208 protein-coding genes, 4 tRNA genes, 1 pseudogene and 2 riboswitches (2 of these 215 only partly in view) are annotated in these 230686 nt (G+C 75.1%); of the genes and pseudogenes, 119 read left to right on the top strand and 94 right to left on the bottom strand.

Annotated elements, in window-relative coordinates:
* From mshA to EV189_RS14995, 3 genes are all read left to right on the top strand, one after another.
* On the top strand, positions 1-1279 hold the 3' portion of the coding sequence (gene mshA, locus EV189_RS15005) for a D-inositol-3-phosphate glycosyltransferase (protein WP_130493711.1). It extends 47 nt beyond the left edge of the window; 1279 of the gene's 1326 nt are visible here — the last part of the coding sequence; its start codon lies off the left edge, out of view; the stop codon is at positions 1277-1279.
* A 74-nt stretch (positions 1280-1353) separates the two neighbouring features.
* Positions 1354-2154: a phosphoglyceromutase gene (locus tag EV189_RS15000; protein ID WP_130493710.1), complete on the top strand. Its 801-nt coding sequence runs from the start codon at positions 1354-1356 to the stop codon at positions 2152-2154.
* Positions 2155-2177: 23 nt separating this feature from the next.
* Positions 2178-2564, top strand: a complete 387-nt coding sequence (locus tag EV189_RS14995) for a TfoX/Sxy family protein (RefSeq protein WP_130493709.1) — start codon at positions 2178-2180, stop codon at positions 2562-2564.
* Here EV189_RS14995 and phoU read toward each other — a convergent pair.
* The gene (gene phoU / locus EV189_RS14990) at positions 2515-3186 is read right to left on the bottom strand and encodes a phosphate signaling complex protein PhoU (protein ID WP_130493708.1); all 672 of its coding nucleotides are present in this window, start codon (positions 3184-3186) and stop codon (positions 2515-2517) included. The two genes, EV189_RS14995 and phoU, sit on opposite strands and share 50 nt — an antisense overlap.
* A 150-nt stretch (positions 3187-3336) precedes the next feature.
* On the opposite strand from phoU, the gene EV189_RS14985 reads away from it, so the two are divergent.
* Together EV189_RS14985 and EV189_RS14980 are read left to right on the top strand one after the other, a co-directional pair.
* Positions 3337-4620, top strand: a complete 1284-nt coding sequence (locus tag EV189_RS14985) for a sensor histidine kinase (RefSeq protein WP_130493707.1) — start codon at positions 3337-3339, stop codon at positions 4618-4620.
* Positions 4617-5297 (top strand): response regulator transcription factor, encoded by a 681-nt coding sequence (locus EV189_RS14980; protein ID WP_130493706.1) that lies wholly within the window; start codon positions 4617-4619, stop codon positions 5295-5297. The genes EV189_RS14985 and EV189_RS14980 overlap by 4 nt, the downstream gene beginning before the upstream one ends.
* Before the next feature lie 227 nt (positions 5298-5524).
* On the opposite strand, the gene EV189_RS14975 is transcribed toward EV189_RS14980, so the two are convergent.
* Together EV189_RS14975 and EV189_RS14970 are read right to left on the bottom strand one after the other, a co-directional pair.
* Entirely contained in the window at positions 5525-6202 is a 678-nt protein-coding gene (locus EV189_RS14975) for a hypothetical protein (protein ID WP_130493705.1), read from the bottom strand.
* 12 nt (positions 6203-6214) lie between these two features.
* Positions 6215-7114, bottom strand: a complete 900-nt coding sequence (locus EV189_RS14970) for a UbiA family prenyltransferase (protein ID WP_231116414.1) — start codon at positions 7112-7114, stop codon at positions 6215-6217.
* 176 nt (positions 7115-7290) lie between these two features.
* Here EV189_RS14970 and EV189_RS14965 point away from each other — a divergent pair, with 176 nt between their 5' ends.
* The 7 genes from EV189_RS14965 (at position 7291) to rlmB (ending at position 12751) form a co-directional block, all read left to right on the top strand.
* Positions 7291-7773 carry a CarD family transcriptional regulator gene (locus EV189_RS14965; RefSeq protein ID WP_130493703.1) on the top strand — a complete coding sequence of 161 codons (483 nt, stop codon included), beginning with the start codon at positions 7291-7293 and terminating at the stop codon, positions 7771-7773.
* A 50-nt stretch (positions 7774-7823) separates the two neighbouring features.
* The gene (ispD, locus tag EV189_RS14960; protein WP_407938136.1) at positions 7824-8549 is read left to right on the top strand and encodes a 2-C-methyl-D-erythritol 4-phosphate cytidylyltransferase; all 726 of its coding nucleotides are present in this window, start codon (positions 7824-7826) and stop codon (positions 8547-8549) included.
* A complete protein-coding gene (gene ispF, locus EV189_RS14955; RefSeq protein ID WP_130493701.1) occupies positions 8546-9028 on the top strand; it encodes a 2-C-methyl-D-erythritol 2,4-cyclodiphosphate synthase in 483 nt (160 codons plus the stop codon). The genes ispD and ispF overlap by 4 nt, the downstream gene beginning before the upstream one ends.
* Positions 9029-9071: 43 nt before the next feature.
* On the top strand, positions 9072-9710 hold the full coding sequence (locus tag EV189_RS14950) for an MBL fold metallo-hydrolase (RefSeq protein WP_130493700.1): 639 nt from the start codon (positions 9072-9074) through the stop codon (positions 9708-9710).
* Between the two features lie 41 nt (positions 9711-9751).
* Positions 9752-10216, top strand: a complete 465-nt coding sequence (locus EV189_RS14945; RefSeq protein WP_130493699.1) for a nuclear transport factor 2 family protein — start codon at positions 9752-9754, stop codon at positions 10214-10216.
* Between the two features lie 109 nt (positions 10217-10325).
* Positions 10326-11729 carry a cysteine--tRNA ligase gene (gene cysS / locus EV189_RS14940; RefSeq protein WP_231116413.1) on the top strand — a complete coding sequence of 468 codons (1404 nt, stop codon included), beginning with the start codon at positions 10326-10328 and terminating at the stop codon, positions 11727-11729.
* Between the two features lie 14 nt (positions 11730-11743).
* The gene (gene rlmB / locus EV189_RS14935) at positions 11744-12751 is read left to right on the top strand and encodes a 23S rRNA (guanosine(2251)-2'-O)-methyltransferase RlmB (protein WP_130493698.1); all 1008 of its coding nucleotides are present in this window, start codon (positions 11744-11746) and stop codon (positions 12749-12751) included.
* A 393-nt stretch (positions 12752-13144) separates the two neighbouring features.
* On the opposite strand, the gene EV189_RS14930 is transcribed toward rlmB, so the two are convergent.
* The 4 genes from EV189_RS14930 to EV189_RS14915 all read right to left on the bottom strand — a co-directional run bounded on the left by EV189_RS14930 (position 13145) and on the right by EV189_RS14915 (position 20191).
* Positions 13145-14494, bottom strand: a complete 1350-nt coding sequence (locus tag EV189_RS14930) for a DUF4032 domain-containing protein (protein ID WP_130493697.1) — start codon at positions 14492-14494, stop codon at positions 13145-13147.
* Between the two features lie 116 nt (positions 14495-14610).
* Positions 14611-15717 (bottom strand): ABC transporter ATP-binding protein, encoded by a 1107-nt coding sequence (locus EV189_RS14925; RefSeq protein WP_130493696.1) that lies wholly within the window; start codon positions 15715-15717, stop codon positions 14611-14613.
* Positions 15718-15950: 233 nt separating this feature from the next.
* Entirely contained in the window at positions 15951-16247 is a 297-nt protein-coding gene (locus EV189_RS14920) for a WXG100 family type VII secretion target (RefSeq protein ID WP_130493695.1), read from the bottom strand.
* Positions 16244-20191 carry an FtsK/SpoIIIE domain-containing protein gene (locus EV189_RS14915; protein WP_130493694.1) on the bottom strand — a complete coding sequence of 1316 codons (3948 nt, stop codon included), beginning with the start codon at positions 20189-20191 and terminating at the stop codon, positions 16244-16246. The genes EV189_RS14920 and EV189_RS14915 overlap by 4 nt, the downstream gene beginning before the upstream one ends.
* Before the next feature lie 40 nt (positions 20192-20231).
* Here EV189_RS14915 and EV189_RS14910 point away from each other — a divergent pair, with 40 nt between their 5' ends.
* From EV189_RS14910 to EV189_RS14885, 6 genes are all read left to right on the top strand, one after another.
* Positions 20232-21026, top strand: coding sequence for an SURF1 family protein (locus EV189_RS14910; RefSeq protein WP_165400321.1), 795 nt, complete (start codon positions 20232-20234; stop codon positions 21024-21026).
* A complete protein-coding gene (locus EV189_RS14905; RefSeq protein ID WP_231116412.1) occupies positions 21023-21343 on the top strand; it encodes a DUF3817 domain-containing protein in 321 nt (106 codons plus the stop codon). The genes EV189_RS14910 and EV189_RS14905 overlap by 4 nt, the downstream gene beginning before the upstream one ends.
* A 101-nt stretch (positions 21344-21444) precedes the next feature.
* Complete coding sequence (locus tag EV189_RS14900) at positions 21445-22248, top strand: hypothetical protein (RefSeq protein WP_130493692.1); 804 nt, start codon at positions 21445-21447, stop codon at positions 22246-22248.
* An 11-nt stretch (positions 22249-22259) separates the two neighbouring features.
* A tRNA-Thr gene (locus EV189_RS14895) sits at positions 22260-22332 on the top strand.
* Between the two features lie 97 nt (positions 22333-22429).
* Positions 22430-22897 (top strand): hypothetical protein, encoded by a 468-nt coding sequence (locus EV189_RS14890; protein ID WP_130493691.1) that lies wholly within the window; start codon positions 22430-22432, stop codon positions 22895-22897.
* Between the two features lie 92 nt (positions 22898-22989).
* A complete protein-coding gene (locus EV189_RS14885; protein ID WP_130493690.1) occupies positions 22990-24009 on the top strand; it encodes a LacI family DNA-binding transcriptional regulator in 1020 nt (339 codons plus the stop codon).
* A gap of 24 nt (positions 24010-24033) precedes the next feature.
* On the opposite strand, the gene ypfJ is transcribed toward EV189_RS14885, so the two are convergent.
* Positions 24034-24930, bottom strand: a complete 897-nt coding sequence (gene ypfJ, locus EV189_RS14880; protein WP_130493689.1) for a KPN_02809 family neutral zinc metallopeptidase — start codon at positions 24928-24930, stop codon at positions 24034-24036.
* 62 nt (positions 24931-24992) lie between these two features.
* On the opposite strand from ypfJ, the gene EV189_RS14875 reads away from it, so the two are divergent.
* Together EV189_RS14875 and EV189_RS14870 are read left to right on the top strand one after the other, a co-directional pair.
* Positions 24993-26102: an aminotransferase class V-fold PLP-dependent enzyme gene (locus EV189_RS14875; RefSeq protein ID WP_130493688.1), complete on the top strand. Its 1110-nt coding sequence runs from the start codon at positions 24993-24995 to the stop codon at positions 26100-26102.
* Positions 26090-26710: a GNAT family N-acetyltransferase gene (locus EV189_RS14870; protein WP_130493687.1), complete on the top strand. Its 621-nt coding sequence runs from the start codon at positions 26090-26092 to the stop codon at positions 26708-26710. Before EV189_RS14875 ends, EV189_RS14870 begins: the two co-directional genes overlap by 13 nt.
* A gap of 111 nt (positions 26711-26821) precedes the next feature.
* Here the strand turns inward: EV189_RS14870 and EV189_RS14865 are convergent, their stop codons facing one another.
* Positions 26822-27112: a YciI family protein gene (locus tag EV189_RS14865; RefSeq protein ID WP_130493686.1), complete on the bottom strand. Its 291-nt coding sequence runs from the start codon at positions 27110-27112 to the stop codon at positions 26822-26824.
* A 143-nt stretch (positions 27113-27255) separates the two neighbouring features.
* Between EV189_RS14865 and EV189_RS14860 the strand changes: the two genes are divergently transcribed.
* The 3 genes from EV189_RS14860 to EV189_RS14850 are packed head-to-tail and all read left to right on the top strand — an operon-like array spanning position 27256 to position 30531.
* Complete coding sequence (locus EV189_RS14860; RefSeq protein WP_130493685.1) at positions 27256-28728, top strand: cation:proton antiporter domain-containing protein; 1473 nt, start codon at positions 27256-27258, stop codon at positions 28726-28728.
* A 25-nt stretch (positions 28729-28753) separates the two neighbouring features.
* Entirely contained in the window at positions 28754-29452 is a 699-nt protein-coding gene (locus EV189_RS14855) for a ThuA domain-containing protein (RefSeq protein ID WP_130493684.1), read from the top strand.
* Complete coding sequence (locus EV189_RS14850) at positions 29437-30531, top strand: Gfo/Idh/MocA family protein (protein ID WP_130493683.1); 1095 nt, start codon at positions 29437-29439, stop codon at positions 30529-30531. The genes EV189_RS14855 and EV189_RS14850 overlap by 16 nt, the downstream gene beginning before the upstream one ends.
* A 62-nt stretch (positions 30532-30593) precedes the next feature.
* Here the strand turns inward: EV189_RS14850 and EV189_RS14845 are convergent, their stop codons facing one another.
* The 4 genes from EV189_RS14845 to EV189_RS14830 all read right to left on the bottom strand — a co-directional run bounded on the left by EV189_RS14845 (position 30594) and on the right by EV189_RS14830 (position 33557).
* Positions 30594-31292 (bottom strand): cellulose binding domain-containing protein, encoded by a 699-nt coding sequence (locus EV189_RS14845; protein WP_165400320.1) that lies wholly within the window; start codon positions 31290-31292, stop codon positions 30594-30596.
* Between the two features lie 315 nt (positions 31293-31607).
* Complete coding sequence (locus tag EV189_RS14840) at positions 31608-32720, bottom strand: Gfo/Idh/MocA family protein (protein ID WP_130493681.1); 1113 nt, start codon at positions 32718-32720, stop codon at positions 31608-31610.
* Positions 32717-33463: a ThuA domain-containing protein gene (locus tag EV189_RS14835; RefSeq protein ID WP_130493680.1), complete on the bottom strand. Its 747-nt coding sequence runs from the start codon at positions 33461-33463 to the stop codon at positions 32717-32719. Before EV189_RS14835 ends, EV189_RS14840 begins: the two co-directional genes overlap by 4 nt.
* Before the next feature lie 21 nt (positions 33464-33484).
* Positions 33485-33557, bottom strand: a tRNA-Arg gene (locus EV189_RS14830).
* 165 nt (positions 33558-33722) lie between these two features.
* Between EV189_RS14830 and EV189_RS14825 the strand changes: the two genes are divergently transcribed.
* The 10 genes from EV189_RS14825 (at position 33723) to otsB (ending at position 43354) form a co-directional block, all read left to right on the top strand.
* Entirely contained in the window at positions 33723-35078 is a 1356-nt protein-coding gene (locus tag EV189_RS14825; protein ID WP_231116411.1) for a hemolysin family protein, read from the top strand.
* On the top strand, positions 35075-36133 hold the full coding sequence (locus EV189_RS14820; protein ID WP_130493679.1) for a hemolysin family protein: 1059 nt from the start codon (positions 35075-35077) through the stop codon (positions 36131-36133). Before EV189_RS14825 ends, EV189_RS14820 begins: the two co-directional genes overlap by 4 nt.
* A gap of 62 nt (positions 36134-36195) precedes the next feature.
* The gene (gene xylA, locus EV189_RS14815) at positions 36196-37383 is read left to right on the top strand and encodes a xylose isomerase (RefSeq protein ID WP_130493678.1); all 1188 of its coding nucleotides are present in this window, start codon (positions 36196-36198) and stop codon (positions 37381-37383) included.
* 2 nt (positions 37384-37385) lie between these two features.
* Positions 37386-38795, top strand: coding sequence for a xylulokinase (gene xylB / locus EV189_RS14810; protein ID WP_130493677.1), 1410 nt, complete (start codon positions 37386-37388; stop codon positions 38793-38795).
* An 85-nt stretch (positions 38796-38880) separates the two neighbouring features.
* Positions 38881-39885 carry an LLM class flavin-dependent oxidoreductase gene (locus EV189_RS14805; RefSeq protein WP_231116410.1) on the top strand — a complete coding sequence of 335 codons (1005 nt, stop codon included), beginning with the start codon at positions 38881-38883 and terminating at the stop codon, positions 39883-39885.
* 185 nt (positions 39886-40070) lie between these two features.
* On the top strand, positions 40071-40754 hold the full coding sequence (gene trhA / locus EV189_RS14800) for a PAQR family membrane homeostasis protein TrhA (RefSeq protein WP_130493676.1): 684 nt from the start codon (positions 40071-40073) through the stop codon (positions 40752-40754).
* Positions 40755-40768: 14 nt separating this feature from the next.
* Positions 40769-41419, top strand: coding sequence for a response regulator (locus EV189_RS14795; RefSeq protein WP_130493675.1), 651 nt, complete (start codon positions 40769-40771; stop codon positions 41417-41419).
* A gap of 101 nt (positions 41420-41520) precedes the next feature.
* A complete protein-coding gene (locus EV189_RS14790; protein ID WP_130493674.1) occupies positions 41521-41826 on the top strand; it encodes a DUF3263 domain-containing protein in 306 nt (101 codons plus the stop codon).
* Between the two features lie 2 nt (positions 41827-41828).
* Complete coding sequence (locus EV189_RS14785) at positions 41829-42521, top strand: LytR C-terminal domain-containing protein (RefSeq protein WP_130493673.1); 693 nt, start codon at positions 41829-41831, stop codon at positions 42519-42521.
* Positions 42522-42526: 5 nt separating this feature from the next.
* On the top strand, positions 42527-43354 hold the full coding sequence (gene otsB / locus EV189_RS14780) for a trehalose-phosphatase (protein WP_231116409.1): 828 nt from the start codon (positions 42527-42529) through the stop codon (positions 43352-43354).
* Here the strand turns inward: otsB and EV189_RS14775 are convergent.
* Positions 43351-44820 (bottom strand): alpha,alpha-trehalose-phosphate synthase (UDP-forming), encoded by a 1470-nt coding sequence (locus EV189_RS14775; protein ID WP_231116408.1) that lies wholly within the window; start codon positions 44818-44820, stop codon positions 43351-43353. The two genes, otsB and EV189_RS14775, sit on opposite strands and share 4 nt — an antisense overlap.
* A 62-nt stretch (positions 44821-44882) precedes the next feature.
* Between EV189_RS14775 and EV189_RS14770 the strand changes: the two genes are divergently transcribed.
* The 7 genes from EV189_RS14770 (at position 44883) to EV189_RS14740 (ending at position 52802) form a co-directional block, all read left to right on the top strand.
* Positions 44883-45929 (top strand): peptidoglycan-binding protein, encoded by a 1047-nt coding sequence (locus tag EV189_RS14770; protein ID WP_130493671.1) that lies wholly within the window; start codon positions 44883-44885, stop codon positions 45927-45929.
* A gap of 75 nt (positions 45930-46004) precedes the next feature.
* A riboswitch (SAM riboswitch) is annotated at positions 46005-46137 on the top strand.
* A 13-nt stretch (positions 46138-46150) separates the two neighbouring features.
* A complete protein-coding gene (gene thrC, locus EV189_RS14765; RefSeq protein WP_130493670.1) occupies positions 46151-47401 on the top strand; it encodes a threonine synthase in 1251 nt (416 codons plus the stop codon).
* Positions 47398-47682: a MoaD/ThiS family protein gene (locus EV189_RS14760; RefSeq protein ID WP_130493669.1), complete on the top strand. Its 285-nt coding sequence runs from the start codon at positions 47398-47400 to the stop codon at positions 47680-47682. The genes thrC and EV189_RS14760 overlap by 4 nt, the downstream gene beginning before the upstream one ends.
* 118 nt (positions 47683-47800) lie before the next feature.
* Positions 47801-48001, top strand: coding sequence for a cold-shock protein (locus EV189_RS14755; protein ID WP_130493668.1), 201 nt, complete (start codon positions 47801-47803; stop codon positions 47999-48001).
* 181 nt (positions 48002-48182) lie between these two features.
* Entirely contained in the window at positions 48183-50720 is a 2538-nt protein-coding gene (locus tag EV189_RS14750) for a SpoIIE family protein phosphatase (RefSeq protein ID WP_130493667.1), read from the top strand.
* The gene (locus EV189_RS14745; RefSeq protein WP_130493666.1) at positions 50717-51535 is read left to right on the top strand and encodes an ATP-dependent sacrificial sulfur transferase LarE; all 819 of its coding nucleotides are present in this window, start codon (positions 50717-50719) and stop codon (positions 51533-51535) included. Before EV189_RS14750 ends, EV189_RS14745 begins: the two co-directional genes overlap by 4 nt.
* 10 nt (positions 51536-51545) lie before the next feature.
* A complete protein-coding gene (locus tag EV189_RS14740; RefSeq protein WP_130493665.1) occupies positions 51546-52802 on the top strand; it encodes a lactate racemase domain-containing protein in 1257 nt (418 codons plus the stop codon).
* 68 nt (positions 52803-52870) lie between these two features.
* On the opposite strand, the gene EV189_RS14735 is transcribed toward EV189_RS14740, so the two are convergent.
* Positions 52871-55618 (bottom strand): glycoside hydrolase family 9 protein, encoded by a 2748-nt coding sequence (locus EV189_RS14735; protein WP_231116407.1) that lies wholly within the window; start codon positions 55616-55618, stop codon positions 52871-52873.
* A gap of 323 nt (positions 55619-55941) precedes the next feature.
* Positions 55942-56586, bottom strand: a complete 645-nt coding sequence (locus EV189_RS14730) for a hypothetical protein (RefSeq protein ID WP_130493664.1) — start codon at positions 56584-56586, stop codon at positions 55942-55944.
* 209 nt (positions 56587-56795) lie between these two features.
* Between EV189_RS14730 and groL the strand changes: the two genes are divergently transcribed.
* Positions 56796-58415: a chaperonin GroEL gene (gene groL / locus EV189_RS14725; protein WP_130493663.1), complete on the top strand. Its 1620-nt coding sequence runs from the start codon at positions 56796-56798 to the stop codon at positions 58413-58415.
* 432 nt (positions 58416-58847) lie between these two features.
* Here groL and EV189_RS14720 read toward each other — a convergent pair whose 3' ends face one another.
* Positions 58848-59543 carry a methyltransferase domain-containing protein gene (locus tag EV189_RS14720; protein WP_231116406.1) on the bottom strand — a complete coding sequence of 232 codons (696 nt, stop codon included), beginning with the start codon at positions 59541-59543 and terminating at the stop codon, positions 58848-58850.
* A 235-nt stretch (positions 59544-59778) separates the two neighbouring features.
* On the opposite strand from EV189_RS14720, the gene EV189_RS14715 reads away from it, so the two are divergent.
* Positions 59779-60687 carry an SMP-30/gluconolactonase/LRE family protein gene (locus EV189_RS14715; protein ID WP_165400319.1) on the top strand — a complete coding sequence of 303 codons (909 nt, stop codon included), beginning with the start codon at positions 59779-59781 and terminating at the stop codon, positions 60685-60687.
* On the opposite strand, the gene EV189_RS14710 is transcribed toward EV189_RS14715, so the two are convergent.
* The gene (locus EV189_RS14710; RefSeq protein WP_130493661.1) at positions 60684-61016 is read right to left on the bottom strand and encodes a hypothetical protein; all 333 of its coding nucleotides are present in this window, start codon (positions 61014-61016) and stop codon (positions 60684-60686) included. The two genes, EV189_RS14715 and EV189_RS14710, sit on opposite strands and share 4 nt — an antisense overlap.
* Positions 61017-61045: 29 nt before the next feature.
* Here EV189_RS14710 and EV189_RS14705 point away from each other — a divergent pair, with 29 nt between their 5' ends.
* Positions 61046-61318, top strand: coding sequence for a DUF4031 domain-containing protein (locus EV189_RS14705; RefSeq protein WP_130493660.1), 273 nt, complete (start codon positions 61046-61048; stop codon positions 61316-61318).
* Here EV189_RS14705 and EV189_RS14700 read toward each other — a convergent pair.
* Genes EV189_RS14700 through EV189_RS14690 form a run of 3 tightly spaced genes read right to left on the bottom strand, consistent with a single transcriptional unit; the run spans position 61260 to position 63708 of the window.
* Positions 61260-61856, bottom strand: a complete 597-nt coding sequence (locus EV189_RS14700) for an HD domain-containing protein (RefSeq protein ID WP_231116405.1) — start codon at positions 61854-61856, stop codon at positions 61260-61262. The genes EV189_RS14705 and EV189_RS14700 overlap by 59 nt on opposite strands.
* 5 nt (positions 61857-61861) lie before the next feature.
* Entirely contained in the window at positions 61862-62542 is a 681-nt protein-coding gene (locus tag EV189_RS14695; protein WP_130493658.1) for a hypothetical protein, read from the bottom strand.
* A 59-nt stretch (positions 62543-62601) separates the two neighbouring features.
* On the bottom strand, positions 62602-63708 hold the full coding sequence (locus tag EV189_RS14690; protein ID WP_130493657.1) for a glycoside hydrolase family 88 protein: 1107 nt from the start codon (positions 63706-63708) through the stop codon (positions 62602-62604).
* A 51-nt stretch (positions 63709-63759) separates the two neighbouring features.
* Between EV189_RS14690 and EV189_RS14685 the strand changes: the two genes are divergently transcribed.
* A complete protein-coding gene (locus tag EV189_RS14685) occupies positions 63760-64362 on the top strand; it encodes a DUF1684 domain-containing protein (protein ID WP_130493656.1) in 603 nt (200 codons plus the stop codon).
* Here EV189_RS14685 and atzF read toward each other — a convergent pair.
* From atzF to EV189_RS14665, 4 genes are read right to left on the bottom strand one after another with little or no spacing between them, the layout of a single operon-like run.
* Complete coding sequence (gene atzF, locus EV189_RS14680; RefSeq protein ID WP_130493655.1) at positions 64335-66008, bottom strand: allophanate hydrolase; 1674 nt, start codon at positions 66006-66008, stop codon at positions 64335-64337. The genes EV189_RS14685 and atzF overlap by 28 nt on opposite strands.
* Entirely contained in the window at positions 66005-69559 is a 3555-nt protein-coding gene (gene uca, locus EV189_RS14675; protein ID WP_130493654.1) for an urea carboxylase, read from the bottom strand. The genes atzF and uca overlap by 4 nt, the downstream gene beginning before the upstream one ends.
* A gap of 10 nt (positions 69560-69569) precedes the next feature.
* A complete protein-coding gene (locus tag EV189_RS14670) occupies positions 69570-70217 on the bottom strand; it encodes an urea amidolyase associated protein UAAP2 (RefSeq protein WP_130493653.1) in 648 nt (215 codons plus the stop codon).
* Complete coding sequence (locus EV189_RS14665; protein ID WP_130493652.1) at positions 70214-71044, bottom strand: urea amidolyase associated protein UAAP1; 831 nt, start codon at positions 71042-71044, stop codon at positions 70214-70216. The genes EV189_RS14670 and EV189_RS14665 overlap by 4 nt, the downstream gene beginning before the upstream one ends.
* A gap of 243 nt (positions 71045-71287) precedes the next feature.
* Between EV189_RS14665 and EV189_RS14660 the strand changes: the two genes are divergently transcribed.
* Positions 71288-71857: a TetR/AcrR family transcriptional regulator gene (locus EV189_RS14660; RefSeq protein WP_130493651.1), complete on the top strand. Its 570-nt coding sequence runs from the start codon at positions 71288-71290 to the stop codon at positions 71855-71857.
* On the opposite strand, the gene EV189_RS14655 is transcribed toward EV189_RS14660, so the two are convergent.
* Together EV189_RS14655 and EV189_RS14650 are read right to left on the bottom strand one after the other, a co-directional pair.
* Complete coding sequence (locus tag EV189_RS14655) at positions 71846-73087, bottom strand: ANL family adenylate-forming protein (protein WP_165400318.1); 1242 nt, start codon at positions 73085-73087, stop codon at positions 71846-71848. The genes EV189_RS14660 and EV189_RS14655 overlap by 12 nt on opposite strands.
* Positions 73084-73839, bottom strand: coding sequence for an alpha/beta hydrolase (locus EV189_RS14650; RefSeq protein ID WP_130493649.1), 756 nt, complete (start codon positions 73837-73839; stop codon positions 73084-73086). Before EV189_RS14650 ends, EV189_RS14655 begins: the two co-directional genes overlap by 4 nt.
* 38 nt (positions 73840-73877) lie before the next feature.
* Here EV189_RS14650 and EV189_RS14645 point away from each other — a divergent pair, with 38 nt between their 5' ends.
* Positions 73878-74945, top strand: coding sequence for a beta-ketoacyl synthase N-terminal-like domain-containing protein (locus EV189_RS14645; protein ID WP_130493648.1), 1068 nt, complete (start codon positions 73878-73880; stop codon positions 74943-74945).
* Positions 74946-74954: 9 nt separating this feature from the next.
* Here EV189_RS14645 and EV189_RS14640 read toward each other — a convergent pair whose 3' ends face one another.
* A complete protein-coding gene (locus tag EV189_RS14640; protein ID WP_231116404.1) occupies positions 74955-75539 on the bottom strand; it encodes a biotin transporter BioY in 585 nt (194 codons plus the stop codon).
* Between the two features lie 248 nt (positions 75540-75787).
* On the opposite strand from EV189_RS14640, the gene EV189_RS14635 reads away from it, so the two are divergent.
* Positions 75788-77347, top strand: a complete 1560-nt coding sequence (locus EV189_RS14635; protein WP_130493647.1) for an alpha-amylase family glycosyl hydrolase — start codon at positions 75788-75790, stop codon at positions 77345-77347.
* On the top strand, positions 77344-77991 hold the full coding sequence (locus tag EV189_RS14630; RefSeq protein ID WP_130493646.1) for an HAD hydrolase-like protein: 648 nt from the start codon (positions 77344-77346) through the stop codon (positions 77989-77991). Before EV189_RS14635 ends, EV189_RS14630 begins: the two co-directional genes overlap by 4 nt.
* 89 nt (positions 77992-78080) lie before the next feature.
* On the opposite strand, the gene EV189_RS14625 is transcribed toward EV189_RS14630, so the two are convergent.
* From EV189_RS14625 to EV189_RS20280, 4 genes are all read right to left on the bottom strand, one after another.
* Positions 78081-79808, bottom strand: a complete 1728-nt coding sequence (locus EV189_RS14625; RefSeq protein ID WP_130493645.1) for a DNA repair helicase XPB — start codon at positions 79806-79808, stop codon at positions 78081-78083.
* Positions 79809-79889: 81 nt separating this feature from the next.
* Positions 79890-82037 (bottom strand): putative bifunctional diguanylate cyclase/phosphodiesterase, encoded by a 2148-nt coding sequence (locus tag EV189_RS14620; protein ID WP_165400317.1) that lies wholly within the window; start codon positions 82035-82037, stop codon positions 79890-79892.
* Between the two features lie 80 nt (positions 82038-82117).
* The gene (locus tag EV189_RS14615) at positions 82118-84571 is read right to left on the bottom strand and encodes a helicase-associated domain-containing protein (RefSeq protein WP_130493817.1); all 2454 of its coding nucleotides are present in this window, start codon (positions 84569-84571) and stop codon (positions 82118-82120) included.
* A gap of 17 nt (positions 84572-84588) precedes the next feature.
* Entirely contained in the window at positions 84589-84819 is a 231-nt protein-coding gene (locus EV189_RS20280) for a hypothetical protein (RefSeq protein ID WP_165400316.1), read from the bottom strand.
* Between the two features lie 103 nt (positions 84820-84922).
* Here EV189_RS20280 and EV189_RS21165 point away from each other — a divergent pair, with 103 nt between their 5' ends.
* Positions 84923-85306 (top strand): cold-shock protein, encoded by a 384-nt coding sequence (locus EV189_RS21165; RefSeq protein ID WP_130493643.1) that lies wholly within the window; start codon positions 84923-84925, stop codon positions 85304-85306.
* A gap of 354 nt (positions 85307-85660) precedes the next feature.
* Here the strand turns inward: EV189_RS21165 and EV189_RS14605 are convergent, their stop codons facing one another.
* Both EV189_RS14605 and EV189_RS14600 read right to left on the bottom strand, forming a co-directional pair.
* Positions 85661-86881: an MFS transporter gene (locus EV189_RS14605; protein WP_231116403.1), complete on the bottom strand. Its 1221-nt coding sequence runs from the start codon at positions 86879-86881 to the stop codon at positions 85661-85663.
* Positions 86882-86973: 92 nt separating this feature from the next.
* Positions 86974-87411 carry a GNAT family N-acetyltransferase gene (locus tag EV189_RS14600; RefSeq protein WP_130493815.1) on the bottom strand — a complete coding sequence of 146 codons (438 nt, stop codon included), beginning with the start codon at positions 87409-87411 and terminating at the stop codon, positions 86974-86976.
* Positions 87412-87518: 107 nt separating this feature from the next.
* Here EV189_RS14600 and EV189_RS14595 point away from each other — a divergent pair, with 107 nt between their 5' ends.
* Positions 87519-89612 carry a RecQ family ATP-dependent DNA helicase gene (locus tag EV189_RS14595; RefSeq protein WP_130493642.1) on the top strand — a complete coding sequence of 698 codons (2094 nt, stop codon included), beginning with the start codon at positions 87519-87521 and terminating at the stop codon, positions 89610-89612.
* Here the strand turns inward: EV189_RS14595 and EV189_RS21010 are convergent.
* Positions 89583-90482: a helix-turn-helix domain-containing protein gene (locus EV189_RS21010; RefSeq protein WP_130493641.1), complete on the bottom strand. Its 900-nt coding sequence runs from the start codon at positions 90480-90482 to the stop codon at positions 89583-89585. The genes EV189_RS14595 and EV189_RS21010 overlap by 30 nt on opposite strands.
* 137 nt (positions 90483-90619) lie before the next feature.
* Between EV189_RS21010 and EV189_RS14585 the strand changes: the two genes are divergently transcribed.
* A complete protein-coding gene (locus tag EV189_RS14585) occupies positions 90620-92074 on the top strand; it encodes an MFS transporter (RefSeq protein WP_130493640.1) in 1455 nt (484 codons plus the stop codon).
* Here the strand turns inward: EV189_RS14585 and EV189_RS14580 are convergent.
* From EV189_RS14580 to EV189_RS14570, 3 genes are read right to left on the bottom strand one after another with little or no spacing between them, the layout of a single operon-like run.
* On the bottom strand, positions 92071-92541 hold the full coding sequence (locus tag EV189_RS14580; protein WP_130493639.1) for a hypothetical protein: 471 nt from the start codon (positions 92539-92541) through the stop codon (positions 92071-92073). The two genes, EV189_RS14585 and EV189_RS14580, sit on opposite strands and share 4 nt — an antisense overlap.
* Positions 92538-92987, bottom strand: a complete 450-nt coding sequence (locus EV189_RS14575; RefSeq protein WP_130493638.1) for a hypothetical protein — start codon at positions 92985-92987, stop codon at positions 92538-92540. The genes EV189_RS14580 and EV189_RS14575 overlap by 4 nt, the downstream gene beginning before the upstream one ends.
* 10 nt (positions 92988-92997) lie before the next feature.
* Positions 92998-94461: an MFS transporter gene (locus EV189_RS14570; protein WP_130493637.1), complete on the bottom strand. Its 1464-nt coding sequence runs from the start codon at positions 94459-94461 to the stop codon at positions 92998-93000.
* A 40-nt stretch (positions 94462-94501) separates the two neighbouring features.
* On the opposite strand from EV189_RS14570, the gene EV189_RS14565 reads away from it, so the two are divergent.
* Both EV189_RS14565 and EV189_RS14560 read left to right on the top strand, forming a co-directional pair.
* Positions 94502-95479, top strand: a complete 978-nt coding sequence (locus EV189_RS14565) for a DUF3027 domain-containing protein (protein ID WP_130493636.1) — start codon at positions 94502-94504, stop codon at positions 95477-95479.
* 44 nt (positions 95480-95523) lie between these two features.
* Complete coding sequence (locus tag EV189_RS14560) at positions 95524-98388, top strand: sacsin N-terminal ATP-binding-like domain-containing protein (RefSeq protein ID WP_231116400.1); 2865 nt, start codon at positions 95524-95526, stop codon at positions 98386-98388.
* A gap of 142 nt (positions 98389-98530) precedes the next feature.
* Here the strand turns inward: EV189_RS14560 and galK are convergent, their stop codons facing one another.
* From galK to EV189_RS14540, 4 genes are read right to left on the bottom strand one after another with little or no spacing between them, the layout of a single operon-like run.
* Positions 98531-99673, bottom strand: a complete 1143-nt coding sequence (galK, locus tag EV189_RS14555) for a galactokinase (protein ID WP_130493635.1) — start codon at positions 99671-99673, stop codon at positions 98531-98533.
* Entirely contained in the window at positions 99670-100779 is a 1110-nt protein-coding gene (gene galT / locus EV189_RS14550; RefSeq protein ID WP_130493634.1) for a galactose-1-phosphate uridylyltransferase, read from the bottom strand. Before galT ends, galK begins: the two co-directional genes overlap by 4 nt.
* Entirely contained in the window at positions 100776-101600 is an 825-nt protein-coding gene (locus EV189_RS14545; RefSeq protein ID WP_130493633.1) for a DeoR/GlpR family DNA-binding transcription regulator, read from the bottom strand. The genes galT and EV189_RS14545 overlap by 4 nt, the downstream gene beginning before the upstream one ends.
* Before the next feature lie 2 nt (positions 101601-101602).
* Entirely contained in the window at positions 101603-103621 is a 2019-nt protein-coding gene (locus tag EV189_RS14540) for a beta-galactosidase (RefSeq protein ID WP_231116399.1), read from the bottom strand.
* Positions 103622-103966: 345 nt separating this feature from the next.
* Between EV189_RS14540 and EV189_RS14535 the strand changes: the two genes are divergently transcribed.
* The 8 genes from EV189_RS14535 to EV189_RS14500 all read left to right on the top strand — a co-directional run bounded on the left by EV189_RS14535 (position 103967) and on the right by EV189_RS14500 (position 113875).
* Positions 103967-105391, top strand: a complete 1425-nt coding sequence (locus EV189_RS14535) for an ABC transporter substrate-binding protein (protein WP_231116398.1) — start codon at positions 103967-103969, stop codon at positions 105389-105391.
* A 6-nt stretch (positions 105392-105397) separates the two neighbouring features.
* On the top strand, positions 105398-106330 hold the full coding sequence (locus EV189_RS14530) for a carbohydrate ABC transporter permease (RefSeq protein ID WP_130493632.1): 933 nt from the start codon (positions 105398-105400) through the stop codon (positions 106328-106330).
* 56 nt (positions 106331-106386) lie between these two features.
* Positions 106387-107256 carry a carbohydrate ABC transporter permease gene (locus tag EV189_RS14525; protein WP_407938148.1) on the top strand — a complete coding sequence of 290 codons (870 nt, stop codon included), beginning with the start codon at positions 106387-106389 and terminating at the stop codon, positions 107254-107256.
* A gap of 13 nt (positions 107257-107269) precedes the next feature.
* Positions 107270-109405, top strand: a complete 2136-nt coding sequence (locus EV189_RS14520) for an alpha-galactosidase (RefSeq protein ID WP_130493630.1) — start codon at positions 107270-107272, stop codon at positions 109403-109405.
* A gap of 145 nt (positions 109406-109550) precedes the next feature.
* Positions 109551-110699 (top strand): Gfo/Idh/MocA family protein, encoded by a 1149-nt coding sequence (locus tag EV189_RS14515; RefSeq protein WP_407938147.1) that lies wholly within the window; start codon positions 109551-109553, stop codon positions 110697-110699.
* 10 nt (positions 110700-110709) lie between these two features.
* Positions 110710-111717, top strand: coding sequence for a sugar phosphate isomerase/epimerase family protein (locus tag EV189_RS14510; protein WP_130493628.1), 1008 nt, complete (start codon positions 110710-110712; stop codon positions 111715-111717).
* 2 nt (positions 111718-111719) lie between these two features.
* Positions 111720-112901, top strand: a complete 1182-nt coding sequence (locus EV189_RS14505; RefSeq protein WP_130493627.1) for an ROK family protein — start codon at positions 111720-111722, stop codon at positions 112899-112901.
* A 131-nt stretch (positions 112902-113032) separates the two neighbouring features.
* Complete coding sequence (locus EV189_RS14500) at positions 113033-113875, top strand: NAD-dependent epimerase/dehydratase family protein (RefSeq protein WP_130493626.1); 843 nt, start codon at positions 113033-113035, stop codon at positions 113873-113875.
* Positions 113876-113996: 121 nt separating this feature from the next.
* On the opposite strand, the gene EV189_RS14495 is transcribed toward EV189_RS14500, so the two are convergent.
* The gene (locus tag EV189_RS14495) at positions 113997-114257 is read right to left on the bottom strand and encodes a DUF2530 domain-containing protein (RefSeq protein WP_130493625.1); all 261 of its coding nucleotides are present in this window, start codon (positions 114255-114257) and stop codon (positions 113997-113999) included.
* A gap of 57 nt (positions 114258-114314) precedes the next feature.
* Here EV189_RS14495 and EV189_RS14490 point away from each other — a divergent pair, with 57 nt between their 5' ends.
* The 8 genes from EV189_RS14490 (at position 114315) to EV189_RS14455 (ending at position 122457) form a co-directional block, all read left to right on the top strand.
* On the top strand, positions 114315-115787 hold the full coding sequence (locus EV189_RS14490; RefSeq protein ID WP_130493624.1) for an NCS2 family permease: 1473 nt from the start codon (positions 114315-114317) through the stop codon (positions 115785-115787).
* Between the two features lie 96 nt (positions 115788-115883).
* Positions 115884-116300, top strand: coding sequence for a MarR family winged helix-turn-helix transcriptional regulator (locus EV189_RS14485; RefSeq protein ID WP_130493623.1), 417 nt, complete (start codon positions 115884-115886; stop codon positions 116298-116300).
* Positions 116300-117541, top strand: coding sequence for an MFS transporter (locus tag EV189_RS14480; RefSeq protein WP_130493622.1), 1242 nt, complete (start codon positions 116300-116302; stop codon positions 117539-117541). Before EV189_RS14485 ends, EV189_RS14480 begins: the two co-directional genes overlap by 1 nt.
* A 132-nt stretch (positions 117542-117673) precedes the next feature.
* A complete protein-coding gene (locus tag EV189_RS14475; protein WP_130493621.1) occupies positions 117674-118840 on the top strand; it encodes a methyltransferase in 1167 nt (388 codons plus the stop codon).
* Positions 118837-119799, top strand: coding sequence for a hypothetical protein (locus EV189_RS14470; protein WP_130493620.1), 963 nt, complete (start codon positions 118837-118839; stop codon positions 119797-119799). The genes EV189_RS14475 and EV189_RS14470 overlap by 4 nt, the downstream gene beginning before the upstream one ends.
* Positions 119796-120470, top strand: a complete 675-nt coding sequence (gene larB, locus EV189_RS14465) for a nickel pincer cofactor biosynthesis protein LarB (RefSeq protein ID WP_130493619.1) — start codon at positions 119796-119798, stop codon at positions 120468-120470. The genes EV189_RS14470 and larB overlap by 4 nt, the downstream gene beginning before the upstream one ends.
* Positions 120467-121621 (top strand): nickel pincer cofactor biosynthesis protein LarC, encoded by a 1155-nt coding sequence (larC, locus tag EV189_RS14460; RefSeq protein ID WP_130493618.1) that lies wholly within the window; start codon positions 120467-120469, stop codon positions 121619-121621. Before larB ends, larC begins: the two co-directional genes overlap by 4 nt.
* 86 nt (positions 121622-121707) lie before the next feature.
* Entirely contained in the window at positions 121708-122457 is a 750-nt protein-coding gene (locus EV189_RS14455; protein WP_130493617.1) for an SDR family oxidoreductase, read from the top strand.
* On the opposite strand, the gene EV189_RS14450 is transcribed toward EV189_RS14455, so the two are convergent.
* Positions 122454-122918 carry a MarR family winged helix-turn-helix transcriptional regulator gene (locus EV189_RS14450; RefSeq protein ID WP_231116396.1) on the bottom strand — a complete coding sequence of 155 codons (465 nt, stop codon included), beginning with the start codon at positions 122916-122918 and terminating at the stop codon, positions 122454-122456. The two genes, EV189_RS14455 and EV189_RS14450, sit on opposite strands and share 4 nt — an antisense overlap.
* A gap of 166 nt (positions 122919-123084) precedes the next feature.
* Between EV189_RS14450 and EV189_RS14445 the strand changes: the two genes are divergently transcribed.
* The 3 genes from EV189_RS14445 to EV189_RS21005 all read left to right on the top strand — a co-directional run bounded on the left by EV189_RS14445 (position 123085) and on the right by EV189_RS21005 (position 126490).
* Positions 123085-123441, top strand: coding sequence for a nuclear transport factor 2 family protein (locus EV189_RS14445; RefSeq protein ID WP_130493615.1), 357 nt, complete (start codon positions 123085-123087; stop codon positions 123439-123441).
* A 15-nt stretch (positions 123442-123456) separates the two neighbouring features.
* Positions 123457-124281 (top strand): alpha/beta fold hydrolase, encoded by an 825-nt coding sequence (locus tag EV189_RS14440; protein WP_130493614.1) that lies wholly within the window; start codon positions 123457-123459, stop codon positions 124279-124281.
* Positions 124282-124441: 160 nt separating this feature from the next.
* A complete protein-coding gene (locus EV189_RS21005; RefSeq protein ID WP_130493613.1) occupies positions 124442-126490 on the top strand; it encodes an Ig-like domain-containing protein in 2049 nt (682 codons plus the stop codon).
* 100 nt (positions 126491-126590) lie between these two features.
* On the opposite strand, the gene EV189_RS14430 is transcribed toward EV189_RS21005, so the two are convergent.
* From EV189_RS14430 to EV189_RS20275, 5 genes are read right to left on the bottom strand one after another with little or no spacing between them, the layout of a single operon-like run.
* Positions 126591-129305 carry a LuxR C-terminal-related transcriptional regulator gene (locus tag EV189_RS14430; RefSeq protein ID WP_130493612.1) on the bottom strand — a complete coding sequence of 905 codons (2715 nt, stop codon included), beginning with the start codon at positions 129303-129305 and terminating at the stop codon, positions 126591-126593.
* Complete coding sequence (locus tag EV189_RS14425; protein ID WP_130493611.1) at positions 129302-129751, bottom strand: globin family protein; 450 nt, start codon at positions 129749-129751, stop codon at positions 129302-129304. Before EV189_RS14425 ends, EV189_RS14430 begins: the two co-directional genes overlap by 4 nt.
* Before the next feature lie 53 nt (positions 129752-129804).
* Entirely contained in the window at positions 129805-132858 is a 3054-nt protein-coding gene (locus EV189_RS14420) for an AfsR/SARP family transcriptional regulator (protein ID WP_165400314.1), read from the bottom strand.
* A gap of 38 nt (positions 132859-132896) precedes the next feature.
* Positions 132897-133316, bottom strand: coding sequence for a globin domain-containing protein (locus EV189_RS14415; protein ID WP_130493609.1), 420 nt, complete (start codon positions 133314-133316; stop codon positions 132897-132899).
* On the bottom strand, positions 133313-133450 hold the full coding sequence (locus tag EV189_RS20275; protein ID WP_165400313.1) for a hypothetical protein: 138 nt from the start codon (positions 133448-133450) through the stop codon (positions 133313-133315). Before EV189_RS20275 ends, EV189_RS14415 begins: the two co-directional genes overlap by 4 nt.
* Before the next feature lie 138 nt (positions 133451-133588).
* On the opposite strand from EV189_RS20275, the gene EV189_RS14410 reads away from it, so the two are divergent.
* Positions 133589-133990: a ribonuclease E inhibitor RraB gene (locus EV189_RS14410; protein ID WP_130493608.1), complete on the top strand. Its 402-nt coding sequence runs from the start codon at positions 133589-133591 to the stop codon at positions 133988-133990.
* 13 nt (positions 133991-134003) lie between these two features.
* Here EV189_RS14410 and EV189_RS14405 read toward each other — a convergent pair whose 3' ends face one another.
* From EV189_RS14405 to EV189_RS14395, 3 genes are read right to left on the bottom strand one after another with little or no spacing between them, the layout of a single operon-like run.
* Positions 134004-134291 (bottom strand): SHOCT domain-containing protein, encoded by a 288-nt coding sequence (locus tag EV189_RS14405; protein ID WP_130493607.1) that lies wholly within the window; start codon positions 134289-134291, stop codon positions 134004-134006.
* A gap of 10 nt (positions 134292-134301) precedes the next feature.
* Positions 134302-135429 (bottom strand): phosphoserine transaminase, encoded by a 1128-nt coding sequence (gene serC / locus EV189_RS14400; RefSeq protein ID WP_130493606.1) that lies wholly within the window; start codon positions 135427-135429, stop codon positions 134302-134304.
* 33 nt (positions 135430-135462) lie between these two features.
* A complete protein-coding gene (locus EV189_RS14395; RefSeq protein ID WP_130493605.1) occupies positions 135463-136539 on the bottom strand; it encodes a citrate synthase in 1077 nt (358 codons plus the stop codon).
* Positions 136540-136583: 44 nt separating this feature from the next.
* On the opposite strand from EV189_RS14395, the gene pdxH reads away from it, so the two are divergent.
* The 3 genes from pdxH (at position 136584) to EV189_RS14380 (ending at position 139844) form a co-directional block, all read left to right on the top strand.
* Positions 136584-137225, top strand: coding sequence for a pyridoxamine 5'-phosphate oxidase (pdxH, locus tag EV189_RS14390; protein WP_130493604.1), 642 nt, complete (start codon positions 136584-136586; stop codon positions 137223-137225).
* A 66-nt stretch (positions 137226-137291) separates the two neighbouring features.
* Entirely contained in the window at positions 137292-138599 is a 1308-nt protein-coding gene (locus tag EV189_RS14385) for a citrate synthase (protein ID WP_130493603.1), read from the top strand.
* Positions 138600-139013: 414 nt separating this feature from the next.
* Positions 139014-139844, top strand: coding sequence for a GNAT family N-acetyltransferase (locus EV189_RS14380; RefSeq protein WP_130493602.1), 831 nt, complete (start codon positions 139014-139016; stop codon positions 139842-139844).
* On the opposite strand, the gene EV189_RS14375 is transcribed toward EV189_RS14380, so the two are convergent.
* The 5 genes from EV189_RS14375 to EV189_RS14355 all read right to left on the bottom strand — a co-directional run bounded on the left by EV189_RS14375 (position 139768) and on the right by EV189_RS14355 (position 144821).
* Entirely contained in the window at positions 139768-141420 is a 1653-nt protein-coding gene (locus EV189_RS14375) for an ABC-F family ATP-binding cassette domain-containing protein (RefSeq protein WP_130493601.1), read from the bottom strand. The genes EV189_RS14380 and EV189_RS14375 overlap by 77 nt on opposite strands.
* Positions 141421-141589: 169 nt before the next feature.
* On the bottom strand, positions 141590-142291 hold the full coding sequence (locus tag EV189_RS14370) for a UdgX family uracil-DNA binding protein (protein ID WP_130493600.1): 702 nt from the start codon (positions 142289-142291) through the stop codon (positions 141590-141592).
* A complete protein-coding gene (locus EV189_RS14365) occupies positions 142288-142587 on the bottom strand; it encodes a hypothetical protein (protein ID WP_130493599.1) in 300 nt (99 codons plus the stop codon). Before EV189_RS14365 ends, EV189_RS14370 begins: the two co-directional genes overlap by 4 nt.
* Positions 142584-143411 carry a ParA family protein gene (locus EV189_RS14360; protein WP_130493598.1) on the bottom strand — a complete coding sequence of 276 codons (828 nt, stop codon included), beginning with the start codon at positions 143409-143411 and terminating at the stop codon, positions 142584-142586. The genes EV189_RS14365 and EV189_RS14360 overlap by 4 nt, the downstream gene beginning before the upstream one ends.
* A gap of 39 nt (positions 143412-143450) precedes the next feature.
* A complete protein-coding gene (locus EV189_RS14355) occupies positions 143451-144821 on the bottom strand; it encodes a cryptochrome/photolyase family protein (RefSeq protein ID WP_130493597.1) in 1371 nt (456 codons plus the stop codon).
* Between the two features lie 125 nt (positions 144822-144946).
* Here EV189_RS14355 and EV189_RS14350 point away from each other — a divergent pair.
* Both EV189_RS14350 and EV189_RS14345 read left to right on the top strand, forming a co-directional pair.
* Positions 144947-145627: pseudogene (locus EV189_RS14350) on the top strand (metal-dependent transcriptional regulator); the annotation flags it as partial.
* A 224-nt stretch (positions 145628-145851) separates the two neighbouring features.
* A riboswitch (cyclic di-AMP (ydaO/yuaA leader) is annotated at positions 145852-146012 on the top strand.
* A gap of 2 nt (positions 146013-146014) precedes the next feature.
* Positions 146015-146923, top strand: coding sequence for a C40 family peptidase (locus tag EV189_RS14345; RefSeq protein WP_130493595.1), 909 nt, complete (start codon positions 146015-146017; stop codon positions 146921-146923).
* Positions 146924-147055: 132 nt separating this feature from the next.
* Here EV189_RS14345 and EV189_RS14340 read toward each other — a convergent pair whose 3' ends face one another.
* On the bottom strand, positions 147056-147637 hold the full coding sequence (locus tag EV189_RS14340; RefSeq protein WP_130493594.1) for a histidine phosphatase family protein: 582 nt from the start codon (positions 147635-147637) through the stop codon (positions 147056-147058).
* 41 nt (positions 147638-147678) lie between these two features.
* Here EV189_RS14340 and EV189_RS14335 point away from each other — a divergent pair, with 41 nt between their 5' ends.
* Entirely contained in the window at positions 147679-147864 is a 186-nt protein-coding gene (locus EV189_RS14335) for a hypothetical protein (RefSeq protein ID WP_130493593.1), read from the top strand.
* 59 nt (positions 147865-147923) lie between these two features.
* On the opposite strand, the gene mscL is transcribed toward EV189_RS14335, so the two are convergent.
* The 3 genes from mscL to EV189_RS14320 form a co-directional block, all read right to left on the bottom strand.
* On the bottom strand, positions 147924-148358 hold the full coding sequence (mscL, locus tag EV189_RS14330; protein ID WP_130493592.1) for a large conductance mechanosensitive channel protein MscL: 435 nt from the start codon (positions 148356-148358) through the stop codon (positions 147924-147926).
* Between the two features lie 74 nt (positions 148359-148432).
* Positions 148433-149137, bottom strand: a complete 705-nt coding sequence (locus EV189_RS14325) for an SAF domain-containing protein (RefSeq protein WP_130493591.1) — start codon at positions 149135-149137, stop codon at positions 148433-148435.
* A gap of 127 nt (positions 149138-149264) precedes the next feature.
* The gene (locus EV189_RS14320; RefSeq protein ID WP_130493590.1) at positions 149265-149693 is read right to left on the bottom strand and encodes an FmdB family zinc ribbon protein; all 429 of its coding nucleotides are present in this window, start codon (positions 149691-149693) and stop codon (positions 149265-149267) included.
* 210 nt (positions 149694-149903) lie between these two features.
* On the opposite strand from EV189_RS14320, the gene EV189_RS14315 reads away from it, so the two are divergent.
* Together EV189_RS14315 and EV189_RS14310 are read left to right on the top strand one after the other, a co-directional pair.
* Complete coding sequence (locus EV189_RS14315) at positions 149904-150782, top strand: LLM class flavin-dependent oxidoreductase (RefSeq protein ID WP_130493589.1); 879 nt, start codon at positions 149904-149906, stop codon at positions 150780-150782.
* 348 nt (positions 150783-151130) lie between these two features.
* The gene (locus EV189_RS14310) at positions 151131-153512 is read left to right on the top strand and encodes a putative bifunctional diguanylate cyclase/phosphodiesterase (protein WP_130493588.1); all 2382 of its coding nucleotides are present in this window, start codon (positions 151131-151133) and stop codon (positions 153510-153512) included.
* A gap of 57 nt (positions 153513-153569) precedes the next feature.
* Here EV189_RS14310 and EV189_RS14305 read toward each other — a convergent pair whose 3' ends face one another.
* From EV189_RS14305 to EV189_RS14260, 10 genes are all read right to left on the bottom strand, one after another.
* Positions 153570-154934: an L-serine ammonia-lyase gene (locus tag EV189_RS14305; protein WP_130493587.1), complete on the bottom strand. Its 1365-nt coding sequence runs from the start codon at positions 154932-154934 to the stop codon at positions 153570-153572.
* A gap of 33 nt (positions 154935-154967) precedes the next feature.
* A complete protein-coding gene (locus EV189_RS14300; RefSeq protein WP_231116395.1) occupies positions 154968-155246 on the bottom strand; it encodes a histidine kinase dimerization/phospho-acceptor domain-containing protein in 279 nt (92 codons plus the stop codon).
* Positions 155247-155370: 124 nt separating this feature from the next.
* Positions 155371-156297, bottom strand: coding sequence for a ribonuclease Z (locus EV189_RS14295; protein WP_130493585.1), 927 nt, complete (start codon positions 156295-156297; stop codon positions 155371-155373).
* The gene (locus EV189_RS14290) at positions 156294-158537 is read right to left on the bottom strand and encodes a HelD family protein (RefSeq protein WP_130493584.1); all 2244 of its coding nucleotides are present in this window, start codon (positions 158535-158537) and stop codon (positions 156294-156296) included. The genes EV189_RS14295 and EV189_RS14290 overlap by 4 nt, the downstream gene beginning before the upstream one ends.
* 76 nt (positions 158538-158613) lie before the next feature.
* On the bottom strand, positions 158614-160101 hold the full coding sequence (locus EV189_RS14285) for a TolB family protein (protein ID WP_130493583.1): 1488 nt from the start codon (positions 160099-160101) through the stop codon (positions 158614-158616).
* A complete protein-coding gene (locus EV189_RS14280) occupies positions 160073-160873 on the bottom strand; it encodes a PAS domain-containing protein (protein WP_130493582.1) in 801 nt (266 codons plus the stop codon). The genes EV189_RS14285 and EV189_RS14280 overlap by 29 nt, the downstream gene beginning before the upstream one ends.
* An 82-nt stretch (positions 160874-160955) precedes the next feature.
* On the bottom strand, positions 160956-161261 hold the full coding sequence (locus tag EV189_RS14275; protein WP_165400312.1) for an STAS domain-containing protein: 306 nt from the start codon (positions 161259-161261) through the stop codon (positions 160956-160958).
* Positions 161262-161305: 44 nt separating this feature from the next.
* On the bottom strand, positions 161306-162157 hold the full coding sequence (locus EV189_RS14270; protein WP_130493580.1) for an endonuclease/exonuclease/phosphatase family protein: 852 nt from the start codon (positions 162155-162157) through the stop codon (positions 161306-161308).
* Between the two features lie 89 nt (positions 162158-162246).
* Positions 162247-163770: a potassium/proton antiporter gene (locus tag EV189_RS14265; RefSeq protein ID WP_130493579.1), complete on the bottom strand. Its 1524-nt coding sequence runs from the start codon at positions 163768-163770 to the stop codon at positions 162247-162249.
* Positions 163767-164396, bottom strand: coding sequence for a 5-formyltetrahydrofolate cyclo-ligase (locus EV189_RS14260; protein WP_231116394.1), 630 nt, complete (start codon positions 164394-164396; stop codon positions 163767-163769). Before EV189_RS14260 ends, EV189_RS14265 begins: the two co-directional genes overlap by 4 nt.
* A 145-nt stretch (positions 164397-164541) precedes the next feature.
* Between EV189_RS14260 and EV189_RS14255 the strand changes: the two genes are divergently transcribed.
* From EV189_RS14255 to EV189_RS14220, 8 genes are all read left to right on the top strand, one after another.
* Positions 164542-166542 (top strand): sensor domain-containing diguanylate cyclase, encoded by a 2001-nt coding sequence (locus tag EV189_RS14255; protein ID WP_130493578.1) that lies wholly within the window; start codon positions 164542-164544, stop codon positions 166540-166542.
* Between the two features lie 95 nt (positions 166543-166637).
* Complete coding sequence (gene galU, locus EV189_RS14250; protein ID WP_130493577.1) at positions 166638-167528, top strand: UTP--glucose-1-phosphate uridylyltransferase GalU; 891 nt, start codon at positions 166638-166640, stop codon at positions 167526-167528.
* 72 nt (positions 167529-167600) lie between these two features.
* Positions 167601-168836 carry a molybdotransferase-like divisome protein Glp gene (gene glp, locus EV189_RS14245; protein WP_130493576.1) on the top strand — a complete coding sequence of 412 codons (1236 nt, stop codon included), beginning with the start codon at positions 167601-167603 and terminating at the stop codon, positions 168834-168836.
* Between the two features lie 41 nt (positions 168837-168877).
* Positions 168878-169306, top strand: coding sequence for a cyclic pyranopterin monophosphate synthase MoaC (gene moaC, locus EV189_RS14240; protein WP_407938146.1), 429 nt, complete (start codon positions 168878-168880; stop codon positions 169304-169306).
* A complete protein-coding gene (locus tag EV189_RS14235) occupies positions 169303-169809 on the top strand; it encodes a MogA/MoaB family molybdenum cofactor biosynthesis protein (protein WP_231116393.1) in 507 nt (168 codons plus the stop codon). Before moaC ends, EV189_RS14235 begins: the two co-directional genes overlap by 4 nt.
* Positions 169806-170414, top strand: a complete 609-nt coding sequence (locus EV189_RS14230; RefSeq protein WP_231116392.1) for a GNAT family N-acetyltransferase — start codon at positions 169806-169808, stop codon at positions 170412-170414. Before EV189_RS14235 ends, EV189_RS14230 begins: the two co-directional genes overlap by 4 nt.
* 64 nt (positions 170415-170478) lie before the next feature.
* Entirely contained in the window at positions 170479-171531 is a 1053-nt protein-coding gene (locus tag EV189_RS14225) for a gephyrin-like molybdotransferase receptor GlpR (RefSeq protein WP_130493573.1), read from the top strand.
* 133 nt (positions 171532-171664) lie between these two features.
* Positions 171665-171738, top strand: a tRNA-Ala gene (locus EV189_RS14220).
* A 53-nt stretch (positions 171739-171791) separates the two neighbouring features.
* On the opposite strand, the gene EV189_RS14215 is transcribed toward EV189_RS14220, so the two are convergent.
* Positions 171792-172457 (bottom strand): response regulator, encoded by a 666-nt coding sequence (locus EV189_RS14215; protein WP_130493572.1) that lies wholly within the window; start codon positions 172455-172457, stop codon positions 171792-171794.
* Positions 172454-173644, bottom strand: coding sequence for a sensor histidine kinase (locus tag EV189_RS14210; RefSeq protein ID WP_165400311.1), 1191 nt, complete (start codon positions 173642-173644; stop codon positions 172454-172456). The genes EV189_RS14215 and EV189_RS14210 overlap by 4 nt, the downstream gene beginning before the upstream one ends.
* Positions 173645-173832: 188 nt before the next feature.
* Here EV189_RS14210 and EV189_RS14205 point away from each other — a divergent pair, with 188 nt between their 5' ends.
* The 5 genes from EV189_RS14205 to EV189_RS14185 all read left to right on the top strand — a co-directional run bounded on the left by EV189_RS14205 (position 173833) and on the right by EV189_RS14185 (position 178260).
* A complete protein-coding gene (locus tag EV189_RS14205) occupies positions 173833-174360 on the top strand; it encodes a hypothetical protein (RefSeq protein ID WP_130493570.1) in 528 nt (175 codons plus the stop codon).
* 175 nt (positions 174361-174535) lie between these two features.
* Positions 174536-176302: a purine-cytosine permease family protein gene (locus tag EV189_RS14200; RefSeq protein WP_231116391.1), complete on the top strand. Its 1767-nt coding sequence runs from the start codon at positions 174536-174538 to the stop codon at positions 176300-176302.
* A gap of 4 nt (positions 176303-176306) precedes the next feature.
* Positions 176307-176594, top strand: a complete 288-nt coding sequence (locus EV189_RS20270; RefSeq protein WP_165400310.1) for an FmdB family zinc ribbon protein — start codon at positions 176307-176309, stop codon at positions 176592-176594.
* A 23-nt stretch (positions 176595-176617) separates the two neighbouring features.
* The gene (fmdA, locus tag EV189_RS14190; RefSeq protein WP_130493568.1) at positions 176618-177865 is read left to right on the top strand and encodes a formamidase; all 1248 of its coding nucleotides are present in this window, start codon (positions 176618-176620) and stop codon (positions 177863-177865) included.
* A 53-nt stretch (positions 177866-177918) separates the two neighbouring features.
* Positions 177919-178260, top strand: a complete 342-nt coding sequence (locus tag EV189_RS14185; RefSeq protein ID WP_231116390.1) for a DUF3817 domain-containing protein — start codon at positions 177919-177921, stop codon at positions 178258-178260.
* Positions 178261-178275: 15 nt separating this feature from the next.
* Here EV189_RS14185 and EV189_RS14180 read toward each other — a convergent pair whose 3' ends face one another.
* The 3 genes from EV189_RS14180 to EV189_RS14170 are packed head-to-tail and all read right to left on the bottom strand — an operon-like array spanning position 178276 to position 181199.
* Complete coding sequence (locus EV189_RS14180) at positions 178276-178632, bottom strand: hypothetical protein (protein WP_130493567.1); 357 nt, start codon at positions 178630-178632, stop codon at positions 178276-178278.
* A complete protein-coding gene (locus EV189_RS14175; protein ID WP_231116389.1) occupies positions 178629-179552 on the bottom strand; it encodes a mechanosensitive ion channel family protein in 924 nt (307 codons plus the stop codon). Before EV189_RS14175 ends, EV189_RS14180 begins: the two co-directional genes overlap by 4 nt.
* Before the next feature lie 6 nt (positions 179553-179558).
* Complete coding sequence (locus EV189_RS14170) at positions 179559-181199, bottom strand: dolichyl-phosphate-mannose--protein mannosyltransferase (protein WP_165400309.1); 1641 nt, start codon at positions 181197-181199, stop codon at positions 179559-179561.
* A 61-nt stretch (positions 181200-181260) separates the two neighbouring features.
* On the opposite strand from EV189_RS14170, the gene speB reads away from it, so the two are divergent.
* Entirely contained in the window at positions 181261-182274 is a 1014-nt protein-coding gene (gene speB, locus EV189_RS14165) for an agmatinase (protein WP_130493565.1), read from the top strand.
* Positions 182275-182284: 10 nt separating this feature from the next.
* On the opposite strand, the gene EV189_RS14160 is transcribed toward speB, so the two are convergent.
* Complete coding sequence (locus EV189_RS14160) at positions 182285-182752, bottom strand: ASCH domain-containing protein (RefSeq protein ID WP_130493564.1); 468 nt, start codon at positions 182750-182752, stop codon at positions 182285-182287.
* Positions 182753-182774: 22 nt separating this feature from the next.
* Between EV189_RS14160 and rsmI the strand changes: the two genes are divergently transcribed.
* Together rsmI and EV189_RS14150 are read left to right on the top strand one after the other, a co-directional pair.
* Positions 182775-183626 (top strand): 16S rRNA (cytidine(1402)-2'-O)-methyltransferase, encoded by an 852-nt coding sequence (gene rsmI, locus EV189_RS14155; protein ID WP_130493563.1) that lies wholly within the window; start codon positions 182775-182777, stop codon positions 183624-183626.
* Positions 183627-183967: 341 nt separating this feature from the next.
* Positions 183968-185239 carry an HNH endonuclease signature motif containing protein gene (locus EV189_RS14150; protein ID WP_165400308.1) on the top strand — a complete coding sequence of 424 codons (1272 nt, stop codon included), beginning with the start codon at positions 183968-183970 and terminating at the stop codon, positions 185237-185239.
* 47 nt (positions 185240-185286) lie between these two features.
* Here EV189_RS14150 and EV189_RS14145 read toward each other — a convergent pair whose 3' ends face one another.
* Positions 185287-186291 carry a LacI family DNA-binding transcriptional regulator gene (locus EV189_RS14145; protein ID WP_231116388.1) on the bottom strand — a complete coding sequence of 335 codons (1005 nt, stop codon included), beginning with the start codon at positions 186289-186291 and terminating at the stop codon, positions 185287-185289.
* 110 nt (positions 186292-186401) lie between these two features.
* Between EV189_RS14145 and EV189_RS14140 the strand changes: the two genes are divergently transcribed.
* The 3 genes from EV189_RS14140 (at position 186402) to EV189_RS14130 (ending at position 190470) form a co-directional block, all read left to right on the top strand.
* Positions 186402-188333, top strand: a complete 1932-nt coding sequence (locus tag EV189_RS14140; protein ID WP_130493561.1) for a discoidin domain-containing protein — start codon at positions 186402-186404, stop codon at positions 188331-188333.
* 63 nt (positions 188334-188396) lie between these two features.
* Positions 188397-189068, top strand: coding sequence for a response regulator transcription factor (locus tag EV189_RS14135; protein ID WP_130493560.1), 672 nt, complete (start codon positions 188397-188399; stop codon positions 189066-189068).
* A 1-nt stretch (position 189069) separates the two neighbouring features.
* Positions 189070-190470, top strand: coding sequence for a sensor histidine kinase (locus EV189_RS14130; RefSeq protein WP_130493559.1), 1401 nt, complete (start codon positions 189070-189072; stop codon positions 190468-190470).
* 24 nt (positions 190471-190494) lie between these two features.
* On the opposite strand, the gene EV189_RS14125 is transcribed toward EV189_RS14130, so the two are convergent.
* The gene (locus EV189_RS14125; protein WP_130493558.1) at positions 190495-190818 is read right to left on the bottom strand and encodes an ArsR/SmtB family transcription factor; all 324 of its coding nucleotides are present in this window, start codon (positions 190816-190818) and stop codon (positions 190495-190497) included.
* 79 nt (positions 190819-190897) lie between these two features.
* On the opposite strand from EV189_RS14125, the gene EV189_RS14120 reads away from it, so the two are divergent.
* The 4 genes from EV189_RS14120 to rsmA are packed head-to-tail and all read left to right on the top strand — an operon-like array spanning position 190898 to position 195656.
* Entirely contained in the window at positions 190898-192103 is a 1206-nt protein-coding gene (locus EV189_RS14120; protein WP_231116386.1) for an MFS transporter, read from the top strand.
* Positions 192104-192157: 54 nt separating this feature from the next.
* On the top strand, positions 192158-193942 hold the full coding sequence (gene metG, locus EV189_RS14115; RefSeq protein WP_130493557.1) for a methionine--tRNA ligase: 1785 nt from the start codon (positions 192158-192160) through the stop codon (positions 193940-193942).
* The gene (locus tag EV189_RS14110; RefSeq protein WP_130493556.1) at positions 193939-194808 is read left to right on the top strand and encodes a TatD family hydrolase; all 870 of its coding nucleotides are present in this window, start codon (positions 193939-193941) and stop codon (positions 194806-194808) included. Before metG ends, EV189_RS14110 begins: the two co-directional genes overlap by 4 nt.
* A complete protein-coding gene (gene rsmA, locus EV189_RS14105; RefSeq protein ID WP_130493555.1) occupies positions 194805-195656 on the top strand; it encodes a 16S rRNA (adenine(1518)-N(6)/adenine(1519)-N(6))-dimethyltransferase RsmA in 852 nt (283 codons plus the stop codon). Before EV189_RS14110 ends, rsmA begins: the two co-directional genes overlap by 4 nt.
* A 93-nt stretch (positions 195657-195749) precedes the next feature.
* Here rsmA and EV189_RS14100 read toward each other — a convergent pair whose 3' ends face one another.
* On the bottom strand, positions 195750-197429 hold the full coding sequence (locus EV189_RS14100; protein ID WP_165400307.1) for an alpha-keto acid decarboxylase family protein: 1680 nt from the start codon (positions 197427-197429) through the stop codon (positions 195750-195752).
* A gap of 109 nt (positions 197430-197538) precedes the next feature.
* Between EV189_RS14100 and EV189_RS14095 the strand changes: the two genes are divergently transcribed.
* The 4 genes from EV189_RS14095 to EV189_RS14080 all read left to right on the top strand — a co-directional run bounded on the left by EV189_RS14095 (position 197539) and on the right by EV189_RS14080 (position 201193).
* The gene (locus EV189_RS14095; RefSeq protein ID WP_130493553.1) at positions 197539-198039 is read left to right on the top strand and encodes an Lrp/AsnC family transcriptional regulator; all 501 of its coding nucleotides are present in this window, start codon (positions 197539-197541) and stop codon (positions 198037-198039) included.
* 9 nt (positions 198040-198048) lie between these two features.
* Positions 198049-198957: a 4-(cytidine 5'-diphospho)-2-C-methyl-D-erythritol kinase gene (locus EV189_RS14090; protein WP_130493552.1), complete on the top strand. Its 909-nt coding sequence runs from the start codon at positions 198049-198051 to the stop codon at positions 198955-198957.
* A 26-nt stretch (positions 198958-198983) separates the two neighbouring features.
* A complete protein-coding gene (locus EV189_RS14085) occupies positions 198984-200765 on the top strand; it encodes an ABC-F family ATP-binding cassette domain-containing protein (RefSeq protein ID WP_130493551.1) in 1782 nt (593 codons plus the stop codon).
* 92 nt (positions 200766-200857) lie between these two features.
* The gene (locus EV189_RS14080) at positions 200858-201193 is read left to right on the top strand and encodes a hypothetical protein (RefSeq protein WP_130493550.1); all 336 of its coding nucleotides are present in this window, start codon (positions 200858-200860) and stop codon (positions 201191-201193) included.
* Here EV189_RS14080 and EV189_RS14075 read toward each other — a convergent pair.
* Both EV189_RS14075 and EV189_RS14070 read right to left on the bottom strand, forming a co-directional pair.
* A complete protein-coding gene (locus EV189_RS14075) occupies positions 201132-201728 on the bottom strand; it encodes a TetR family transcriptional regulator (RefSeq protein WP_130493805.1) in 597 nt (198 codons plus the stop codon). The two genes, EV189_RS14080 and EV189_RS14075, sit on opposite strands and share 62 nt — an antisense overlap.
* A 179-nt stretch (positions 201729-201907) precedes the next feature.
* Entirely contained in the window at positions 201908-205843 is a 3936-nt protein-coding gene (locus EV189_RS14070) for a LamG-like jellyroll fold domain-containing protein (protein ID WP_231116384.1), read from the bottom strand.
* 409 nt (positions 205844-206252) lie between these two features.
* Between EV189_RS14070 and EV189_RS14065 the strand changes: the two genes are divergently transcribed.
* The 6 genes from EV189_RS14065 (at position 206253) to EV189_RS14040 (ending at position 213360) form a co-directional block, all read left to right on the top strand.
* On the top strand, positions 206253-207503 hold the full coding sequence (locus EV189_RS14065; RefSeq protein ID WP_130493548.1) for a substrate-binding domain-containing protein: 1251 nt from the start codon (positions 206253-206255) through the stop codon (positions 207501-207503).
* A gap of 50 nt (positions 207504-207553) precedes the next feature.
* Positions 207554-209107: a sugar ABC transporter ATP-binding protein gene (locus EV189_RS14060; RefSeq protein ID WP_196788576.1), complete on the top strand. Its 1554-nt coding sequence runs from the start codon at positions 207554-207556 to the stop codon at positions 209105-209107.
* On the top strand, positions 209104-210099 hold the full coding sequence (locus EV189_RS14055; protein ID WP_231116383.1) for an ABC transporter permease: 996 nt from the start codon (positions 209104-209106) through the stop codon (positions 210097-210099). The genes EV189_RS14060 and EV189_RS14055 overlap by 4 nt, the downstream gene beginning before the upstream one ends.
* The gene (locus tag EV189_RS14050; RefSeq protein WP_130493546.1) at positions 210096-211166 is read left to right on the top strand and encodes an ABC transporter permease; all 1071 of its coding nucleotides are present in this window, start codon (positions 210096-210098) and stop codon (positions 211164-211166) included. The genes EV189_RS14055 and EV189_RS14050 overlap by 4 nt, the downstream gene beginning before the upstream one ends.
* Before the next feature lie 33 nt (positions 211167-211199).
* The gene (locus tag EV189_RS14045; RefSeq protein WP_231116382.1) at positions 211200-212261 is read left to right on the top strand and encodes a LacI family DNA-binding transcriptional regulator; all 1062 of its coding nucleotides are present in this window, start codon (positions 211200-211202) and stop codon (positions 212259-212261) included.
* A 64-nt stretch (positions 212262-212325) separates the two neighbouring features.
* Positions 212326-213360: a LacI family DNA-binding transcriptional regulator gene (locus EV189_RS14040; protein WP_231116381.1), complete on the top strand. Its 1035-nt coding sequence runs from the start codon at positions 212326-212328 to the stop codon at positions 213358-213360.
* Positions 213361-213425: 65 nt separating this feature from the next.
* On the opposite strand, the gene EV189_RS14035 is transcribed toward EV189_RS14040, so the two are convergent.
* The gene (locus tag EV189_RS14035) at positions 213426-214403 is read right to left on the bottom strand and encodes an acyl-CoA desaturase (RefSeq protein ID WP_196788575.1); all 978 of its coding nucleotides are present in this window, start codon (positions 214401-214403) and stop codon (positions 213426-213428) included.
* A 197-nt stretch (positions 214404-214600) separates the two neighbouring features.
* Here EV189_RS14035 and EV189_RS14030 point away from each other — a divergent pair.
* The 3 genes from EV189_RS14030 (at position 214601) to EV189_RS14020 (ending at position 217337) form a co-directional block, all read left to right on the top strand.
* Positions 214601-214673 (top strand) — tRNA-Gln (locus EV189_RS14030).
* A 154-nt stretch (positions 214674-214827) separates the two neighbouring features.
* Positions 214828-216363 (top strand): bifunctional UDP-N-acetylglucosamine diphosphorylase/glucosamine-1-phosphate N-acetyltransferase GlmU, encoded by a 1536-nt coding sequence (gene glmU, locus EV189_RS14025; RefSeq protein WP_130493545.1) that lies wholly within the window; start codon positions 214828-214830, stop codon positions 216361-216363.
* Entirely contained in the window at positions 216360-217337 is a 978-nt protein-coding gene (locus tag EV189_RS14020; protein WP_130493544.1) for a ribose-phosphate diphosphokinase, read from the top strand. Before glmU ends, EV189_RS14020 begins: the two co-directional genes overlap by 4 nt.
* A gap of 202 nt (positions 217338-217539) precedes the next feature.
* On the opposite strand, the gene EV189_RS21000 is transcribed toward EV189_RS14020, so the two are convergent.
* Positions 217540-217662 (bottom strand): hypothetical protein, encoded by a 123-nt coding sequence (locus EV189_RS21000; RefSeq protein ID WP_269204190.1) that lies wholly within the window; start codon positions 217660-217662, stop codon positions 217540-217542.
* A gap of 7 nt (positions 217663-217669) precedes the next feature.
* The gene (locus EV189_RS14015; RefSeq protein ID WP_130493543.1) at positions 217670-218857 is read right to left on the bottom strand and encodes a glycosyltransferase; all 1188 of its coding nucleotides are present in this window, start codon (positions 218855-218857) and stop codon (positions 217670-217672) included.
* A gap of 342 nt (positions 218858-219199) precedes the next feature.
* Between EV189_RS14015 and EV189_RS14010 the strand changes: the two genes are divergently transcribed.
* Entirely contained in the window at positions 219200-220738 is a 1539-nt protein-coding gene (locus EV189_RS14010; RefSeq protein WP_130493542.1) for a sugar transferase, read from the top strand.
* A gap of 22 nt (positions 220739-220760) precedes the next feature.
* Here EV189_RS14010 and EV189_RS20265 read toward each other — a convergent pair whose 3' ends face one another.
* From EV189_RS20265 to EV189_RS13995, 3 genes are read right to left on the bottom strand one after another with little or no spacing between them, the layout of a single operon-like run.
* Positions 220761-221318 carry an arsenate-mycothiol transferase ArsC gene (locus EV189_RS20265; protein WP_165400306.1) on the bottom strand — a complete coding sequence of 186 codons (558 nt, stop codon included), beginning with the start codon at positions 221316-221318 and terminating at the stop codon, positions 220761-220763.
* A gap of 38 nt (positions 221319-221356) precedes the next feature.
* Positions 221357-222676, bottom strand: coding sequence for a glycosyltransferase family 4 protein (locus tag EV189_RS14000; protein WP_130493540.1), 1320 nt, complete (start codon positions 222674-222676; stop codon positions 221357-221359).
* On the bottom strand, positions 222673-223533 hold the full coding sequence (locus EV189_RS13995) for a PIG-L deacetylase family protein (protein ID WP_165400305.1): 861 nt from the start codon (positions 223531-223533) through the stop codon (positions 222673-222675). The genes EV189_RS14000 and EV189_RS13995 overlap by 4 nt, the downstream gene beginning before the upstream one ends.
* Before the next feature lie 91 nt (positions 223534-223624).
* Between EV189_RS13995 and EV189_RS13990 the strand changes: the two genes are divergently transcribed.
* On the top strand, positions 223625-224689 hold the full coding sequence (locus tag EV189_RS13990; protein WP_130493538.1) for a glycosyltransferase family 2 protein: 1065 nt from the start codon (positions 223625-223627) through the stop codon (positions 224687-224689).
* Positions 224690-224821: 132 nt separating this feature from the next.
* On the opposite strand, the gene EV189_RS13985 is transcribed toward EV189_RS13990, so the two are convergent.
* The 6 genes from EV189_RS13985 to EV189_RS13960 all read right to left on the bottom strand — a co-directional run.
* Positions 224822-226111, bottom strand: a complete 1290-nt coding sequence (locus EV189_RS13985; RefSeq protein WP_130493537.1) for an NAD(P)H-dependent oxidoreductase — start codon at positions 226109-226111, stop codon at positions 224822-224824.
* Positions 226108-226653, bottom strand: coding sequence for a dTDP-4-dehydrorhamnose 3,5-epimerase (gene rfbC, locus EV189_RS13980; RefSeq protein ID WP_130493536.1), 546 nt, complete (start codon positions 226651-226653; stop codon positions 226108-226110). Before rfbC ends, EV189_RS13985 begins: the two co-directional genes overlap by 4 nt.
* A complete protein-coding gene (locus EV189_RS13975) occupies positions 226650-227675 on the bottom strand; it encodes an NAD-dependent epimerase/dehydratase family protein (RefSeq protein WP_130493535.1) in 1026 nt (341 codons plus the stop codon). Before EV189_RS13975 ends, rfbC begins: the two co-directional genes overlap by 4 nt.
* Positions 227676-227889: 214 nt before the next feature.
* The gene (locus EV189_RS13970; protein WP_331250675.1) at positions 227890-229185 is read right to left on the bottom strand and encodes an oligosaccharide flippase family protein; all 1296 of its coding nucleotides are present in this window, start codon (positions 229183-229185) and stop codon (positions 227890-227892) included.
* Between the two features lie 77 nt (positions 229186-229262).
* The gene (locus EV189_RS13965) at positions 229263-230123 is read right to left on the bottom strand and encodes a hypothetical protein (RefSeq protein WP_130493533.1); all 861 of its coding nucleotides are present in this window, start codon (positions 230121-230123) and stop codon (positions 229263-229265) included.
* Positions 230120-230686, bottom strand: partial view of a glycosyltransferase family 2 protein gene (locus tag EV189_RS13960; protein ID WP_165400303.1) — the 3' portion only. It continues 381 nt past the right edge of the window; only the last 567 of its 948 coding nucleotides appear in the window; its start codon lies beyond the right edge, outside the window; it ends in the stop codon at positions 230120-230122. Before EV189_RS13960 ends, EV189_RS13965 begins: the two co-directional genes overlap by 4 nt.

Genomic DNA, 230686 nt, shown 5'->3' with positions numbered 1-230686 from the left:
CCGTCCCCGCGGGCCGCGCCGGGTCGCCATGCTCAGCGTGCACACCTCGCCGCTCGACCAGCCGGGGACGGGCGACGCGGGCGGGCTCAACGTCTACGTCGTGGAGCTCTCCCGGCGGCTGGCCGCGCTCGGCATCGAGGTCGACATCCTCACCCGCGCGGTGCAGGAGGACGCCCCACCGGTGGTGCGCCTCGGCGACGGCGTGGCCGTGCGGCACCTGTCCACCGGGTCGAGCGGGCCGCTCACCAAGGAGGAGCTCCCGGGCCAGCTGTGCGCGCTGTCCGCGGCGCTCATCTCCGCGGCGCCGGAGGGCGCGGGCTACGACCTCGTCCACTCGCACTACTGGCTCTCGGGGCAGGTCGGCTGGGTCGCCGCCGAGCACTGGGGCGTCCCGCTGGTCCACACGATGCACACGATGGCGCGGGTCAAGAACCTCTCCCTCGGCCCCGGCGAGCTGCCCGAGCCGCGCTCCCGCGAGGTCGGCGAGGCCCAGGTCGTGGGTGCTGCGGAGCGGCTGCTCGCCAACACCGGGGAGGAGGCCGAGCAGCTCGTCGAGCTCTACGGCGCCGACCCCGGCCGCGTCGCCGTCGTCGCCCCGGGCGTCGACCTGGAGACCTTCCACCCGCGCCCACGGGCCGCCGTGCGCGCGCGGCTCGGGCTCCCCGCCGACGCCCTCGTCCTGCTCTTCGTCGGCCGGGTCCAGCCGCTCAAGGCCCCCGACGTGCTGGTGCGCGCGACGGCGGAGCTGCTCACCGCGTACCCCGCGCTGCGGAGCCGCCTGCGCACCGTCGTCTGCGGCGGCCCGAGCGGGGCGGGGCTGGCCGAGCCCGGCGCGCTCGAGCGGCTGGCCGACGAGCTCGGCGTCGCCGACGTGGTGTCCTTCCAGCCGCCGGTGCCGCGCCGCGAGCTCGCCGACTGGTACGCCGCGGCCGACCTCACCGTGATCCCGTCGCGCAGCGAGTCGTTCGGGCTCGTCGCGATCGAGTCGCAGGCCTGCGGGACCCCGGTCGTCGCCGCCCGGGTGGGTGGGCTGCGCACCGCCGTCGCCGACGGCAGCTCGGGGGTGCTCGTCGACGGGCACGACCCGCAGCGCTGGGGCCGCGTGCTCGGCGAGCTGCTCCTCGACCCGCACCGGCGGCTGGCGCTGGGCGACGGCGCGCTGCGCCACGCGGCGGGCTTCAGCTGGACGCGGACCGCCGAGCAGGTCGCCGAGGTCTACGCCGACGCCGTGACCAGCGCGCGCTTCTCAGCGGTGCCGGGGCTGCGCGCGGTGCGGTGAGCGCGCCAGCGCTCGGGGGCGGTGCTGAGCTCCCTGTCGACCAGACCGTCGGCGGCCCCCGTTAGGCTCGCGCCATGGCTGACGAGATCCCCGCGCCGGCGGACGACCTGCTCGGTGGCGGCGGCGCCACCCACACCCTCGTGCTCCTGCGCCACGGCGAGAGCGAGTGGAACGCGAAGAACCTGTTCACCGGCTGGGTGGACGTCGACCTCTCCGACAAGGGCCGCGGCGAGGCCGAGCGCGGCGGCGCGCTGCTCGCCTCCTCCGGGATCCTCCCCGACGTCGTGCACACCTCGGTGCTGCGCCGCGCGATCCGCACCTCGCAGATCGCGCTCGGCCGCGCCGACCTCGACTGGCTGCCGGTCAAGCGCTCGTGGCGGCTCAACGAGCGCCACTACGGCGCGCTGCAGGGCAAGGACAAGGCGCAGACGCTGGCGGAGTTCGGCGAGGAGCAGTTCATGCTCTGGCGCCGGTCCTACGACGTCCCGCCGCCGCCGATCGCCGACGACGACGAGTTCTCGCAGTTCGGCGACCTGCGCTACAGCGACCTGCCGCCGGAGCTGTTGCCGCGCACGGAGTGCCTCAAGGACGTCGTGGCGCGCCTGCTGCCCTACTGGTACGACGCGATCGTCCCCGACCTGCGCCTCGGCAGGGTCGTCCTCGTGACCGCGCACGGCAACTCGCTGCGCGCGCTGGTCAAGCACCTGGACGGGGTCTCCGACGAGGCGATCGCCGGGCTCAACATCCCCACGGGCATCCCGCTCGTCTACCGCCTCGACGAGGACCTCGTGCCGCTGCAGCCCGGCGGGGAGTACCTCGACCCCGACGCGGCCTCCGCGGCCATCGAGGCGGTCAAGAACCAGGGCAAGAAGTAGGTCCACCCCCGCGGGGAGGCACTGTGGCGTACGACGAGGAGCTGGCGGAGCGCGTCCGCGCGCTGCTCTCCGGGCGGCCGGTCGTCGAGCAGCGGATGTTCGGCGGACTGGCCTTCCTCCTGCGCGGCCACCTCGCCGTGGCGGCGTCCGGCAGCGGCGGGCTGATGGTGCGGGTCGACCCCGACCGGACCGCCGAGCTGCTCGAGGAGCCCGGCGCGAGCGAGTTCGAGATGGGCCGGCGCGGTGCCGTCCGCGGGTGGGTGCGCGTGACGGGCGAGGTGCTGGACGACGACGCCGTGCTCGCGACCTGGGTGGGTCGCGGCACGGCGTGCGTCGAGGGCCTGCCGGAGCAGGCGGCCGTCAGGCGGGGAGCGGCGAGGCCGACGCCGTCCCGGGGTGCTCGCCGGTGACGAGGAAGACCACGCGCTGGGCGACCGCCACGGCGTGGTCGGCGAAGCGCTCGTAGTAGCGGCCCAGCAGCGTGAGGTCGATCGCGGCCTCGATGCCGTGGTCCCAGTCGTCGGCGAGCAGCAGCGTGAACAGGTCGCGGTGCAGCCGGTCCATCTCGTCGTCGTCGCGCTCGAGCTCGAGCGCGATCTTGACGTCCTTGTCCGCGACGATGCTGCCGGCCTTGAGCACGATGCGGGTCGCGACCTGGCCCATCTGGACGAGCGTCGCGCGCACGTCAGCCGGGACCGCGACGCTCGGGTAGCGCATGCGGGCGACCTGGGCGACGTGGCGGGCGAGGTCGCCCATCCGCTCGAGGTCGGCGCTCATGCGCAGCGCCGCGACGATGATGCGCAGGTCGGTCGCCACGGGCTGCTGGCGCGCGAGCAGGTCGTACGCCCGCTCCTCCAGGTCGTGGTGGAGGGCGTCGAGCCGCTCGTCGGCGGCGATGACGCTCTCCGCGATGCCGAGGTCGGCGTCGAGCAGGGCCGTCGTCGCCCGGGTCATCGCCGAGTGCACCAGCCCGGTCATCTCGACCAGCTGGTCGCTCAGCGCGTCCAGCTCCTCGTGGAATGCGTCCCGCAACGTGCAGCCCTGCCTCTCCTCATGGGGGGACCCCACCGTCCCGCGCCCAGGTGAACCACGTCCGACTGTACGGTGAACAGTGCCCCCCGCGTCCCCCGAGCGGCCCCCTCCACGGCCGGGCGGGCGCGCGGCGCGCCCTACGATCGCCGCGTGGCCTGGTACCCGGGGCGGCGTGGCGGGGAGCGCGGTGCGCTCGTCGCGCGCCCGCGCGACGTCGTGCCCGAGGGCGTCGTCGACGTCCTGTCGGTGCTGCGCGCCTCCACGGTGCTCGTCGGGCCCTCGGACGACGTGCTGCGCGCGAGCCCCACGGCGTACGCGTTCGGCCTGGTCCGCGACGACCGGCTCGCCTCGCCCGAGCTGCTCGCGCTGGTGCGCAGCGTGCGGCGCGACGGCGAGATCCGCCAGCAGGACCTCGAGCTGCCGCGCGGCCCGCTCGGCGGCGAGAAGCTCGCGGTCACGGCGCGGGTGGCCCCGCTCGACTCCGGCCGCCTCGTGCTCGTGCTCGTCGAGGACCGCACCGAGTCCCGGCGCATCGACGCCGTGCGCCGCGACTTCGTCGCCAACGTCAGCCACGAGCTCAAGACCCCCGTCGGCGCGCTGAGCCTGCTCGCCGAGGCCGTCGTCGGGGCGAGCGACGACCCGGACGCCGTACGCCACTTCGCCCGCTCGATGCACCGCGAGGCGGGCCGGCTGGCCGACCTCGTCCAGGAGCTCATCGACCTCTCCCGGCTGCAGGGCCACGACCCGCTCGCGGCCGCGACGCCCGTCGATGTCGACGAGGTGGTGGTCGAGGCGATCGACCGCTGCTCGCTGGCCGCCGGCGCCAAGGGCATCGTCGTCGTCAGCGGCGGCCAGGACGGCCTCCAGGTCATCGGCGACGAGGGCCAGCTCGTCATGGCGGTCCGCAACCTCGTCGACAACGCCATCAGCTACAGCCCGCCGCACACCCGCGTCGCCGTCGGCGTCCGCCGGCTCGACGGGCTCGTCGAGATCAGCGTGACCGACCAGGGGATCGGGATCCCCGAGGGCGACCTCGAGCGGATCTTCGAGCGCTTCTACCGCGTCGACCCCGCCCGCTCGCGCGAGACCGGCGGCACCGGGCTCGGGCTCTCCATCGTCAAGCACATCGCGCAGAACCACGGCGGCGAGGTCGTGGTCTGGAGCGTCGAGGGCTCGGGCTCGACGTTCACGGTCCGGCTGCCGCGCGCGCCGGGCAGCGGCGAGGAGGCGCTCGACGACGGCTTCGACGACGACGACATCGACGACGACGACATCGACGACGACGTCGACGACCTCGATGACGACGACGACGTCGACGGTGAGCGCGACGAGCGCGACCGCGTACCCCCCAGCCCTGGCCCCACCGGCGCGGACCAGTCCACGCACGCCCCGTCCGCCGAGGCGGGCACCCCCACTCCGCAGGAGGCCCCGTGACCCGCGTCCTTGTCGTCGAAGACGAGGAGTCGTTCAGCGACGCGCTCTCGTTCATGCTCCGCAAGGAGGGCTACGAGGTCGCCGTCGCCCCGACCGGGCCGCTGGCGCTCGAGGAGTTCGACCGCTCCGGCGCCGACCTCGTGCTGCTCGACCTCATGCTGCCCGGCATCCCCGGCACCGAGGTGTGCCGCGCGCTGCGCCAGCGCAGCGGCGTCCCCGTCATCATGCTGACCGCCAAGGACGGCGAGATCGACAAGGTCGTCGGCCTCGAGCTCGGCGCCGACGACTACGTGACCAAGCCGTTCTCCTCGCGCGAGCTCGTCGCGCGCATCCGCGCCGTGCTGCGCCGCGGCGGCGAGCCCGAGGAGACCGTCACGGCCGCCCTCGAGGCGGGGCCGGTGCGCATGGACGTCGAGCGCCACGTGGTGACGGTCGAGGGCCGGGTCGTGCCGCTGCCGCTCAAGGAGTTCGAGCTGCTCGAGATGCTCCTCCGCAACGCCGGCCGGGTGCTCACGCGGATGCAGCTCATCGACCGCGTCTGGGGCTCGGACTACGTCGGGGACACCAAGACGCTGGACGTCCACGTCAAGCGGCTGCGCTCGAAGATCGAGCCCGACCCCGCCGCCCCGCGGCACCTGGTGACGGTGCGCGGGCTGGGCTACAAGTTCGAGCCGTAGGCCGGGCGCGCCCCGGCGGGCCGCCCGTGTCCTGGTCCGGGTTCCTCTCCCGGGTTCCGAACAGGGCGCCCCAGTGCTCGCCGGGTTCCGAACAGGGCGCCCCAGTGCCGCCCCGAGGACCACTGGGTGCCCCTGTTCGCTGCTGCGCGGGGCCCGCACGTGCGAACGGGGTGCCCAGCAGCGGTCCGACCGCTACTGGGGCACCCCGTTCGCAGGAGGGCGGGAGCTCAGCTCGCCGAGGGCGTGGGCTGCAGGCTCGGGTTGCCGTTCTCGTTGCCGTTGCCGTTGCCCGCGCCGTTGCCCGCCGCACCGGGTGTGGAGCCGGGAGTCGGCTCGAGGCTCGAGGCCGGCGAGTTCGAGGCCGCGGCCGTGGGGTTCGGGGTGACGCTCGGGCTCGGCACCGCGCCGGGCGTCAGCGAGGCGTAGTAGCGGGTGGCCGGCAGCACCGGCGCCTGCAGCTGGAGGCTGCCCGCGTCGAGGGTGACCGTCATCGGCACCAGGGCGCCATCGCGCAGCTGCGACGTGGTCTGCACGCTCGCGGTCGTGCCGCCCGAGCCGCCGATCTGCAGCGTGCTCTCGGCCTGCACGCTCGTCGAGCCGGAGATCCGCGCCTGCGCGCCGGCCACGCTGATCGAGCGGAGGGAGACGGCCTGCCCGCCCGTGTTGGCCACCGTCAGCGAGAGCTCGGCGCTCGTGCCGGTGCCCACGACCACGGCGTTGAGGACGCGCAGCGGCCCGGAGGTCGCGTCGGTGCCGTCGCCGGGGTTCTTCACGTCGTACGTCTGCGCCCCGAACCCGGAGCCGCAGCCCGCGAGCAGCGCCCCGAGCCCGAGCGCCGCGACGGCGAGCGCGGGGCCCCGCTGGCGCTGCCGGCGAGGACCGGGGGTGCTTCGCGGACGGCTCACGGAGGGGCTCCTCTAGGACGCTGGTGACCGGTGCCTGTCGGTCGGGAGGTCCGGCAAGCGTACCGACCGACCCCGTTCCCCTGCCTGCCGGCCCGTACGCGCGGCGCGGCTGCGCGCGAGGAGCAGCGCGAGGTCGGCGGCGGCGCTCGCCACGGCGTACGCGAAGGGGCGGCGGGAGGGCCGGCCTCCGGGGCCGTCGGGGAAGCGGCCCGCGGCGGCGAGCGCGAGCCCCCCGGCGGCGACCCGCGCAGCGCTGCCGGCAGGCGACCGCGGGCCCTGCTGCGGGAGGGCGGCGGCGACGGCGAGCAGCAGGGCCCCGCCGCGCCGGGTGCGGTCCGGGCCGAGGCGCACGGGCAGGCTGCGGACCCCGGTGGCGGCGTCGTCGGCGAGGTCCGGCAGCGCGTTGAGCAGGTGGGCCCCGCAGCCGAGCACGGCGCCGGCCAGCGGGAGCGCGAGCGGGACCGGACCGGCACCCGCCGTGCGGTGCGCCGCGACGGGCAGCGCGCCGAAGCCGGTGAGGTACGGCAGCGCGGACAGCGCCGTGCGCTTGAGGCCGAGGTCGTAGGCCAGCCCGCTCGCCACGAGGCCGAGCTGCGCAGTGCCCGCGACCCGGCCGAGCCGCAGCGAGAGCGGGACGGTCGCGGCCGCGGCGACGACGGCGGCCGCGGCGACGAGGGGACGGGGGGCCTCCCCGGTGGCGACCGGCTTGTCCGCCCGTCCCCGCGCGGCGTCGCGGCCGGCGTCGAGGGTGTCGTTGGCCCAGCCGATGGCCAGCTGGCCGGAGAGGACGGCGGCCGCCAGCAGGCCCGTACGGCGGGGCGGGGCGCCGGCCGCACCCGCCAGGCCGGCGGCCAACCCGGTGACCGCCAGCGTGGGCAGCGGGTGGCACGACAGGGCGAGACCTCTCGTCACGCTCCGTGCTGACCTGCTGCTCACGGGCCCCTCCGGGGTGTCCTGGGCCCTCCGACCCGGCTCCGACATGCATGCTCCTGGGCACTTGTCAAGGCCCTGACCTGCGGGAACGCGGGTCTCGGGGCTGTCGCCGGGCGTCCCTGCGTGTTAACCTCGACAGTGGAAAGGGGATCTTAATGACGTTCAAGGTCGGCGAGACTGTCGTCTACCCCCACCACGGGGCGGCCCTCATCGAGGCCATCGAGACGCGGCAGATCAAGGGGGTCGACAAGACCTACCTGGTCCTGAAGGTCGCTCAGGGTGACCTCACGGTGCGCGTCCCCGCGGAGAACTGCGACCTGGTCGGCGTCCGCGACGTCGTGGGGCAGGACGGGCTCGACCGGGTGTTCGAGGTGCTGCGCGCCCCGCACACGGAGGAGCCGACCAACTGGTCGCGCCGCTACAAGGCCAACCTCGAGAAGCTCGCCTCCGGCGACGTGATCAAGGTGGCCGAGGTCGTCCGCGACCTGTGGCGCCGGGAGAAGGACCGCGGCCTGTCGGCGGGCGAGAAGCGCATGCTGGCGAAGGCCCGGCAGATCCTCGTCTCCGAGCTCGCGCTCGCGGAGCAGACCAACGAGGACAAGGCCGAGGCCGTCCTCGACGAGGTCCTCGCCAGCTAGCACCACCCGCTCGTCCGTCGGGCCCGCCACCTCCCGGTGGCGGGCCCGACGTGCGTCTGCGCCGCCCGTCGGCGGCCAGCAGTAGGGTCGCGCAGGTGAGCGTCGCCGTCCTCGTCCCCGCCGCCGGCCGCGGCGAGCGGCTCGGCCCCGGGGCGCCGAAGGCCCTGCGCGAGGTCGGCGGCGAGCCGCTGCTGCGCCACGCGCTGCGCAGCCTGGGCGCGGCGCCGGAGGTCGACCTGCTCGTCGTCGCCGGCCCGCCGGGGGACCTCGCCGCCACCGAGGCGGCCTGCGCGGGGACCGGCGCGCTCGTCGTCGCAGGCGGGACCGACCGGCGGGCGAGCGTCGCCGCGGCGCTGCGCGCCCTGCCGCCCGAGGTGGACGTCGTGCTGGTCTCCGACGCGGCGCGCCCGTTCGTGCCCGTCGAGCTCGTCCAGCGCGTGGTCGCGACGGTCGCGGCGGGAGCGCCCGCGGTCGTCCCCGGGCTGCCGGTCGCCGACACCGTCAAGCAGGTCGACGGCACGGGGCACGTCGTGGCCACGCCGCCGCGCGAACTGCTCCGCGCCGTGCAGACGCCGCAGGGCTTCGCCCGCGTCGTGCTCGAGCGGGCCCACGCGCTGCCCGCTGAGCTGCTCGTCACCGACGACGCGGGCCTCGTCGAGGCGCTCGGCCTGCCCGTGCTCGTCGTCCCGGGCGCGCCCGAGGCGTTCAAGGTCACCCGCCCCGAGGACGTCGAGGCAGCCGAAGCGCTGCTGCGCAGGAGAGGAGCCGGCCGGTGAGCACCCCCCGCGTGGGCAACGGCGTCGACGTGCACCCGCTGGGCGAGGAGGGCCGCGAGCTGTGGCTCGCCGGCCTGCACTGGCCGGGCGAGCGGGGCCTCGCCGGCCACTCCGACGGCGACGTGGCGGCGCACGCGGCGTGCGACGCGCTGCTCTCCGCGGCCGGCCTCGGCGACCTCGGGTCGAACTTCGGCACCTCCGAGCCGAAGTGGGCGGGCGCGCGCGGGACCGCGCTGCTGGCCGAGACGGCGTCCCGCGTACGTGCTGCGGGCTTCGCGATCGGCAACGTGTCGGTGCAGGTGGTGGGCAACCGCCCGAAGGTCGGGCCGCGGCGCGCCGAGGCGGAGCGGGTGCTGAGCGAGGCGGCGGGAGCGCCCGTCACCGTCTCGGCGACGACCACCGACGGACTGGGGCTGACCGGGCGCGGCGAGGGCGTCGCCGCGCTCGCCGTGGCGCTCGTCGTGCCGCAGGAGGACTGACTCCCGCTGGTGGGAGCGCTGCCGAGGGGGTAGGAACGAGTCCATGAAGATCACCAAGCTCGGACACTCGTGCCTGCTCGTCGAGGAGGCGGGCGCCCGCATCCTCGTCGACCCCGGTGCCTTCTCGGCCTGGGACGACCTCGACGGCCTCGACGCGGTCCTCGTGACCCACCAGCACTTCGACCACGTGGTCCCGGACAAGGTCCAGGGGCTGCTCGACAGGAACCCCGGTGCGCAGCTCGTCGTCGACCCCGGCACCGCCGAGGTCCTCGGCCAGCAGGGCGTCCAGGGGGCGAAGGTCCTCGGCGCCGGCGAGACCGTCGACGTCAAGGGCGTCGAGGTGCGCGGCTCGGGCAGGGACCACGCGCTGTTCCACGAGGACGCGGGCACGATCCCCAACACCGGCTACCTCATCGGCGGGCGGCTGTTCCACCCCGGCGACGCGCTGACCGTCCCCGACTTCGCGGTCGAGGTGCTCGCCGTGCCGGTGGTCGCGCCCTGGTCGAGCATCCGGGAGACCATCGACTTCGTCCGGGCCGTCGGCGCGGGGACGGTGTTCCCGATCCACGACGCGATCATCGTCGAGGGCGCCCGCCCGATCTACGACGACACCGTCGAGGGCCTGGGCCTGCAGGGCAAGGGCCGCTTCCTCCGCATCGACGGCGAGCCGCTCGAGGTCTGAGCGCGCTGCGGGGCGGCGGGCGGGCTGGCAGGATGCGGCGCATGCCGCCCGCCGCCCGCCCGCCCCTCCCGCCGTTCGACGAGGCCAGCGCCCGCCAGAAGGTGCAGGCCGCGGAGGACGCGTGGAACACCCGCGACCCGGAGCGCGTCGCCGCGGCGTACACGCCCGACACCGTGTGGCGCAACCGCGACGAGTTCCTCCAGGGCACCGCCGAGGTCGTCGCCTTCCTCACCCGCAAGTGGGAGCGCGAGCGCGACTACGCCCTGCGCAAGAGCCTCTGGGCCTTCGGCGACGACCGCATCGCGGTGCGCTTCCAGTACGAGTGGCACGACGCCGACGGCCGCACCTGGCGCTCCTACGGCAACGAGCTGTGGGAGTTCGACGAGCTCGGCCTCATGCGGCGGCGCGAGGCGAGCATCAACGACGTCGAGATCGCGGCGGCGGACCGGTGCATCCTCGGTCCGCGCCCCGAGGCCGAGCGCGGCGCTGACCTGCCGCTGCGCTGACCTCCCCAGTCCCCCTCCTCGTGATCATGCACGTCCTGGGCCCAGGACGTGCATGATCACGAGGAAGGGACGGGCGGGGGGAGGCCCCGTACGCCGATAGGCTGGGACCGTGACCGGTCTGCGCCTCTACGACACCGCGACGCGGGAGGTGCGGCCCTTCGCGCCCCTGCGGCCCGGCGCGGTCGGGATCTACCTGTGCGGCGCGACCGTGCAGGCACCGCCGCACGTCGGCCACGTCCGCTCGCAGCTCGCCTTCGACGTCCTGCGCCGGTGGCTCGAGCACAAGGGGCTCGAGGTCACCTTCGTCCGCAACGTCACCGACATCGACGACAAGATCCTGCGCCGGGCGGCGGAGGAGGGCGTCCCGTGGTGGCAGGTGGCGTTCCGCAACGAGCGCGCCTTCGAGGAGGCGTACGCCGTGCTGGGCTGCCGCCCGCCGAGCGTCGCGCCGCGCGCCACCGGCCACGTGACGCAGATGGTCGCGCTGATGGAGCGGCTAGTCGAGCGCGGCGCCGCGTACGCCGCCGGCGGGGACGTCTACTTCTCCGTCGCGAGCTACCCCGCGTACGGCGCCCTGTCCGGGCAGCGTCCCGACGAGATGCTCGCGAGCACCGACAGCGAGGTGGGCGGGGGCAAGCACGACCCGCGCGACTTCGCGCTGTGGAAGGGCGCGAAGCCGGGCGAGCCCGCCTGGCCTACGCCGTGGGGCCAGGGCCGGCCCGGCTGGCACCTCGAGTGCTCGGCGATGGCGGAGGCCTACCTCGGGCCGGAGTTCGACATCCACGGCGGCGGCTTCGACCTCGTCTTCCCGCACCACGAGAACGAGATCGCCCAGTCGCGGGCCGCGGGTGACGCCTTCGCGCGCTACTGGCTGCACAACGGCTGGGTCACCACGGCCGGCGAGAAGATGAGCAAGTCGCTCGGGAACTCCCTGCTCGTGACCGAGGTCGTCAAGCGCGTACGCCCCGTCGAGCTGCGCTACTACCTCATCGGCGCGCACTACCGCTCGCACATCGAGTACAGCGAGGCCGCGCTCACCGAGGCGGGCACGTCGCTGCGCCGCGTCGAGGGGTTCCTCGCGCGCGCAGCCGACCGGCTGGGAGCCCCTGTGGCGCTCGGTGAGCTGCCGGCCGCGTTCACCGCCGCCCTGGACGACGACCTCGGCGTCCCCGCCGCGCTCGCCGTCCTCCACGACTCCGTGCGCGAGGGCAACCGCCTGCTGGACGGGACCGGTGCGGGACTCGCAGAGCTCGCCGCTGCCGTACGCGCCATGCTCGCCGTGCTCGGGCTCGACCCCGCCGACCCGGTCTGGTCGGGCGCGGCGACCGGCGAGGACGAGCAGCTGCGCGGGGCCGTCGACGGCCTCGTCGCGCTGGCCCTCGCCCAGCGCCAGGAAGCCCGATCGCGCAAGGACTTCGCCGCCGCGGACGCCATCCGCGACAGCCTCACCGCCGCAGGCGTCGCGGTCGAGGACACTCCGCAGGGGCCGCGCTGGTCCCTGCTCGGAAGCTGAGCAGGGAGCTGCACATGGCCGGCAACGACAAGCGCCACGGCGCGCGCCGCAAGGAGGGCACCAAGAAGGGCCCGACCGTCGGCTCGGGCGGCCAGCGCCGTCGTGCGCTGCAGGGCAAGGGCCCGACGCCGCCGGCGGAGGAGCGCAAGGCGCACCCTGCCGCGCGCCGGGCCGCGAGCGCCGCGAAGCGGGCCGCCTCCGGGGGCAGCAGCCAGGGCGCAGGGTCGTCCCGTCCCTCGGGATCCCGTCCGCCCGCGCGGCGTGGCGGCCCGAAGGGCGAGGGCACCGAGCTCGTCGCCGGGCGCAACAGCGTCGTCGAGGCCCTCCGGGCGCGCGTCCCCGCCACGACGCTGTACGTCGCGGAGCGCATCGAGTCCGACGACCGGGTCAAGGAGGCGCTCAAGCTCGCGGGCGACCTGCACATCCCCGTGCTCGAGGGCCCGCGTCCCGAGCTCGACCGGATGACGGACGGGACGCTGCACCAGGGCCTCGTGCTGCAGGTGCCGCCCTACCGCTACGCGACGCCGCAGGACCTGCTCGAGCGCGCGCACGACAGCGGCCGCCCGCCGCTGCTCGTCGCGCTGGACGGCGTGACCGACCCCCGCAACCTCGGCGCGGCCGTCCGCTCCGCCGCCGCCTTCGGCGCGCACGGCGTCATCGTCCCCGAGCGCCGCTCGGTCGGCATGACCGCGGGCGCCTGGAAGGCCTCGGCCGGCGCCGCCGCCCGGCTCCCCGTCGCCCGGGTCACCAACCTCACCCGCGCGCTGCGCGAGCTGCAGAACGGCGGGGTCTTCGTCGCCGGGCTCGACGGCGAGGGCAGCGTCGAGGTCGGCGAGCTCGAGGTCGCGTCCGACCCGCTGGTGCTGGTCGTCGGGTCCGAGGGCAAGGGGCTCTCCCGCCTCGTCCGCGACACCTGCGACCTCGTGGTCCGCATCCCCATCGCGCACGACACGGAGTCGCTGAACGCGGGCATCGCCGCGTCGATCGCGCTGTACGAGGTGGCGCGCCGCCGCGCCGCCTGACGCCCCACCCCCCCCGTGATCATGCAGATCTCGGGGACCCCACGAGCCTCGTGATCATGCACATCTCGAAGACCCCGCTTCGCCGTGATCATGCACATCCCGGGGACCCCACCTCAGCGTGATCATGCACATCTTGGGGCCAGTTCCTGACGTGATCACGCACGACCTGAAGCGCTCGGCCGCTCAGGATCTGCATGATCGCGACGTCAGGAAGGCCCATGATGTGCATGATCACGAGGAGGGGCGGGTGCCCGCGCGTCCGCGGACGAGCACCACAGCAGGAGCCCCGGGATGTGCATGATCACCCGGGAGGGCGTCCCGTACCTCCCCAGGAAGTGCATGATCACCGCGTGAGGGGGCAGGCCCGCACCCTCGCCCAAAGGATCTGCATGATCACCGGGGCAGGGGTGAGTCCAGCCCGCCGCCGTCGAGCTCCCCGTCCTCGAGCTCCCCGTCCTCGAGCTCCCCGTCCTCGAGCTCGTCGTCGCCCAGCTCGTCGTCGTCCCCGCTGCCGAGCAGCGCGGCCATGTCGTCGTCCTGCGGCAGCACGGCCTGCTCGTCGCGCTTCTTCGGCAGGATGTCGCGCAGGTAGCCCTCGAGCGCGGCCTGCAGGCCGACGTCGCGGCGGGCCTGCTCCGACAGGAACCACCGGTGCTCGAGCACCTCGTGGAAGACCTCGGCCGGCTCCAGCTTCCCGCGAAGGTCGCGCGGCACCGCGCGGACGACGGGCTCGAAGACCCGGGCCAGCCAGTCGTGCGCGACGAGCTCCTCGTCGTCGTTCTGCCGGTCGGTCTCCGCGGCGTACTGGTCGAGGCTGTTGAGCAGCCGCCGCGCCTGGTTCTCCTCGACGTCGAGCCCGGTGAGCCGGAGCAGGCGGCGGCTGTGGTGGCCCGCGTCGACGACCTTCGGCTGGATGTGCACGGTCGAGCCGTCGAAGTCGGTGACGATCTGCAGCTCACCGACGTCGAAGCCGAGCTCGTTCAGCCGCTCCACCCGGGCGTTGATGAGGTAGCGCTCGTCGAAGTCCAGCTCCTGGCTGCCGGTCAGCTCCTGCCAGAGCCGGACGTAGCGGCGCTCGATGGCGTTGCCGAGGTGGATCGGGTCGACGTCCTCCTCGAGCAGCCCGCCCGCCTGCAGGTCCATGAGCTCGCCGATGATGTTGATGCGCGCGCCCTCGATGTCCATCGCCCGCTGCCCGTCCGTGAGGGCGTCGTGCAGGTCACCCGTCTCGGCGTCGACGAGGTACGCGGCGAACGCTCCCGCGTCGCGCCGGAACAGCGTGTTCGACAGCGAGCAGTCACCCCAGTAGAACCCGGCGAGGTGCAGCCGGACGAACAGCGCGGTCAGCGCGTCGAGCAGGCGGTTGGCGGTGTCCGGGCGCAGCGTCTGCGAGAACAGCGCGCGGTAGGGCAGCGAGAACTGCAGGTGCCGGGTGACGAGGCAGGCGAGCAGCTCCTCGCCGTCCCGGTCGGTGCGCCCGGTGACGACGGCCACCGGCTCCACGCTCGGGACCTCGAGCCGCTCGAGGTCGCGCAGCAGCCGGTACTCGCGCTCCGCGTAGCGGTCGGTCACCTCCTTGACGGCGTACACCTGGCCGGCGAGCCGGACGAACCGCACGGTGTGCCGCGAGATGCCGCGGGGGAGCGCGACGATCCGCTCCTCCGGCCACTCCTCCAGCGGGACCGACCACGGGAGGTCGAGGAGGAGCTGGCCGTCGCGTACGGCGGTGATCTCGAGCGCCACGCGCCCAGTGTGGCAGCGCCACGGGCTCCCGCGCCGCGCACCGCGCGCCGGGTCCGCTGCCGACGGCAGGAGGGCCGCCCCCGACGGGGACGGCCCTCCTGGTGGTGCGGGGCTGCTCAGACGTTGAGGCGCAGGCCGGTCGACGTCGAGAACAGGTGCTCCTGGCCGGCGCGGATGCGCAGGTAGATGCGCTCGCCCTTCATCGGCACCGCCTGCGGGTGCACCCGGACGATGACGTCCGTGAGGCCGGTGGGCTGGCCGTTGGCGTCGATGAACGAGCAGTACGCGAAGCCCTCGGCGCCGAGCTCCTCGACGACGTTGACGACGACGGGGAACGAGCCCTCGGTGCCCTGCGACACGACGTCGAGGGACTCGGGCCGGTAGCCGACCGTGATCGAGCTCTCGCCGGCCACCTGGTCCACGGCCGCGCGGGCGACCGGGAAGTGGGCGCCGTGGCCGAGGTCGGCCCCGCCGTCCACCAGCGGGAACTGGGTGATGTTCATGGCCGGGGAGCCGATGAAGCCGGCGACGAAGACGTTGGCGGGCTTCTCGTACATGTGGCGCGGCGTGTCGACCTGCTGGAGGACGCCGTCCTTGAGCAGCGCGACCCGGTCGCCCATGGTCATGGCCTCGACCTGGTCGTGCGTGACGTAGACCGTGGTGACGCCGAGGCGGCGCTGCAGCGAGGCGATCTGGGTGCGGGTCTGCACGCGGAGCTTCGCGTCGAGGTTGGAGAGCGGCTCGTCCATGAGGAAGACCTGCGGCGAGCGGACGATCGCGCGACCCATGGCGACGCGCTGGCGCTGACCGCCGGAGAGCGCCTTCGGCTTGCGGTCGAGGTACTGCTCGAGGTCGAGCAGCTTGGCGGCCTCGCGGACGCGCTGGGCGCGCTCCTCCTTCGGGACGCCGGCGATCTTGAGCGCGAAGCCCATGTTCTCGGCGACCGTCATGTGGGGGTAGAGCGCGTAGTTCTGGAACACCATCGCGATGTCCCGGTCCTTCGGGGGCAGGTCCGTGACGTCACGGTTGCCGACGAAGATGTTGCCGGAGTTGACCTCCTCGAGGCCCGCGAGCATGCGGAGCGAGGTGGACTTGCCGCAGCCGGACGGGCCGACGAGGACGAGGAACTCGCCGTCGCCGATCTCGAGGTCGAGGGCGTTGACCGCAGGCTTCTCAGTGCCCGGGTAGATCCGGGAGGCCTTGCGGAAGGACACGGTTGCCATGAGCTTCCCCTTCACCGGCAGGAACGTGCCGGACGATCCGAGTGGAGGGCCGCGGGCGAGGACCGCCCACGGGTCCCCGCACAGTACGGCGCTGCGGCGGCCGTGGGAAGGGTGCTGAGCAGGGCGGGCGGGGTTCGTGACGCGACCGTGACCTGTGCTGCGAGCAGCTGGGCAGCAGGAAGCGACGAGCAGCCGCGCGGGCGGGGAGCCTGGCGGCTCCCCGGCCCTCGGGCTCAGCGCTTGAGCGCGGCGGCGAGCTGGCGGTCGGCGGCGTCGAAGGTGTCCGCCGCCCCGGTGAGGTAGGCCCCCATGCCGGTGAGCCCCTCGATGACGTTCTTCGCGCCGGTGGTGAACTCCTCGTAGGACGACTGGAAGGCGACGCTGGACCCGTCGGTCGTGTAGCCGTCGCTCACGAGCGTGTCGACGAGGCCCTTGAGCCGGGTGAGCGTCGTCTCGATGTCGGCCTGGCCCGTCCGCAGCGAGGTCGCCGCGGTGCGCATCTGGTCGTAGGTGACGTTGAGGTTGGTCATGGGGTGCTCCTCGCGAGGGGGTGGGGTGCTGACGGGTGCATCGTGGACCGGGCGGCACCAGGCCCGCTCGCGTCATCCACAGGCAGGTCGGCGCCTGTGGACGACGCGACGCGGAGGGGCACGAGCCGCCCGTCGCCGAGGTGGAGGAGCCCGCGGCCGGGGTCCAGCGGGCCGCCGGTCGCGCTGCGCGGGACGCGGGTGCCGACGAGGTCGCCGTCGGCCAGGCCCTGCGGGCAGAGCAGCAGCCCGCGCCGGGCCCGGCGCAGCTCGGCGTGCCAGCCGGTGAAGCCCGACGCGAGCGCCTCGGCGTCCCCCGCGGCCAGCACCGGTGGACCGCCCTGGGCGGCCGCGCGGACGGCGGCGAGCAGCACGTCCCGGCACGCGGCGTCGCGGTAGGTCTCCGCGTCGTCGACGAGCAGCGCTCCGCGGCCGGGGGGGAGCGCTAGCAGGGCGGTCGCGAGCTCGTCGGCGGAGGGGTCGGCCAGCAGCGTGGCCGGCGTCCCGAGCACCGCGAGCGCGGGCGCCCGTCCGAGGACCACGAGCCCGAGCCCCCGGCGGAGCGCGCCGACCGCGGCGGTGAGCAGGGCCGTCGTCCGCCCCGAGCGCGGCGGGCCGGCGACGACGAACGTGCCGACCCCGGCGGAGAGGTCCGGCCCCAGCGCGGCCAGCTCGTCGCCGCCGAGCCCGAGGGGCACCCACGCGGGCGAGGGGGCCTCCGGCCGCAGCGCCCACGCCTCGGCGAACGAGGAGCGCCGGGGCACCGGGTCCACCCGCCACGGCGGCGTACGCAGCGGGCGACCGCGGGACCGGCGGGCCTCTTCGTCCGTGAGCCGAGCGAGCTGGGCGTGGCGCGGCGGCCCGGGGCCGAGGCCCACGGCGACGGCCCGGCCAGGCGGCGCTCCCGGACCGGGCACCGCCGAGCGGGGTACGCCCGCGAGCGACCAGTCCGACCCCTCCGGGAGCCGGAGCACGAGCCGCGCCTCGAGCGCACTGCCGAGGCGCCCGGCGAGCAGCGCGCGGTCGCCGGACACGACGACGGAGACGCCGACCGACGGGCCCTCGCGGAGCAGCAGGTGCACGAGGTCGCCCAGCCGGCCGCCGTCGAGCTCGCCCAGCGTCGCGTCGAAGCCCTCCCAGCCGTCGAGCAGGAGCACCGTGCGTGGGCCCGCGACGCCAGTGCGCTGGCGCTGCTGCACCTCCGCGACCAGCCGGTCGAGCAGGCGGGCCGCGCGCTCGGGCTCGTCGCGCCCGACGACGGCGCCGACGTGCGGGAGCGCGGCCAGGGCGGCGAGCCCCTTCCCGCCGCCGCAGTCGAGCAGGTGCAGGTGCAGGTCGTCCGGCGAGCGGCTGTCGGCGAGGGCCACGGCGAGCAGGCGCAGGGTCGTGCTGCGGCCGGAGCGCGGGGAGCCGACGACGGCGAGGTGGCGCGCCGGCTCGAGCGGCAGGCGGAGGAGCTGCTGGTCCTGGAGCTCGGGCAGGTCGAGCAGGCCGAGCGCGCCGTCGGCGGCGTACGCGAGGGCGGGCGGCAGCGGCGGCAGCCAGGGGCGCGGCGGCGGGGCGGCACCGCAGCGGGCCGCGGCCTCGCGCACGGCACTCACCAGCTGCGCGAGGTCGGTGGCGGCGTGCTCCTCGGCAGCGGGGGCGGTGGGCCCGGCCTCGTCCAGGCGCGTGACCGTGGCGCGGGGTGCCGGGAGCGCGCCCGGCGCCGGACCGCCGACCCGGCCCGCCTGGAAGGGCACGAGGACACCGGGACCCAGGCGGGCGTACGCGCGGCCGGGGAGCGTGCGCGGGATGCGTGCCGCGTGCGGGGCGTCGATGACGTCGGTGCTCTCGCCGGCGTCGGACACGCGCAGCGCGACGCGCAGCGAGGCGTTGGCGCGGATCTCGGGCGAGACGGCGCCGGAGGGGCGCTGCGTCGCGAGCACGAGGCTGACGCCGAGCGAGCGGCCGCGCTGGGCCACGTCGACGAGCCCGGTGACGAACTCCGGCAGCTCGCGCACGAGCGCGGCGAACTCGTCGACGACGATGACGAGCCGCCCGAGCGGGGGACCGGCTGCCTCCCCTCGCCCGCAGCGGCGCACGTGGTCGTCGAGGTCGCGCGCGCCGGCCGCCGCGAGGACGTGCTCCCTGCGCCGCAGCTCGGCCTGCAGCGAGGCGAGCGCCCGCTCCACCAGCGCGCCGTCGAGGTCGGTGACGACGCCGACGGTGTGCGGCAGCGCCGCGCACTCGCGGAAGGCGGCACCGCCCTTGTAGTCCACGAGCACGAGGGCGAGCTCCTCCGGCCGGTTGGCGAGGGCGAGGCTCGCGACGAGGGTCTGGAGCAGCTCGCTCTTCCCTGCGCCGGTCGTGCCCGCGACGAGGGCGTGCGGCCCGTCGACGGCGAGGTCGACGGCGAAGGGCCCGTCGAGCCCCGCCCCGAGCACGGCCCGCGTGCTGCGCCCGCCCGTCCGCTGCCAGCCCGCGAGCACGTCCTCCGCGGTGGCCCGGGTGCCGAGCACGTCGAGCAGGCGCGCGGCGGGTGGCAGCCCGGCGTCCTCGTCGTCCGGTGTCGCGTCGCGCAGCGGGGCCAGCGAGCGGGCCACCGCCTCGGCCCAGCCGGGCGGGAGGGGGTCGACGCGTACGCCGTCGACGGGGTCCCGCCCCGCCTCGGCGACGCGCAGCAGCCCGGCACCGTCGGCGACCACGGTGGCGGCGCACTCCTCCGGCAGCGCCCGCGCGTCGGCCTCGAGGCAGACGAGCCGGAGGCCGTGCGCCGGGCCGTCGCGGAGCAGCGCGGCCAGCCCGGGCAGCGCGCGCAGCCGCCGGGCTGCGTCGACGACGACGAGCACGTCGGGGGCGGCCCCGTCGTCCTCGGCCCGCTGCGCGACGAGCGCCGTGAGCTCGGCGATGCGGTGCGCCAGCACCGCACTGCCTCCCGCGAGCCGCCCGCCCGCGCCGGCTCGTGCGTGCGGCAGCCACCGCACCCACTCCCAGCCGACTGCGGCGGAGAGGACCACGACCTGGAGGTCGCGGGGGGCGTGCAGCACCGCGGCCGTGACGACGAGCTGCTCGACGGTGCGCCGGCCACCCGGGCCGGCGACGCCCACGACGCCCGCCCGCGCGAGGTCGAGCGTGACCGGGACGTCCGCCAGCAGCGGGTGCCCGGGCTCGCCGTCCGGCGCGACGACGGTGAGCCGGGCCGGGAGCCCACCCGAGCCGACGCGCAGCACGAGGGCGTCGGGGTCGTCGTGCCGCCGCTCCCAGAGCCGGGTGCCCGGCCCGGCCGCGACGGCGGCGAGCTCGTCCGGGCCCGGGTGCGCCGCCCGCCGCTCCTCGGCCTCGGCGGCCGCGAGCCCGGCCACCTCAGCCGCCACCGCACGCTGCCGCGCCGCCGCGGCCGCCGCCTCGCCCGCCGCGGCACGCCCGTCGCGCCGGCGGTCGAGCGCGGCGCTGCCGAGGAGGGCGACCGGGCCGAGCACGCCGAGCAGGACGAAGCCCCAGCTGCGCGAGACGGCCGCGAAGCCCAGCGAGCCGAGCGCCGGCACGGCCGCGACCAGCCAGGGGAGCGGCCGGGGCGCGCGCGGCTGGGCGGGCGCGGGCAGCCGCACGCTCGGCGCGACGCCAGGGCCGAGCAGGCGCGGTGGCCGCGACACCGTCCGGGTGCCGTCCGCGGCGAGCGGGGCGTCGAGCAGCGGGACCTCCCCCGCGGGGGCGCGCCCCCAGCGGGCCGGCGCGTCGAGCGAGAGGACGGCGCCCTCGGCCAGCCGCCAGGCGTCGAGCGGCCCGGAGGCGGGGAGCGGGCGCTGCCCGGCGTACACCGTCGTGGGAGCGGGCGGCGTGCCCGGGCGCAACGCGGCGCGCAGGAGCTCGGCGGCCTCGGCAGCCCCCGTGCCCGGTGGGGCGGTCAGCACGAGGTCGGCGCGCGTCCGCGCGGCGGGGTCGAGGACGGTCAGGGTGATGCGCATCGCAGGAGATGGTGCGGCCCGCGGCGGTAGCGTGGCAGCCGTGCGGCGCGACCTGTGGACAACCCGAGCGCTGCCGCTCCACCTGGCCCTGCTGGTGGCGCTGGCCGCGTGCGCCGCGCTCGGCTGGTGGCAGTGGGACCGCTGGGAGTCCCAGCGCCGCGGCTCGCTGCTCGAGCGCCCGCAGCCGCCCGTGGTCGTGACGACGCTGCTGCAGCCCTCCACCGAGCTCCCCGACGCGGCGGCCGGCCGGTCGGTCACGGCCCGCGGCCACTACCTCGCGGCCGGGCAGCTCGTCCTCCCGGCCCGCGCGCTGCACGGCCGGCGCGGGTCCTGGGTGCTCTCGGCGCTGCGGCTCGACAGCGGCGCGGTCGTCACCGTCGTCCGGGGCTGGGTCGCCGGCACCCCCGTCGCAGCCCCGCCCGCGCCCGCCGGAGAGGTGCTCGTGAGCGGCCGGCTCCAGCCCACCGAGCCCGTCCTCGACCAGCCCGACCCCGCGCTCGCGCCGGGGCAGGCCACCGCGGCGAGCCCGGTCGAGCTGCTGGGGCGGGTCGACGGGCCGTTCGACCCCGGGCTGCTCGTCGCCTCCGCGGAGTCCCCGTCGACACCGGACGCACCCGCGCGCGTGGGGCTGTGGCTGCGCCACGCCGACCCGTCAGCCGGGCTGCGCAACCTCGCCTACGCCCTGCAGTGGTGGGCGTTCGGCGCCTTCGCGGTGTTCCTCTGGTGGCGCGCGCTCGCCCTGCAGGGGCTGGAGCGCGAGGCCGCCGCTGGGAGCCCGCGACGCGTACCCGACGAGCTCCCCGAGACCGTGCGCACCGACGAGAGGACCCCGTGAGATCCGCCCTGCTCCGCTACCGCGTGATGGCGTACGTCACCGGCACCGTGCTGCTCGCCGGCACCGTCCTGCTCGTCGCGAAGGCCCTCGGCATCTTCGCCACCCACGGCACGCCGGTCTTCTACTCGGTCCTGTGGATCGCGCACGGCTACCTCTACATCGTCTACTGCGTCACCGGGGTCAACCTGGCGCTCAAGGAGCGCTGGGGTCTCGTCAAGACGCTGCTCGTGCTGCTGGCCGGGACGGTGCCGGCCATGTCGTTCGTCGCGGAGCGGCGGGTCGTGGCCGACACCCGGGCGCGGGCGTCGGTGGCCTGAACGACACCGCAGCCGACTGACGACAGGGCCCGGCTCGTCCTCCCGGGTCGATCCCCGTGGAGTTCCCCTGTGCGTCTCCTGTGTCCGGTAGGTTCCGGGACATGCGGGGGATGCAGCGGCAGGAGCTCGTGCGCCTGGACGGGGCCCCCTACGCGGCAGCCTCGCGGCTCGCGACGGAGGGGGCGGCGGTCAGCGGGACGCTGCGCCGCGGCGCGTTCGCCCTGCGCCACGCGGGCTGGGTCCCCGCCTGGCTCCGCCTCGTCGCCGAGCTCCCCGTGCAGGACCTCCCGCTGAGCGGCTCGGCCGGCGGTCGCGCCATCCGGTCGGCCCTCGGGACGGGCGGGTGGCGGGCGCGGAGCGCGTCGCACGCGGTCCTCGAGCTGCCCGCATCCGTGGAGGAGTACCTCCGCGGCAGCAAGCGGCAGGCCGTGCGCACCAACGTGCGCCGGGCGAGCGCCGCAGGCTACGAGGTCGCCCGCCGGTGCGGCACCCCCGGGCACCAGGGGCTGTGGGAGGTCCGCCGCGCCGGAGGGGTCGTCGCCACCGCGACCGCCGTGCTCGACCGCGAGGTCGTCCTGCTCCAGACGCTGCTGAAGGACGGCCAGGCGGCGATCCCGAGCGAGGTCCGCTACCTGCTGCACACCGAGGTCGTCTCCGACCTCATCGCCGACGGCGTCCGCTTCGTCGTCGTCGAGGCCGTGCTGGGCATGCCGCCCGGGCTGAAGTACTTCGGCGCCCGGCTCGGCTACGAGGCGCGGCGCGTGCGGCTCGTCGCCCTGCCCGAGCTGGCGCCGGTCCAGCGCCCCGCGGTGGTCGACCTGCGCCAGTTCCCGGTGCCCCGCCTGCCGCAGGTGCTCGGCGGCCCGGCCGGGCAGGTCCTACGATCGGGGTCGGCCCGCCGCTAGTGGCGGGGTCCGCCGGCGTGGCGCAACTGGTAGCGCACTCGACTTGTAATCGAGCGGTTGGGGGTTCGAGTCCCCCCGTCGGCTCCTGACCTCCTCCGGGTCCGAGCACCACCCGTACGGCCCCTGCCGCGCCGCGGCCGCCCGGCGCACGCTGGGGCGAGGACGCTTGAGGGGGTGCGGGATGCCGGTCGCAGGGATCACCTCCACCTCGTACGTCGCGACCCGCCCCGGCCCGACCGGTGCCCCGGCACCGACCACGGGCAGCGGCTCCGGCGTCGCCCTCCCGGGCAGCTCCGAGGCCGTGGTCTGGGCGCCCTCCACCGAGCTGGCCGCTGTCCTCGCCGGCCAGCAGGCGCCCCCCTCGACGGCCCTGTCCGGCGCGGCCGCCAGCACCGCCCTGCAGCAGGCCAGCGCGACCGGCATGGCCGCGGTCTCCTCGGCCGTCTCGTCGTGGCTCGGCACGGGCAGCGTGCCGGGCAGCCCCGCAGCAGCGGCGGCGGACGAGGCCGTCGCGACCGGGATGACGACAGGGGCGGCGAGCGGGGCGACGGACGCCCCGGGGGAGCCGCGGGCCCCGGCTGCGCCGGTCGCCGAGCGCTACCGGCAGGCCGCTCCGGCGTCGCCTCCGCGCGTCGACCTGGCGCTCTGAACCGGCTGCGGGAGCAGGGTCCGCCACGCGGGTGAGAGATCTTGCAGGCGAGCGCCGCGGCCCGTCACGGCCCGTCCCTTAGCATGCAGGGCATGAAGGCACGGCTGGCAGACATCGCCGCCCACGCCGGCGTGAGCGAGGCGACCGTCAGCCGCGTCCTCAACGGCCGTCCGGGAGTGGGACCGAGCACCAAGCAGGCGGTGCTCACCGCGCTCGACGTGCTCGGCTACGAGCGCCCGTCGCGGCTCAGAGAGCGCTCTGCCGGCCTGGTCGGGCTCATCGTCCCCGAGCTCGACAACCCCATCTTCCCGGCGTTCGCGCAGGTCATCGAGACCGTGCTCGCGCAGTCGGACTACACCCCCGTGCTCTGCACGCAGACCCCCGGCGGGGTCTCCGAGGACGAGTACGTCGAGATGCTCCTCGAGCGCGGCGTCGCCGGCATCATCTTCATCAGCGGCCTGCACGCCGACACCCGGATGTCGCCCGACCGCTACCACAAGCTGCGCCAGCGCGGCCTGCCCATCGTCCTCATCAACGGCTACGTGGACGGGCTCGACGCCCCCTTCATCTCCAACGACGACGTCGCGGCGATGGACCTCGCGGTGCGCCACCTCGCCTCGCTCGGCCACCGCCGGATCGGGCTCGCCGTCGGCCCTGAGCGCTTCGTGCCGGTGATCCGCAAGGTCGAGGGGTTCCTGCGCTCGATGAAGCAGGTGCTCGAGGTCGACGACGCGAGCGAGTTCGTCGAGCCGACGCTGTTCAGTGTCGAGGGCGGTCAGGCCGCGGCCGGCCGGCTGCTCGACCGCGAGTGCACGGCGATCATCTGCGCCTCTGACATCATGGCCTTCGGGGCGATCCGCACCGCGCGTGCGCGCGGGCTGTCGGTCCCCGGCGAGGTCAGCGTCGTGGGCTACGACGACTCGCCGCTCATGGCGTTCACCGACCCGCCGCTCACGACCATCCGCCAGTCCGTGCAGGTCATGGGGCAGGCGGCCGCCCGCGCCCTGCTCGAGGAGCTGGCCGGCACGCCCTCGCCGCGCGCCGAGTACGTCTTCCGGCCCGAGCTGGTCGTGCGCGGCTCGACGAGCACCGGGCCCGGCGTCCGCGTCTGAGCTAGGAGCGCTGCTGGAGTCTCGCTAGGCGCTGGACGCCGCCCCGTCGGCGCCCTTGCCGAAGGTGTCGCACTGCGCGGGGTCGCCGGCGCGGAAGCCCTGGAGGAACCAGGACTGCCGCTCCTCCGCCGTGCCGTGCGTGAAGGTGTCGGGGTTGACGTAGCCCTGCGCCTGCCGCTGCAGGGTGTCGTCACCCACGGCGGCGGCCGCCGTCAGCGCCTCCTGCAGGTCGCCGGGGTCGAGCTCGGCGCGCTGCTGGGCGTCGTGGCCCCAGACGCCGGCGAAGCAGTCGGCCTGCAGCTCCACGAGCACGGAGACGGCGTTGGCCTGCGCCGCGTGCTGCTGGGAGTACTGGTCGGCCTGGCCGGTGATGCCGAGCAGGTCCTGGACGTGGTGGCCGTACTCGTGCGCCACGACGTACGCCTGGGCGAAGTCGCCGGGCGCGCCGTACTTCGTGCGCAGCTGGTCGAAGAACGAGACGCCGAGGTAGACCCGCTTGTCGGCCGGGCAGTAGAACGGCCCGGTCGCCTCGTCGGCGAGGCCGCAGCCGCTCGCCCACTGCGTGTCGAAGAGGAGCAGCTTCGAGGGCTCGTAGGTGCGGCCGGAGGCGCTGAACTGCCGGGTCCAGTAGTCCTGGACGTCGCCGACGACCGCCTTGAGGAAGACGACCTCGTCCTGCGCGGCCGAGGGGACCTGCGCGCCCTGCGCCACGGGCACGCCGGACATCCGGCCGAGGATGTCCCCGACACCGCCGTACCCGCTGCCTCCTCCGCCGCCGGTGAGCGACACGAGAAGCGCGATCACGACCCCGACGATGCCGAGCCCGCCGCCCCCGATCGCCAGGGGCACGCCGGCGCCGCGCCCGCCGCCCCCGCCGACGTAGCTGACGTCGTCGCTCTGCCCCGCCTGTCCGAGTCGCACGGGGGATCCCTGCCCCAGGAGGCGGCGCGGGATGCACGCCCCGCCCGTGGAAGGATCGCCGCGTGCCGCTCGACGTCGCCGCGCTGCGCGCAGAGACCCCCGGGTGCGCGACCGTCACCCATCTCAACAACGCCGGCGCGTCGCTGGCGCCCCAGCCCGTGCTCGACGCCGTCGTCGGGCACCTCCACCGCGAGGCGACGATCGGCGGGTACGAGGCGGCCGAGGAGGCCGCGGACCGCCTCGCCGGCACGTACGCATCGGTGGCCGCCCTGCTGGGCGCGACGGCGGACGAGGTGGCGCTGACCGACAGCTGCACCAGGGGCTACCAGCTGGCGCTCGGCGCGCTGGACGTGCGGCCCGGCGCGCGGGTGCTGACGGCGCGCTCGGAGTACCCCGACGGGCTCGATGCCCTGCGGGCGCTGTGCGCGCGGACCGGCGCGCGGCTCGAGGTGGTGGAGGACGACGCGACCGGCGCCGTGGACCTGGAGGCGCTCGAGCGCTCCCTCGACACCGACGTGGCCCTCGTCGCGCTCACCTGGGTGCCGACGTCCGGCGGCCTGGTCAACCCGGCGGCGGAGGTCGGGCGGCTGACCCGCGAGGCAGGGGCGGCGTACGTCGTCGACGCGTGCCAGGCGGTCGGCCAGCTGCCGGTCGACGTGCGCGAGCTGGGCTGCGACGCGCTCGTCGGCACGGGCCGCAAGTGGCTGCGGGCCCCGCGGGGGACGGGATTCCTCTTCGTGCGCAGGGACTCCTCTGGGTCCCAAGCCCGCGACGCCGAGCTCTGGGAGCGCAGCGCCGCCCTGCAGCTCGGACTCGCCGCCGCCGCGGACTACGCGCTGGCGCTCGACGTCCGCGAGACCTGGGCGCGGGTCGCGGCGCTGGGCGAGCAGCTGAGGATCCGGCTCACCGAGCTGCCCGGCGTGCAGGTCCATGACAAGGGCGAGGTGCGCGGCGGCATCGTCACCTTCTCGGTCACCGGACTCGCGGCCGGCGAGGTGCGCCTGCGGCTGCGGGAGGACGGCATCAACACCAGCGTCGTGCACTCCGCGACCTCGGAGCTCGACCTGCAGCACCGCGGACTCCCCGACCTCGTGCGCGCCTCGGTGCACTACTACAACGACGTCGACGAGCTCGATCGTCTGGTGGCGGCCGTGGCGCAGTGCGCGAACTGACTGTCCCGCAGGACATCCTCGCTGCGGTGCACGGCGAGCCGATGCTCGCGTGGGCGGCCCAGGGCGGGCTGCGCGGTGCGCGCGTCTGGGTGCACGGGGACGCCGTTGCCGCTGCTGCGCCGCAGATCTCGCGTCGCGACCGGATCGTGGCGCGGGGCTCCCTGGAGCACGTCGCCCACCTGGTGTGCGAGGTCCTGCGGGAGCGCGGCCCGTCGTACCGGCTCTTCGGTCCGGTCGAGCAGGTGGAGGCCGTGGCCGCCCTGCTGGACATGCCGGTGCTGGGGAGGTTCTCGTGGTTCGACACGCGTACGCCCCCGCCGCCGCAGCCGGGCGAGGACGCGGTCGTGCCGGTGGGCGACGAGGAGGTCTCTGCACTGCTCGCTGAGGCGGCACCGGGGTCGTGGGCGGCGCCCGGAGTGCCAGGAGTGCAGCGCTGGCTGGGCATCCGGGACGCCGGAGTGGCCGTGAGCGTCGCCTGCGAGGCGTGGTCAGCGCCGACGGTGGGCTTCGTCGCCGGGGTCGGGACGGCGGTCGACCACCGCGGGCGAGGGCTGGCGCGCGCGGTCTGCGCGGTGCTCGTGCGCGAGCTGGTGGAGCAGCGCGGGTAAGTCGCGCTCATGGCCGATGACGACAATGCCGCGGCTCTGCGGGCCTACTCCGTCCTCGGCCTGGTCCGCCGGCCGGTCGCGGTCACCGCGCCGGCCGGCTGACCGTCCGGCTCAGCGGCCGAACGCCGTCCCGTCCACGACGGCCCACGGCACGATGCGGTGCGCGAGCACGATCCCCGCCGAGACGTACGGGTCGGAGGTCACGAAGTGCTCGATGGGGCCGGTGTCCGCCACGTCCCAGACGAGGACCCCGCGATCGATGGGGTCACCGGCCGCGCCGGCCAGCACCAGCTCGCCGCGCTCGGTGGCGGCGCGGATGAGCGCGAGGTGGTCCTCGCGGTACGGCGCCCGCCGCTCGGCGACGTCGGCGGGGTAGGTGTACTCGAGCAGGAAGTAGGCCATGCCCCCAATCTCCCAGGACGTGCATGATCACGGGGAGGGTGGGGGGCAGCGGCTAGGGTGGCTGCCGGTGCGCCGGGAAGCCTGGTCGGCAGCCGCTCCCGCACGCCCGCGGGTCGGTCGGGCCGGGTAGACAGGATCCTCCGTTGTCGGACACCTCCCACTTCGCCGGTCAGGTCGCCCTGGTCGCCCTGGCCGGGCTGGCGGCCGTCTACGCCAACCGGCTCACCGAGCGGCTGCGCATCCCCGCCCCGCTGCTCCTGCTGCTCGGCGCGGCCCTCTGCTCGACCCTGCTGCCGGGCGTCTCGGCCCCGGCCCTGACGACGGTCGAGCACGTCGTCACCGTGGCGCTGGTGCTGGTCCTCTTCGACGGCGGCATGCACATCGGCGTACGCCGCTTCCGGGCAGCAGCGGGGCCCATCGCGGTGGTCGGCGTGCTCGGGACGTTCCTCACCACCGCGGGGGCCGCGCTGCTGCTGCACACGGCGTTCGGGCTCTCGGCGTACGCCTCGCTGCTCGTCGCCACCGCTGTCGCGCCCACCGACCCCGCCGTGGTCTTCTCCGTGCTCGGGCAGCGCGAGGTCGAGGGGCGCAGCGGCACGATCCTCGAGGGCGAGTCCGGTGCCAACGACCCGGTCGGCATCGCGCTGATGGCGAGCCTGCTGTCGGCGGGCGGGGTGTCGAGCGGCGCCCTGGGTTCCGTCGCCGGCGAGTTCGTGCTGCAGATGCTCGTGGGCGCCGCCGTCGGGGTCGTCGGCGGCCGCCTCCTCCTGCTGACCGCCCGGCGCATCCCGCTGCCCAGCGAGGCGCTCTACCCGCTGCGCACCGCCCTGGTCGCGTTCGTGCTGTTCGGCGCGGCGAGCCTCGCCCACGGCAGCGGCTTCCTGGCGGTGTTCGTCGCGGGGATCCTCTTCGGCGACGTGCACGCCCCGTACAAGAGGGAGGTCGAGCGCTTCCACTCGGCGCTCGCCAGCCTCGGGGAGATCGTCGCCTTCGTCCTGCTGGGGCTGACGGTGGACCTCGGCCGTCTCCTGCGCGCCGAGGTGCTCGTCCCCGGGGTGGTGCTCGCCGCCGTGCTCGCCGTCGTCGTGCGCCCGCTCTGCGCCGGGGTCTGCCTCCTGCCCGCGCGGCTGCGGCCCAACGAGCTCGCCTTCGTGCTGTTCGCCGGGCTCAAGGGCGCCGTCCCGATCCTGCTGGCCGAGATGCTGCGCGCCGCGGACGTGCCGCAGGCCGACCGGCTCTTCGACATCGTGGTCGTCGTGGTGGTGCTCTCCGTGCTCGTGCAGGGCGGTCTCGTGCCTGCGGCCACGCGGCTCCTCCGGCTGCCGGTCCGCACGAGCGAGCCGGAGCCCTGGGCCCTCGGGGTCCGGCTCCGTGACGAGCCGCGTGGTGTGCACCGGGTGCGCGTGGAGGAGGGGTCGTCCGCCGACGGCGCGACCATCGACGAGCTCGGCGACCGCCTGGACGACGCGTGGGTGAGCATCGTCGTGCGCGAGAGCGCGCTCGTCCCGGTGCGCGGCGGCACGCGCCTGCAGCCGGGGGACGAGGTGGTGGTGCTGGCACCGGACGAGGAGGCCGGCAGCGTCGAGACCGTCTTCGCCCCCCGGTCCACGGCGTGAAGGAAGGCGGGCGCAGGATGGGGGCATGACGCGTACGCGCAGCGCCCTGGTCGTCCGAGGAGGCTGGGAGGGCCATTCGCCCGTCGAGGCCACCGAGCTGTTCATCCCGCACCTGCGGGAGGAGGGGTTCGAGGTCCGCGTCGAGGAGTCGCCGGTGGTCTACGCGGACGAGGCCGTGATGCGGGACACCGACCTCGTCGTCCAGTGCATGACGATGACGACGATCGAGAAGGCCGAGCTCGAGGGGCTGCGCGCCGCGGTGGCGGCCGGCACCGGCTTCGCCGGGTGGCACGGCGGCATCGCCGACTCCTACCGGAACAGCTCGGACTACCTCCACCTCGTGGGCGGCCAGTTCGCCTGCCACCCGCCCAAGGCGCCCGAGGAGCGCAAGGGCGACGCGAGCGACAACTTCCTGCGCTACACGGTGGAGATGCTCCCCGAGGCGCAGGACCACCCCGTCACCAAGGGGCTCGCGGACTTCGAGCTGACGACCGAGCAGTACTGGGTGCTCGCCGACTCCTACTGCGACGTGCTCGCGACGACGACGCTCGCGGCGCGCCCGTGGGACCCCTGGCACCGGCCGGTCGTGTCGCCCGCGATCTGGACGCGGCAGTGGGGCGAGGGGAAGATCTTCGTCGCGACGCCCGGGCACGACCTGGAGACGCTGCGCGACCCCAACGTCACGACGATCGTGGAGCGGGGGCTGCTGTGGGCGAGCCGTTGAGGGTCGGGATCATCGGCTGCGGCGTCATCTCGGCGCAGTACCTCGAGACGTTCGACCGCCTCGCCGCGGTGCGGCTGACCGCGGTCGCCGACCTCGACGTCGCCCGGGCGCAGGCCGTCGCCGCGACGCGCGAGGGGGTCTTCGCCGGCAGCGTCGAGGAGCTGCTCGCGCGCGACGACGTCGACCTCGTCGTCAACCTCACGCTCCCGGCGGCGCACGCCGAGGTCGCCTCGGCGATCCTGGCGTCGGGCAAGGCGGTCTACGGCGAGAAGCCCCTCGCCGCGAGCACGTTCGAGGCGCGCGGTGTCCTGGACGAGGCTGCGGCGCGCGGGCTCGCCGTTGCGTGCGCGCCGGACACCGTGCTGGGCACGGGGATCCAGACGGCGCGCAAGGCCCTCGACGACGGGCTGCTCGGCGCGCCGATCTCGGCCACGGCCACGATGGTGACGCCGGGGCACGAGCGCTGGCACCCGCACCCGGACTTCTACTACCAGCCGGGCGGCGGTCCGCTGCTCGACATGGGCCCGTACTACGTCACGGCGCTGGTGACCCTGCTCGGGCCGGTCGAGTCGGTCGTCGGCTCGGCGAGCCGCACCCGGTCCACGCGCACCATCGGCTCGGGCCCGCGGGCGGGGGAGCAGGTGGACGTGACGACGGACACGCACGTCACGGGGATCCTGCGGCACAGCAGCGGCGTGCTCTCCACGCTGGTGATGAGCTTCGACGCGGTGGCCACGTCGGCGGCCAACATCGAGGTGCACGGGGAGACCGGGTCGATGCAGGTCCCGGACCCCAACCGGTTCAGCGGCGACGTCCGGCTCAAGCGGCTCGGCGCGGACGACTGGGAGGTGCTGCCCGTCAGCGCGGGCTACGTCGACGCCGGGCGCGGGTACGCCGTGGCCGACCTCGCCCTCGAGCCCGGCGAGGAGCCGCGGGCGAGCGGCACCCTCGCGTACCACGTCCTGGACGTCATGGAGTCGCTGCTGCGCTCCGCGCAGAGCGGGCGCAGCGAGCAGGTCGCGAGCACGGTGGAGCGGCCGCGCGCGGTACCGCTGCAGGAGCTCGAGCGCCGGGACTGACCCCCGCACGACGGAGGGCCGCCCCCAGCCGGGGGCGGCCCTCCGTCGTGGTGCGGTGCTGGCTAGAGGCTCGCGTAGAGCGCCTGCGCCAGCGCGATGAGGGAGGCCAGCGCGTCGGGCGAGGCCTCCTTCTTCGCCTTCTTCGCCTGCAGCGTGGTGATGAAGGACGCGAGGTGCGCCTTCTCCTGCGCCTGGCTGCGCGGCTTCGACTCGTCGACCTTCATCTGGTCGATGCGGTGCTGCAGGTCCGTCAGCGTGGTGCCCCAGACGGCGCCGGCGGCGGCCTGCGCGTGGAGGGCGCCCTCGAGGATCGCGGCGGGGCTCTGCAGGCCCTTCCAGTGCACGGTGACGGGGCAGTTCGAGCCGTTCAGCGTCACGGAGGACGGGATCGCGCTGAGCCCGCTGCCGGTGCCGAGGTAGCCGAGCGTCAGGGCGCGGTGCGCGTAGAGCGTGCCGTCGTAGGAGGCGGGGGAGACGGTGACCTTCCCGCCCGCCTGCTGCGCCGTGCCGCCCCAGAGCTTCTGCACGGTCTGCGTGCTCGTGGGGAGGGTGAAGACGACGGACCAGCCCTGCAGCGTCGGCAGGCCGACGTTGGCGACGCGCAGCTGCGCGGTGAAGCCGGGGTGGCGGCCGACCCACGAGCCGGTGACGGTGTACGCGGCGGTGCAGACCGTCGGGGCCGACTGGGTCGCTGCCGTCGCGGCCATCGCCGGAGTGGCACCGAGCCCCACGGAGCCGACGGTCGCGAGGAGGGTGCTCACTCGCAGTGTGCGGTTCATCACGGTGTCCTCTCAAGATGTGATGCCTTGTTGTAGCACCGCGACGAGGGGCTGCACAGGTGTTCGGAGGTGCGTGTTCGCGCCGGTCAGGGGCCTGCTCCGCCCCGCCCAAGATCGACATCACCCTGCGTCCGCGCGACCCGCCCCGGGCGGTGTCCGTAACGTCCGGAGTGTCGCCTTCGTGGCCGGGCAGGACGGGCGGACCGGACAGGGGGGCGTCCCGGTCGTCGCGCAGGGTGACCGAGCGCTGGGCGAGAGGACCTCTTCACGTTCACCCGGGAGTGCGATGACGCAGCGTCAGAGCGCGAGCGCGCTCCGTGCCGAGGTCCACGAGCGGAGGACCTCCCGGACCTCGGGGTCGCCCTCCTCGCCCACCGCGGTCGCGTGCGCCTCGTCCAGCACGTCGTCCAGGAGCAGCCGCTCCCCGCGGTCGGCGGACAGCACCGCGGCCTCGACCATCGCGAGGCTCAGCACGTTCTCGTGCACCTCGCCCGAGGGGGCCACGCCCGTGCGCAGGGCCTCGACGAAGGTCCGCAGGGAGCCGGCCAGGTCGCTTCCGGGGAGCGGCTCGGCGGCGCGCACCTCCACGCCGTCGCTGACCACCGGGGCGGACTCGCCGTCCCAGGAGGCGCTGCCCAGCGTGCCGCGCAGCTCCCACTCGCCGTTCCAGGAGGTCTCCCTGCCGGGGCTGCACCAGCTGCCGGTGTACGCGTAGCGCCCGCCCCCGGCCAGCTCGAACGTCGCGGCCGCGCAGGCGTCCCCCGCGTACCAGCTGCCAGCGGGGTTCCAGGACGTGCACGTGACGGCCACGGGCTCGTCGCCGGTGACCCAGCGGGCCGAGTCGAAGGCGTGGATCGCCATGTCGACGAGGAGCGGGTGGCGCATCTGCTCGCGGAAGCCGCCGAAGCGCGGCGCGCGGTAGAAGTCGGTCCGCAGGAGCACGACCTCGCCCAGGGCCGCGCGCGCCGCCCGCAGCGCGGCGAGGTGGGGGTTCCACCGGCGGTTCTGGCTCACCATGAACAGCTCGCCGGTCAGCTCCGCGGCCGCGGCCAGCGAGAGGGTACGGGCCACGGTCTCCGCCGCGGGCTTCTCGCCGAGCACCGGGAGGCCACCGCGCAGGGCCTGCGTCGTGACCGCGTGGTGGGCGCCCGGGACCGTCACGTCGACGACCGCCTGCGCCCCGGTCCGCGCCGCGAGCGCGAGCAGGTCGGTGCCGACGGGCAGGTCCGGCTGCCCCACGTCGGCGACCCCAGCGCGCGCGGCTGCGACGTCGAGGTCGACCACGCCCGCGAGCGCGACGCCGTCGTCGGCGAGGACCGTCCGCAACCACCCCCGGCCCATGGCGCCGGCACCGACGACGACGACCCGCAGCGGGTCGGAGGGCGAGGACGGGACGCGGCGGAAGGTCACGGCTCGGCGACGAGCTCGCCGGTCGCGTACCGGCGGATCTCCGGGTAGCTGCGCTCCTGGCGGTCGGAGCGCGCCCAGGCCACCCCGTTGGCGATCACCTTGCGCACACCGGGGTGATGGTAGGTCGGGTAGTCCTGGTCGCCCGGCCGGAAGTAGAAGATGCGGCCGTGGCCGCGCTTGAAGGTGCAGCCGCTGCGGAAGACCTCGCCGCCCGAGAACGAGCTGATGAAGACCAGCTCGTCGGGGGCGGGGATGTCGAAGAACTCGCCGTACATCTCGTCCTCGTCGATGACGAGCGGGTGCGGGACACCCGCGGCGATCGGGTGGGTCGGGTCGACCGTCCAGACGAGCTCGCGGTCGTGCTCGTTGCGCCAGCGCAGCCGGCACGAGGTCCCCATGAGGCGCTGGAAGAGCTTCGACCAGTGCCCGCTGTGGAGGACGACGAGGCCCATGCCGGACAGCACGTGCTCGTGGACCCGCTCGACGACGGCGTCCGCGACCTCGTCGTGGGCCTGGTGGCCCCACCAGGTCAGCACGTCGGTCTCGCGGAGGACCTCCTCGGTCAGCCCGTGCTCCGGGTCGTCGAGGGTGGCGGTGCGGACGGTGCAGCCGTCGCCGAGGTTCTCCCGGATGCCGGCGGCGACGGCCTCGTGCATGCCGTCCGGGTAGATCGCGCGGACGTGGTCCTCGGTCTGCTCGTGGCGGTTCTCGCCCCACACCAGGACGCGGACGGGCTGCGCCATCGGTACCCCTTCGGCCGGGAGTGCCCCCGAGAGGATTCGAACCTCCGACACACGGTTTAGGAAACCGTTGCTCTATCCCCTGAGCTACGAGGGCGCGCCCGGCGGGCCGGGCTCCGGCAGGCTACCGGACCCGGCACCGGTTGAGCCGGGAGCGCACTTGGCACCATAGGGGCATGACTCGGGACGAGGTGGGAGCGGACGGTGGCCCCCGCCGTCGTGCGCCTCACCGCCCTGTCCCCGTGCGGGCGGGGGCGGCCGGGTGCTGACCGCCGCCCTCCTGCTGGTGCTCGCGCTCGTGCTCGTCCTCGCCTGCGGCGTGTACGTCGCGGCGGAGTTCTCGCTGCTCACCGTCGACCGGGCGACCGTCGAGCGGGCGGCCGAGGCGGGCGACCGCGGGGCCCGCCGGGTCCTCGCGGCGCTGACGAGCCTGTCGACGCAGCTGTCCGGTGCGCAGGTCGGCATCACGATCACGAACCTCGCGATCGGCTACCTCGCCGAGCCCTCCATCGCGCGCCTCGTCCGTCCCGCGCTGCACGCGCTCGGCCTCGCGGGAGCCACCGCGCCGGTGGCCGCCACCGTCGGCATCGTGGCGGCGACGGTCGTGACGATGGTCTTCGGCGAGCTGGTCCCGAAGAACCTCGCGATCGCCTCGCCGCTGGGCACCGCGAAGGCGGTCTCGGTGCTGTCCCGCCGCTCGACCGCGCTGACGCTGCCCCTCGTCCGGCTGCTCAACGGCAGCGCCAACGTCCTGCTGCGCACGGTCGGCGTCGAGGCGCAGGAGGAGCTGGCCTCCGCGCGCAGCCCGCAGGAGCTGGTCAGCCTCGTCCGGCGCAGCGCCGAGCAGGGGACCCTGCCGGTCGGCACGGCCGAGCTGCTGCAGCAGAGCCTGCTGTTCGGCGACCGCATCGCCCGCGACGTCATGACGCCGCGCCCGCAGGTGCACAGCGTGCAGCCCTCGGCCATGGCCGCCGACGTGGTGACGCTGACGCAGGCGACGGGGCACTCCCGCTTCCCGGTGGTGCAGGGGAACGAGGGCGACGTCGTCGGCATGGTGCACCTGCGTCACGCCCTGGCGGTGCCGCCCGAGCGGCGGGCGGCCGTCCGCGTGGAGTCGTTGATGGTCGGTCCCGTGCTCGTGCCGGAGACGCTCGAGCTCGACCCGCTGCTGGACCAGCTGCGGGCGGGCGGCCTCCAGGCGGCGGTCGTCATCGACGAGTTCGGGGGCGTCGCCGGCCTCGTGACGCTCGAGGACCTCGTCGAGGAGCTCGTGGGCGACGTCGTCGACGAGCACGACGAGCCGGACGAGACCGCGCACGAGCTCGCCGGCGGCGCGTGGGAGCTCTCCGGCCTGCTCCGCCCCGACGAGGCCTCGCGCCACCTCGGCGTCGAGCTGCCGGAGGACGACGACTACGAGACGCTCGCCGGCCTGCTCACCGCCCGGCTCGGGCGGCTGCCGGACACCGGCGACAGCGTCGAGCTGGAGCTCCCCGCCGGGCTCGACGAGCCCGGGCACCTCGTCCGCCTCGCCGTCCTCGAGATGGACGGCCGGCGGGTCGACCGGATCCGCGTCGAGCTCGAGCCCGTGGAGCCCGCCGGCGCGGAGGAGGGCGCATGAGCCCCCTGCTCGCCGCGGCGCTGTCGGCCCTGCTCCTCGCGGGCAACGCGTTCTTCGTCGCCGCGGAGTTCGCCCTCGTCTCCGCCCGCCGCAGCGCGATCGAGCCGCTCGCGGAGGGCGGGTCCCGGCGCGCGCGGCAGACCCTCGCCGCCATGGAGGACGTCTCGCGGATGCTCGCCGGCGCGCAGCTGGGCGTCACGGCGTGCTCGCTCGGGCTGGGCGCGCTCGCCGAGCCGGCGGTCGCGGACGTGCTGCACTCCGCCTTCGAGGCCGTGTCCGTGCCCGAGGCGCTCGTCCACCCGGTGGCGTTCGTCGTCGCGCTGGGGGCGATCGCGTACCTCCACATCGTCCTGGGCGAGATGGTCCCCAAGAACCTCAGCATGGCCGGGCCCGACGGCGCGGTCCTCGTGCTCGCGCCGGCGCTGCAGGCCTTCGTCCGGGTGACCTCCCCGCTCATCGCCGTGCTCGGCGCCCTGGCCAACGGCAGCGTCCGGCTGCTCCGCGTGGAGCCGCGCTCGGAGGTCACCAGCGCGTACACCCGCGACGAGGTCGCCGGCCTCGTCGAGCAGTCCCGCCGGGAGGGGCTGCTCGACAAGGAGGAGGAGCGGCTCGTGCTCGGGGCGCTCACCTTCGAGGAGCGCACCGCCCGGCACGTGCTGCTCCCGCTGCCGACGCTCGTCACCGTCGACGCCCGCGCGACGCGCGCCGACGTCGAGCAGACCGCCGCGCGCACGGGCTACTCGCGCTTCCCCGTACGCCGTGGCGGGCAGCTCGTCGGCTACGTCCACGTCAAGGACGCGCTCGCGGTGGTGGAGGACGAGCGCCAGCAGCCGCTGCCCGCGGAGGCCGTGCGTCCCATGCCCTCGGTGGCGCCGGAGGCGCCGTTGCGCCAGGTGCTGCTCGCCATGCAGGGCGACGCGGCGCACCTCGCGCAGGTCCAGGAGCTCGACGGGACCGTGCTCGGCGTCGTCGCCCTGGAGGACGTCATCGAGGAGCTCGTGGGAGAGGTGCGCGACGAGGTGAGGGGCGGCGTCCGAGTGGGTACGCGACCTTGACAGCGCACGGCGCCCGCGCTTAAGTTCGGACGTCAAACAAATCGTCTGAGGAGTGCCCGCCCATGGCAGTGCAGCCGACCCCCGCCGACAAGTTCACCTTCGGTCTGTGGACCGTGGGCTGGCAGGCCCGCGACCCGTTCGGCGACGCGACCCGCGAGCCGATCGACCCGGTCGAGACCGTGCACCAGCTCGCCCAGCGCGGGGCCTACGGCGTGACGTTCCACGACGACGACCTCGTGCCGTTCGGCTCGGCCGACGACGAGCGCACCCGCATCATCGAGGGCTTCAAGAAGGCGCTCGCCGAGACGGGCCTCAAGGCCCCCATGGTGACGACCAACCTGTTCACCCACCCGGTGTTCAAGGACGGCGGCCTCACCAGCAACGACCGCGAGATCCGCCGCTACGCGCTGCGCAAGGTCATGCGCAACATGGAGCTCGCGCACGAGCTCGGCGCCGAGACCTACGTCCTCTGGGGCGGTCGCGAGGGCTCCGAGACCGACGCCGCCAAGGACGTCCAGGCCGCGCTCGAGCGCTACCGCGAGGGCCTCGACACCCTCGCCGCCTACGTCAAGGACCAGGGCCTCGGCCTGCGCCTCGCGCTCGAGCCCAAGCCCAACGAGCCCCGCGGCGACATCCTGCTCCCGACGGTCGGCCACGCGCTCGGCTTCATCGCGACCCTCGAGCACGGCGACATCGTCGGGCTCAACCCCGAGGTCGGCCACGAGCAGATGTCGAACCTCAACTTCGTCCACGGCATCGCCCAGGCGCTCTACCAGGACAAGCTGTTCCACATCGACCTCAACGGCCAGCACGGCCCGAAGTTCGACCAGGACCTCGTCTTCGGCCACGGCGACCTGATCTCGGCGTTCTTCCTGGTCGACCTGCTCGAGAACGGCTCGCCCAACGGCGGCAACCGCTACGACGGCCCGCGCCACTTCGACTACAAGCCGCTGCGCACCGAGGACCTCTCCGGCGTGTGGCGCTCGGCCGAGGCCAACATGACGACCTACCTCCTGCTCAAGGAGCGCGCCGTCAAGTTCCGCCAGGACCCCGAGGTCCAGGAGGCGCTCAAGGCCAGCAAGGTCTACGAGCTCGGCCAGTCCACGCTGGCCGACGGCGAGACCTGGAAGGAGCTGCTCGCGGACAAGAGCGCCTTCGAGGAGTTCGACGCCGACGCGAAGGCCAAGGCCGGCTACGGCTTCGTCCACCTCGACGAGCTCGCGGTCGAGCACCTCATGGGCGCCCGCTAGCCATGCCGCTCGTCGCCGGGGTCGACTCGTCGACCCAGTCGTGCAAGGTCGTCGTCCGCGACGCGGAGTCCGGAGCCCTCGTCCGCGAGGGCCGGGCTCCGCACCCGGACGGGACCTCGGCACCCCCCGCCGCCTGGTGGGACGCGCTGCAGACCGCCATCGGCGAGGCCGGCGGCCTCGACGACGTCGCCGCGGTCGCGGTGGGCGGCCAGCAGCACGGGATGGTCTGCCTCGACGAGTCCGGGGAGGTCGTCCGCGACGCCCTCCTCTGGAACGACACCCGCTCCGCCGACGCCGCCGTCGAGCTCACCGAGGAGCTCGGCGGGGCGCAGGCGTGGGTCGACGCGGTCAACCTCGTGCCGGTCGCGTCGTTCACGGTGACCAAGCTGCGCTGGCTGGCGCAGCACGAGCCGGAGAACGCCGCCCGGACCGCCGCCGTCTGCCTCCCGCACGACTGGCTGTCCTGGAAGCTCGCCGGGTCCCCGGGCCTCGACGGGCTCGCGACCGACCGCGGTGACGCGAGCGGCACGGGCTACTGGTCGCCGGTCTCCGGCGACTACCGCCGCGACCTGCTCGAGCGGGCGCTCGGCCGCGACGCCGTCCTGCCGCGCGTCCTCGGCCCGTCCGAGGCCGCGGGGAAGACCCCGTCCGGGGCGCTCATCGGTCCCGGTACGGGTGACAACGCCGCCGCCGCGCTCGGCCTGGGCGCGGGTCCCGGCGACGTCGTCGTCTCGATCGGCACCTCCGGCGTGGCCTGCGCCGTCTCCGACGTGCCGGCCGCTGACGTCAGCGGGGCGGTGGCCGGCTTCGCCGACGCCACCGGTCGCTACCTGCCGCTGGTCTGCACGCTCAACGCGGCGCGCGTCCTCGACGCGGCTGCGCGGATGCTCGGCGTCGACCACGACGAGCTCTCGCGGCTCGCGCTCTCGGCGCCGTCGGGGTCGGGCGGGCTCGTGCTCGTGCCCTACCTCGAGGGCGAGCGCACCCCGAACAAGCCCGACGCGACGGGCTCGCTGCACGGGCTGCGCCTCGAGACGGCCACCCCCGCGTACCTCGCGCGGGCGGCGGTCGAGGGCCTGCTCTGCGGGCTCGCCGACGGGATCGACGCCCTCGTCGAGCAGGGGGCGCGGGTCGACCGCGTCCTGCTCATCGGCGGCGGCGCGCGCTCCGAGGCCGTGCGGCGGATCGCCCCGACGGTGCTCGGCCGCCCGGTCGTCGTCCCGCCCGCCGGGGAGTACGTCGCCGACGGTGCCGCCCGCCAGGCGGCCTGGGTGCTCTCCGGGGCGGCCGAGCCGCCGGTGTGGGAGCGCTCGGGGGTCGAGACGTACGAGGCGGACGTGGACCCGGCGGTCCGCGCGCGCTACGCCGAGGCGCGCGAGCTCGTGCTCGACCGCCGCGACAGCGGCAGCTGAGCCGAGCCCGGCAGCTAGACCCGGCTCGGCCAGGTCACAGACCCTCCTGGGAAGGGGACGGGGCGGGACGCGTGTTGCTCGAGGCGTGGCACGCGTCCCGCTCTCCGTCCTGGACCTCTCTCCCGTCGGCACCGGCCAGACCTCCGGCGCCGCGCTCCACGCCTCGGCCCGCCTCGCGCAGGCGGCCGAGGCGGAGGGCTACCAGCGCTACTGGGTCGCCGAGCACCATGCGATGCCCATGGTCGCCAGCACCAGTCCTGCTGTCCTGCTCGCCCACGTCGGGGCGCTGACCTCGACGATCCGGCTCGGCTCCGGCGGCGTCATGCTGCCCAACCACGCCCCGCTCGTCGTCGCCGAGCAGTTCGCGATGCTCGAGGCGCTGCACCCCGGGCGCGTCGACCTCGGCATCGGCCGGGCCCCGGGCAGCGACCCCGCGACCGCGGCCGCGCTGCGGCGGACGCTCGACCTGTCGGCCGAGGACTTCCCCGGCGAGCTCGACACGCTGCTGCGGATGCTGGGCGACCCGACACTGCCGGCTCCGCGCGGAGGGGCGATCGCGCCGACGCCCGCACCCGGCTCGTCGCCCGCCGTCTGGCTGCTCGGCTCCAGCGACTACGGCGCCCGGGCTGCGGCCGGCACCGGTCTGCCGTACGCCTTCGCCCACCACTTCGCCCCGGCCGGCACGGAGCTCGCGCTCGAGACCTACCGGGCGCTGTTCCAGCCGTCGTCGGCGCTCGCCCGGCCGTACTCCATGATCGTCGCGGCGGTCCTCGTCGCCCCCACGGAGGACGAGGCCCAGCGCCTCGCCCTGCCGCAGCAGCTCGTCCAGGTGGCGCTGCGCACCGGTCGCCCGCGTCCGGTGCCGACGGTCGAGGAGGCGTTGGCGCACGAGTGGACGCCGATGGAGCGCGCGGTGCTCGAGCACTCGCCCTCGACGCCGGTCGTCGGCGAGCCGGGCAAGGTCGTGGCCGAGCTCGACGAGCTGGTCGAGCGCACGGGCGTCGACGAGCTCATGGTCGTCACCAGCACGTACGCGCCCGAGCACCGCGAGCGCTCGCTGCGCCTGCTGGCCGAGGCCTGGCGCGGCTGACGCACTATCCCACTTTGATCGGGGGCCTCGATCAAGTGGGGCTCACCTCGAGGAGATCCCCTCGAACCCGTCCCCGTTCGATCGGGGACCCCGATCAAACGGGGCCTGAGCCAACGCCCGGGAACGCGCGGACCGCGCGCGTGCGTCATCCTGCTCGTCAGCAGCACGAGCGGGGGAGGGGTCGCGTGCCGGGCCGCGAGGAGGTCGGGGAGGCGGTCGAGCGCGTCGTCGGCACGGTCAAGCCGCGGCTGCGCGGGTGGCTGCACGCCGGGACGTTCCCGGTCGCGGTCGTCGCGGGCATCGTGCTCGTCGCCGTCTCGCCGACGGAGCGGGCGCGGGTCGCCACCGCGGTCTTCGCGCTGACGGCGGCGCTGCTGTTCGGGGTCAGTGCGGCGTACCACCGCTTCACCTGGTCCCCGCGCGCCCACGCGGTCCTCATGCGCCTGGACCACTCGAACATCTTCCTCATCATCGCCGGCACCTACACGCCATTCGGGGCGCTGCTGCTGCCGCCCTCGCGCGGCCAGGTGCTGCTCTGGACGGTGTGGACGGGCGCGCTGCTCGGCGTGCTGTTCCGCGTGCTCTGGTGCGACGCTCCGCGCTGGCTCTACACCCCGGTCTACATCGCGCTGGGCTGGGTCGCGGTGTTCTACGTGCCCGAGATCCTCGAGCACGGCGGCGTCGCCGTGCTCGTCCTGCTCGTCGTCGGGGGGGCGCTCTACTCCGCCGGCGGGCTCATCTACGCCGCGCGCCGGCCCGACCCCTCGCCACGGTGGTTCGGGTTCCACGAGGTCTTCCACGCGCTCACGCTCGCGGCGTTCGTCGTGCACTACGTCGCCGTGTCCCTGGTGGCGTACACCTCGGGCTGACTAGGCTCCGGGGCGTGCAGATCGTCCTTGCCGAGGACAGCGTCCTCCTCCGCGAGGGCATCACCCGGCTGCTCGCCGACGCCGGCCACGAGGTGGTCGCCGCTGTCGCCGACGGGCCCTCGCTCGTCGCCGCCGTCATCGAGCACGAGCCCGACCTCGCCCTCGTCGACGTCCGGATGCCGCCGACCCACCGCGACGAGGGGCTGCGCGCGGCGGTGGAGGCCCGCGAGCGGGTGCCCGGCCAGCCGGTGCTCGTGCTCAGCCAGTACGTCGAGGACGCCTACGCCGCCGAGCTGCTCGCCAGCGGCGCCGGGCGCGCGGTGGGCTACCTGCTCAAGGACCGGGTGGCGGACGTCGCGGACTTCCTCGCGGCGCTGGACCGGGTCGTCGGGGGCGAGGTCGTGCTCGACCCCGAGGTCGTGGCGCAGGTGCTCGTCCGCCGGCGCAGCTCCGACCGGCTCGAGGCGCTGACGCCGCGCGAGCGCGAGGTGCTCGCGCTCATGGCGGAGGGCCGCTCCAACGCGGCGATCGCCGAGCGCCTCGTCGTCACCGAGGGCGCGGTGGAGAAGCACGTGACCAGCGTCTTCACCAAGCTGGGGCTCCAGCCCGACGCCGGGGACTCCCGGCGCGTGCTCGCCGTGCTCGCCTGGCTCGGGTCACCCTGACGGGTGAACCACACGCGTGTAGTTACAGGGCGGGTAGGATCACGACGAAGGACTGGTCGACCGCAGCAGGACGCAGCACCGCACGATCCCGAGGAGACGCAGTGGACGCCGTTCGAGCGAGCAGCACCACCCTCGCCGCCGCGCCGGTGGGCACCACCTCCCTGACCGAGCGCGAGCAGGAGATCCTCGCCTTCGAGCGCCAGTGGTGGAAGTACGCCGGCGCCAAGGAGCAGGCCGTCCGCGAGCTGTTCGACATGTCGGCCGCGCGCTACTACCAGGTGCTCAACGCCCTGCTCGACCGCCCGGACGCCCTCGCGCACGACCCCATGCTGGTCAAGCGCCTGCGCCGCCTGCGCGCCTCGCGCCAGCGCGCGCGCTCGGCGCGCCGCCTCGGCTTCGAGGCCTGAGCGTGAGCGGTCCCGACGGGCCCTCGCCGCTCGGGGGGCTCGGCGCCCCCCGCCAGGGCGCGCACCGCGGCGCCGCGCACCCGCTGCGCTCGGCCCTCGTCTCGCTCGTCGCCGTCGTGGCCGTGGTCGCCCTGCTCGGCGGGCTCTACCTCGCCTTCGGCTCCCCGAGCGGGAGCGGCGGCGGAGCCGACAGCGCCGACGACGCGGCCGTGAGCACCTCGTCGAGCGCCGCGGCCTCCCCGACGCCCACGCCGACCGCGGCAGCCGCCGCGCCCACTGTGGGCGAGCCGTCCCCGAGCTCCTCGGACTCGGGGAGCGCGAGCGCGTCGCCCAGCGACAGCGCCACGTCCGGCGCTGCCGGCGACGAGGCCGGCTCCGCCACCCCCTCGGCGACGCCCAGCGAGGGGCCGGGCGCGGGCGACGAGGGCGGGCTCAAGGACCTGCCGGTCTCCGTGCTCAACCAGTCGGGCCGGACCGGGCTCGCCGGCCGCACCGCGAGCCAGCTGCGCAGCCTCGGCTGGACCGTCTCCGGCGTGGGCAACTTCCACGGCAAGGTGCCGGCCACGACCGTCTACTACCCCGACGGCGCCTTCGCCGCGGCCCAGGAGCTCGCGGCCGAGCTCCCCGGCAGCCAGCGCATCCGCCCCGCGTTCGCCGGGCTCTCGTCCAGCCACCTCACGCTCGTCCTCGCCTGAGCGGCGTGGCCCTCGACGCCGCGACGCCCGCCGGCCGCGCCGGCCTGGCGGCCCTGCTCGCCGACCCCCGTCGCGCGATCGTCGGGCTGGACTTCGACGGCACCCTCGCTCCGATCGTCGACGACCCCGCGCAGGCACGGGCCCACCCCGACGCGCTGCCGGCGCTGCAGGCGCTCGCCCCGCTCCTCGGCCGCGTGGCCGTCGTGACCGGCCGCCCGGCCGCACTCGCGGTGGAGCTGGTCGGCCTCGCGGGGGCGCGTGGGCTCGAGCACGTCACCGTGCTCGGCGCGTACGGCCGGGAGCGCTGGGACGCCGCCACCGGCGAGGTGCAGGCGCCGCCCGAGCCGCCCGCGGTCGCGGCCGCCCGCGCCGAGGTCGCCGAGCTGCTGGCGCGCACGGCGCCCGACGCGCACCTCGAGGACAAGCCGGCGGCAGTCGCCGTCCACACCCGGCGCAGCGCGGACCCCGAGGGCGCCTTCGCCCGGCTGCGCGAGCCGGTGCGCGCCGTCGCGGAGGCCCACGGGCTCGCCTTCGAGCCGGGACGGCTCGTGCTCGAGGTGCGCGCGCCCGGTGCCGACAAGGGCGCGGCGCTGCGCGGGCTGCTCGAGGAGCTGGGGGGCGCGTCCGCGCTCGTCTTCGTCGGGGACGACCTCGGTGACCTCCCGGCCTTCGACGAGGTCGCCCGCCAGCGGGAGGCGGGGGTGCCCGGGATCTGCGTCTGCAGCGGCTCGACCGAGGTGGCCGAGCTCGCCGAGCGCGCCGACGTCGTCGTCGACGGACCCGCGGGCGTCGCGGCCTGGCTGCAGGAGCTCGCGGCCGCGCTCGACCGCTAGGGCCGCACCGCCGCCAGGTCCTCCACCTGCGCGGCGAGCCACTGGCCCGGCGGCAGCGCGGTGGCGGCGTCGACGAGCTCGCGGGTGCGCCGCGCCCGCTCCTCGTCGTCCATGCCGAGGGCCGCGTGCAGGGCGGCGGCGGTCCCGCTCACGTCGTACGGGTTGACGAGCAGGGCGGCGTGCCCGAGCTCGGCGGCCGCTCCCGCCTCGGTCGAGAGCACGAGCGCGCACCCCCGCGTGGAGAGCGCGGGCGCCTCCTTGGCCACGAGGTTCATGCCGTCGCGGATGGGGTTGATGAGCAGCACGTCGGCGATCCGGTAGGTCGCGAGCGAGCGCGGGAAGTCGTCGTCGACGGAGAGGATCAGCGGCGACCAGCCGGGCCGGGCGAACTCCTCGTCGATCTCCGCAGCGAGGCGCTGCACGCGGGCGGTGTACTCGCGGTACTCCGGCAGCGCGTTGCGCGAGGGGACGGCGCCGACGACGTGCACGACGCGGCCGACCCACTCGGGGTAGCGGCGCAGCAGGTCGCGGTAGGCCAGCAGCCCGCGCAGGATGTTCTTCGAGAGCTCGGTGCGGTCGACCCGGGCGATGACCTTGCAGTCGCCGATGCGGGCCAGCAGCGCCTCCTCGTGGCGCGCGACGTCCGCCCGGCCCGCGCGCTCGCGCAGCTCGTCGGCGTCGATGCCGAGGGCGTGCACGACGACGCGGGTGGTGCGCCCGTCGTGCCGGACCTCGCCGCCGACCTCCTCGCGGACCACCTCGGCGCCGAGGACGCGCTCGCAGCAGTCGAGGAAGGCGCTCGCCCAGCGCGGCGCGAGGAACCCCGCCGAGTCCGCGCCGAGCACGCCGAGCAGCACCTCGCGGGCGAGCCCCTGCGGCAGCAGCGAGAAGTACTCCGCGGGCGCCCAGGGCGTGTGCGAGAAGTGGCCGATGCGCAGGTCCGGGCGCAGCTGGCGGAGCAGCCGGGGGACGAGCGTGAGGTGGTAGTCCTGCACGAGGACCTTCGCCCCGGGCGCGGCGTCCTGGGCGAGCCCCTCGGCGAACGCCTGGCTGTAGACGCTGAAGGCGCTCCACTCGCGGGCGAACGACCCGTCGAAGACCGGCGCGGTCGGCGTCGCGAACAGCAGGTGGTGCAGGAACCACAGCGTGGAGTTCGCGATCCCGTTGTAGGCGAGGTCGAAGGTGCGCGCGTCGATGCCCTCGGGCGTCGAGAGCATCCGCACCCTCAGCCCGCCGGTGTCGTGGCCGGCCTCGTCGAGCCGGCCGTGCGGGCTCCGGCGGGCCGCCTCGCGGTCGGCGTCCGAGAGGGCGGTGCAGACCCAGAGCGGGTGCTCGCCGGCGTGCCCGGCGGACATGATCGCGGAGACGAGGCCGCCGCCGCCCCGCTTCGCGCGCGGCGCACCGTCGGCGTCGAGCGTGAACGAGAGGGGCCCGCGGTTCGAGGCGAGCAGCACGGGCGCGACCACCCTCCGCAGCCTACTGACGCGGGCCCGCTCACGTCGCCGCCCTGGTGAGCCGAAGGGAGGACGTGCTCCTCCGCAAGTGCCGCGCCCTCGCCGCCCTCCTGCTCGCCGCCGCGGCGACAGCCGCCGTCGCCCTGCCGGCCGCCCCCGCCTCCGCCCGCAGCACCTCGGGCGGCGACGTGTCCTGGCCGCAGTGCACCGAGCACCCGGGCCACGGCCTGCCGCCGCCGGGCAAGGGCACCGGCTTCGTCGTCATGGGGCTCACCAGCGGTCTGCCGTTCACGGAGAACCCGTGCATCGACCGCCAGCTGGCGCACACCCGCGCCATCGGGGCGCGGCTCGCGGTCTACACCTTCGCCGCGATGCCGACCCCCGTCCAGCTGCGCGAGCTCGGGCCCAGCGGCCCGTACGACGGCGGGACGCGGCTGGGGGCGCTCGGCAACGTCGGCTACGCCCAGGGCGCCTGGGCCGTCTCGGTCGTGCGCGGCCGTGGCGTGCAGGTGCCCGTCGTCTGGCTCGACGTGGAGCACCGCAAGGTGCAGGACTGGGCGCACGACACCGCGGCGAACCGCGCCGTGCTGCTCGGCGCGGTGCGGGCGCTGCAGGAGGCGGGCTTCGGCGTCGGGTTCTACTCGTACGCGTACGGCTGGCGGGAGATCACCGGCGGCATGCGCTCCGAGCTGCCGGTGTGGGCCACCGCCGGGCGCCGCGGCCGCGCGGGCGCGCTCGCGATGTGCCACCAGGCCTCGTTCTCCGGCGGTCCGGTCGTGCTGACCCAGTGGTACGACGACGTCCGCGACTCCGACGCGCTCTGCCCGACGCTCGCCCGTCCGGTCAGCGTCGAGAGCGACGACCTGCGGACGTACGCCGGGCTCGTCCTCAAGCGCGGCTCGCACGGCCCGGCCGTCGCGGCGCTGCGGCGGCGGCTCGGGATCGCCCCGGCACCGCAGTTCAGCCGGGCGACGGCCCTGGCCGTGCGTCGGTTCCAGCGCGCCCACCACCTCGCGGTCGACGGGGTCGTCGGCCCCGTGACGTGGCGGGCGCTCGGCGTCGCGCCGCTGCCGGTCCGCGTGCCGGGCCCGGTGTGGGACCGGTGGTTCGGCACGCCCTGACGGTGCCCGCGAGCATCGTCTATCCTGGTCCGTGCCGACTGCTCCACCGGGCAGGACGGCACCACAACTGAACACCGCTCATCCAGAGGGGCAGAGGGAACGGCCCGTTGAAGCCCCGGCAACCCTCCACGACGTCTCGTCCTCACGAGGCCCGTCGTGGAGTAGGTGCCAACTCCGGCCTGCGGAAAGACCGCAGGGAAGATGAGGAGAGGCCTCGCACCATGACGCTCCTGAGCTCTGACTCCGTCACCTCCTTCGGCCCCGCCGTCGCCCTCGCCTGCCGCGAGTGCGGCACGCGCACCGAGCTCGGCCCCCACTACGCCTGCCTCGAGTGCTTCGGCCCGCTCGAGGTCGTCTACGACGTCCCGCGCGTGACCCGCGAGCAGATCGCCGCCGGCCCGCAGTCGCTGTGGCGCTACAAGGACTTCCTCCCCGTGCCGGCCGACGTCGCCTCCCAGCCCGGTCTGCGGCCCGGCTGGACCAAGCTTGTCAAGGCCGACAACCTGGCGCGCGAGCTCGGCATCCGCTCGCTGTGGGTGAAGGACGACTCGGGCAACCCCACGCACTCGTTCAAGGACCGCGTCGTCGCCGTCGCGCTCTCGGCCGCCCGCCAGCTCGGCTTCACGACGATCGGCTGCGCCTCCACCGGCAACCTCGCCAACGCGGTGGCCGCCGCCGCAGCGCGCGCCGGGCTGCGCTCGGTCGTCTTCGTCCCGAGCGACCTCGAGGCCGGCAAGACCGTCACCACCGCGGTCTACGGCGGCACGCTGGTGGCCGTCGAGGGCAGCTACGACGACGTCAACCGCCTCTGCAGCGAGGTCGCGGCCGACCAGCCGTGGGGCTTCGTCAACATCAACCTGCGGCCCTACTACGCCGAGGGCTCGAAGACCGTCGGCTTCGAGGTCGCCGAGCAGCTCGGCTGGCACCTCCCGGAGCAGGTCGTCGCCCCCGTCGCGTCCGGCTCGCTGCTCACCAAGGTCGACAAGGCGTTCAAGGAGCTCGGCGCGGCCGGGCTCGTCGAGGCCACGCCGTACAAGGTCTTCGGGGCGCAGGCCACGGGCTGCTCGCCGGTCTCGCAGGCCTACCGCGACGGCACCGACGTGGTCCGCCCCGTCCGGCCCAAGACCATCGCGAAGTCCCTCGCGATCGGCAACCCGGCCGACGGCCCGTACGCCCTCGACGTCGTGCGCCGCACCGGCGGCGCGATCGCCGACGTGAGCGACGAGGAGGTCGTGGAGGGCATCCGCCTGCTCGCGCGCACCGAGGGCATCTTCGCCGAGACCGCAGGCGGCGTGACCGTCGCCGTGACCCGCAAGCTGCTCGCCGCAGGGCTGCTCGACCCCGACGCCGAGACCGTCATCCTCAACACCGGTGACGGGCTGAAGACCCTCGACGCCGTCGCGCCCGTCGTCGGCCCGAGCGCCACCATCCCCCCGTCCTACGACGCGTTCCAGAAGGCAGGGCTCGCATGAGCGTCAGCGTCCGCATCCCGACGATCCTCCGGACCTACACCGGTGGCGCCGCCGAGGTGACCGCAGAGCCGGGCGACGAGGCGACCCTCGCCGACCTGCTCGAGGCGCTGGAGACGAGCTACCCCGGGATCCGCGGGCGGGTCCTCGACGACGGCGGCGCGCTGCGCCGCTTCGTCAACGTCTACGTCGGCGACGAGGACGTCCGCTTCTCCGAGGGCCTCGCCACCCCGACGCCGCCCGGCTCGTCCGTCTCGGTCATCCCCGCGGTCGCCGGCGGCTGAGCCCGCGGTCCGTACGACTTCTCGCGTAGTGGTGGTGCGCGGCGCCGCGCGGCACTACAGTCTCGCCGACCCGGCACCCGCTTCGGGGAGCCGCATCGCGAGACAGCAAGGAGCAGCAATGGCGCAGGGCACGGTCAAGTGGTTCAACGGCGAGAAGGGCTACGGCTTCATCGCCGTCGACGGTGGCGCGGACGTCTTCGTCCACTACAGCGCGATCGACATGCCCGGCTTCAAGACCCTCGAGGAGAACTCCCGCGTGGAGTTCGAGATCACCCAGGGGTCGAAGGGGCCGCAGGCCGACAAGGTCCACCTCGTCTGACCTCCCGCAGTCGCGCTGACGGCCCGGTCCCCTCGGGGGTCCGGGCCGTCGGCGTACGCGGCGCAGCCGGTGCCGGACGCCTCCTCGTCTCGCCGGGCGCAGCGCGTGGTGGCACCATGGTGGCGCGCGTGCGCACGCGCGACCCCCGGGCGCGCGCCCGGGAGGATGGGGTGGAGGTGGAGTGAGCGAGGCCGGCACGACCGAGCTCCCGGCGCAGGCGCTGCTGGGGGTGGAGACGACCAGCGCGGCCGACCGCCGGGCGCTGCCGCGCGTGCTCTCCGACGCCCCCGCCGCGGTGCTCATGATCGACACGGCGTCGGGCACCGTCACGTACTCCAACCCGCTGGCGCGCGAGCTCGCCGGCGGCCGGCTGCCCTGCCCGGTCGAGGAGTGGGCGGCGCGCGCCGGGATCACGGTGCCCGGGACGAGCGAGGGGGACGACCCCGGGCCGGGGCCCTTCGCGCTCGCGGCGGCCGGCAGCAGCGTCAACGGCGTCCCCGTGCTCGTCCCCCCGCGCGAGGGCGCGCGCGCCCGTGTCATGTGGGTGACCGCCTGGCCGCTGCCCGCCGTGGCCGGGCTGCGGCAGGTCAGCCTGCTCGTGCTGCTGCCGGTGGAGCCGGGGCTGCTGCGCGACGACCTCATCGAGGTCCGCAACCGCGCGCTCGTGGCCGCCGGGCTCTCGTTCACGATCACCGACCCGCACCAGCCGGACAACCCCCTGGTCTGGGTGAACCCCGCGTTCCTCGGCACCACGGGCTACACGCAGGAGGACGTGCTCGGGCACAACTGCCGCTTCCTGCAGGGGCCCGACACCGACCCCGCCGCCGTCGCCGAGCTGCGCCACGCGGTGCGCGCGGGCGAGCCCGCGCAGGTCGTGCTGCTGAACTACCGCAAGGACGGCTCGGCGTTCTGGAACGAGGTCTCGCTCTCCCCGGTCTTCGACGGGCTGGGCGCGCTGACCCACTTCGTCGGCGTCCAGGCCGACGTCACGGCGCGGGTCGCCGCCGAGCTGCTGCGCGAGGAGCGCGTCCGCGAGGAGCAGGGGGCCCGGCAGCGGGCGGAGGTCGTGCAGGAGCGGCTCGCGCTGCTGGCCGACGCGACCGAGAGCCTCGTCGCGACGCTCGACGCCCGGGAGGCGCTCGCGCGGCTGGCGGACCTGCTCGTCCCGCGGATCGCCGACTGGTGCATGGTCGTGCTGCCCAGCGAGCGCGACAGCTCGGCCGCGACCGAGGTCGTCGTGGGCTCGGCGGACCCCGCCCACGAGGCCGACCGCGCGCTCGTGGAGCGGCTGCTCCCCTCGCAGGCCGGGCCCGCGTCGCTGCTCTCGGAGTCGATCGCCGGCGGCGCGCCGCGCCTGCTCGCCGAGGTGGGGGAGCAGGACCTCGTCGACGTGGGCAGCCCGGAGCTCGTCGACGCGTACCGCCGGATGGGGCTCGGCTCGGTCATCGTCGTGCCGCTCGTGGGCCGGCACGGCCCGCTCGGGGCCCTCGCGCTCATCACCTCGGGCTCGGGGCGGCGCTACGACGAGGACGACCTCCAGCTCGCGACGGACCTGGCCCGGCGCGCGGGGCTCATCGTCGACAACGCCCGGCTCTACGCCCGTGAGCACCGCGTCGCCGAGGCCCTCCAGCGCAGCATGCTGCCGGAGCTGCCCGACGTGCCGGGACTCGACGTCGCCGCGCGCTACCTCCCCGGCGGGGTCGGCGCCCAGGTCGGCGGTGACTGGTACGACGTGCTCGCCCTCCCGGACGGTTCCGTGGGCGTGGCGATCGGCGACGTCATGGGGCACGACATGGCCGCGGCCGCGGCGATGGGGCAGCTGCGCAGCGTCCTGCGCAGCTACGCCTGGCAGCGCCAGCGCCCGGGCCAGGTGCTCGACAGCCTGGACCGCCTGGTGCAGGGCCTCGACATGGCGCAGCTCGCGACCGCGGTGTTCGCCCGGCTGGTGGGCGACGAGGAGACCGACACCGTCTCCCTGGAGTACGCGAACGCCGGCCACCTCCCGCCGATGGTGCTCCAGCCCGACGGGACCGTCCGTCGGCTCAGCGGGGCGTGGTCGGTGCTCATCGGCGCTCCCGGCGAGGGGGCGCGGCAGACCGCGACCGAGCAGCTCGAGCCGGGCTCGACGCTCGTCCTCGTGACCGACGGGCTCGTGGAGGTGCGCGGCCAGGACCTCGAGGACGGGCTGCAGCGGCTCGAGGACTGCCTGCGCTCGCTGGTGGGCGCGCCGGACGCCCAGGCCGTGCTCGACGGGCTGCTCGCCGGCGTGCGTCCCGATGCTGCCGACGACGACATCGCCGTGCTCGTCGTCCGTCTGCTCCCCACGCCCGGCTGGGTGCGCGAGCGGGTCGAGCTCCCCGGCGACCGCACGGCCCCGAGCGCGGCGCGCCGCGCGGTCCGCTCGTTGCTCGCCGGGGCGGACGACGAGCTGCTGCAGGTGGCGCTGCTGCTCACCAGCGAGCTCGTCAGCAACGCCGTCACGCACGGCGGCGGGGGAGCGGTGCTGCGCGTGGAGCGCCAGGGGACGCGCGTGCGCGTCAGCGTCGCGGACAGCTCGGGCGACTCGCCGGTCGTGCGGCACCAGGGCAGCGACGGCACCGGCTACCCCTCCGAGCGGGGCCGCGGCGTGCTGCTGCTCGACAGCCTGGCCCGGGCCTGGGGGAGCGACCCGGACGACGAGGGCAAGACCGTCTGGTTCGAGCTCGACGAGCGGGCGTGAGCGCCCTCGAGCGGCTCGAGGCCGAGCTCGCCGGCGCGGGACCGCTCGTCGTCGCGTACTCCGGCGGGGTGGACTCCGCCCTCGTGCTGGCCGCGGCGCTGCGGGTGCTCGGGCGCGACGGCGTGCTCGCCGTGACGGGACGCTCCCCGGCACTGGCGCAGCGCGAGGACGCGGAGGCCGGGCGGTTGGCCGCGCTGCTCGGGGCGCGCCACCGCTACGTCGAGACCGCCGAGGGCGACGACCCGGGCTACCGCGCCAACGCCGGCGACCGCTGCTTCTTCTGCAAGTCCGTCCTGCTCGACACGCTGCTGGCGCTCGCCGCCGCCGAGGGCTTCGCGGCGGTGGCGACGGGCACCAACGCGACGGACGCGCTCGACCCGTTCCGCTCCGGCATCCGGGCGGCCGACGCCCGCGGCGTCATCGCGCCGCTGCGCGCGGCGGGCATCCCGAAGGACGAGGTGCGCCGGCTCGCCCGCGAGCTCGGCCTGCCGGTGTGGGACAAGCCCGCGTCGCCCTGCCTCGCCAGCCGGGTGGCCGTGGGGATCGAGGTGACCCCGCGGCGGCTGCGGCGCATCGAGGACGGCGAGGAGGCCGTGCGGCGGCTCGCCGCCGAGCGCGGGGTCCCGCTGCGCGACCTGCGGGTGCGCGACCTCGGCAGCAGCGCGCGCGTCGAGCTCGACGCCGCCGCGCTCGAGGGTCTCCGGGTCGACGACATCGAGGAGTGCGTCCGCGCCGCCGGGTTCTCGGGGGAGGAGGTGGCCGTGGCGGCCTACCGCTACGGCTCCCTCAACGAGGGGCGGACTGCGGGCGCGTAGCGTCTGCGCCATGAGTGCAGCCGTTGCCGGCGGGAGCGCGGACACGCTGCCGCTCCAGGACGTCCTGGCCCTCGTGGCCGAGCAGGTGCGCGCGCTCGGCGTCGAGGGCGCGCGCGTCTGCGTCGTCGTCCCCGACGACACCCGCAGCTGCCCGCTGCCCGAGCTGCTCGGCGCGCTGCGAACGGGGCTGGCCGGCGCCGCCGCGGTCACCGTGCTCGTCGCCCTCGGCACGCACCCCGAGATGCCGCCCGAGCGGCTGTCGCGCTGGCTCGCCGACGGGCGGGAGCTGGGCGCGGCGTACCCCGGGTGGGAGGTGCGCCAGCACGAGTGGTGGCGGCCGGAGACGTTCGTCGAGCTCGGCGTCATCCCGCGCGCGGAGGTGGAGGCCATCTCGGGCGGCCTGCTCGCCGAGGACGTGCCCGTGCGCGTCAACCGCGCGGTCGCCGAGCACGACCTGTGCCTGGTGCTCGGGCCCGTCTTCCCGCACGAGGTGGTCGGGTTCTCCGGTGGTGACAAGTACTTCTTCCCCGGCATCTCCGGCCCCGAGGTCATCGGGACCTCGCACTGGCTGGGCGCGCTGCACACGAGCAAGGAGATCATCGGCACGACGGGGATCACCCCCGTGCGCGCGCTCATCCACCGCGCCGCCGAGATGGTGCCCGCGCGCCGCGCGTGCGTCGCGCTGACCGTCCGCTCCGGCTCCCACGACGTCTACCGGGTGGCGGTGTCGGAGCCGCCGGTCGAGGCGTGGGCGGCCTGCGCCGAGGTCTCGGCGCAGGTGCACGTGCGGCGGCTCGACCGGCCCGTACGCCGGGTGCTGTCCGTCGTCTCCGAGCGCTACGACGAGATGTGGACCGCTGCCAAGGGGTTCTACAAGGTGGAGCCGGTCGTCGCGGACGGCGGTGAGGTCACGCTGTACGCGCCGCACGTCACGGCCGTGAGCCACACCTTCGGCGAGCTCATCGAACGCGTGGGCTACCACTGCCGGGACTGGGTGCTGGGGCACTGGTCCGAGGTCGGGGACGTGCCGCGCTCGGTGCTCGCGCACTCGACGCACGTGCGCGGGGCCGGCACGTACGACGTCGTGACGGGGGTGGAGCACGCGCGGGTGCGGCTGGTGCTCGCGACGGGGATCCCGGAGCAGACCGTCCGTCGGCTCGGGGTGGACTACCGCGACCCCGCGACGGTGGACGTCGCGGAGTGGGCCGACGACCCGGAGGCGCTCGTCGTGCCCGATGCGGGCGAGGTGCTGTTCGGGCTGCGCTGAGCGCGCCCGGGGACGACAGCACCCCCCGGCCGGAGGGAGCCAGGGGGTGCCGTCGTGCGCGGGACGCGTCAGCCGTTGGCTGCCGGCACCCCGTCGATCCAGAACTGCTCGGGCAGCGTACGGGCCAGCTGGCCGTCGAGGACCGGCGTGAGCACGAGGCTCACGGAGACCTGCTTCCCGCCGTAGACGGTGCCGGAGTACGCCGGCAGCGTCACCGTGACGAACGCGCCGTCCTGCGAGACGGTCACGCCCTTCTGCTTGCTGCTGACCGTGAACGCCGTCGGCAGGGCGAAGGTCACGCTGGAGACGTGAGCGCCCGGCTTCTTCGGCGACGCGGGGTTGCTCACGACGAGCGTCGCACTCGTGGGGCCCGTCGTGTTGCGCGAGCCGAGCGTGATGCCCGCCTGCAGCGGGGTGGTTTGCAGGTCCGCTCCGTTGTCCTGGTCGGCCAGGAACGAGGACACCCACGACAGCGGGGCGTTCCAGTTGATGGTCAGCTCGTTGAGCGACCACGCGCCGATGTCGTCGAGGTAGCAGAACTGCGTGATGCAGCCCTTGGTGAACGTCGCTGCGGCCACGGGGTCACCGGTGCTCAGCGTCGTGGAGTTCGGGCCGCCGGCGATGGTGCCCGACGGGGGGTTCGGCAGCGACGGGTCCAGCTCGTGGGAGTAGATCCGCGAGTGCTGGTTGTGGGAGTACTTCGTGCCGTAGCCCGTGATGTAGGACTGGTTGAGGGCGTTGCGGCCCAGCAGGTAGTCCATGCTCCGCTCGACGCCGTCGCGGTACTTCGCGGCGTCGGTCAGGTCGTAGGCCGTGCCGATGACCTGCATGTTGTTGAGGATGGAGCTGTTCGAGCCCCAGGCGTAGTTGCCACCGGCCGGCGCGTAGGCCTGGCCGAAGGGCTGCGCCGCCTGGTCGGCGAGGTACTGGTCCGCCGCGTCGATGACCGACTGCCGGATGGCCGCCCGGCCGGGCAGCGCGTTCGGCACCGTCGCGAGGTCGAGCCGCGCGAGCGCCGCCACGTGGCCCCAGTCGAACCCGTCGTGCGTGAACACCGTGCTGGTGGCGGCGGAGTTCCACGGCGAGGCGAGGACGTCGCTGCGGAAGCTGCTGTCACCGGTGGTGAGGTACAGCTCCGAGGCGGCCCAGTAGAACTCGTCGGTCACGTTGCTGTCGTCGTACGGGCCGCTGCCCGGGTTCGGGTCGAGGCTCGCGTCGGGCGCCGGGGCGTACAGCGCGGGGTTGGCCTTGGCCGCGGCGTAGGCGGTCTTGGCCGCCTGCAGCAGCTTCTGGGCGTAGGCCGCGTCGTACGGCGCGAACAGGCGGGCACCCTGCGCTGCCGTCGCTGCCACGTTGAGCGTCGCCGCGGTCGACGGGCGGTAGAGCACGCGCTGCTGCGGGTCGTGCGCCGGGTCGAGGGGGAGGCCGGTCCAGTTGGCGTCGGCCACCTTGTGGAAGACCATGCCGGCGAGCGGGTGACCGGGCTTCACCTGCATCTTGAGGAAGAAGTCCAGCTCCCACTTGGCCTCGTCCAGGATGTCCGGGACCGCGTTGCCGCGCTCGGGGACGCGCAGGGTCGAGTCGCCGAGGGCGCCCGCGTCGGTGGACGGCGCGTCCTTGGTGCGCTCGAACTCCTGCAGCAGCTGACCGACGGCGATGCCGCCGTTGACGACGTACTTGCCCTGGTCGCCGGCGTCGTACCAGCCGCCCGTGACGTCCGAGGTGTAGTCGCACGTCCAGGGCGCGTCGCCCTGCTTGACCAGGATCTTCTGCGAGTCGTCGCTGAGGCTCTGGCAGGGGACCGCCGTGTCGCCGGTGTTCGGCGCGACGCCCACGTGCCCGGCCGCCCGGCCGTAGCCCGGCGCGACGCTGTCGAGGATCGGGGTGCCGCTGCGCTGGGTGTAGAAGACCGTCTTCGAGTCCTCGCGCAGCTGGTCGTACGCGCTGCCGGAGATCGCGAACGGGTAGCTCGTCTGCCCGTCGGCCACGAGGGTGTAGCCGGTGCCGGGCGTGGTGTAGGACGTGAAGTCGATCGTGTGGACGTTGAGCCCGGCCGTCGGGTCGACGCCCTTGGGCGTGCTGACGCCCGAGGCGACGACGGTGCCTCCGGCGTTCTCCAGCTGCCACGGCAGGGGGTCCGTGGAGGTCGTCACGAGCGTCGCGCCCTTGGGGCCGGCGGGGAGGTAGCCGACCTGGTTGACGCGCACGCGCGGGCCGGTGTCGGGCGTGTAGACCGGCACCTCGGCGCCGCCCTTCACCGACACGTCGTCGATGCAGAAGGTGTACGCCTTGTCGTTGCTGATGTCCTGCGAGAACTCCAGCGCGGGCGTCGCGCCGAGGTCGGCGTTCTCGGTGAAGCTGTAGGTGTACTGCTTGTGGGCGCCGGTCGGGTTGACCTTCGTCGACGGGAACGCCGCGGCGTAGTTGACGTCCGCGCCGCCCTGGATGACGACGCGGGGGTACGGCGCGACCGTGTCGGCGCTGCCGCCGTCGACGCTCGCCCACGCGGTGAAGGTGAACGCGTACGTCGCGCCCTTCACGAGGTTCTTGAGCGGCTGGCGGATGGCGGCGGAGTACGCGCCGGTGCCGGCGGGGACCGTGAGGCAGCCGGCGCCGTCCTGGACGGCGAAGGCGGGGTAGCCCTCCCAGCCCGTGGTGCCGTTGCTGAACGAGCCGTTGACGACCTGCTCCGGCTCGTCGGCCGAGGCCGCGGGAGCAGTGGTGCCGAGCAGGACGAGCCCGACGGCGCCGCTCAGGGCGGTGGACCGCCCGAGGGTCCTTCCGGCGCCCTGCCGGCGGGGGGTGAACGGGGACACGCGGCCTCCTCGACCTCGATGTCGGAGATCTCCGCACAGTGCGAGAGAGCGCTCTCTAGCGGCGCCCCGTCATCCAATGCCGCGCCCCGCAGACTGTCAACGGGCAGGTGCCCCCGCTTCGGTCACGACTTGGTCTCGGTGGTGCAGCAAGTCGCGCGCTGCGACGGAGGCGGTGCGGAGCGGGGTCGGTCCGGCGCTCCGCGCTCCGTCGGTCCGGCGCTCCGCGCTCCGTCAGTCCGGCGCTCCGCGCTCCGTCAGTCCGGCGCTCCGCGCTCCGTCAGTCCGGCGCTCCGCGCTCCGTCAGTCCGGCGCTCCGCGCTTCGTCAGTCCGGCGCTCCGCGCCATGCGCCGGCGGCCTGCTCGAGCCGCGCCGCCGCCCGCAGGTTGCCCTCGGCGAGCCGCGCCTCCTGCTCCCGCCCGGCGCTGTGCGACACCGCGAAGCGCCCGCAGGCGAGGACCCGGTGCACCGCTGCGGCCCGCTCCATCGCGCCCGCCGGGTCCCCGTGCAGCGCTGTGCCGAGGATCGAGTCGCCGAGCGCGGTCAGGTCCTCGGGCGCCGGCCGGTCGGGCACCCCGGCGACGGCGTCCGGGACGGGCACCCACGTACGGCCGGCGGCGTAGATCCGCGCCGCCTCCGACGCCTGCCGCGTCAGCCAGGCCCGCAGCAGGTAGAGCGTCCACAGCGCTGCGGGGAGCCCGTCGTCCTCCGGCTCCGCCCACAGCTCGCGCAGCGCCTCGAGCCCGAGCGTCTCGTCGAGCCGCACGAGCTGGTCGGCGAGCTCCGGGTCCGCCGCGCCGGCCTGGAGGACGGCGGCGGCCGTCTCGTACGCGCGCTCGCGGCGCTGGTGCGGGTCCGCGCCCGGGTCCGGGTCGGCCCAGCCCAGCCCGGCCGTGGGGTACAGCAGGGGGCGGCGCGGGCGCTGCTGGCCCTCGGGCGGGGTGCGGTCGGGGCCGCCGTCGCTCTCCATCGCCTCCAGTCTGCCCCCTGTGCGCAGGAGGCTGGCCGGACGCCGCGGGGCTTGCACTCTGGGAGGGAGAGTGCTAATCATTGAGACTGGCACTCAGAACGACCGAGTGACAACGCGAGTGAGTCGACGAGGCCGGGCGGACCCGGTCGTCCGTCGCGGGCGTCGTCTCGCCGCGGGCACCCACCCTGGACCGGGAGGACCTGCACTACATGGCCAAGATCATCGCATTCGACGAGGAAGCGCGCCGCGGCCTCGAGCGCGGCATGAACCAGCTCGCCGACGCCGTCAAGGTGACCCTCGGCCCCAAGGGCCGCAACGTCGTGCTCGAGAAGAAGTGGGGCGCCCCCACGATCACGAACGACGGCGTCTCCATCGCCAAGGAGATCGAGCTCGAGGACCCGTACGAGAAGATCGGCGCCGAGCTCGTCAAGGAGGTCGCCAAGAAGACGGACGACGTCGCGGGCGACGGCACGACGACGGCGACAGTCCTCGCCCAGGCGCTGGTCCGCGAGGGCCTGCGCAACGTGGCGGCGGGCTCCAACCCCATCGCGCTCAAGCGCGGCATCGACAAGGCCGTCGCGGCTGTCTCCGAGCAGCTGCTGAACCAGGCCAAGGACGTCGAGACCAAGGAGCAGATCGCCTCCACGGCCTCCATCTCCGCTGCTGACACGCAGATCGGCGAGCTCATCGCCGAGGCGATGGACAAGGTCGGCAAGGAGGGCGTGATCACGGTCGAGGAGAGCAACACCTTCGGGCTCGAGCTCGAGCTCACCGAGGGCATGCGCTTCGACAAGGGCTACATCTCGCCGTACTTCGTCACCGACCCCGAGCGCATGGAGGCCGTCCTCGACGACCCGTACGTGCTCGTCGTCAACTCGAAGATCTCGTCGGTGAAGGACCTGCTCCCGCTGCTGGAGAAGGTCATGCAGGGCGGCAAGCCGCTCGCCATCATCGCCGAGGACGTCGAGGGCGAGGCCCTCGCGACGCTCGTCGTCAACAAGATCCGTGGCACGTTCCGCTCGGTCGCCGTCAAGGCCCCGGGCTTCGGCGACCGCCGCAAGGCCATGCTCGGCGACATCGCGATCCTCACGGGCGGCGAGGTCATCTCCGAGGAGGTCGGCCTCAAGCTCGACGGCGTCGGTGTCGAGCTGCTCGGCCGGGCGCGCAAGGTCGTCGTCACCAAGGACGAGACCACGATCGTCGAGGGTGCGGGCGACGCCGACCAGATCGCCGGCCGCGTCTCGCAGATCCGCCAGGAGATCGAGCGCAGCGACTCCGACTACGACCGCGAGAAGCTCCAGGAGCGCCTCGCCAAGCTCGCCGGCGGCGTCGCCGTCATCAAGGCGGGCGCGGCGACCGAGGTCGAGCTCAAGGAGCGCAAGCACCGCATCGAGGACGCCGTCCGCAACGCCAAGGCGGCCGTCGAGGAGGGCATCGTCGCCGGTGGCGGCGTGGCCCTGCTCCAGGCCGGCCAGGCCGCGTTCGAGAAGCTCGAGCTCGAGGGCGACGAGGCGACCGGCGCGCAGATCGTGCGCGTCGCGATCGAGGCCCCGATCAAGCAGATCGCCATCAACGCCGGCCTCGAGGGCGGCGTCGTGGTCGAGAAGGTCCGCAACCTGCAGTCCGGGTTCGGCCTGAACGCCGCGAACGGCGAGTACGTCGACCTCATCGCCGAGGGCATCATCGACCCGGCGAAGGTCACCCGCTCCGCGCTGCAGAACGCCGCGTCGATCGCCGGTCTCTTCCTCACCACCGAGGCCGTCATCGCCGACAAGCCGGAGAAGAACGCCGCTCCCGCCGCCCCCGGCGGCGGGGACATGGACTTCTAGTCCCGCTGCTCCACCAGTTCGTCCTCACGAGGGCGGTCCCGCTGCGGCGGGGCCGCCCTCGTGGCGTCCACGGGTACGTGCGGGCGCCCTCGCGCGCGCGGGCGTGCGGCGTGCGGGCCGCGTGCCGCGGTCAGTTGATCGGGCAGCCCGATCAGCTTCGCGCCGAGCCGCACGACGTGGTCGTCGAAGGGCTGGAACGTCGTCGGTCCGGCGTTCACTCGGTGCGGTCCGGGCATCGCGAGGTGTCCGGGCGACCTGGCACGAGGTGGGACCCAGGACGTGCATGATCACCGGGGGAGGGGGGTCTCCACGATCTGCATGATCACCAGGGAGGGGGGCCCAGGATTCGCATGATCACCGCGGGGTTGGCGCCCCAGGATGTGCATGATCACGGGGGGGGCGACGGGGGGAGGGGGCCCGGGATCTGCGTGATCACCGCGGGGGCGGGGTGATCACCAGCGCGCTGTACGCGCCCCGCTGGAGCCGGTACGCCACGGGCAGCACCGCGGTCACGCAGCCGTCGGCCTCGAGGGCGGCGCGGACCTCGGCCACCGGCGCGTACGCCGCGGGGTCGTGCGGCACGAGCGGGAAGACCCGCACCTCGCCGCCCGGGCGGCAGACCCGGACCAGCTCCCGTGCGGCGGCGACGTGGAAGGCCGGGTCGAGCCGGTCGGCGTAGGTGAAGAGCAGGTGCGAGCTCAGCACCAGGTCGAACGAGCCGTCGCTGAACGGCAGGTCCGGCAGCGCGGCCGCGACGTAGCGCTCGGGCGAGACCCGCAGGTCCCAGGCGAAGCGCGCGGCGGCCGCGGTCCGCTCGGCCGCGTGCTCCTCGGGTCCCGCGAAGGTCGTCCACGCGTAGCGCTCGGCGTGGGCGGCGATGCCGCGGGCGCCGGCGGCGGTGTCGTCCAGGGCGCGGACGGCGACCTCCCCCGCGGGCAGCGCGTAGACCGGGTCGGCGGCGGTGACGCGAGCGCCGAGAGCCGCGGCCTCCGCGGCGAAGCTGGCCGCGCCGCCCGGGCAGTCGAGCACGTCGCGCCCGGCGAGGGCGGCCGGGTCGAGGCCGAGCATGGCGGCGTACTCGCGCAGCGACCGCGCGGTGACGAGGTAGTCGGGGAGCAGGGTGGGCACGAGGACTCCTCCTTGGAGGTCCGGCGCACCCAGCCGGAGCGTCCGCGGGCCGCCGGAGGGGCGGCTGCGGACGTGACGTCGAGCGTCGGGTCAGGAGCAGGCCGCCGAGCGGCGCCACTCCGTCCGCGAGGTCGGGCGGGACGTCATGGCCCGTACCGTAACCGCACGCGACCGCGGCGTCGAGCGCGTTCCGGCCCTGTGGCAGGCTGTGTCCGGAATGCGAGGGGAGTCACCGATGCGCACGTTCGTCGCAGATCCCGTGACGGAGCTCGTCGCCGAGCACGCCGAGGGGCCGCGCTGGGACGCCGGCCGCGGCGAGCTGGCCTGGGTCGACATCCCGGCGGGCCGGGTCCACCGCGCCGTGCCGCGCGAGGGGCGGCTCGAGCTGCTGCCCGGGCTGCAGCTCGACGTCCCGGTCGGCGCGGCCAACCCGGTCACCGGCCACGACGGCTGGATCCTCGCCGCGGGCACCGGGTTCGTCCATGCCCGGCTCGCCGAGGACGGCACCCAGCAGCTCGAGCAGCTCGCCCGCCCGGACGCCGGCCGCGAGGACGACGTGCGGATGAACGAGGCGGTCTGCGACCCGGTGGGGCGCCTGCTCGCGGGCACCATGGCGTACGACCAGCGCCCGGGCGGCGGCCGGCTGCTCCAGGTCGACCTCGACGGCAGCGTGCGCACCCTCGTCGCCGACGCCACCGTCGCCAACGGCCTCGCCTGGAGCTCTGACGGCGCGACGGTCTACTGGGCCGACAGCGGGCCCGGCCGGCTGACCGCCCACTCGTACGACCTCGAGACCGGCGAGTTCGGGCCCGGCCGGCTGGTCGAGCAGCGCTCCCGCGACCAGGGCGTCAGCGACGGCATCGCCATCGACGACGAGGACTGCCTGTGGGTCGCGCGGTTCGGCGGAGGCGCGGTCGACCGGATCAGCCCCGAGGGCGAGATCCTCACCGTCGTCTCCCTGCCCGTCGAGCAGGTCACGGCCGTCGCGTTCGCCGGGACGACGCTCTACATCACGACCTCCCGCGAGGGCCTCGACGCCAGCACCGTCGCCGGACAGCCGCACGCGGGCAAGGTCTTCGCCGTGGACGCCGCCGTCTCCGGGCCGCCCGCCCGGGCGTTCAAGGCCCAGCTCCCGAGGGACTAGAGCGCCCCTAGCGGCGCGACCACCTCGCCGGCCTCCTCGCACACCCAGCACGGGTCCGGGCCGAGCTCCGGCTCGACGCGCAGCTCGTGCGCCTCCTCGTGCAGCAGGCACGACGGCCAGCGGGTGCCGGCCTCGTCGAGCAGCCGGTCCTGCAGGTCCTGCGCGACCTGGCCCGCGACGACGTCCGCGCCGCCCTCCCACGCCTCGACCCACCAGCGCCGCTGCTCCAGCACGGTCTCGACGAGCTGGAGGTGGATCCCGTCGGTCAGCATCCGCGAGGCGAGGTCGTGCAGGAGCAGGGCGCGGGCGGCCAGGAGCGGGTCCGTCATGCCCCTCATCCTGCCCGTACGCTGCGCAGATGACCGTGCTCGTCGACACCGCCATCTGGCCGTGGAGGGACCGGCTCTGGGCCCACCTGGTGAGCGACGAGTCCTACGACGAGCTGCACGCGTTCGCGGAGCGGCTGGGCCTGCCGCGCCGGGCCTTCCAGGGCGACCACTACGACGTCCCCGAGGACCTGCGCGAGCGGGCGGTCGAGCTGGGCGCCACCGCGGTGACCGGGCGCGAGCTCGTCACCCGCCTGCGGGCGGCGGGGCTGCGGCGGCCCCGAGGCGAGCGGCCTCCCGGCTGAGGTTGGCGCGCGCGGCGGGCTCCCACGCCGCGGCGCCCGCCGTCCGGTAGACGCGCGGGCGGTCGAGGAAGCTCCGGAGCACGCGCAGCCGCCCGGCGGCGAAGGTGGCGTCGTCGTACGCGGCGTACTCCGCGCGGACGTCGGCGGCGTACTCCTCGTAGCGCTCCAGCGGCGCGGAGAGGATCCAGAGGTCGGCGTCGCAGAGCACCGCGCCGTCCCGGTCGCCGGGCCCGGGGTCGTGCGACGCCGTCAGCCGCACGAGCCGGACCACCTCCGCGAGGCGGTCCGGCTCGACCAGCCCGGCGAGCTCGCGCTCGGCGAGCAGGGCGCTGGCCTCCTCGTCCTCGCCGGCGCGCCCGTCGTAGACCGCGTCGTGCGCGTACGCCGCGAGGCGGACGACCTCGAGGTCGTCCGCCTCCTCCCCGAGCAGCGCGACAGCGGCCAGCACCTCGGCGAGGTGCCGCGCGTCGTGGTAGCGCCGGCCGGGAGCGGCGTACGCGGTGGCGAGGCGCGCGAGCGCGTCGTCGAGGCCGGGCACCCGGGTCAGGCGAGGAGCGCGACGGCCTTGCGGGCGGCCGTGGTGAGCGCCGTGCGGCTCGTCGAGCTGTCCACCGAGCTCAGGCTCGAGCTGCTCGTCGTGGTGAGGCTGCCCGCGATGATGACGACGTGGCTGCCTACGAGGTAGAACAGGCCGCGCTCGACGCTGTTGACCTTGATCGTGCGCCCGGACTGCGTCGTCGAGCCCTTGGCCGTGAGGACGATCGCGAAGGCGGCCGAGGAGCCGGGGACCCGCGACGCCGACGTGACCTTGACCGTGGTCTTGACGCCCTTGAGGACCTCACCGAGCGAGCAGGTGCGCGCCTTGGACTTGGCCGCCGCGAAGGTGGACTTCGCGCCCGCCGCGGTCGGCGTCGCGAGCACCGACTCCTCGACGGTGATGGCGCGCACGGTGCCCTTGGGTGCCGAGAGCTTGCGGGCCAGGCCGGTGACGCCCACGAGGCTGCCGGACGGGCTCTTGACCCCGCAGGACCCGGAGTCGGCGGTGTCCTTCTCCACGGTGGGCTTGACGACCACGGTGTAGCCCGGGAGCTGCTTGGCGGTGATGAGGTGCGCCTTGAGCGAGGAGGAGCTCGGCGCCGCCGACGCGGCGCTCGGCAGGAGGACGGGGGCCGCGAGGGCGGCGGCGGCGAGGACGGGCGCCAGGCGCCGCGGGGAAGCAGTCATGATCGCCTGCGTTCCCCACCGCGGGGCGGCCCACTCCTCCGACCTGCGCGGACGCGGGCTCACCCGACGAGGCGCGCGACCTCGCAGCCGGCCAGGAGCAGCGCCCCGACCCCGAAGTCCTCCTCCGCCGTCACCGGCACCGGCTGGCCCGACTCCGGGGAGTCGCCGGGCGGCTGGACCCGGCCCACGCTGCCGTCGGGGGCGACGGCGGCGACCAGCGCCTGCCAGCCCCTCGCCACGGCCGGGAGGGTGGCCCCGCGGTCGAGCATCCCGAGGCGCACCCCGGCCGCGAGCGCGTAGACGTGCAGCGCCGTGCCGCTCGTCTCCGGCACGGGGAAGTGCCCCGGCTGCCCGAGGTCCACCGACCACGCGCCGTCGGCGCGCTGGGTCGCGAGCAGCGAGCGGGCGACGCCCTGCAGGTTCGAGCGGTACTCCGGCCAGCGCCCGTGGCGCGGCAGCGTGCCGAGCACCTTGGCGTGCGCGGCGGCCGCCCAGCCGTTGCCCCGCGACCAGAACTCCGGGCCGCCGACGAAGCGGGCGTCGCGCCACCAGAGCTCGGCGTCGTAGGAGTAGAGCCCGCGGCGGTGCTTGGTGTCGGCGTACATCGTCCAGAGCTTCGTCGCGTACGCGTCGTCGCCCGTCAGCGCGGTCACCCGCGAGAGCACCGGCATCGCCATGTGCAGCGCGTCCACCCACCACCAGGCGTCGTCCGGCCCGGCGACGACCTCGTCGGCCGCCGCGACGACGGTCCGCACGAGGGCGCGGTCGCCGGTCAGCGCCGCGAGGTCGAGGTACGCCTGCGCCGCGCAGAGGTCGTCGGCCGTACGGGCCCCCGGGGTCCCGGGCACGGCCCGGTCGTTGGCGTCCGCCCACGCTCCCGCGTAGCGCAGGTAGCGCGGGTCACCCGTCAGGCGGGTGAGGGCGAGGTGGCCGCCGAGGTAGGTCGAGCGCGCCCAGTCCGCGTCGCCCGGCGCGGGGTGGTCGGCGATCCACGCGTCGTCCACCCGGCGCAGCAGGCGCAGGACGTCCGCGCGCAGCGGCAGCCGGGAGCTGGGGGAGGGCAGCAGGCGCCCGGTGCGGGTGGTGCGGGTGGCGCCGCCGAGGGCGAGCAGGGCGCCCGCGCCGAGGACGCTGCGCCGGCTGAGGCTCCTGTGCCCGTCACCCACGTACGCCACCGTAGCGCGCGCCGCGCGACGCCGGATGGCAGTGTGGCGGCCATGGACGAGCTCACGCTGCTGGACTGGCGCCGCCGCGTCTCCGAGCTGTACGCCGCGGTGCGCGCCGAGCCCGTCCCCGAGCGGGCGCACCGGCTGTGGCGCGCCGGCCGCGACGACCTGCTCCGCACGCACGCCCAGTCTCCGCTCCCGCCCGACTCGCCGCTGCGGGAGACCGGGGTGCCGTGCTGGGACTACGACCCGGCCGTGCGCTTCGAGCTCCCGGTGGTGCCGGTCGAGGACGGCGTGGTGCGCCGCGTCCCGACCGGCGACGTCACGATCGTCCAGCGCCTCGTCGGTCGCGTGGACCTGCCCGAGCCGGTGGGGGGGAGCCTCGGGGTGTGGGAGCTGCAGCAGTACGCCCAGGGCATCTTCGTGCCGCTGCGCGACGCGACCGCCGGCACCACGACGTACGGCGCGGGGCGCTACCTGCTCGACACGGCGAAGAGCGCCGACCTCGGCGGGACCGCGGACACGCTGGTCATCGACCTCAACTTCGCCTACCACCCGTCGTGCCGCTACGACTCGCGCTGGGTCTGCCCGCTCGCCGCGGCGGAGAACCGGCTGGAGCGGCCCGTTCAGGCGGGCGAGCGGCTCGCCTGGTAGGCGCGCCACGAGCCGGTGGCCGTGATGTCGGGCGCGCCCTCCGTCGCGCTCGCCTCGCAGAGGAAGCCGGTCAGCGCACTGCCGTCGTCGAGCGTGACGGTGCCGAGGACCATCGGGCGCGGCAGCGCCGCGAGGAACGGCCCGAGCTCCGCGGGGGGCACGTCCCAGAGCTCGCCGGCGATGCTCGCCCCGCCCTCGCCGACGCGGACGAGGCCCGGCTTCTCAGGCGTCGTCGCCAGGGCGTGCAGGCGGTAGTCGGCGGTCGTCCGCACCTCACGGACGAAGCGGCTGCCGACGGAGGTGAGCTGCCCGTTGAGCGGCAGCCCGCGCAGGTGGGCCCCGAAGACGACGAGCGGCAGCCCGCTCGGCTCGTCGGCGAGCGGCGCGCCCCCGAGCAGCGCGGCGACGTCCGCCGCGACCGCGTCCGCGTGGGCCCGGGCGACGACCGTGACCCCGAAGGGCCGGCCGTCGGCCTCACCGGCGGGCACGGCGACGGCCGAGAGGTCGAGCAGGTTGCAGGAGTTGGTGTACGTGCCCAGCCGGGAGTTCACCGCCACCGGCGCGGCACGGACCTCGGCGATCGTCGGGTGGTCCGTCGTGGTGGGGATGAGCAGGGCGTCGGCGTCGCCCCACTCCAGCATCGCCTCGGCCCGGAGCTGCTCGAGGCGCTCCTGGTCCCGCACGTAGTCCGCGGCCCGGATGTCCCTGGCGGAGCCGATGATCCCGGCGACGACCGGGTCCACCTCGCCGGGATGCGCGTCCACGAACTCGCCCACCGCGGCGTAGCGCTCCGCGACGAAAGCCCCCTCGTAGAGCAGCTTCGCCGCGGCGAGGAACGGAGCGAGGTGCACCGGACGCAGCACAGCGCCTGCTGCCTCGAGGGTCTTCGCCGCCGCCTCGAACGCGTCGCGCCAGGACTCGCTGAGGTGCAGCAGCTCCTCACGCGGGGGGACGAGGACGACCGGCGCCGGCGGTGCGGCGCGCGGGGCGTCGGCGCGGACCGGGTCGGCCATGACCCGCAGCGCGTCGCGGCCCTCGTCGAGGGTGCGCGCGAAGACGGTGATGCAGTCGAAGCTGCGGCAGGCGGGCACGAGCCCCTCGCTCGGGACCGTGCCGACGGTCGGCTTCAGCCCGACGATGCCCTGGAAGGCAGCAGGAACCCGGCCGGAGCCCGCGGTGTCCGTGCCGAGCGCGAGATCCGCCACACCCGCGGCGACGACGACCGCGGAGCCCGAGCTCGAGCCGCCGGAGATGCGCTCGGGATCGCGCAGGTCGCGCACCGCGCCGTACGGGCTGCGGGTGCCGACCAGCCCGGTCGCGAACTGGTCGAGGTTGGTCTTGCCGAGCACGAGGGCGCCGGCGTCGACGAGGCGCTGGACGGCGGTGGCGCTGCGCTCCGGCACGTACGCGAAGGCGGGGCAGCCGGCGGTCGTGGGCAGACCGGCGACGTCGAGGTTGTCCTTGACGGCCAGCAGCTTCCCGGCGAGCGGCAGCACCTCACCGGCGGCGACCCGCGCCTGCAGCGCCTCCGCGTCCCGCACGACGTCGTCCTCGGCCCGCAACGTGATCCAGGCCTCCGGCCGGTCGGCGGCGGTGTTGGCGGCGTACGCGTCGCGGACGCGCTGGACGAGGTCGACCGTGCTCACGAGGGGCTCCCGAGGACGACGAGGGGCGCGCCAGGGGTGACCTGGGTGCCGGGGGTGACGAGCACGTCGACGACCTCGGCGTCGTGCGGGGCGGGGACGACGGTCTCGAGCTTCATCGCCTCGAGGGCCAGGAGCGGCGAACCGGCGCGTACCCGGTCACCGGGGCGGACGTCGACGCGCCAGACGCTGCTCGTGAAGGGCGCCTCCACGAGCGAACCACCTGCCGGGACGGAGACCTCGCCTGCCGCAGGTGGTGCCGGGGGCTCGGGCCGCGGGTCGAACTCGCCCGCCGCGGCCCATGCGTCGCGCTCCGCGCCGAACGCCTCCGCCTGCTGTGCCCGGAACTCCGCGATGCTGCCCGCGTTGTCGGCGAGGAAGGCCTCGTAGTCCGCGAGGGCGAAGGAGCCGTCGTCGATGCGCACGTCGTGCCGGCCGGCCGCGGTGTCGGCCCGCAGGTCGAGCAGCTCCTCGGCGCTGACGGGGTACCACGAGATGCGGTCGAAGTGCCGCAGCAGCCAGGGAGACCCCGCCTCGAAGCCGCCGCCCTGGCGGAAGCGCGACCAGACCTGCGTCGTGCGGCCGACGAACTGGTAGCCGCCCGGTCCCTCCATGCCGTAGATGCAGAGGTAGGCGCCGCCGATGCCGACGGCGTTCTCCGGGGTCCACGTGCGGGCTGGGTTGTACTTCGTCGTCACCAGCCGGTGCCGCGGGTCGAGCGGGGTCGCGACCGGCGCGCCGAGGTAGACGTCGCCCAGGCCGAGCACCAGGTAGCTCGCGTCGAAGACCGTGCGGTAGACGTCGTCGACGCTGTCGAGTCCGTTGACCCGGCGGATGAACTCGATGTTCCAGGGGCACCAGGGGGCGTCGTCGCGCACGCCCGCCATGTAGCGCTGGATCGCCTCGCGCGTCGCGGGGTCGTCCCAGGACAGCGGCAGGTGCACCGTGCGGCTCGGGACCACGAGCTCGGAGGTCGCGGGGAGCTCGTCCTCGAGGCCGCGGACGAGCGCCAGGGCGTCACGCACGGACAGCCGGTCCGGGTCGAGCTTCACCTGCAGGGAGCGGATCCCCGGCGTCAGGTCGACGATCCCCGCGGCACCCTCGCTACGCAGCCGGTCCATCAGCGCGTGGACGCGCATGCGGAGGCCGAGGTCGAGCGCCATGGGGCCGTACTCGACGAGCAGGTTGTCGTCGCCGGAGCGGCGGTAGGTCACGCTCGGACCGGCGGCCGACTCCTCGCGCGCCCCGATCACGCCCTGGTCGGCGATCTCCGTGCGGTGCAGGGAGGTGGCGGGGGAGGCGCGCAGCCGCCGGGCCTCCTGCTCGGCGACCGGCACGAAGCGCACCGTGTCGCCCGGTCGCAGCTGGCCGAGCTTCCAGCGCTCGCCGGTGACGACCGTCGCCGGGCAGACGAAGCCGCCGAGGCTCGGGCCGTCCGGGCCGAGCAGGATGGGGGTGTCGCCGGTGAAGTCGACGGCGCCGACGGAGTACGGCGTGTCATGGATGTTCGACGGGTGCAGGCCCGCCTCGCCGCCGTCCGTGCGCGCCCACTGGGGCTTCGGGCCGACGAGGCGGACGCCGGTGCGCGCCGAGTTGAAGTGGACCTCGAAGGAGGTCGCGTAGAACGTCGCGATGTCCTCGTCGGTGAAGAAGGTCGGCGCCGCGTGCGGGCCCTCGACGACGCCGATCTCCCACGCGTGGGTGAGCGTCGGCGCGGTCACCGGCTCTCGGGTGCTCGAGGGCGCTGCTGCCGCCCGCAGGACGTCCCCGAGCCGGAGGTTCCGCCCGCCGTGTCCGCCGAACTGGCCGAGGGTGAAGGTGCTGGCACTGCCGAGGTAGGCCGGGACGTCGAGGCCGCCGGCGACCAGCACGTAGACGCGCAGGCCGGGCCCGTCCGCGCGCCCGACGTCGAGCGTCGCGCCGGCGGGGACGTCGACCGGCTCCCACTGCGGGACCAGCACGCCGTCCACCGTCACCGTGACCGGGGCGCCGGTGATGCACACCGTGGTGCCGGAGGTGAACCGCAGGGCCGGCCCGTCGACGGCGCACTCGAGGCCGGGTGCGCCCTCGGGGTTGCCGAGGGCGCGGTTGCCGAGGCGGAAGGACAGGTCGTCCATCGGCCCGCTGGGCGGGACGCCGACCTCCCACAGGCCCGCGCGCCCCGGCCAGTCCTGCACGGCCGTCTGCGTCCCGGCCCGCTCCACGACGATCCGCGGCTCGGCGTCGTCGATGCCGCCGAGCGTCGAGGTGGAGTGCCGTGCTGCCAGCACGTCCTCGTCCGCCAGCGACGCGCGCAGCAGCCCCAGGTTGGTCTCGATGCCGTCCACGCGCGTGGCGACGAGCGCCTCGCGCAGCCGGGCGAACGCCTCCTCGCGGGTGCTGCCGGTCGCGATGACCTTCGCGAGCATCGGGTCGTACGCCGTGGTGACCTCGGTGCCGGCCTCCACCCACCCGTCCACGCGGACGTCGTCGGGGAAGCTGACGTTCGTGACCAGGCCGGCGCTCGGCTGGTGGCCGCGTGTCGGGTCCTCCGCGTAGACCCGCGCCTCGACGGCGAACCCGCTCTGCTGCAGGGGTTCCTGCACGACACCGGTCTCACCCTGGGCCAGCCGCAGCATCTTCTCGACCAGGTCGACTCCGAACACCTCCTCGGTGACGGGGTGCTCGACCTGCAGGCGGGCGTTGACCTCGAGGAAGGACGCGACCTCGCGCTCGGCGTCGTAGACGAACTCGACCGTGCCGGCGGAGCGGTATCGCACGGACGCGGCGAGCGCCGCAGCGGAGCCGTGGAGGGCCTGGCGCACGGCGTCGGGCAGGTTCGGTGCCGGCGCCTCCTCGAGGACCTTCTGGTTGCGCCGCTGCAGGCTGCAGTCGCGGTCACCCAGGACGACGACGCCGCCGAGCCCGTCGCCGAGCACCTGGACCTCGACGTGGCGCGCCCGCTCGACGAACCGCTCGAGGAAGACCCCGCTGCTGGCGAAGCTCGCCGCCGCCATCCGCTCCACCCGCGCGTACGCGTCGGCGAGCTCCGCGGCGTCGCGGCAGACCTGCATGCCGATGCCACCACCACCGCCGGTCGCCTTCAGCATCACGGGGTAGCCGATGGTGCCGGCGGCCTCGAGCGCGGCAGCCACGTCGGGAAGGAGGTCGGTGCCCTCGATCATCGGCACGCCTGCTGCAGCGGCGAGGGCGCGGGCCGTGTGCTTCGCCCCGAACGCCTCGAGCTGCTCGGGTGTCGGGCCGACGAACACGATGCCCGCGGCCTCGACCACCCTTGCGAAGGACGCGTCCTCGGACAGGAAGCCGTAGCCCGGGTGGATCGCGCCGACGCCGTTGGCCAGCGCCGCGTCGAGGATCGCGTCCGTGCGCAGGTAGGACTCGCGCGACGGCGCGGGGCCGAGGCGTACGGCCACGTCCGCCATGCGCACGTGCGGCGCGGAGCGGTCGGGGTCGGAGAAGACGGCGACCGTCTTGAGGCCGAGCCGCTTCGCGGTCCGCTGGATGCGGCAGGCGATCTCGCCGCGGTTGGCGACGAGCAGCGTGTCGAAGGTCATGACCGGTCCTTCAGCTCGACGGTGCGGTGACGACCATGCGCACCGGCGTGGGGTCGAACCCGTTGCAGGGGTTGTTGATCTGCGGGCAGTTCGACACGAGGACGAGGACGTCGCGCTCGGCGCGCAGCGCGATGCGCAGCCCGGGGGCCGAAATGCCGTCGACGATGCCGAGGCTGCCGTCGGGGTCGACGGGGACGTTCATGTACCAGTTGACGTTGCTCACGAGGTCGCGCTTGCCGAGGCCCCACTTCGCGCCCTCCAGCAGGAAGTTCTCGACGCAGGCGTGCTGGTGCTGCGTGTGGTGGCCGTAGCGCAGGGTGTTGGACTCCTTGCTGCACGCGCCGCCGACGGTGTCGTGGCGTCCGACCTCGTCGGCGACCACGGTGACGAGCGGAGCGCCCTCGTTGCTGAGCAGGACGCTGCCGGTGGTGAGGAAGATGCCGCCCTGCGCGGCGATCGTGTCCTGCGCGCTGTAGCGCTCGGCGGTGTCGTGCGCGTCGTAGAACAGGCAGTCCACGGCCTGGTTGCCGCCGAGGTCGACGATGGTGAGCACGTGCCCGGCGCGGACGACGGCCGACCACGGCGCGCGGGCCGGGACCGTCTCGTCGAGGACGACGTCGCCGGCGACGAGGGCGAGTGCGGTGGTCGTCGTGGTCATGAGATCCCCCGTGCTGCCAGGTAGTCCTGCGTGTTGAGGAAGGCGCGCTCGCCCTCCGGGGTCAGCCCCCACAGCTCGTCGCCCGGCCGCGTCGGCTCGCCGCGCCAGGCGTGCAGGCGCAGCGGGCCGGTCTCGTACGTCGCGCGCGGGTCGAGCGGGTGCGGCACGTTCGCGAGCAGCACGTGCAGGTCCATCTCCGCGCGCAGCTCGACGACCGCACCCCGGCCGGCGGAGCCGAGCCACGCGAACGTCCCCGTCGCGCTGTCGACGCGGACGCCCTGGAAGAATGCCATGCTGGGCGGGAGGTCGCGCTTGCTCAGGCCGTGCTTCGCCGCCGCCAGCGTGAGGAGCTCGCGCCCGGCGGGTGTCGGTCCGAAGGCCGTTCCGTCGCCGTAGCGCTGCTCGTTGCGCGCCTTCGTCGAGGTGCCGCAGAACGTGTCGTGGCGGCCCGAGGTGTCGGTGACGACGGAGGCCAGCACGCGGCCCTGGTCGGACAGGAGCAGGTGCCCGGTCGTGACGTAGGCCTGCCAGAGGACCTTCACGGTGTCGGCGATGTTCAGCCGCTCGTGGGGGCCGGCCGCGTTCAGCAGGACGACGTGCGCGCAGGCGTCGCCGGTGAGGTCCTCGAGGCGCAGCGTGGTGCCCCTCGCCACGGTGAGCGAGGTGTAGCCCCCGCCCGCCACGGTCTCGGCGCGGACGAGGTCGATGGCATCCACGCCCGCCGGCGGTGCCGCAGCCGTGGCAGGCAGCACGGGCATCGCCTCGACGACGGTGCCGGCCATGGACCGGGCGTGGGCGCGGGCACCCGCCGTGGTGGCGGTGCTCATGCGCCGGTGCCGGTCGTCCGCGGGGCCGGTGCCACGCTGCCGGGGCGGGTCGCGGGGGCGTCGAGGGCCATGGCGATCCCTTTCAGGGAAGGAGAACCTGTCACATGACAGGCTCCCCTTCTGCTGTGGTGCCGTGGTTTCCGCTCTGTAACGTTCGCGTAAGCGAATGGGCGTCGAGTGTTTCGGCCAGGGTCCTGTGCGCGAAAGCGCCTGCCGCAGACGCGGTTGTGGAACGATCGCGGCATGCCGACCTCGTCGTCCACGCGGGAGCTCATCCTCGACGTGGCGGCTCGCCTGTTCGCCGAGCGCGGGTACGCCGCGACCCCCACCAGGGCGATCGCGGACGCTGTGGGCATCCGCCAGGCCTCGTTGTACTACCACTTCCCGAGCAAGGAGACGATCCTCGTCGAGCTGCTCCGCTCGACGGTGCGCCCGTCGCTGGACTTCTGCGCCGACCTCGCCGCGCGGGGCGTGCCCGCCCCCGAGGCCCTCCACGCGCTCGTCAGCTTCGACGTGGGGCTGCTGCTGCGCTCGCGCGGCAACGTCGGCATCCTCTACTCGCTGCCGGACGTCGGCGGCGAGCCGTTCGCGCCGTTCATGGAGGAGCGGGCGCAGCTGCGCGAGGCGTACGCCTCGCTGGCCCGCCGCGCGCTCGGGGACGGGGTGCCGGAGGTCACCGCCGACCTCGTGCTCGGGCTGGTGGAGGGGATCATCGCGCTGCGCCGCGACGTGCCGGAGCTCCCGCCGGTCGAGGGGCTGCAGCAGGCCGTCGCCGACGCGGCGCTGCGGATGCTGCGCGGCTCAGCCGCGTAGGGCGCCGCGGTCGACCTTCCCGTTGGCCAGCAGCGGCAGGGCGTCGACGAGGTGGACCTCGCGCGGCGCGGCGTAGGCCGCGACCTGCTCGCGCACCCAGGCGCGCAGCTCGTCCGGGCGCGCGCTGCCGATGACGTACGCGGCGAGCGCGTCGCCCCGCCGCACCACCGCGCAGCGCACGACGCCCGGGTGCGCGGCCAGAACGGACTCGACCTGCAGCGGGTGGACCTTGCGGCCGCCGAGGTTGAGCACGTCGTCGCGGCGCCCGAGCACGGTCAGCCTGCCCTCGGCATCCAGCTCGCCCTCGTCTCCGGTGCCGAGCCAGCCGTCGGCGTCGCGGCGCATCCCCCCACCGACGTAGCCGGGAGCCACGAGCCCGCCCCGCAGCCAGACCTCGCCGTCGCGCAGCTCCACCTCGAGCCCGCGGGCGGGACGACCGCTGGCGCCCGCGGCGACCGCAGGCTCGTCGCCGAACCCGTGCACGCCCGGCCCGTGCGTCTCCGTCAGCCCGTAGATGCCGAGCGCCCGCGCCGCCGGCAGCGCCGTGCGGATCCGCGGGAGCAGGTGCTGCCACGGCGCGCCGCCGACCGCCAGGGTGTGCAGGGGAGCCGAGAAGCCGGGCAGGGACAGGCACGTCTCCCACCAGGCGGCGTAGCTCGTGGCGAACCGCACGTCGTGCCTGACCAGCGCATCGGCGAAGGCCCGGGGCGTGGCACCCGCGCAGAGCAGCGCCGTGCCGCCGGTGAGCAGGGCGGGCAGCACCGCCGAGGGCAGTGCGCCGACCGAGGCGAACGACATCGGGCACGCCGTGGTCCAGCCCGGCTCGAGCGGGACGCGGTCGAGGTAGACCTGCGTGGCCGCGAGGATGCCCTGCTGCGTCAGGCGGACCAGGCGTGGCGTCCCGCTCGACCCGCTCGTCGGCACGAGGTGGACGTCGTCGCGGGGCACCCACCCGCGGGCGGCGGCGCGGAGCGCGGCGTGCACCGCTGGTCCCGCGGCCGGGTTGAGCAGCAGCGTGCTGCCGCCCGCCCCCGAACGCGCGAGGAGCCGGACGAGGGTGTCGACGTCCTCGCCGCTGGTCTCCACGTGCAGCCCCGGCTGCGCGTCCGCCCCGTCGAGCAGCCGACCCAGCTCGGCGTAGGTCACGACGCGGCCCGAGGCGAGCTCGCGGACGGCGGGCTCCGGCGCGTACGTCGTGCAGGCGTCGCGCACCGCCTCCAGCAGGCTCACGCGACGCGGCTCGCGAGGAAGCGGGCGGCCGTCGGCAGCTCGGCACCCCAGAAGGCCGCGTCGTGGGCGCCCGGGCCGAAGGAGGCGACGGCCGCGTGCGTCCCGTGCGCCAGGCGGCGCGCGGCGGGGGCGAAGGGGTCCTGGGCGCCGCACCAGACACCCAGGCCGTGCCCGTGGAGTGCGGGCAGGTGGCGCAGCGGCTCGGCCGCCTCCCAGTCGGCCTGGGAGCTGAAGGCGTGCCTGGCCCGCGCCTGCCCCCAGTCGAGGAAGAGCGCCGGGCTGAGCACGGCGACGGGGTGCGCGGTCCGACGGGCCCACAGCAGCGCGCCGAAGCCGCCCATGGAGATGCCGAGCGCACCGCGGACGGGCCCCAGGCCGAGCTCCGCCAGCCAGCCCGGCACCTCGTGCTCGAGCATCGCCTGCGGGTCGTCGTCGCCCCTCCGGTGCCAGTACGCGTCGCCGCCCGAGACGGCGGCCACGGCGTACGTGCCGGTGGCGTCGACCGCCCGCTGGAGCCCGAGGTCCAGGAACGTCCGCGGGCTCGCGCCGCGCCCGTGCAGCGCGAGCACGACGGGGAGCGGCGTGCGCGGCCCCGCCGGCCGGACCACGACGAGGTCGACCGTGCGGCCGCGGGCCGCGGAGTGCCGCGTCGTCCGCAGGACCGGCCCTGCCGCCTCCGCGTGCCCGCAGCCGAGGACCGCGGTGAGCGGGGCGGCCGCGGCGGCGCGCAGGAGCGTACGGCGGGGCAGCACGCGCTCACGCTAGCCGCTGGGCGCCTAGCCTGACCGGCATGCGCAGGCCGGTCGTCGTCACGGGCGTGGGCGCGGTCAGCGCGCTCGGGATTGGCGCCCCGACCCTGCTCGCCGGGGCGCTCGCGGTGGCCGACGGCCCCGTCGTCCGGCTCGACCCCGCGCTCCTCCCGCGGCTCGGCTCGTCCGCGGACGTCGTCTCCCGTGCGGCGGTCGCAGCCGCCCGGGAGGCGCTGGGCGGCCGCCGGGTCGTGCCCGAGCGCACGGGGGTGGTGCTGGGAGCGGGCCTCGGCGGGCTGTACGCGTGGGAGCGCGCCGTCCGCGCGCAGGACCGGGGCGCGTCCGTGTCGCCGGCGGACTCGGTGGCGTTCATGCCCGGGGCGGCGGCTGCGGCGGTGGCCCGCGACGTCGCGGCGCTCGGGCCGTGCCGCGCGGTGAGCACGGCGTGCGCGGCGGGGACGGACGCCGTGGCGCTGGGCGCGGAGCTCGTCGCGTCGGGCCGCTGCGATCTCGTGCTCGTGGGCGGCGCCGAGGCAGCGGCGACCGACGCGAACGCCGCGGCGCTGCGCCGGCTCGGCGCGCTCTCCCCGTCCGGACGGGCGCGGCCGTTCGCGGGCGACGGGCTGGTCCTCGGCGAGGGGGCGGCGGTGCTCGTGCTCGAGCCGGAGGGTGCGGCGCCCGCCCTGGCCCGGGTGGCGGGGTCGGCGGCGGGCTTCGACCCGGCGGCCCTCGTGGAGCCGTCGCGCCGGCTGGCCGGTGTCGTCCGCGGCGCGCTGGAGGACGCGTCGCTGGCGCCGGGCGACGTGGCCGCGGTGGACGCGCACGCCACGGGCACGGTGGCCGGGGACGCGGCAGAGCTGGCGGCGCTGCAGGAGGTCTTCGGCACGTTGCCGCCGCTCGTCGCGACCAAGGGCAGCACGGGGCACACGATGGCGGCGGCCGGCGCCCTGGACGCGGCGGTGGCGGTGCTCGCGCTGCTGTCGCCCGAGATCCCCTGCACCGACGCGGCGGGGGCCCAGGGCACGCGGCCCTGGACCCCCGGTCCGGTCGTCTCGGTCTCCGCCGGGTTCGGCGGCTACCTGGCGGCGCTGGTGCTCAGCCCCGCCTGATCGCGCGGGTCAGCCCCGCGCGCGGCGCAGCAGCGCCCAGGTCGTCGGCAGCACGGCCGTGGCGAGCGCGATCTTGATGCCGTCGCCGACGAAGAACGGGACGGCACCCTTGGCGACCGCGGTGCCGAGGCTGAAGTGCGCGACTGCCGCGAGCCACGGCACGCCGCACGCGTAGACGACGAGGTTGCCGAGGACCATGGCGACGACCGTGCGGCCGACCTCCTTGTCCCAGCCGCGGTCCGCGAGCGCGCCCACGAGCAGGCTCGCGAGCAGCATCCCGACGAGGTAGCCGCCGCTCGGCAGGTGCAGCACGGCGAGCCCGGAGTGGCCCTGGCTGAAGATGGGGGCGCCGGCGAGCCCGACCGCGAAGTACGCCGCGAACGTCAGCACGCCGAGGCGGGCGCCAAAGGCGGAGGCGAGCAGGAGCACCGAGAACGTCTGCAGCGTCAGCGGCACCGGCGTGAACCACAGCGGCACGGACACCGCGGCGCCGGCCCAGAGGAACAGCACGCCAGCGGCGACCAGGGCGGCCTCGGTGGCTGCGGAGCTGCGCGGCAGCACGGCCCGGCGCAGGGTGACGGCGTTGGTCGTCAAGGGGAGGCCCCTCTCGTCTCGGTCTTCGTCGCGGCGCTCCGCGCAGGGAGGAATCTAGACCACCCGTGTTTCGTGCCTGTCACGCGACAGACGAGCCCCAGTGCGTCCCCCTCGTGATCATGCACATCATGGCCGCCCCCCACGTCGCCGTGATCATGCACATCCTGGGCGCCCCCACTTCGCCGTGATCATGCACGTCCTGGGGTGCTAGGAAGTGCATGATCACGGGGAGGTGGAGGATGGGCGCCATGACCGGCCTGTCGGGGACGACCGCCACGCGTGCGAGCACGGAGTGGTGGCGCTCGGGCGTCGTCTACCAGGTCTACCCCCGCTCGTTCGCCGACTCCGACGGCGACGGCGTCGGTGACCTCCCGGGCGTGACCGCGCGCCTCGACCACGTGCAGCGACTCGGCGCAGATGCGGTGTGGCTGACGCCGTTCTTCCGCTCACCGCAGGCGGACCACGGCTACGACGTGAGCGAGTACTGCGACGTCGACCCGTTGTTCGGGACGCTCGCGGACGCCGACGCCCTGGTCGCCGCCGCGCACGAGCGCGGCCTGCGGGTCATCGTCGACCTCGTGCCCAACCACTGCTCCGACCAGCACCCGCTCTTCCAGGCGGCGCTGCGGCCAGGAGCGCCTGAGCGCGCGCTGTTCCACGTCGCGACGAGCGCCGACGGGCCTCCCAACGACTGGCCGAGCGTGTTCGGCGGGCCGGCGTGGACGCGGCTGCCCGGCAGCGACGACTGGTACCTCCACCTCTACGCCCCCGAGCAGCACGACTGGAACTGGCGCGAGCCGCGCGTGCACGAGATGTTCCGCGGTGTCCTGCGGTTCTGGCTCGACCGAGGGGTCGACGGCATCCGCATCGACGTCGCGCACGGGCTCTACAAGGCCGAGGGGCTGCCCGACCTGCCCGAGGGGTACGCGCCGGAGCCCATGCGGCTGCGGGGGAATCCGCACGCCTGCGACCAGGAGGAGGTCCACGACGTCTACCGCGAGTGGCGGCGCATCGCGGACTCCTACGACCCTCCGCGCGTCCTCGTGGGCGAGGTCAACCTCTCGCCGGAGCGCGCCGCGCGCTTCACCCGGCCCGACGAGCTGCACCAGGCGTTCGCCTTCGCGCTCGTCAGCGCGCCGTGGGACGCCGCCAGCTGGGCGGAGACCGGAGCGGAGCTGCTGCGGACTGCCCGTCCCGTGACCTGGGTCGTCGAGAACCACGACGTGGCAAGGGTTCCTACCCGCTACGGCGGTGGGGAGCACGGCTTGCGCCGGGCACGCGCCGCCCTGCTCGCGGTGCTCGGGCTGCCGGGCGCGGCGTACGTCTACCAGGGGCAGGAGCTCGGCCTGCCCGAGGTCGACGTGCCGGAGGAGGCACGGCAGGACCCGGCGTGGTTCCGCAGCGGGGTGACGCGGGACGGGTGCCGCGTACCCCTCCCGTGGCGGCAGGACCCCAGCACTGCCAACGGATTCTCCGTCGCCGGGGAGTCGTGGCTGCCGCAGCCCGAGGGCTGGGGCGAGCTCAGTGTCGCGCTGCAGGAGGCCGATCCCGCGTCGACCCTGCACCTGACCCGCGCCGCGCTCCGGCTGCGGCGCACCCTGCACGAGGAGGGACTGCTGTCCGTGGACGACGAGGTGGAGTGGGACGCGCGCGACGGTGTGCTGACGGCGCGCCGTGGCGACTTCGCGCTGGTGGTCGCCATGGGCGACGGACCCGTTGCGCTGCAGGGGGACCTGCTGCTCAGCAGCGAGCCGCTGGACGCGGCCGGCCGTCTGCCCGCCGACGCCGCAGCCTGGGTACGCGCATGATCGTCCTGCTCGACCTCGACGGCACGATCTCCGACCCGTACGTCGGCATCCGCAACGCCTGGCGCTTCGTCAGTGAGCGGCTCGGCCTCGCGGTGCTCGACGAGGAGCAGCAGCGCGCCGCGATCGGGCCGCCGCTGGAGGACACGCTGCTGTCGCTCGGCCTCGACGACCACGCGGTGCAGCAGGGGGTCCACGCCTACCGTTCCTACTACGACACCACCGGGCTGTTCGAGAACACCGTCTACCCCGGCATGCCCGAGGTGCTCGAGGAGCTCGGTGGGACGGCGACGCTCGCGCTCGCCACGAGCAAGCCCGCCGACACGGCGGCGCGGATCCTCGACCGCTTCGGCCTCGTGCACCACTTCGCGGTCGTGGGCGGCGCGACCCGGGACGGCAGCGTGCGCCGCAAGGCCGACGTCGTGGCCCGTACGCTCGCCGAGCTGGGCAGCCCCGACCCCGCCGACGTCACGATGGTCGGGGACCGGCTGCACGACGTGCACGGCGCCGGGCAGCACGGCGTCCGCTGCCTCGGCGTGCGCTGGGGCTACGGCGCTCCGGGCGAGCTCGAGGCCGCCGGCGCGTACGCGGTGGCGGAGGCCCCGGCGGACATCCCGCGCCTGCTCCCCTCCCCAGGATCTGCATGATCACGGGGAGGGGGCGCCTCCAAGAAGTGCATGATCACGGGGAGGGGCGCCCCCGGGATCTGCATGATCACGGGGGAGGGGGACGGGGGCTACTCCGCTCCGGGCTGGTCCGCTCCGGGCTGCTCCGGCTCGGGCTGGTCGGCCTCCGGCTCGCGCTTCGTGCCGTCCGCGTCGTAGCCCGCGAGGATGTCGTCCGCGTCGACGATGCGGTAGGCGTAGCCCTGCTCGGCGAGGAAGCGCTGCCGGTGCGCGGCGAAGTCCTGGTCCACCGTGTCGCGGGCGACCACGGAGTAGAACCGGGCGGCGCGGCCGTCGGACTTCGGGCGCAGCACCCGGCCGAGGCGCTGGGCCTCCTCCTGGCGTGACCCGAAGGTCCCCGAGACCTGGATGGCGATCGCCGCCTCCGGCAGGTCGATGGAGAAGTTCGCGACCTTGGAGACCACGAGCTTGGTGATCTCGCCGGAGCGGAACGCCTCGAAGAGCCGCTCGCGCTCCTTCACCGTCGTCTCGCCCTTGATGACCGGCGCCTGCAGCCGCTCGCCCAGCTCGTCGAGCTGGTCGATGTACTGCCCGATGACGAGCAGCCGGTCGGCGCTGTGCTGCTCGACGAGCTTCTCCACGAGCCGCGACTTCGTCGCCGTGGTCGAGCAGAGGCGGTAGCGCTCCTCGGGCTCGGCCGTCGCGTACGCCAGCCGCTCGGAGTCCGTCAGCGTCACGCGCACCTCGACGCAGTCGGCCGGCGCGATGTAGCCCTGCGCCTCGATGTCCTTCCACGGCGCGTCGTAGCGCTTGGGCCCGATGAGCGAGAACACGTCGCCCTCGCGGCCGTCCTCGCGCACCAGCGTCGCGGTCAGCCCCACGCGGCGGCGCGCCTGGATGTCCGCGGTGAAGCGGAACACGGGCGCGGGCAGCAGGTGGACCTCGTCGTAGACCACGAGGCCCCAGTCGCGGGCGTCGAACACCTCGAGGTGCGGGTAGACGCCCTTCCGCTTCGTCGTCAGCACCTGGTAGGTCGCGATCGTGACGGGCCGGATCTCCTTCTTGGAGCCGGAGTACTCGCCGATCTCGTCCTCGGTCAGCGTCGTGCGCTTGAGCAGCTCGTGGCGCCACTGCCGCGCCGAGACCGTGTTGGTCACGAGGATCAGCGTGGTCGCCTTCGCGCGTGCCATCGCCGCCGCGCCGACGAGCGTCTTGCCGGCGCCGCAGGGGAGCACGACGACGCCCGAGCCGCCGTGCCAGAAGCCCTCGACCGCCTCGCGCTGGTAGGAGCGCAGCGTCCAGCCGTCCTCCAGCAGCTCGATCGGGTGCGCCTCGCCGTCGACGTAGCCCGCGAGGTCCTCGGCCGGCCAGCCGAGCTTGAGCAGCACCTGCTTGAGGTGGCCGCGCTCCGAGGGGTGGACGGCGACGGAGTCGGGGTCGACGCGCTCCCCGATCAGCGGCGCGACCTTCTTCGAGCGCAGCACCTCCTCGAGGACCGGGCGGTCGGTCGAGATGAGCACGAGCCCGTGCACGGGGTGCTTCTCCAGGCGCAACCGGCCGTAGCGGTCCATCGTGTCCGCCACGTCGACGAGCAGCGCGTGCGGCACCGAGTAGCGGCTGTAGCGCAGCAGCGTGTCGATCACCTGCTCGGCATCGTGCCCGGCGGCGCGTGCGTTCCAGAGCCCGAGCGGGGTGAGCCGGTACGTGTGGACGTGCTCGGGCGCGCGCTCCAGCTCGGCGAACGGCGCGATGTCGCGCCTGGCCTGCTCGGCCGACGGGTGGTCGACCTCGAGCAGGAGGGTCTTGTCCGACTGGACGATCAGCGGGCCGTCGGTCACGCAGGCTCCTCGCAGACGCGCGGGACGGTTCCCGCGTACGCCATTGTCAACGACCGCGGGGCGCCACCGCTTCCCGAGCGCTCAGCCGGCGAGCAGCGCGCTCGGCGCCGGCATCCCCACGTGGTAGCCCTGCGCCAGGTCGACGCCGAGTTGCTGGACGAGCTGCAGGGTGGCCTCGTCCTCGACGAACTCCGCCACGGTCTCGCAGCCGAGCTCGGCGGCCACGTCGACGACCGAGGACACGACGAGCTGGTCCAGGCGGGAGGACGGCAGGTCGCGGACGAAGTCGCCGTCGATCTTCACCACGTCGAGCGGCAGGTGCTTGAGGTAGTAGTACGACGCGGCCCCGCGGCCGAAGTCGTCGAGGGCGAAGCGGCAGCCCAGCGCCCGCAGGTCGCGCGCGAAGCGCTGCGACTCCTCGAGGTTGGCGATCGCCACGGTCTCGGTCACCTCGAAGACGATGCGGGCGGGGTCCGCGCCGTGCTCCTCGATCGTGCGGTCGACCAGGCGGAGCAGCCCGGGCTCGCGCAGCGACTTGGCCGAGACGTTGAGGTGGAACGAGCTGTCCGGGTGCTGCGCCGCGACCGCGATGCCGCTCCCGACGACCCAGCGGTCGACGGCCTGGATGAGGTCGTAGCGCTCCGCGGAGGGGAGGAACGCGTCCGGGGCGACGACCCCGCCGTCCTCGACCATCCGGAGGAGCAGCTCGTAGTGGTCCCGCCCGTCGTGGCGCAGCGGGCGCATCGGCTGGGCCCACAGCGCGAACCCGTCGGTGTCCAGCGCGCTGCGGACCCGCTCCGTCCACGTCGTGCGCCCACCCCGCCGGCGCGCCTCGTCCGCGGGCAGCGGCTCGCGCACGACCGCGCGGTTGCGCCCAGCCTCCTTGGCGTCGTACATCGCGCTGTCCGCGGCGACGACGACGGCGGCGGCGTCCGCCCAGCCCTCGCCGAACACGCAGCCGCCGATGCTGGTGCTGGCCCGGCCCGTACGAGCCCCGGGGACGCGCACCGCGGCGACGGCGGAGACCAGCGACTCCGCCAGGGCCGTCGCGGCCGTGAGGTCCACCTCGCGCAGGAGGACCGCGAACTCGTCCCCGCCGAGCCGGGCCACGACGTCGGTCTCGCGCAGCCGCTCCTGCAGCGCCGCGGCGACGCCCGCGAGCAGCGCGTCGCCCGCCTTGTGCCCCCAGGAGTCGTTGACGTGCTTGAAGTTGTCGAGGTCGAGCACGAGCAGGCCGTGCGTGCCGCCGTAGCGGGCGGCGCGCTGCAGCTCGAGCTCGACCTCCTCCTCGAAGCGCGCGCGGGTGACGAGCCCGGTGAGCTGGTCGTGCTCGGCGAGGTGGCGCAGGCGGTGCTCCGCGTGCCGCTGCTCGGTGACGTCGCGCACCCCTAGGCCGACGGCGTACGGCTCGCCGCGCCAGTCGCGCAGCCCGAACGCCGTCAGCCGGAGGACCCGCTCGCGGGCCTCGCTGCGCAGCGCGACCTCGACGTCGGTCGTCTCCGCACCGGCCATGGCGTGGCGGACGAGCGGAGCGACCTGCTCGGCGACTGCGGGCGGCACGACGTCGTCGAGCGCGTCACCCGCGGCGCCGCGGCTCCCGACGAGCCGGCCGAGGGGCTCGTTGCACCAGAGCACCTTCAGCTCGGGGCTCAGCACCGCCAGGCCGGACGGGCTGCGGTCGAGCAGCTCGAGCAGGAGGTCGGGGGCCGGGACGTCGGCGCGGCCGGTGACCCGCTCGGTGAGCTCGCGCAGCGAGCGCCGCAGCTGCAGCTGGGTTCGCACCTCCTCGGCCGCGGCGCGCAGGGCCTCCGCCTCCTCCGGCAGCAGCTCGCGCGGCTCGTCGTGGACGACGCAGACGGCGCCGAGCGCTGCTCCTGACGCGTCGACCAGCGGAGCACCGGCGTAGAAGCGGACGTGGTCGGGGCCGGTGACGTAGGGGTTGTCCCGGAAGCGCGGGTCCGCGGTGGCGTCGGGGACGACGAGCAGGTCGGGCTCGTGCATCGTACGGGCGCAGAAGGAGACCTCGCGCGGCGTCTCGCGCTCCTCGAACCCCCAGCGCGACTTGAACCACTGCCGCTCGCGGTCGACGAGTGTGACGAGGGCGGTCTTCGTCCCGAAGCGCTCCGCCAGTGCGCGCGTCACCTGGTCGTAGGCCGCCTCGGGCGGCGTGTCCAGGACGGCGTACGAGTCCAGGACCGCCAGCCTGGCGTCCTCGGCGAGCTGCTGCACCGCGTGGCCTCCCCTATGAGCGCGCGACGCTGCGTAGTCTGCCCACCGCAGCGCGTGATAGTCCACCTGGACTACCCGTGTCACCCGTCCGAGGCGACCGGCGCGACCCCCGTGATGCGCGCGACCGAGAACGTGCGCACCGACTCGGTGAGGTGGTCGTACGCCGTGAGGAAGCCGCCCTCGAAGCTCATCGGCTCCACGACCCGCTCGGTGGCGCTGGCCTCGGCGTTGACGTAGCCGATGACGAGCGGCGTGCCCTCGCGCAGGGCCTCGCGGAGCAGCGGGACCGCCTCGGCCGAGGTGGTGCGCGGCAGCCGCGACGCGCTCGACTGCTGCTCCCGCCGCGACGCGACCGCCACCGCCACGCGGTCCCCGGCGCGCAGCGCGCGCACGGCGGCGCGCAGGGTCGCGGGGGGCGGGGTGAGCACGTCGGACACGAGCCGCGGCGGGCGCGGGCGGGCCGGGGCGCGGCGGCTGTCGGGACGGCGGACGACCACCTCGCCCTCGGGCGACTCCGCCGCCGGCGAGAGCCCGATCGCGCGGAGCCGCTCGAGCACGACGTCGACGGGGGACTGCGCGGCGAGCACGGTGGGGGCGAGCCGCCGGAGCCGCAGCTGGGCGGCGCGGCGGTCGGCGAGCACCTCCTCCAGCACCGAGGGGTCGTCGCAGCGGACGTACGAGCTCGCGACGCCCACGCGCACCCGGCCGTACCTCCGGGCGACGTCGTCGACGAGGTACGTCAGCGGCTGCGGCACCGGTGTGCGCGAGTGCTGGCGGAACAGCGCGTGCAGGTCCTCCGCGCTGCGCCCCGCGTCGAGCGCGCGGCGCACGGAGGCGGGGGTGAAGCGGTAGACGGTGGCGCCGCCGGTGCTCTCGACGTCCGCGGCGAGCGCGAGCTCCCGGGCCAGCGCTGGCACGAGCGGGCCGGGGGCCACCGCGGTGAGGTCGGCCTGGAGCAGGACCTCCTCGACGGGCTGGGGGAGCATCGGCGCGAGCGTCTCGGCGGCGTCGTCGTCCAGCCCGGCGACGAGCACCCGCCCGTGCGGGGTGAGCGCGCCCTGGCCGGTGAGCCCCACCTGCTCGGCCTCGAGCAGCGCGGTCCGGACCAGCTGGTCGCGGGTGCGCGGGGTGCGGCGCGGGCGGTGCCACGTGAGCCGCGCGAGCAGCGACTCCGGGGTCGCGCCCGCGCCGGGCGGCAGCTCGGCGAGCGCGCCCAGCACGGCGAGCCGCAGCTCCGGCGCGGCGGAGCGGTCGAGCCCGGGGCCGAGCGCGTTGAGCGGCTTGTCGCGGTCGTCGCGCTCGCCGACGAGGCTCGCGACGCGGGTCGTGGCGAGCCACGCCGCGGCGAGGGGCACCCAGCGCTCGGCGACGGGCAGCGAGGCCCAGGCGTCGTACGCGGGAGTGGGCAGCCACTCGTCGCCCTCCGCGCCGGTCGCGAGCAGCCCAGCGGCGTGCGCGACCTCGATGACGAGCGCGGCGGCCTGGTCGTCGAGGTCGAGCGCCTGCCCGGCGCGGCGCAGCTCGCGCACGGCGAGGCCGCCCTGGCGCAGCACCTGCGGGGGCTCGACGCCCCACGCCTCCAGCAGGTCCTCCGTGCGGCGGACGAGCTCGGCCGCCGCCTCGGCGCCCGCGCGGGCGTGCGCCTGCGCGCCGGCGCGGCCGGGGAGGGCACCGCGGCGTACCTCGTCGAGGGGCGGCGGCGCTGGCGCCGGCTCCGCGTGCACGCGCCCGCCGCGCAGGACGAGCGCGACCTCCTGCGGCAGGGTCACGGTGTCCGCGCCCGTGGGGACGAGCAGCCCGTGCGCGAGCAGCCAGTCCACCGGCGTGCGCGCGCTCTCCGGGTCGACGGTGCGGCGGGCGTCGCTGACCGCGCCGGAGGGCGGCCCCCAGACGAGCCGCTGCAGGGCGTCGCGCGCGCCCTCGGGCGCGCCCGCCAGGAGCCGCTCGACGGTGCGCGCGCTCGCGAGCTTCGCCGCGACGATCGCGGCGTCCTTCGTCACGTCGCCCGTGGGCTTGCGGCCCAGGGCGCGCACGACCCGGGCGACGCCCTCCGGCGACGCGCCGGCGAGCAGGGTCTGCACCGGCGCACCGAGGCCGGCCGGGTCGCGGGTGGTGGCGCGGACCGCGCGGACGAGGTGGAGCTCGTCGGGCGCGCCCCAGAGCAGGCCGAGGTCGCGCAGCAGGGCCAGGGCCCGCGTGGGGTCGGCGCCCCAGCGCTCGGCGACCTGCGCGGGGGTCGTCGGCTCCGGCAGCGTGCAGAGCACCTCGACGACCTGCAGGCAGCCGGCGTCGAGCCGGTCGAGGGCGCGCCCGACGCTGGCCGGACTGGTCGCGCGGGTGGCGAGCGCCGTCATGTCGCCCGGCACCGGCGTCACGAGGTCGGCGCGGGCCTCCAGGAGCGCGGAGAGCGCCTCGTCGTCGCGGGCGCGCAGGTCGTCGGCGAGGCTGCGCGGCGGGGGTGCGTCCGTCGGCGTCGTCTGGTCGTCGGGGCTCGTCGGTCCGGTGGGCCCGGTCGGCTCGTTGGGTGTGGTCACGCGGCTCCGTGCGCTCGTCAGGCGCGGCGGCTGCGCGCGCTGGCGAGCAGGCCGGCCAGGCTGGTGCCGAGCCCCAGCGGGGCGAGCAGCGAGAGCAGGTAGGCCTCGACCGGGAAGCGGTGCAGGCCCAGGAGGAACGGCGCGAGCGTCCCGAGGCAGGCGAGCACGCCGAGGACGAACAGCGCACCGCCGACGGCGACGAGCAGGTCCCCGGGGCGGCGGTCGCCGGAGGCGGGGGAGGAGGGCATCCTGCAAGCGTAGTCCGCGCTCCGCCGCCGGGCGTCCCGTGCGCGGCGGGGGTAACCTGACCGCCGCCCGCGCGTACGGTGCGGCGGAGGCGGAGGTGGCCCGGTGCCGACCGGCAAGGTGAAGTGGTACGACACGGAGAAGGCGTTCGGCTTCGTCACCAGCGACGAGGGCGAGGACGTGTTCGTCCACGTGTCGGCCCTGCCCGAGGGGACCACTGCGCTGAAGCCCGGGCAGCGGATCGAGTTCGGCATCGCCCAGGGCCGCCGGGGCAACCAGGCGCTCTCGGTCCGGCTGCTCGAGGCCCCGCCCTCGCTGGCCAAGGCCGCCCGCCGCGACCCCGACGACCTCGTCCCGATCGTCGAGGACCTCATCCGCCTGCTCGACGGCGTCGGCGGGGCGCTGCGCCGCGGGCGCTACCCGGACAAGGCGAGCGGGGCGAAGGTCGCCGCGGTGCTGCGCGCGGTCGCGGAGGACCTGGACGCGTAGGGCGCGGCTCGGCGCCGGGCGGGCTGGTGCGCGGGCGGGCTGGGAAGTTGATCAGGTAGCCCGATCACCGTCGAGCCCGACCGCAGGGGCTGACCCCTGGCGGTACGAGATCTCGTGCTGTCGGCGTACACCTCGTGCGTCGGCGCCCGTTCGCAGCCGCTCGGTACGCCGCCGCATCCACTACGGGGCGGCCACCCGCTCGGCCTCGCGGACCTCGACCCCTGCGACGGCACCTGCCGCTCAGCCCCAGCTGGTGGTCGGCACGAGCAGATGGGGGTCACCCCGAGGAGATCCACTCGGCATCAGCCCCCTTCGATCGGGGACCCCGATCAAACGGGCTCGATCACGCGGGCCCTAGACCGCCGCGCGCCGGCCGACGAGGACAGCGCCGCCGTGCACGGCCAGGCCCAGCACCGCCAGCCCCGCCCCGACCACCGCGGGCGCGGTGTAGCCGTGGCCCGCGGCGATGACGACGCCGCCGAGCCAGGCGCCGAGCGCGTTGGCGATGTTGAGCGCGGAGTGGTTCGAGGCCGCGGCGAGCGCCTGCGCGTCGTCGCCCGCGACGTCCATGAGCCGCATCTGCAGCGCGGGGATCGTGGCCGAGCCGATGCCGCCGATGAGGACGACGTCGAGCGCAGCGGGGACGACGTAGTGGGCCGCCTGCGTGAACACCAGCAGCGCCACGATGAACGCCACCAGCCCGAGCGCGACCGTGCGGTCCACCGACCAGTCGGCGAGCCGGCCGCCGGCGAGGTTGCCCAGCGTCATCCCGAGGCCGAACAGCGCCAGCACCACCGGGACCGCGGCCTCCTCGTAGCCCGTCACCTTCGTCAGCGTCGGCGTGATGTAGCTGTAGACCGCGAAGAACCCGCCGAACCCCACCGAGCCCGTCAGCAGCGTCAGCAGCACCTGCGGGCTGCGCAGCGCGGTCAGCTCGCGCGCCGGGCTCGCGCCGTCGACGACCGGCACGGGCGGCACGGCGTACGCGATGGCGGCGACGGTCAGCACGCCGATGCCCGCGACCACCGCGAACGCCGCCCGCCAGCCGAGGTGCTGGCCGAGCAGCGTGCTGAGCGGGACGCCCGCGAGGTTGGCGATCGTGAGCCCGGTCATCACCATGGAGACGGACCAGCCGCGGCGCGACACGGGCACGAGCGAGGCCGCGACGACCGCGGCGATGCCGAAGTACGCGCCGTGCGGCAGCCCGGAGGCGAAGCGCGCGAGCAGCAGGGAGTGGTAGCCCGGCGCGACGGTCGAGCCCAGGTTGCCGAGCGCGAAGGCGACCATGAGGAGGAGCAGCACGAGCTTGCGGGGCAGCTTGGCGGTCGCGACGGCGAGCAGCGGGGCGCCGACGACCACGCCGAGGGCGTACGCGCTGATGAGGTGCCCGGCGGTCGGGATCGAGACGTGCACCCCGGAGGCGATGTCGGGCAGCACGCCCATCGTCGCGAACTCCGTCGTGCCGATCCCGAAGCCGCCCAGCGCGAGCGCGAGCAGGCTGAGGGCGAGCGGCCGGTGAGCGGCGGTGACGTCGAGGTCGTCCTCGAGCACGGGGTCGAGCGAGTCGAGCGTCACGGGGTCTCCTCAGCGGGGGCGGGCGTGCCGCCACCACCTCGTGACGCCGTCCCCGGCGCCAACACCGGAGGACCGGCGAACGATACCCGCGCTCAGCCCGCTGCGCCGACCGCCGCCAGGATCGCCGCCCGCGTCGGCCGGTCGTCGATCTCCATGAAGCGCTGCGGGCCCGCGAGCGGCTCGAACCCGACCCGGGCGTACACCTCGTGGGCGTCGCGCGTCCCGAGCAGGAAGCGCTGCACCCCCTCCGCGCGCAGGTCCGCCACCGCCTCGGCGACCATCCACTGCCCCAGCCCGCGGCCGCGGTGCTCCTCGGCGACGAACACGTCGCACACCCAGGCGAACGTCGCCCCGTCGGTCACCACGCGGGTGACGGCCACGTGCTCGCCGTCGTGCAGGACGGACCACACCCGGGACCCCGCGAAGGCGCGCTCGGTCACCTCGCGGGCCCGGCCGGTCGCCCAGTACGACTCGACGGAGAGCCACTGGTGGACGCGGTCGAGGTCGAGGTCGGCCGGGTCGGTGCTCATGGCGTAGCCGTCTCTCGTGCGCACGGCGCCATCGTCCCAGCGGGCGGAGGTCGGTCGCCGGGGCGTCCACGTGCCGGACCGTCGGTGGCGTGGGGCAGGCTGGCGCCGTGCCGTTCACGCCCGTCGCCCCCGCCGACCTCGACTCCGCCGCCACCCGCGTCGTCACCGCCCTGGCCGGTCCGGGCGCCGTGCCGCGCGACGACCAGGTAGCGGCGGCCCGGGCGCTCGTCGTCGAGGGCAGGCGCACGCTCGTGGTCCAGGCCACCGGGTGGGGCAAGTCGGCGGTCTACCTGCTCGCGACCGCGGCGACGCGCGGAGCCGGTGGCGGGCCGACGCTCGTCGTCTGCCCGCTGCTGAGCCTCATGCGCGACCAGGTCGCCGCGGCGGAGCGGGCCGGCGTCCGCGCGGCCGCCCTCCACAGCGGCAACGTCGACGACTGGCCGCGGGTGGAGCAGGAGCTCGCCGCCGACCGCGTCGACCTGCTGCTCGTCTCGCCCGAGCGGCTGGCCAACCCGCGCTTCGCCACCCAGGTGCTGCCGGGCCCGCTGGCGCGGGTGGGGCTCGTCGTCGTCGACGAGGCGCACTGCCTGTCGAGCTGGGGCCACGACTTCCGGCCCGACTACCTGCGCCTGTCCCGCGAGCTGTTCGCGGCGCTGCCGGGCGTCCCGGTCCTCGCCACGACGGCGACGGCCAACGCGCGCGTGACCGAGGACGTGGCCGCCCAGCTCGGCGAGGGCACCGTGACGCTGCGCGGGCCGCTCGCCCGGGCCTCGCTCACGCTCGCGGTCGTGCCGGGGCTCGCGCCCCTGGAGAGGTACGCGTGGGTGGCCGAGGCGCTGCGCGCGCTGCCCGGCTCGGGGATCGTCTACGTCCTCACCGTCGCCGAGACCGAGCGGCTCGCGGGGTTCCTCGCCGAGCAGGGGATGGCCGTGCGGGCCTACTCCTCGAAGCTCGAGCCGGAGGACCGGCTGCGCGTGGAGGACGCGCTGCGCGCCAACGAGCTCAAGGCGGTGGTCGCGACGAGTGCGCTCGGGATGGGCTTCGACAAGCCCGACCTGGCCTTCGTCGTCCACGTCGGCTCGCCCGCGAGCCCCGTCGACTACTACCAGCAGGTGGGCCGCGCCGGCCGCGGCATCGACTCCGCGGTCGCGGTGCTGCTCCCGGCGGCGGAGTCCGACGAGCGGATCTGGCAGCACTTCGCGACCGCGAGCCTGCCCGACCCGCGGGCGGTCGACGCGGTGCTCGCCGAGCTCGGGGCCAGCGAGGAGCCGCTGAGCGTCCCGGCCCTCGAGGCCGCCACGGGCGTGCGCCGCACCCGCATCGAGGCGCTGCTCAAGCTGCTGGCCGTCGACGGTGCGGTGGCGCGCGCCGGCAGCGCGTGGCGCGCGACGGGGACGGGCTGGCGCTACGACGCCGAGCGCTTCGACCGGCTGCGCGCCGCGCGGGAGGCCGAGGCGCAGGTCATGCGCGACTACGCCGCGGGGCGCGCGTGCCTCATGGCCTTCCTGCAGCGGGCCCTCGACGACCCCGACCCGCAGCCCTGCGGCCGCTGCTCGGTGTGCACCGGGCAGCTGCCGCCCCCCGGCCGCGGCGTGCCGGCGGAGACCGTCGCCGCCGCCCAGCGCTCGCTGCGCGGGCGCGACGTCGTGCTCGACCCCCGCCGGATGTGGCCCTCGGCCGTGCCCGACCGGCGCGGCCGCATCGGCCCCTCGCTCCAGGCGGAGCCCGGACGCGCGCTCGCCTACGCCGACGACCCCGCGTGGGGCGACGTCATCGGCCGGCTCGGCGACGGGGACGGCGAGGTGCCGGACGAGGTCGTCGAGGGGCTGGTCGCGGTGCTATCCCGCTGGCGCCGCGAGTGGGGCGAGCGGCCGGTGGCCGTCGTGCCGGTGCCGTCGCGCACGCGGCCGCGGCTGGTGGCCTCGCTCGCCGCGCGCATCGGCGAGGTCGGGCGGCTGCCCGTGCTCGACCTGCTCGAGGCCGCCGGCCCACCACCGCCGCGCGACGTCGCCAGCGGTGCCCGGGCGGCCGGCGTGCTCGCCGGCCTGCGGGTGCGCAGCGGCGCGCAGCCGCCCGACGGCCCGCTGCTGCTCGTCGACGACGCCTGGGCGACCGGCTGGACCGCGACCGTCGCCGCGGTGCTGCTCCGGGAGGCCGGGGCCCCCGCGGTGCTACCCCTGGTGGTGCACCAGCGGCCCTGAGCCCTCGGGCCGCCGCTCGAGCGCGGGGGCGGCGAGGCTCGCGAGCATGCGCAGGGCGTCCTCGTCGGCGCTGCCCGGAGCGGCGCTCGTCGCGACGACCAGCAGGTCGGGGTCCTCGGGGACGGTGAGCACCTGCTGGGCGAGGGTGAGCCGGCCGACCTGCGGGTGGTCGAAGGCGTACGACACCGGCACGCAGTGGCGCACCGGGTGCTCGGCCCAGAAGCGCGCGAACTCCGCGCTCGCCACGCTGAGCTCGCCGACCAGCGCGGGCAGGGCGGGGTCGTCGGGGTGCTTGCCGGCGGTGAGCCGGAGGTACGCCACGCACGAGCGCGCCTTCGCCTCCCAGTCGACGTAGAGCCGGCGGGTCGGCTCGTCGCGGAAGAGCAGCCGCGGCACGCTCGGCCGCCGCTCCGGGTCGTCGACGGACGCCGGGTCGAGGTGGCCGGCGAGCAGTGCGTGCCCCAGCCGGTTCCACGCGAGCACCTTGCCCCAGCGGCCGAGCACCCAGACCGGCGCGTCGCCCAGGGCGAGCACCAGCTGGCGCAGGCCGGGGGAGAGGGCGGCGGCCGGCGGGCGCGTCCGCCGTCCCGGGGCCGTGCGCAGCAGCCGGCGCAGGTGCGCGCGCTCGTCGGGCTCGAGGCGCAGCGCCCGCGCGACCGACGCCACGACGTCGTCGGAGACCCCGCCGGCGAGCCCCTGCTCGAGGCGGACGTAGTACGACGCGCTGACGCCGGCGAGCTGCGCCAGCTCCTCGCGGCGCAGGCCGGGCACGCGCCGGCGCTCGCCGTAGGCCACCAGCCCCACGTCCTCGGGCTGGAGCCGCGCGCGGCGGGAGCGGAGGAACTCGGTGAGCTCGGACCTCGCCGTCATGGTCCGAGCATCGCAGCGCGGGCCGGGCTCGGGCCAGGGCGCTGGCTGCCACTGCCAGTGGTAGCCACCGCAGTGACCTGGGTGCAGGACCTGCGGGCGGCGACGGTGGGGACGTCCCTCGACCCGAACGGAGTCCCATGACCGTCCTCGACACGACCGCCGGGCTGCCGGCCGACCCGCAGCGGGAGCGGGCCGCGCCGGCGGGCGAGCGGCTGACCCGGCGCCAGGGCCTGCTGCTCGTGCTGCTGCTCGGCACCCAGTTCATGCTCGCGGTCGACTTCTCCATCCTCAACGTCGCGCTGCCGGCCGTCGGCCGCGGCGTCGGGCTGGCCGACCACGACCTCGCCTGGGTGGCGACCGCGTTCGCGCTGCCCGCGGCGGGGCTCACCCTGCTGTTCGGGCGGGTCGCCGACCTGTTCGGCCGGCGCAGCCTCTTCCTCGCCGGGCTCGCCCTGCTGGCCGCCGGCTCGCTCGTCGGCGGGCTCGCCGGCAGTCCTGCGGTGCTGCTCGGCGCGCGCGTCGTGCAGGGGCTCGCCGCCGCGATGGCGACGCCGGCCGCGCTCTCGCTGCTGACCACGTCCTTCCCGGAGGGACCGCTGCGCCGCCGCGCGCTCGGGCTCAACGGTGCGCTGCTCTCGGGCGGCTTCACCGTCGGCGCGCTGCTCGGCGGCCTGCTCACCTCCGCGCTGTCCTGGCGCTGGGCGTTCCTCGTCAACGTGCCGGTCGCGATCGCCGTGCTCGCCGCCGTGCCGCGCGTCGTCCCGGCCGGCCGCCCCGAGGGTGCGCGCCCCCGGCTCGACGTCCCCGGCGCCGCGAGCGTCACCGGAGGGCTGCTCGCCCTCGTCTACGGCCTCACCTCCGCCGGGCGCGACGGGTGGGGCGACCCGCGTACGCTGCTCGCCCTCGCCGCCGCGGCGGCCCTGCTCGCGGTCTTCGTCGCGGTCGAGCGGCGCGCCGCGGAGCCGCTCGTCGCCCTGCCCGTGCTGCGCCGCCGGACGGTCGCGTGGGGCAACACCGGGCTGTTCCTCGTCTTCAGCCTGGAGAGCTCGGTCGTCTTCGTCATGACGCTGTACGCGCAGGACGTCCTCGGCTTCTCGGCGCTCGCCACGGGCCTGGCGTTCGGCCTGCCGGGGACGGCGGCGGTGCTCGCGGGCATGGTCGCGCCGCGGGTGCTCGGACGCCTCGGCGTGGCCCGTACGCTCGCGGTCGGCCTGCTCGTCCAGGGGCTCGCGAACGCCCCGCTGCTCCTCGTCGGGCTGCACCGCTGGGGGCTGGTGCTGCTCGCGGGCGTGCTGTTCGCCGGCTTCTTCGGGCACGTCAGCGCGATCGTCGCCGCGACCGTCACCGCGACGAGCGGGCTGCCGGACGACGAGCAGGGGCTCGCGACGGGGCTCACCACGCTCACCCAGCAGGTCGGCATCACGCTCGGCATCCCGCTGCTCGGCGCGGTGCTGACGGCGCGGCGCGGCGCCCTCGACGCGCTGCCGCCGCGGGAGGCGCTGCTCGGCGGCGTGCACGCCGCGCTGCTCGTCGACGTGGTGGCGACGCTGGCGGGCGCGGTCGTGGTCGGGGCGGCGCTGCGCCGGCGCTAGCGGAGCTCGGAGGCCAGCAGGGGCCCGACGGCGGCCTGCAGGCCGTCCGTGCCGGCCGCGGCGAGCGCGAGGAAGGGGCGGCGGTGGGCGGCGGCCGCGGCCGCCGCCCCCGCGGCGACCGGCCCGGCCTGGCCCTCCGCGGACCCCGGCACGCGGCCCTGCGCGAGCGCGACCAGCCAGTCGTCGCCGGCGAACGTCGTCGGCCCGGCCTGCACGTCGATGCCCAGCACGAGGTCGGGGAGCAGCCGGTTGACCGCGATCCCGGTGGCGCAGGCCGCGTCGGCGGTGCCGCCGGGGGTCCCGTCGGGCCGCGCGGTCAGCAGCACGAGGGTGCCGACGCCGCACTCGGCGACGCGGGTCTCGGCGTACGGCGCCAGCCGGGCGAGCCGCGGGTGCTCCGGGATGGTGAGCCCGGCGAGGACCGCGTCGCGCTCGCCCGTCCCGGCGACGACGGCGACGACCCTCACGGGACGAGTCGGAACTTCCAGATGCCGCGCGGCTGCTGGCCCGACTCGTCGAAGGCCACGACCTGGAGCACGACGCCCGTCTCCGGCACCGTGCCGCCGTTGAGCGGCAGGCGGAACCAGCTCTCGGTGAGGGTCTTCTGCGTGACGGGCTGCGCCTGGCCGGACTGGCTCACGTAGACCTGCCAGCCCGCCTGGCGGACCGCCTTGTCGACGCTGATGCCGATGCGGCTGGCGGATCCCGCGGACACCTTCGGCCCGTCGCCCGTGCAGCTCTGCTCCTGCACCGGGGTGGAGGAGTGCTGGGACCAGCAGGCCGCCTCGATCCGGTGGGACGAGCCCTCGCCGACGACCGTGATGCCGGGCACCGGCTTGTCGCAGCCGGCGAGGACGAACGGTGAGACCAGGGCGAGCCCGGCGAGGGCGCGCGCGGAACGGGGTGCTGGCACGCGGAAGAACCTACCCGGCCGGGGCGGGTCCCGCCTGCGCCGGGGGCGGCACCCGGCGGCTCCGGCGCCCGCTCGTGGCCACGACGACGAGCGTGGCGGCGAGCACGAGCGCGGCCAGCCCGAGGGCGAGCCCGCCGTGCGGCGGCAGCAGCGTCCCGGCACCCGCGCCCACCACCCATGACAGCTGGAGCAGCGTCTCCGAGCGGGCGAAGGCGGACGCGCGCACCTCGCCCGGGACGTCGCGCTGGATCAGCGCGTCGAGCGCGAGCTTCGCCAGCGTCTGGGCGAGGCCGGCGACCACGGCGACCGCGAGCACGGCCACGAGCCCGAACAGCAGCCAGCCGAGGGCCGCGGCGACCGTCGTGCCGAGCAGGCTGACGAGCACCGTGCCCTCCGGCGGACGCGCCCGCAGCGCGGAGCCCAGCGAGGCTCCGACGGCGCTGCCGATGCCGGCCGCTGCGGCCGCAGCGGCGAGCAGGCCCGTCGCGGGCAGCCCGGCGAGCGGGTGCGCGCGCAGCAGGAAGGCCAGGTGGAGCAGGAGGAAGCCGGCGAACGCGCGTACGGCCGCGTTGGCCCGCAGCGCGCGGACGACGGAGGGGCCGACGGCCTGGGCGCGCTTCTCCCGGCCCTCGCGCAGCCGCGGGCCTAGCCCGGACGCGCGCGGGCCCCGCGGCTCCGGCGGGGGCACCTCGTCGTCCTCGCGCAGGGCGGCGGGGCGTACGCGCTCGTCGTCCAGGCGCGCCGGCAGCCGCACCGCCAGCACCCCGCCCACGACGAACACGACGGCCGCGAGCCGCAGCGCCCAGTCCGGCCCGAACAGCCGCACGACCCCTGCGCCCACGGGTCCCATGACGGTGAGCGCGACCAGCGACGCGAGCGACACGCGCGAGTTGGCGGTGACCAGGTCGAGCCCGCGGGGGAGCAGGCGGGGCATGGCGGCGGCGCGGGCCACGCCGTACGCCTTGACGCCGACGAGCACCCCGAAGGCCGCCGGGTAGAGCCGCAGCGGGTCCTCGGTGCCGGCGACCGCGCCGGCCATGACGAGCGCGAGCAGGGCCCGCAGGCCGAACGTCGCCGCCATCGCGAAGCGCCGCCCGTGCCCGAGCCGGTCGAGCGCGGGCCCGACGACCGGGGCGAGCACGGCGAACGGCGCCATGGTGACGAGCAGGTAGACCGCGACGCGGCCGCGCGCCTGCCCGGTCGGCACGGAGAAGAACAGCGTGCCCGCCAGCGAGACCGTGACGATGGCGTCGCCGGCGGAGCCGAGCGCGGTGAGGTCGATGAGCTTGGCGAGACCGGTCTCGCCGGCGCCGTGCGAGCGGACGAAGCGCCGCGTCGCCCGCCACCCGACGCGGGTCAGGGCCGCGGTCTCGCGGGCGGCGGTGCCCGCGGCCCGGGCGACGCCGCGCGCGTGCGCCCCTGCGGTGTCGCCCGCGGGAGGAGGCGCGTCGTCGGGGGCGGTCACGGCGCCCATCCTGCCGCCCGGGAGGAGCGCGGCGCGCAGGAGTGCGAGGATGCGTGTCGTGCCCCCTGCGCTCGATGACCCTGCCGACACCGCTGTCGACGACCCCGCTGTCGACGACGCCGGTGCCGTCGTCGACGGGACCGACGCGCCCTCCCGCCCGGTGCGCGCCGCCCGCGCCCGCAAGCCCACCGTCGACGCCGTCTGCGCCGCCGCTGTCGACCTCGCCCGCGCGGCGGCCGAGGAGATGGCCGCGGACGCGCCCGAGGCGGGCGGCGTCGGCGAGCACCTCGGCGTCGCGCCCGAGGGCGACCGGCTGGTGAGCCACGAGTTCGCCTGCACGCTGCGCGGCTACGCCGGCTGGCGCTGGGTCGTCGTCGTGGGCCGCGCGCCGCGGCAGAAGCAGGCCACGGTCGTCGAGTCCGCCCTGCTCCCCGGCCCCGACGCGCTGCAGGCGCCGACGTGGGTGCCGTGGAGCGAGCGGCTGCGCCCGGGCGACCTCGGCGTCGGCGACCTGCTGCCCCCGGAGCCCGACGACCCCCGCCTGGCCCCCGGCTGGACCGGTGGCGCGTCCCCCGACCTCACCGACGACGACGCCGCCGAGGTGTGGGAGCTGGGCCTCGGCCGCGCGCGCGTGCTCTCGCTGGCCGGGCGCGGCGACGCCGCCGAGCGCTGGTACGCCGGGGACGGCGGCCCGCTCGCCCCCGTCGCCGTGGCCGCGCCCGGGCAGTGCTCCACCTGCGGGTTCCTCGCGCCGCTGCGCGGCTCGCTCGGGCAGGCCGTCGGCGTCTGCGCCAACGAGCTCTCCCCCCGGGACGGCCAGGTCGTCGCGCTCGACTACGGCTGCGGCGCGCACTCGGAGGCCGCGGTGCCCCGCGAGTCCGTGGCTCCCGCGCCGCCCGTGCTCGACGAGCTGGGGATCGAGGTCGTGGCCGTCGGCGTCGCGCAGCCGGCCGTGATCGAGGAGAGCGCGGCCGACGACGCGGAGCGCACGCCTTCGGACGCGCCCGCCGCACCGGCGGAGGGCTGACGCCGCCGGCCGACCCCTTCGGCACCGCGCAGCTGCGCGGTGCCGTGCTGGACGCGTGGGCCGCCTCGCCCGCGCGCTTCCGCGAGGACGCCAACGCCGAGGAGGAGCTCGCCCTCGGCGGCTACCGCGACCGGCTGGTCGTCGAGCTCGCGCAGAACGCCGTCGACGCCGCGTCCCGCGCGGGCGTCCCCTGCCGGCTGCTGCTCCGGCTCGAGCAGGGCACCCTCGTCGCGGCCAACACCGGAGCGCCGCTGGACGCGGCCGGCGTCGCCGCCCTCAGCACGCTGCGCGCCTCGGCCAAGCGCGACGACGACGCGGTCGGCCGCTTCGGGCTCGGCTTCGCCGCCGTGCTGCCCGCCAGCGACGAGCCCCGCATCGGGTCGCGGGCCACGGGCGGGGTGGGCTGGTCGCGCGGAACTGCGTACGCGCTGGCGGCGGGCGTGCCCGCCCTGGCCGAGGAGGTGGCGCGCCGGGGCGAGGAGGGCGTGCCCGTGCTCCGGCTGCCGCACCCGGCCGAGGTCGCGGTGCCTGAGGGCTACGACACGGCGGTCGAGCTGCCGCTGCTCTCGGCCGACGTCGTCCGCGCCCAGCTCGCCGCGCTGGGCCAGGAGCTGCTCGTCGCCCTGCCCGGGCTGGCCGAGGTCGTCGTCGAGCTCGGCGGCGCCCGGCGCGTGCTGCGGTCGGAGCCGGTCGAGGGCGGGCTGCTCGTCACCGAGGACGGTGCGGCGACCCGGTGGACCCTGGTGCGCCGCGTCCTCGACGCCGGCCCGGAGCTCCTGGCCGACCGCCCGCTGGAGGAGCGGCGGCGTACGCGCCGGGCCGTCGTCTGGGCGCTGCCCGCGCCTCCCCGCCAGCTCCCCGGGGTGGTGCTCGCGCCCACGCCGACCGACGAGCCCCTCGGCCTCCCGGCGCTGCTCGTCGCCGACCTCCCGCTGGAGCCGACCCGCCGCCGCACGGCTCCAGGTCCGCTGCGCGACGCGGTGGCGCGGGTCGCCGGGGAGGCGTACGCCGCGCTGCTCGAGCGGCTCGCAGCCACCGAGCCCCGGGCTGCGCTCCCGCTGCTCCCGGTGCCGGCCGGCGTCGGGGAGGTCGACGCGCTGGTGCGGGAGGCCGCGTACGCCGCGCTGCGCACCGCCGCCGTCGTCCCCCTCGCCGCCGGCGGGGTGGTCCGCCCGACGGCCGCCGTCCTCGTCGACGCGCCCGCGCCGGCGCTGCCGCTGCTGGGCGACCTGCTCGACGGCGTGGCGGACGGCGCCGTCGCGCCATGGGCGGCGCTCGTGGAGCGGCTCGGCGCGCGGGTGCTCCCGCTCGCCGACGCCGTCGACGCGCTGCCCACCCGTGGCCGGCACGACTGGCCCGCGCTCTACTCCGCGCTCGCGACCGCCCCGGCCGAGGAGCTCGGGGGCCTGCCGGTGCCGCTCGCCGACGGCCGCGTGGTCCGCGGCGCGCGGGGCTGCCTGCTGCTCGACGCCGCTGCTGAGCCGGTCGCCCGGCTGGGGCTGCGTGTCGTCGACGCGGCCGCGGCCCACCCCCTGCTCGAGCGGCTGGGCGCCCGCCGCCTGGCCGTCGCCGACCTGCTCGCGTCCGACGAGCTCGCCGAGGCGGTGCTCGCCGCCCAGGACACCGACGACGAGGCGGAGGTCCGCGCGGTCGCGGACGCCGTGCTGGCGCTGGTCGCGGCAGCGGCGCCGGTGACGCAGCCGCCGTGGCTGCGCGACCTGCTGCTGCCCGACGACGAGGGCGAGCCGACGCCGGCGGGCGAGCTGTGCCTGCCGGGGACGGCGTTCGCCGCCGTCGTCGACGAGGAGGTGCTCGTCCCGGTCGACCCCGCGCTCGTCGAGCGGTGGGGCGCCGACGTCCTCGCGGCGGCGGGGGTCGTGCGCGGACCGGTCGTCGAGGTGCTGCGCGACGTCGTGCTCGACGAGGACTCGGTGCCCGGCTGGCTCCTCCCGTGGGTCGAGGAGGTCGCGCCGCCGGGGCTCCCCGCCCTCGCGCCCGAGCTGCCGGTCGTCCGCGACCTCGACGCGGTGCGCTCCGACGCGTGGCCCGCGGCGCTCGACCTGCTCGCCGGGGAGCCCGACGTGCGCCGGGCGGTGCTCGACCGCGTACGCCTCGTGCTCGCCGACGGGGGCACCGCGGAGGTGGCGTCGCCCGCCGCGGTCGAGCTGCGGGCGCGGGCGCGGCTCGCCGGCCGCCCGCTCCCGTCCTACGCGACGGCCGGCGGGGTGCTCGGCGCCCTGTGGGACCCGCTGCCCGTCCCGGTGGAGCCGGCGCTGGCAGCGGCGCTGGGGGTGCGGACCTCGCTGGACGAGGTGCTCGAGAGCGCCCCCGCCGACCTGCTCGACCGGTGGGGTGACCCGGCCCGTGCGCTCGACCGGGCGCAGCTCGCCGAGGTGCTGCGCGCGCTCGCCGAGCACGCGCCGCAGGTGGGACCGCCGGCCCGCGTCCGCGTCGCCGACGGGACGGGTACGCGGGTGGTCGCCGCCGACGACGCCGTCGTGCTCGACGCACCCGACCTGCTGCCGCTGCTCGCGGACGTGCCCGTGCTGGTGGTGCCGCCGGGCCTGGCGCCCGCGCTCGCCGACGTCCTCGACCTGCCGCTCGCCTCCGAGGAGCTCGACCTCCCCGACCCCTCGGCCGGGGTGGAGCGCGCGACGCCGGACGCCGTACGCGCCCTGCTGCCCGCCGCCCCGCCGACCTGGGTCGAGCACGAGCAGCTGGTGGTCCGCGGCGTCGAGCTCGACTGGCGGGTCGTGGACGGACGGGTGCACGCCGCGACGACGACCGGGCTCGCCGACGGCGCGAGCTGGGTCGCCGGGCAGTGGGCGCGCCGGCACCTGGTCGCCGCCGTGCTCACGGGGGAGCTGGACCTCGGCGCCGCGCTGACCGACCTCGACCTCTCCCCGTGATCATGCAGTTCCTGGGCGCCGCCCCCTCCCCGTGATCATGCAGTTCCTGGGCGCCGCCCCCTCCCCGTGATCATGCACGTCCTGGGCGAGATGCGGGGACACAGCAACCAGGTCGTGCATGATCACGGGCGTCTCGAGGGGGTCATGCCTCCCGGCGGGCGCCGGCCGCAGGGCGGACGACGAAGAACTCCGGCTCGAGGTAGCCCTTGTCCGCGAAGGCGGCGCGCACGGCCTCGGTGACCTGCTCGATCCGCTCCTCGGGGACGAGCGCGACCGCCGAGCCGCCGAACCCGCCGCCCGTCATCCGCGCGCCCAGCGCGCCCGCGCCCTGCGCCGACTCCACCGCGAGGTCGAGCTCGGCGCAGGAGATCTCGAAGTCGTCGCGCATCGAGACGTGCGAGGCGTCGAGCAGCCGGCCGACCTCCTCGAGGTCCTCCGCCCGCAGCGCCGCGACGGTCTCGACGACCCGGGCGTCCTCGGTGACGACGTGGCGCGCACGGCGGCGTACGACGTCGTCCGAGAGGCGCGCCAGCGTCTCGTCGAGCCCCTCCGCGGGGACGTCGCGCAGCGCCGGGACGCCGAGCTCGCGCGCGGCCTGCTCGCACTGGGCGCGGCGCTCGGCGTAGCCGCCGTCGTCGTGCGCGTGCTGCACGCGGGTGTTGACGACGAGCACCCGCACCCCGAGCGCGGGCGCGTCGAACGGCACCTGCTCGGCATCGCCGCTGCGGCAGTCGTAGAACAGCACGTGCCCGTCGGTGCAGCGCAGCGACGCCGTCTGGTCGAGGATCCCGGTCGGCGCGCCCACGAAGCCGTTCTCGGAGCGCTGGATGATCCGCGCCAGCTCCGGGCGCTCGACCTCGAGGCCGTGCAGCTCGGTGGCCGCGAGCGCGACGGCGCACTGCAGCGCGTGCGACGAGGAGAGCCCGGAGCCCAGCGGCACCTGCCCGTCGACGACCAGCGTGAGCCCGCCGACCGCGTACCCGGCCTCGCGCAGCGCCCAGACCGTGCCCGCGACGTAGCGCGCCCAGCCCTCGACGCCCTCGGGCGAGAGCTCGTCGACGCGCAGCTGCGCGGTCTGCGGGTCCTGCAGGGAGCGCACGTCGAGCACGCCGTCGTCGCGGCGCGCGGCCGCCACCCAGCAGGACTGCTCGAGCGCGAACGGCAGCACGAACCCGTCGTTGTAGTCCGTGTGCTCGCCGATGAGGTTCACGCGACCGGGAGCCGCCCACACGCCCTCGGGGGCGGTGCCGTGCGCCTGCTGGTACGCGTCCGCCGCCCCGCTCACGCCGGCCCGTCCACGGGCGTGACCGTGCGCATGCGCTCGGCCGCCTGCTCGGGGGAGACGTCGTTCACGAAGGCCCACATCATCGACTCCGAGCCGGCGAGGTACTTGAGCTTGCCCGGCGCGCGCCGGATGGAGAGCAGCTGCAGGTGGAGGTACGCGAGGTCGCGGTCGGTGCGCACCGGCGCCTGGTGCCAGCCCGCGATGTACGGCGTGGGCGTGTCGTAGAGCCCGTCGACCCGGCGCAGCAGGTCGAGGTAGAACGGCCCGAAGTCCGCCCGCTGCTCCTCGGACAGGCCCGGCAGGTCGAGCACCCGCTCGTTGGGGTAGACGTGCAGCTCCAGCGGCCAGCGGGCCGCGGCGGGGACGAACGCCGTCCAGTGCGCGCTGCGCGCGACGACGCGCCGGCCGTCCGCGACCTCCGCGGCGAGGACGTCGGCGAACAGGTTGCGGCCCGTACGCGCCTGGTGCGCGCGCGCCGACTCGAGCATGCGCCGGGTCTTCGGCGTGACGTACGGGTAGCCGTAGATCTGCCCGTGCGGGTGGGAGAGCGTGACGCCGATCTCCTGCCCGCGGTTCTCGAAGGCGAAGACCTGCTCGACCTCGGGGAGCCCCGACAGCTCGGTCGTGCGCTGCACCCAGGCCTCGAGGACCGTCCGCACCCGGGAGGACGGGAGCGCGCGGAACGAGGAGTCGTGGTCGCTCGTGAAGCAGACCACCTCGCAGCGCCCCTTCGCGGGCCGGCGCGGGACGAGGCCGCCGGCCGCGTCGTCCGTGTCCGGCTCCAGCGCGTCCAGCGCGAACGACGGGAAGCGGTTCTCGAACACCACCACGTCGTAGTCCGACGACGGGATCTCGGTGAGGTGGTCGTCGTCCCGCGTGGGGCACAGCGGGCACTCGGCCGCAGTCCCGGTCGGCTGGAAGATGCGCGTCTGCCGGTGCCCGGCGATGGCGACCCACTCGTCGAGCACCGGGTCGTGGCGCATCTCGGACTGGATCTCCGGGCGGGCCAGGTCGCGCCGGTCGACGAGCACGCGCGCGGCGTCGTCGCGCTCGTCGAAGTAGAGCAGCTCCCGGCCGTCGGCCATCCGGGTCGAGGTGACCTTCACGAGACTCCTTCCGCGACGCCGTCAGCGCCGCTCGTGCCCGCGTCGGCGTCCTCCGAACCGGCGAGGACCACCTCCGCGGCCTCGCCGAGCACCTCGACGGCACGGCCCGGCAGGCGGCGGTCGCTGACGACGACGTCGATGTCGTCCACCTGCGCGAACCGCGCCAGCGCGACCGTGCCCCACTTGGTGTGGTCGGCGACGACGACGAGGCGCCGGCCCGACTCGATCATCGCCCGGTTGGTGTCGGCCTCGGCGAGGTTGGGGGTGGTGAGCCCGGCCCGCTCGTCCATGCCGTGCACGCCCATGAAGACGACGTCGACGTGGAGGGAGCGCAGCGAGGCGACGGCGACCGAGCCGACCAGGCCGTTGGACGGCGTGCGGACGCCGCCGGTGAGGATCACCGTGCGGTCCGACGCCTCTGCGGCGCTGAGGGCGTCGGCCACCGGCACCGAGTTGGTGACGACGGTGAGGCCGGGGACCGTACCCAGGTGCTTGGCGAGCGCCCACGTCGTCGTGCCCGCGCTGATGGCGACCGTGGCGCCCGGCTCGACCAGCCGGGCGGCCGCCCGGCCGATGGAGTCCTTCTCCTGCAGCTCGCGGGCGGACTTCGCGACGAAGCCCGGCTCCTCGGACACCGGCTGGACCGGGAGGGTGGCGCCGCCGTGGACCTTCTCGAGCAGGCCGCGGCGGGCCAGCGCCTCGAGGTCGCGCCGGATCGTCATGTCGGAGACGCCGAGCTTGCGAACGAGGTCGCTGACGCGGACGCCGCCGCTGCTCTGCAGGTCGGTGAGGATCTGCGCTTGGCGCTGGGGTGCGAGCACGCTCACCCCCTCGCCTCGCGGACCACCGCGACCCCGCCTGCGGGCACCGTGACGGTCCCCTCGACGCTGCGCCCGGTCACGAGCTCGGTGCCGGCGGCGGGCACGCTCGCCTCGGAAGCGCTGTGGTTGAGCAGGAACAGCCAGCTGCCGTCCTCGCTCGTACGCCGCACGGCCTCGACCCCCGCGGGCACCTGGGCGACAGGGACGACGCCGGTCTCCGCGAGCAGCCGGTCGACGAGCGCCCCCACGCCCTGCGCGTCGGTGCGCGTCGCGACGTAGTACGCCGTGCCGCTGCCCGCCTGCGCGCGGGTGAGGGCGGGGACCCCGGCCAGGGGACCGTCCGCGTAGCGCACGAGCGCCTCGGCGCCACGCAGGTGCAGCAGCTCGGTCCAGGTGTCGGCCGTGGTGCCGTCGTCGAGCTGCACGGACTCGCCCGGGAGCAGGGGGAAGAACTCCTCGACGCTGATGCCGAGCAGGTCGCGGAAGGCCCCGGGGTAGCCGCCGAGGTGCACCGCGTCGTGCTCGTCGACGATGCCGGAGAAGTACGTGACCACGACCGTTCCGCCGGCCTCGGCGTAGGCGCGTACGCGGTCCGCCGTCGCGGTGTCGCAGAGGTAGAGCGTCGGCACCACGAGCAGCCGGTAGCCCGAGAGGTCGCCGTCCGGCGGCAGGAAGTCCACCCCGGTGCCACGCTCCCAGAGGGCGGCGTAGAACGCGTGCGCGCGGTCGAGGTAGGTCACGAGCGAGCTCGGCCGCGAGTCGAGCTCCACGCCCCACCAGGCGTTCCAGTCCAGGAGGAACGCGACGTCGGAGCGGACCGTGCTGCCGGCGACCTCGTCCAGGCGGTCCAGTGTCGCGCCCAGCTCGACGACCTCGCGCCACACCTTGGTGTCCTCGCCGCCGTGGGGGACCAGCGCCGAGTGGAACTTCTCCGCACCTGCGCGGGACTGGCGCCACTGGAAGAACAGCACGCCGTCCGCGCCGCGGGCGACGTGGGAGAGGCTGTTGCGGGTCATCTCGCCGGGCAGCTTGGCGACGTTGACCGGCTGCCAGTTGACCGCGCTGGTGCTGTGCTCCATGAGCAGCCAGGGCCGTGCGCCGGCGACGCCGCGCGTGAGGTCGGCGGAGAAGGCCAGCTCGACGTGCACCGGCAGGGTGCCGAAGCGGGTGAGGTAGTGGTCGTTGCTGACCACGTCCATCCGCGGGCCCCACGAGAAGTAGTCCATGTCCTTCGTCTGCTGCATCACCATGAGGTTCGTGGTGACCGGGATGGCGGGGGAGAGCTCGTGCAGGAGCTCCTGCTCCGCCAGGTAGTTCTCCAGCAGCTGGTCGGAGCTGAAGCGCCGGAAGTCCAGCTGCTGCGTGGGGTTCGGGAACGTGGGGGCCAGTCGCGGCGGGAGGATCTGCTCCCACGCGGTGTAGCGCTGGCTCCAGAACGCCGTGCCCCACGCGTCGTTCAGCGCGTCGAGGCTGCCGTAGCGCCGCTCGAGCCACCCGCGGAAGGCAGCCGCGCTGACATCGCAGTAGCAGTGGGCGTTGTGGCAGCCGAGCTCGTTGCTGACGTGCCACAGGCGGACCGCAGGGTGCGAGGAGTAGCGCTTCGCCAGCTGCTCCACGAGAGCGAGGCCGCGCTCGCGCACGACGGGCGAGCTCGGGCAGAACGCCTGCCGACCGCCCGGCCACATCCGCGCGCCGTCGGCGGTCTGCGGGAGCGTCTCGGGGTAGCGCGTAGACAGCCACGGCGGCGGGGAGGCGGTGGCGGTGGCGAGGTCCACGCCGATGCCCCCCTCGTGCAGGAGGTCGAGGACGCGGTCGAGCCAGCCGAACTCGTAGCGCCCCTCCTCGGGCTCGAGCCAGGCCCAGGAGAAGACGCCGACGCTGACGAGGTCGACGCCGGCCTGCTGCATGAGGCGCACGTCCTCGTGCCAGACCTCCTCGGGCCACTGCTCGGGGTTGTAGTCGCCGCCGAAGGAGATGCGCCTCGGCAGCGGGGCGTCGGCAGCGGAGTCGTGCGCGGTCACGCGACGCAGAGTGCCCCAGCCGTCCACAGAAGTCAACGCACTCCAACAGCCGATGCGCCGCGCCTCGCCCCGCTGTGTCCGGTTCGTCCCGTACGCGGCGGTGGCACCGCACGCGCCTGCAGGTGCTGAGCAGGCGAGTTCGAGCGCCGAGCAGGCGCACACACGCCGCTGACGGGCGTGCTCGGCGACGCGCGATCGTGTCCGATCCGTTATCGATCAGATCTTGACGGCGGGGGCCCTGCGGTCTGGAATGACGATCGCTTGTGTTGACTTGCGTTCGGTTCGGAGCGGTCCGGACAGGACGCCCCGGGGCAGCCCTGCTCCGGAAGGCCGAAGGAGACCTGCATGCCTCGTCGTTCCCCGTCCACCCCGCGCTGGATGTCGCCGTCGCCGCGCGAGGTCGGCTTCCCCATCGAGCGCCGCACTCTGCTCAAGGGCATCGCGGGGGTGGGGGCGGCCGCAGCCGTCCCGGGCCTCGCCGCCTGCGGCGGGAGCAGCAAGAGCTCGGGCAGCGCCAGCACCGGTGGTGGCGCGTCCGCCGCCGCGGGCAGCGCAGCGCCCGCGGGCTCGGCCGCGTCGGGGGGCGGCGGCGGTGCCGCGTCGGGCACGATCAGCTTCGGCTCCAACGGCTCGGACCCGGTCCCGAAGGCGGCTTACCAGGCGCTCTTCGACGCCTTCCAGGCGAAGAACTCGGGCGCGACGGTCAAGGTCAACACCGTCGACCACAACACCTTCCAGGAGCAGATCAACTCCTACCTCCAGGGCAAGCCGGAGGACGTGTTCACCTGGTTCGCCGGCTACCGCATGCGCTTCTTCGCCGCGCAGGGCCTCGTCGGCGACATCAGCGACGTCTGGCAGAAGATCGGCTCGCAGTACACCGACGCGTTCAAGCAGGCGTCCACCGGCGACGACGGCAAGCAGTACTTCGTGCCGATGTACAACTACCCCTGGGGCGTCTTCTACTTCAAGAGCGTCTGGCAGAAGAACGGCTGGGAGGTCCCCAAGACCTGGGACGACTTCAAGGCCCTGCTGCCCAAGATCAAGGCCAAGGGCATGAGCCCGATCGGCTTCGCCGACAAGGACGGCTGGCCCGTCATGGGCTGGTTCGACATCATCAACATGCGCGTGAACGGCTACCAGTACCACGTGGACCTCATGGCCCACAAGAACACCTGGGACGACCCCAAGACCAAGGACGTCTTCAGCCACTGGGCCGAGCTGCTGCCCTACACCGAGTCGAACCCCCTCGGCCGCACCTGGCAGGAGGCCGCGCAGAACCTCGGCGGCGGCAAGTCGGCGATGTACCTCCTCGGCTCGTTCGTCGGCCAGCAGTACAAGGGCGCTCAGCTCGACGACCTCGACTTCTTCCCGTTCCCCGAGATCAACTCGCAGTACGGCCAGGACTCGATCGACGCCCCCATCGACGGCGTGATGATGGCGAAGAAGCCCAAGAACGAGGCCGGCGCCAAGGCGCTGCTGGAGTTCTTCGGCTCGCCGGAGGGCATCGAGGCGTACCTCAAGACCGACAGCAACGACGTCGCCGCCAACAAGCAGGCCTCGACCGCGAACTACAACGCCCTGCAGAAGAAGTCGCAGGAGATCATCGCGAGCACCAAGAACATCGCGCAGTTCATGGACCGCGACACCCGCCCCGACTTCGCCTCCACGGTCATGATCCCGTCGCTCCAGGACTTCATCAAGAACCCGAAGGACATCGACGGGCTCACGAAGAAGATCGAGAGCCAGGCCAAGTCCATCTTCACCGGCTGAGGTCTGATGGCCACCACCCTGCAGGACGCCGCCGCGCCGACGGGCAAGCCCCGTCGGCGCGGCGGCCGCCGCTTCTCCACCCGGGACAAGGTCGTCCTCGGCCTGATGATGGGCGTCCCCGCCCTCATCCACATCGCCTTCGTCTGGTTCCCCGCGATCGCCAGCGTCGCCCTGTCGTTCGCGCGGTGGAACGGCGTGGGCGGCCTCGGCACCATCAAGTGGGTCGGGTTCGACAACTACCACCAGATCACGACGAACTACCCGTCGTTCTGGCCGGCGGTGCACCACAACCTGTTCTGGCTGGGCGCGCTGCTCATCGTCGGCACCCCGCTCGGGCTCTTCCTCGCGATCCTGCTGGACAAGGAGATGAAGGGCAGCCGGCTCTACCAGTCGGCGATCTACCTGCCGGTCGTGCTCTCGCTGGCGCTCGTGGGCTTCATCTGGCAGCTCATCTACAGCCCCGACCAGGGCCTCATCAACAACGTCTTCCACACCGACGTCGACTGGCTCGGCGACCCCAGCGTCAACATCTGGGCCATCATCGTGGCCGCGCTCTGGAAGCACGTCGGCTACATCATGGTGCTGTACCTCGCCGGCCTGAAGGCCGTCGACACCTCGCTGCGCGAGGCCGCGTCGATGGACGGCGCCACCGAGGTGCAGACCTTCCGCAGCGTGGTCTTCCCGTCGCTGCGCCCGATCAACATCGTCGTGCTCGTGGTGACGGTCATCGAGGCGCTGCGCGCGTTCGACATCGTCTACATCATCAACAAGGGGCGCAACGGCCTCGAGCTGCTCTCCGTCCTCATCACCGACAACATCATCGGCGAGGCCAGCCGGATCGGCTTCGGCTCGGCGATCGCGGTCATCCTGCTCGTGATCTCCCTGGCGTTCATCGTCCCGTACCTCACGGTGGTCTTCGGCAAGGAGTTCAAGTCATGAGCGCGACCGTCGGCGTCCGGACGCGTGCCGGGGCACGGGGGCAGGCCGTCGCGGGCATGGACCGGAAGCCTCCGCTGCGCCCGGCGCGCGTCGTCCTGCACGCCTTCCTCATCGCCACCAGCCTGCTCTGGCTGCTGCCGCTGCTGTGGGCCGTCTACACCGCGCTGCGGCCCTACGACGACACCAACCGGCTCGGCTACGTCTCCATCGGCGGGCACTACAACTTCAAGAACTTCACCGATGCGTGGAGCCAGGCGGACCTGCCGCACTACTACCTCAACACGATCCTCATCACGGTCCCGGCGCTGGTCGTCACGCTGCTGCTCGCCTCGATGGTGGCGTTCGGTGTCAGCCGCTTCAGCTGGAAGGGCAACGTCGGCCTGCTCATGCTCTTCACGGCCGGCAACCTGCTCCCGCAGCAGGTCATGATCCTGCCGCTCTACCGGCTGTACCTGAAGATCCCGTTGCCGATGTGGATGAGCGACTCGGGGTCGCTCTACGACTCCTACTGGGGCATCATCCTCATCCACATCGCGTTCCAAATCGGCTTCTGCTCGTTCGTGCTGAGCAACTACATGAAGACGCTGCCCGGTGAGCTCACCGAGGCCGCGCTCGTCGACGGCGCGTCGGTCTGGCAGCAGTACTCCCGCATCATCCTCCCGCTGTGCCGGGCACCGTTCGCGGCGCTCGCCACGCTGGAGTTCACCTGGATCTACAACGACTTCTTCTGGGCACTCGTGCTCATCCACACGGGGGAGAAGCGTCCGATCACCGCGGCCCTGTCGAACCTGCAGGGCCAGTACTTCACCAACAACAACCTCATCGCCGCGGGCTCCCTGCTCACGGCGATCCCCACCCTCATCGTCTACTTCGTCCTGCAGAAGCAGTTCGTCGGCGGGTTGACGGTGGGAGCGACGAAGGGCTGACGGGTACTCCTCCATGGCGAGCGCTGCACAGCAGGCGGTCCACCTCGGCAACGACAGGGTCAGCCTCGTGCTCGACCTGCGCGGCCCCGGCTTCCCCGGGGTCGCGCACTGGGGGGCGCCGCTCGGCGACCTCGTCGAGGGCGACCTGCTCGCCCTGCTCGACCAGACCATGCCGGCGCCCGTCGGCAACGGCCCCGACGTCCCCGTCCGCCCCGGGCTGCTCCCGGAGCACGCCCGGGGCTGGCTCGGGCGGCCGGGGCTCGTCGGCGCCCGTCCGGACGGTACGGCGTGGGCGCCCCGCTTCGTCCTCGAGTCCGCGAGCATCGAGGACGCGCGTGCCGTGCTGCTGAGCCGCTCCGACGCGGGCCTCGCCGTGCGCACCGAGGTGGAGCTCACGCCCTCCGGGCTCCTCCGGCTGCGCCACGTCCTCACCAACGAGGGGCCGGCGGCGTACGCCGTCGACGGGCTGGGTGTCGCCCTGCCGGTGCCGACGCGGGCGTTGGAGCTGCTCGACATGGCAGGCCGGTGGGCGCGTGAGCGCTCGCCCCAGCGCCACACCTTCGGGATCGGGACGTGGCTGCGCGAGACCCGCGGGGGCCGGCCGGGGTTCGAGTCGCCGACGGTGCTCATGGCCGGGACCGCGGGGTTCTCGTTCCGCAGCGGAGAGGTGTGGGGCCTGCACCTGGCGTGGAGCGGCGGGACGTCGCACAGCGCCGAGCGGCTCGGGACGGGTGCGCAGGTCCTCGCCGCCGGCGAGCTGCTGCAGCCGGGCGAGATCGTGCTGGCAGCGGGGGAGTCCTACGAGACGCCGTGGGTGCTGGCGGCGTACAGCGCTGCGGGCGTCGACGGGATCAGCGACGCGCTGCACCGCTGGGAGCGGGCGCGCCCGCAGCACCCGTCGTCCCCTCGGCCGGTGACGCTCAACGTGTGGGAGGCGGTCTACTTCGACCACGACCTCGAGCAGCTGACCCGGCTCGCGGACGCCGCCGCCGAGGTGGGCATCGAGCGCTTCGTGCTCGACGACGGCTGGTTCCGCCACCGCCGCGACGACACCGCGGGTCTCGGTGACTGGTACGTCGACGAGGGCGTGTGGCCGCAGGGGCTCGGGCCGCTCGCCGAGGTCGTCACGTCGCGGGGGATGCAGTTCGGGCTGTGGTTCGAGCCGGAGATGGTGAACCCCGACTCCGACCTGGCGCGGGAGCACCCCGACTGGCTGCTCGGGGCGTCGTCCGGGCTGCCCGCGGACCAGCGCCACCAGCAGGTCCTCGACCTCGGGCAGCAGCCGGTGTGGGACTACCTGCTCGAGCGCATCGACGCGGTCCTCAGCGACTACCCGATCTCGTACGTCAAGTGGGACCACAACCGCCACCTCGTCGCCGCGTCGGGCGCCTCGGGTCGCGCGGGGGTGCACCGGCAGACGCTGGCGCTCTACGCGCTGCTCGAGGAGCTCAAGCGCCGGCACCCCGGCCTGGAGATCGAGTCGTGCGCGTCCGGCGGTGCGCGCATCGACCTGGGGATCCTCGAGCGGACCGACCGGGTGTGGACCAGCGACTGCAACGACGCGCTCGAGCGCCAGCAGATCCAGCGGTGGACCGGCGTGCTGCTGGCTCCCGAGCTCATGGGCACGCACGTCGGGCCGACGCGCTCGCACACTACCGACCGGACGCACGACCTGTCGTTCCGCGCGGCGACGGCGCTGTTCGGGCACATGGGCGTCGAGTGGGACATCACCTCGGCGAGCCCCGAGGAGCGGACCGAGCTCGCGGCCTGGATCGCGCTGCACAAGGAGCTGCGCGGTCTGCTCCACTCCGGCCGGGTCGTGCGCGCCGACTCGCCGGAGGACGCGCTGTGGCTGCACGGCGTGGTGGCGCACGACGGGTCCGCTGCGGCGTACGCCGTGGTGCGCCGCGCGACGTCCGTCACCGACGCCGTGGGCCCGCTGCCGCTGCCGGGGCTGGACCCGGCGGCGGCGTACCGCGTCGTGCTGGCGAACCCGCAGCCCTGGCCGCGCCGGCGCGAGCGGTTCGCGCTGCCGGTCACCGCTCCGGAGGGCGTCGTGCTGCCGGGGCGGGTGCTGACGACGGTAGGAGTGACCGTGCCGGAGCTCCACCCGGAGCATGCGTGGGTGCTGGAGGTGGAGCGCGTCTGATCCTTTCGCTCGCAGCAGCGAAAGGTCTTCCCCCTCGCGGCGGAAGCGGCTAGCGTCGCCCCTGGCCCGCGGAGCAGCGGGACCGACGGGAGGCAGCACGGTGGCAGCGGGGACGGGTGCGGGCAGGCGCTCACTGGGCGTCGCGATGATCGGCTACGCGTTCATGGGCGAGGCCCACTCGCAGGCCTGGCGCACGGTGGGCAGGGTCTTCGACCTCCCCGTCGACGCCCGGATGCAGGTGGTCGTCGGCCGCGACGCGGACAAGGTGGCGGCCGCCGCCGACCGGCTGGGTTGGGCGGAGTCGGCCACCGACTGGCGCGAGGTCATCGCGCGCGACGACATCGACATCGTCGACGTGTGCACGCCGGGCGACAGCCACGCCGAGATCGCCATCGCCGCGCTCGAGGCCGGGAAGCACGTGCTGTGCGAGAAGCCGCTGGCCAACACGGTCTACGAGGCGACGCAGATGGTCGACGCCGCTGCTCACGCGGCCGAGCACGGCGTCCTCGCAATGGTGGCCTTCAACTACCGCCGCGTGCCCGCCGTGACCCTGGCGCGCCAGCTGGTGGAGGAGGGCCGGCTCGGCGAGATCCGGCACGTCCGGGCGACGTACCTGCAGGACTGGATCACGGACCCCGAGTTCCCCCTGGTGTGGCGGCTGCAGAAGGACAAGGCGGGCTCGGGCGCCCTCGGCGACATCGGCGCGCACATCGTCGACATGGCGCAGTACGTCACCGGCCAGAGGATCTCGGGCGTCAGCGCCCTGACCGAGACCTTCATCAAGGAGCGTCCGCTGCTGGCCAGCCTGGAGGGCGGTCTCGGCGCCACCGGCAGCAGCGAGCGCGGGCCGGTCACCGTCGACGACGCCGCGCTGTTCCTGGCGCGCTTCAGCGGCGGGGCGATCGGGACCTTCGAGGCGACCCGTTTCGCCGCTGGCCACAAGAACGGGCTGCGGCTGGAGATCGAGGGCTCGAAGGGCAGCATCGCCTTCGACATGGAGAGCCTCAACGAGCTGCAGTTCCACGACCACACCGAGCCGGCCGTGTCGGCGGGGTTCCGGCGGCTGCTCGTCACGGAGCCGGAGCACCCGTACATGGCGGCGTGGTGGCCGCCGGGCCACATCATCGGCTACGAGCACTCGTTCACCCACGAGGTCAGGGACTTCCTCGAAGCGGTCGGCACCGGGCAGCAGCCCACGCCGTCGTTCGCGGACGGGCTGCAGGTGCAGCGCGTGCTCGACGCCGTGGAGACCAGCGCGGCGGCGGAGAGCCGCTGGACCCCGACCGGAGACTGAGGAGACCGCCATGCCGCGTCCTGTCACGCTGTTCACCGGCCAGTGGGCCGACCTGCCGTTCGAGGAGGTGGCCCGGCTCGCCGGCGAGTGGGGCTACGACGGTCTCGAGATCGCCTGCTGGGGCGACCACTTCGACGTCCAGCGCGCGGTGGAGGACGACGCGTACGTCGCCGACCGGCGCGCCATCCTGGAGAAGAACGGCCTGCAGGTCTTCGCGATCTCCAACCACCTCGCCGGCCAGGCGGTGTGCGACAACCCGATCGACGAGCGCCACCAGGGCATCCTGCTGCCGCGCATCTGGGGCGACGGCGACGCCGAGGGGGTGCGCCAGCGGGCTGCGGAGGAGCTCAAGACGACGGCGCGCGCCGCGGCGAAGCTGGGCGTGAAGACCGTCGTGGGCTTCACCGGCTCGAGCATCTGGCACTACGTCGCGATGTTCCCGCCCGTGCCGCCGCACCTCATCGAGCAGGGCTACCAGGACTTCGCCGACCGGTGGAACCCGATCCTCGACGTCTTCGACGAGGTGGGCGTCCGCTTCGCGCACGAGGTGCACCCGAGCGAGATCGCCTACGACTACTGGACGACGGTGCGCACGCTGGAGGCGATCGGGCACCGCGAGGCGTTCGGGCTGAACTTCGACCCGAGCCACTTCGTCTGGCAGGACCTCGACCCGGTGGGCTTCCTCTGGGACTTCAAGGACCGCATCTACCACGTGGACTGCAAGGAGTCGGTCAAGCGGTTCAACGGCCGCAACGGCCGGCTCGGCTCGCACCTCGCCTGGGCGGACCCGCGGCGCGGCTGGGACTTCGTCTCCACCGGGCACGGCGACGTGCCGTGGGAGCAGTGCTTCCGCATGCTCAACTCGATCGGCTACGACGGCCCCATCTCCATCGAGTGGGAGGACGCGGGGATGGACCGCCTCGTCGGCGGCCCGGACGCGCTCGCGTTCATCCGCAAGCTGACCGAGATCGAGCCCCCGGCGCAGTCCTTCGACGCGGCGTTCAGCTCGCAGTCCTGACGGTGGGGCGGGCTCCTCGGCCGCGTACGCCGCTGCAGGCTGCCGCTCTCCGCCTGCTGCGCGACGAGGGCCCGCTCTCCCGGGCGGCCCTCGTCGACGCGCTCGGCGCAGGGCGGGCGCGGGTCGCGGCGGAGCTCGACGAGCTCGTCGCCGCCGCGCTGGTCGAGGACGGGGGCGTCGCGGTCTCGCGCGGGGGCAGGCCCTCGCCCCTGGTGGCGCTGCGCGGCGACCTGCGCTTCGTGGGCGTCGACCTCGGCGCCACCTCCCTCGCGGTCGCGGTGGGCGACAGCCGGCTCGACCTGCTCGACGTGGTCGAGGAGGACTGCGACCCGCGGGAGGGGCCCGAGCCGGTGCTCGACCGCATCGTCGACCTGGTCGACGAGGTCACCGACGGCCGGGGCACGGCGGCTCTCGGCGTCGGAGTGCCTGGCCCCGTGAGCTTCCTCGAGGGCGTGCCGGTGAGCCCGCCGCTGCTGCCCGGGTGGAACCGCTACCCCGTGCGTGACGAGCTCGCCCGCCGCTACCGCTGCCCTGTGACGGTCGACAACGACGTCAACATCATGGCCGCGGGGGAGCGGTGGGGCGGCGTCGCCAAGGGCATGGACACGTTCCTCCTCGTCAAGGTCGGCACGGGCATCGGCGCCGCGCCTGTCATCGGCGGCAGTGTCTTCCGCGGGGTGGCGGGCTCGGCCGGCGACATCGGGCACATCCGCGTGGCCGACGGGCCACCCTGCGCGTGTGGCGGGGACGGGTGCCTGGAGACGGTCTTCGGCGGCGCCGCGCTCGCTCGGGACGCGCTGCGCCTGGCGCGTACGGGCGAGTCCCCTGCGCTCGCCGCCCGGCTCGCGTCGTCGGCGGTGCTCACCGCCCGCGACGTCGGCGTGGCGGCCGCGGAAGGTGATCCCGCTGCGATGGCGCTGGTCCGTACGGGCGGGCGCGAGCTCGGCAAGGTCCTGGCCGAGCTCGTGAACTTCATGAACCCCTCGATGCTCGTGCTCGCCGGCGGCGTCGCGCGGCTGGGGCACCCGCTGCTCGCCGAGATCCGGCAGACCGTCTACCGGCTGTCCACGCCCCTGGCGACGAGCAGTCTGCCGATCGTGCTGAGCGAGCTCGACGACCGCGCGGGCGTCCTCGGGGCGCTGGTCAGTGCGAGCGACGAGCTGTTCGCCGTCCCCGCGTCGTGATCATGCACATCCCGGGCCCCACCTCTCCCCGTGATCATGCACGTCCTGGGCACCCCTCTTCCCCGTGATCATGCACGTCCTGGGCGCGGGCCCCGCCGTGTGCGCCACGGCGGGAGGGGCAGGATGGCCGCATGACGCGCATCGCTGTGACCGGAGCCAACGGCAAGGCGGGACGGGCGGTGGTCGCCGACCTGCTCGACGCGGGCCACGAGGTGCTCGCGACGGACCTGGCCGGCCCCTTCGCCTGGCACAACGACCTCGCCCCCGTGGTCCAGGCCGACCTCACCGAGTACGGCGCGGCCGTCGAGGCGCTCACCGGGTGCTCGGCCGTGGTGCACATGGCGAACATCCCGGCGCCCGGGCTCGCGACGCCGGCACGGACCTTCACGGTCAACACCGCCATGAACAGCAACATCTTCCTCGCCGCAGCCGCGCTCGGGCTCGAGCGCGTGGTGTGGGCGTCCAGCGAGACGACCCTCGGCCTGTCGTACGAGGACACCCCTCCGCGCTACCTGCCGGTCGACGAGGACCACTACCCGCTGCCCACCAGCACGTACGCCCTGTCGAAGGTCGTCGGCGAGACCATGGCCGAGCACATCAGCGCCTGGTCCGGCATCCCCTTCATCGGCCTGCGGCTGAGCAACGTCTTCACCGAGCAGGACTACGCGGATCAGCCGTCCTTCACCGCGCAGTCGCGGCTGTGGAACGCCTGGGGCTACGTGGACGTGCGGGACGTGGCGCTGGCCTGCCGGCTCGCCCTGACCGCGGAGATCACCGGGGCGCGCAGCTACGTCATCGCCGCCGCGGACACGATCCTCGACCGGCCCTCGGCCGAGCTGACCGCCGAGGTCTTCCCCGGGGTCGAGGTACGCCGCCCGCTGGAGGAGTTCGAGACGCTGCTCTCGATCGACCGGGCGCGCGCGGAGCTGGGCTACGAGCCGCAGCACTCCTGGCGGGGCGCCCGCTCTTCGTGATCATGCACGTCCTGGACGCCCCAGGATGTGCATGATCACGGGGAAGTGGGGTCCCCCGAGATGTGCATGATCACGGGGAGGGGGTGCTCCAGGATGTGCATGATCACGGGGGAGGGGGAGGTCAGCGGCCGGCCCAGCCGCGTACGCGCCGGCGGCGGCAGTACCAGATCCCGAAGCACCCCAGCACCGTCCCGGCGGCGCACATGCCGATCCACCAGCCGTGCCCGTGGTGCACGAGGGTGCGGCTGAACGGCAGCAGGACGACCAGCGCCACGGCCCACAGCACGGTGCCGGCGGTGACGACGCCGACCCCGTCGACGTCGAGCGGGAGCAGTCCCGGCGTGGCGGACGTGTCTGCGGGGGGCGGCTCGGGCAGGGTCATGGCGCGGCCAGCGTAGTGCGGTCGCGCGACCCCCGGAGCACCAGCAGGAGCCGCCGCATGGCCACCACCACCCGTCCGCCCGCCGCACCCGGCTCGATGCTCGCGCGGCTGGACGCGTACTTCTCGATCACCGAGCGCGGCTCGTCCTGGCAGCGCGAGGTACGCGGTGGCCTGGCGACGTTCTTCACCATGGCGTACATCGTCGTGCTGAACCCGCTCATCCTCGGCACCGTCCAGGACGCCGACAAGCACTTCCTCGGCGGGCGCGACTCCGGCCACGCGATCGTCCTGGTCGCCGCCGCGACCGCGCTCGTCGCGGGGGTGGTGACGCTGCTCATGGGGGTCGTCGGCCGCTACCCGTACGCGCTGGCGACGGGGCTCGGGCTCAACGCCTTCGTCGCCTTCAGCATCGCCTCCGAGATGTCGTGGGCCGATGCGATGGGACTCATCGTCCTCGAGGGCGTCGTCATCACCCTGCTCGTGCTCACGGGCTTCCGGACCGCGGTGTTCCACGCGATCCCCGCGGAGCTCAAGACCGCGATCGGCGTGGGCATCGGCCTGTTCATCGCGCTGATCGGCTTCGTGGACAGCGGTTTCGTGCGCGCCGGCTCCGGCACCCCGCTCCAGCTCGGCGTCGGCGGCAACCTGCAGGGCTGGCCGACCACGGTGTTCGTCGTCGGCCTGCTGCTGACCGTCGTGCTCGTCGCCAAGCGCGTACGCGGCGCGATCCTGCTCGGCATCGTCATCACCACCGTGCTCGCGGTCGTGGTCGAGGCGATCGGGGGGATCGGCGCGCGGACCGACAAGAACCCGACGGGCTGGAGCCTCGTCGACCCGAAGGTCCCTCACACGCTGTTCGACCTGCCCGACCTCTCGCTGCTGGGGCACTTCAGCCTCTTCGGCGGCTTCGGCAAGATCGGGGTCGTCGCCGCGCTGCTGCTGGTCTTCACCCTGCTGCTGGCCGACTTCTTCGACACGATGGGCACGGTCGTCGGCGTCGGCGCCGAGGGCGGCCTGCTCGACGAGGACGGTCAGCTCCCCGGCATCGAGCGCGTGCTCCTCGTCGACAGTGTCGCGGCGATCGCCGGCGGTGCGGCCTCCACCAGCTCGGCCACGACGTACGTCGAGTCGGCGGCGGGCGTCGGCGAGGGCGCGCGGACGGGCCTGGCGTCGGTCGTGACCGGCGTGCTGTTCCTGCTGGCGATGTTCTTCACGCCGCTGGTGCAGGTCGTGCCCTTCGAGGCGGCGACCCCCGCGCTCGTCGTGGTCGGGTTCTTCATGCTGCAGCAGGTGCGCTCGATCGACTTCTCCGACGTGGAGATCGGCATCCCGGCGTTCCTCACGATCGTCGTGATGCCGTTCACGTACTCGATCACCAACGGCATCGGCGCCGGCTTCGTGTCGTACGCGCTGATCAAGCTGGTCTCCGGCCGCGGCCGCCAGGTGCACCCGCTGCTCTGGGTCGTCGCGGCGCTCTTCGTGCTCTACTTCGCGATCGTCCCCGTGGAGGAGCTGCTCGGGGTGCGGTGACCCACGCCCTCCCCGTGATCATGCCCATCTCGAGCCCCAGGATGTGCATGATCTCGAGTTGTTAGCGGGGCTAACCATTAGGTATGCTAACGACTGATGGAGACCGACGACCTGTCCCTGCAGCTGCGGCCCGCCGTGATGCGGCTGGCGCGGCGGCTGCGCAACGCCCGCGAGTCCGACCTTCCGGTCGGCAAGCTCATGGCGCTGGCGAGCCTCGACCGGCACGGCCCGATGACGCCGGGCGAGCTCGCCGAGCACGAGCACGTGTCGCCGCCCTCCATGACCCGCACGATCGCGGCACTGGAGGAGCAGGGCCTGCTGACGCGCTCGCCGCACCCGACCGACCGCCGGCAGCAGATCCTCGCCGTCACCCCGGACGCGCACGCGATGCTCGAGGCCGACCGGAAGCGGCGCGACGCGCTGCTGACGGAGGCGCTCGCCGACCTCACCCGCGACGAGCGGGCCGTCCTCGCGGCTGCCGTCCCCGTCCTCGCCAAGCTGGCTGGTGGCTGATGTTCCACGCCCTGCGCAACCGCAACTACCGGCTCTTCTGGTACGGCTCGGTGGTCTCCAACACCGGCACCTGGATGCAGCGGATCGCCCAGGACTGGCTGGTGCTGCAGCTGACCTCCAGCGGCACGGCCCTCGGCATCACGACCGCACTGCAGTTCCTGCCCGTGCTGCTCTTCGGGCTCCAGGGCGGTGTGCTCGCCGACCGGCTTCCCAAGCGGCAGATCCTCCTCGTCACGCAGACCGTCATGGGCCTCGCCGCGCTGGTGCTCGGTCTGCTCGAGGTCGCCGGCGTCGTGCAGGTCTGGCACGTCTACCTGCTCGCCGCCGTCCTCGGCCTCGGCGCGGCCTTCGACAACCCGGCCCGGCAGTCCTTCGTCATCGAGATGGTCGGCAAGGAGGACCTCTCCAACGCGATCGGGCTCAACGCCACGGCCTTCAACATGGGCCGCGTCGTCGGGCCGGCAGTCGCCGGCCTGCTCATCTCCGCGTCCCACCAGCACACCGGCCCGGTCTTCCTCATCAACGCGGCGTCGTTCCTCGCGATCCTCGTGGCGCTCGGCAGGATGCGCGAGAGCGAGCTCGAGGCGAGCCCCCGGCGCTCCGCAGGGAAGGGGGCGCTGCGGGAGGGCCTGCGCTACGTCCGGTCCAACCGCGAGGTGCGCACGATCCTGCTGGTCACGGCCTGCTTCGGCACGTTCGGCATGAACTTCTCCATCACCACCGCGCTCATGGCGAAGGACGTCTACGGCAAGGGCGCCGGCGGCTACGGCCTCCTCGGCACCGTCATGGCCGTGGGCTCGCTCACGGGGGCGCTGCTCGCCGCGCGCCGCGAGGCTCCGCAGCTCAAGGTGTTCCTCGCCGCCGTGATCGCGTTCGGCGTGCTCGAGTCGGTCTCCGGCCTCATGCCGTCGTACGTGTCGTTCGCCGTCGTGCTCGTCCCGCTCGGGCTCACCTCGATCACCGCGCTCAACACCGCCAACGCCCTGCTGCAGACGAGGTCCGACCCGGTGATGCGCGGGCGAGTGCTGTCCCTCCACGTCCTCGTGGTGTTCGGTACGGCCCCGCTCGTCTCGCCGCTCATCGGCTGGGTCGGCGAGGAGTTCGGCGCCCGCTGGAGCCTCAGCGGCGGCGGGGTGCTGTCCCTGGTCGGGGGCGTGGCGGGGGCGGTCTACCTCGGCCGGCAGCGCACAGTCCCGGTCGCGGCCGTCGAGCCCGAGCCGGTGGCGGCGAGCGCGGCCTGAGCGCCGCGGCTCGCTAGAGTCGCGGGATGGGTCCTCGCGAGCGCCGGTGGGTCGTCCTGGGCGCCCTGGTGCTGCTCGTCGCGGTCGTCCTGCTCGGCCGGCTGGTCTGAGGGCCGAACGTAGGATCGAGGCGTGCCCCAGCTCGCGCTCGACGACGCCCTCGCGGAGGTGCGCGCCGCCCTCCTCGACCGCGGCGGGCTGCGCCGCGCGGTCGCCAGCGGGGCGCGCCGGGGGACGACACCGGCCTGGCGGCGGGTGGAGGTACGCCCCGTGCAGCTCAAGGCGGGGGAGCGGCTGCAGGTCGTGCGCTACGACGAGCGGCAGGCCTTCACCGCCAACGCCGCGTGGCCCGAGGAGGCCGCTACCGCGGTCGACGAGCTGACCGCCGAGCCGTTCGCGCACTGGCACGTGGAGACCGACCAGTCCACGCTGCAGCTGCGCGTGACCAAGAAGGGCGACGCCCTGCTCTCCCGCTCGGCGCCCACCGGGTCCGCGACCACCCGCTCCAACGACCGCCCCGTCGAGCACCTGCTCGCGCCCGACGACCCGCTGTTCGGCGTGCTCGGCGCCGGAGCGGCCAAGCGGCGGCAGGTGGACTCGTTCCTCCGCGTGCTCGCCGGCGTCGAGGCCGAGCTGCCCGACGGCCCGCTGCGGGTCGTCGACCTCGGGTGCGGCAACGCCTACCTCACCTTCGCCGTGCACCGCTACCTCTCCCGCAGCCGGGAGGTGCAGCTCGTCGGCGTCGACAGCAAGGCCCAGTCGCGCGAGCACGGCAGCGACGTCGCCCGCCGGCTCGGGGTCGAGGACGCCGTGCGCTTCGTCGAGGCCCCGATCGCCGACGCGCCGCTCAGCGACGTCGACGTCGTCCTGGCCCTGCACGCCTGCGACACCGCCACCGACGACGCCCTCGCCGCCGCCGTGCGGGCCGGTGCCCGCCTCGTCCTCGCCGCCCCCTGCTGCCACCACGACCTCCAGCGCCAGCTGCGCGAGGGCGCCCCGCCCGACCCGTACGCGCTGCTGACCCGGCACGGGATCCTGCGGGAGCGCTTCGGCGACGTGCTGACGGACGCCCTGCGCGCGGCGGTGCTGCGGCTGGTCGGCTACCGCGTCGACGTCGTGGAGTTCACCGCCGCGGAGGACACCCCCCGCAACGTGCTCCTGCGGGCCGTCCGCACCGGCGCACCGCCGACGGAGGAGCTGCGCCGGCAGTACGCCGACCTCATCGCCGCCTGGGGCCTGTGTCCCGCGCTGGCCGAGCGGCTGGCTCCCGAGCTCGCCGCAGCCGCGGTGCCGGGGTGACCCGCGCGGTGGCGGCCGGCCTCGCGGCCCCGCTGCTCCTCGCGGCGGCTCCGCTGCACGCGCCCGTGGTGGCGTTCACCCTGCAGGACAAGCGGATCACGGAGTCCAGCGGGCTGGTCGCGAGCCCCCGCCACCCGGGCTACGTGTGGACGCACAACGACAGCGGTGACACCGCGCGGCTGTTCGCGCTCGACGGCAAGGGGCGGACCGTCGGGGTCTGGCGCCTCGCCGGCGTGCAGGCGCGCGACTGGGAGACGATCACCGCGCGCGGCGACGACCTGTGGGTCGGCGACATCGGGGACAACGATGCCGTGCGCACCAACGGCATCCTCGTGCACCGCGTCGCGGAGCCGCGGACGCTGACGGGCGGCGGCACGCTGCGGGCGACGTCGTACCGGCTGCGCTACCCCGACGGCCCGCACGACGCGGAGACGATGTTCTTCGGGGCGGACGGGCGGCTGCGCATCGTCACGAAGGGACTGCTGCTCGGCGGCGAGATGTACGTCGCTCCGGCCACGCTGTCGGCGACGCGGCCGAACCTGCTGCGCGATACGGGGATCGGAGCGCCGCCGCTCGTCACCGACGGCGCCGAGCTGCCCGGTGGGAACTACCTGCTGCGCGACTACTCCCAGGCCTACGTCTACTCCGCGAAGGGGGACGAGCTGGAGACGGTCCCGCTCCCGCAGCAGCCGCAGGGTGAGTCGATCGCCGTCCTGCCGGGGGCGAAGGAGGTCCTCGTGAGCAGTGAGGGCGTCCGCACACCGGTGTGGAGGGTGCCGCTGTCGGCGCTGCCCCGGCCGACGACGAGGAGCGCGTCGCCCTCGGCGCAGGCAGGCCCGGGATCGAACCCTCCGGCGCAGGCGGACCACCGGATGCGGACGATTGCGGTCGCGGCAGGAGTGCCGATCGCACTGGGACTGCTCGCCCTGCTCGCCAGCCGCCGGAGGATCCGCAGATGAGCGACTACGTCGACCTCGGCTTCGCCCGCCTCGACACCGACCGCGCCGCGCGCACCGGCGACCCCGAGGTGGTCTTCGGGCAGGGCAAGACCCCGCAGCAGGTGGTCGACCTGCTGCGCGTGCTCGCGGAGCAGGACACCGGCCGCCCGGCGCTCGCCACCCGGCTCTCGGACGAGGCGCGCCAGCTCGTGCGCGAGCAGCTGCCCGACGCCGTGGTCGACGACACGGCACGGTGTGCCGTGCTGGGCGCACTTCCTGAGGCCCTCGGCACGGTCTGCGTCGTCTCGGCGGGGACCTCGGACCAGGCGGTCGCGGCCGAGGCGGCCCTGGTGGCGCGGGTGCACGGCGCCGGCGTCGAGGAGGTCCGCGATGTCGGAGTGGCTGGCCTGCACCGCATCCTGTCCGTACGCGACCAGCTTGACGCCGCGGACTGCCTCATCGTGGTGGCCGGGATGGAGGGGGCGCTGCCGAGCGTCGTCGGCGGGCTGACGGGCGTGCCCGTCGTCGCGGTGCCGACCAGTGTCGGCTACGGCGCGTCCTTCGGAGGACTGTCGGCGCTGCTGGGGATGCTCAACAGCTGCGCCCCCGGAGTGGTCGTCTGCAACATCGACAACGGCTACGGCGCAGGCGTCTTCGCCGCCCGCGTGGCGCGGCGTACGAGCCAGCGGTGAGCACGCTCTGGCTCGACGTCTCCGTGGGCGCCAGCGGAGACATGCTGCTGGGCGCCCTGCTCGGGGCCGGCGCCTCCCTCGACGCGGTGCAGCGCGCGGTCGCGGCGCTCGACGTCGAGCCCGTGCGCATCGGCGTCGAGCAGGTCACCCGCGCCGGGCTGGTCGCCACGCGAGCGGTCGTCGACTGCCCGCCGTCGGCGCACCGGCGTACGTGGCCCGACGTCCAGCTGCTGCTGGCCTCCGCCGACCTCGACGCCGCCGTACGCGGAGCGGCGCTGCGGACCTTCGCCCTGCTCGCCGAGGCGGAGGCGGCCGTGCACGGCGTGCCCGTCGACGACGTGCACTTCCACGAGGTGGGGGCGCTGGACTCGCTCGCCGACGTCGTCGGCGTGAGCGCCGCGATCCACGACCTCGCCCCCTCGAGCGTCGTCGCGACCCCGGTGGGCGTGGGCTCGGGCAGCGTGCGCACCGCCCACGGCGCGCTGCCCGTCCCCGTACCCGCCGTGCTGCAGATCGCCGCGCAGCACGGGCTTCCGGTCGAGTCCGGCCCCGGTGCCGGGGAGATGTGCACGCCGACGGGCGCCGCGCTGCTCTCCGCGTACGTAACCGCGTGGGGTGGGCTGCCCGCAGGCGTGGTCCGCGGGACCGGTGCCGGAGCCGGGGGCAAGGAGGTGCCGGGCGTCGCGAACGTCGTGCGCGCCGTCGTCCTCGACGGCACCTCGGCCGGCACGCTCGTGCAGCTGGAGGCCAACGTCGACGACCTCGACCCGCGCGTCTGGCCGTACGTCCTGGCGCGCCTGCTCGATGCGGGCGCGCTCGACGCGTGGCTCGTGCCCATCGTCATGAAGAAGGGCCGGCCCGCGCACACGCTCGCGGTGCTCTGCGCCGAGTCGCACGCGGACGCTCTGCAGCGCCTCGTCTTCGTCGAGACGACGACGCTCGGGGTCCGCCGCCTACTCGTCTCCCGGACGGCCCTCGAGCGCGACGTCACGGAGGTGAGCGTCGACGGGCAGTCGGTGCGGGTGAAGCGCGGCTGGCTCGACGGGGAGGTGGTGACCGCGACACCGGAGTACGCCGACGCGGAGGCCGCGGCTCGCGCCACCGGCCTGCCACTGCGCGAGGTGCTCGCGCGGGCACTGCGGGGGCAGTAGGTCGGCGGGGACGGGAATGCCGCCGCGTCCTGCTGCATTGAGTGACACATCACGCGACCGCGTGACAGGTCACTCAGGAGGACACCATGGGCCAGCTCGAGGGCAAGACCGCACTCGTGACCGGCGCGACGTCGGGGATCGGGCTCGCGGCGGCGCAGCGCTTCGCGGCGGAGGGCGCGCACGTGGTCATCACCGGTCGCCGCCAGGAGGCCCTGGACGCCGCGCTCGCGACCCTCGGTGACAGTGCGACGGGTGTGCGCAGCGACATCACCGACCATGCCGACCTCGACCGCGTCGTCGACGCCGTACGCGCCCGTGGCGCCGGCCTCGACGTGCTCTACGCCAACGCGGGCGGTGGCGAGTTCGCGGCGCTGCAGGACATCACCGTGGAGCACTACCGGCAGACGTTCGACGGCAACGTGGGCGGGACGCTGTTCACCGTGCAGAAGGTGCTGCCGCTGCTCAACGACGGCGCCTCGGTGATCCTCGCCGGCTCGAACAGCGACATCAAGGCCAACCCGTCGTTCAGCGTCTACGCGGCCACCAAGGCCGCCATCCGGTCGTTCGCGCGCAGCTGGGCGGTGGAGCTCCTGCCCCGCGGGATCCGCGTGAACAGCCTGGCACCCGGACCGATCGCCACCCCGGGCCTGCGCGGCCTGGCGGACGACGACGAGGGTGCCGAGCAGCTGCTGCAGGCGCTCGCGGCGGAGGTGCCGATGGGCCGGCTGGGCCAGCCCGAGGAGATCGCCGCGGCCGCGCTGTTCCTGGCCTCGGACCAGAGCCGCTTCGTCACGGGCTCGGAGATCTACGTCGACGGCGGCGCCAGCCAGGTCTAGGCCGGCGGCGGCGGGAGCGTCCCGTGCTCGAGCACCCCGCTGTAGACGCGCTCGAGGAGCTCGGCGAGGACCGGCAGGTCGTCATCGGCCAGCGTGCCGAAGAACAGCCGGCGCACGTGCTCGACGTGCGCGGGCGCGGCCCCGTCGAGCGCCTCCCGGCCCGCCGCGGTGAGCACCGCGTCGGTGGCGCGGCCGTCGGTCGTCGACGGCGTGCGCACCACGAGCCCGCGGACGGTCATGCGCTGCAGGTGGTGCGAGAGCCGGCTGCGCTCCCAGCCGATGGTCCGCGCGAGCTCGGACAGCTGGACCCGGCCGTCCGGCGCGCTACCCAGCGCGACGAGCACGTGGTAGTCCGGGAGCGACAGCCCGCTGTCCTCCTGCAGCCCGCGGCCGATCTCGTAGTCCAGCCGCAGCGACACCCGCATCCACGCCAGCCACACCCGCTGCTGCTCGGCCGACAACCATCCGCTCGGGGGGCGGCTGCGCGTGCGCTTCCGTGACATGCCATCCTTCGCGAGCGGGAGACCGGAGTGCTGGTAGTGCCCAGCATGAGGGGTCCCGTGAGCTCCACGACCCACCGTCGGGTCCGGCGACACGCAGGTCCTGACGAACCAAGGGGAGAGCACCATGGCAGACACCCCCACTGAGCTCGTCACCGCTTCGCTGCTGCACGTCTTCGGGGAGCGGGACGCCGACGCCCGCCACGCTGCCGTGGCCGCGGTCTTCTCGGCCGACGTGCAGTTCCGCGACGCGGAGGGCGAGGTCTCCGGCCGCGAGCGGCGCGAGCAGAAGATCGCGGGGCTGTTCGCTTCCGCACCGGGCGACTGGATCTTCCAGGTACGCGGCGCCGCTCAGGCCCTGGGCGACGTCGCGCGCATCTCCTGGAGCTTCGGCCCGCCGGCCGGTCCAGCGGCCGTCACGGGCACCGACATCGCCTTCACCGCCGAGGGCCGCATCACGCGCATGCTCACGTTCCTCGACTGACCCAGGAGGTTCCCCATGGGGACGATCACGACGCCCGACGGCGTGGACATCTACTACAAGGACTGGGGTTCCGGCCAGCCCATCGTCTTCAGCCACGGCTGGCCGCTGTCCAGCGACGACTGGGACGCCCAGCTGCTGTTCTTCCTGCAGCACGGCTACCGCGTCATCGCCCACGACCGCCGCGGGCACGGCCGCTCCGCGCAGGTCGCCGACGGCCACGACATGGACCACTACGCCGACGACCTGGCCGCCCTCGTCGCGCACCTCGACCTGCACGACGCCGTGCACGTGGGGCACTCCACCGGTGGCGGCGAGGTCGTGCACTACATCGCGCGGCACGGCGAGAGCCGCGTCGCCAAGGCGGTCCTCATCGCCGCGGTCCCGCCGCTGATGCTGCAGACCGAGGCGAACCCCGGTGGGCTGCCCAAGAGCGTCTTCGACGGCCTGCAGGCCGAGGTGGCGAAGAACCGTTCCGAGTTCTACCGCGCGCTGCCGTCGGGGCCGTTCTACGGGTTCAACCGCGACGGCGTGGAGCCCTCCGAGGCCATCATCGCCAACTGGTGGCGCCAGGGCATGATGGGCAGCGCGAAGGCGCACTACGACGGCATCGTCGCCTTCTCGCAGACCGACTTCACCGACGACCTCAAGGCGATCACGGTGCCGGTGCTCGTCATGCACGGCGACGACGACCAGGTGGTGCCGTACGCCGACTCCGGCCCCCTCTCGGCCGCGCTGCTGCAGAACGGCACGCTCAAGACGTACGCCGGCTTCCCGCACGGCATGCCGACCACGCAGGCCGAGACCATCAACGCGGACCTGCTGGAGTTCATCCGCTCCTGACGGCGCTTCGCCGCACGGGCCGGTCGGAGTGGACCGGTGGCCGGCCCGTGCGGTCCCTCTGCGGTTGAGCAGCACCTACTCAGGCGCAGGGGATCCTGGCCAGCGAGTCTCGAGGACATGAAGGAGCGCAAGGGCTCCTCCCACGCAGAAAGCGGTCCTCATGCCCCCCTCCACTCCTGGTCGCCTCCGCCGTACCGCCGGTCTCGCCGCCATCGGCTGCCTGCTCGCCACCGCGGCGCTCGGGGTCGACGCGGGTACCGCGGCCGCCCAGACAGCGCCCTGGCAGGCGGGCGACCTGCTCGTCCCCACCTTCGGCGGCTTCTTCGACGGCGGCTCCGGCATCGACGCGATCAGTCCCGGCACGGGCGACCGGCGCCGCGCCCACACCCTCTGGATCAACGCCGCCGCCACCCGCGAAGCGGTGACGCCCTCCGGGGACCTGTACGTCGGGCTGCTCTACGGGGACGTGTACCTCGTCGACCACGTGACCGGGCAGCGCAAGCGGGTGCTCGTCGCGGAAGGGGCGAGCGACGGCGTGTCCGCCATCACGTCCGACGCCCAGGGACGACTGCTCGCGGTGGTCAACAACCGCTACGGCGACGCGGTCCTGGTGCGCCAGACCCCGGACGGCGCAGAGGAGACGCTCCTCCAGCACTCGTGGCTCGACTACGCCTCCGACCTCGCGGTCGACAGCCAGGGCGGGATCCTCGGCACCACCGCCGGCCTGCTCTGGCGCCTCGCCCCGGGGGCGTCCGCGCCCGACGTCGTCGCGAACCTGGCGGACACCAGGTTCGAGAGCATCGCCCTGGCGAAGGACGGGACGATCCTCGCCCGTACCGCCAAGCAGTCGACCGGCGAGCGCCAGCTCGTGGCGGTGCGCCCGGACAACGGCGGCGTCACCGTGCTGATGACCGGCGGCGAGATGCAGGAGAGCCAGGGACTGGCCGTCGAGGCCGACGGACGGCTCGTCTCGAGCGAGCGCAGCGAGGTGTCGGAGGGACCGCTCGTCATCGTGCGGCTCGACCTGGTGCACCACACGCAGCAGGACGTGCTCCCCGGCCTCGGCTGGACGGAGGCGAACGACATCGCGGTCGCGGGCGTCCCCACCATCCCGGTGCGGGCGACGGCGACGCCGGACGCCTACAAGACGACGAACGTCGGGCCGAAGGCCGAGCCAGCGGCGTACGGCGTGCTCGCCAACGACCGGGACCCCGCCGGCCGCCCGCTCACGGGGGCCCGCCTGGTCGCGGGACCGCAGCACGGCCAGTTGACCTTCCGCCCGGACGGCTCGTTCTCGTACGTCGCGGCCGCGGGCTTCGTCGGCACCGACACGTTCACCTACCAGGCGTCCGACCTCTACGGCGTGCCCACGCCGCCCGCCACCGTGTCCATGACGGTGGTCGCGTCGCGGATCCCGACGGCGGGCGCCGACGCGTACGCCACGGGCCAGGGCAGGACGCTGAGCATTGCCGCGCCGGGTGTCCTCGCCAACGACAAGGACGCCCAGGGCGACGTGCTGACGGCGTACCCGGCCTCCCAGCCCGCGCACGGCCACCTCACCCTGGGCTCCGACGGGGGGTTCACCTACACGCCGGACCCGGGGTTCCACGGCCGCGACTCCTTCACCTACCGCGCGCTGCACAGCATCTGGGCGTCCGACCCGGCGACGGTGACGCTGCAGGTGGAGGCCCCGACCACCATCGCCGTGCACGGCGGGAGCCTCGGCGCGGACGGGCACAGCGCGACGGTCGGGCTGCGGCTCGCCGACGCCGACACCGACCTCGGCACCCTCAGCCTCAGCGCCACCTCGGACGACGGCGATCTGCTGCCGTCCAGCGCGATCACGTTCGGCGGCCAGCAGTCCGACCGGACGATGAGCCTGCGCACGGTCGCGGGGAGGACCGGCACGGCGACCATCACCGTCTGGGTCCGGTCCGGCACGGCCGTCGTGGCCAGCCTGTCCGTGCGGGTGCAGGTGGACGGGAACGGCGCCGGCACGCTCAACGGCACCGAGCTCCCCGACGTCCTGTTCGGGCAGGGCGGCAACGACACGCTGCGCGGCGCGGGCGGCGACGACCTGGTCTCCGGCGGTGCCGGCGACGACACCCTGACCGGCGGGACGGGAGCGGACGTCTTCCGCGGGGGCGCGGGCACCAACAAGGTCACCGACTTCAGCAGTGCGGAGGGTGACACCAAGACCGAGGCCTGAGCTCCACGTCCAGCGGGGCGACGGACGGGGCGCGACCGCGGGATGCCGCGGTCGCGCCCCTGTTCCTCGTCCCGTGCTGCTGCTCGCGGGGGAGGTGGTCTCAGCGGGCGAGCGCGGCGCCGATGTCCGCCCTGCCCTTGATGCCGAGCTTGCCGTAGACGTTCTGGAGGTGGTTGTCCACCGTGCGCACCGACAGGCACAGCTGCTCGGCGATCTCCCGGCTCGGGCGGCCGCGGGCGGCCAGCAGGGCCACCTCGCGCTCCCGCGCCGTCAGGGGCACGTGGCTGTCGGCGACGAGCAGCAGCGGGGTGCGAGCCCCCTCGCAGTGCTCGAGCGCGCGAGCTGCACGCGTCACCGCCCAGGCCGCCTCCCGCGGCTGGCCGGCCCGACGGTGCTCGACGCCGGCCGACGTCCAGGCCTCCGCCGCGTACAGCCGCGCGCCGAGCTCCTCGAAGGCCTCGGCCGCCTCGCGCAGGGCCGGAGCCGACCGCGACTGCAGCGCCGTGGCGCTGAGCAGGTACGCGGTGGCCAGGGCGCTGTCGCCCCGGCTCTGCAGCTCGAGCAGCCGGGTGGCAGCCTCGGCCGGAGCCCCCAGGCGGGCGAGGTCGTGCAGCAGCCGGCGCTCCGAGCTCACGTCGCCCGTCCGTGCCGCGCACGCGACCGCGAGCTCGACGGTGCGGCGGGCGCCGGGGAGGTCGGCCGCCGCGGCGGAGGCCCAGGCGCTCCCCAGGGCCTGCTCGGGGTAGGGCTGCAACTGGGTCGGCAGCGAGTCGCGCTCCGCCAGCGCCGCCTCGGCCGCGCGCGGGTCCCCGAGCAGCGCGTGCGCCACGGCCAGGTGGTCGAGCACGACGCGGCGTGGCCCGTCGAAGCCGTACGCCCGGCAGAGCGAGAGCGCCTCGAGGTACCAGCGCAGGGCGGTGCGCGGAGCACCCTCGAGCACGGCGCCGCGGCCCAGCAGGCGCGCGAGGCGCAGCCGGGCGAACGGTGCCCGGTCGGCGGTGGCGCCGGCGTAGGCGCGCTCGCCCACCTCGCGCGCCGCGGCGAGACGGCCGGCCTCCTGCAGCGCCAGGACCTCCTCGGCCTGGTGCAGCGACGGGTGGAGGGCGGGCAGGTCGCCGAGCCGCTGGTGCTCGGCGTAGCCGCGGCGGGCCTGCGCCAGCGCGGCGGCGGGGTCCCCGGTCAAGGTCAGCGCGGCGGCGTGCGCGAGGCCGGCCAGCACGGCGGCCCGGGGCGAGCGCGCCGCCGAGGAGAGCTCCTGCGCCAGGGGCAGGGCGTCCCCCGGCCTGCCCGCCTGGACGAGGACGGCCGCCTCCAGCGCGCGCAGCTCGTCCGCGAGGCCGGGGCCCCGCACGCCGGCCGCTGCGGAGCGCACCACGTCGAGCGCGTCGTCGGGCTGGACCCGGCCGAAGAGGAGCAGCCGCGCGCGCACCTGCACCATGTCGACGGTCTGCGCCTCGCTCGTGGACGTCCGCTGCGCACGGAGCAGGGCGTCGTCGGCCTCGGCGAACCGTCCCAACTCGTACAGCGCCCCACCGAGCAGCAGCGCCGCCTCGCCGAGGTCGCCGTGCGCGAGCGCCGCCCCCGCGAAGCGGGCCACGCCGTCCAGGTCGTGAGCGGCGCGCGCGAGCCGTGCCGCCTCCAGCAGCAGGTGCGGGTCGGCCGTCCCCGTGGCGTCGAGCAGGAGGCCGGCGACGCGGACCGGGTCGTCCGGGCGGCGGGCGCCGAGCGCCTGGATGCGCCGCGCCAGCGCCGTGCCGAGCCGCCGCGCCGTGAGCTCCGAGGTCGTCGCGCGCAGCGTGTCCGCGTAGACCGGGTGCGCGAGGTGCAGCACCACCCGGCGCTGCTGCAGCTCGGAGCGGATGAGGCCGCTGCGCTCCAGCGACTCCAGCGCCGCACCGACGTGGTCGGGCGTGCCTGCCAGGGCGAGCACGTCGTCGGGGGACAGGCCGTCCTGGACGGCGAGCAGGTCCAGGACCGCCCGCTCGGCCGCGGGCATGCCGTCGAGGCGCAGCCGCATGAGCTCGGTCAGCCGCGCGGGGGCGGCGAGCCGGCCGGTCGCGCGCCACACCCCGGCCGTCTGCACCAGCGAACCGGTCCGTATGCCGTGGAGCACGAGCTCGCGCAGGTAGAACGGGTTGCCGAGGCTCGCCGCCCACAGGTCCTCCACCGTCCCGGCCTCGACCGGTCCGCGCAGGGCCAGGTGGAGCAGCGTCCGCGAGGCAGCCCTGCCGAGGTCGCCGATCTCCGTGAGCAGCGCCGAGTCCCCGTGCACGAGGGCCTGCAGCGCGGGGTCCCGGGGCTCCCCGGACCGGACCGTCCCGAGCACGAAGGCCAGGCCGTCGTCGAGCAGCCGGGTGAGCACCGCGAGCGACGCCGCGTCGAGCAGGTGGAGGTCGTCGACGAGGACGACGAGACGGCGGCCCTGGGCGGCGCGGACCCGCTGCCGGGCGTGGGCGGCGGCGGCGCGGTGCACCTGGAGCGGGTCCGCGCCGGTGCCCGCCGGAGCGGGCGCGAGGTGCGCGAGCGCACTGAGCGGGACCTCGCGGGAGCCGGGGCTGGCCGTCACGCGGGCCACCGGGTGGCCCCGGCCCCCGGCGAGGGCCAGGACCTCCTCGGCGAAGCGGGTCTTGCCGGTCCCCGGGAGCCCGACGGCGACGTTGACGCGCACGCGGGGGTCGGCGAGCGCGTCCATGGCGACCTCGAGCTCGGCCTGCCGCCCGACCAGGGGCCAGTGCGCCGCCAGCGTGCGCAGCAGGAAGGAGGCGTCGGCGCCCCGCGTGGGGTCCTGGGGGGCTCCGGCCGGTCGCGTCCTCACAGCCGCTCCTCGTACGAGGGGCACGCCTGCGCGCGCAGCGGTCCGAGGCGCCGCGCCGCGTCGTCCCCTGCGGCAGGGTCGGGCGCGAACGCCTCGAGCACCGTCAGCAGGTGCACGGCGGCGCGGTCGAAGGCGTCGTCGGTCAGCCCGGTGCCCGCGCCGTCGGCTCTCGGCCGCGTGCTCCCAGGTGCCCTCTCCGGCCCGTCGACGAGCCCGTCGACCAGCCCGTCGACCAGCACGTCGACCAGGACCTCGCGCAGCCGCGCGAAGTGCGGCTGGTCGAACACCGGCAGCAGGACCGGGTCGTCCACGAGCTGCCGGTAGAGGGCGTCCACGGCCTGGGCGAGCGCCGTCGCCCCACCGAGACGCAGACCCGCTGCTGACCCGCTCATCCGCTCCGCCCTCCGCCGCTGCCCGATGACGCCGGTGACGACGGTGGCGAGCACGCGTTGCGGGGACCTGCACGCCCGCGCAACACCGGCACGAGGCAGGGGGCGGGCTACGTCGTGCGCGTCCCGGCGAGCGCCTCGAGCCGGTCGCGCCACAGCCGGCTGCCCGCCCGCGCCAGCGCAGCGAGCCCGGCGGCGGCCGCGTCCGCGGCGCGTCCGCTCTCGCCGGCGGCCTGCTCGGTCTCCGCGAGCATCGTGTAGACGATCGGGTCGTGCATGTGCGTGCCCGTGGCCTCGTAGCCCGCCACGGCCGCGCGGACCATCTCCACCGCGCCGTCCGCCCGCTGGCCGCCGAGCTGGCCGGCCCCCCATCCCTCGTTGAGCGCCGCGAACAGCTCCAGGAGCGGCGCCCCCGCGAGCCGTCCCAGCCGGCGCCCCTCCACGCCGTCGGCGAGCGCGTGCTCCGGCTCCCCGAGCGCGACGTGCATCATGCCGCGCGTGGCCAGCGCGTCGCTCGCGTCACCGGGACCGGACTGGTGGGCCTCGCCCACCATGCGGTCGGCCACCTCCTTCGCCTCCGCGGTCCGTCCGCACGAGGCCAGCGCGTGGCAGAGGAACATCCGGGCCCGGACGGCGGGGTCCCCGAAGGCGTCGACCGGCATGCCGACGCGGGAACTGGCCCCCAGCTCGAGCGCCCGGCTCAGCTCGGGGACGGCGGCGACGGCGTCCCCAAGGCACCACAGCGCCGAGCCGCGGGCGAGGTGCTCCAGCATGCCGAACCGGTCGCGGGCCGCGACGTCCTCCAGCGTGGAGGAGCGGGCGACCAGGGCCTCGGCGAAGGCGAAGACGCCGGGGAGGTCCCCGGACATGAGCAGCCAGAGGTAGCGCCGGTAGAGCGCCGGGAGCACGTCGCTGCCGGTGCCCAGCTGCAGGGCGAGCTCCTGGGCGCGCTCGAGCGCGGCCCGCGCCTCCGGCGCCGCGAAGCCCAGGCGGGTCGCGAGCACCGTGCCGCGGCGCGTCTGCACCGCGAGCTCGAGCCGCTCGCGCGCCTCGCTCGCCGGCAGCTGGGCGACCAGCGGCAAGGAGCGGTCCAGCAGGTCCTGCGCGTGCTCGAGCGCGAGCTGTCCCATCGCCCGGCCGGCGGCCGCGACGACGGCCGCCACCGCCACCTCCCGGTCCACGAGGTCACCGCCCGCGAGCAGGTGCCAGGCGAGGTCGTCGACGTCGCTGTCCGGGCGCGCTGCCAGCACGCGCCCGGCCTCCGCGTGCAGCCGCATGCGCGACCGGGTGCCGAGCTCCGCGTACAGCGTCTCCCGGACCAGGGCGTGCGGGAACCTCAGCAGCGGCCGGACCCCGTCGACCTCGGCCACCAGGCCGGACTGCACGGCCGCGGCCAGGCCCTCGTCGACCTCCTCGCCGCCGATGCCGGACACGTCCTCGAGGAGTCCGAGGTCGCACTCGCGGCCGAGCACCGAGGCCACGTCGAGCAGCCGCCGGGCGTTCCGGGGGAGCCGGGCGACGCGGTGCAGCAGGACGTCGGACACCGTCCTCGGGACCCTGCGCCACGCGCGCTCGGGGTCGTCGGACTCCCGCACCAGCCGGGCGATCTCCTGCAGGAAGAAGGGGTTGCCCGCGGTGAGGTCGCGGACGGCGGACGCGACCTCGGCGCTCGGGGGGCGGCCGAGCCGCGCGGTGAGCAGGTCGCGCGTCTCGGCGTCCCCGAGGCCGACCAGCGTGGTGCGCCCGACCCCCGGGGTGCGCGCGAGCCGGGCCAGCAGGGCGCCCACGTGCCCGCCGGGCGGCGCGTCCTCGACGCGGAAGCTGCAGACGACGAGGAGGGGCACCGCGGGAGCGTGCTCGGCGACCAGGGCCAGCAGGGCCAGGCTCGGCTCGTCCGCCCAGTGGACGTCCTCGAGCAGCAGGAGCACCGGTCCCTCCTGGGCGCGCCGCACGAGGGACCGCGCGACCGAGTCGTGCAGCGCCGCCCTCGTCAGCGCCGCCGAGCTGTCCGCCTCCCCGAGCAGGACGCCGAGGGCCGTGTCGCGCGGGACGTCCGGGAGGTCGCGGAAGACCTGGCCCCACAGCCAGTACGGCGTCGCGTCCACGGTCTCCCGGGCCCGCCCGAGGGCGACCGTGGTCCCGCCCGCGACCGCCGCCCGCACCAGCTCCTGCAGCAGCCGCGTCTTGCCGATGCCGGCCTCGCCCGAGACGACCCACGTCCCGCCGCTCCCGGCGCGGGCCGCGTGCAGCGCCCCGAGCAGGTCGGCCAGGGCCTCCGCGCGGCCGATCATCCCGGTGCCGTCGACCGCCGCGGTCGACGAGCCGCCCGCAGGGCCGACCGGAGCCTCCGGTGCCGGCGCCTCCAGCGCGGGGTCCTGGTCGAGCATCTGCGCGTGCAGCCGGCGCAGCGCCGTCCCCGGGTCCACGCCGAGGTCCTCGAGGAGCAGGCGGCGCACGGCCTCGTACGCCGCGAGCGCCTCGGCCTGGCGCCCGGAGCGGTAGAGCGCGAGCATGCCGAGGCCGTGCAGGCTCTCGCGCAGCGGGTGCGCCGCGAGCAGGCGCTGCACCTCGGCGACGACGTCGGCGGGGCGCCCGAGGGCGAGCAGGGCCTGGAGCCGCGCCTCCTGCGCCGTGAGGACGAGCTCCGAGAGCCGGCGCGCCTCGGCCTGGCCCACGGGCCCCAGCACGTGCACGACGTCGGCGAGCGGCTCACCGGTGACGAGGGCCAGCCCCTCGTCGAGCATCTGCAGGGCCGCTGCCGGGTCCGTCGCGGTGCGCCCGCGGGCGGCGTCGAGCAGCCGTCCCAGCTGCACCGCGTCGAGAGCCCCGTCCGGGAGCTCGAGCAGGTAGCCCGGCGCCCGCCGCCGGATCCGCAGCGCGGGTGCTCCGGGGCCGTCCTCGACGTCGACGGCGTCACCCAGCGCACGGCGCAGGCGCGACACGTAGACCCGCACCGTCGAGGCCGCCGAGTCCGGGGGCGTCTCGGCCCACAGCTCGCTGATGAGGCGGTCGACGGGCACGACCCGACCGGGGCTGGTCGCGAGCAGGGCGAGCAGCGCGCGCTGCACGGGCGAGCTCACGGTGCAGGGCTCCCCGTCGACCACCGCGGACACCGGCCCGAGCACGCGGACCAGGCAGTCGGGTCCGGACGCCTGCCCCCGCATGCGGCACATGATGCCACCGGGCCGCGCCCGCGGAGGGCTCATGCCGTGACGGCGGCCCGCTGCCCGCCCTGCATGACCTCGCTCACGAGCTCGAGCGCCGCCTGCCACGCGCACCGCTCCTCCTCGTGCCACGCGTCGCCCAGGGCGGCCCCGAGAGCGGCGAGCAGCGCGCTCCCCACCGCCTCGTAGTGGGCGGCCCGCGCGCCGTACCCCTCGTGGCGGGCACCGAGGCGGGCGCAGGCCTGCTCGAAGCGGCCGTGGTCGCGGATGCTCGCGACGACCGTGCGGAGCATGGCCTCGAGCTTGTGCCGCTGCTCGCCCATGTCCTCGGGGAACATGCCGCGCACCTCGGGGTGGGCGCGGAAGAGCCGGTCGTAGAAGTCGACGACGACGGCGTCGAGGTCCTGCGCGGCCCGCTCCATCGTCTGCTCGACGAGCTCGACCTGGTGCGGCGTCACCGGCAGGCGCCCAGCAGGTGGACGACCGCCGTGACGTCGTGGGAGCCCGGGTGCGCCCGGCGGGCCTCCGGCGGGTGGCGCAGGGCCGCGGCCAGGACGCCCCCGGTCCCGAGGGCGGCGAGCAGGTCGAGCATGGGAGGTCTCCAATCGGGCGCGGGCCGCCGGGTCGGAGGCCTGTGCCACGACTCTCGCCGCGGCGCGGGGGACCGCGCCTGAGCAGTCGTTGCTCAACCGTCGAGGGAGCCGACGTCCCGCCCTGGCACGCTGGAGCCATGGCCTCCCTCGGCGACCGCGCCCGCGCCCTGCTGCGTCGCCGCAAGGAGGAGCCGCTGCCGGCGTACGTCGACGACGGGACGCTCCCCGTCCTCGGCGGCAGCAGCGACCCGGCCGCCTCGGACTCCGGTGTCCTCGCCGCCCTGGCCGAGAGCGGGGTGGACGTCACGCGCCCGCTGCTCGTCCGGCACCACCTGCTGCTGCCGGACGCCTCCGCCGTCGAGCAGGTGCGGGCGGTCGTCGCGGAGGAGGGGTACGCGCTGGTGGCCACCGACGGCGGCGCACGCGCCAGCCGGGTGGAGGTGCCGAGCGGGCTGGCGCTGGCCCGGGAGCGTACGCGGATGGCCGGTCTCGCCCAGCGGCTCGGCGGCGACGCGACCGGCTGGGACCTCTGCGGCTGAGCGGCGGAGCCGCTCAGCCCAGCGCGCTCCCGCGCGCGGCCCGCCACTCGTCCTCGCTGATGACCCCGCGCTCGCGCAGGTCGTCCAGTTCGTGCAGCCGCGCCTCGATCCGGCCCACGGGGTCCGGGCCCGCGACGTAGCGGACGGCCAGCTGGGATGGCACGGTGAGCGGGTCGATCCCGCCCCGCCGCAGGGTCCGCAGGCTGCCGACGAGCGACAGCAGCAGCACCGCGAACACCACGACGGCGATGACCACCGCGACGAGGAACGCGATGCTGAAGGCCAGCCCGAAGCCGAGCACGGTGCGCTCCCTAGAGCCGCTCGACGACCCAGTCGATGCTGGCCGTGAGGGCCTCGACGTCGGCGGGGTCGACGGCGGGGAACATGCCGATGCGCAGCTGGTTGCGGCCGAGCTTGCGGTAGGGCTCGGTGTCGACGATCCCGTTGGCGCGCAGCACCTTCGCGACCGCCGCCGCGTCGACGGAGTCGGCGAAGTCGATGGTCCCGACGACCGCGGAGCGCTGCGCCGGCTCGGCGACGAACGGCGTGGCGTAGGAGGACTTCTCCGCCCAGCCGTAGAGCCGCGACGACGAGTCCGCCGTGCGCTGCGTCGCCCAGGAGAGCCCGCCCTGGCCGTTGAGCCAGTCCAGCTGGTCGGCGAGGAGGAACAGCGTCGCGACCGACGGAGTGTTGTAGGTCTGGTCCTTGCGGCTGTTGTCGATCGCCGTGGGCAGGTCGAAGAACGGCGGCACGTAGCGGCCCGACGCGATGATCTCGTCGACGCGGGCGAGCGCGGCGGGCGAGAAGACCGCCAGCCACAGGCCGCCCTCCGCCGCGAACACCTTCTGCGGCGCGAAGTAGTAGACGTCGGTCTGGCTGATGTCGACCGGCAGGCCGCCCGCGCCCGAGGTCGCGTCCACGAGGACCAGCGAGCCCTCGTCCGCGCCCTCGACCCGGGCGATCGGCATCGCGACACCGGTCGAGGTCTCGTTGTGGGTCAGCGCGTAGACGTCGACACCGGCCTCGGCCTGCGGCAGCGGGTGCGTGCCGGGCTCGCTCTTGATGACACTGGGGTCGGCGAGGAAGGGCGCGGCCTTGGTGGAGCCCGCGAACTTCGAGGAGAACTCGCCGAACGACAGGTGCTGGCTCTTCTCGCGGACCAGCCCGAACGTCGCGATGTCCCAGAACGCCGTGGTGCCGCCGTTGCCGAGCACGACCTCGTAGCCCTCGGGCAGCGAGAACAGCTGGGAGATCCCCTCGCGCGTCCGTCGTACGAGCTCCTTGACCGGCTTCTGCCGGTGGGAGGTGCCGAGCAGGGACCGGCCGGTCGCGTCGAGGGCGTCGAGCGCCTCCGGCCGCACCTTCGACGGCCCGCAGCCGAAGCGGCCGTCGGCGGGCTTGAGGTCCTGCGGGATCGAGAGCTGCGTCGCGTCCGTCACGGGGTCAGCGTACGCAGGTCCGCTCCGCCCGCGTCAGCCCGTTCCGCCATCCGGGCCAGGCCCCCCGTGACCCGGCCCGCGGGGGCCCGGCCCGACGTAGCGCGCGCCCACGCGGATCAGCCGGCCCGTACGCCGCTGCTCGAGGACGTGCGCCGACCAGCCGGCGGTGCGCCCGCAGCTGAACACCGCCGGGAGCAGCGGGCCGGGGACGCCCGCGCCGTCGAGCAGCACCGCAGCCCAGAAGTCCACGTTGGTCGCGAGCACCCGGTCCGGCCGGCGCTCGCGCAGCTCGGCGAGCGCGGCGTCCTCCAGCGCGGCCGCCACCTCGGCGAGCGGGGCGCCGAGCTCGAGCGCGACGCGCCGGAGCGTACGGGCCCGCGGGTCGACGCCGCGGTAGACCCGGTGCCCGAAGCCCATGAGCCGCTGCCCGCGGTCGAGGGCCGCGCGTACCCAGGCCGCGGGGTCGCCCGAGCGCTCCACCTCCTGCACCATCGCGAGCACGCGCTCCGGTGCCCCGCCGTGCAGCGGGCCGGACATCGCCCCGACCGCGGCGCTCAGCGCCGCGGCGACGTCGGCTCCCGTCGAGGCGACGACGCGCGCGACGAGCGTCGAGGTCGTCAGCCCGTGCTCCGCCGCGACCACCCAGTACGCGTCGAGCGCCCGCGCCGCCACCGGGTCCACCTCGCCGTGCCAGCGGGCGAGGAAGCGCTCGGCCGCGCCGGACCAGCCCTCGACGACGGCGTCCGGGACGGCCGGACCCTGCCGCGCGGTACGCGCCACCAGGTCGAGCGCGGCGGCCGACACCCGCGCGAGGTCGGTGCGCACCTCGTCCGGGGAGAGGTCGAGCACGGGGCGCAGCCCCCACGCCCCCGCCAGTGCGGCGAGACCGGCCTGCAGGCCGCCGGGCAGCAGCGGCGCCCCGACCGCGGGCAGGGGGGCGCCCACCCTCCCGTCCACCAGCAGCGACCACACCCGCTCCCACGGCACCACCCCGACGAGCTCGTCCACGTCGAGCCCGCGGTAGCGCAGGTCGACGTCGTCGGGCCCCGGCTCGCAGATCGCCGTCTCGAAGCCGACGACGCCCTCGAGCCCGGGGAAGTACGCAGCCATCCCCGCATGATGCCGGGCGGCCGCCGCCGTGGAAGGCTTCCCCCGTGGACGTCGATCCTGCTGTGCTGCGCCGGTCGTACGAGCGCGGGGCGCTGCACGAGGGGGACCTCGCGGCCGACCCCTTCACGCAGTTCGCGGCCTGGCTCGCCGTCGCGGTCGAGGCCGGTGTGCTCGAGCCCAACGCGATGACGCTCGCGACCGCCGACGCCACCGGCAGGCCGAGCGCGCGCACGGTCCTGCTGAAGGGCGTCGACGAGCGCGGGTTCGCGTTCTACACGAACCACGGGTCGCGCAAGGGGCGCGAGCTGCTCGCGAACCCCCGTGCAGCACTGGTCTTCGCGTGGCTCCCGCTCGAGCGGCAGGTCACGGTGACCGGCGACGTGGTGCAGGTGCCGCGCGAGGAGGCCGCGGCGTACTTCGCCTCCCGTCCGCGCGGTTCCCGGGTCGGCGCCTGGGCGAGCCGGCAGTCGGAGCCGGTGGCGCGCGAGGCCCTCGACGAGCGGTACGCCGAGCTGGACGCGACGCTCGGCGACGACATCGCGCTCCCGGGGTTCTGGGGCGGCTTCCGGGTGGTGCCGCTGACGGTGGAGTTCTGGCAGGGCCGGCCCAGCCGCCTGCACGACCGCCTGCGCTTCGTCCGCGAGGACGTCACCGCTCCCTGGCGGACAGAGCGCCTGTCCCCCTGAAGTCGGGCGCACGTGCGACGGTCAGTAAGGTCGGAGGGCAGACGGGTTCCGACGAGAGGTCCACGCATGTCGCAGAGCTCCGAGTCCCAGCAGAGCGTCACCCTGACCGGGGCGGGCGCCGCGGACCTCAGCCTCCCGGTGCTGGGCACCACCGAGGGGGCGCACGGCGTCGACATCTCGGCGCTGCTCTCCAAGGGGGGCCTGGTCACCTACGACCCGGGCTTCGCCAACACCGCCAACACGACCTCGGCGATCACCTACATCGACGGTGACGAGGGGATCCTGCGCTACCGCGGCTACCCCATCGACCAGCTGGCCGAGAACGCCTCGTTCCTCGAGGTGAGCTACCTGCTCATCTACGGCGAGCTGCCGACCCCGAGCGAGCTCGAGGCGTTCGACCAGCGCATCCGCCGCCACACGCTGCTCGACGAGGACCTCAAGCGCTTCTTCGACGGCTTCCCGCGCAACGCGCACCCGATGCCGGTGCTCTCCGCGGCGGTCTCGGCCCTGTCGACGTTCTACCAGGACTCGGTCAACCCGTTCGACGACACGCAGGTGTCGCTGTCGACCGTGCGCCTGCTGGCGAAGCTGCCGACGATCGCGGCGTACGCGTACAAGAAGTCCGTGGGGCAGCCCTTCCTCTACCCCGACAACAAGCTCGGCTACGTCGAGAACTTCCTCAAGCTGACCTTCGGCGTCCCGTCCGAGGACTACGAGGTCGACCCCGTCATCGCGAAGGCGCTCGACCTGCTGTTCGTGCTCCACGCCGACCACGAGCAGAACTGCTCGACCTCGACGGTCCGGCTCGTGGGGTCCGCGCAGGCCAACCTGTTCGCCTCGGTCTCCTCGGGGATCCACGCGCTGCACGGCCCGCTGCACGGCGGCGCCAACCAGGCGGTGCTCGAGATGCTCGAGTCGATCCGCGAGCAGGGCGGCGACGTCAACGCGTTCGTGCAGAAGGTGAAGAACAAGGAGGCGGGCGTCCGCCTCATGGGCTTCGGGCACCGCGTCTACAAGAACTACGACCCGCGCGCGGCCATCATCAAGAAGACCGCGGACCAGGTGCTCTCGGCGCTCGGCAAGCGCGACGACCTGCTCGACATCGCGATGGAGCTCGAGGGCGTCGCGCTCTCCGACGACTACTTCGTGTCGCGCAAGCTCTACCCGAACGTCGACTTCTACACGGGCCTGCTCTACCGGGCGATGGGCTTCCCCACGCGCATGTTCACCGTGCTGTTCGCCATCGGCCGTCTCCCCGGCTGGATCGCGCAGTGGCACGAGATGATCGAGGACCCGAAGACGAAGATCGGCCGCCCGCGCCAGCTCTACACCGGGCCCGCCGAGCGCCCGGTCGTGCCGCTCGCGCAGCGCTGACGCGCGGGGGCGCGCCCCGCGGGATCGAACAAGGGCACCCAGTGGCGTTCCGACGCCGACTGGGTGCCCTTGTTCGATGCAGGGGGAGGGCGGGCGGGCGTGTTCCCACGAGGGAGGAGACCTGGCCCGTACGCGGACATGGAAGGACCCGCGGGCGGTCGTATCACGACCATGTGCCGAGGGGACTAGGTCCTCAGCGCCCGCGGGTCCCGGTGACTGCCTGGGTGTAGCCGGCCGCGTCTACGACCGGTCGCCCGGGAGTCGTGGCTAGCTGGCAGCCACCTCACGAGTCCTTGAACTATCCAAAGTCGCGGACCACCTCCCTTCCCGTGTACGTCGAGCGTACGTCGCCGCAACCGCTCGCGCTACTGGGTTCTCGCCTGGTCGTGGCACGCTGCCAGCGGGAGGTGCGGCATGCGCGCACGCGAGGCGGTCGAGGACCTGATGGCGTACGTCCCGCTGCCTCCCAGCGGCGCCCGGCGGGTGCTGCCCGACGCGGTCCTCACCTGGCAGCGCGGGCCCCTGCCGTTCCTCGCGAGCGTGTCCGCGGTCCGCGCGGACGACGTCGACCGCCTGCTCGCCGAGGCGCCCGCGTGGTTCCGCGAGCGGGGCGCGACGGCCTGCACCTGGTGGCTGGGGCCGTCGACGCGTCCGACCGGACTTCGCGACCGCCTGCTCGCCGGGGGGATGGACGAGGTCGCCACGGCCAGCGCCATGCTGCTGGACTCCGAGCCCGACGCGGGGCCGGGCACAGCCGCCGGGGCCGCGCGGGCGCTGCGGGTCGTCGAGGTCGACGGCCCCGAGCGGTTGCTGGCGTACCGCACGCTGCTCGCGCTCGCCGGCGGCTCCGGCGAGGTGGGGGAGGAGGTGCGCGCCGAGCTCGCCCGCAGCAACCCCGAGGCGTGGCGGGACGCGCAGCGCACGGCACGGACGCGCCGGCACTACCTCGTCGAGGTCGACGGGGAGCCGGTCGCCGCCGGGGGCCTGGGCGTCACCGAGCACGGCTTCGGCGTGCTCACGGGCGGGGCGACGGCCCCTGCCGCGCGTGGCCTCGGCTGCTACCGCAGGCTCGTGCACCACCGCTGGCAGGTCGCGCGCTCGCTCGGGCTCGAGGCCCTCGCCGTCCAGGCCTCGCCGATGTCGCGCCCGGTGCTCGCCGGGCTCGGCTTCAGCGCGGTCGCCGAGCTGGCCGTCCTCCTGCAGCCGCTGGCACAGGGGCAGGACCCGGGGCGGGCAGCTCGCTGAGCCGGCCGTCCCGGTCGAGCTCGAGGCGCCGGTCGAGCTCCAGCCGCGCGAGGAAGCCGTCGTCGTGGCTGACGACGAGCAGCCCGCCGCGGTAGGCGCGGAGCGCCGCGACCAGCTGGTCGACGGTCTGCGTGTCCAGGTCGTTGGTCGGCTCGTCGAGCACGAGCAGCTGGGGGGCGGGGTCGGCGAGCAGCAGCCGCGCGAGCGCCACCCGGAAGCGCTCGCCGCCCGACAGCGTGCCCACGGTCCGCGCCACGGCGTCTGCGCGGAGCAGGAAGCGCGCCAGGGCGTACCGCACCTCCTGCGGCGTGCGCGAGGGCGCCGCCTCCCGCACGACCTCGAGCACGGTGGCCGCCGGGTCGAGCCCGTCGCTGCGCTGCGGGAGGTAGCCCACGCGCTCGGTCCGCGCGACCGCCCACGGGCCGTACGCCGGGCGCGAGCCGGTCACGAGCGCCGCGAGCAGGGTGGTCTTCCCGACGCCGTTGCGGCCCGTGAGCGCGACGCGCTCGGGCCCGCGCAGCTCCCACGTGCGCTCGCCGTCGTGCAGGTCGACCAGCCGGCGCCCGGCGCTCAGTCCGGGGTCGGGGAGGACGGGGCGGACCGCCGCGTCGTCGCGGACGCGGGCGCTCGCCTCCTGGAGCGCCGTCCGCGCGCGCGCCACGTCGGCGTCGAGCCTCGCGCGCAGCTTGCCGGCCGAGACCTGCGCCTCGGTCCGCCGCTGGTTCATGACGATCCGCGGCCGCCGCTTGTTGGCCCAGTCGCTCGCGGCGTAGCGCTGCCGGCGGGCGAGCACCGTCTCGGCCTCGACGCGCTGGCGCTGCTCGCGGCGCAGCGCCTGCTCGGCCGTCCGCTCCGCCTGGAGCGCCGCGCTCTGCTCCGCCTCGACGTGCGCGACGTACGTGGAGTACGCCCCCGAGACCACCGTCAGCCGGCCGTCGTGCAGCTCCGCGGTCTCGTCCACCTCCTCCAGCAGCGCGGTGTCGTGGCTGACCAGGACGAGCGCCCCGCGCCAGGTGCGCACGAGCTCGCGCAGGCGGGCGCGGGCCTCGCGGTCGAGGTCGTTGGTCGGCTCGTCGAGCAGCGTCACGGGGGCCGCCCGCAGCCGCAGCCCCGCGACGGCCACCAGCACCGCCTCGCCGCCGGAGAGCTCGCCGACGCGGCGGTCGAGGACGTCGGGCGGCAGCCCCGCCTCGGCGAGCACGGCGGCAGCGCGCGCCTCGGCGTCCCAGTCCTCGCCGACGGCGTCGAAGTGGCGCGGAGAGGCGTCCCCCGCGGCGATGGCGCGGACGGCGTCCACCGCAGCGCCGACCCCCAGCAGGTCGAGCACCCGCTCCCGGGTGCGCAGGGGGAGGCCCTGCGGCAGGCGGGCGACCTCGCCCGCGGTGGTCACCGAGCCGGAGGTGGGAGCGAGCTCGCCGGCGACGAGGCGCAGCAGGGTGGACTTGCCGGAGCCGTTGAGCCCGACGAGGCCCGTACGCCCCGGGCCGAGGCTCGCGCTCACGTGCTCGAGCACGGGCGTGCCGTCGGGCCAGGCGAAGCCGGCGTCGGTCAGGACGATGGACGGAGGGACGGGCACCGGCGGTCCTCGGGAGTCAGCGGGGACGCTGACGGACCGCGGCGGGCGGTACGCATCAGCGCGGGGACGCGGGACGCTCGTCCATCTCCACCGCGCACCTCGCTCCGCTCTCGACCGGCACCGACGTCTCCAGCGTGCGCCGGCGGCGGCTGCCGCACAACGGGTTTTCCTAGGCGAGCGCGGCGGCCGCCACCTTGAGGTCCTCGACGAGCCCGGCGAACGCCGCGTCGCGCGCGGCCTCCGCGTCGTCCGTGCCCGTGCCGGCGTGCAGCACGGCGGACGGGTGGATCGTCGCCATCAGCCAGCCGGCCTGGACCGCCGCCTCGTCGCTCTGGTCGGCGACGAGCCGCGGGAAGAGCTGCCCGCGCGACTTCGTGACGCGGAACGCCGGGCCCAGCAGGGCCTTCGCCGCCGTCGCGCCGAGGCAGACGACGACCTCGGGGTCCACGACGGCGAGCTCCGAGACGAGCCACGGCTTGCACGCCTCGACGTGCACGCGGTCGGGGGTCTGGTGGATGCGCCGCTTGCCGGGCGCGGTCTGGGTGAAGCGGAAGTGCTTGACCGCGTTGGTGACGTACGCGTCGCCCCGCGCGATGCCCGCGGCCTCCAGGGCCTGGTCGAGCAGCCTCCCGGCGGGGCCGACGAACGGCTCTCCGGCGCGGTCCTCCTGGTCGCCGGGCTGCTCGCCGACCAGCGCGACCCGCGCGGTCGCGGAGCCCGCCGAGAAGACCACCTGGGTGGCCGGCTCCCACAGCTCGCACCCGTGGCACGCGGGGGCAGCGGCCCGCAGCCCGTCCAGCCCCGACCCCGGCGGCACCCACTGCTGGGCTCCGGGACGCTCGGCAGGAGGGGTGGCGGCGGGGGCGCTCATGCCTGCAGCCAGCTCCTCACCAGGTGGTAGACAGCGTCCTCGGCGGAGTACCCGGCCTCCTCGGCGCGCATGCGCAGCTGCTTGCGCATGGACTTCGGCATCTCGACCTTGACGGTGACGATCTCGTCCTTCTTGCGGGCCTCGCGCCGCGCGCCGCCCGCCTGCTCGCCGGGACGCAGCTCCTGCAGCTGGGCGTGGAACGACGTGAGCCGCACTGGTGCGGGCCGCGCGGTGCCGCCACGGGCGCCGGGGCGCAGGGCGGGTCGCGGCGCCAGCGGGTCGGGGGAGCTGCTCATCGGCGGCCCTTCCGGTCGCGGCCGCGCTTCGCCAGCGGGCCGGAGTCGAGGTCGGTCGCCAGCAGGTGGGCGAGGTGCGCGTCGAAGGCGCGGGCCGCCTCGCGGGCGCCCGGCGTGCGCAGGGCGTGCACCGGCGCGTACGCCCCGGCGGCCTGCTGGATGGAGCCGCGGTCGAGCACGGGCGGGTCGAGCAGCAGGCCGGGGAACGCCCTGCGCAGCTCGTCGAGGCGGTAGCGGTGCTCGGCCGCGCGCGGGCGCACCCGGTTGACGACGATGCCCGCCGCCGCGAGGCGCAGGTTGGCGGACTGGCGCACGCCCTCGACCGCGTCGAGCGCCTGGGCCGCGCCGTGCAGCGCGAACAGCGACGGCTCGGTCACGACGAGCGCGCGGTCCGCCGCGGCCAGCGCGGCGCGGGTGAGGTGCCCGAGGGCCGGCGGGCAGTCGAGCAGGACGATGCCGGGCGCGGGCGCGCCGTCGGCGTAGCCGTCCTCGAGGTGGAGCAGCGCGCGGCGCAGCCGCAGCGGGTCGGTCGCGCCCGCCGTCTCCTGCCGGGCGAGCCCCGGCTCCGCGGCGAGCACCCGGACCAGGTCGCCCCAGCCGGTCGGCGCGGCCATCCGCGCCGCGCTGCCGGAGCGGCCCTCGAGCGCGTCCACGACCGTGGAGGGCGAGGGCGGGGGGTCGAGCACCGTGGTCGCGTTGGCCTGCGCGTCGAGGTCGGCGACGAGGACCCCGACGCCGCGGCGGGCCGCCGCACCGGCCAGGCCCAGGGTGACCGTCGTCTTGCCGACGCCCCCCTTGAGGCTGACGACGGCGACGGTGATCATGGACCCGGCACACTACGCCACGAAGGTGAACGCAGCAGGCTAGCCACGCAGCCGGGCGTAGCGCGCCAGCGCCTCCTGCCGCTCGGCGGCGTGGTCGACGATCCGCTCGGGGTAGCCCTCGGGGACGCCGCCCGGCAGCAGCCACGGCTCGTGCACGGCCTTGCCGGCGACCCCGCGCAGCTCGGGGACGTAGCGCCGCACGTAGTCGCCCTGGGGGTCGTGCTCCTTGCCCTGGGTGACGGGGTTGAAGACGCGGAAGTACGGCGCGGCGTCGGTCCCCGTCCCCGCCACCCACTGCCAGCCCTGGTTGTTGCTCGCGGGGTCCCCGTCGCGCAGGTGGTGCAGGAAGTGCCGCGCCCCGCGCTGCCACGGGAGGTGCAGGTCCTTGACGAGGAACGACGCGACGACCATCCGCACCCGGTTGTGCACCCAGCCCTCGCGCAGCAGCTGGCGCATCCCGGCGTCGACGATCGGGAAGCCGGTGCGCCCCTCCGCCCACGCGGCGTACCGCTCGTCGGCGAGGTGGCCGGTGTCGGACGGGACCTCGGCCTCCGGCTTGAGGGGGTGCCACGCGCTGTCCGGGCGGTTCCACAGCACGTCGGCGTAGAAGTCGCGCCAGCACAGCTCGCTGCGGAAGCGCTCCGCACCCTCGCCGGGCACGTCCGCCAGCCCCGCGAGCAGCGTGCGCGGGTGCACCTCGCCGTACTTCAGGTGCACCGAGAGCGCGCTCGTGCCCGGCTTGTCCGGGCGGTCGCGCGCCCCCGCGTACGCCGGCAGCAGCTCCTCGCGGAAGGCCTCCCACCGGCGGAGGGCCGCGCGCTCCCCGGGCTCCGGGAGCTCGACGCCGCCGAGGTCGGGCGCGGGTGGCAGCCCCTCGGACGCGACGCTCTCGACCCAGCGGGTACGCGGCCGCGGGGCCGGCGCGGGCCACCCCTCGCGCAGCCAGGCGCGCTGGAAGGGCGAGAAGACCTGGAACGGGCTGCCGGAGCCGTTCTTGAGCGTCCCGGGGGCGACGGCGTACGGCGTGGAGCTGCGGACGAAGGGGACTGCGCCCGGAGCGGCGGCGAGCGCGGCCTCGACGGCGGCGTCGCGGTGCCGGCCGTAGACACCGGCGTCGGCCGTGACGTGGACCGCGGCGGCCTCGAGCTCCGCGGCGACGCGGGGCACGACCTCGACCGGGTCGCCGTGGCGCACGACGAGGCGGCCACCGAGCGAGGCGTCGAGGTGCTCCAGGGAGCGGACGAGCCAGGCGCGCCGCACGTCGCCGCTGGGACCCCAGAGCAGGGGGTCGAGCACGAACAGCGGGAGGACCGGCCCTCCCGCGGCGGCCGCCACCAGGGCCGGGTGGTCGTGCAGCCGCAGGTCGCGGCGGAACCACAGGACGCCGGGGCGGGCTGCTGCAGCGCTCACGCCCCCGACCGTACGGCCGGGCGACGGGCGCGGCACCCCGACCCCGCCGGCCGTCCGTGCGCCGCTCCGGGGCCGCCCGCGCGCTCGGCTACCGCCCGCCTTGCGCCGGCAGGGACAATCGAGGGGTGAGCGATCTCATCGACACGACCGAGATGTACCTCCGCACGATCTACGAGCTCGAGGAGGAGGGCGTGCCCCCCATGCGCGCCCGCATCGCCGAGCGCCTGGGGCAGAGCGGACCGACCGTGAGCCAGACGGTCGCGCGCATGCAGCGCGGCGGGCTCGTCGGCCTCGGGGAGGGCAACCGGCTCGTGCTCACCGACGTCGGCCGCTCCGCCGCCGTGCGCGTCATGCGCAAGCACCGGCTGGCCGAGTGCCTGCTCGTCTCCGTCATCGGCCTGGACTGGGAGCACGTCCACGAGGAGGCGTGCCGCTGGGAGCACGTCATGAGCGAGGCGGTCGAGCGGCGCCTGCTCGACCTGCTCGAGCACCCGACGCACTCGCCGTACGGCAACCCGATCCCGGGGCTCGAGGAGCTCGGGGAGCAGGACCCGCACGAGGAGTTCCGCCAGGGCGTGGTGCCGCTGCCCGCAGCCGCGGTGGAGGGCGAGACCGTCTCGGTGGTCGTGCGCCGCATCGGCGAGCCCGTGCAGACCGACCCCGACCTGCTCGCCACCATGCGGCGCATCGGGCTGCGCCCCGGAGCGGTCGTCACCGTGCGCGCCACCGGCGAGGGGTTCCTCGTCGGGTCGGGGGGCGAGAGCGCCGAGCTCGACCGCGCCGACGGGCTGCACGTGTTCGTCGCCGTCCCCGGCGAGACCCGGCCCGACGTCGTCCTCCCTGCGGAGGAGGTCGCCTCCTACGCGCGGACGATCGACCCTGCGCCGGCCGGGTGACGTGACGTACGCCACTCCGTGCGCGGCTCAGGCCTCGAAGGGGTAGCGCCGATCGTGACTTTCTCGTAATCTCCGGTTCGCCTCCTCCTCCCGGGGGAGGCGTCCCCGGTCGGACGCCGAGTCCTGCCCTGGCCTAGGGGACGTGGCCGTCTCGACGACCGCACGGCAGGAGCGGGGGACCCAAGGTGTGGCGGGCGCTGGCGACAGCGTCCTAGGGGTGAAGCTGCTTCTGCAGCCGGGCGACTTCCCCGTCCGAACCCGACAGCTCACCTCGCAGGCGTCGGAGAAGGACATGCGTTGAACGCTGCCCTGGACCTCGACGTGCCCTCGTCGACCCTGGACGCCGCACGTGCCACCGTCCCTGCGCAGCGCCGCGGGCCGGGCGCCCACCGCCGGCCCGCTGCCCCGAGCCGCACCGCCGCGCGCGTCGCGGCCCTGCCCGTCGCGGCTGCGGCGATCGCCGGCACCGTCGGCAGCACCGGCACCGCCTCCGCCGCGAGCTCCCGCTCCGCCCACGTGGAGCACGCGACCCCGGCGCACGCCGCGGTCCGCGCCACGGCCGCGAGCCTCCTGCGCGCCCGGCCGACCGTCACCCCGGTCGTCGCCGCGCACCCCCTCCTCGACACCCGCTCGCGCGGCGGCGCGGTCCGCTTCGTGCAGCGCCGCCTCGGTGTGCGCCCGAGCGGCACCTACGGCGCGGCCACCGCGTCGGCCGTGCGCCGCTTCCAGCGCGCGTCGGGCCTCCAGGTCACCGGCACGGTGACGCAGGCGACGTGGCGGGCGCTCGGCGTCGCCGGGGCGAAGCGCGCGAGCATCCGCAGCGTCAGCCTCGACGGCACGCCCGGCTCGCTCGCGTTCGGCAAGCTGGTCCTCGCCGCGGCCCGCGCCAACGCCGGCGGCCGCTACCGCTACGGCGGCACCTCGCCCCGCAGCGGCTTCGACTGCTCGGGCTACGTCAGCTACGTCTACCGCCAGCTCGGCATCGCGCTGCCGCACTCGTCGGCCGCGATGCGCAGCCGCGTCCAGCGGATCAGCCGCTCGCAGGTGCGCCCCGGCGACCTCGTCTTCGTCAGCCGCGGCGGCCGGGTCAGCCACGTCGCGATCTACGCGGGCGGCGGCTACTGGTACGAGGCGCAGCACCCGGGCACCCGCGTCGGGCTGCACAAGGCCTGGACGAGCTCGGTCTCGTACGGCCGCGTGGCCTAGTCGTCGTCAGCGCGCTCCCTGCGCGCCTGCGTCCGCGGCTCCTCCTCAGGACCCGCCCCCGCCCCCTGCCGGCCCCCCTTCCGGCAGGGGGCGAGCGCGTCTCCGGGGCTGCGCAGGCGTCCCTGCCGGGGGTCAGCCCCAGGCGCAGGCGGGGACGTTCCACCCGGTGAGCACGGGCCGGCCGTGCTCGGTGCCGAGCGTGCAGACCGTCCCCGTGTCGAGCCGCAGGTGCGCTCCCTCGCTCGGCGGCAGCGCGAGGTAGCGCGCGGCCAGCACGCGCAGCACGTGCCCGTGGGCCACCACGCAGGCGTCGTGGCCCTCGTCGAGGACGGGCCGGACACGAGCGAGGGCGCGGTCCACGCGGGCGCCCACCGCGGCGGCGTCCTCGCCGCCCGGGGCGCCGTCCTGCCACATGTTCCAGGGGCCGTCGCGCTCGACGATCTCGTCAGTGGTGACGCCCTCGTAGCGGCCGTAGTCCCACTCGACCAGGTCGTCGTCGAGCTGGGGGTCGAGCCCCGCCAGCCGTGCGGTCGCGACCGCCCGCTGCCGCGGGCTGGCGAGGACCAGCCCGAAGGCGAACGAGCGCACGGCGGGCGCGAGCGCCCGCGCCTGGTCCTCGCCGACCGGCGTCAGCGGCAGGTCCGTGCGCGAGGTGTGCCTGCCGTCCCTCGACCACTCGGTCTGGCCGTGCCGCAGCAGGACGAGCGTCGCCACCGTGCCTCCTCGGGAGCGTGGGGGTCCGTACGCTGGGCAGCGTGCCCGGTCAGCCTCCGCCCCACCCCCCGGCCCGCCGCTCCTCCGCCTCGTCGAGCGAGGACGTCGCGGACCAGCTGCTGCCCGACGTGACGAGCGACGAGCGCGACCGCGGGTGGGGCGACGAGCAGCACGGCTCGGACGACGACCGGTTGCTCCGCGAGGTGCCGCCGCACCACGGCGGGTAGCGGACGCGGGTCGCGGCGCCCTGCCGGGTGCCGGTTGGCGTGCGACGCCTGCCGGGCGCTCAGCCGACGGGCGGCACGCCGGGCTCGGGAGCGGTCGCCGTCCCGCCGACGCCGCGCTCGGAGAGCAGGGCGTCGCGGATCTCGCGCAGCAGCACGATGTCCTCGGGCACGGCCACCGGGGGCGCGACGTCGCCGCGGTTCAGCCGCTCGAGGATCTCCCGCGTGGGCACCACGACGAGGAAGTAGACGACCGCGGCGGTGATGAGGAACGTGATCCCCGCGTTGATCACCTGGCCGAACTTGAACTGCTGGTCGCTGATCGTGAGGGTGCCGCCGCTCGTCGAGGCGCCGCCCAGGAACAGCCCGATGAGCGGCTTGAGCAGGGCGTCGGTCACGGAGGCCACGAGGGCGGTGAACGCGGTGCCGATGACGACGGCGATCGCGAGGTCGATGATGTTGCCGCGCAGGATGAAGTCGCGGAAGCCCTTGAGCACGGAGGTCTCCTCCTGGTCGGGAGAGCCCGGGCCGGGAGGGCGCCGGGAGCTCGACGTCGGTCCTGCACGGCACGCTACCGGTCGTCGGGCGGCCGCACGACGACCGCGTACGCCGACGCGCGGGCGGCGGCGACGGACGCGGCCGAGGGGACGGCGACGAGGACGAGCGCCCCGGTGCCGCCCGCACCCAGCGCCGCGGTCGGCGCGGGCGGCACCGCCACGACGCGCGCGCGCAGCGCGCCCGGGCCGGGTGTCCCGTCGAGGGACGCCCCGCCCTCGAGCCCGCCGTCGAGCCCAGCGGAGCCGCTCGCGAGCGCGACGAGGTCGACGACGTCGCCGGCCCGCAGCAGCCGCGCGACCTGCGGGTCCGCCAGGCGCACGGGGACGAGGGCCTCGCCCCGCCGCAGCCCGCCGGCCAGGCCCGCGCCCACGAGCCGGAGGTCGGTGAGCACCTCGCCGCGGTGGACCGGCGTCGCGAGCGTGCGCCCGAGCAGCCGGGCACGGGGGAGTGCCGCGGACGGCACCGCGCCCGGCGGGATCCGCACGTCGCGCAGGACGCTCCCGCGCACGACCTCACCGGCCCGCAGGTCGCGGGCGGCGACCGTGACCGCCCGGGAGGGGGCGGGCGCGGGGCGCAGCGCGAGCAGGGCGCTGGCGACCGCGACGCCCGTCAGCAGGGCGAGGAGCGGGCGCCGGTGCCACCGCGCGCGGCGCCGCAGCCGGGCGAGGCGGGCCCGCAGCGGGAGCAGGCCACGAGAGCGGGGGGCGGGAGGCGGCACCCCGGCACGCTAGGCGGCGGCAGCGGCCGCGAGGAGGGGGTCGCGGAGGGCTGTGGACGACCCGGCGTACGAGCACGCCGCGCCGTCCACAGGCCGCGTCCGCGCCCGAGGGAGGGCGCCGGCCGCGTCAGGCGGCGGAGGAGGAGCCCGAGCTGGACGAGCCGCCCGCGGGAGCCGGACTGGAGGAGCCGCCCGAGGACGTGCTGCTCCCCGACGTGCCGGCCGACCCGCCGGCGGTGGAGCCGGTGCCGGTGCTGCTCGCGCCCGAGCCGCCCGTGCCGCCGGCGGACCCGGTGCTGCTGGAGTCCGACGAGCCCGTGCTGGCGGTCGCCGACGACGCGGCGTCGCTGCTCGACGAGGAGCCGCTCCCGGCCCCGCTCGTGCGGCTGTCGTTGCGGTAGAACCCCGAGCCCTTGAACACGACGCCGACCGCGGAGTAGACCTTGCGCAGCCGCCCCCCGCACGCGGGGCACTCGGTCAGCGCGTCGTCGCTGAACGACTGGACGGCCTCGAAGCGGTGCTCGCACGCCGTGCAGGCGTACTGGTAGGTCGGCACGGTGTTCCTCCTCCTCGGGTGCGCTGGCACTCCTGCGCATCGAGTGCCAATGATGCGCGAGACCTGCGGCCTGCGTCCACCTCGACGTCCTCCGTCGCACGCCGGGGGGCCACCAGCACTGTCGGGCGGCCGTGGTAGGACCTGAGCGCCGCCCCGACCACCACCCCGACCACCACCCGGACGACCCACCATGACGAGACAGGAGCCCGCGTGACCACCATCGGCACGGTCTTCCTCCCCGGCCTCCCGCCGGAGCAGCTGCGCAGGGTGGCCGAGGCCGCCGAGGCGGCGGGCCTCGAGGAGCTGTGGCTCTGGGAGGACTGCTTCCGCGAGGCCGGGGTCTCGGCGGCCGCCGCGGCGCTGGCGTGGACCTCCCGGCTGCGGGTGGGCGTGGGGCTGCTGCCCGTGCCGCTCCGCAACGTCGCGCTCACCGCGATGGAGGCGGCGACGCTCGAGCGCCTCTTCCCCGGCCGGCTGCGGCTGGGGATCGGGCACGGGGTGCTGGACTGGATGGGCCAGGTCGGCGCCCGCGTGGAGTCGCCCATGACGCTGCTGCAGGAGCACGCCGAGGCCCTGCGCGACCTGCTGGCGGGCGAGCGCGTCACGCGGCAGGGGCGCTACGTCCGGCTCGACGGCGTGGCGCTCGACTGGCCGCCGAGCGCGCCGCCCGAGCTGCTCGTCGGGGGCATCGGCAAGCGCACGCTCGCGCTCGCCGGACGGGTGTCGGAGGGCGCCCTGCTGGTCTTCGGGCTGACGCCCGCGGCCGTCGCCGCGGCGACCGGGCACGTCGCCACCGGACGGGCGGAGTCCGGTCGGCCCGGTGCCCCGCGCGTCGTCGCCAGCCTGCTCACCGCGACGGGACCGGGTGCCGCGGAGCGCATCCGGGGCGAGCTCGCGCGCTGGGAGATCGCGCCCAGCGACGACGTGGCGGTCGCGGGGGACGCCGAGCAGGTCGCGGCGCGCGTGCGCCGGCTGGCCGACGCGGGCGCGACGACCGTCGTCCTGCAGCCGACCGTGGACGACCCGGACCCGCGGGAGTTCGCGCGCTTCGCCGCGCAGGAGGTGCAGCCGCTCGTCGGTGCCGGCTGAGCACGGGCGACCCCACCCGGCTGGTGGGGACATTGCACGCAAGGCGGACAGGCCGGGCAGCTGGGCTTGCCTGACCGGCCGAGCTGGGCTTGGCTGGTCTGCGCTCGCGCAGCGTCCGCACCAGTCACGCTCGGCAATGGTGTCGAGGGCGGCGAGGAGGTCCTCGACCGGATCGACCCGGTGGAGGCCCTGCCGCCGCGCGCGCGTACGGCTGCACCAGCAGGGCAGCACAGCAGGGCAGCACAGCACAGCAGGACGAGCACCAGCAGGGCAGACCGGCACGAGCAGGCAGACCGGCGCCAGCAGACGGGCACGTGCCGACGGGCGCGAGACGAGGACGGGCGGGGCGTGGGCGAGGGGGACGGCAGCGTCGCACGGGTCCCACCGGCGCCGCCCGACCACCGGGGGTTCGCCCGGGCGGTCGGCTGGCTCTACGCGGCGGGACCGACGACGTACGTCGTCTGGAGCGCGCTGTCCCGCTCGCCCGGCAGCGACCTCGTCGCCGACGTCGCGCTGGCGGTCATGGCGGTCCTGCTCGCCGCCGTCCTGCTCTCCGGCCGGCTGGACCGCGCCTCGCGCGGGCTGCTCGAGCGGATCCTCCTCGTCTACCCGGCCGTGCTGGCCGCGAGCGCCTACGCCGGCGTGCGCGGCGGCGCCCCGTGGTTCGGCTTCGGCTTCGTGCCGTGGGGCGTCCCCGTCGCCTTCGCGACCGTCGAGCGCGCCCGCGCCTGGGTGCACGCGGGGTGGTCGTCGCTGTGCGCGACGGTCGGGCTGCTCGCGCTCGCCGTCGTGGGTGCCGTGCGCTGGAGCGACGCGGTCTCCTCGGCCGCGGCCGTCGACGCCAGCGCGGTGGCGCTCGCCGTCCTCACCGGCTGGCTGCACCGCCGCGAGACCGAGCGCGCCACGCAGCAGCGGGTGCTGGCGGAGTTCGGGCGGCGCGCGCTCGTCGAGACCGACCTCGCCCGGCTGTTCGAGGACGCGATGGCGACGGCGCTCGAGCTGGTGCCGGGCGAGCTCGGGATGCTGCTCGAGCACCGCCGCGACGAGGCCCTGGTCCGCGTCGCGGCGTCGGTCCGCTCCGAGCGCGCCGGGTCGGTGCCGCCGGTGGGCTTCACCTACCCCGTCGCGCCCGGGCGCCCCTCCTGGCACGTGCTGGAGTCGGGCGAGCCGCTGGTCGTCTCCGACCGCACCACCGACCCGCGGTTCCCGACCCCCCCGCCCTGGGACGAGGCGCTGGTGAGCGCCATCGTCGTGCCGGTGCCCGGCAGCGACGGGCCCTGGGGCCTGCTCCGGGTCCACAGCCACGTGCGCCGCGAGTACACCAGCGAGGAGGCCGCGGTCCTCACGGGGCTCGCCAACCTGCTGGCCGCCGCGCTCGAGCGGGTCCGCATCGTCGAGCGCTCGGCGCACGCCGCTCTGCACGACGCGCTCACCGGCCTGCCCAACCGCCGCTGGGCGATGGAGGAGCTCGCCGCCCGCACCGCCCGCGACGACGCGCCGTGCGTCGTGCTGCTCGACGTCGACGACTTCAAGGACGTCAACGACGCCTTCGGCGCGGGCTCCGGCGACTCGCTGCTGGGGGCGGCGGCGCAGCGGCTGAGCCGCGCCCTGCAGCCCGGGGAGAGCCTCGCCCGGGTCGACGGCGACGCGTTCGTCGTCCTCGCGACCGTGCCGCAGGGGCCGGAGGGTGAGCGGGAGGGCCTGGCGCTCGCGAGCCGGCTGCGCGACGCGTGGCTCGAGCCGTTCGACCTCGGGGGGCGCAAGCACTACCTGACCGCGTGCGCCGGCGTGGCCCTGCCGCGGCGGATGACGAGCGCCCCGGACGAGGCCGCGGCGCTGCTGCTCGGGGAGGCCGCAGCCGCGATCGCCCGCGCGAAGCAGCGCGGGCGGGGGCAGGTGGCGGCGTACGACGCCGGCATGCGCGCGTGGTCGGTCGCGCGCGTCGGCCTCGAGGACGACCTGCGCCGGGCGATGCGCAACGGGGAGTTCTCGCTCGACTTCCAGCCCGTGGTGGACGGGCCCTCCGGCATCCCCGTCGGCGTGGAGGCGCTGCTGCGCTGGCACAGCCCGACCCGGGGGACCGTCGGTCCCACCGAGTTCATCCCCGTGGCGGAGCGGCTCGGGCTCATCGTGCCGCTCGGCGCCTGGGTGCTCGGCGAGGCCTCCCGCACCGTCGCGTCCTGGCAGCGCGCCGGCATCGAGGGCCCGGACGGCGCGCCGCTGCGGCTCGCGGTCAACCTCAGCCCCGTGCAGCTCGACGACCCCGACCTCCCCCGGCTCGTCGCCTCGGTCCTCGACACCAGCGGGCTGGCGCCGGGCAGCCTCGGGCTGGAGGTCACCGAGGGCGTGCTGCTAGACGACATCGAGTCCGCCGCGGCGGCGCTGACGGCCTTGGGCGACGCCGGGGCGCACATCCTGCTCGACGACTTCGGCACCGGGCACAGCTCCCTGGCCTACCTCCACCGGTTCCCGCTGCAGGCGGTGAAGATCGACGCCTCGTTCGTCGCCCGGCTCGGCAACGACCCGGCGGCGGAGGCGATCGTCGCCGCGGTCGCGCAGATGGCCCGTACGCTCGGGCTCGAGGTCGTCGCCGAGGGCGTCGAGGACGCCTCGCAGCGCGCGCAGGTCGCCGCGCACGGGGTGACCCGGCTGCAGGGGTTCGGCATCGCCCGCCCCATGCCGGGCGACGTCACTCTCGACTGGCTGGCTGCCGCGCCCCGCCCGGTCTGAGCCTGCTCAGCACCCGGCGGTCGCGGAGCGCCTCAGCACCCAGTGGCAGCGGAGCGCTCAGCACTCGATGACGTTCACGGCCAGGCCGCCGCGCGACGTCTCCTTGTACTTCACGCTCATGTCCTTGCCGGTCTGCCGCATCGTGCGGATGACGTTGTCGAGGCTCACCTTGTGCGACCCGTCGCCGCGCAGCGCCATCCGCGCGGCGGCGACGGCCTTCACCGCCGCCATCCCGTTGCGCTCGATGCACGGGATCTGGACGAGCCCGCCCACCGGGTCGCAGGTCAGCCCGAGGTTGTGCTCCATGCCGATCTCGGCGGCGTTCTCCACCTGCTCCGGCGTACCCCCGAGGACCGCCGCGAGCCCGGCCGCGGCCATCGAGCAGGCCGAGCCCACCTCGCCCTGGCAGCCGACCTCGGCGCCGGAGATGCTCGCGCCCTCCTTGTAGAGCAGCCCCACCGCGCCCGCCGTGAGCAGGAAGCGCACGACCGTGCCCTCCCGCTCCCCGGTGGCGCGTACGGCGTAGCGCAGCACCGAGGGCACGACCCCCGCGGCGCCGTTCGTCGGCGCGGTGACGACGCGGCCGCCGGAGGCGTTCTCCTCGTTGACGGCCATGGCCCACAGCGTGAGCTCCTCCATGCCGCGCTCGGGCCCGGGCGGCTCCGCGGCCAGCGCGGCGGCGAGGGCGGGCGCGCGGCGCGAGACCCGCAGCCCGCCGGGCAGCGTCCCCGGTGTCGTGCAGCCGCGCTCGACGCAGGCGTCCATGACGTCGGCGATCTCGAGCAGGCCGCCGCGCACCTGCTCCTCGCTGCGCCAGGCGAGCTCGTCCGCGAGCATGACGCCGGCGATGTCGAGCCCGCTGGTCCGGCAGTGCGCGAGCAGCTCCGCACCGGTGGTGAACGGGTGCGGCAGCACGGTCGGGTCGGGCTGGATCCGTGCCGCGCCGACGGCCGCCTCGTCGACGACGAAGCCGCCGCCCACCGAGTAGTACGTCCGCTCCGCGAGCACCCCGCCGCCGGCGTCGAGCGCGCGCACCCGCATGCCGTTGGGGTGGAAGGGCAGCGCCTGGCGCCGGTGCAGGACGAGGTCCTCCTGCGGGTCGAAGGCGACCTCGTGCTCCTGCAGCAGGAGCAGCCGGTGCGTCCGCGCCACCTCCTCCGCCTCGAGGGCCGCAGCGGCGACGTCGACCGTGCGGGGGGAGTGGCCGGCGAGCCCGAGGACGACGGCCCGTGGCGTCCCGTGCCCGTGCCCGGTCGCGCCGAGCGAGCCGAACAGCTCGGCCTCGACCCGGGCCGTCTGGAGGAGCAGGCCCTCGGAGCGCAGCCGCCGGGCGAACATCCGGGCCGCGCGCATCGGGCCGACGGTGTGCGAGCTGGACGGGCCGATGCCGATCGTGAACAGGTCGAAGACGCTGACAGCCACGCGGGGCCTCCAGTCCGGTGCCTGCTCGGCAGCCTACGTCCGCGGCCCGTGCAGCAGGTGCTCCGCGAAGCCCGTCAGCCGCTCCGCGCCGCCGCGGGCCAGCAGCAGCAGCTCGCGCTGCTCGGCGCCCAGCTCGCCCCCGACGCCGTCGAGCAGCGCCTCGAGGTAGCCCGCGAGGACCGTCAGCGGGGAGCGCACCTCGTGCGACACCCAGTCGAGGTACGCGCCGGTGCCCGCCGCCGGAGGGCTGCCCGCAGGGTGCCCGCAGCACGGCCGGGGCACGGCAGGCAGGGGGGACGGCGTACCCGGCACCGCACCTCCTCCCGATCGCTCCACCTCCCTGTCGGCCGCTAGGGCCACGACCCCACCGCAGGGTCGGCATGATCATCCGGTCGGCCCCGCCGCGCGACCCGGGTGGAGCAGCAGGGGGTGCCGCTCAGCCGCGACGGGCGGGCAGGGCGACCACGTCGAGGTCCCGGGCGGCGCCGGCGTCCGGGAAGACCGCCCGCGCCTCGTCCTCGAAGGGACCGCCGTCGTCGCCGTAGCGCTGGGAGAAGTGGGTCAGCAGCAGCCGGTGAGCGCCGGCGTCGCGGGCGATGCCCGCGGCCTGCGCCGCCGTGCAGTGGGCGTACGCGTCGGCGAGCTCGGCGTCCCGCGCGAGGAACGTCGCCTCGCAGACGAGCAGGTCGGCGTCGCGCGCCGCCTCGACCGCGCCGGCGCAGGGCCGGGTGTCCATGACGACGGCGACGACCTGCCCGCGGCGCCGGACCGACACCTCCTCGACGCGCACCTGCCGCCCCGCGACCTCGAGCACCCCCTCGGCGGCCAGCCGGCCGACCGCGGGTCCGGAGATCCCGGCGGCCGTGAGCGCGGCGGGGTCGAAGCGGACGCCGTCGGGTTCGGCGAACCGCCACGCCACGGCGGGGACGCGGTGGTCGAGCGCGTGCGCGCTCAGCGTCCAGCGGGGCGTCCGGGCCACGACCGTCCCTCCGGGCGGCGGCGGGTCGACGGGGTGCCGGCGCACGGTCTGCGCCGCGGGCCCGGTCGCGGCGAGCAGCCCCTCGACGACGGGCGCGGCGGCGGCGGGGTAGTGCAGGTCGAGGGGGGTCGTCGCGCCGTCGAGCAGGCGGCGCTGCACGATGCCGGGCAGCCCGAGGCAGTGGTCGCCGTGGCCGTGGGTGAGGCAGACGCGGTCGACGTGGGCGGCGGACAGACCGGCGAGGAGGAGCTGGCGCTGGGTGCCCTCGCCCGGGTCGACGAGGACCCGGTCGCCGTCCCACCGGAGCAGGTAGCCGTTGTGGGCGCGCGTGCGCGTGGGGACCTGGCTGGCGGTGCCGAGGACCACGAGCTCGCGCCCGCTCACCGCAGGGCGTCCGGCAGGGGCTCCGCATGGACGACGGTGAGGCGGCGCGTGGTGCGGGTCAGCGCGACGTAGAGGTCACTGGTGCCACGGGCGGACCCGGCGACGAGCCCGGCCGGCTCCACGACGACGACGCTGTCGAACTCCAGGCCCTTCGACTCGCGCACGCTGAGCACGGCGACGGGGGCGTCGAGCGCCTTGGGCCCGCCCTCGACCACGGCGTCGGGCACCGCGGCGGCGACGGCGGCGCGGACGGCGGGGAGCAGGGAGGCCGGTGCGAGGACCGCGACCTTGCCCTCGCCGACGAGCGCCTGCTCCTCCGCTGCGGCGACCGCCACCCGCTCGGCCAGCGCGCCCGCCGGTACGGCGACGACGACCGGCGGCTCGCCGGACTCGCGCACCGCCCGCGCGGGCTCGACCCCGGGTGCGAGCCCGGCCAGGACGCGGTTGGCCAGCTCCATCACCTCGGCCGGCGTGCGGTAGTTGACGGTGAGCTCGGCCTGCCGCCAGCGGGTGCCCGCGTGCGGCTCGAGCACCTCCTGCCAGGAACGGGCCCCCGCGAGCGCCGCGGTCTGCGCGACGTCGCCGACCAGGGTCATCGACTTCGTGGGGCAGCGGCGCATGACCAGCCGCCAGGCCATCGGGGAGAGCTCCTGCGCCTCGTCGACGACGACGTGGCCGAAGGCCCACTCGCGGTCGCCGGCAGCGCGCTCGGCGGTGGTGAGGTAGTCGGGGGCCGCGGCGTAGCGGCTGGCCAGCTGCTCGGCCGAGACGTAGCCGTCGAGCCCGAGCACGCCCAGCACCTCCTCGGCGTAGGCCCGCTCGCGGCGCTCCTGCTCGCGGCGCAGCGCCTCCTCCTCGTCGGGGTCGGCGTCGCTGCCGAGCAGCTCGGCGGCCTCGTCGAGCAGCGCGACGTCACCGACGGTCCAGGGGCTGCCGGACGGGCGCGCGAGCAGGGCGGTCTCCTCTGCCGTGAGCACGTCGCGGCAGGCGCGGGAGAGCGCGCCGCGGTCGGCGTAGAGCTCGGCGAGCAGGCGCTGCGGCGTGAGGTGCGGCCACAGCCCGTCGAGCGCCTCGCGCACGTCGGGGTCGGTGCGCAGCTCGGCGCGGATCTCGGCGAGGTCCTCGTCGTCGAGCAGGTGCGCGCCGCGCTTCGCGACGATCTGCGTGCTCAGGGCCGCGACCACCTCGCGGACGAAGGTGCGGCGAGCGAGGTTGTGCGGCCGGCGCGAGCGGCGGGCGCGCTGCCGGGCGCGGTCGACGACCTGGCGGTCGAGGACGACGTCGTCCCCGTCGACCGAGAGCTCGAGGCGACCGCCGCGGGGGAGCCGCTGGCGGTCGCGCACGGCGGCGGCCACCACGTCCACCATCCGCAGGTCGCCCTTGAGCCGCGCGACCTCCGGCTCGTCCTCCGCGGTCGCCTCGACGCCGGGGAAGAGCCCGGCCGCCGAGGTCAGCAGCACGTCGGTCTCGCCGAGCGAGGGCAGCACCTGCTCGATGTAGCGGAGGAACGCCGGGTTGGGCCCGATGACGAGCACGCCGCGGCGGGCCAGCCGGTCGCGGTAGGTGTAGAGGAGGTACGCCGCGCGGTGCAGTGCGACCGCGGTCTTGCCGGTGCCCGGGCCGCCCTGCACGACGAGGATCCCGTCGAGCTCGTCGCGGATGATCCGGTCCTGCTCGGCCTGGATGGTCGCGACGATGTCGCCCATCCGGCCCGTACGCCGTGCCGCGAGCGCCGCGAGCAGGGCGGCCTCGCCGTTGAGCGTCTCCTTGTCCGCCTCGCTCAGCGCGTCGAGGTCGAGGACCTCGTCGTCGACCCCGGTGACGACGCGGCCGCGGGTGGAGATGTGCCGGCGGCGCACGACGCCCTCCGGGTGCGCGGCCGTCGCGCGGTAGAACGCCTGCGCGGCAGGAGTGCGCCAGTCGACCTGGAGCTGGTCCTGCTGGTCGTCGGAGAGCCCGAGCCGCCCGACGTAGAGCCGGTCGCCCTCGGCCCGGTCGAGCCGGCCGAAGCACAGGCCGTTCTCGACGGCCCAGAGCTGGGCGAGCCGGTCGGTGTGCAGGGTGGCGAAGGCGTCGCGCTCGGAGCGGTTCTGGTGGGTGCCGGTGACCTCCTGCCGGCGTACGGCGTCGAGCTGCGCCGCGGTCCGCTCCCGGAGCTCGTCGAGGCGGGCGTAGAGCAGGGCGACGTGCTCGCGCTCGCGCGCGAGCTCGCTGGACCCCGTGGCCTGCTCCGCTGACATCCGCCCGTCCTCCGCTCCAGCACCGGTTCGTGGCCGACCATCCTCTCCCGGAGGTCCCCGGTGCCGCGCGGCGGGTTCAGTCGCCCGCCGCCCCGCCGCCGGCGCTGGCGCCCGTCCCCGACAGCGGCGAGGAGGCCCCGGCGGCGTGCGCCGCGTCGGCGGGCCGCACGACGACGACCAGTGCCGCGGCGGGCAGCCGCAGGCGGAGCGAGAACCGGCCGCCGGTGACGGCCGCGCTCCGCAGGGGCTGCCAGCGCCCGTCGACGAGCCGCAGCACGAGCACGCGCCCGCCGCTGGCCCCGCGGACGCGGCCCGCGAGCACGAGGGTGCCGCCCTCCCGCCGGCCGGTCGCGCTCACCGCCCACGCGACCGGGACGCGGGTCACGGCGCTGACGACACGGGCACCGGCCCGCAGCCGCACGTCGGCCGAGCGCTCGAGCACGAGCGGCACGTCCGCCGCGCCGTCGCGGACGGGCACCGTCGCGTACGCGCGCCAGCGGCTGCTGCCCACGGGCCGGACGTCGAGCGTGGCGCTCGCGCTGCCCGGGCCGTCGGTGCGGGCGTCGACGGCGACGTCCAGCGGTGCGCCCGCGACCGGGTCGCCGGCGAGCTCGAGCGAGGCCGCGACCACCCGGCTGCGCAGGCGCAGCGCGTGCGGCGGCGGGCCGGTCGCGACGCCCAGGCTGCTGCCGCTGCCGGGCAGGTGCGCGACGACGGTCCGGGCGCGCGCGCCGCCGGGCGCGACCAGGTCGAGCTCGGCGCTCGGGTCGGGGTCGCCGCTGCGCGGCGGCACCACGCGGACGGCGTACGTGCCGGCGGGGGTCGAGACAGGCGAGAGGAGGAGCGCGTCGCCGCGGACGAGCGACCGGCCAGCCGCGTCCACGACGGAGACGCGGGTGCGCCCGGTGTCGGCGGGCTCGAGGCGGGTGAGCAGCGGCCCGGCGGGCGCGAGGGCGATGCCGACGTAGAAGTCCCCGGGCAGCCCGACGCGGCTGTCGGCGCCGGTCGCGAGGTCGACGACGTGCGCCTCGCCGTTGGCCCACGCCCCCGTCGTCACGGCGGCGGTGGTGTAGCCCAGCGTGCGCCCGTCGGAGGCGAGCGCGACGTGGCGCACGGGCAGCGGCGGGTCGGCCACGACCGTGCTCGTGCCGGTCGCGAGGTCGAGGGCGCGCACGTCCCCGTCGCGCTGCGAGGCGTCGAGCTCGCCGACGTAGAGCGTGCGGTCGTCGGGCGAGAACGCCCCGGGGTACGCCCGGTGAGCCAGCACCTCGCGCGCCTCGCCGGTCCGGGTGTCGGCGACGAGCACGCCGGCCGGCCCGAAGACCGCGAGCAGTGCGCCGTCCGCGCTCAGCGCGACCTCGGCGCCCGCCCCGGCGTTGTCGAGCAGGCGGCGGGGAGCGCCCTGGAGGGGCACCGCCCAGACCGTGCCGCCGTCGGCCACCACCGCGTACGCGCCGGCGGGACCGCCCGCCGACGCCGGGGGTGCCGCCGCGACCGCTCCCGCGAGCAGGAGGGGCGCGAGCAGCGCGCGGGAGTCAGGCCGACGCTTCGGCGAGCGGCGCATCGTCGGCCCAGCGGCGCGCCAGGTCCTCGCGGGCGCCCTGCCGGGCGGTGTTGAGCAGGTCGAACGCGCTCTGCCCGGCTCGCGCGGTGGCGACCCCGATCGTCGCGCCCTGCTCCTGCACCTCGGCGAGGCCGCGCAGCCGGTGGCGCAGCGCCCGCATGCCGCGGTCGTTGGTGTCCTCGCAGACGACGACGAGGGTGCGGTCGACGCGGGCGAGCGTGTCGGTCGAGCGGACGGTCTCGACCAGGGCGCGCGCGACCGTCGCCAGGTCGCCCTCGTCGGGCACGGCGACGATGCAGCAGCTCACCGCGCGGGACGGGTCCCGGTCGCGGAGCGCGAGCGCGTGCTCGAGCCGGTCGCGGAGCAGCGCGCCGCCGGCCAGCCCGGTCTCCGGGTCGGCGAGGTGGCCGGTGTGGACCTCGCGCTCGAGTGAGGCGACGCGGGTGACGTCCTCGACGTAGAGCACGCGGCCCGCGACGCCGGGCACGACCGCGGCGGTGACGAGGCCGACGACCTCGCCCTGCGGGGTCGGGAAGCGCCGCTCGGCCTCCTGCACGCCGTACGCCGGCAGCAGCAGGCTCGCCGCCGGCGGCCCGTCGCGGTGCAGCAGCGCCTCGAGCGGCGTGCCGACGAGACCGGCGGCGGTCCGGCCGAGCAGCCGCGCGAGAGCGGGGTTGGCGTAGGTGACGGTGCCGTCGCTGTCGACGACCGCGACTCCCGTGGGGCTCTGCTCAGCGAGCAGGGCGACGGGGTCCGGGGTGCTGGGGCCCATGCGACTCCATCGCCCGCGGAGGGGCCGGTCCTGAGGGTTCGGGCCGCGGCCCACCCGTCAGGCGGAGCGGTGCTCCTCGGTGCTACTCGGCGTCGAGGACGTGGAGCAGCGCGAGCAGGCCGCTCACCTCGAGGGCGCGGCGCACGATGGGCGTCGGCCGCAGCACGCGGACGAGGCCGCCGCGCTGCTGGGCGCAGCGGGCCACCCGCGCGAGGAAGGCGAGCCCGGCGCTGTCGAGGAAGGTCACGGCAGAGAGGTCGACGACGAGCACGGTCGCGCCCGACGCCTCGAAGGCGACGGCGGCGGTGCGGAGCTCCTCGCTGCGGTGCAGGTCGATCTCGCCCTCGAGGACGAGCACGGTGGGGACGACCAGATCGACGTGCTCCACCCTCGCCCTCCCCTCGTGCGCGTGCTGCCGGCCCGCCGATCGTCTCACCCGCCCGCGTGCCCCGTCAGGCGTACGCCGTGATCGGCGCCCGCCCCCACCCCGTCGGGGACGTCCACCACGAGCGCGCGGTGGTCGGAGAGCTCGAGCTCCACGGCGTACCCGGTGGCGCCGTCGGGCACCCCGCCGCGGCCGAGCACGTGGTCGAGCTGCACCCGCGGGGTGTGCGCCGGCCAGGTCCGCTCGCTGACGAGCTGGCGCCACTCGCGGCACAGCCAGCGCGGCAGCCCGGCCGGCATGTTGAGGTCGCCGACGAGCACCTGCGGGCGCGGCTCGTCCTCCAGCGCGCCGACCAGCCGGCGCAGCTGCGCGACGTTCCAGCGCGGGACGAACGACAGGTGCGTGTTGGCCACGGTCACCGGCCCGTCCGGCCCCTCGACCACGGCGACGACCGCGGTCCGGGGCTCGTCGCGCACCCACACGAGGCGCTTGCGCTCGCCCGGGTGGCCGAGCCGCAGCGGCGTCACGACGGGCACGGGGCGCAGCCGGACGACCTTCCACGAGATGACGGGCAGGCGGGAGACCAGGGCGATGCCGTACGCCGCCGGCTCGTGCGACCCCACCCCGTCGCACTCCTCGTCCGCGGGTCCGGCGGCGCGCCACGTGCCGCCGGGCGTGCCGACGAGCGCGGGCACGAAGCGCCAGGCCCGGGCGCCGACCGCCTCGGCCACGAGGGCGGTCTGGTCCACGCCGCCGGAGCGCTCCTGGTGCCGGTCGACCTCCTGCAGCGCGAGGACGTCGGCGTCCAGGGTGCGGACGGCGCGGCGCAGCTGCTCGGGGTCGGCGTCCTCGCTCCCCATGGCGCGGCCGGAGAGCAGGTTGAAGGTCGCGATGCGCACGGGGGCGGCATACCCCGTGGCCGGCGCCCTGCCACCCGCACCGCTCGGGCCGGCGGTGCTCAGGCCGGCGGTGCTCAGGCGGGCGGTGCTCAGGCGGGGGGTGCGGTCCAGCGGCCGAGGCGGCCGTGCCGGGAGACCTCGGCGATCCGGTGCTCGGTGCGGGTGCGGGCCTCCGGCGTGACGACGAGCAGCAGCTCGTCGCCGGCGCGCAGGACCGTCCGCGGTGTCGGGACCTCGGCGACCCCCTCGCGCACGACGAGGGCGAGCGACGCGCCCGCCGGGAGCCGCAGCTCGAAGACCTCGACGCCGGCGATCTGCGAACCGGCGGGGACGCGCACCTCGAGCAGGTCCGCGCCGAGCAGGCCGAGCGGGCTGGCCTCGACGTCGATCTCCCGCGCGGCGAGCGGGTCGGCGAGGCGGAGCAGGGTCGCGGCCCTCCCGAGCGTCGGGGCCTGCACGAGCGTGCTCACCACGACGAGGACGAGGACGACGCCGAAGAGCCGCTGCGCGCCGGGGACGTGCTCCACCACCGGCACGGTCGCCAGCACGATGGGGACGCCGCCGCGCAGCCCGGCCCAGGAGAGGAAGGCCCCGTGGCGCCACGGCACCGGCTGCACGCGCAGCCCCCACCGGCGCAGCAGCGCGAACGGCGCGACCGCCACGGCGACCGCCAGCGGTCGGGCGACGAGGAGGAGCACGGCCGAGAGCGCCAGCGCGGGCAGCACGACGCCGGGCAGCCGGGACGGGGACGCGAGCAGCCCCAGCATGACGAACAGGCCGATCTGGGCGAGCCAGCCGAGCCCCTCGACGAAGCCGCGCGTCGCCGGCCGGTGCGGCAGCCGGCCGTTGCCCAGCACCAGCCCGGCGACGTAGACCGCGAGGAAGCCGCTCGCGTGCGGGACGGCGGCCCCGGCGTACGCGAGCACGCAGACCGCGACCACCGCGAGCGGGAAGACGCCGGCGCTCGGGAGCGCGACGCGGCGCAGCGACCAGGCGCCGAGCGCCCCGACCCCGAGCCCGACGGCCGATCCGGCCCCGAGCTCCCAGAGCAGCAGCAGCGGCAGCCGCCAGCCGTCCGACGGCTCCAGCGGCGCCTGCGCGAGGGCGGCGACGACGATGACGACCGGCGCGTCGTTGAACCCGGACTCGGCCTCCAGCGCGCCGGCGAGGCGCTCGGGCAGCGGGACGTGGCGCAGCAGGCTGAAGACCGCGGCCGCGTCGGTCGAGGCCAGCACGGCGCCGAGCAGGGCGGCCGTGCGCAGGTCGAGCCCGAGCAGCGGCTCGGCCAGCAGGGCCGTGACGAGGACCGACACGGCGACGCCGAGGGTCGACAGCGAGGCCGCCAGCCCGACCGAGGAGCGCACGGAGCTCCACCGGGTCGTGAGCCCGCCCTCGGCGAGGATGACGACGAGCGCGGCGTAGCCCAGCACCTGCGCCAGCTGCGGGTCGTCGAAGCGCACGCCCAGCCCGTCCTCGCCGATGAGCATGCCGAGCCCGACGTACAGCACGAGCGAGGGCAGCCCGGTGCCGGCGGACAGCCGCGAGGTCGCGATCGCGAGGAGGAGCACGAGGGCGCCCACGAGGAGCACCGCGTCGAGCTGGCCGACGGTCACGGGCCGTCCGGTCCCGTCGCGAGGCGCACCAGCCCGGTGGGGGTGAGCGCGGCGGTCACGCGCACGTCGTGCTCCTCCGCGGGCAGTGGGCCGTCCACCAGCTCGTCGGCGTGGACCACGGCGGCGAGCAGGGCGCCCGGCCGGGCGCGGGGCAGCGCCCGGTCGTAGGACCCGCCGCCCTGCCCGAGGCGCACCCCCCGCCGGTCGACGGCCAGCGCGGGGACGAGCACGACGTCGGCGAGCGCGAGGGCCGCGGGACCGAGGTCGGGGGAGTCCGGCTCGAGCAGGCGCGGGCGCACCGGCGAGCCCACGACGGCGACGCCCAGGGGGAGCTCGGCCCAGTGCAGGTCGAGGTCGGGGCGCAGCAGCGGGACGAGGACGCGGACGCCCCGCGGGGCGAGGGCGCGCAGGGCGGGGAGGACGTCCGGCTCGCCGGGCACCGGGAGGTACGCCGCGACGCAGCCCGCGCCCGCCGCGGCGGAGGCGGCCAGCAGGACCCGCTCGAGCCCGCGCGCGGCCTCCGCGCGCTCCTCCGCGGACCGGGCCCGGCGCCGGGCCCGCAGCTCCGCGCGCAGCCGCTCCTTGCCCGGGTGGGCAGTCGCGGCCCCGTCGCTCGTCACCGGCACGGGTGACCTGCCGGGGGCGCGCCGGTCACCGGTGGTCAGCGGCGGCCGTCGGGTGGGACCATCTGGGCAGCGTAGGGGAGGACCGCGGTCCCGCGGGGAGCAGCGCCGCTGCTCCGGGCCGTGCGTCCGGGGAAGGGGTGCCGCCGTGGGTCTGCGCTCGCGGCTGTGGGTGGCGGTCACCGCGCTGCTGCTGCTCCCCGTCCTCGTGACCGGGCTGGTGGCCGCGTCGGTGCTGGCGCGCCAGGAGGACGACCGCGCCGGCGAGCGCGCCGGGCTGCAGGCGCAGGCGGTCGCCCAGGCGCTCGTCGCCGAGTGCGGCCGGATGCAGGCCGTCGCCCGCGAGCTCTCGGCGCTGCTCGGCACGGCCACCGCCGCCGAGGTCAGCGCGGCGCTCGCGGAGGTGCAGGGCGACGGGGCGGACTACGCCGGGGTGACCTTCGCCGACGGCCACAGCGCCTCCGTCCCCGCCGGGGCCGAGGACCGCGCCGCGCACGCGGTCGCCTGCCAGGACCGGCTCACCGCGCCCGACCTCGTCGGCCTCGCCGAGCAGCTGCCCGGCGCCCGGCGCGACGCCAGCTCGGGCTCCGGGCCCGAGCGCGCGCGCACCGCGGTGCAGGCCGTCGTGATGGAGACCGTGACGCCGACCTGGCTGCTCACGGCGCTCGGCGGCGTCGGAGGCGCGAAGGGCGGCGGAGCGCTGCTGGCGGTCGACGGGCAGCCCGTCGTGACGACGCTGGGGGACTCCGCGGCGTACCTCCGTCCGGCGGTGCTCGAGGGCGACGAGCAGGCGCACGGCCGCGTCGTGCGCGCGGAGGCCCTCGGACCGCGCAGCCCGGTGACGGTCGTCGTCGCGACCCCGGCGCCGGGCCACGCGCGGCTCTACGCGCTGACCCTGCTCGGCACCGTGCTCGGCTGCCTGCTGGTGGTCGCCCTCGGCCGCGCCGTGTCGCGCGCGCTGACCCGCCCGCTCGCGTCGCTCACGGAGGCCTCCGAGCGCGTCGTCGCCGGCGACCTGGACGCGGCCGTCACCGTGCAGAGCGACGACGAGGTGGGCCGGCTCGGGCGCTCGCTCAACCTCATCACCGCGGAGATGCGGCAGTACCTCGACGCCCTGCAGCGCAGCCGCGACGAGCTGCGCGACAACCTCGAGCGGCTCGGCGAGGCGCTGAGCTCCACGCACGACCTCGAGGGGCTCGTCACCGTCGTGCTCGAGTCCGCGGTCGCCGCCGTCGAGGCGCGCGCCGGCCTGGCCTGGGTCGGCGAGACCGGTCAGCCGTTCCCGCTGGTGGCCGCCCAGGACATCGAGGAGCTCGGCGCCGGGATCGCGCGCCGCGTCGTGCCCGGCGTCGGGGTGCTCGGCTCCGTGGCGGAGCAGGGCGTGGTCGTCCGCGGCCTGCTGGGCGACGGGCCGGGCCAGCTCGTGCCCGGGCCGGGCGACCCGGCCGGGCAGCACGTCCTCGCCGTGCCGCTGCGCGGCTCCACGGGCGTGACGGGCGTGCTCGCGCTGGTGGGGCGCCAGGACGGGCGGCCGTTCGACGCGCGGCAGGAGGAGGAGATCCGCACCCTCGCCTCCCAGGCGGGCATCGCCGTCGACAACGTGCTGCTGCACCGCGAGACCGAGCGGCTCGCGATCACCGACCCGCTGACCGGTCTGTGGAACTTCCGCTACCTCTCGATGAGCCTCGCCCGGGAGATCGAGCGGGCGAGCCGGTTCGAGCGCACGCTCGCCGTCCTCATGCTCGACATCGACCACTTCAAGGCGATCAACGACACGTACGGCCACGCCCGCGGCGACGCGGTGCTCCGCGAGTTCGCGATGCGGGTGGGCCAGCAGGTGCGCGAGGTCGACGTGCTGGCGCGCTACGGCGGTGAGGAGTTCGTCCTCACCCTGCCCGAGACCTCGCTGGAGGGGGCGGCGCAGCTCGCCGAGCGGATCCGCGTCGCGGTCGAGGTCCCGCACTTCGGTGCCGGTGCGGCCGAGCTGCCGGTGCCGGTGACGGTCTCGATCGGCGTCGCGGCGTACCCCCTGCACGGGAGCACGCCCGCGGCGCTGCTGCGCGCGGCGGACACGGCGCTGTACGACGCGAAGCGGGGCGGGCGCAACCGCTGGGGGGTCGCGGCGGTCACCTCGGGGACCGGGGCCTGAACGCCGTCCGGACAGTCGGTGGACGGGATCCGCAGTGGGGTGGGGACCGCCGGAGTGCCGGGGACGCCGTCGGCGGGCCCCACTAGGGTCGGGGCATGACGACGAGCAGCGTGACGAAGGCCGTGATCCCGGCGGCGGGGCTGGGCACCCGCTTCCTGCCCGCGACCAAGGCGGTGCCCAAGGAGATGCTCCCGGTCGTCGACACCCCGGCGATCGAGTACATCGTCGAGGAGGCCGTGCGCGCCGGCCTCGGCGACGTCCTGCTCGTGACCGGCCGCGGGAAGCGCCCGCTCGAGGACCACTTCGACCGCAACGTCGAGCTCGAGGAGGCGCTGGAGTCCAAGGGCAAGGACGACGCCCTCGCCGCGGTCCGCCGCTCCACCGAGCTCGCCCAGGTGCACTACGTCCGCCAGGGCGACCCCAAGGGCCTGGGCCACGCGGTGCTCGTCGCGAAGGCGCACGTCGGCGACGAGCCGTTCGCCGTGCTGCTGGGCGACGACCTCATCGACGCCCGCGACCACCTGCTCGAGCAGATGCTCGCCGTGCGCGCCGAGCGCGGCGGCAGCGTCATCGCCCTGCTCGAGGTGCCGGCCGAGTCCATCAGCCTCTACGGCGCGGTCGCGGTCGAGGCCGCCGACGGCGACGTCGTCACGGTCACCGACCTCGTCGAGAAGCCGCCGGCCGACGAGGCGCCGAGCAACCTCGCCATCATCGGGCGCTACGTCCTCGACCCCGCCGTCTTCGGGGTCCTGGAGCAGACCGCTCCCGGTCGCGGCGGCGAGATCCAGCTCACCGACGCGCTCCGCACGCTCGCCTCGCTCCCCGCCCAGCAGGGCGGCGGCGTCAGCGGCGTCGTCTTCCGCGGCCGGCGCTACGACACCGGCGACAAGCTCGACTACGTCAAGGCGGTCGTGCGGCTCGCCAGCGAGCGCGAGGACATCGGCCCGGAGCTGCGCTCCTGGCTGCAGGAGTTCGTCGCGGGCTGAGGCCGGGCACGCTGCTCTGCAGCCGGCCCGACCCCGTGCCCGCCCCTCCGGACCGCAGGAGCCCGACCGACCGTGACCTCCCCCCGCAGCGTCGACGACCACCTCGCCCGCGTGCTCGAGCGGATCCCGCTGCTGCACCCGCTGGAGGTGCAGCTGCTGGAGGCGCACGGCTGCGTGCTGGCCGAGGACGTCACCGCGCCCACCGACCTGCCGCCCTGGGACAACAGCGGCATGGACGGCTACGCGGTGGTCGCAGCCGACGTGGAGCACGCCGTCGCTGAGTCGCCGGTCGTGCTGCCCGTCGTCGGTGACGTCCCGGCGGGCAGCCAGGTCAGCCACCGGGTCCAGCCGGGCCAGGTGGTGCGGATCATGACCGGCGCCCCCATGCCCGAGGGCGCGGACGCCGTCGTCCCCGTGGAGTGGACGGACGCCGGCACGGAGAGCGTCACCGTGCGGCAGGCCGCCGCGCTCGGGCAGCACGTGCGCCGGCGGGGGGACGACGTGCGCGCGGGCGAGGTCGTCCTGCCGCAGGGCACCCGGCTCGGCCCGGCCCACGTGGGCCTGCTCGCCGCGGTGGGCCGCGCGCGGGTCCGCGTCCACCCGCGGCCGCGGGTCGTCATCATCTCGACGGGCAGCGAGCTCGTGGAGCCCGGCGCCGCGCTCGGGCACGGGCAGATCCCCGACTCCAACGGCCCCGGCCTGACCGCCGCCGCGCGCGAGGCGGGAGCGGTGGTCTACCGCGTCGGCATCGTGCCCGACGACCCCACGACGCTGTTGTCCACGATCGAGGACCAGCTGGTCCGCGCCGACCTCGTCCTGACGACCGGCGGGGTCAGCGCGGGAGCGTACGACGTGGTCAAGGAGGTGCTCAGCGGCCTCGGGACGGTGGAGTTCACCCCCGTCGCGATGCAGCCGGGCAAGCCGCAGGGCTTCGGGACCGTGGGCCCGGACGCGACGCCGATCTTCACGCTGCCCGGCAACCCGGTGAGCGCGCACGTGTCGTTCGAGGTGTTCGTCCGCCCGGCGATCCGCCGGATGCTCGGCTTCGCGCCGCTGCAGCGGCCGGTCGTGCGGGCGCGCAGCACGGCCGAGCTCTCCTCCCGGCCGGGCGTCCGGCAGTTCCTCCGGGGCGTGCTGACGACCGGTGCCGACGGCGTGGCCGAGGTGGCCCCCGCCTCCGGCCAGGGCTCGCACCTGCTCGCCGGGCTCGCCCGCGCCAACGCCCTCATCGTGCTCCGCGAGGAGGTCGAGGCGGTGGCCGCCGGCGACGAGGTCGAGGTCATGGTGCTCGAGCGGCGGGCCTCGTGAGCGAGCGGCTCACCCATGTCGACGAGCGCGGGGTCGCGCGGATGGTGGACGTCTCGGCGAAGGCCGTGACGACGCGCACGGCCGTCGCGTCGGGCCGCCTGCGCACCTCGCCCGAGGTCGTGGCGCTGCTGCGCGGCGAGGGCGTGCCGAAGGGCGACGCGCTGGCCGTGGCACGCATCGCCGCGATCGCCGGCGCGAAGCGCACCGCGGACCTGCTGCCGCTGTGCCACCCGCTGCCGCTGCACGCCGTCGACGTCGAGCTCGAGGTGGTCGACGACGGGGTCGCGATCACCGTCGAGGTGACCACCGCGGAGCGCACCGGTGTCGAGATGGAGGCGCTCACGGCAGTGGCCGTCGCCGGGCTCAACCTCATCGACATGGTCAAGGCCGTCGACAAGGCCGCGAGCATCACCGACGTCCGGGTCGAGCGGAAGTCCGGCGGCCGCTCGGGGGAGTGGGTGCGCCCGTGAGCACGCCCACCACGCCGCTCCGCGCGCTGGTCGTCGTCGCGTCGAACCGCGCCGCCGCCGGGGTCTACGCCGACCGCGGAGGGCCCGTGCTGGTCGAGGGGCTGCGCGCCCTCGGCTTCGCGGTCGACGGCCCGCAGGTGGTGCCCGACGGCGCGCCCGTCGAGGAGGCGCTGCGGGCGGCGGTGGCCGCCGCGTACTCCGTCGTGCTCACCACCGGCGGGACCGGCCTGTCGCCGACCGACCGCACGCCCGAGGCCACCCGCGCCGTCGGGGAGCGCGAGGTCCCGGGCATCGGCGAGGCGCTGCGGGCCGACGGCGTTCGCCGGGGAGTGCCCACCGCCCTGCTCTCGCGCGGGACCGCGGTCGTGGCCGGGCGCACGCTCGTCGTCAACGTCGCCGGGTCGACCGGCGCCTGCCGCGACGCCCTCGAGGTCCTCGGCCCGGTGCTGGCCCACGCCGCCGACCAGGTGCGCGGCGGTGACCACCCGCAGGCGGAGCCGTGACCGGCGCCCCGGGCTGGCCGGTGCAGCTGCAGGAGGAGCGGGTGGGGCTGCGCCCGATCCGCCGCTCCGACGCGGGGACCTGGCGCGCGCTGCGGCTGCGCAACTCGTCGTGGCTGCAGCGCTGGGAGGCCACGCCGCCGGACCCGCGATCGCCGGCGGTGTCGTTCGGGGCGACCGTGCGCTACCTGCGGACCGAGGCGCGGGCGGGCCGGGCCATGCCGTTCGTCGTGACGTGGGACGGCGTGCTCGTCGGCCAGGTGACGGTCAGCGGGATCACGCGCGGCTCGCTCTGCTCGGCGCAGATCGGCTACTGGGTCGACGAGGGCCACGCGGGGCGCGGGATCATCCCGACCGCGGTCGCCCTCGCCGTCGACCACTGCTTCGTCGCCGGCGGCATGCACCGGATCGAGATCAACATCCGCCCGGAGAACACCGCCAGCCTGCGCGTCGTCGAGAAGCTCGGCTTCACCGACGAGGGGCTGCGCCGGCGCCTGCTCCACATCGACGGCGACTGGCGCGACCACCGGTCGTTCGCGCTGCTCGCGGAGGACGTGCCGGGCGGGCTGCTGGAGCGCTGGCGGCGGGTCCGGTCCGTCGGCCGCTGAGGGACGACACGCCGGGGAGCGATCTCCCTGGTCAGCAAGGGTCCCGGGCCTAGCCTCGGAGATCGTGACCGGCCTCATCTTCGGGACCATCATCGCGGCCTGGGCCGCGGTCCTCGTACCCATGTGGCTGCGCCGCCACGACGAGCGCAACGAGGCCAGGTCGGCGGAGCGCTTCTCCACCGCGATGCGCGTCCTCTCGCGCCGCGGCAGCGCCGCCCGACCCCCCGTCCCCGGGCGGGGCCGCTCCGTCGTGATGCCGGAGCGCCAGCGCGTGGCCGACGTGCACGTGACGGGCCCGGCGCGGCCGCGCCGCTCCGTGGTGCCGCTGCGCGCGGTGCGCTCCGCGGTCGTGCGGCCCGTCCAGGCCCGGGTCGCCGCGCGGCCCGCTGCCGCCGAGCGGCCCACGGCCCGGCCGGCTCCCGCCCGCACCGCTCCTGCTCGCGGTGCTGCTGCTCCCGCTCCGCGTGCCGCCGCGCGCCCCGGGCCGAGGAGCGCCACCGCCCGCCCGGCGTCCGCGCGTCCGGGCGCCCCGCGCCCCTCCCGCCCGCGCCCCGGGCGCACCAGCCTGGTCGTCCGCCGCCGGCGCACGCTGCTCGGGCTGGCGGCGCTCGTCGCGCTGACCGGGCTGCTCGGGCTCGCCGGCGTGCTGCCGCTGTGGCCGGCGGTCCTCGCGGTGCTGCTGCTCGCCGCGTACGTCGTGCACCTGCGGGCGCAGGCCCGCGTCACTGCCCAGGCCGCCCGCCGGCGCAGCGCGACCGCCCAGCGCACCGCCGCCCGCCAGGTCCGCCTCGGCACGGCCGAGCGCCTGCGCCGCGCCGCCCGCCGCCACCTCGCCTCCCCGGGCGCCGAGGAGGCCCCGCTGGAGGACCTGCTCGCCGAGGACGGGGGCTGGGACCCGCGCGAGGTGCCGCTGCCGACGTACGTGACGAAGCCCGCGGCGCCGCGGCTGCCTGACACGGCGGTGTCGGCGTTCTGGGGCGACGCGGAGCGCGACGACCTCGAGGTGGCGGCGCCGGCAGCACCGCGTACGCCGCCGCCCGTGGTCGACGAGGCCGACGAGGCGCTGGACGACGAGCTCGGCGCGATCCTCGAGCGCCGCCGCGTGGTCGGCGAGTAGCGCTCCCCGGGTGTGAACGGGGGCACCCAGTGGCGCTCCGGCGCCCACTGGGTGCCCCCGTTCGCTCGGCAGGGGGCGGGAGAGCGCCCGTGCGCAGGCCGTCCCCCCCGTCGGCTATGATGTCCGACGTCTCGGGGCTGTAGCGCAGTCCGGTAGCGCACCTCGTTCGCATCGAGGGGGTCAGGGGTTCGAATCCCCTCAGCTCCACCCCAGACACCCGCAGGGCCCGGTCCACGACCGGGCCCTGCGGCGTCCCTCCCTCAGTCCGCGCCGGTGCCCGCCGTGACCAGCCCCGCCTCGTACGCCGCGATGACGGCCTGGGCGCGGTCGCGGAGCTCGAGCTTGGCGAAGATTCGGCTGATGTGCGTCTTCACCGTCGCCTCGCTGACGTGCTCCGCCGTGGCGATCTCGGCGTTCGAGAGCCCCCGGGCGACGAGCACGAGCACCTCGCGCTCGCGCGGCGTGAGGACCTGGAGGGTGCGCGCGGCGCCGGGCCCGCGGGGAGCCGTGCGGACGAAGTGGGCGATGAGCCGGCGCGTCACCGAGGGGGCGAGCAGCTCGTCGCCGGCGGCCACGGTGCGGACCGCGGCCGCGAGGTCGGCGGCCCGGACGTCCTTGAGCAGGAAGCCGCTCGCGCCCGCGGCCAGCGCGTCGTAGACGAGGTCGTCGAGGTCGAAGGTCGTCAGCGCGAGCACCCGCGCCGGCGACGCGAGCTGCTGCAGCCGCCGGGTCGCCGCGATGCCGTCGAGGCGCGGCATGCGGATGTCCATGACGACGACGTCGGGGCGCGTCTCGAGGACCGTCGCGACGGCCGCCTCGCCGTCCCCAGCCGTGCCGACGACCTCGAGGTCCGGCTCGGCGTCGAGCAGGGCGCGCAGCCCGTCACGGACGAGGTCCTGGTCGTCGACGACGACGAGGCGGATCACGGGGCCAGCTGCGGCACGGCGGCAGCGGTGTCCGGGCCGTCGACGACGGCGGTCGGGATGACGGCGCGCACCCGGAACCCCGTCTGCGTCGGGCCCGCCTCCAGCGTCCCGTCGACGAGGGCGAGCCGCTCGCGCATGCCGATGAGGCCACGGCCCGTCCCCGGCGAGCCGGCGCGGCCTCCTCCCGCGTCGGCGACCTCGACGACGAGGCCGCCGGCCTCCTGGCGGACCGAGGCGACCGCCCGCGCTCCCGGGGCGTGCTTCAGGCAGTTGGTGAGCGCCTCCTGCACCACCCGGTACGCCGTCAGCTCCACCGTCGCCGGGAGCGCCGGCAGGTCGTCCGCGCGCTCCAGCTCCACCTGCAGCCCGGAGGCGCGCAGCGTCTCGACGAGGGCGTCCAGCGCCGCGAGCGACGGGGTCGGCGAGGTGGTGCTCGTCGCGTCCCCCGCGAGCAGCGTCAGCAGCCGGCGGAGCTCGACGAGCGCGTCCCGCGCGGTCCGCTCGACCGCGAGCAGCGCCTGGTCGGTGACCTCGGGCCGTGCCGGCAGCGCCTGGCGCCCGACCTGCGCCTGGATCACGACGACCGAGACCGCGTGGGCGACGATGTCGTGCAGCTCGCGGGCGATCGCCGCGCGCTCGGCGGCGGTAGCGGCGGCGATCTGCTCCTCGCGCTCGCGCTGCAGGCGGTCGACGTGCCGCTCGAGCCGGCCGATGGAGCCGTGCCGGGCGCGCATCGCCAGTCCGGTCACCCAGGCGACGGCGAACAGCCCGAGCCCGAACACCACGTCGCCGGTGCCGTGGACGTGGGGGTCGCGCAGCAGGTGCACCACGGCCGTCGCCCCCGCGAGGGCGCCGACGAGGCCCGGGCGCCGGCCGTACGCCGTGCCCGAGTAGACCGTGAGCAGCACGGCCACGAAGACCGTCCCGGCCTCCGCGCCACCCCAGACGAGCGACGCGCCGCCGAGCAGGCCGAGCACGGTGGCGCTCGACGCCACGGGCCAGCGGCGGCGGACGAGCAGCGCCAGGCAGAGCAGCGCGACGAGCACCGCCGCGGCAGGGCGCGGGCCGGGGAGCACGGGGGCGCCGTCGTACTCCGCGCGCCCGAACACCTCCACCTGCCCGGTGACGCAGAGGACCGCGGCGATGGCGCCGTCGATGAGGAGCCGGGGTGGGCGTCGCGCGAGCACGTCGTCACGGTAGGGCGCGCCCGCCCCACGCGCGTCGGACTCCGGGGGCATCCGTGGCCCGACGTCCACCCGTAGGGGGACGCCGAGGATCCCGCCGTACGCCGACGCGCGGTGCGGTCCCCGGCGGCGAGAGTCGGGTCCGCACCGACCGGCGGCAGACCGCCGCCCACCGACCCCAGGAGCCCGCCGTGCCGATCCGTCCCCTCCCCCTGCTCGCCGCCGCCGGCTGGACCGCGGAGGCGCTGCTCGTGCTGCGCTACCCGCAAGGCGACTCCGGTTGGGGCGCCCCTGGCCGGCTCGTCGAGCTGGCGTTCGTCGTCGCGCTCGTCGGGAGCGCGACCTGCCTGCCGGACGTGCGGGACCGGTTGCGGGTGCGCGCTGCGGGCCGGGCCGCGACGGTCGTCGCCCTCGTCGGACTCGCCGCGCTCGTGGTCGCGTCGGTCGTGAGCCTCGTCGCGGGGGGCAACACCCTCGGCCTCGTCTTCGTCGTCGGTCTCGGGCTGGTGCTGCTCTCCCTGCTGGTGCTGGCGCTCGACGGCCTCACCGCGCCCGGCCCGCGCTGGCCTGCACCGCTTCCGCTGCTCGGCCTGGTCGTCGCGATCGGGCTGGGGGACCACGGCGGCGGCCTCCTCCTCGGGATCCTCTTCCTCGGCTGGGCCGTCCGGGCCGTCCGCAGCCGCACGAGGGCGACGTCCCCCGTCACCGTCGCGGGCTGAGCACCCGTCGCGAGGTGGGGCGTGAACGATGCGTGTGCGCTTCGCGTTCCCGCGCCGGAACACAGGAAGCGCTTCGATTCCTATTCGGTTACGCAGCCGACATGCTCCACCTCGTTCTGCGACATACGCCGCTGCCACGGTGCGGGGGTCCATCTCCCCGCGCCAAGGAGCGCTCGTGAGCATCGATTCCCAGAAGGGTGCCGGGCTCCCCGCCCAGGGCACACCACCCGTCGTCCCGCCCTCGGCCCCGCACTCCGCGGTCGAGAAGCAGGTGGCACGCAGCTACAACAGCGCTGTCGCCAACGAGACCCTCGAGGACTACTCGCTGCGCTACGCGCCGAAGTCCTTCCGCCGCTGGTCCGAGTACACCGTGGCGACCACGGCGCTCGGCGGCATCGCGTACCTCGCCGACTTCGCCATCGGTGCGTCGATCGCGATCTCCCACGGCTTCGAGAATGCGCTCGCCTCGGTGCTCGTGGCAGCCCTGGTCATCTTCCTCACGGGCATCCCGATCTCGTACTACTCGGCCCGCTACAACATCGACATGGACCTGCTCACGCGTGCCGCGGGCTTCGGCTACCTCGGCTCGACGCTGACCTCCATCGTCTACGCGAGCTTCACGTTCATCTTCTTCGCGCTCGAGGGCTCGATCATGGCCCAGGCGTTCCACCTGGGCTTCGGGCTGCCGCTCTGGATCGGGTACGCGGTGGCGTCGCTCATCGTCATCCCCATCGTCATCTTCGGCATGACGGCGATGGCGAAGCTGCAGGTGTGGACGCAACCGGTCTGGCTGACGCTGATGTTCGCGCCGTTCGTCTTCGTCGCCATCAAGGACCCGCACTCGTACGCCGCGTTCACGCACTGGAGCGGCGGGACGGACGTGAAGGGGGGCTCGACGTTCAGCGCGGTCGGGTTCGGGGCCGGCATGGGTGTCGCACTCTCGCTGATCGCCCAGATCGGCGAACAGGTGGACTACCTGCGCTTCATGCCCGACAAGACCGCGGCGAACGCGAAGAAGTGGTGGACCGCCGTGCTGGCGGCGGGTCCGGGCTGGGTCGTCCTGGGCGCGTTCAAGCAGATCGGCGGAGCGTTCCTCGCCTTCCTCATCGTGGCCTCGGCCGGGACGGTCGTGGCCGACGAGCCCATCGAGCAGTTCCGCCACGGTCTCGGCGTCTACATCACCGCAGGCACGCTCGGGGTGGCGGTCTTCTTCGTGGTGCTGTCGCAGATCAAGATCAACGTGGTCAACGCGTACTCGGGATCGCTGTCCTGGTCGAACTTCTTCTCGCGGCTGCTGCACTACCACCCCGGCCGCGTCGTGTGGATCTTCTTCAACATCGGCATCGCGCTGACGCTGATGGAGGCCAATGTCTTCAGCTTCCTCAACACCGTTCTGGGGTTCTACTCCAACGTCGCGATCGCGTGGATCGGCGCCATCGTCGCCGACCTCGTCATCAACAAGCCGCTGGGGCTCAGCCCGAGCATCGTGGAGTTCAAGCGGGCGCACCTCTACAACTTCAACCCCGTGGGCTTCGTCTCGATGCTCATCGGGTCGGCGGTCTCGATCGTCGCCTTCGAGTGGGGCTTCGGACACGGCACGTTCGGGACCTACGCGCAGGCGTTCTCCCCGTTCATCGCCCTGGCGCTGGCCTTCGTGCTCTCGCCGGTCTTCGCGGTGCTGACCAAGGGCAAGTACTACATCGCCCGCGAGGACACCCTTCCCGAGCCGCTCACGGTCGACGGGCAGCTCTCCGGGGTGAGCATGGAGTGCGGTGTCTGCACCGACCACTTCGAGCGGCCGGACATGGCGTACTGCCCCTTCCACAGTAGCGCGATCTGCTCGCTGTGCTGCAGCCTGGACAAGGCCTGCCACGACATGTGCAAGAAGGGCGGCGCGAGCAGCGGTCCTGTCGACCTCACGCTCACCCGCGCCTCGAGCTGATCCTGTGCCCACCTACGCCTACTCGTGCTCCTCGTGCGGGCTCTTCGACGTCGTCCGCCCAATGAGCGGCGTCGCGGCCGAGGAGCGCTGCCCAGGCTGCACGAGCCTGGCAGCACGGGTGTTCTCCGTGCCGGCCCTGCGGCGCACGTCCGCAGGGCTGGCCCGCGCCCTCACCACGGCGGAGTCCTCCGCGGACGCACCCGCGGTGGCGCGGCGCGCACCCCGCCCCGAGTCCGCGAGCCCGACACCCGTACGCGCCGCACCGGGCAAGCCCGCCCTCCCTCGTCCCTGACGTCCCCACGGCAAGGAGCCTCGATGCCAGAAGTGATCTTCTCCGTCGACCCGCAGAAGTCCATGCGCGACCAGGAGGTGCCGGGCCACAACCGCTGGCACCCCGACATCCCCGCGGTCGCGACCGTGAAGCCCGGGACGTCGTTCCGGCTGGAGTGCAGGGAGTGGACCGACGGGCAGATCGGCAACAACGACTCGGCGGACGACGTCCGCGACGTCGACCTCACCGTCGCCCACATGCTCAGCGGGCCGATCTCCATCGAGGGCGCCGAGCCCGGCGACCTGCTCGTCGTCGACATCCTCGACCTCGGCCCGATCCCGCAGCAGGAGGGGGACGTCTGCGGGCAGGGCTGGGGCTACACCGGCATCTTCGCCAAGACCAACGCCGGCGGCTTCCTCACGGACTACTACCCGGACGCGGCGAAGGCGATCTGGGACTTCTCCGGGCAGGTGGCGACCTCACGCCACCTCCCGGGTGTCTCCTACACGGGCATCACCCACCCGGGGCTCTTCGGCACGGCGCCCTCGGCCGAGCTGCTGGCGCGGTGGAACGCGCGCGAGCAGGCGCTTATCGACACCAACCCGACGCGCGTGCCGGACCTCGCGCTGCCCCCGCTCGAGGCCGGCGCGCTGGCGGGGACGGCGTCGGGTGCTCTCTCGGCGCAGATCGCGCGGGAGGGGGCGCGTACCGTGCCCGCGCGGGAGAACGGCGGCAACCACGACATCAAGAACTTCACCCGTGGCAGCAGGGTGTTCTACCCGGTCCACGTGGAGGGAGGGAAGCTGTCGGGCGGGGACCTGCACTTCTCGCAGGGCGACGGCGAGATCACCTTCTGCGGGGCCATCGAGATGGGGGGCTTCATCGACCTCCACGTCGACCTCATCAAGGGCGGCATGGAGACCTACGGCGTCACCACCAACCCCATCTTCATGCCGGGGCGGGTGGAGCCGCGCTACTCGGAGTTCCTCACCTTCATCGGCATCTCGGTCGACCACGAGACCGACACCAACGCGTACCTCGATGCGACGCTGGCCTACAAGCGGGCCTGCCTCAACGCCGTGGAGTACCTCAAGAAGTTCGGCTACAGCGGCGAGCAGGCCTACCTCCTGCTCGGCAGCGCGCCGATCGAGGGGCGCATCAGCGGCGTGGTCGACATCCCGAACGCGTGCTGCTCGCTCTACCTGCCGACGGAGATCTTCGACTTCGACATCAAGCCCTCCGCCGCTGGGCCGGTGCTGGCCGACCGGGGGGCGTGCGCCCTCACCAGCTGAGGGTGTGATCCTCGTCGCGACGGGGCCGGAGGCGGAACGCCACCGGCCCCGTCGTGCGTTCCGGCGTCGTGACCGTCACCAGCTCCGCTCCCGCCGGCCTCCTGCGCACGCCGCAGGGCCGTTTCGTCGTCGTCGCCGTGGCCGAGGCCGTCTCCTGGGTGGGGCTGCTCATCGGCATGCTGTTCAAGTACGCGCTGGCGCACGACGCGATCGGTGTGCACGTCTTCGGCCCGATCCACGGCGTCGTGTTCGTCGCGTACGTCGTGCTGGCGGTCCTCGCCGCGCGGGCGCAGCGCTGGGACGCGCGGACGACCGTCCTCGCGCTGCTCGCCAGCATCCCGCCGCTGTTCACGCTCGTCTTCGAGCGCTGGGCGGCGCGGACGGGCCGGCTGTAGGGCGTCAGCCGGGCATCAGCCAGGAGTCGAGTCCGGCTGCGGGACCGGCGGCGGCACGCTCGCCCGCGGGCTCGCCGTGCCCGCGCTCGCGCTCGGGGAGGGCGTCGGCGTGGGTGAGGGGCTGGCCACGGTCGGCGTCGGCGTGGGGGTCGCTTCCCGGGTGGGGCTGGGCGTCGGGGTCGCGGCCGCCGTCGGGGTCGGGGTGGGCTTCGGCGTGCGCTCCGCGCGCGGCGTCGCTCGGGGGGCCGGGGTGTCGTCCTGGGTGCCGCTCGCGGGCGTCGCCGGCTTGACGAGCAGGTAGACGACGAGCACGGCCACGAAGGCGGCCAGCAGGAACCAGGTCGAGCGGCGGACGGGCGGCAGCTGCCTCACGGCGCCTCCTCCGGCTGGGCGGGCGCGGCGGCGGCCGTCGCGGGGTCGCTGGGCTCGGCGGCCACCGTGATCGTGCCCGAGGCGAGGATCCCCTCCCGCAGGAAGGCGTCGGCGACCCGGCCGCGCAGAGCCCGCGCGACGTCGAACTGCTTGCCGGGCAGGGTGCGCGCGACGACGCGGATCGAGAACGTGTCGACGTCGATGGTCTCGACGCCCATCACCGAGGGCGCGTCGAGCAGCAGCGGCTGCAGCTCAGGGTCGTCGAAGGCGTCCTGGCAGGTCTGGCGCAGGATCCTGCTCGCCTGCTCGACGGTCACGTGCGCCGGCACCGGCACGTCGACCACGGCACGGGCCCAGCCGCGCGAGAGGTTCGTGACCTGGACGATCTGGCCGTTGGGCGTGGTGATGACCTCGCCGTCGATGGACCGCACGCTCGTGACCCGCAGGGTCACGTCCTCCACCGTGCCGACCGCGGGCGCAGGGGTGCCGATGACCGCCATGCGGATGACGTCGCCGTAGCCGTACTGGCGCTCGGTGATGATGAAGAACCCGGCGAGCAGGTCCTGGACGATGCGCTGCGCGCCGAAGCCGAGCGCGACGCCGGCGACGGTCGCCGGCGCGACGAGGCCGGTCAGCGGGATCCCGAAGTCGCGGGCCACGAGCACGGCGGTGACGCACCAGATGACGACGATCGTCGCCCAGGTCAGCACCTGCGCGACCGCGTGCCGGTGCTTGGCGGCCTCCGAGCGGACGAGCGCGTCCTCCTCCTGGGCGCGCGCGTCGATGCGGGAGGTCAGCAGCTCGCCGACCCACCCGATGGTGCGCGTCACGAGGATCGCGCCCAGCACGAGCAGGACGATCTCGAGGCCCGAGCCGCGGAGCCAGTGGCCGAGGTGGGAGAGGTTGTCGGTCAGCGTCACGGCGTCCTAGATCCAGCTCTTGAACCACATGCGGGCGTACCAGTCCTGGTAGGGGATGTGCTGCGCGGTGAGGATCGGCCACAGGTAGGCGAAGTCGGCCGCCACCAGCAGGAGGTACGCACCGGCGACGGCCGCCCCCCAGGTGCGTCTCGTGCCGGAGGCGTCGGGCGGGCCGAGCACGAGCCCGACGCAGTACGCCACGGCGAGCGCCGCGAAGGGCGCGAAGACCACGGCGTAGAAGGAGAAGATCGTGCGCTCCTGGTAGTTGAACCAGGGGAGGTAGCCGGCCAGCAGCGGGACGAGGATGGCCGCGGCCCGCCAGTCGAGGCGGCCGAGCGCGCGGTAGCCGAGGACGACCAGCGCGGGGATGACGGCCCACCACAGGGCCGGAGTGCCCAGGGCGGTGATGGCGGCCGCGCACTTGTCGGCGCCGCAGTCGGTGGGGGCTGCGGTGCCCGTCGGGAACCAGAAGGCGACGGGACGGCCGAGCAGCAGCCAGGACCAGGGGTTCGACTGGTAGAGGTGCGGGGTGTGGAGGTGGACGTTGAAGTCCCACATCTGGTGGTGGTAGTACCACAGCTCCTTGAGCGCCTCGAAGGGCAGCAGCGGGTAGCGGTCCTTGTTGCCCGGGCCCCAGTTGTCGGTGCAGGCGACGCCGCCGCCCGCGTGGTAGACCGCGGGCTGCGTGGCGTTGGCCCAGTCGCGGAAGCAGGCGTGGGCGTCGTCGGAGAGGAACCAGCCCGTCCACGAGGCGAGGTAGACGGCGAGCGGCACGAGCAGCAGGTAGACCGCGATGAGCGGCACATCGCGGACGAGCGTGCTGAGCCACGGGGAGTCGGCACCCGCGACCCGGCGCGCGCCGATGGTCCAGGCGAGCGCGAGCAGCCCGAACGCGACGATGAAGAAGACGCCGTTCCACTTGGTGCCGCACGCGAGGCCGGAGAAGAGGCCCGCGGCGAGCAGCCACGGGCGCAGCCCGAGCCCGGCCCGCCCGTCCCCGCCCTCGTCCAGCCGCCGGGCCAGCCTCCGCCGGGTCCAGTCGCGGTCGACGACGACGCAGCCGAAGGCGCAGAGCACCCAGAAGGTCAGCACCGGGTCGAGCAGCGCGGTGCGGCTCTCGACGAGGTGCAGCCCGTCGAGGCAGAGCAGCAGCCCCGCGACGCAGCCGAGCAGGGTCGAGCGGAACAGCCGCCGCCCGATGCGGGCCAGCAGCACGATGCCGAGGGTGCCGAGCAGGGCGACGGAGAGCCGCCAGCCGAACCCGTCCACGCCGGGGTGGTAGCCGCCGACCTTCTCGCCGAGGGCGATGACCCACTTGCCGATCGGGGGGTGGACGACGAAGTTCGGCGCCGGGTCGGAGACGGGGCCGTCGTAGGGGACGGCGTACTCGACGTGGTTGTGCAGGTAGGACTGGGCCTCCTGCGCGTAGTACTTCTCGTCGAAGATCCAGCCCGTGCCCGGGTCGCCGAGGTGGTAGAACCGCAGGAGCCCGCCGAGGAGCCCCACCAGCAGCGGGCCGACCCAGCCGAGCAGGCGGTCGGAGGGCATGGCGGTCACCAGCCGCTCGCGCGCGGCGGCCGAGAAGCCCCGGGAGCGGGGACCGCGGTCCGCGCGCACATGCGCGGCAGGGATCAGGGTCGTCGCCACGCCCGCCATCGTAGGGTCGCTGTCCGGCGCCGGTCCGCTGTGCGGTCGTAGGGTCGCGGCCATGGCGCGCTACGGGACGCAGTACGGCCCCGACATCACCTTCCTCGGCGTGGAGCGCTGCGACTGGGCGGACCCGTCGACCTACGCCGGTGCCGACGTCGTCGTGCTCGGCGCGCCCTTCGACGGCGGCACCTCGCACCGCCCCGGCACCCGCTTCGGGCCGAGCGCGGTGCGCCAGGCCTGCTACCTGCCGCACGACGGCTCGCGCCCGTCGGTCGCGCTGCGCGTCGACGCGCTCCGCGACCTGCTCGTCTACGACGCGGGCGACGTCGAGATGTTCTCCGGCGACGCGGTGCGGTCCGTCCGCGACCTCGAGGAGGCGGTCGCGGCGGTCGCCGCGACGGGCGCGGTGCCTGTCGTGCTCGGCGGCGACCACACGATCGCCTGGCCCGACGCCGCCGGGGTCGCGCGGCACGTCGGTCAGGGCCGGGTCTCGATGGTCCACTTCGACGCGCACGCCGACACCGGCGACGTGGAGTTCGGCTCGCTCGTCGGGCACGGGCAGCCGATGCGCCGGCTCATCGAGAGCGGCGCGGTGCGGGGCGACCGGTTCCTCCAGGTCGGGCTGCGCGGCTACTGGCCGGGCCCGCAGACGCTGGCGTGGATGGCCGAGCAGGGCATGCGGTCGTACGAGATGACCGAGATCACGGCCCGCGGCCTCGACGAGTGCCTCACCGAGGCCTCCGCCATCGCGACCGACGACTGCGACGGGGTGTTCCTCTCGGTCGACATCGACGTCTGCGACCCGGGGCACGCGCCGGGCACGGGGACTCCGGAGCCCGGCGGGCTGACCGCGCGCCAGCTGCTCGACAGCGTGCGGCGGCTGGCGTACGAGCTGCCGGTCGTCGGCGTCGACGTGGTGGAGGTGTCGCCGCCGTACGACACGGCGGAGGTCACGGCGTACCTCGCCAACCGGGTCGTGCTCGAGGCGCTGTCGGGCATGGCCCGGCGGCGGCGCGACGCGCAGGACGGGACGACGTGGGACCCGCGCCAGCCGCTGCTCGAGGGCCGCTGACCGCCGTCGGCTACGCGGTCCAGACCAGCTCGAAGCGCTCGAAGAGCACCTCGTCGCTCGCCGGGTCGAAGGGCACGCCCTCGCGCTCGCCCTGGCGGAGGAAGTAGCGCAGGTGGCCCTCGAGCCAGGACGCGCGGGTCCGGTCGCCCTCGCCCTCGTCCCAGGCGAAGGCGTCGTCCACGCTGTCGAGCAGGCCGGTGCGGACCTCGGTCGTGCGGAGGACGGCCCGTGGTGTCCCCGCGCCGTCGCAGACGAGCCAGGGCCAGCCGGGGCGCGGGCGCCGCTCGGGGGTGGAGTCGCGGACGAGGCCCGCGGTCGCGCGCTTGGTGCCGTCGAGCACGAGGGCCAGCAGCTCGTCGGCCATCGCGGCGCTGTCGCCGAACTGCACGACGTCGGTGGGCTCCGGCTCGGGGTCGCCGCTGGCGGCGCGGTAGGCGCTCCACGCCCGCGCCACGGCCTGGTCGTCGATGGGCTCCATGCGATCACCGTAGGCTCTCGGGGTGACCGGCCTGCTCGTCCTCGCGGGAACCCCGATCGGCGACCCCGCGGACGCGTCGCCGAGGCTGGCCGAGGAGCTGCGGACGGCCGACGTCGTCGCGGCCGAGGACACGCGGCGGCTGCGGCGGTTGTGCGCCGCGCTGGAGGTGCCGCCGCCCGCGCGGGTGGTGAGCTACTTCGAGGGCAACGAGGTCGCGCGTACCCGTGAGCTGGTCGAGGCGCTCGAGGGCGGGGCCCGCGTCCTGCTCGTCACCGACGCGGGCATGCCCAGCGTCTCGGACCCCGGCTACCGCATCGTCGCGGCCGCGGTGGCGGCGGGGATCCGCGTCACCGCGGTCCCCGGCCCGTCGGCGGTGCTCACCGCGCTCGCCCTGTCGGGCCTGCCGTCGGACCGGTTCTGCTTCGAGGGGTTCCTGCCCCGCAAGCCGGGGGAGCGGGCGCGCCGGCTCGTCGAGATGCAGGAGGAACCGCGCACGACGATCTGGTTCGAGGCGCCGCACCGGCTCGCGGCCTCGCTCTCGGACATGGCGGCCGTGCTCGGCGGCGAGCGGCAGGCCGCGGTGTGCCGCGAGCTGACCAAGACCTACGAGGAGGTGCGCCGCGGCCCGCTCCGCGAGCTCTCCCGATGGGCGGAGGAGGGCGGCGTCCGCGGCGAGATCACGATCGTGGTCGCGGGGTGGGTGCCGGCGCGCACCGGTGACGAGGTGGGCGACGACGAGCTCGCCGCCCGCGTCGCCGAGCTCGAGGCCGAGGGCCAGGACCGCAAGGCGGCGATGGGCGTGGTGGCGCGGGAGATGGGCGTGCCGAAGCGCAGGGTGTACGCCGCTGTGCTCGCCGCGCGGGCGGAGGAGTAGCCCGGGTCGCTCGCGGGTCGCGTGTCGGGGGTCGGGGGCCGCTCGTGGGCTCGGCCGAGCCCGAACTGCCTGCCGCTGTTGGGAAGTTGATCAGGTTGCCCGATCGAGTTGGCGCCTGACCGTACGAAGTGGTCAACGCAGGGGTGGAATTCTTTGCTGGCGGCAGCCAGTTCGTATTGTCGCCCCACCCGCCCCTCCCCGTGATCATGCAGATCTTGCCGGTGGCCCTAGTTGATCGGGGTCCCCGATCAAGTGGGGTAACGGCGCGTAGCCGAGGAGTGGCTGTGCAGCAGCCGTTTCTGCTGACCGGTTCTGTCAGTGGTGGCTTGTACGTTGACGGCATGACCTCGAGCAGCCAGCCTTCGCGCGACCCCCGTTCGGGGTCGGCGCGTGGCGTCGCGCTGCTCGAGAAGCAGGCCGCGGCCGCACGCCTGCACGCGGAGTTCCTGGCGGAGCTGGCGGCGTTCGACGCCGCGGGCGAGTTCGTGCTCGACAACCAGGTGACGGCGCAGGCGTGGCTGCGGCACCACGCCCGCATGGACTCCCTCGACGCCCGGCGAGCGGTCACCGCTGCTCGGGCGTTGCGCGACCTCCCCCACATGACCGCCGCGCTAGCAGAGGGCGTCATAAGCGCGAGGCACGTCGACGAGCTCGCGGCTGGGCACAAGCGGCTCGGCCCGCAGGTCATGCTCGAGGCCGAGGAGACCCTGCTGCCGCTGGCGAAGGTTGCTGCACCAGCGGACGTCCGGGCCGCGGTCATGCGTCTCGAGGAGGCCGTCGGCGCGGACGAGTCGCGGGAGGAGAAGGCCCAGCGGATCCACGAGAGCCGCTACCTCCTGCTCTCTCCCGGCTTCGACGAGACGGTCGAGATCACCGGCCGACTCCCGAAGGCGGAGGGACTGCTGCTGCAGAAGGCGATCCGCGCCGGATCCCAGCCCAACCCGGAGCCGGGCGAGCAGGTCGACCCGCGCACTGCCGCTCAGCGGCAGGCCGACGCGCTCGTCGAGATCGCCCAGACGTTCCTCGCCACCGAGCCGGGCGTGACGAGCTCGAGGCTCGACACGACCCTCGTCGTCGACCTGCCCACCCTGCGCGACGAGCTGCAGCCGGGTGATGGCAGGACCGGCATCAGCGCGATCCTCGGCACCGCGTTCACCGCCGAGGAGCTGGAGTACCTCACCTGCACGGCGAACGTCGCCGTGCTGCTCACCACGACCCTCAGCCCCCACGCGGACCGTCCGGCGCACGACATGCCGGTCACGGTGGCTCCGGGAGTGCCCCTCGCCCTGGGCCGCGAGACCCGCCTCGCCACCAAGGCCCAGCTCAAAGCCCTCTGGGTACGCGACGGCGGCTGCATCGCCCCCGGCTGCCGCAACAGACGCGTCCAAGCCCACCACATCCGCCACTGGTCCGACGGTGGCCCCACCGACCTCACCAACATGTGCCTGCTCTGCAGCAGGCACCACCACCTGCTCCACCAGGGCGGCTGGCAGCTCGAACCGGACCCCGGCCGACCAGGACTGCTCCGCTGGCGACCACCCGACGGCAGCCCACCCGTCCCCGCGACGCACGCCACCGACCGCAACCCCGGCACCAGCAGGGGGTTGTGGTGAGGAGCCCTGCGCTCGAGGAGGTCCTGGTGCGCTTCCCGGTGCCCGGTCTACACCGGCGCGCGGCCGGTCGACCCGCGGACGACCAGTGTCGTCGCGAGCTCGACGTGCAGCGCCTCAAGCGAGTGGCCGGAGACCATGCGGACCACCTGGGCCACCGCCATCCGTCCCATCTCCTGCAGCGGCTGGCGCACCGTGGTGAGCTCGGGCGTGGTCGCCCGTGCGAGGTCGATGTCGTCGAAGCCGCAGACGGACAGGTCCTCCGGGACCCGCAGACCGCGGGCCCGTGCGACGCGCAGCGCCCCGACCGCCACCTTGTCGTTGAAGCAGACGAGCGCCGTCGGCGGCACCGCGAGGTCGAGCAGCGACGCGGCCGCCTGCTCGCCGTCCTCCACTGTGGCCTCGGAGTGGCGCAGCAGCGCCTCGTCCAGCAGCAGGCCGGCCTCGCCGAGCGCCGCCCGGTGTCCCGCCAGCCGGGCATCGCTCGCGGCCCACGTCGGCGGCCCCGCGACGAGGCCGATGCGCCGGTGGCCGAGCTCGAGCAGGTGGGCGGTCAGCGACCGGGCGCCGGGGAAGTGCGCGGCGGAGATGGCGGGGACGCGGGGCGGCAGCGGCGTACGCGGGTCGACCACGACGAGAGGGGTGCCCGTCGCGCCGAGGGCGGCCAGGGCGGCGCCCTCCTCGAGCGGGAGGATCGTGATGATGCCGGCGACGTCTCCCGGCCCGAGCACGCGGGGGAGCAGCGAGCGGCGCTGCGCCGCCTCGCCGGCCTCGAGCACCATCGGCAGGTCGTGCAGCTCGAGCGTCTCGGCGATGCTCGAGACGACGAGCCCGAAGTAGTCCGTGAGGACGTACGGGCAGCGGACGAAGACGGCTCGCGGCCTGGCGGTCGACGCGCCGCTGAGCCGGCCGAGCGCGTCGCGCACCCGGGCGGCGGTGTGCTCGGCGACGCCGTCGGAGCCGCGCAGCACGCGCGAGACCGTGGCGATCGACACCCCGGACTCCGCGGCGATCTCGCGCACGGACGCCGGTACGCCGGCGGCGCGTCGGGCCACGGCCCCCTCCTCCCGCGCACCGGCGTTGACAGGAGCGGACGCGCCTGCTTGATTGACGAGCGCACTGTAACAGTGTGTTCCAATTCGTTACAAGGCTCGAGGGAGAGCTCATGAGAAGGACGACCTGGGTGGGCGCGGCCGCCGTGTCCTCGGTCGCGGCCCTCTGCGCCGCGGGGGTGCAGCCCGCGCAGGCGAGCGACCAGAGCGACGTCCCGCAGGCTCGGGTGTGGGTCACGACGCCGGACCGCAGCGAGCTGATGGCGGAGCAGGCGCCGGTGGCGTTCCACCAGGGCCGCAGCGACCGCGTGACCATCGCGGTCGACCCGAGCCGGTCGTACCAGACGGTCGACGGCTTCGGTGCGGCGCTGACCGACTCCTCGGCCGCGGTGCTGTCCTCGCTGCCGCAGGACCTGCGCGACAGCACGATGCGCCAGCTGTTCGACCCGACCACGGGCATCGGCATCAGCTTCCTGCGCCAGCCGGTCGGGTCCAGCGACTTCACGGCGTCCCCGACGCACTACACCTACGACGACGTGCCGGCTGGGCAGACCGACTTCCCGCTGGCGCACTTCTCCGTCGCGCACGACGAGGCGCAGATCCTCCCGCTGCTGCGCCAGGCCAAGCAGCTCGACCCGCGACTGACCGTCATGGCGACGCCGTGGAGCCCGCCGGCGTGGATGAAGACCAGCGACTCCCTCGTCGGCGGCAAGCTCAAGGACGACCCGGCGGTCTACGACGCCTACGCGCGCTACCTGGTGAAGTTCGTCCAGGCGTACGCCGCGGCCGGCGTCCCGGTCGACTACCTCTCGGTGCAGAACGAGCCGCAGAACCGCGCGCCCAAGGCGTACCCCGGCACCGACATCGACCCGGCGCAGGAGATCAAGGTCATCGACGCGCTCGGCCCGATGCTCCAGCAGGCCAGCCCGGGCACGAAGATCCTGGCCTACGACCACAACTGGACCACCCACCCCGACGACGTGAAGACCACGCCGCCCGGGGAGGACCCGGCGACCGACTACCCGTACGAGGTCCTCTCGAGCGACGCGGCGAAGTGGGTCGCCGGCACGGCGTACCACTGCTACTCCGGGGACCCCAGCGCGCAGACGGCGCTCCACGACGCGTACCCCGGCAAGGGGATCTGGTTCACCGAGTGCTCCGGGTCGCACAGTGCCGGCGACACCCCCGCGCAGATCTTCCGCGGCACGCTCACCTGGCACGCGCGGAACATCACCATCGGCACGACCCGCAACTGGGCGAAGTCCGTGGTGACGTGGAACATCGCCCTCAACAGCGACAGCACGCCGCACAACGGCGGGTGCGACACCTGCGACGCGCTGGTCGAGAAGCAGCCCGACGGCAGCGTGCAGACGCAGGCGGAGTTCTACACGATCGGCCACCTGTCGAAGTTCGTGAAGCCGGGTGCGGTGCGGATCGCCAGCTCGTCGTTCGGGACCACCGGCTGGAACGGCCAGCTCATGGACGTCGCCTTCCGCAACCCCGACGGCTCGACCGCCCTCGTGGTGCACAACGAGAACGACGACCCGCGCGACTTCACCGTGTCGGTCGGCGCCCAGTCGTTCGACTACACGCTGCCCGGCGGTGCGCTCGCGACGTTCGTGTGGCCGAGCAGCCAGGTGCTGCGCGACGCCAAGCCGCGGCTCGTCGACACCTCGGCGGCGACCGCGACCGCGAACCCGACCGGCGAGGGCCCGCAGAACGCCGTCGACGGCGACGCCTCCACCCGCTGGTCGAGCGGCACGGGACAGGCGCCCGGCCAGTACCTCCAGATCGACCTGCACTCCAAGAAGCACTTCTCGCAGGTCGCGATCGACAGCGGCGGCAACCTCGGCGACTACGCCCGCGGCTGGAGCCTCGCGGTGAGCGACGACGGGACGACCTGGACGACGCTCGCGAGCGGGGTCGGTACGGGCCAGCTGACGACCGTCGACGTGCCGCGGACGAAGGCCCGCTACGTGCGGATCGGCTCGACCGGTTCGAGCGGCAGCTGGTGGAGCATCGCCGACGTGCGGTTCTACGACTAGGGCCCGTCGCTCCACGAGCGGGACCGCCAGCGGAGACGGGCGCGGGCGGAGGACACTGGACCGGTGACCTCCGCCCGCGTCCTCGTCGTCGAGGACGACGACGGCCTGCGCGACGTGCTCGCGCGCGGGCTGCGCCGCCACGCGTACGACGTGGTGACCGCGCGCGACGGCGCCGGCGGGCTGCGGGCGGCAGAGGCCGGCGTCGACGCCGTCGTGCTCGACGTCGGGCTGCCCGACAGCGACGGCCGGGACGTCTGCCAGGCGCTGCGGGCGCGGGGGCTCACCGTCCCGGTGCTGTTCCTCACCGCCCGTGATGCGCTGCCCGACCGGCTGGCCGGCTTCGCCGCGGGCGGCGACGACTACCTCGCCAAGCCGTTCGCCCTGGCCGAGCTGGTCGCGCGGCTCGAGGTCGCGCTGCGCCGGTCCGGGAGCGAGCCGGGGGTGCGCGACGGCGAGCTGCTGCTCGACCCGGTGACGCACGCGCTGAGCGCGGGCGGGGAGTCCGTACCGCTCACGCCCACGGAGTTCCGGCTGCTGGCCCGGCTGCTCACGCAGCCCGGCGCCGTGACACGGCGCCACGAGCTCGTCGCCGCCGGCTGGCCGGCGGGTGCGATCGTCTCGGACAACACGCTGGACTCCTACGTCGCCCGGCTGCGGCGCAAGCTGCGCGGGCTGCCGACCGACCGGGCGATCGAGGGCGTGCGCGGTGTGGGCTACCGGCTCGCGCAGCGCTGACGTGCGGACCCCGACGGGCGCGACCAGCGGCCCGGGCAGGACGCGCCTCTCCTCGACCGCGCGCGGCCTCGTGCGGACCAGCACGCTGCGCGGCCGGCTGGCCCTGCTCGCCGCCCTCGCGGTCGGGGGCTGGCTCCTCGTGATGGGCGCGGCGGTGCACGCGGTGCTCAGCCACCAGCTCTCGGCGCAAGCCGACAGCGTGCTCGCGGCGCACGCCGAGGCGGTGGCGAGCACGGTGCACGTGGCGCCCGGCGGGGTCCGGGTCGACTCGCCGCAGGACGACGACGCGCTCGACACCGACGCCTGGGTCTTCGCCGACGGCCGGCTCGTCGAGGGCGCCACCCGCTCCGGGGCGCTGTACGCCGCGGCCGCCGACCTCGCCCGCGTGCAGGGAGGGCGGCACGGCGCCGCCACCCGCGACGTCGACGTCCCGCACGACTACCGGCTCTACGCGATGGCCGTCCAGCGCGACGGCGCGGACGGGACGACGGGTGCGCCGGGCCCGGCCCGCGTGACCGTGGTGACGGCGGTGGGGACCGGCCCGTACTCGACGGCGCAGCGGGCGGCGCTGCTGGCCTCGGCGGTGCTCGCGGTGCTCGTCGTCGCGGGCGTCTACGTGCTCGCGCGGCTCGTCGTCGCCCGGGCGCTGAGCCCGGTCTCGGGGCTCGCCCAGCAGGCGGCGGCCTGGAGCGCGAGCGCCCCGTCTCGCCGCTTCGGCGCGGCGCGGCTGCCGGCGGAGCTCGCCCACCTCGCGGGCAGCCTCGACGAGATGCTCGACCGGCTCTCGGCCGTGCTGCGCCACGAGCAGCGGCTCACCGCCGAGCTCTCCCACGAGCTGCGGACGCCGCTGGCGCGCATCCTCGCGGAGGGCGAGCTGCTCGTCGACGCCGAGGGCCGCCAGCTCCCCGGGGCGGCGGCGATCACCGCGACGGCGACGGAGATGTCCGCGCTGCTCGACACGCTGCTGCGGGCGGCCCGCGCCGAGGCCGCGACGACGCCGGGACGCGCGGAGCTCGCTCCCGTGCTGGCGCGGGTCGCGGAGCGCGCACCGGGCGTCGAGGTGGAGGTGCCCGCTGCGCTCAGCGTGGGCGTGGAGGGCGAGCTGGTCGAGCGGATGCTCGCGCCGCTCGTGGACAACGCCCGCCGGCACGGCTCCGCCGTCCGCGTGACGGCGGCCCGCGCAGGCCGCGAGGTGGTGGTCGACGTCGTGGACGACGGGGCCGGGCTCGCGGCCGCCGACCTCGAGCGGGTCTTCGAGCCCGGGGTGTCGCTGGCGCCCGGCCACGGCGGCGCGGGGCTCGGCCTGCCGCTGGCGCGCCGGCTCGCGCGGGCAGCGGGCGGGGAGCTCGTCGGCGTCCCCGGTCCGGGCGGGCGGTTCCGCCTCACGCTGCCGCCTGGCTGACGCCCTGGTCAGCCGAGCGAGGGCTCAGCCGCGCGAGAGCACGGCGTCGAGCAGGCCCGGGAAGCGGGCGTCCAGCTCCTCGCGGCGCAGGGTGAGCAGCCGCTGCCGGCCCTGCGGCTCGTTGCGGATCACCCCGGCCTCGCGCAGCGTCTTGAGCTGGTGCGAGAGCGTGGACTTCGGCAGCTCGCCGGCGTCCGGCAGGCAGGACTGGACCTCCTGCGGGCCCTCGCCCGCGAGCTGGCGGACCAGCGCGAGGCGCAGGGGGTCGCTCAGCGCGAACAGCACGCGGGTCAGCTCCAGCTCCTCGGGAGCCGGGTGGTCGAGGTGGCGCTTCACATCGGCCAGCATAGTTCGAAAGGATTTGAACCCCCGCGGTGTTGCGGCTACTGTCCGTTCGAGTCGATTCGAACTCCGCTGGAGGATCCCCGTGCAGTGGACCCGCCCCCAGGGCTTCTGGCTGGTCGCCGCGACGCTGTTCGCGTTCATGGCCGCCGCGAGCGCACCGAGCCCGCTCTACGTCGTCTACCAGGCGCGCTGGCACTTCTCGTCGACGACGCTCACGACCGTCTTCGCGGTGTACGCGCTGGCGCTGCTGGTCGCGCTCGTCACCGCGGGCGGCATCTCCGACTTCGTCGGCCGCCGGCGCGCGCTGCTCGCCGCGCTCGTGCTGGAGGTCGTCAGCATGGCGGTCTTCCTCGGGGCGCGCGGCGTCGCGTGGCTCACGACGGCCCGGATCCTGCAGGGCGTCGCGACCGGGCTCGCCAACGGTGCGATCAGCGCCGCGCTGGTCGACCTCGCCCCCGCCTCCAACCCGCGGCTGGGCTCACTGCTCGGCAGCGTGGCGCCCTCCGCCGGTCTCGCCGTCGGTGCCCTGGGCAGCGGCCTGCTCGTCGAGTACGCGCCGGCCCCCCGCTCGCTCGTCTTCGTCGTGCTGCTCGTCGCCTTCGTCGTCGCGGCGCTCGCCGTCCTCGCGCTGCCGGAGACCGTGCCCGGGCGCCCCGGCGCGCTCGCCAGCCTGCGGCCGCGGGTGCGCGTCCCCCGCGAGGCGCGGGGCACCTTCCTCGTGGCGCTGCCGAGCCTGTTCGCGACCTGGGCGATGGGCGGGCTCTACCTCTCGCTCGGGCCGTCGCTCGCCGCCGGCGTGCTGGGCACGCGCAACCACGTCATCGGCGGGGTCGTCGTCTTCGCCCTCATGGCCGCGGGCTCGCTCGCCTCGTGGGCGGTGCGCGACGCCGCCCCCGAGCGGACGATGAGCGGCGGTTCCCTGGTCCTCGCCGTCGGCACGCTGGTCTCGCTGCTCGCGCTGGAGGCCGACTCGCTCGCGCTCTTCCTCGTCGGCAGCGCGGTCGCCGGGCTGGGCTTCGGCTCGGCGTTCCTCGGCGCGTTCCGGTCGCTGGCCGCCGTGGCCCGTCCGGACGAGCGCGCCGAGCTGTTCGCCGCGCTGTTCGCGGTCAGCTACGTCGCCTTCAGCGTCCCGGCGGTCGTCGCCGGCTTCGCCGTCACGTCGTACGGCCTGCTCGACACCGCCCGGGCCTACGCCGGGTTCGTCGTCGTCGTCTCGCTGACCTCGACGGTGCTCGGGCAGCTGCGGACCCGGTCCGTACGCCGCCCGGTGCTGGCGGTCGAGGAGTAGCGCGGGGGCGAGCGCGCAGGGAGGGCGCCGGCGCGGGGCAACTAGGCTGGAGCCATGTCCCGTCCCGTCCTCACCTCGGTGGCCTGGCCCTACGCCAACGGCCCCCGGCACATCGGCCACGTGTCCGGCTTCGGCGTCCCGTCCGACGTCTTCAGCCGCTACATGCGGATGGCGGGCCACCAGGTGCTGATGGTGAGCGGCACCGACGAGCACGGCACGCCGATCCAGGTGCAGGCCGACAAGGAGGGCGTGACGCCGCGAGAGCTGGCCGACCGCTACAACCGCGTCATCGTCGAGGACCTGCGCGGGCTGGGGCTGTCCTACGACCTGTTCACGCGGACCACGACGCGCAACCACTACGCCGTGGTGCAGGAGCTGTTCAGCGGGCTGCACCGCAACGGCTACATCGTGGCCAAGACGACGCTCGGCGCGATCTCCCCGTCGACGGGGCGGACGCTGCCGGACCGCTACATCGAGGGCACCTGCCCGATCTGCGGCTACGACGCGGCGCGCGGCGACCAGTGCGACAACTGCGGCAACCAGCTCGACCCGACCGACCTCATCTCGCCGCGCTCGCGCATCAACGGCGAGACGCCGGAGTTCGTCGAGACCGAGCACTTCTTCCTCGACCTGCCGGCCTTCGCCGAGGCGCTGACGGGGTGGCTGCAGTCCCGCGAGGACTGGCGGCCCAACGTGCTGCGGTTCAGCCAGAACCTCGTCGACGACCTGCAGCAGCGGGCGATCACGCGCGACCTCGAGTGGGGCGTGCCGATCCCGCTCGAGGCGTGGAAGGACCGCGACGACAAGCGGATCTACGTGTGGTTCGACGCCGTCATCGGCTACCTCTCGGCCTCGATCGAGTGGGCGCGTCGCACCGGCGACCCGGAGAAGTGGCGGCTGTGGTGGCAGGACCCGTCCGCCACGGGGTCGTACTTCATGGGCAAGGACAACATCGTCTTCCACTCGGTGATCTGGCCGGCGATCCTGCTCGGCTACGACGGCGAGGGCGACAAGGGCGGCGAGGTCGGCTCGCTCGGCCGGCTCGCGCTGCCGACCGAGGTCGTGTCGAGCGAGTTCCTCACCATGGAGGGCAAGAAGTTCTCGTCCTCGCGCAGCATCGTCATCTACGTGCGCGACTTCCTCGAGCGCTACGACGCCGACGCCCTGCGCTACTTCATCGCCGTGGCCGGCCCGGAGAACCAGGACACCGACTTCACCTGGTCGGAGTTCCGTCGCCGCAACAACGACGAGCTCGTCGCCGGGTGGGGCAACCTCGTCAACCGCTCGATCTCGCTCGTGGCCAAGAACCTCGGTGAGATCCCCGCCGCCGGCGAGCAGAACGACGAGGACCGCGCGCTGCTGGCGACCACCGAGCAGGGGTTCGCCACCGTGGGCGGCCTCATCGAGAAGCACCGGCAGAAGGCCGCCATCACCGAGGCGATGCGCGTCGTCGGCGAGGCCAACAAGTACCTCTCCGACCAGGCGCCCTGGAAGCTCAAGGACGACCCCGAGCGGCGCGCCACCGTGCTGCACACGGCGCTCCAGGCGGTGGCCGACTGCAACGTGCTGCTGTCGCCGTTCCTGCCGCACAGCGCGCAGCAGGTGCACGAGATGCTGGGCCTGCCGGGGATCCTCGCTCCGCTGCCGCGCATCGAGGAGGTCGAGGACCTCGACGGCGGTCCCGCGTACCCCATCATCACGGGCGACTACGCCGACGTGCCCGCCTGGGGCAGGATCTCCATCACGCCCGGAACTCCTGTCAGCACACCGACGCCGATCTTCAAGAAGCTCGACGAGTCCGTCGTCGAGGAGGAGCTGGCGCGGCTGGAAGGCGCGTGAGCGAGCCGACGCGCAGCCGGGGGAGCAGCGGGCGCACCCGCGACCTGACGCCGCCGCCTGCGCCCGAGCCGCTGCCGCTGCCCGTCGCGGACGCCCACTGCCACCTCGACATCGTCGACGGCACCGAGTGGGTGCCCACGGCGGACGCGCTGGCGAAGTCGGCCGCGGTCGGCGTCCCCCGCATCGTGCAGGTCGGCTGCGACCGACCCGGCGTCGAGTGGGCGGTGCGCGCCGCGGAGGAGCACGAGGCGATCGTCGCGGCGGTCGCGATGCACCCCAACGAGGCGCCGCTGCTCGCCGAGCGGGGTGAGCTGGCCGACGCCCTGGAGCAGGTACGCGCCGCCGCCGCCCGCCCGCGGGTGCGCGCGGTCGGCGAGACGGGGCTCGACTTCTTCCGCACGCCGCCCGAGGGTCGCGGCGTGCAGGAGGAGAGCTTCCGCGAGCACATCGCCATCGCCGACGCGGTCGGCAAGCCGGTGATGATCCACGACCGCGACTCCCACGCCGACGTGCTGCGGGTGCTCGCGGACAAGGCCCCGGAGCGCGTCATCTTCCACTGCTACAGCGGTGATGCGGCCATGGCCGAGGAGTGCGCGCGGCACGGGTGGTTCCTGTCGTTCGCGGGGACGGTGACGTTCAAGAACGCCGCGGGGCTGCGCGACGCCCTCGCCGTCACGCCGATCGACAACGTGCTCGTCGAGACGGACGCGCCGTTCCTGGCGCCCACGCCGTACCGCGGGCGGCCCAACGCGTCGTACCTCATCCCGCTCACCGTCCGCGTGATGGCGGAGGTCAAGGGCGTGAGCGTCGAGCGGATGTGCGAGGCGGTCGCGGCGAACACCGAGCGCGCGTTCGGGGCCTGGTGACGTCCGACCTGCTCGGTCCGGCGGAGGTCCGCGCGCTCGCGGCCGAGCTCGGGATCCGGCCGACCAAGCAGCTCGGGCAGAACTTCGTCATCGACCACGGCACGGTCCGCAAGATCGTGCGCGCGGCGGAGCTCCGGCCCGATGACGTCGTGCTGGAGGTGGGGCCGGGTCTGGGGTCGTTGACGCTGGCGCTGCTGCCGTCCTGCGCCTCGCTCACCGCGGTCGAGATCGACCCGCCGCTGGCGGAGCGGCTCCCGCAGACCATCGCCGAGCGCGCCCCGGAGCACGCCGCGGGCTTCCGCGTCGTCAACGCCGACGCCCTGCGGGTGACGACGCTGCCCGGGCCGGCGCCGACCGCCCTCGTCGCGAACCTGCCCTACAACGTCGCGGTCCCCGTGATCCTCCACCTGCTGCAGCACGTCCCGACGATCCGCCGCACGCTCGTCATGGTGCAGGCGGAGGTCGCGGACCGGCTCGCCGCTGCGCCGGGCTCGCGGACGTACGGTGTGCCGAGCGTCAAGGCGCAGTGGTACGCGACGGTCTCGCGTGCGGGCTCCATCGGCCGAGCCGTGTTCTGGCCGGCGCCCAACGTCGACAGCGGCCTCGTCGCGATGGACCGGCGCGACCCGCCCTCGACGTCCGCGTCGCGCGAGCAGGTCTTCGCCGTCGTCGACGCGGCGTTCGCGCAGCGTCGCAAGGGGTTGCGCGCCGCGCTCGCCGGCTGGGCGGGTTCGCCCGGCGCCGCCGCGGAGGCGCTGCGGGCAGCGGGGATCGACCCGCTCACCCGAGGGGAAGCGCTGAGGGTCGAGGACTTCGCGCGGATCGCGGAGCAGCGGCCCACCGGCTGAACCTCCGGGCACCCCCCGGCGGGATCGAACAAGGTGCCCCAGTGCGCGTCGGACGCACACTGGGGCACCCTGTTCGATCGCCGAGCGGGCGGATCAGTGCGCCGCACCGAGCCCGCGGGCGATGCCCTGCAGCAGGGGCGGGGTGTCGTCGCGGGGGAGGACGACCTGGAGGAAGCGCGGCGTACCAGCGCTTCCTGACCGCAGCGCCTGCCGCAGCTCGCCGGCCGTCTCGACGAGCGCGGTCTCGACGCGGACGCCGGGCGCGAGCGCTCGGACGAGCGCACGCCAGTCCCAGCGGGCGATGTCCTGGTACGCCGCCTCCGGGCTGCGGATCGCCCGCTCGACCGTGTAGCCGCCGTTGTCGAGGAGCAGCACGGTGCCCGCGAACCCGCGGGCGAGGACGGTCGAGAGCTCCTGCACGGTGAGCTGCGCCGCGCCGTCCCCGACGACGAGCACGAGCGGGCGGTCGTCACCGCCGACCGCGAGGCCGAGCAGGGCGGGGATCGTCCAGCCGATGGAGGCCCACGCCGGCTGGCCGACGAGCTCGGCCCCCGCCGGCAGTGCGACCCCGGCCGCCCCGAAGTACGCGCTGCCGGCGTCCGCCACCAGGAGCGCGCCCGGCGGGAGCCAGGCCGCGAGCTCGCGCCACAGCGCCTCCTGGGTGAGGCCCGTTTGATCGGGGTCCTCGATCGACGCGGGCTCGTCCCGAGCAGATGGACCAGTCCGGACCCCCAGTTGATCGAGGCCCCCGATCAACTGGGGGGAAGAGGCGGCCGCTCCCGACGCCACCCGCACCAGCGCCGCCACCGCGTCGCGCAGCTCCACCCGCGGGTACGCCACCTCGCCCACCTGCGCCTCGTGCAGGCCGAGCGTGACCGCGGGCTTGAGGTGCGCGCTGAACATGCCGGTCACGAGGTCGGACAGCACCGCGCCCACGACCACCAGGCAGTCGCTGTCCTCCACCGGTGCGACGACGGCGGGGTCGGGGGAGAGCGCGCCGACGTAGCAGCCCAGCGACGACGGGTGCGCCTCGTCGAGCAGGCCCTTCGCGTCGAGCAGCGTCGCCACGGGCACCCCGGCGTCCGCGAGCGCGCGGACCTCCCCCCGCAGGCCCGTACGCACCGCCAGCCGCCCGGAGAGGGCCACCGGCTGTGCCGAGGAGAGCCTGTGGCGCAGCGCTTCCTCGAACTCTGCCAGCGACTCGGGGTCGGACGAGCGCGCCACCAGAGGACGTGCCAGGCGCTCGGCGCCCTGCACCGGCGCGACCGCGACGTCGCACGGCACGGTGAGGTGGACGGGGAGCAGCTCGTCGAGCGCCAGCTGCAGCAGCCGGTCGATCTGCTCGGCCGCGGTGTCCAGCGCCAGCACCTCGGCAGCGGCGGTCACCTCGGCGTACGCCCGGCTGAAGCGGGTGAGGTCGCCGTCGAGCAGCGAGTGGTGCACGGGCGTCCCGGCCACGACGGCGCTCGTGGCCGGCCCGCCGGTGAGCGCGAGCAGCGGCACCGACTCGGCGTACGCCCCCGCCACGCCGTTGAGCGCGGACAGCTCGCCGACGCCGAACGTCGTCGCCACCACGCCGAAGCCGCGCCGCCGCGCGTAGCCGTCGGCGGCGTACGCCGCACCGAGCTCGTTGGTCGTCCCCACCCAGTCGAGCCCGGTGGCGAGCAGCTCGTCGAGCAGCGCCATCGAGTAGTCCCCCGGCAGCCCGAACAGGTGCCCGACGCCGCACTGGCGCAGCCGCGCCCCGAGGTAGCCGCCGACGGTGAGGTCCATGGCCACAGTGGAGACCCGGGGGAGCGGTCTGGGCAACCATCCGCGCGCAGATGGAGCAGGATGAGCACTCAGGACTCCTCCAGAGGGCCAGGAAGGGAGCAGGGTGGGCATGCTGGACGACACGGACGCGCGGATCCTGCTCGCGCTCGACAGCGACCCGCGCTCGCCGGTGGTGGAGCTCGCGGCCCGGCTGCGGCTCGCCCGCAAGACGGTGCAGACGCGGCTCGCCCGCCTCGAGGGGGTGCTGCGCCCGCACACCGAGCGGGTGCCGCCCCGCGAGCTCGGGTACGCCGTGGCCGCCCTCGTCACGGCCGAGGTGGCGCAGGCCGAGCTGGCCTCCGTGGTCCGCGGGCTGCGCGCCATCCCCGAGGTGCTGGAGGCGGCGGCGACGACGGGCGAGGGCGACATCGTCTGCCGGGTGGTGGCGGCGGACCCGGAGGATCTCTACCGGGTGGGCCAGCAGATCCTCGCCTGCCCGGGCATCCAGCGGACGAGCACCGTGGTGCTGCTGCGCGACCTCGTGCCCTACCGGACGGCTCCGCTCCTGCAGCAGCACCTGCGCCGGCACGAGCGGAGCGCGGCGGCTCGGCAGGCCGGCGGCAGCACCTAGGATCGGAGCATGGGGCCGGTCCGGGTGCGCGTGCCGGCCAAGGTCAACCTCCAGCTCGCGGTGGGGCCCGTACGCCCCGACGGGTTCCACGAGCTCGTCACCGTCTTCTGCAGCGTCGGGCTCCACGACGACGTCACCGTCACGACCTCCGACGAGACCCGCGTCCGCACCACCGGCCCCGAGGCGCACCTCGTCCCAGCCGGTGCGGACAACCTCGCCGCCCGTGCGGCCGAGGCCCTCGCCCGTCGCGCGGGCGTCTCTAGCGGTGTGGACATCACGATCGACAAGGACATCCCGGTCGCCGGCGGGATGGCCGGCGGCAGCGCGGACGCGGCCGCGGTCCTGCTGGCCTGCAACGAGATCTGGGGCCTGCACTGGCCGGCCGAGGAGCTCGTCCCCGTCGCTGCCGAGGTCGGCAGCGACGTCGCCTTCGGCCTGCTCGGCGGCGTGGCCGTCGGGCGCGGTCGCGGGGAGCTGCTCGAGCCGGTCGGGACCACGGCGGAGTTCGCCTGGGCCTTCGCCTTCGCCGACGAGGGGCTCTCGACCCCGGAGGTCTTCCGCACCTGCGACCGGCTGCGCGAGGGCGTCGACGTGCCCCAGCCCGAGGTGGCCGAGGACCTGCTGGCGGCGCTGCACGACGGCGACGCGGCCGCCCTCGCGGCGAGCCTGGCCAACGACCTGCAGCCGGCGGCGCTCGCGCTGCGGCCGGGGCTCGCCGACGTGCTGGCCGAGGGGACGCGCGCGGGCGCGCTCGCCGGCATCGTCAGCGGGAGCGGCCCCACGTGCGCCTTCCTCTGCCCCGCCGAGGCCGTGGCTGCCGTCGTCGGCGCCGCCCTCGCCGGCCTCCCCGGCGTCCGCCGCACGCGCACGGCCCGCGGGCCGGCCGGCAGCCCGCAGCTCGCCCCCGTGAACCCCTAGCGCACCTCGAACGACTGGAACCGCCTGTGCCACCGCGTACGCTCGCCTCCCTCGAGGACGTCTCCAAGACCTGGGGCACCCGGACCCTGCTCGACGGGGTCACCATCGGCGTCTCCGAGGGGTCGCGCATCGGCATCGTCGGGCGCAACGGCGGCGGCAAGACCACGCTGCTCGAGGTCCTCGGCAAGCAGACCCACGTCGACGCCGGCCGCGTGGTGCACGCCGGCTCGCTGCGGCTGACCGCCGTCACGCAGTCCGACGACCTGCCCCCCGGCATGGGCGTGCGCGAGATCGTCGTCGGCGACCGGCCCGAGCACACCTGGGCCTCCGACGCGCGGGTGCGCGACGTGCTCGACGGCCTCTTCGGCGGCGTCGAGGCCTTCGCCGCGATCGACCGCGGCACCGCCGGCGCGTCCGGCGGTGAGCGGCGTCGCATCGCGCTGGCCCGCGCGCTGATCCTCAGCGAGGGCGGCGACGACGACCTGCTGCTGCTCGACGAGCCGACCAACCACCTCGACGTCGAGGGCGTGGACTGGCTCGCCCAGCACCTGCGGACGCGCCGCGGTGCCCTGCTCGTCGTCACCCACGACCGGTGGTTCCTCGACGCCGTCGTCGACACGACCTGGGAGGTCAACGACGGCAGCATCGCGACCTACGACGGCGGCTACTCGGCCTACGTGCTGGCGCGGGCCGAGCGCGCCCAGCGCGCGGCGACCGAGGAGACCAAGCGGCAGAACCTCCTGCGCAAGGAGCTCGCCTGGCTGCGCCGTGGCGCGCCGGCGCGCACGAGCAAGCCGAAGTTCCGCATCGCCGCGGCCGACGCGCTCATCGCCGACGAGCCGCCGGCGCGCGACGACGTGGAGCTGGTCTCGTTCGCGAGCGCCCGCCTGGGCCGTACGGTGCTGGAGCTCGAGGACGCGACCGTCGACGTGCCGGGCCGGCGCATCCTCGACGGGGTCACCTGGCGGCTCGGCCCGGGGGACCGGGTGGGCGTCGCAGGGGTCAACGGCGCGGGCAAGACGACGCTGCTGCGCGCGCTCGTCGGGGAGGCGGCGCTGAGCGGTGGCCGGCTCGTCACGGGGACGACGGTGCGCGTGGCGTACCTCTCGCAGTCGGTCGCCGAGCTGCCCGGGCACCTGCGGGTCCTCGAGGCCGTCGAGGAGGTGCGCAGCACGGTCCAGCTCGGCGCCAAGGAGCAGAGCGCCGGCCAGCTGCTCGAGCGCCTGGGCTTCCCGGCGGAGCGGCAGTGGACGCCGGTCGCGGACCTCTCCGGCGGCGAGCGGCGCCGCCTGCAGCTGCTCCGGCTGCTCATGACCGAGCCCAACGTGCTGCTGCTCGACGAGCCGACCAACGACCTCGACACCGACACGCTGGCCGGGCTCGAGGACCTGCTCGACGGGTTCGCGGGGACGCTGGTGGTCGTCAGCCACGACCGCTACTTCCTCGAGCGCTGCACCACCGCGGTCTGGGCGCTGTTCGGCGACGGAGCGCTGCGCCACCTGCCCGGGGGTGTGGAGGAGTACCTCCAGCGCCGGCAGGCCGCGCTCGCCGCCGCGGCCCCGGCTGCGCGGCCGGTCGCCGCCGCCGCGCCCAGCTCGGGCGCGCAGGACCGCCAGTCGCGCAAGGAGATCACCCGCCTCGAGCGCCGACTCGAGCGCATCGGCCAGCGGGAGGACGAGATCCACGCCGCCATGGCGCAGGCCTCGACCGACCACGAGCGCGTCCTCGCGCTGGACGCCGAGCTGCGCACGCTCGGCGACGAGCGGGCCGAGCTCGAGGAGCGCTGGCTGGAGCTGTCCGTCGACTGAGCCGGCCGGGGACGCCGCGGCGGTCCCGGACGTTGAGCCGGGGAGGTCGCACCGGCGCGTCCACCCCGACGACCCCCCTGGGAGGACCTGCGGTGCCCACCTTGCGCGTCGGCTCGGCGCTCGTCGCACTCGCGTTCGCCATGGTGCTGGTCGGGTGGTCGGCGTGGCGCGGCTCGCGCTCGAGCTCGGCGGCCCTGGTGCTGCTGGGCTTCGCGTGGCTGACCATCGACCGGCTGTGGGAGGGCCCGGTGCTGCTCGTCCTCGTCCCGCACCGGATGGGGCTGACGGCCGCGGACCCCGTCGGGCTGCTCAGCGTCGCCGCCGGGGGGTTGCTGGGGCTCCGCAGCCTCGTCGGCGCGCGCGCCCTCAGCGCGAGGTCAGCTTCGGCTTCGCCTCGAGCCCGGACAGCCCGTTCCACGCGAGGTTGACCAGGTGCGCGGCCACCTCGGCCTTGCGCGGCTTGCGGACGTCGAGCCACCACTGACCGGTGAGCGCGACCATGCCGACGAGCATCTGCGCGTAGAGCGGGGCGATCTTGTCGGTGAAGCCGCGTGACTGGAACTCGGCGGCGAGGATGTGCTCCACCTGGCTGCCGACGTCGCTCATGATGCTGGCGAACGTGCCGCTGCCCGAGGTCACCGGCGAGTCGCGGACGAGGATGCGGAACCCGTCGCTGCTGGACTCGATGTAGTCGAGCAGGGCGAGCGCGGCCTGCTCGAGCAGCTCGCGCGAGCGCTCCGTGGCGGTCAGCGCCTCCGTGATCGACGTCAGCAGGCTCTCGACCTCGCGGTCGATGACGACGGCGTACAGGCCCTCCTTGCCGCCGAAGTGCTCGTAGACCACGGGCTTGGAGACGCCTGCCTTCGCGGCGATCTCCTCGACCGAGGTGCCCTCGAAGCCCTTCTCGGCGAACAGCGAGCGGCCGACGTCCAGCAGCTGCTCGCGGCGCTGCTTGCCCGTCATGCGCACCCGGCTGGCCGCCGCGGGGGAGCGGCCGCTGCTGCGGGTCGCGGGCGGTGTCACCGCTCCATCCTCGCAGAGCGTCCCGGCTGAGCAGCCGCAGGGCGCGTACGCCGCAGAGCCCCCGGCTCCGGCGAGGGGTGCCGGAGCCGGGGGCTCTGCGTGGGGGAGAGCAGCCGCTGCTAGTGCCCGGTCACCTTGAGCACGGTGACCGAGTGGGCCGGCAGGCTCAGCCGGGTGGTGGTGCCGAGCCCGCTGACCTGCCGCGTGGTCGGGGTGACCGCGTCGGGGTGGGCCAGCGTGTTGCGCGTCGACGGGTCACCGGTCAGCTGGGTCAGCGTCCCGGTCGGGTCGATCGAGCCGATGTCGGTGAACTGCAGGCGCGCGGACTGCACCTGGTCGCTGGGGTTGACCAGCTTGACGTAGAACGTCGTGCCCGCGCTCGAGGTCGACTTGCTCACCGTCTGCTGGATCGCACCGGCGCCGGAGAGCCGGCTGCCGACGATCTGCGAGCCGAGGTTGGTGCTGAACATCTGCTCGACCCAGTACGACGGCGACCCGTAGCTCGAGCCCGCGTCGATGCCCACGAGGTTGGTGCCCCAGTTGGACTGGTTCTCGTTGACGATGATCGGGGCGTACATGCTGCCGATGACGATGTCGCTGTTGCGCTCGATGCCGGTGAGGAACCCGGCCTCGCCCACGGCCGCGGCGACCGTCCCGGTCGGCTGCCCGTCCTGCGCGCCGTACTCGCCGACGAGGATCTGCGGGCCGCTGCGCGACGCCTGGTCGTAGCGCGTCGAGGCGTCGGTGAACCACTGCGGGCTGTTGTAGTAGTGGTCGTCCGCCACGTCCGGCGTGATGCCCGGCTTGGCGCTGGCCGCCCCGCCCTGGAGCCCGCCCGTGGTGGCGATCACCTTGAGCTGCGGGTACTTCGCCTTGATGGCGTCGTACATCCGGGTGTAGCGCCAGGCGTAGGACCCGCTGCCGTCGAACCAGTCCTCGTTGCCCACCTCGACGTAGTGCAGGTCGAACGGCTTCGGGTGCCCGTCGGCGGCGCGCTTCGCGCCCCACGTCGACGTGGTGTCGCCGATGGCGTACTCGATCTCGTCGAGCGCGGAGTCGATGTACTGCTGGTAGTCCGCCTCGCTCACGTGCTGGCCGTTGAGCGTGTAGCCCGCGAAGAGCGCGAGGTCAGGCTGGGCGCCGAGGTCCTCGGCCATCTGGAGGTACTCGAGGATCCCCATGCCGTCCGAGGACCAGTAGCCCCAGGCGGTGTTCTGGTGCCCCGGGCGCAGGTCGACGTCGCCGATCGTCTTCTTCCAGTCGAAGTGCGTCGCGAGGTCGTTGCCCTCGAGGTAGTTCCCGCCCGGCACGCGGAAGAGCCCCGGCTTCAGCGCCGCGAACTTCTGCATGATGTCCGTGCGCAGCCCGTGGCCCTTGTAGGTCGGCGGGAAGACCGAGACCTGCGAGACCCAGACCGTCTGCCCTGCCAGGGCCTTGCGGCCGCTGTTGACGACGGAGACGACGATGCGGTTGTCCGTCGAGGCGGTGATGCCCGCCGGCGTGGTCAGGCTGAACGACTGCTTGGTCCAGGACGTGCTGGGGGCGCGCAGGTTCTTCGAGGCGAGCACCGTGCCGTCAGGCTTCTCGAGGCTGACGCGCACGTCGCCCGTGAAGCCGCTCGCGGCCTTGACCGACACCGACGACTTGTACGTCGTGCTCGGGTCGACACGGATGCCGTAGAACCCGATGTTGCTGGCCGCGACGCGCGCGCCCACCGGGAGCGAGGTGGCGGACAGCTGGAGGCTGCGGTCGATCGCGGAGTTCAGCGGCGTGGTCGTGTCCACGGCGTACGAGCCGGTGGCGCCGCCCGTCGCGGAGTACTGCCAGTACGGCACGGGCCAGTCCCCGGCGCCGCTCCCGCCCTGGTAGCTCTCCTTGAAGCTGCGGTTGCGCACGAGCTCGGCGTAGAGGCCGCCCTCGACCGAGTGGCTGATGTCCTCGAGGATGAGGCCGTACGTCGTCTTCCGCGTGGTGGCGCGGATGTCCGTCGCGTCGACCGTGACCGCGTTGGCGCCGGCGAGGACGTTGACCTGGTCCTGCGTCAGCGCGTAGCGCGCGACCTGCACCTCGTCGACCGCGCCGTCGAGGTACGGCGCCGCGCCGCTCGCGCTGCCGATGGTGAACGGCGCCGACGAGTCGCCGGACGCCGTGGCGCAGGCGGAGATGTCGAGGCCGTCGGAGGCCCCGGTGCCGCAGCTGCCGGCGCCCGCCACGAGCGCCGAGGCGCTGCCGTCGAGGTAGACGCGCAGCCGGCCCGCGGCGCGGTCGACCACGGCCACGACGTCGTGCCACGTGCCGTCGGCGAGGCCGCCGTCGGCGGTGGTGGCGGAGATCCCGCCCAGCCGCACGGTCACCTTGCCGCCCGAGACGCCGATGGCGTACCCGTCGGTGGCGCTGCCCTTCTGCACCAGCGTCTGCGGGGCGCTGGAGGTCGTGCGCACCCAGGCGCCGACCGTGGCGCTGCCGGTGCCGAGGTCGAGCCCCGGGACGTCGCCCACGGAGATGTCGGCGCCGCCGGTGAGGGCGACCGCCTTCCCGATGGCGCCCGCGGTCCACGTCGCCCCGGGGCCGCGCAGCGTGCCGTCGGCGCCATTGGGGGAGGCGTCCTTCGCCGTCGTGCCGCTGCCCTCGTCGAGGTGCCACAGGCCGCTGCCGGACAGGCTCGAGACGGTGCCGGCGTCGAGGGCGAAGGGGTACGTGCGGACGTCGTCGACCGCGCCGCTCCAGAAGTCGACCGGGCCGCCGTACTTGCCGCGCCCGATGACGAGGTGCCCGGTCGCCCTCCACGTGCCGGTGACGCTGGCGGTGGACTCCTTGGTGCCGTTGACGTAGAGCGTCACGGTGCTCGCAGCGGAGTCGTAGACGCCGACGAGGTGGTACCACTGGCCCGTCGTCGCCGTGCTCGTCGCGCTCGCGACGGCAGCAGCGGCCGACGTGGAGTCGGAGGCGAGCTTGGTGAAGGCGAAGCGGCCGTCGTTGCGCCGCTGCAGGAAGAACCCGCTGACGGCGCTGCCGTCCACGCTCACCGCGGTGCGGAAGCCGTTCGGGTCGTCGCTGCGGACCCAGGCGGACACCGAGAAGCTCTGCGAGGTGTTGACCTCCGGGCCCGGGGTGTCGACGTACGCGCTGGTGCCGTTGAACGCCCCGGCGCTCGGGCCGACGACGCCGGGGGTCCAGGTGGCGCCGCCGGTGAGGGTGCCGTCGGCGTTGGCGAGCGAGTCGTCGGCGGCGGTGGTCCCGCTGCCCTCGTCGAAGCGCCAGGCGCCGGTGGTGGCGAGCTGGGCGACCTGGGCGGGGCTCAGCGCCGAGGTCCACGCGCGGACGTCGTCGATGCTGCCGTTGACGAAGTCCACCGGGCCGCCGGCGTACTTGCCGCGGCCGATGACGAGGTGACCGCCCGCGGTCCACGAGGCAGGCGTCGGGGTCGTGCCCTGGAGGCGGCCGTTGACGTACAGCGAGAGCGTGTGCGCCGCGGTGTCCTTGACGCCGGTGAGCTGGTACCACTGGCCCGGCACCGGGTCGAAGGTCGCGCTCGGGAACGGCGCCGCGGCCTGCGGCGAGTCGCTCGACAGCTGGACGAAGGCGAAGCGGTTGGTGTCGCCGCGCAGCCCGAGGAAGAACCCGCTCACCGAGCTGCCGTCGACGCTCACCACCGTCTGGTAGCCGTTGATGCTGACGAGCTTCACCCAGGTGCTGACGGTGAACGAGCTGCCGGTGTCGATGACCGGGGCCCCGGCGTCGGCGTACTGGCCGTTCCCGTTGACCTGCAGGGCGGACTCGCCCTGGATGCCGCTGGTCCAGGTGGCCCCGCCCTGCAGCGTGACCGGGTGGGTGCCGGTGGTGTCGGCGGAGGTGCTGCCGCTGCCCTCCTCGAAGGTCCAGCGGTCGCTGGGGACGGGGCCCGCGGCGGCGTGCGCGGCGGTCGGGGCCGACAGCAGTGCCGTCAGGCCGCTCGCGAGGAGCGAGCCGGCGGCGAGGCCGGCCCACCCGCGGGCAGCGCGCCGCCGCGCGCTCGAGGACGGGCGGGGGTGGGGACGGGGTCGTGCTCGGGTCACGTCGTACTCCTTCGTCGGACGGTGACGGGGCAGAGCGGGACGCGCGGGGGCGCGTCGCAGGGGGACGGGACGGCGCGGAACGCTCCGGCCGGAAGCACCCGGGCGTGCACGCCCGGGCGTGATGTGAACGCTCACTCGGCCAGTCGCGGGGTTCTGCAGCGCGGCAAGGCGGGGGGAGGTGGATGGCACTCTCGTCCGGCTCGCGAGGCTTGTCAAGACCCGTCCCGTGGTCCGGGCGCGCCGTGAGGTGAGCGGTAACATTTCCATCACGGTCCCTTGACGAGCCCTGATGTGAGCGCGAACATCTCAACGCAGGTGCGGCGGGGAGCACGGTCCGGGCAGGAGCCGGGACGGCCCTCCGGCAGCGCCCCGGGCATCGCGCCCCACGGTCTCGTTCAAAGGAGAAGCCATGACCCCCAAGAAGCACCTGGTCGTCTCGGCCCTGACCGCCGCCGGCCTGGTGGCCGTGCTCAGCGGCTGCGGCGACTCGGGCAACAAGTCCACGGGCGCCGACGCCGGCACCGGGACGACCGCCAGCCAGCCCGCCGCCCCGGCCAGCAGCGCTCCCGCTGCCGCCACGTCCACCGGCTCGGACGCCTCGAGCTCCGCCGACGCGGGCAGCAGCGCGGCGGCCGGTGGCAGCGGCGAGGTCCCCGCCGCCATCAAGGCCGCCGGCGGCACCGCGCTCATCGCGGGCACGCCGGCCAAGGGGATCGAGGCGCAGTACGGCCCGATCTGCAAGGGCTCCGACCTCGGCATCGGCAAGATCGACTTCGCCAAGGACACCATCGGCTGGGCGCAGTCCGAGAAGGAGGCCAACCCCTTCCGCATCGCCTCCACCAAGTCCCAGGTCGACGAGGCCAAGAAGCGCGGCATCCACCTGCTGACGACCAACGCGCAGTCGAACGTCCAGCAGGAGAACAGCGACATCAAGGGCATGATCGACAAGGGCGCGAAGGCCATCATCTTCTCGCCGATCAACTCGACCGGCCTCGGCGACGCCATCGCGTACGCCAAGAGCAAGCACGTCGCGATGATCCCCGTGGACCGCAACATCACCGGTGTGCAGGGCTGCCAGTCGGTCGGCCCGCAGCTCGGCTCGGACTTCGTGCTCCAGGGCAAGCGCGCCGCGGACGCGATGATCAAGGCGACCGGCGGCAAGGCCAAGCTCGCGATCCTGCTCGGCGCGACCGGCGTCAACGTGACCGACGACCGCACCAGCGGCTTCCTCGACGAGCTCAAGGCGCAGAACGCCTCCGGCATCCAGGTCATCTTCAAGCAGACCGCCGACTTCACCCGTGAGAAGGGCCAGCAGGTCACCGAGACCCTGCTCCAGTCCCACCCCGACGTGAACGCGATCTACGCCGAGAACGACGAGATGGCCCTCGGCGCGATCACGGCCCTGCAGGACAAGGGCAAGAACGGCACCGACAAGGTCCACATCGTCTCGATCGACGGCACCAAGGGCGCCGTGCAGGCCATCGTCGACGGTGACATCGACACCGTCATCGAGTCGAACCCGGCCTACGGCCCGTCCGCCGAGGACGCGCTGAACGCGTATGTGAACGGCGACGGCTACCCGGCTGTCACCATCACCACGGACAACCAGTACGACAAGTCCAACGCGCAGCAGGCGATCTCGTCGGGCACGGCGTACTAGTCCGCGGTCGGCGAGCAGCAGCAGCGACGGACCAGGAAGGCATCGGGCCAGTGAGCTCAGCGCAACCGAAGGCACCCACGCTCTCGATCCAGGGCGCCAGCAAGCACTTCGCCGGCGTCGTGGCGCTGGACGATGTCTCCGTCGACCTGCTGCCGGGGGAGGTGCACGCCCTCGTCGGTGAGAACGGCGCGGGCAAGTCGACGCTCATCAAGCTGATGACGGGCGTGTACTCCCTCGACGCGGGGACGCTCCACTACCAAGGGGAGCAGCGGGTCTTCAAGTCGGCCCGCGAGGCGCAGCAGGCGGGGATCCAGACCATCTACCAGGAGGTCTTCCTCGCCCCGCAGCTCTCGGTCGCCCGCAACATGTTCCTGGGGCGCGAGCCCAAGCGGTTCGGGTCGCTGGACCTGCGCCGCATGAACCGCGAGACCGACGAGATCCTCGGGCGGTACGGCATCGTCGCCGACGTGCGCCGCCCGCTCGGGGAGCTCGGTCTCGGGGTCCAGCAGATGGTCGCGGTCGCCCGCGCGGTCTCGCAGGACGCCAAGGTCGTCATCATGGACGAGCCGACGTCGTCGCTGGAGCCGCGCGAGGTCGACCGGCTGCTCGCCGTCGTCGGGCTGCTCCGCCAGCAGGACGTGGCGATCGTCTACGTGTCGCACAAGATGGACGAGATCTTCCGCGCCTGCGACGTCGTCACGGTCCTGCGGGACGGCAAGCTCGTCTCGACCGACCCGGTGTCGAGCATGGACCGGCGCACGCTGGTCTCGCGGATGCTCGGTCGCGAGGCCTCGGACATCGAGAGCGGCCGCACCCAGCTGCAGGTACGCGGCACCGCCCGCTCCGACGCCGCCCCGGTGCTCGAGGCGAAGTCCCTGCAGCGCAAGCTGGTGCTGGACGACATCTCGCTCGTCGTGCGCCCCGGCGAGATCGTCGGGCTGGCCGGCCTGCTCGGGTCGGGGCGCAGCGAGACCGCGAAGGCGGTCTTCGGTGCGATGCCGGTCGACTCGGGCACCGTGCACGTCGAGGGCAAGCCCGACGCGCGGCGCAACCCCGCCTCGAGCATCCGGTCCGGCGTCGCGATGCTGCCGGAGGACCGCAAGGTCGAGGGCATCATCCCGAGCATGTCGATCCGCGACAACATCGCGCTCGCCGCGCTGCCGCAGCTGTCGCGGGGCGGCTTCCTCAACCGCAAGAAGCAGGACGAGATCGTCGACGTCTTCATGAAGCGGCTGCGGATCCGCGCTGCCGGCCCGCACCAGAAGGTGCGCGAGCTCTCCGGCGGCAACCAGCAGAAGGTCCTGCTGGCCCGCCTGCTCTGCCTCAACCCCAAGGTGCTGATCCTCGACGAGCCCACCCGTGGCATCGACGTCGGCGCCAAGGCTGAGGTGCAGGCCCTGATCGCGGACCTGGCCGACAAGGGGCTGGGCGTGATCCTCATCTCCTCCGAGCTGGAGGAGGTGGTCGAGGGCTCCGACACCGTGCTCGTGCTGCGGGACGGTGCTGCGCTCGGCACGCTGTTCGGTGACGAGATCTCGGAGGACGCCATCATGAACCTCATCGCCGGCGCTGCCGCCGAGCAGGCGGAGGTGGCGGCGCCGTGAGCACTGCTGTCCTCCAGCGGATCCCGCGGCTCGACCGCAAGGCCGTCGACGGCGACTTCGTGCGCGAGCGCGGCGTCTACATCGCCCTCGTGCTGCTCATCCTCTACAACGTCTTCTTCACGCCGTTCTTCAACCGGTTCGAGACCGTGACCACGCTGATGCTGCAGACCCCCGCGGTCCTCATCGTGTCGCTGGGCATGCTCATGGTCATCGGCACCGGCGGCATCGACCTCTCGGTCGGCGCGACGATGGCGATCGCCGCTGCGGTCATGGGCAAGTTCGTCGCCCCGGACCCCAAGGGGCTCGGCCTGCCGCTCGCCCTCGCGATCATCACCGCGCTCGTCGCGGGGCTGCTCGTGGGCATCTTCAACGGCATCGTCGTCGGCGTCGGCGGAGTGCAGCCGATCGTCGCGACGCTCAGCCTGCTCGTCGGCGGCCGCGGCATCGCGCTCGTCATCACCTCGGGCGCGCTGATCGAGCTGTTCGTGCCGGGGCTCACCAAGCTCGGCCGCGGCCAGGTCAGCAACATCCCGTACATCTTCCTCATCGCGCTCGCGCTGGTCGTCGTCGTCGCGGTGCTCGTGCGGCAGACGACCTTCGGCTTCCGCCTGCTCGCCATCGGCGGCAACGTACGGGCCGCGACCCTCGCCGGCCTGCCCGTGCGCCGCACGATCATCACGGTCTACGCGCTGAGCGGGCTGCTCGCCGCGATCGCCGGCATCATCGCCACCGCCCGTACCCGCGCGGCGGACCCGTCCTACCTCGGCCTGGGCCTCGAGCTCAGCGCGATCACCGCGGTGGTCGTGGGCGGGACGGCCCTCAACGGCGGCCGGGTGCGGATCCTCGGCACGGTCGCCGGCGTGATCCTCATGCAGCTGCTGACGACGACGCTCACCGCGCACAACGTGCCGGACTCGGCGACCCAGGTCGCCGAGGCGCTCATCATCGTCGGCGCCGTCTACATCCAGCGCACCAGCAGGAGCGGGGAATGAGCCCGACGCCCGACCTCACGACTGCGAGCAAGCCCGTGCTGCCAGAGCCGACCGCCCCGGTCCACGTCGCCACCGACGAGCGCGGCGTCACCGCCGGCCGCGAGCGGGCGCGTGCCCTCACCTCGCTGTTCTTCCGCAGCGGCGCGATCGCCGTGCTGGTCCTGACCTGCCTGCTGGCAGCGGTCTTCGACAACGGCTTCGCCTCACTGGACAACCTGCGCAACATCGCGCTGGCGTCGTCGTTCATCGGGATCATCGCCGCCGGCATGACCTTCGTCATCATCAGCGGCGGCATCGACCTCTCGGTCGGCTCGCTGTTCGCGCTCGGCGTCCTCGTCAGCGCGTTCCAGTCCCAGCACGGGTCGGTGGCCGCGGTCGGCACCGCGCTGCTGTGCTGCGGGCTCGCCGGCCTGCTGCAGGGCCTCGTCATCGCCTACCTGCGGCTGCCGCCGTTCATCGTGACGCTCGCCGGCCTCACCGGGATCCGCGGGATCGTCTACTACATCACCGACGAGGGCAACAAGGTCCCGCAGGTCCCGCACAAGGAGGCCTTCGAGCACCTCGGCACCGGCACGTTCATCACGATCGGCCTGCCCGTGTGGATCATGCTGCTCGTCTTCGCGGTCGGTTGGTGGCTGCTGGCGCGTACGGCCTTCGGGCAGCACGTGCAGACGATCGGCGGCAGCGACACCGCCGCGGAGCTCATGGGCCTGCCCGTGCGCCGCGTCAAGGTCCTCGTCTACGTCACGAGCGGGCTGTGCGCCGGCCTCGCCGGCATCCTCACCACCGCGCTGTCCGGCGGCGGCAACGAGGCGCGCATCGGTGACTCGTACGAGCTGGTCGCGATCGCGGCCGTCGTCATCGGCGGCACGCTGCTCAGCGGTGGCGTGGGCTCCATGCTCGGCTCGCTGGCCGGCATCCTGCTCTGGTACGTCATCAACAACATCGTCGTGCAGGGCCTGCAGTTCAACACCTACGTCCAGCAGGTCGTCAGCGGCGCGTTCCTCCTCGTCGTGGTCGTGCTGCAGACGCAGCTGGGCAAGCGCGCCGAGGTGGGCGTCCGCTAGCGCGGGCGCCCCACCCCCGCACGAGGACGGACCGTGCAGAGCAACGGCGAGCGGCGGCCCGCTCGGATGGACGACGTGGCCGCCGCCGCCGGGGTCTCGCACCAGACGGTCTCCCGGGTGCTCAACGGCGCCGACTCCGTACGCCCGGAGACCCGGGCGCGCGTCCTGGCCGCGGTCGAGCGGCTCGGCTACCGGCGCAACGTCGCCGCCCGGGCCCTCGCCTCGCGGCGCTCGCAGACGATCGGCGTGCTGACGGCGGGGACGCAGCTGTTCGGCCCGACCGGGATCCTGCACGGCATCGAGCAGGCTGCCCGCCAGGCCGACTACTACCTCAGCATCGCCAGCGAGCCTGTGCTCGAGCTGGCTGCGGTCCGCCGGGCCCTCGCCCGGCTCACCGAGCAGGCCGTCGACGGGATCGTCGTCGTCGGTCCCCAGGAGGACGCGCAGGGCGCCCTCGTCGAGCTCGCGGAGCGCGTCCCGGTGGTCGTCGTCGACGGTCACGCCGGCCCCGGGCCCACGCGCGTCTACGTCGACCACCTGGGTGGGGCGCGGGCGGCCACCGCGCACCTGCTCGAGCAGGGCGTGCGCACGGTCCACCACGTGGCGGGGCCCCCGGACTGGGGCGAGGCGGCCGACCGGCGGGCCGGCTGGGAGGCCGTGCTGCGCGAGGCGGGCCGCGCCGTACCCCGTCCGCTGGCGGGCGACTGGAGCGCCGGCTCCGGCTACGCCGCGGGCTGCCTCCTCGCGGTCGACCCCGAGGTCGAGGCGGTGTTCGTCGCCAACGACCAGATGGCGCTCGGCGTGCTGCGCGCGATGGCGGAGGTCGGCCGGCGCTGCCCCGAGGACGTGCTGCTCGCGGGCTTCGACGACGTCCCGGAGGCGGGCTTCTTCTGGCCGCCCCTCACGACGGTGCGGCAGGACTTCCCCGCACTGGGGCGCGCCAGCATCGACCTGCTGCTGCAGGGCATCGCGGGCGGGGCGGTCGCTGGTGCCGCGGGCGGCGCCGGCGGGTCCCCACGACGAGAGGTGGCGGTCCCCGCGCAGCTGGTGGTGCGCGCGAGCTCGCACCGGCTGCCGGTGCCGAGCTCGGCCTGACTACGATCCGCTCACGACGGTCCCGCGTGCCCTGCACGGCGGGACGTGACCCGGAGGAGGGCCAGTGGCGCGAGCGGCGACCATGCGCGACGTGGCCTCGCGGGCGGGCGTCTCGCACCAGACGGTCTCGCGCGTGCTCAACGACTCCCCGGCCGTGCTGCCGGAGACCCGCGAGCGGGTGCTCGCCGCGATCTCGGACCTCGGCTACCGGCGCAACGTCGCGGCGCGGGCGCTGGTCACCCGGCGCTCCCAGACGATCGGCGTCGTCAACTTCGGCGACCGGCTCTACGGGCCGACCGCGGCGCTGTACGCGATCGAGCAGGCCGCGCGCCAGCAGGACTACTTCGTCAGCATGCTCAACGACCGGGCGCTCGACGGCGGCAGCATCGGCGAGTCCCTCGGCCGGCTGGCCGAGCAGGGCGTCGAGGGCGTCGTCGTCATCGCGCCGCAGCAGCGCGGCCAGGAGGCGCTGGCCCGGCTGGAGGCGTTCCCCGCCGTCGTCATCGACGGGCACCCCGACTGCGGTGCGCCGCGCGTCTACGTCGACCAGGAGCTCGGGGGCCGGCTCGCCACCGAGCACCTGCTGGAGCAGGGCGTCGAGACCGTGTGGCACCTCGCCGGGCCGCCGGACTGGGTCGAGGCGGAGAGCCGCGTCCGCGGCTGGCGGGCGGCGCTCGCCGACGCCGGGCGGGCGGAGCCGCCGCTGCTGCGCGGGGACTGGAGCGCGGACTCGGGCTACGCGCTGGGCCAGAAGCTCGCCCGCGACCCCGAGGTGCGGGCGGTGTTCGTGGCCAACGACCAGATGGCGCTGGGGTTCCTCCGCGCCCTGCGCGAGGCGGGGCGCCAGTGCCCGGGGGACGTGCTCGTCGTGGGCTACGACGACCTGCCGGAGTCGGCGTTCTTCTGGCCGCCGCTGACCACGGTCCGGCAGGACTTCGAGGCGCTCGGCCGGCGCAGCATCGCGCTGCTGCTCTCGCAGATCGAGGGCAACCGCGCCCACCACTCCGAGACGATCGCGCCCTCGCTCGTGGTCCGGACCAGCTCCGCCCCGCCCCGCGGCCGCGTCATCCGCATGCGCACGGCAGGGCCCCGCGGCTGACCCCTCTCGGGGGAGCCGCGGGGCCCTGGTGAGTGCTGTCGGTGCTGCTGGCGGTGCTGCGCCCGCTAGGCGGCGGCGCGCTCGTCCTCGGCGCCGATGCGCTTGGCGTCGACCCGCTCGCGCTTCGGCCAGCGCACGTCGTAGGCCCAGCCGAGCTTCTCGAACGCCCAGATGGTGCGGGCGGTGATGTCGATCTGGCCGCGCTCGACGCCGTGGCGCGCGCAGGTCGGGTCGGCGTGGTGCAGGTTGTGCCAGGACTCGCCGAGCGACGGGATCGCCAGCCACCAGACGTTGCCCGAGCGGTCACGGCTCTTGAACTCGCGCTCGCCGATCGCGTGGCAGATCGAGTTGATCGACCAGGTCACGTGGTGGAGCAGCGCGACGCGCACGAGGCTCGCCCAGAAGAAGGCCGTGAAGATGCCCTGCCACGACCACGTGAGCAGCCCGCCGAGCAGCGCCGGGACGGCCAGCGACGCGGCGACGATGTACGGGAACGAGCGCGAGACGCGCGCGACGTCCTTGTCCTTGAGCAGGTCCGGCGCGTACTGCGCCTGGTTGGTCTGCTCCACGTCGAACAGCCAGCCCATGTGGGCGTAGAACAGGCCCTTGAGCAGCGACGGGAGGTCCTCGCCGAAGCGCCACGGGCTGTGCGGGTCGCCCTCCTTGTCGGAGAACTTGTGGTGCTTGCGGTGGTCGGCGACCCAGCGGATGACCGGGCCCTCGATGGCGAGCGAGCCGAGGACGGCGAGCGCGATGCGCAGCGGGCGCTTCGCCTTGAACGAGCCGTGGGTGTAGTAGCGGTGGAAGCCGCCGGTGATGCCGAAGCCGCTGAGGAAGTAGAAGAACAGCAGCAGGCCGAGGTCGGTCCAGCCGAGTCCCCAGCCCCACATCACCGGCACGGCCGTGATGAGGGCGAGGAACGGCACGGCGATGAAGACCGCGAGGGCGATCTGCTCCCACGTCTGCTTCTCGTCGTCCCCGTGGAAGGCCTTGGGGATGTCGTCGGGAGTGCCGACCGGACGGTCGACGGCGGGTGCGCTCACGACTGGGCTCCTTGGTCTGGGGGTGGGTCGGGGAGGTGCCTCCCTCGTCCCTACGCAACCGTAACCTACGGCGCCGTAAGCAGTCGAGCGTACGACACGATCGGGTCGTCGTCGGGGCTCCGGTGCGGGAGCGGTGAGCGGGTGGAGCGGACGCGCGTACGCGGCGGTGCCACACTGGTGCGGGCGCTCGGCGCCGGTCCGCCGTGGTGTAATCGGCAGCACCCAGGCCTTTGGAGCCTCGGAGTCTTGGTTCGAGTCCAAGCGGCGGAGCCGCCAGCGCTGACAGCGGCGGCGGAGCGCCTCGCGACGACGCAGTCCGGCGGCAGGACGCCTGCCCGCCGGACGGTACGCTGCGGGAGGCACCGCGGCGCGCGTCCCGCGCACGCGCCGCCCTGCTGCAGCCGTCGAGCCCCCGGGAGCGTGCGTGTCGGACCCCACCCCGCGGCCGGACGACAGCGCGACCTCCGCGGCGGTCTCCGCCGTCGTCGTGCTCGCCGCGGGCGAGGGCACCCGCATGCGCTCCGCGCAGCCCAAGGTGCTCCACCGCGCGGGCGGGCGCCCGCTCGTCGACTCCGTGCTCGCCGCGGCCGGCGCGCTCGCCCCGGGGCTGCTCGTCGTGGTCGTCGGTGCGGGGCGCGAGCAGGTCCAGGCGCACCTCGCGGGCTCGTCGCCCACCGCCCGCACGGTCGTGCAGGAGCGCCAGGGCGGGACCGGTCACGCCGTGCGCGTCGCGCTCGAGCAGCTGCCGGGCCTCACGGGGACGGTCGTCGTCACCGCCGGGGACACCCCGCTGCTGCGCGGCTCCACGCTGGTCGCCCTCGTCGAGGGCCACGCCCGCGCCGGCGCCGCGGCCACCGTCCTGAGCGCGGTCCTCGACGACGCGACGGGCTACGGCCGGGTGCTGCGCGACGCCGACGGCGGCGTCTCGGGCATCGTCGAGCACAAGGACGCGACGCCGGCGGAGCGCGAGGTCCGCGAGATCAACAGCGGGGTCTACGCGTTCGACGCCGAGCTCCTGCGCGGCGCGCTCGAGCGGCTCTCCACCGACAACGCGCAGGGCGAGGAGTACCTCACCGACGTCGTCGGCATCCTGCGCGCCGACGGACGGCTGGTCGCCGCTGTGGTCGCAGACGACCCCCTCGACGTCGCGGGCGTCAACGACCGGGTCCAGCTCGCCGAGGCTGAGGCGGTCCTGCGCGACCGCCGGCTGCTCGACCTCATGCGCGCGGGGGCGACCGTCGTCGACCCGCGGACGACGTGGGTGGACGCCGACGTGCAGGTGGGGCGCGACGCGGTGCTGCTGCCCGGCACCCGGCTGCACGGCCGGACGACGGTCGGGGCGGGCGCGGTCGTCGGCCCCGACGTGACGCTCACCGACACCGAGGTGGGCGACGGCGCCCGGGTGCGCTGCACCACCGCGGACGGTGCGCGGATCGGCCCCGGGGCGGAGGTCGGCCCGTACACCTACCTGCGGCCGGGCACCGTCCTCGGCGCGCGGGCGAAGGCCGGCGGCTTCGTCGAGATGAAGGGCGCCGTGCTCGGCGAGGGCGCGAAGGTGCCGCACCTGTCCTACGTCGGTGACGCGACCGTCGGCGAGGGCGCCAACCTCGGCGCCGGCACGATCGTCGCGAACTACGACGGCGTCGCCAAGCACCGCACCGAGGTCGGCCCCCACGCCCGCGTCGGCAGCGACACGGTGCTGGTGGCGCCGGTGCGCGTGGGCGCCGGTGCGTACGTCGCGGCGGGGTCGGTCATCACCGCCGACGTCCCGCCCGGCGCGCTGGGCGTGGCCCGCGGCCGCCAGCGCGCCGTGGACGGCTGGGTGGCGCGGAGGAGAGCGGGGACGGCGAGCGACGCCGCGGCGAGAGCCGCAGATGACGCCGCGGCGAGGGTCGCGGGTGCAGGGCAGGGCGAGACCGGTACGGACGGCACGGCAGCGGGCGAAGGGGCTTCGGCATGAGCGGCATGACGGCGGCGGGCGAGAAGAAGCTGATGCTGTTCTCGGGGCGGGCGCACCCCGAGCTCGCCTCGGCGGTGGCCCGCGAGCTGGGCGTGGACCTCGTGCCCACGCGGGCGTTCGAGTTCGCCAACGGGGAGATCTTCGTCCGCTTCGAGGAGTCGGTGCGCGGCTCGGAGGCGTTCGTCATCCAGAGCCACACCGCGCCGATCAACCAGTGGATCATGGAGCAGCTCATCATGATCGACGCGCTGAAGCGCGCGTCGGCCAAGCGCATCACCGTGGTGATCCCGTTCTACGGCTACGCCCGGCAGGACAAGAAGCACCGCGGCCGCGAGCCGATCTCCGCGCGGCTCATGGCCGACCTCTACAAGACCGCGGGCGCCGACCGGCTCATCGTCGTCGACCTGCACACCGCGCAGATCCAGGGGTTCTTCGACGGGCCCGTGGACCACCTGTTCGCGCTGGCCACGCTGGCCCGCCACGTCGGCAGCCGCGTCGACCGCAGCCGGCTCACGATCGTGAGCCCGGACGCGGGCCGCGTGCGGGTGGCGGAGCGCTGGACCGACACGCTCAACGCGCCGCTGGCCATCATCCACAAGCGCCGCGACCCGAACATCGCCAACGAGGTCAAGGTGCACGAGGTCGTCGGTGACGTCGCGGGCCGTACCTGCGTGCTGGTCGACGACATGATCGACACGGGCGGCACGATCGTGAAGGCCGCCGAGGCGCTGTTCGAGAACGGCGCCGCCGACGTCATCGTCACCGCGACGCACGGCATCTTCTCCGGCCCGGCGGTCGACCGGCTGAAGAACAGCCGCATCTCCGAGGTCGTCGTCACCGACACGCTGCCCATCGGGCCGGAGCGGCTGTTCGACAAGCTCACGGTCCTGCCGATCGCGCCGCTGCTCGCACGCGCGATCCAGGAGGTCTTCAACGACGGGTCGGTCACCAGCCTGTTCGACGGCGCGGCGTAGCGGGAGGGGCGCCGCCGCTGCGAGCTCTGCTCGGTGGCGCAGGCCCGGCAGGGTTGCCGCTCGGGCCTGCGCGTCCCAAGGGTGTCGAGCGCCGCCGAGCTCAGTCGCCGGGGGCGCCACGAGTAGGGCCTCGAGCGCGCGCCCAGCCGCCGACGTCCTCGAGCGGGACCGCGCACGCCGCGCCGGTCGAGGGCCTCCGCCGCTAGCAGCAGGCTGCGCTCGGTGCCGCCGACGCGCTGACGTCGTCCTCCAGCATGAGCACGTCGGTGACGTCGCCCCCCGGGCCCGGCGCCGTCAGCAGCACCTCGGCGGCGGGTCCGGTCACCCGGGGCTCAGGCCCCCGCGACCGGCGAGGACGCCGCCGCTGACGACTGGCCGGGCAGGCGGACGGTGCGCGCCGAGTCGCGCAGGTCGATGACCCGCTCGCGCGAGCTGCGGCCGGCGGCCACGTCCTCGACGACCTCGTGCAGGCGGGCGCGGAACGCCGCCTCCGAGTACGTCGCGGCGTGCAGCCGGATCCGGTCGGCGTCGAGGTCGGGCAGCGAGCGGACCGCGGAGCGGACCGCGCCGACCTCGGGGGCGTCGACGAAGACCCCGGAGACGCCCTCGGCGAGGGTGTCGAGGAAGCCGCCCGCGCGGAGCAGGACCGCGGGGGTGCCGAAGGCGTTGGCCTCGAGCGGAGTGAGCCCGAAGTCCTCGAACGAGACGCTGACGAGCGCGCGGGCGTTGGCGTAGAGCCAGCGCAGCCGGGCGTCGCTGACGCGGCCGAGGCGGACGACGGCGGACGAGGCGGCGGGCTCGTCGGCGGTCGCCGAGCCGACGACGACGAGGCGCTCGCCGGGCAGGCCGGCGACGGCCTCCTCGACCACGCTCGTGTTCTTGTAGCCGCGACCGCGGGCGACGGTGAGCAGGAAGCCCGGCTCGAGGCCCGGCACCGGGTCCATCGGGCCCGCGGTGTCGACGGAGACGGGCGGCGGGAGCACCTCGGCCTCGATGCCGTACGCGTCGCGGATGCGCCGCGCGACCGAGGACGAGTTGGCGAGGTAGCGGGTGGCGCGGCGGGCGTGGCTCCCGTCCCAGCGGCGCAGGGCCGAGCCGAACGTGCTGATGGCCTTGGCGCCGACGCGGCGGCCGGCGAAGTACTCGTCGCTCTGGTAGAGCCAGCGGGCCGGGTTGTGGCAGTAGACGACCAGCCCGACGCCCGGGTCGGTGGCGAGCCCGTGGGCCCAGCCGCTCGAGCTGGCGACGACGACGTCGGCGTCCGCGCGGGTCACCCGGGTGCGGCTCCACACCGGGGCGAGCAGCGGGAGGGCGAGCCGCGGGTCGCGGCGGAACGCGGGCACCGCCTGCAGCGGGCTGGTGCGGACCTCGTGCGCCCGGAAGCCGGGGAAGGTCTGCTCGGCGTCGTAGACGCTCGTGACGAGCGGCGCCCCCGGGAAGGTGCGCAGCAGCGTCAGGGCGACGCGCTCGGCACCGCCGCGCTGGGAGACGTAGTCGTGAGCCACGACGACCTTGGTCATGTTCCCCCCCGGGAATCGCTGCCTGCTCCGGACCGCTCCGCCCCACCCCTGGCTGCTGAGCAGTGCTCCTGGTGACAGACCCTACCGGCGCCCGGCACGCCCTGTCCGCACGTCGTGTGACAGACGGGTGAACGCGTCCCCCGTTCGGACCGACGGCCCGTCACGCAGCCGTACGGGCTGCGAGCAGGCCGTCACGAGGAGTGCCGACCGTGGTCCCGAGCGGGTGGAGGGACCGTTCGGAGCATGGGCACGGAGGTGCGGCTTGTGCGACACTTCCCCCTGTTGACGGAGCCGCGCCCGGTGCGCGGCTCGTGCCGGGGGGCCGTCACAGGGGGGGACACCATGACCGACGTCGTCGCTTCGCCGGACGACTCGGCCAGGCTCGGGGGACCGCGGCGCGGTCGTCCGGAGCCGGCTGAGCTGACCGGCCTGACCGGGCTGACCGCCCGCGCCGGCCTGCCGGCGATCCCGCGCCAGGCGGTGCCCGCGTCGCCGGCGGGGCGCCGCTGGCACGACGCCGACCAGGCGCGCCTGCTGGCCGCCGACCTCACGGCCGCGCTGGTCGCCGGTGCGCTCGCCGCCGCCCGGCACGCCGCGTGGTCCAGCGCCGCCGCCGTGCTGGCCCTCGCCGCGGCCTGGGTCCTCGTGGTCGTGCTCCTGCGCGGCTACGAGACCCGCTTCACCTCCGTCGGCTCGGAGGAGTTCCGCCGCGTCGGCGTCGCCGGCCTGGCGCTCACCGCCCTGGTGGGCACCGGGGCCTGGGCGTTCGACGCCAGCGTGCCCCGCGCGCCGGTCCTGCTCGCCCTCGCGCTCACCGTCTCGCTGAGCCTCGCCGCCCGCTGGGCGCTGCGCCGGCGCACGCACCGGCGCCGGGCGCGCGGCCTCGACCGCGACCGCGTCCTCGTGGTCGGGCACCCCGAGGGCCTCGTCTGGCTGACGAGCACCCTGGCCCGCTCGCCGTACCACGGCATGGACGTCGTCGCGGCGTGCCTGCCGCAGCGCGCCGAGGCCGGGCGCCTCGCGGAGGTCGACGTCCCCGTCGAGGGGTCGTTCGCCGACGTCGTGCGGGTCGCGGAGGCGCTCGCCGTGGACACGGTCGTCGTCCTCAGCTGCCCCGAGCTCGACGCCGAGGCGCTGCGGCGCATCGGGTGGGGGCTCGAGGAGCTCGGGGCCGAGCTGCTCGTCGCGCCCGGCGTCATGGAGGCGGTCGGCCCGCGCGTCGGCATCCGCCCCGTCTGCGGCGTGCCGCTCATCCACGTCGAGGCGCCGGAGCTGCGCGGCTCGCGCCGCCTGGCGAAGGCGGCCTTCGACCGCGCCGTCGCCGCCGTGGCGCTGCTCGTGCTCTCCCCGGTGCTGCTCGCCGTCGCCGTCGCCGTCCGCTTCGACAGCCCCGGAGGCGCGCTGTTCCGCCAGCGCCGGGTGGGCGTCCGCGGGCGCGAGTTCACGATGTGGAAGTTCCGCAGCATGGTCACGGGCGCCGACGCGCTCGTCGGCGAGCTCGCCGAGCAGGACGAGGGCAGCGGGCTGCTGTTCAAGGTCCGCGACGACCCGCGGGTCACCCGCGTCGGCCGGCTGCTGCGCAAGACCTCGCTCGACGAGCTGCCCCAGCTGGTCAACGTCCTGCTCGGCCACATGTCGCTGGTGGGTCCGCGCCCGCCGCTGCCGCGCGAGGTCGCGCTCTACCCGGGCGACGTGCGCCGCCGGCTGCTCGTCAAGCCCGGCGTCACCGGGCTGTGGCAGGTGAGCGGGCGCTCCGACCTCAGCTGGGAGGAGTCGGTGCGGCTCGACCTGCGCTACGTCGAGAACTGGTCGTTCGCGTACGACCTCGTCATCCTCGTGCGCACCGCGTCCGCCGTGCTGTTCAGCCACGGCGCCTACTAGCCCGTCCCCCTCCGAGTCCGCGCTAGCGGGGCCGCAGCGCCGCGGCCACCGGCTCGAGCAGGCGGCGCAGCTCCTCCGCCGTCCGGACGTACGCCGCGCCGGACTGCCCCATGGGGTCGGCCACGTCGTCCGCCGCGCTCCCGCGCAGCACCGAGTCCAGCCGCCGGCCCTCGTGCAGCCTGGCGGCGTACGCGCGCAGCCCCTCGCCGGGCAGGCGCCCTCCGACGCGCTGCACGCGGGCGGCGAGGTCGACGAGCGGGAAGGTGCGGGGCCAGCAGGCCGGCGCCAGCACGGCCGCGTCGCGGACGTGGGCCCGCTCCATGGTGACGACGAGACCGGCGGCCGTCAGCGCCGCCGCGTCGACGCGCCTGCTGCGGTGCGCGGCGAGCTCCGGGGCGCAGGCCGGCAGCGCGGCCACCCCCTCGGGCGGGACGGGCAGCCCCGGCTCGAGGAACCCCGCGGACGACACCGCGGGCACGTCGCCGAGCAGGCCCGCGAGCAGGGCGGCGGCGATCGGGGAGCGGCACCGGTTGGCGGTGCACAGCACGAGGACCCCGTCCTCACCAGCGCGCAGGTCCACAGGAGGATCGTCCCAGACCCGTGCCGCCCCGGGCGGGGCTACGCCAGGACCAGTCCGCCCAGGAGGGCGACGAGGGCGAGCAGCGGCAGCAGGGCGGCCATCGCACCGACCGGCACGCGGGTCGCCGCCTCGGGCCGGTGCGGCGCCGCGCCGAGCGCGGCGGCGTAGACCTCGAGCAGCGCGGCGGTGTGCGCCTGCACCGAGAGCCCGGCACGGATGCGCGACTCGACCCGACGGCGGTCGCCGCCGTCGGGTGCCGCCAGCAGCCGCTCGCGCAGCAGCGCCGTCCAGTCGCCGACCTCGGAGAGCCCGGCGACCGAGACCAACGGGCCGCCCTGCGAGATCCAGGCGCCCATGCCGCCGACCGCGTGCGCCACGACGGGGGTGCCGACGGCCAGCGCCTCCGGCCCGGCCATGCAGAACGTCTCCGGCACCAGCGACGGGACGGCCACGACCGCGCTGGCCTCGCGCAGCTCCTGCGCCGCCTCCGGCGAGACGCTGCCGACGAACTCGACGCGCTCGGCGATCCCGAGCTCGGCGGCGAGCGCCTCGAGCTCGCCGCGGACGGGACCGTCACCGGCGATGACCACCCGGTGGGGGACGTCGATCGCCTGCGAGGCGCGCAGCACGACGTCCACCCCCTTGAAGTCGACGAGGCGCCCGACGTAGCTGACGAGCGGCACCCGCTGCGCGTCGGGCGGGGTGCGCCGGGCGAACGTCGTGATGGGCGGCGCGACGACGTCGACGCGCGCCGGGTCGGCACCCTCGCTGACGAGCAGGTCGCGGGTCCACGCGCTCGGGGCGACAATGCGGTCCGAGCGGCGCACGGCGGCGCGCATCCGCCGGTCCTGCTGCATGCCGCGCAGGAACTGCAGCAGCCCGAGGGGGCTCCCGTCGCCCACGCGCCCGCAGCCGAGGCGGCGGTAGCCGGTGGTGACGCACGAGACGCCGATGGTGCGGCTGCAGGGCTGGCGCGGACCCCACTGGTAGCGCGCAGTGTTGGGGCAGGAGAGGTTGTGGTACGTCGTCACCGTCGGCGCGATGCGCGGCAGCCGGAACTGCACGGCGTTGCGCGGGATCCCGTGGACGTGCAGCAGCTCCACGCCGTTGTCCCGCACGAAGTCCCGCAGGCGGCGGACCTCCCTGCGCACCTGGCGGCTCTCCCACTTGGGGCCGCGGTCGAAGAAGGCGGGCAGGAACAGCGACTCCGCGAAGGGCGCGTCGGGGCCGACCGTGCCCTCGCCGTGCGCGAGGTAGACGGTGTGGCCCTGGTCCACCAGCGCGCCGGCGGCGAGCAGCAGGCTGCGCTCGATCCCCCCGACGAGGCCGACGTCGTGGGTCATCATGAGCACCTTCACGCGCTGCTCCCGAGGTGGTCCCCCAGGTGGCTCCCCAAGTGGCTCATGGACCCGCCCGGCAGCAGGACCTCCCACGGCCCCAGGAAGTGCGCCAGGAACGCCGGGGAGAGCGCGACCTCCCCGCCGTACGGCTCGACCTGGGTCTTGTACGCCGCCACGACCGCCCGCTTCTGCTCGAGGTGGCCCGCCGTGCTCACGAGGTACGGGCGGGGCGAGGAGAGCCGGCGGGGCAGCCCGAGCGCGCGCTGCGCCGGCCCCGCGCCGCCGGCGGGGCTGGTGAACGGCCAGTGCGTCCACATCCAGACGGGGTACTCCAGCAGCTCGACGGGCGGCTCGCCCGGCTGGGTAGCGAGGTCGGCCACGAGCTCGGCCGCCACGCGGCTCACCGCGTCGTGGTCGGGGTGGCCGTCGCAGGAGACCGGCACGAGCAGCTGCTCCGGTCGCTCCTCCGCCAGGGCGCGCTCCAGCAGGGCGCGCACCTCGTCGCGGCGCTGGGCGAGACCGCCGTCGGGCAGGCCGCCGAAGGAGACGTCCTCGGCGGCGACGCCGAGCAGTCCGGCCGCGGTCCGCGCCTCCTGCTCGCGCAGGGCGACGAGCTCGGGGTGGGTGTGCGGGGCGGTGTCGAGGGAGTACGCGCCGTCGCTGACGACGAGCACCCGGACCCGGCTCCCGGCGGCCCGCTTGCGCATGATCGTGACGGCGCAGCCGAGGGTCTCGTCGTCGGCGTGCGGGGCGACGACGAGCGCGCTGGTGGAGGCGATCTGCGCGGTGCGGTCGGTGCCGCGGCGCTCCCAGAGGGCGCGGCTGCCGCGCTGGGCGGGCACCGCAGCACGGCGCGCTGCGGACGCGAGTCCCACGTCGTGATCCCCCCTCGCCGGCACGGCCCCCCGACCGTCCCCTCGGTACGAGCATAGGCAAGTCACGTCGTTCCCGGGCAGACTCCCTCGGATGGAGCAACACTCCTCCCGCGCCGCGAGCAGGCCGCTAGGCTGGCCGCAGCCGACTCCGGGGGGACGAGTGGCCGACCGCTCCCGAGCCGCGGGCGCACCGCGCGTGACGATCGTCATGCCGACCTACCTGCGGATGGACTACATCCGCGAGGCCGTGGAGAGCGCGCTCGCGCAGACCCTCGGCGAGTTCGAGCTCCTCGTGTCGGACAACGCCTCCTCGCCGGCGACGCGCGAGCTGCTCGAGTCCTACGCCGACCCGCGCATCCGCTACCGCACCAACGCGGAGGGCAACGTCGGCGCGACGCGCAACGCGCTCAACGCGTACCAGGACGCGCGGGCGGCGCTGCTCACGACGCTGCACGACGACGACGTCTACGAGCCCACCTTCCTCGAGCGGCTGGTGCCGCCGCTCGAGGCCGACCCCACCCTCTCCGTCGCCTTCAGCGACCACTGGCTCATCGACGAGAAGGGCGTCGTCGACCCGGAGGGCACGGAGGAGAACTCCCGTGCCTGGGGGCGTTCCTCGCTCAGCGAGGGGGTCCTGCGACCGTTCCTGCGCCAGGCCGTCCTCGAGCGCGCCGTGCCGGTGGCGATGTCGACGGTGTTCCGCTCCTCGGCGGTCGACTGGTCCGACTTCCCGGAGGAGGTCGGCACCAACTACGACCTCTGGATCGGCTACCTCGCCGCCCGCGACGGGTCGGGGGCGTGGTTCACCCCGGAGCGGCTCACGCGCTACCGCTACCACGGCCAGTCCATCACCTCGGGCGCGCGCTACGACCGGGCGCTGAGCTACTGCTACGACCGCTTCCTGGCCGACCCCGCCACCGCGGACCTGCGTCCGGAGCTCGAGCGCGAGGCGCGCCACTGGCGCACCGGTCTCGGGATCACCCTGCTGCGCGAGGGCGACCGGGCGGGCGCGCGCTCCGTCCTCGGGCCGGTGCTGCGCGGCGGTGCCTCTCCGCGCGCCCTCGCGGCGTACGCGCTGGCGGCCGCGCCGTTCCCCACCGGGCGCGCGCTCGCGCTGGCCCAGCGGGTGCGCGGCCAGTCCGGCACCCGCGGCTGAGCCCGGCACGCACAGCCCGGCACGCACGGCCCGGCACGCACAGCCCAGCACCCACAGCAGAGGGGGCGCCCCGGCGGGACGCCCCCTCTGCCACGTGCTCGCGCCGCAGGACCCCCTGCCGCGCCGGTGCTCCTACGCCCCGAAGTGCTCCGCCTGCCGCCGGCGGAGGTCGTCGATGAGGCGACCCTCCGGGACGATGACGTCGTCGTAGGTCAGGGTCGCGTCCTTGGGCACGTCGCGCACGAGGGTGCACCCCTCGGCCACGCCCATCGGCAGCAGCCGCTCGCGGGCGGTGACGTCGGCCGCCTCGGCCTCGCCGTAGGTGTGGTACTCCCCGAGCCCGTCGAGGACCTGCCCGGCCTTGAGGTCGACCTTCGCCGTCGCGACGACCTCGACCTGCGGGGCCCCCGCGGCGACGATCGGCGCGTCGCCGAAGAGGACCGCCCGGGCGAGCGAGGTCGGGACCTCGAAGTGGCACAGGTGGTACGGCGTGTAGAAGCTGTAGAGCGGCCCCTCGCCGAGCTTGTAGAGGTTGAGCATGTGGCGCTGCTTCGGGTCCTCGACGGTGGCGAGGCAGAAGACGCCCGGCCCGGGCTTGGCCCCGACGACGTAGTCGACGACACCGCCGAGCTTCTTCAGCTCCTCGACGTCGTACGCCGTGGTGAGCTCGTCGACATGGCCGCGGTGGTCCGCACCGCCCATGCCGCGCTTCGCCACCGTCATCCCCGTGGCGTTGGCGACGATCGCCTGCTCGAACGACACCTTCGTGCCGTCGGCGAAGCTCGTCACCATGGCCGGGTCCTGGCCCCACTGCTTGGCGAACCCCTCTTGGGTGGTGGGGTTGCGGTAGGGGTCCTGCAGGCCCTTGATGTTGCCCATCACCAGCGGCGTGAGGCCGAGCTGCGTGACGAAGCGGAAGAGGTTGACCTCCACGCCCGGCTGGTCGCCGTCGACGCCGGAGAAGATGACCCCGGCCTGCTCGGCGAGCACCTTGAGCAGCGGGCCGACGGTGCCGTCGAGCTCGGCGTTCATCGTCACCATGTGCTTGCCGGCCGCGAAGGCGGCGAGCGTCACCCGCGCGCCGAACTCCACCGCGCCGGTGACGTCGCAGAGGACGTCGATGCCCTCGGCGTCGACCAGCGCGAACGGGTCCTCCGTGACCGCAGGCACTCCGCGCCGGACCGCGTCGCTGACACCGGCCGCGTCGGAGACCGTCGCGGTCTCGTCGACGCCCGCCTCGGCGTACGCCCGGACGGCGCCCTCGAGCCGGCGGTTCGAGACCGCGACCAGCTCCATGCCCTCGGTGTAGTTGATGATCTGGTTGGCCACGCCGCGGCCCATGAAGCCCGCGCCGATCATCCCGACGCGGATGGGCCGCCCCTCGGCCGCGCGCTGCTTGAGCGCGGTGTCGACGAGGATCACGCCGAGATCCCCTGCTCCGAGAGCAGCGGCCAGGCCGCGTCCTTGGCGCTGATGACGGCGACCTCGACCGGCCAGTCGATGCCCAGCGCCGGGTCGTCGTAGCGCAGGCCGCGCTCGGTGCCCGGGGTGTAGGTCTCGCTCACCTGGTAGACGACCTCGGCGTCGTCGGTCAGGGTGAGGTAGCCGTGCGCGAACATCGGCGGCACGAGCAGCGCGCGGCGGTTCTGCTGGGTGAGCTCGACCGCGATGTGCTGCAGGTGCGTCGGACTGTCGGGGCGCATGTCGACGATGACGTCGAGGATGGCGCCGCTCGTGCAGCGCACGAGCTTCGCCTCCTCGGCGGGCGCGACCTGGTAGTGCATGCCGCGCAGCGTCCCGGCCTTGTAGTTGTAGGACAGGTTGCACTGCTCGACCATCGGGTCGAGCCCGGCGTCCGCGAACTCCTTGCGGCAGAAGGTGCGCGCGAAGAAGCCGCGCTCGTCCTCGCGCCGCTCGAGGTCGATGATGGTGGCGCCCGCGAGCGCCGTCTGCGTGAAGATCACGGGGCGGTCCAGAAGAGGTCGGCGTCGATCTGCTTGGTGGCGAGCAGGTGCTCGAGCTGCTTGAGCCGCGTGTGGCCGCGGCCCTTGAAGGTCGCCTCGTCGAGGTCGATGCGCGCGAACACCTCGGCCAGCTGCGCGGCGCCCTTGTCGGCGTCCCAGTCGCAGGAGAAGCCCGGCAGCTGCGAGTAGATCTTGTCGAAGTTCACCTTGTAGCTGCGGTTGTCCGCGCCGGGCTCGCCGAAGCTCGTGGTGCAGCCGGGGAACGCCGCGGCGACCTTCTCCGCGATGTCGCGGACCTGGTAGTTCTGCTCGTTGCTGCCGACGTTGAAGACCTCGTTGTGCACGGCCTCGCGCGGCGCCTCGAGCACGCAGCGGATCGCCTTGCCGATGTCGAGGGCGTGCACGAGCGGGCGCCACGGGGTGCCGTCGCTCGTCATCGCGATCTGGCCGGTGGTGTGCGCGAGGCCCGAGAGGTTGTTCAGCACGATGTCGAACCGCATGCGCGGCGAGGCGCCGAACGCCGTGGCGTTGCGCATGAACGTGGGGGAGAAGCTGTCGTCCGCGAGCTTGGTGACATCGCGCTCGATGAGCCCCTTGCACACGGCGTACGCGGTCTGCGGGTTGATCGGGGAGGTCTCGTCGACCGTGCCCTCGGCCACGCCGTAGACGCTGCAGGAGGACATGAACACGAACCGCTCGACACCCGCCTCCTTGGCGAGGGTGGCCAGGCGCAGCGTGCCCTTGTGGTTGATGTCGTAGGTGATCTCGCCGATGAGGTCGCCCAGCGGGTCGTTGGACAGCTCGGCCATGTGCACGACCGCGTCGAAGCCGCGCAGGTCGTCCACGGTGACGTGGCGGATGTCCTTGTCGATGGTGGCCACCGAGCGGTCCGTGCCGCGGTAGAGCCAGCCGTACTTGAAGAAGCCCGTGTCCAGGCCGCGGACGTCGTGACCGCGACGGTCGAGCTCGGGAGCGAGCAGGCAGCCGAGGTAGCCCTCGGTGCCGGTGACGAGGATGCGCATGGTGTGTGGGTCCCCCCTGTGGGCGTCTTCTGGTCGGCTTCCGACGTGCTGGCCACCCGCGTGGCTCCGGGACTCGCGCCGTGGGCCCGGGATCTGTCGTGCTCAGGAAGCGGCCGTACGCGTCCAGGCTATCGGTTGGCCCGCTCCCGAGCGGGAGAACCGGCCCATCCCTGCCTCAACCGCCCCGTACGGCCCAATGCGCCCGACAGGGAGCTCAGGCGACCTTCGACAGCTCGGGCCCGGGCGCCGTCCCTCGTCGGCGCAGCAGCGTCCGGGAGACGTCGAGGCCGTCGGCGACGAACCGCCGCGGGCTGAACAGCGCGCGCACCGAGAAGCCGGGCTCCCGGCGCAGGTAGACGAGGGCGGCGACGAAGCAGGTGAGGTACGACAGCGTCGTCACCGTCGCGGCGCCGTCCATGCCGAAGGGCTCCAGCGAGACCGAGAGCCCGACCACGGTCACGACGAGCCCCCACAGCTGGCAGATGCTCGCGGCGCCCGGTCGGCCGGTGGCCTGCAGCCCGGCGTCGAGGACCTGGCTCGTCGCGGCGAGGACCACGCCCGGGAGCATGATCTGCAGCGGGACCGCGGAGCCGCGGAAGGCGTCGCCGTAGACCAGCGGGAGCAGCCACGGGGCGAGCACGCCCAGGACGAGCGCGACCGCGCCCGCCGTGCCGACCGTGATCCGACCCGCGCGCACCACCAGCCGCATCCCCTCCGCGCCGCCGCGGCGCGCGGCCGCCGGGAAGACCACCTGGCCCAGCACGCCGACCAGCGCGAACAGGATGCCCGCGGTGTTCGTGGCGACGGAGTAGAGGCCGACCGTCGCGACGCTGAGGAACGCCGGCATCATGAGCAGGTCGAGCCGGCCGTTCACCAGCCCGCCGAACAGGCTGCCCTGCACCTTGATCCCGAAGGCGAGCGCCGCGCGGGCGACCTCGCGCGACGGGCGCGCGACGCCGACCCTGCGGAGGAACCGCGCGCCCACGACGCCCAGCGCCAGCACGCTCGACGCGATGCTGGCGAGCAGCACCTCGTCGACGGTGAGCCGGACGGTGAGCGCGAGCACCACCAGCCCGACGAGGTACCCCGTCGGCTGCAGCACGCGCAGGACGTTCATCCCGGCGAAGTCGTGCGACCCGCCCAGCAGGCTCTGCAGCTGGGACGTCGCGAGCACGAGCACGACGCTGAGGACGAACCAGCGCCCGGTGTCGATGACCGACTGGTGCTGCGCGTGGAGCACGAGCGGCAGCGCGAGCTCGGCCAGCACCACGCCGACGAGGCCCAGCCCGGCCAGGAAGGCGAGCGCGGTGCCGACGATCCGCGGGATGTCCTCCTCGCGCTTCGAGGCGAGGAAGGCGACGCCCTCGTTGGTGCCGAGCGCCGCGATCCACCCCGTGAACTGCGTCAGCGTCGCGAGGACGGCGAGGTCACCGCGGCCACCCGGGCCGATGCTGCGGGCGACCAGCACCCCGGTGGCGAGGTTGACCGCGAGGATGCCGACGTTGGACAGGCCCGTGAGGGCGACGTGCCATGACAGGGAGCGACCGCTCCCGCGTCCCGTGCTGATGGTCCCGCTCTCGCTCTCGCTCAGAACCCGGTCGGGGCCGGGAAGGTGTCGTCCCAGTACTGCCGGCAGTGGCCGGGCTCGCGCGGGAACGCCGAGGTGTAGACGAAGAACAGCGACGAGCGCGCCTTGGTCCGCAGCCTGCCGTGGTGGAAGAAGGCCGTCGGGTCCGCGAACAGCGCGGTGCGCCCCGGGACCTCGCCGTTGCGCCACTGGCTGCGCGGCACCAGCGCGGCCATCTCGTCGTCGTCGAGGCCGAGCCGGCCGTTCCGCTCGGCGTCGCGGATGCCGCCGAGGATGCGGCGGCGCAGGCCCTTGTCGAGCTCGCTGTCCACGACGTACTCGAACGGCCCGTGGTCGATGGTGATGTCGTGGAAGTAGACGAACGCCTTGAGCATGCGGCGGTCCTCGCCGTCGCGGTGCCACAGCTCGGTGAGGTCCTGCGCGCTGCTGACGGGGTCGATGCGCGCGTGCACGCCCTGGAAGACCGCCGGAGAGCCGATGTAGTTGGACGCGATGGCGAGCATCTGCGGCTCCAGCGCCCAGGCACGCAGGGCCGGGACTGCGGTCGCCGTACGGATCCTCGGCCCGCGCACCTCGGACGCGAGCCTCGGCTCCTCGGCCATGTCGGCGAGGATCTGGCGGCCCACGCGCTCCATCTCGGCCGTGGTGCCGAACTTGAGCTCGTCGAGGCCGGCTGCGGCCGCCTCGCCGCGCTGCAGCGCCGCGACGATGCGCTGCGCCTCGCCCTCGAGCGGGGGCAGGCCGACGCGCTGGTGGCGGGCCTGGACGGCGAAGGTCGCGTCCAGCACCGCCTGACGCGCCTCGCGGGTGCCGCGGCGGGCCGCGCGGCGGACGACGCGGACGGTGGTGTCGACGTTCATGACGCCTCCTTCAGGAAGAGCACGCGCGGCAGCGCGCGCAGGTAGCGCGGGTAGTAGTAGGCGGCGCGCACGTGGCGCACGAGCGCCTTCGGTGACAACGGGCGGGTGAGCAGGTGCAGGCCCATGCGACGGCACCACTCGACGGGGTAGCCCTGGCCGACGAGCGCGCTCATCGCGACGGGGACGTCGTGGTACTGGATCTTGGCCCAGAGGCCCTTCTGCTGCATCCACGAGCTGACCGCCTCGATGCAGTCGACCCAGTTGCGCTCGGTCACGAGGACCGGCCCGTGGGCGGCGGTGGCGCCGGTGAGGTAGGCGGCGAGCGCCCAGTTGTCCAGCGAGCCCTGCCAGGAGGCGACCGCCTGCTGGGCGTAGTCCGTGCGGTAGATGCAGGCCGTGAGGAAGATGACGCTGCCCATGTCGTGGGCGAACTGGTGCATGAAGGCGGCGCGGCCGTCCTCGGTGCGACCGGCGGCCGCCGTGTCGAAGTAGTGCGGCTTGGTCATCTCGCCGGTGATGCCGTTGCGGCCGCAGAAGTTGAGGAACAGCAGGGCGAGGTCCGG

The organism is Motilibacter rhizosphaerae, from assembly GCF_004216915.1.
GTDB lineage: Bacteria > Actinomycetota > Actinomycetes > Motilibacterales > Motilibacteraceae > Motilibacter > Motilibacter rhizosphaerae.
The sequence above is the reverse complement of the archived record's forward strand: the minus strand, read 5'-3'. Positions and strand labels throughout refer to the sequence as shown.

Bases quoted from the DNA above. Each gene is read 5' to 3' on its own strand.
- EV189_RS14380 (WP_130493602.1), top strand. From the start codon at position 139,014: ATGCGCGCACGCGAGGCGGTCGAGGACCTGATGGCGTACGTCCCGCTG.
- EV189_RS13965 (WP_130493533.1), bottom strand. From the start codon at position 230,123: ATGAACGTCGACACCACCGTCCGCGTCGTCCGCCGCGCGGCCCGCCGC.
- EV189_RS20280 (WP_165400316.1), bottom strand. From the start codon at position 84,819: ATGCCCTCCTCCCCCGCCTCCGGCGACCGCCGCCCCGGGGACCTGCTC.
- EV189_RS14585 (WP_130493640.1), top strand. From the start codon at position 90,620: ATGACCGTCCTCGACACGACCGCCGGGCTGCCGGCCGACCCGCAGCGG.
- EV189_RS21005 (WP_130493613.1), top strand. From the start codon at position 124,442: ATGCCCCCCTCCACTCCTGGTCGCCTCCGCCGTACCGCCGGTCTCGCC.
- EV189_RS14015 (WP_130493543.1), bottom strand. From the start codon at position 218,857: ATGACCAAGGTCGTCGTGGCTCACGACTACGTCTCCCAGCGCGGCGGT.
- EV189_RS14140 (WP_130493561.1), top strand. From the start codon at position 186,402: ATGAGAAGGACGACCTGGGTGGGCGCGGCCGCCGTGTCCTCGGTCGCG.
- EV189_RS14495 (WP_130493625.1), bottom strand. From the start codon at position 114,257: ATGACCCTGCCCGAGCCGCCCCCCGCAGACACGTCCGCCACGCCGGGA.
- EV189_RS14760 (WP_130493669.1), top strand. From the start codon at position 47,398: ATGAGCGTCAGCGTCCGCATCCCGACGATCCTCCGGACCTACACCGGT.
- EV189_RS14705 (WP_130493660.1), top strand. From the start codon at position 61,046: ATGACCGTGCTCGTCGACACCGCCATCTGGCCGTGGAGGGACCGGCTC.
- EV189_RS14290 (WP_130493584.1), bottom strand. From the start codon at position 158,537: ATGTCAGCGGAGCAGGCCACGGGGTCCAGCGAGCTCGCGCGCGAGCGC.
- EV189_RS14755 (WP_130493668.1), top strand. From the start codon at position 47,801: ATGGCGCAGGGCACGGTCAAGTGGTTCAACGGCGAGAAGGGCTACGGC.
- galU (WP_130493577.1), top strand. From the start codon at position 166,638: ATGACGACGAGCAGCGTGACGAAGGCCGTGATCCCGGCGGCGGGGCTG.
- rlmB (WP_130493698.1), top strand. From the start codon at position 11,744: ATGGCCGGCAACGACAAGCGCCACGGCGCGCGCCGCAAGGAGGGCACC.
- EV189_RS14515 (WP_407938147.1), top strand. From the start codon at position 109,551: ATGATCGGCTACGCGTTCATGGGCGAGGCCCACTCGCAGGCCTGGCGC.
- EV189_RS14530 (WP_130493632.1), top strand. From the start codon at position 105,398: ATGGCCACCACCCTGCAGGACGCCGCCGCGCCGACGGGCAAGCCCCGT.
- EV189_RS14570 (WP_130493637.1), bottom strand. From the start codon at position 94,461: ATGGGCGCCGTGACCGCCCCCGACGACGCGCCTCCTCCCGCGGGCGAC.
- EV189_RS14630 (WP_130493646.1), top strand. From the start codon at position 77,344: ATGATCGTCCTGCTCGACCTCGACGGCACGATCTCCGACCCGTACGTC.
- EV189_RS14125 (WP_130493558.1), bottom strand. From the start codon at position 190,818: ATGCTGGCCGATGTGAAGCGCCACCTCGACCACCCGGCTCCCGAGGAG.
- EV189_RS14445 (WP_130493615.1), top strand. From the start codon at position 123,085: ATGGCAGACACCCCCACTGAGCTCGTCACCGCTTCGCTGCTGCACGTC.
- EV189_RS14090 (WP_130493552.1), top strand. From the start codon at position 198,049: ATGGGGCCGGTCCGGGTGCGCGTGCCGGCCAAGGTCAACCTCCAGCTC.
- EV189_RS14945 (WP_130493699.1), top strand. From the start codon at position 9,752: ATGCCGCCCGCCGCCCGCCCGCCCCTCCCGCCGTTCGACGAGGCCAGC.
- EV189_RS14835 (WP_130493680.1), bottom strand. From the start codon at position 33,463: ATGGCGCAGCCCGTCCGCGTCCTGGTGTGGGGCGAGAACCGCCACGAG.
- EV189_RS14635 (WP_130493647.1), top strand. From the start codon at position 75,788: ATGACCGGCCTGTCGGGGACGACCGCCACGCGTGCGAGCACGGAGTGG.
- EV189_RS14535 (WP_231116398.1), top strand. From the start codon at position 103,967: ATGCCTCGTCGTTCCCCGTCCACCCCGCGCTGGATGTCGCCGTCGCCG.
- EV189_RS14525 (WP_407938148.1), top strand. From the start codon at position 106,387: ATGGACCGGAAGCCTCCGCTGCGCCCGGCGCGCGTCGTCCTGCACGCC.
- EV189_RS14420 (WP_165400314.1), bottom strand. From the start codon at position 132,858: ATGCGGGGGCAGGCGTCCGGACCCGACTGCCTGGTCCGCGTGCTCGGG.
- EV189_RS14365 (WP_130493599.1), bottom strand. From the start codon at position 142,587: ATGAGCAGCTCCCCCGACCCGCTGGCGCCGCGACCCGCCCTGCGCCCC.
- EV189_RS14950 (WP_130493700.1), top strand. From the start codon at position 9,072: ATGAAGATCACCAAGCTCGGACACTCGTGCCTGCTCGTCGAGGAGGCG.
- EV189_RS14065 (WP_130493548.1), top strand. From the start codon at position 206,253: ATGACCCCCAAGAAGCACCTGGTCGTCTCGGCCCTGACCGCCGCCGGC.
- EV189_RS14440 (WP_130493614.1), top strand. From the start codon at position 123,457: ATGGGGACGATCACGACGCCCGACGGCGTGGACATCTACTACAAGGAC.
- fmdA (WP_130493568.1), top strand. From the start codon at position 176,618: ATGCCAGAAGTGATCTTCTCCGTCGACCCGCAGAAGTCCATGCGCGAC.
- EV189_RS14500 (WP_130493626.1), top strand. From the start codon at position 113,033: ATGACGCGCATCGCTGTGACCGGAGCCAACGGCAAGGCGGGACGGGCG.
- EV189_RS14915 (WP_130493694.1), bottom strand. From the start codon at position 20,191: ATGCGCATCACCCTGACCGTCCTCGACCCCGCCGCGCGGACGCGCGCC.
- xylA (WP_130493678.1), top strand. From the start codon at position 36,196: ATGGCAGTGCAGCCGACCCCCGCCGACAAGTTCACCTTCGGTCTGTGG.
- EV189_RS14150 (WP_165400308.1), top strand. From the start codon at position 183,968: ATGACCTCGAGCAGCCAGCCTTCGCGCGACCCCCGTTCGGGGTCGGCG.
- EV189_RS14660 (WP_130493651.1), top strand. From the start codon at position 71,288: ATGCCGACCTCGTCGTCCACGCGGGAGCTCATCCTCGACGTGGCGGCT.
- EV189_RS14010 (WP_130493542.1), top strand. From the start codon at position 219,200: ATGACCGACGTCGTCGCTTCGCCGGACGACTCGGCCAGGCTCGGGGGA.
- EV189_RS14730 (WP_130493664.1), bottom strand. From the start codon at position 56,586: ATGGAGAGCGACGGCGGCCCCGACCGCACCCCGCCCGAGGGCCAGCAG.
- moaC (WP_407938146.1), top strand. From the start codon at position 168,878: ATGGTGGACGTCTCGGCGAAGGCCGTGACGACGCGCACGGCCGTCGCG.
- EV189_RS15000 (WP_130493710.1), top strand. From the start codon at position 1,354: ATGGCTGACGAGATCCCCGCGCCGGCGGACGACCTGCTCGGTGGCGGC.
- EV189_RS14510 (WP_130493628.1), top strand. From the start codon at position 110,710: ATGCCGCGTCCTGTCACGCTGTTCACCGGCCAGTGGGCCGACCTGCCG.
- EV189_RS14865 (WP_130493686.1), bottom strand. From the start codon at position 27,112: ATGGCCTACTTCCTGCTCGAGTACACCTACCCCGCCGACGTCGCCGAG.
- EV189_RS14075 (WP_130493805.1), bottom strand. From the start codon at position 201,728: ATGACGGGCAAGCAGCGCCGCGAGCAGCTGCTGGACGTCGGCCGCTCG.
- EV189_RS14885 (WP_130493690.1), top strand. From the start codon at position 22,990: ATGAAGGCACGGCTGGCAGACATCGCCGCCCACGCCGGCGTGAGCGAG.
- xylB (WP_130493677.1), top strand. From the start codon at position 37,386: ATGCCGCTCGTCGCCGGGGTCGACTCGTCGACCCAGTCGTGCAAGGTC.
- EV189_RS14645 (WP_130493648.1), top strand. From the start codon at position 73,878: ATGCGCAGGCCGGTCGTCGTCACGGGCGTGGGCGCGGTCAGCGCGCTC.
- larB (WP_130493619.1), top strand. From the start codon at position 119,796: ATGAGCGACTACGTCGACCTCGGCTTCGCCCGCCTCGACACCGACCGC.
- EV189_RS14600 (WP_130493815.1), bottom strand. From the start codon at position 87,411: ATGAGCACCGACCCGGCCGACCTCGACCTCGACCGCGTCCACCAGTGG.
- EV189_RS14100 (WP_165400307.1), bottom strand. From the start codon at position 197,429: ATGGACCTCACCGTCGGCGGCTACCTCGGGGCGCGGCTGCGCCAGTGC.
- EV189_RS14695 (WP_130493658.1), bottom strand. From the start codon at position 62,542: ATGACTGCTTCCCCGCGGCGCCTGGCGCCCGTCCTCGCCGCCGCCGCC.
- EV189_RS20275 (WP_165400313.1), bottom strand. From the start codon at position 133,450: ATGCTCGACCTGCTCGCCGCCCTCGGGACCGGGGGCGTCCTGGCCGCG.
- EV189_RS14455 (WP_130493617.1), top strand. From the start codon at position 121,708: ATGGGCCAGCTCGAGGGCAAGACCGCACTCGTGACCGGCGCGACGTCG.
- EV189_RS14715 (WP_165400319.1), top strand. From the start codon at position 59,779: ATGCGCACGTTCGTCGCAGATCCCGTGACGGAGCTCGTCGCCGAGCAC.
- EV189_RS14925 (WP_130493696.1), bottom strand. From the start codon at position 15,717: ATGGCAACCGTGTCCTTCCGCAAGGCCTCCCGGATCTACCCGGGCACT.
- EV189_RS14385 (WP_130493603.1), top strand. From the start codon at position 137,292: ATGTCGCAGAGCTCCGAGTCCCAGCAGAGCGTCACCCTGACCGGGGCG.
- EV189_RS14395 (WP_130493605.1), bottom strand. From the start codon at position 136,539: ATGGCTGCGTACTTCCCCGGGCTCGAGGGCGTCGTCGGCTTCGAGACG.
- EV189_RS14520 (WP_130493630.1), top strand. From the start codon at position 107,270: ATGGCGAGCGCTGCACAGCAGGCGGTCCACCTCGGCAACGACAGGGTC.
- EV189_RS14685 (WP_130493656.1), top strand. From the start codon at position 63,760: ATGGACGAGCTCACGCTGCTGGACTGGCGCCGCCGCGTCTCCGAGCTG.
- EV189_RS14490 (WP_130493624.1), top strand. From the start codon at position 114,315: ATGGCCACCACCACCCGTCCGCCCGCCGCACCCGGCTCGATGCTCGCG.
- EV189_RS13975 (WP_130493535.1), bottom strand. From the start codon at position 227,675: ATGCGCATCCTCGTCACCGGCACCGAGGGCTACCTCGGCTGCCTGCTC.
- EV189_RS14285 (WP_130493583.1), bottom strand. From the start codon at position 160,101: ATGCGCCGCTCGCCGAAGCGTCGGCCTGACTCCCGCGCGCTGCTCGCG.
- EV189_RS14670 (WP_130493653.1), bottom strand. From the start codon at position 70,217: ATGACCACGACGACCACCGCACTCGCCCTCGTCGCCGGCGACGTCGTC.
- EV189_RS14855 (WP_130493684.1), top strand. From the start codon at position 28,754: ATGACGCGTACGCGCAGCGCCCTGGTCGTCCGAGGAGGCTGGGAGGGC.
- EV189_RS14160 (WP_130493564.1), bottom strand. From the start codon at position 182,752: ATGGAGCCCATCGACGACCAGGCCGTGGCGCGGGCGTGGAGCGCCTAC.
- thrC (WP_130493670.1), top strand. From the start codon at position 46,151: ATGACGCTCCTGAGCTCTGACTCCGTCACCTCCTTCGGCCCCGCCGTC.
- EV189_RS14280 (WP_130493582.1), bottom strand. From the start codon at position 160,873: ATGGGCCCCAGCACCCCGGACCCCGTCGCCCTGCTCGCTGAGCAGAGC.
- EV189_RS14480 (WP_130493622.1), top strand. From the start codon at position 116,300: ATGTTCCACGCCCTGCGCAACCGCAACTACCGGCTCTTCTGGTACGGC.
- EV189_RS14485 (WP_130493623.1), top strand. From the start codon at position 115,884: ATGGAGACCGACGACCTGTCCCTGCAGCTGCGGCCCGCCGTGATGCGG.
- speB (WP_130493565.1), top strand. From the start codon at position 181,261: ATGGCGCGCTACGGGACGCAGTACGGCCCCGACATCACCTTCCTCGGC.
- EV189_RS14565 (WP_130493636.1), top strand. From the start codon at position 94,502: ATGCGTGTCGTGCCCCCTGCGCTCGATGACCCTGCCGACACCGCTGTC.
- metG (WP_130493557.1), top strand. From the start codon at position 192,158: ATGTCCCGTCCCGTCCTCACCTCGGTGGCCTGGCCCTACGCCAACGGC.
- EV189_RS14095 (WP_130493553.1), top strand. From the start codon at position 197,539: ATGCTGGACGACACGGACGCGCGGATCCTGCTCGCGCTCGACAGCGAC.
- EV189_RS14740 (WP_130493665.1), top strand. From the start codon at position 51,546: ATGAGTGCAGCCGTTGCCGGCGGGAGCGCGGACACGCTGCCGCTCCAG.
- EV189_RS14665 (WP_130493652.1), bottom strand. From the start codon at position 71,044: ATGAGCACCGCCACCACGGCGGGTGCCCGCGCCCACGCCCGGTCCATG.
- EV189_RS14360 (WP_130493598.1), bottom strand. From the start codon at position 143,411: ATGATCACCGTCGCCGTCGTCAGCCTCAAGGGGGGCGTCGGCAAGACG.
- EV189_RS13990 (WP_130493538.1), top strand. From the start codon at position 223,625: ATGGAGCAACACTCCTCCCGCGCCGCGAGCAGGCCGCTAGGCTGGCCG.
- EV189_RS14370 (WP_130493600.1), bottom strand. From the start codon at position 142,291: ATGAGCGCCCCCGCCGCCACCCCTCCTGCCGAGCGTCCCGGAGCCCAG.
- EV189_RS21010 (WP_130493641.1), bottom strand. From the start codon at position 90,482: ATGACGGCGAGGTCCGAGCTCACCGAGTTCCTCCGCTCCCGCCGCGCG.
- EV189_RS14965 (WP_130493703.1), top strand. From the start codon at position 7,291: ATGACGTTCAAGGTCGGCGAGACTGTCGTCTACCCCCACCACGGGGCG.
- uca (WP_130493654.1), bottom strand. From the start codon at position 69,559: ATGACCTTCGACACGCTGCTCGTCGCCAACCGCGGCGAGATCGCCTGC.
- EV189_RS14710 (WP_130493661.1), bottom strand. From the start codon at position 61,016: ATGACGGACCCGCTCCTGGCCGCCCGCGCCCTGCTCCTGCACGACCTC.
- EV189_RS14050 (WP_130493546.1), top strand. From the start codon at position 210,096: ATGAGCCCGACGCCCGACCTCACGACTGCGAGCAAGCCCGTGCTGCCA.
- EV189_RS14920 (WP_130493695.1), bottom strand. From the start codon at position 16,247: ATGACCAACCTCAACGTCACCTACGACCAGATGCGCACCGCGGCGACC.
- EV189_RS14900 (WP_130493692.1), top strand. From the start codon at position 21,445: ATGCGGGGGATGCAGCGGCAGGAGCTCGTGCGCCTGGACGGGGCCCCC.
- EV189_RS14020 (WP_130493544.1), top strand. From the start codon at position 216,360: ATGAGCGGCATGACGGCGGCGGGCGAGAAGAAGCTGATGCTGTTCTCG.
- EV189_RS14820 (WP_130493679.1), top strand. From the start codon at position 35,075: ATGAGCCCCCTGCTCGCCGCGGCGCTGTCGGCCCTGCTCCTCGCGGGC.
- groL (WP_130493663.1), top strand. From the start codon at position 56,796: ATGGCCAAGATCATCGCATTCGACGAGGAAGCGCGCCGCGGCCTCGAG.
- EV189_RS14890 (WP_130493691.1), top strand. From the start codon at position 22,430: ATGCCGGTCGCAGGGATCACCTCCACCTCGTACGTCGCGACCCGCCCC.
- EV189_RS14410 (WP_130493608.1), top strand. From the start codon at position 133,589: ATGGCCTCCCTCGGCGACCGCGCCCGCGCCCTGCTGCGTCGCCGCAAG.